At 66.0% G+C, this 221,509-nt stretch carries 210 protein-coding genes, 5 tRNA genes and 2 pseudogenes (2 of these 217 only partly in view); 116 read left to right on the top strand and 101 right to left on the bottom strand.

Features of this window, described 5'->3' with window-relative positions:
• From PCA10_RS17315 to PCA10_RS17305, 3 genes are all read left to right on the top strand, one after another.
• Positions 1-478: the end of an alpha/beta hydrolase family protein gene (locus tag PCA10_RS17315; RefSeq protein WP_041770823.1), read on the top strand. Its footprint begins 539 nt before the window's first position; 478 of the gene's 1,017 nt are visible here — the last part of the coding sequence; the start codon falls outside the window, past its left edge; its stop codon occupies positions 476-478.
• 80 nt (positions 479-558) lie between these two features.
• Positions 559-1,065 (top strand): DUF1993 domain-containing protein, encoded by a 507-nt coding sequence (locus PCA10_RS17310; protein WP_016493366.1) that lies wholly within the window; start codon positions 559-561, stop codon positions 1,063-1,065.
• Positions 1,066-1,244: 179 nt separating this feature from the next.
• Positions 1,245-1,853 carry an FMN-dependent NADH-azoreductase gene (locus PCA10_RS17305; protein WP_016493365.1) on the top strand — a complete coding sequence of 203 codons (609 nt, stop codon included), beginning with the start codon at positions 1,245-1,247 and terminating at the stop codon, positions 1,851-1,853.
• Between the two features lie 169 nt (positions 1,854-2,022).
• Here the strand turns inward: PCA10_RS17305 and PCA10_RS17300 are convergent, their stop codons facing one another.
• Positions 2,023-3,612 carry an ABC-F family ATPase gene (locus tag PCA10_RS17300; protein WP_016493364.1) on the bottom strand — a complete coding sequence of 530 codons (1,590 nt, stop codon included), beginning with the start codon at positions 3,610-3,612 and terminating at the stop codon, positions 2,023-2,025.
• A gap of 505 nt (positions 3,613-4,117) precedes the next feature.
• On the opposite strand from PCA10_RS17300, the gene PCA10_RS17295 reads away from it, so the two are divergent.
• The 3 genes from PCA10_RS17295 to PCA10_RS17285 all read left to right on the top strand — a co-directional run bounded on the left by PCA10_RS17295 (position 4,118) and on the right by PCA10_RS17285 (position 5,102).
• The gene (locus PCA10_RS17295; protein WP_016493363.1) at positions 4,118-4,360 is read left to right on the top strand and encodes a hypothetical protein; all 243 of its coding nucleotides are present in this window, start codon (positions 4,118-4,120) and stop codon (positions 4,358-4,360) included.
• A 170-nt stretch (positions 4,361-4,530) separates the two neighbouring features.
• Complete coding sequence (locus PCA10_RS17290) at positions 4,531-4,722, top strand: hypothetical protein (RefSeq protein WP_016493362.1); 192 nt, start codon at positions 4,531-4,533, stop codon at positions 4,720-4,722.
• An 80-nt stretch (positions 4,723-4,802) separates the two neighbouring features.
• Positions 4,803-5,102 (top strand): hypothetical protein, encoded by a 300-nt coding sequence (locus PCA10_RS17285; protein WP_016493361.1) that lies wholly within the window; start codon positions 4,803-4,805, stop codon positions 5,100-5,102.
• A 69-nt stretch (positions 5,103-5,171) separates the two neighbouring features.
• Here the strand turns inward: PCA10_RS17285 and PCA10_RS17280 are convergent, their stop codons facing one another.
• On the bottom strand, positions 5,172-5,450 hold the full coding sequence (locus PCA10_RS17280) for a peptidylprolyl isomerase (protein WP_016493360.1): 279 nt from the start codon (positions 5,448-5,450) through the stop codon (positions 5,172-5,174).
• 119 nt (positions 5,451-5,569) lie between these two features.
• On the opposite strand from PCA10_RS17280, the gene PCA10_RS17275 reads away from it, so the two are divergent.
• Both PCA10_RS17275 and PCA10_RS17270 read left to right on the top strand, forming a co-directional pair.
• Entirely contained in the window at positions 5,570-6,796 is a 1,227-nt protein-coding gene (locus PCA10_RS17275) for a PilT/PilU family type 4a pilus ATPase (protein WP_016493359.1), read from the top strand.
• 226 nt (positions 6,797-7,022) lie between these two features.
• Positions 7,023-7,619 (top strand): DJ-1/PfpI family protein, encoded by a 597-nt coding sequence (locus tag PCA10_RS17270; protein WP_016493358.1) that lies wholly within the window; start codon positions 7,023-7,025, stop codon positions 7,617-7,619.
• A 117-nt stretch (positions 7,620-7,736) separates the two neighbouring features.
• Here the strand turns inward: PCA10_RS17270 and PCA10_RS17265 are convergent, their stop codons facing one another.
• Together PCA10_RS17265 and PCA10_RS17260 are read right to left on the bottom strand one after the other, a co-directional pair.
• Positions 7,737-9,692, bottom strand: a complete 1,956-nt coding sequence (locus tag PCA10_RS17265) for an acetoacetate--CoA ligase (RefSeq protein WP_016493357.1) — start codon at positions 9,690-9,692, stop codon at positions 7,737-7,739.
• 51 nt (positions 9,693-9,743) lie between these two features.
• Positions 9,744-10,652, bottom strand: coding sequence for a LysR family transcriptional regulator (locus PCA10_RS17260; protein ID WP_016493356.1), 909 nt, complete (start codon positions 10,650-10,652; stop codon positions 9,744-9,746).
• Between the two features lie 126 nt (positions 10,653-10,778).
• On the opposite strand from PCA10_RS17260, the gene PCA10_RS17255 reads away from it, so the two are divergent.
• The 4 genes from PCA10_RS17255 to PCA10_RS17240 all read left to right on the top strand — a co-directional run bounded on the left by PCA10_RS17255 (position 10,779) and on the right by PCA10_RS17240 (position 15,242).
• Positions 10,779-11,477, top strand: coding sequence for a CoA transferase subunit A (locus PCA10_RS17255; protein ID WP_016493355.1), 699 nt, complete (start codon positions 10,779-10,781; stop codon positions 11,475-11,477).
• A gap of 30 nt (positions 11,478-11,507) precedes the next feature.
• Positions 11,508-12,164, top strand: a complete 657-nt coding sequence (locus PCA10_RS17250; RefSeq protein ID WP_016493354.1) for a CoA transferase subunit B — start codon at positions 11,508-11,510, stop codon at positions 12,162-12,164.
• A 129-nt stretch (positions 12,165-12,293) separates the two neighbouring features.
• Positions 12,294-13,472, top strand: coding sequence for an acetyl-CoA C-acetyltransferase (locus PCA10_RS17245; protein WP_016493353.1), 1,179 nt, complete (start codon positions 12,294-12,296; stop codon positions 13,470-13,472).
• A gap of 351 nt (positions 13,473-13,823) precedes the next feature.
• Positions 13,824-15,242, top strand: a complete 1,419-nt coding sequence (locus tag PCA10_RS17240) for a short-chain fatty acid transporter (protein WP_041770320.1) — start codon at positions 13,824-13,826, stop codon at positions 15,240-15,242.
• Positions 15,243-15,746: 504 nt separating this feature from the next.
• Here PCA10_RS17240 and PCA10_RS17235 read toward each other — a convergent pair.
• The 6 genes from PCA10_RS17235 to PCA10_RS17210 all read right to left on the bottom strand — a co-directional run bounded on the left by PCA10_RS17235 (position 15,747) and on the right by PCA10_RS17210 (position 22,993).
• Positions 15,747-16,652, bottom strand: a complete 906-nt coding sequence (locus tag PCA10_RS17235) for a hydroxymethylglutaryl-CoA lyase (protein WP_016493350.1) — start codon at positions 16,650-16,652, stop codon at positions 15,747-15,749.
• Between the two features lie 114 nt (positions 16,653-16,766).
• Positions 16,767-18,716 carry an acetyl/propionyl/methylcrotonyl-CoA carboxylase subunit alpha gene (locus tag PCA10_RS17230; protein ID WP_016493349.1) on the bottom strand — a complete coding sequence of 650 codons (1,950 nt, stop codon included), beginning with the start codon at positions 18,714-18,716 and terminating at the stop codon, positions 16,767-16,769.
• 2 nt (positions 18,717-18,718) lie between these two features.
• Positions 18,719-19,513, bottom strand: a complete 795-nt coding sequence (locus PCA10_RS17225; protein ID WP_016493348.1) for a gamma-carboxygeranoyl-CoA hydratase — start codon at positions 19,511-19,513, stop codon at positions 18,719-18,721.
• Positions 19,514-19,573: 60 nt separating this feature from the next.
• A complete protein-coding gene (locus PCA10_RS17220; protein ID WP_016493347.1) occupies positions 19,574-21,181 on the bottom strand; it encodes a carboxyl transferase domain-containing protein in 1,608 nt (535 codons plus the stop codon).
• A 206-nt stretch (positions 21,182-21,387) separates the two neighbouring features.
• Entirely contained in the window at positions 21,388-22,551 is a 1,164-nt protein-coding gene (locus tag PCA10_RS17215; protein WP_016493346.1) for an isovaleryl-CoA dehydrogenase, read from the bottom strand.
• Between the two features lie 43 nt (positions 22,552-22,594).
• Positions 22,595-22,993, bottom strand: a complete 399-nt coding sequence (locus PCA10_RS17210; protein WP_016493345.1) for a MerR family transcriptional regulator — start codon at positions 22,991-22,993, stop codon at positions 22,595-22,597.
• A 221-nt stretch (positions 22,994-23,214) separates the two neighbouring features.
• Between PCA10_RS17210 and PCA10_RS17205 the strand changes: the two genes are divergently transcribed.
• The 4 genes from PCA10_RS17205 (at position 23,215) to qhpG (ending at position 28,956) form a co-directional block, all read left to right on the top strand.
• Positions 23,215-25,122: a sigma-54-dependent Fis family transcriptional regulator gene (locus PCA10_RS17205; RefSeq protein WP_016493344.1), complete on the top strand. Its 1,908-nt coding sequence runs from the start codon at positions 23,215-23,217 to the stop codon at positions 25,120-25,122.
• Positions 25,123-25,276: 154 nt separating this feature from the next.
• Positions 25,277-27,010, top strand: a complete 1,734-nt coding sequence (locus PCA10_RS17200; protein WP_016493343.1) for an ABC transporter ATP-binding protein — start codon at positions 25,277-25,279, stop codon at positions 27,008-27,010.
• Positions 27,000-27,674 (top strand): subtilisin-like serine protease QhpE, encoded by a 675-nt coding sequence (gene qhpE / locus PCA10_RS17195; RefSeq protein WP_016493342.1) that lies wholly within the window; start codon positions 27,000-27,002, stop codon positions 27,672-27,674. Before PCA10_RS17200 ends, qhpE begins: the two co-directional genes overlap by 11 nt.
• Positions 27,667-28,956, top strand: coding sequence for a flavin-dependent monooxygenase QhpG (gene qhpG, locus PCA10_RS17190; RefSeq protein WP_016493341.1), 1,290 nt, complete (start codon positions 27,667-27,669; stop codon positions 28,954-28,956). The genes qhpE and qhpG overlap by 8 nt, the downstream gene beginning before the upstream one ends.
• A 135-nt stretch (positions 28,957-29,091) precedes the next feature.
• On the opposite strand, the pseudogene PCA10_RS17185 reads toward qhpG, so the two are convergent.
• Positions 29,092-29,301: pseudogene (locus tag PCA10_RS17185) on the bottom strand (low molecular weight phosphatase family protein); the annotation flags it as partial.
• A 56-nt stretch (positions 29,302-29,357) separates the two neighbouring features.
• Positions 29,358-30,230, bottom strand: a complete 873-nt coding sequence (locus PCA10_RS17180; RefSeq protein WP_016493339.1) for a LysR family transcriptional regulator — start codon at positions 30,228-30,230, stop codon at positions 29,358-29,360.
• A 92-nt stretch (positions 30,231-30,322) separates the two neighbouring features.
• On the opposite strand from PCA10_RS17180, the gene PCA10_RS17175 reads away from it, so the two are divergent.
• Together PCA10_RS17175 and PCA10_RS17170 are read left to right on the top strand one after the other, a co-directional pair.
• Positions 30,323-31,348, top strand: a complete 1,026-nt coding sequence (locus PCA10_RS17175; protein WP_041770318.1) for a YeiH family protein — start codon at positions 30,323-30,325, stop codon at positions 31,346-31,348.
• 56 nt (positions 31,349-31,404) lie between these two features.
• Positions 31,405-32,268: an MBL fold metallo-hydrolase gene (locus tag PCA10_RS17170; RefSeq protein WP_016493337.1), complete on the top strand. Its 864-nt coding sequence runs from the start codon at positions 31,405-31,407 to the stop codon at positions 32,266-32,268.
• A 208-nt stretch (positions 32,269-32,476) separates the two neighbouring features.
• Here the strand turns inward: PCA10_RS17170 and PCA10_RS17165 are convergent, their stop codons facing one another.
• The 8 genes from PCA10_RS17165 to PCA10_RS17130 form a co-directional block, all read right to left on the bottom strand.
• The gene (locus PCA10_RS17165; protein ID WP_016492143.1) at positions 32,477-32,734 is read right to left on the bottom strand and encodes a hypothetical protein; all 258 of its coding nucleotides are present in this window, start codon (positions 32,732-32,734) and stop codon (positions 32,477-32,479) included.
• The gene (locus PCA10_RS17160; RefSeq protein ID WP_016493336.1) at positions 32,731-33,198 is read right to left on the bottom strand and encodes a BRO-N domain-containing protein; all 468 of its coding nucleotides are present in this window, start codon (positions 33,196-33,198) and stop codon (positions 32,731-32,733) included. The genes PCA10_RS17165 and PCA10_RS17160 overlap by 4 nt, the downstream gene beginning before the upstream one ends.
• A 641-nt stretch (positions 33,199-33,839) precedes the next feature.
• Complete coding sequence (locus PCA10_RS17155) at positions 33,840-35,210, bottom strand: IS1182 family transposase (RefSeq protein WP_041770317.1); 1,371 nt, start codon at positions 35,208-35,210, stop codon at positions 33,840-33,842.
• A gap of 219 nt (positions 35,211-35,429) precedes the next feature.
• Entirely contained in the window at positions 35,430-35,777 is a 348-nt protein-coding gene (locus PCA10_RS17150; RefSeq protein WP_016493334.1) for a copper-binding protein, read from the bottom strand.
• Positions 35,774-38,935: an efflux RND transporter permease subunit gene (locus PCA10_RS17145; RefSeq protein ID WP_016493333.1), complete on the bottom strand. Its 3,162-nt coding sequence runs from the start codon at positions 38,933-38,935 to the stop codon at positions 35,774-35,776. Before PCA10_RS17145 ends, PCA10_RS17150 begins: the two co-directional genes overlap by 4 nt.
• Positions 38,932-40,410, bottom strand: coding sequence for an efflux RND transporter periplasmic adaptor subunit (locus PCA10_RS17140; protein ID WP_016493332.1), 1,479 nt, complete (start codon positions 40,408-40,410; stop codon positions 38,932-38,934). Before PCA10_RS17140 ends, PCA10_RS17145 begins: the two co-directional genes overlap by 4 nt.
• Positions 40,407-41,663, bottom strand: a complete 1,257-nt coding sequence (locus PCA10_RS17135) for a TolC family protein (RefSeq protein WP_016493331.1) — start codon at positions 41,661-41,663, stop codon at positions 40,407-40,409. The genes PCA10_RS17140 and PCA10_RS17135 overlap by 4 nt, the downstream gene beginning before the upstream one ends.
• 89 nt (positions 41,664-41,752) lie before the next feature.
• Positions 41,753-42,097, bottom strand: a complete 345-nt coding sequence (locus PCA10_RS17130; RefSeq protein WP_016493330.1) for a hypothetical protein — start codon at positions 42,095-42,097, stop codon at positions 41,753-41,755.
• Between the two features lie 482 nt (positions 42,098-42,579).
• On the opposite strand from PCA10_RS17130, the gene PCA10_RS17125 reads away from it, so the two are divergent.
• Positions 42,580-43,533: a hypothetical protein gene (locus PCA10_RS17125; RefSeq protein ID WP_016493329.1), complete on the top strand. Its 954-nt coding sequence runs from the start codon at positions 42,580-42,582 to the stop codon at positions 43,531-43,533.
• Positions 43,534-43,739: 206 nt separating this feature from the next.
• On the opposite strand, the gene PCA10_RS17120 is transcribed toward PCA10_RS17125, so the two are convergent.
• A complete protein-coding gene (locus PCA10_RS17120; protein ID WP_016493328.1) occupies positions 43,740-43,982 on the bottom strand; it encodes a hypothetical protein in 243 nt (80 codons plus the stop codon).
• A gap of 89 nt (positions 43,983-44,071) precedes the next feature.
• Here PCA10_RS17120 and PCA10_RS17115 point away from each other — a divergent pair.
• Positions 44,072-44,650: pseudogene (locus PCA10_RS17115) on the top strand (TonB-dependent receptor domain-containing protein); the annotation flags it as partial.
• A gap of 93 nt (positions 44,651-44,743) precedes the next feature.
• Here PCA10_RS17115 and PCA10_RS17110 read toward each other — a convergent pair.
• From PCA10_RS17110 to PCA10_RS17095, 4 genes are all read right to left on the bottom strand, one after another.
• The gene (locus PCA10_RS17110; protein WP_016493326.1) at positions 44,744-45,313 is read right to left on the bottom strand and encodes a TetR/AcrR family transcriptional regulator; all 570 of its coding nucleotides are present in this window, start codon (positions 45,311-45,313) and stop codon (positions 44,744-44,746) included.
• Between the two features lie 47 nt (positions 45,314-45,360).
• Complete coding sequence (locus PCA10_RS17105) at positions 45,361-45,762, bottom strand: PaaI family thioesterase (protein WP_016493325.1); 402 nt, start codon at positions 45,760-45,762, stop codon at positions 45,361-45,363.
• Entirely contained in the window at positions 45,759-46,184 is a 426-nt protein-coding gene (locus PCA10_RS17100) for a PaaI family thioesterase (protein WP_016493324.1), read from the bottom strand. Before PCA10_RS17100 ends, PCA10_RS17105 begins: the two co-directional genes overlap by 4 nt.
• 302 nt (positions 46,185-46,486) lie before the next feature.
• Positions 46,487-47,515 (bottom strand): DMT family transporter, encoded by a 1,029-nt coding sequence (locus PCA10_RS17095; RefSeq protein ID WP_016493323.1) that lies wholly within the window; start codon positions 47,513-47,515, stop codon positions 46,487-46,489.
• Positions 47,516-47,665: 150 nt separating this feature from the next.
• On the opposite strand from PCA10_RS17095, the gene PCA10_RS17090 reads away from it, so the two are divergent.
• Positions 47,666-48,553, top strand: coding sequence for a LysR family transcriptional regulator (locus tag PCA10_RS17090; RefSeq protein ID WP_016493322.1), 888 nt, complete (start codon positions 47,666-47,668; stop codon positions 48,551-48,553).
• Positions 48,554-48,669: 116 nt separating this feature from the next.
• Positions 48,670-49,581, top strand: a complete 912-nt coding sequence (locus PCA10_RS17085; RefSeq protein WP_041770816.1) for a LysR substrate-binding domain-containing protein — start codon at positions 48,670-48,672, stop codon at positions 49,579-49,581.
• Between the two features lie 140 nt (positions 49,582-49,721).
• On the opposite strand, the gene PCA10_RS17080 is transcribed toward PCA10_RS17085, so the two are convergent.
• The gene (locus tag PCA10_RS17080; protein ID WP_016493320.1) at positions 49,722-51,428 is read right to left on the bottom strand and encodes a BCCT family transporter; all 1,707 of its coding nucleotides are present in this window, start codon (positions 51,426-51,428) and stop codon (positions 49,722-49,724) included.
• Positions 51,429-51,813: 385 nt separating this feature from the next.
• On the opposite strand from PCA10_RS17080, the gene PCA10_RS17075 reads away from it, so the two are divergent.
• Genes PCA10_RS17075 through PCA10_RS17050 form a run of 6 tightly spaced genes read left to right on the top strand, consistent with a single transcriptional unit; the run spans position 51,814 to position 58,760 of the window.
• Positions 51,814-53,001, top strand: coding sequence for an aromatic ring-hydroxylating oxygenase subunit alpha (locus PCA10_RS17075; RefSeq protein WP_016493319.1), 1,188 nt, complete (start codon positions 51,814-51,816; stop codon positions 52,999-53,001).
• Positions 53,002-53,011: 10 nt separating this feature from the next.
• Entirely contained in the window at positions 53,012-54,457 is a 1,446-nt protein-coding gene (locus PCA10_RS17070; RefSeq protein WP_041770814.1) for an aldehyde dehydrogenase family protein, read from the top strand.
• Between the two features lie 13 nt (positions 54,458-54,470).
• Positions 54,471-55,856, top strand: a complete 1,386-nt coding sequence (locus tag PCA10_RS17065; protein ID WP_016493317.1) for an FAD-dependent oxidoreductase — start codon at positions 54,471-54,473, stop codon at positions 55,854-55,856.
• Between the two features lie 10 nt (positions 55,857-55,866).
• Positions 55,867-57,195 carry an NAD(P)/FAD-dependent oxidoreductase gene (locus PCA10_RS17060; RefSeq protein ID WP_016493316.1) on the top strand — a complete coding sequence of 443 codons (1,329 nt, stop codon included), beginning with the start codon at positions 55,867-55,869 and terminating at the stop codon, positions 57,193-57,195.
• Positions 57,192-57,563 (top strand): cupin domain-containing protein, encoded by a 372-nt coding sequence (locus tag PCA10_RS17055; protein ID WP_016493315.1) that lies wholly within the window; start codon positions 57,192-57,194, stop codon positions 57,561-57,563. Before PCA10_RS17060 ends, PCA10_RS17055 begins: the two co-directional genes overlap by 4 nt.
• Before the next feature lie 21 nt (positions 57,564-57,584).
• Positions 57,585-58,760, top strand: coding sequence for an MFS transporter (locus PCA10_RS17050; protein ID WP_016493314.1), 1,176 nt, complete (start codon positions 57,585-57,587; stop codon positions 58,758-58,760).
• 133 nt (positions 58,761-58,893) lie between these two features.
• On the opposite strand, the gene PCA10_RS17045 is transcribed toward PCA10_RS17050, so the two are convergent.
• Positions 58,894-59,379 (bottom strand): DUF6130 family protein, encoded by a 486-nt coding sequence (locus PCA10_RS17045; RefSeq protein WP_016493313.1) that lies wholly within the window; start codon positions 59,377-59,379, stop codon positions 58,894-58,896.
• Positions 59,380-59,541: 162 nt separating this feature from the next.
• On the opposite strand from PCA10_RS17045, the gene PCA10_RS17040 reads away from it, so the two are divergent.
• Complete coding sequence (locus tag PCA10_RS17040; protein ID WP_016493312.1) at positions 59,542-60,285, top strand: class I SAM-dependent DNA methyltransferase; 744 nt, start codon at positions 59,542-59,544, stop codon at positions 60,283-60,285.
• Between the two features lie 55 nt (positions 60,286-60,340).
• Entirely contained in the window at positions 60,341-60,943 is a 603-nt protein-coding gene (locus PCA10_RS17035; protein WP_016493311.1) for an HD domain-containing protein, read from the top strand.
• A 28-nt stretch (positions 60,944-60,971) separates the two neighbouring features.
• Here PCA10_RS17035 and PCA10_RS17030 read toward each other — a convergent pair whose 3' ends face one another.
• Positions 60,972-61,436 (bottom strand): GNAT family N-acetyltransferase, encoded by a 465-nt coding sequence (locus PCA10_RS17030; RefSeq protein WP_016493310.1) that lies wholly within the window; start codon positions 61,434-61,436, stop codon positions 60,972-60,974.
• Positions 61,437-61,686: 250 nt separating this feature from the next.
• On the opposite strand from PCA10_RS17030, the gene PCA10_RS17025 reads away from it, so the two are divergent.
• Complete coding sequence (locus PCA10_RS17025) at positions 61,687-62,079, top strand: GFA family protein (RefSeq protein ID WP_016493309.1); 393 nt, start codon at positions 61,687-61,689, stop codon at positions 62,077-62,079.
• A 73-nt stretch (positions 62,080-62,152) separates the two neighbouring features.
• Here PCA10_RS17025 and PCA10_RS17020 read toward each other — a convergent pair whose 3' ends face one another.
• The 7 genes from PCA10_RS17020 to PCA10_RS16990 form a co-directional block, all read right to left on the bottom strand.
• Positions 62,153-62,983, bottom strand: a complete 831-nt coding sequence (locus tag PCA10_RS17020; RefSeq protein ID WP_016493308.1) for an alpha/beta fold hydrolase — start codon at positions 62,981-62,983, stop codon at positions 62,153-62,155.
• 164 nt (positions 62,984-63,147) lie between these two features.
• The gene (locus PCA10_RS17015) at positions 63,148-63,645 is read right to left on the bottom strand and encodes a GrpB family protein (RefSeq protein ID WP_016493307.1); all 498 of its coding nucleotides are present in this window, start codon (positions 63,643-63,645) and stop codon (positions 63,148-63,150) included.
• Between the two features lie 380 nt (positions 63,646-64,025).
• Positions 64,026-64,553 (bottom strand): hypothetical protein, encoded by a 528-nt coding sequence (locus PCA10_RS17010; protein WP_016493306.1) that lies wholly within the window; start codon positions 64,551-64,553, stop codon positions 64,026-64,028.
• A 14-nt stretch (positions 64,554-64,567) separates the two neighbouring features.
• Entirely contained in the window at positions 64,568-65,089 is a 522-nt protein-coding gene (locus tag PCA10_RS17005) for a methylamine dehydrogenase light chain (RefSeq protein WP_016493305.1), read from the bottom strand.
• A 15-nt stretch (positions 65,090-65,104) separates the two neighbouring features.
• The gene (gene mauD, locus PCA10_RS17000; RefSeq protein WP_016493304.1) at positions 65,105-65,716 is read right to left on the bottom strand and encodes a methylamine dehydrogenase accessory protein MauD; all 612 of its coding nucleotides are present in this window, start codon (positions 65,714-65,716) and stop codon (positions 65,105-65,107) included.
• Positions 65,717-65,719: 3 nt separating this feature from the next.
• Positions 65,720-66,259, bottom strand: a complete 540-nt coding sequence (locus tag PCA10_RS16995; RefSeq protein ID WP_016493303.1) for a MauE/DoxX family redox-associated membrane protein — start codon at positions 66,257-66,259, stop codon at positions 65,720-65,722.
• A 12-nt stretch (positions 66,260-66,271) separates the two neighbouring features.
• Positions 66,272-67,423: an amine dehydrogenase large subunit gene (locus PCA10_RS16990; protein WP_016493302.1), complete on the bottom strand. Its 1,152-nt coding sequence runs from the start codon at positions 67,421-67,423 to the stop codon at positions 66,272-66,274.
• Positions 67,424-67,682: 259 nt separating this feature from the next.
• Here PCA10_RS16990 and PCA10_RS16985 point away from each other — a divergent pair, with 259 nt between their 5' ends.
• The 7 genes from PCA10_RS16985 (at position 67,683) to PCA10_RS29665 (ending at position 79,171) form a co-directional block, all read left to right on the top strand.
• Positions 67,683-68,753 (top strand): HlyD family secretion protein, encoded by a 1,071-nt coding sequence (locus tag PCA10_RS16985; RefSeq protein WP_016493301.1) that lies wholly within the window; start codon positions 67,683-67,685, stop codon positions 68,751-68,753.
• Between the two features lie 2 nt (positions 68,754-68,755).
• Complete coding sequence (gene rbbA / locus PCA10_RS16980) at positions 68,756-71,485, top strand: ribosome-associated ATPase/putative transporter RbbA (protein WP_041770811.1); 2,730 nt, start codon at positions 68,756-68,758, stop codon at positions 71,483-71,485.
• A 3-nt stretch (positions 71,486-71,488) separates the two neighbouring features.
• Positions 71,489-72,613, top strand: a complete 1,125-nt coding sequence (locus tag PCA10_RS16975; protein WP_016493299.1) for an ABC transporter permease — start codon at positions 71,489-71,491, stop codon at positions 72,611-72,613.
• Positions 72,614-72,853: 240 nt separating this feature from the next.
• Entirely contained in the window at positions 72,854-73,924 is a 1,071-nt protein-coding gene (locus PCA10_RS16970; protein ID WP_016493298.1) for an HlyD family secretion protein, read from the top strand.
• Entirely contained in the window at positions 73,921-76,653 is a 2,733-nt protein-coding gene (gene rbbA, locus PCA10_RS16965) for a ribosome-associated ATPase/putative transporter RbbA (protein ID WP_016493297.1), read from the top strand. Before PCA10_RS16970 ends, rbbA (PCA10_RS16965) begins: the two co-directional genes overlap by 4 nt.
• The gene (locus PCA10_RS16960) at positions 76,653-77,777 is read left to right on the top strand and encodes an ABC transporter permease (RefSeq protein ID WP_016493296.1); all 1,125 of its coding nucleotides are present in this window, start codon (positions 76,653-76,655) and stop codon (positions 77,775-77,777) included. Before rbbA (PCA10_RS16965) ends, PCA10_RS16960 begins: the two co-directional genes overlap by 1 nt.
• A gap of 353 nt (positions 77,778-78,130) precedes the next feature.
• A complete protein-coding gene (locus PCA10_RS29665) occupies positions 78,131-79,171 on the top strand; it encodes a fimbrial protein (protein WP_016493295.1) in 1,041 nt (346 codons plus the stop codon).
• Between the two features lie 287 nt (positions 79,172-79,458).
• Here the strand turns inward: PCA10_RS29665 and PCA10_RS16950 are convergent, their stop codons facing one another.
• Both PCA10_RS16950 and PCA10_RS16945 read right to left on the bottom strand, forming a co-directional pair.
• A complete protein-coding gene (locus PCA10_RS16950; RefSeq protein WP_231866673.1) occupies positions 79,459-80,535 on the bottom strand; it encodes a polyamine ABC transporter substrate-binding protein in 1,077 nt (358 codons plus the stop codon).
• A 656-nt stretch (positions 80,536-81,191) separates the two neighbouring features.
• A complete protein-coding gene (locus tag PCA10_RS16945) occupies positions 81,192-81,806 on the bottom strand; it encodes a LysE family translocator (RefSeq protein ID WP_016493293.1) in 615 nt (204 codons plus the stop codon).
• Positions 81,807-81,938: 132 nt separating this feature from the next.
• Here PCA10_RS16945 and PCA10_RS16940 point away from each other — a divergent pair, with 132 nt between their 5' ends.
• From PCA10_RS16940 to PCA10_RS16890, 11 genes are all read left to right on the top strand, one after another.
• Entirely contained in the window at positions 81,939-82,385 is a 447-nt protein-coding gene (locus PCA10_RS16940; protein WP_016493292.1) for an Lrp/AsnC family transcriptional regulator, read from the top strand.
• Between the two features lie 270 nt (positions 82,386-82,655).
• Entirely contained in the window at positions 82,656-84,725 is a 2,070-nt protein-coding gene (locus PCA10_RS16935; protein ID WP_016493291.1) for a putative bifunctional diguanylate cyclase/phosphodiesterase, read from the top strand.
• A 75-nt stretch (positions 84,726-84,800) separates the two neighbouring features.
• On the top strand, positions 84,801-85,070 hold the full coding sequence (locus PCA10_RS16930) for a metal-sensing transcriptional repressor (protein WP_016493290.1): 270 nt from the start codon (positions 84,801-84,803) through the stop codon (positions 85,068-85,070).
• 168 nt (positions 85,071-85,238) lie between these two features.
• On the top strand, positions 85,239-85,679 hold the full coding sequence (locus PCA10_RS16925) for a YeeE/YedE family protein (protein WP_016493289.1): 441 nt from the start codon (positions 85,239-85,241) through the stop codon (positions 85,677-85,679).
• Entirely contained in the window at positions 85,676-86,095 is a 420-nt protein-coding gene (locus PCA10_RS16920; protein ID WP_016493288.1) for a DUF6691 family protein, read from the top strand. The genes PCA10_RS16925 and PCA10_RS16920 overlap by 4 nt, the downstream gene beginning before the upstream one ends.
• Before the next feature lie 30 nt (positions 86,096-86,125).
• Positions 86,126-86,989 carry an MBL fold metallo-hydrolase gene (locus PCA10_RS16915; protein WP_016493287.1) on the top strand — a complete coding sequence of 288 codons (864 nt, stop codon included), beginning with the start codon at positions 86,126-86,128 and terminating at the stop codon, positions 86,987-86,989.
• 390 nt (positions 86,990-87,379) lie between these two features.
• Positions 87,380-87,754: a DUF2946 domain-containing protein gene (locus tag PCA10_RS16910; RefSeq protein ID WP_016493286.1), complete on the top strand. Its 375-nt coding sequence runs from the start codon at positions 87,380-87,382 to the stop codon at positions 87,752-87,754.
• A 102-nt stretch (positions 87,755-87,856) separates the two neighbouring features.
• Positions 87,857-89,896, top strand: a complete 2,040-nt coding sequence (locus PCA10_RS16905; protein WP_016493285.1) for a TonB-dependent receptor family protein — start codon at positions 87,857-87,859, stop codon at positions 89,894-89,896.
• Positions 89,893-91,317: a PepSY domain-containing protein gene (locus tag PCA10_RS16900; RefSeq protein WP_016493284.1), complete on the top strand. Its 1,425-nt coding sequence runs from the start codon at positions 89,893-89,895 to the stop codon at positions 91,315-91,317. The genes PCA10_RS16905 and PCA10_RS16900 overlap by 4 nt, the downstream gene beginning before the upstream one ends.
• The gene (gene exbB / locus PCA10_RS16895) at positions 91,314-92,099 is read left to right on the top strand and encodes a tonB-system energizer ExbB (protein ID WP_016493283.1); all 786 of its coding nucleotides are present in this window, start codon (positions 91,314-91,316) and stop codon (positions 92,097-92,099) included. Before PCA10_RS16900 ends, exbB begins: the two co-directional genes overlap by 4 nt.
• A gap of 450 nt (positions 92,100-92,549) precedes the next feature.
• A complete protein-coding gene (locus PCA10_RS16890) occupies positions 92,550-93,167 on the top strand; it encodes a LysE family translocator (protein ID WP_016493282.1) in 618 nt (205 codons plus the stop codon).
• A gap of 156 nt (positions 93,168-93,323) precedes the next feature.
• Here PCA10_RS16890 and PCA10_RS16885 read toward each other — a convergent pair whose 3' ends face one another.
• Both PCA10_RS16885 and PCA10_RS16880 read right to left on the bottom strand, forming a co-directional pair.
• On the bottom strand, positions 93,324-93,632 hold the full coding sequence (locus PCA10_RS16885; RefSeq protein WP_016493281.1) for a hypothetical protein: 309 nt from the start codon (positions 93,630-93,632) through the stop codon (positions 93,324-93,326).
• Between the two features lie 548 nt (positions 93,633-94,180).
• The gene (locus PCA10_RS16880) at positions 94,181-94,507 is read right to left on the bottom strand and encodes a hypothetical protein (protein ID WP_016493280.1); all 327 of its coding nucleotides are present in this window, start codon (positions 94,505-94,507) and stop codon (positions 94,181-94,183) included.
• A gap of 741 nt (positions 94,508-95,248) precedes the next feature.
• Between PCA10_RS16880 and PCA10_RS16875 the strand changes: the two genes are divergently transcribed.
• The 3 genes from PCA10_RS16875 to yjiA all read left to right on the top strand — a co-directional run bounded on the left by PCA10_RS16875 (position 95,249) and on the right by yjiA (position 98,613).
• Positions 95,249-97,306: a carbon starvation CstA family protein gene (locus PCA10_RS16875; protein WP_016493279.1), complete on the top strand. Its 2,058-nt coding sequence runs from the start codon at positions 95,249-95,251 to the stop codon at positions 97,304-97,306.
• Between the two features lie 13 nt (positions 97,307-97,319).
• Complete coding sequence (locus tag PCA10_RS16870; protein WP_016493278.1) at positions 97,320-97,523, top strand: YbdD/YjiX family protein; 204 nt, start codon at positions 97,320-97,322, stop codon at positions 97,521-97,523.
• A gap of 115 nt (positions 97,524-97,638) precedes the next feature.
• Positions 97,639-98,613: a GTPase gene (yjiA, locus tag PCA10_RS16865; protein ID WP_016493277.1), complete on the top strand. Its 975-nt coding sequence runs from the start codon at positions 97,639-97,641 to the stop codon at positions 98,611-98,613.
• A gap of 169 nt (positions 98,614-98,782) precedes the next feature.
• On the opposite strand, the gene PCA10_RS16860 is transcribed toward yjiA, so the two are convergent.
• Positions 98,783-100,051 carry an OprD family porin gene (locus PCA10_RS16860; protein WP_016493276.1) on the bottom strand — a complete coding sequence of 423 codons (1,269 nt, stop codon included), beginning with the start codon at positions 100,049-100,051 and terminating at the stop codon, positions 98,783-98,785.
• Between the two features lie 170 nt (positions 100,052-100,221).
• Here PCA10_RS16860 and PCA10_RS16855 point away from each other — a divergent pair, with 170 nt between their 5' ends.
• Together PCA10_RS16855 and PCA10_RS16850 are read left to right on the top strand one after the other, a co-directional pair.
• Positions 100,222-101,562 (top strand): cache domain-containing protein, encoded by a 1,341-nt coding sequence (locus PCA10_RS16855; protein WP_016493275.1) that lies wholly within the window; start codon positions 100,222-100,224, stop codon positions 101,560-101,562.
• A gap of 34 nt (positions 101,563-101,596) precedes the next feature.
• The gene (locus tag PCA10_RS16850; RefSeq protein ID WP_016493274.1) at positions 101,597-102,229 is read left to right on the top strand and encodes a response regulator; all 633 of its coding nucleotides are present in this window, start codon (positions 101,597-101,599) and stop codon (positions 102,227-102,229) included.
• A 187-nt stretch (positions 102,230-102,416) separates the two neighbouring features.
• On the opposite strand, the gene PCA10_RS16845 is transcribed toward PCA10_RS16850, so the two are convergent.
• Positions 102,417-104,780, bottom strand: coding sequence for a DNA polymerase II (locus PCA10_RS16845; RefSeq protein WP_144277056.1), 2,364 nt, complete (start codon positions 104,778-104,780; stop codon positions 102,417-102,419).
• Between the two features lie 226 nt (positions 104,781-105,006).
• Between PCA10_RS16845 and PCA10_RS16840 the strand changes: the two genes are divergently transcribed.
• On the top strand, positions 105,007-105,237 hold the full coding sequence (locus PCA10_RS16840) for a hypothetical protein (protein ID WP_016493272.1): 231 nt from the start codon (positions 105,007-105,009) through the stop codon (positions 105,235-105,237).
• Complete coding sequence (locus PCA10_RS16835) at positions 105,234-105,530, top strand: cell division protein ZapA (RefSeq protein WP_016493271.1); 297 nt, start codon at positions 105,234-105,236, stop codon at positions 105,528-105,530. The genes PCA10_RS16840 and PCA10_RS16835 overlap by 4 nt, the downstream gene beginning before the upstream one ends.
• Positions 105,531-105,659: 129 nt before the next feature.
• Here the strand turns inward: PCA10_RS16835 and PCA10_RS16830 are convergent, their stop codons facing one another.
• The 3 genes from PCA10_RS16830 to PCA10_RS16820 all read right to left on the bottom strand — a co-directional run bounded on the left by PCA10_RS16830 (position 105,660) and on the right by PCA10_RS16820 (position 109,061).
• Positions 105,660-106,610 (bottom strand): phospholipase D-like domain-containing protein, encoded by a 951-nt coding sequence (locus PCA10_RS16830; RefSeq protein ID WP_016493270.1) that lies wholly within the window; start codon positions 106,608-106,610, stop codon positions 105,660-105,662.
• A 217-nt stretch (positions 106,611-106,827) separates the two neighbouring features.
• Positions 106,828-108,390 carry a calcium-binding protein gene (locus PCA10_RS16825; RefSeq protein WP_016493269.1) on the bottom strand — a complete coding sequence of 521 codons (1,563 nt, stop codon included), beginning with the start codon at positions 108,388-108,390 and terminating at the stop codon, positions 106,828-106,830.
• Positions 108,391-108,575: 185 nt separating this feature from the next.
• Positions 108,576-109,061 carry a GNAT family N-acetyltransferase gene (locus tag PCA10_RS16820; protein WP_016493268.1) on the bottom strand — a complete coding sequence of 162 codons (486 nt, stop codon included), beginning with the start codon at positions 109,059-109,061 and terminating at the stop codon, positions 108,576-108,578.
• Between the two features lie 117 nt (positions 109,062-109,178).
• Here PCA10_RS16820 and PCA10_RS16815 point away from each other — a divergent pair, with 117 nt between their 5' ends.
• Entirely contained in the window at positions 109,179-110,114 is a 936-nt protein-coding gene (locus PCA10_RS16815) for a YeeE/YedE thiosulfate transporter family protein (RefSeq protein WP_016493267.1), read from the top strand.
• 58 nt (positions 110,115-110,172) lie between these two features.
• Here PCA10_RS16815 and PCA10_RS16810 read toward each other — a convergent pair whose 3' ends face one another.
• A complete protein-coding gene (locus PCA10_RS16810; protein ID WP_016493266.1) occupies positions 110,173-110,988 on the bottom strand; it encodes a gamma-glutamyl-gamma-aminobutyrate hydrolase family protein in 816 nt (271 codons plus the stop codon).
• A 340-nt stretch (positions 110,989-111,328) separates the two neighbouring features.
• Between PCA10_RS16810 and PCA10_RS16805 the strand changes: the two genes are divergently transcribed.
• Together PCA10_RS16805 and PCA10_RS16800 are read left to right on the top strand one after the other, a co-directional pair.
• Complete coding sequence (locus PCA10_RS16805) at positions 111,329-112,426, top strand: DUF1615 domain-containing protein (RefSeq protein ID WP_016493265.1); 1,098 nt, start codon at positions 111,329-111,331, stop codon at positions 112,424-112,426.
• A gap of 187 nt (positions 112,427-112,613) precedes the next feature.
• The gene (locus tag PCA10_RS16800) at positions 112,614-112,955 is read left to right on the top strand and encodes a hypothetical protein (protein WP_016493264.1); all 342 of its coding nucleotides are present in this window, start codon (positions 112,614-112,616) and stop codon (positions 112,953-112,955) included.
• A 42-nt stretch (positions 112,956-112,997) separates the two neighbouring features.
• Here the strand turns inward: PCA10_RS16800 and PCA10_RS16795 are convergent, their stop codons facing one another.
• The 3 genes from PCA10_RS16795 to PCA10_RS16785 all read right to left on the bottom strand — a co-directional run bounded on the left by PCA10_RS16795 (position 112,998) and on the right by PCA10_RS16785 (position 115,090).
• Entirely contained in the window at positions 112,998-113,597 is a 600-nt protein-coding gene (locus tag PCA10_RS16795; protein WP_016493263.1) for a cell wall hydrolase, read from the bottom strand.
• Between the two features lie 155 nt (positions 113,598-113,752).
• Positions 113,753-114,109 carry a 5-carboxymethyl-2-hydroxymuconate Delta-isomerase gene (locus PCA10_RS16790; protein WP_016493262.1) on the bottom strand — a complete coding sequence of 119 codons (357 nt, stop codon included), beginning with the start codon at positions 114,107-114,109 and terminating at the stop codon, positions 113,753-113,755.
• 39 nt (positions 114,110-114,148) lie between these two features.
• Positions 114,149-115,090, bottom strand: coding sequence for a LysR family transcriptional regulator (locus PCA10_RS16785; RefSeq protein ID WP_016493261.1), 942 nt, complete (start codon positions 115,088-115,090; stop codon positions 114,149-114,151).
• A 103-nt stretch (positions 115,091-115,193) separates the two neighbouring features.
• Between PCA10_RS16785 and araD1 the strand changes: the two genes are divergently transcribed.
• From araD1 to PCA10_RS16770, 3 genes are all read left to right on the top strand, one after another.
• On the top strand, positions 115,194-116,189 hold the full coding sequence (gene araD1, locus PCA10_RS16780) for an AraD1 family protein (RefSeq protein ID WP_016493260.1): 996 nt from the start codon (positions 115,194-115,196) through the stop codon (positions 116,187-116,189).
• A gap of 137 nt (positions 116,190-116,326) precedes the next feature.
• A complete protein-coding gene (locus tag PCA10_RS16775) occupies positions 116,327-117,907 on the top strand; it encodes an aldehyde dehydrogenase (NADP(+)) (protein WP_016493259.1) in 1,581 nt (526 codons plus the stop codon).
• 449 nt (positions 117,908-118,356) lie between these two features.
• Positions 118,357-120,069, top strand: coding sequence for an amidase (locus PCA10_RS16770; RefSeq protein WP_016493258.1), 1,713 nt, complete (start codon positions 118,357-118,359; stop codon positions 120,067-120,069).
• 80 nt (positions 120,070-120,149) lie between these two features.
• Here the strand turns inward: PCA10_RS16770 and PCA10_RS16765 are convergent, their stop codons facing one another.
• From PCA10_RS16765 to PCA10_RS16750, 4 genes are all read right to left on the bottom strand, one after another.
• Positions 120,150-121,943: an alpha/beta fold hydrolase gene (locus PCA10_RS16765; protein ID WP_016493257.1), complete on the bottom strand. Its 1,794-nt coding sequence runs from the start codon at positions 121,941-121,943 to the stop codon at positions 120,150-120,152.
• A 199-nt stretch (positions 121,944-122,142) separates the two neighbouring features.
• Positions 122,143-123,546, bottom strand: a complete 1,404-nt coding sequence (locus PCA10_RS16760) for an FAD-binding oxidoreductase (RefSeq protein ID WP_016493256.1) — start codon at positions 123,544-123,546, stop codon at positions 122,143-122,145.
• A gap of 52 nt (positions 123,547-123,598) precedes the next feature.
• Positions 123,599-124,321 (bottom strand): FadR/GntR family transcriptional regulator, encoded by a 723-nt coding sequence (locus PCA10_RS16755; RefSeq protein ID WP_016493255.1) that lies wholly within the window; start codon positions 124,319-124,321, stop codon positions 123,599-123,601.
• A gap of 107 nt (positions 124,322-124,428) precedes the next feature.
• Positions 124,429-126,168: an IlvD/Edd family dehydratase gene (locus PCA10_RS16750; RefSeq protein WP_016493254.1), complete on the bottom strand. Its 1,740-nt coding sequence runs from the start codon at positions 126,166-126,168 to the stop codon at positions 124,429-124,431.
• Between the two features lie 194 nt (positions 126,169-126,362).
• On the opposite strand from PCA10_RS16750, the gene PCA10_RS16745 reads away from it, so the two are divergent.
• From PCA10_RS16745 to PCA10_RS16715, 7 genes are all read left to right on the top strand, one after another.
• A complete protein-coding gene (locus PCA10_RS16745; RefSeq protein WP_016493253.1) occupies positions 126,363-127,670 on the top strand; it encodes an MFS transporter in 1,308 nt (435 codons plus the stop codon).
• Between the two features lie 42 nt (positions 127,671-127,712).
• Positions 127,713-128,645 (top strand): acetaldehyde dehydrogenase (acetylating), encoded by a 933-nt coding sequence (locus tag PCA10_RS16740; RefSeq protein WP_016493252.1) that lies wholly within the window; start codon positions 127,713-127,715, stop codon positions 128,643-128,645.
• Entirely contained in the window at positions 128,642-129,655 is a 1,014-nt protein-coding gene (gene dmpG, locus PCA10_RS16735; RefSeq protein ID WP_016493251.1) for a 4-hydroxy-2-oxovalerate aldolase, read from the top strand. The genes PCA10_RS16740 and dmpG overlap by 4 nt, the downstream gene beginning before the upstream one ends.
• A 925-nt stretch (positions 129,656-130,580) precedes the next feature.
• Complete coding sequence (locus PCA10_RS16730) at positions 130,581-131,426, top strand: alpha/beta fold hydrolase (protein WP_016493250.1); 846 nt, start codon at positions 130,581-130,583, stop codon at positions 131,424-131,426.
• 77 nt (positions 131,427-131,503) lie between these two features.
• The gene (locus PCA10_RS16725) at positions 131,504-132,670 is read left to right on the top strand and encodes an SMP-30/gluconolactonase/LRE family protein (protein ID WP_016493249.1); all 1,167 of its coding nucleotides are present in this window, start codon (positions 131,504-131,506) and stop codon (positions 132,668-132,670) included.
• 2 nt (positions 132,671-132,672) lie between these two features.
• Positions 132,673-134,139 (top strand): FAD-dependent tricarballylate dehydrogenase TcuA, encoded by a 1,467-nt coding sequence (gene tcuA, locus PCA10_RS16720; RefSeq protein ID WP_016493248.1) that lies wholly within the window; start codon positions 132,673-132,675, stop codon positions 134,137-134,139.
• Positions 134,140-134,261: 122 nt separating this feature from the next.
• Positions 134,262-134,528 carry a hypothetical protein gene (locus tag PCA10_RS16715; RefSeq protein WP_016493247.1) on the top strand — a complete coding sequence of 89 codons (267 nt, stop codon included), beginning with the start codon at positions 134,262-134,264 and terminating at the stop codon, positions 134,526-134,528.
• A 96-nt stretch (positions 134,529-134,624) separates the two neighbouring features.
• Here the strand turns inward: PCA10_RS16715 and PCA10_RS16710 are convergent, their stop codons facing one another.
• A complete protein-coding gene (locus PCA10_RS16710) occupies positions 134,625-134,870 on the bottom strand; it encodes a hypothetical protein (protein ID WP_016493246.1) in 246 nt (81 codons plus the stop codon).
• A gap of 55 nt (positions 134,871-134,925) precedes the next feature.
• Positions 134,926-135,339, bottom strand: a complete 414-nt coding sequence (locus PCA10_RS16705; protein WP_144276982.1) for a hypothetical protein — start codon at positions 135,337-135,339, stop codon at positions 134,926-134,928.
• Between the two features lie 307 nt (positions 135,340-135,646).
• Between PCA10_RS16705 and PCA10_RS16700 the strand changes: the two genes are divergently transcribed.
• On the top strand, positions 135,647-135,856 hold the full coding sequence (locus PCA10_RS16700; RefSeq protein ID WP_016493244.1) for a hypothetical protein: 210 nt from the start codon (positions 135,647-135,649) through the stop codon (positions 135,854-135,856).
• Positions 135,857-135,858: 2 nt separating this feature from the next.
• Here the strand turns inward: PCA10_RS16700 and PCA10_RS16695 are convergent, their stop codons facing one another.
• From PCA10_RS16695 to PCA10_RS16685, 3 genes are all read right to left on the bottom strand, one after another.
• Entirely contained in the window at positions 135,859-136,503 is a 645-nt protein-coding gene (locus PCA10_RS16695; RefSeq protein WP_231866594.1) for a YcbK family protein, read from the bottom strand.
• A gap of 109 nt (positions 136,504-136,612) precedes the next feature.
• A complete protein-coding gene (locus tag PCA10_RS16690; protein ID WP_016493242.1) occupies positions 136,613-136,798 on the bottom strand; it encodes a hypothetical protein in 186 nt (61 codons plus the stop codon).
• Positions 136,799-136,876: 78 nt separating this feature from the next.
• A complete protein-coding gene (locus tag PCA10_RS16685; RefSeq protein ID WP_016493241.1) occupies positions 136,877-137,251 on the bottom strand; it encodes a helix-turn-helix domain-containing protein in 375 nt (124 codons plus the stop codon).
• Positions 137,252-137,735: 484 nt separating this feature from the next.
• On the opposite strand from PCA10_RS16685, the gene PCA10_RS16680 reads away from it, so the two are divergent.
• The 3 genes from PCA10_RS16680 (at position 137,736) to efp (ending at position 139,807) form a co-directional block, all read left to right on the top strand.
• On the top strand, positions 137,736-137,945 hold the full coding sequence (locus tag PCA10_RS16680; protein WP_016493240.1) for a hypothetical protein: 210 nt from the start codon (positions 137,736-137,738) through the stop codon (positions 137,943-137,945).
• Between the two features lie 121 nt (positions 137,946-138,066).
• A complete protein-coding gene (earP, locus tag PCA10_RS16675; protein WP_041770312.1) occupies positions 138,067-139,191 on the top strand; it encodes an elongation factor P maturation arginine rhamnosyltransferase EarP in 1,125 nt (374 codons plus the stop codon).
• A gap of 49 nt (positions 139,192-139,240) precedes the next feature.
• Positions 139,241-139,807 carry an elongation factor P gene (gene efp, locus PCA10_RS16670; protein ID WP_016493238.1) on the top strand — a complete coding sequence of 189 codons (567 nt, stop codon included), beginning with the start codon at positions 139,241-139,243 and terminating at the stop codon, positions 139,805-139,807.
• A gap of 60 nt (positions 139,808-139,867) precedes the next feature.
• Here efp and PCA10_RS16665 read toward each other — a convergent pair whose 3' ends face one another.
• Both PCA10_RS16665 and PCA10_RS16660 read right to left on the bottom strand, forming a co-directional pair.
• A complete protein-coding gene (locus tag PCA10_RS16665) occupies positions 139,868-140,887 on the bottom strand; it encodes an alpha/beta hydrolase (protein WP_016493237.1) in 1,020 nt (339 codons plus the stop codon).
• Between the two features lie 156 nt (positions 140,888-141,043).
• Positions 141,044-141,490 carry a MarR family winged helix-turn-helix transcriptional regulator gene (locus PCA10_RS16660; protein WP_016493236.1) on the bottom strand — a complete coding sequence of 149 codons (447 nt, stop codon included), beginning with the start codon at positions 141,488-141,490 and terminating at the stop codon, positions 141,044-141,046.
• 149 nt (positions 141,491-141,639) lie between these two features.
• Between PCA10_RS16660 and PCA10_RS16655 the strand changes: the two genes are divergently transcribed.
• Positions 141,640-142,149 carry an RDD family protein gene (locus tag PCA10_RS16655; protein ID WP_016493235.1) on the top strand — a complete coding sequence of 170 codons (510 nt, stop codon included), beginning with the start codon at positions 141,640-141,642 and terminating at the stop codon, positions 142,147-142,149.
• Here PCA10_RS16655 and PCA10_RS16650 read toward each other — a convergent pair whose 3' ends face one another.
• Positions 142,150-143,103, bottom strand: a complete 954-nt coding sequence (locus PCA10_RS16650) for a LysR family transcriptional regulator (RefSeq protein WP_016493234.1) — start codon at positions 143,101-143,103, stop codon at positions 142,150-142,152.
• Between the two features lie 100 nt (positions 143,104-143,203).
• On the opposite strand from PCA10_RS16650, the gene PCA10_RS16645 reads away from it, so the two are divergent.
• Positions 143,204-143,956, top strand: a complete 753-nt coding sequence (locus PCA10_RS16645; protein WP_016493233.1) for a sulfite exporter TauE/SafE family protein — start codon at positions 143,204-143,206, stop codon at positions 143,954-143,956.
• Positions 143,957-143,959: 3 nt separating this feature from the next.
• Here PCA10_RS16645 and PCA10_RS16640 read toward each other — a convergent pair whose 3' ends face one another.
• The gene (locus PCA10_RS16640) at positions 143,960-144,811 is read right to left on the bottom strand and encodes a LysR substrate-binding domain-containing protein (protein ID WP_016493232.1); all 852 of its coding nucleotides are present in this window, start codon (positions 144,809-144,811) and stop codon (positions 143,960-143,962) included.
• Between the two features lie 97 nt (positions 144,812-144,908).
• On the opposite strand from PCA10_RS16640, the gene PCA10_RS16635 reads away from it, so the two are divergent.
• The 3 genes from PCA10_RS16635 to PCA10_RS16625 all read left to right on the top strand — a co-directional run bounded on the left by PCA10_RS16635 (position 144,909) and on the right by PCA10_RS16625 (position 146,956).
• Positions 144,909-145,139, top strand: a complete 231-nt coding sequence (locus tag PCA10_RS16635) for a DUF1127 domain-containing protein (RefSeq protein WP_016493231.1) — start codon at positions 144,909-144,911, stop codon at positions 145,137-145,139.
• A 76-nt stretch (positions 145,140-145,215) separates the two neighbouring features.
• Positions 145,216-145,710, top strand: coding sequence for a DUF3291 domain-containing protein (locus tag PCA10_RS16630; protein ID WP_016493230.1), 495 nt, complete (start codon positions 145,216-145,218; stop codon positions 145,708-145,710).
• A 40-nt stretch (positions 145,711-145,750) separates the two neighbouring features.
• Positions 145,751-146,956 (top strand): winged helix-turn-helix domain-containing protein, encoded by a 1,206-nt coding sequence (locus tag PCA10_RS16625; protein WP_016493229.1) that lies wholly within the window; start codon positions 145,751-145,753, stop codon positions 146,954-146,956.
• Between the two features lie 152 nt (positions 146,957-147,108).
• Here the strand turns inward: PCA10_RS16625 and PCA10_RS16620 are convergent, their stop codons facing one another.
• The 4 genes from PCA10_RS16620 to PCA10_RS16605 form a co-directional block, all read right to left on the bottom strand.
• A complete protein-coding gene (locus PCA10_RS16620) occupies positions 147,109-148,458 on the bottom strand; it encodes a class II 3-deoxy-7-phosphoheptulonate synthase (protein WP_016493228.1) in 1,350 nt (449 codons plus the stop codon).
• A gap of 64 nt (positions 148,459-148,522) precedes the next feature.
• The gene (locus PCA10_RS16615; protein WP_016493227.1) at positions 148,523-149,245 is read right to left on the bottom strand and encodes a sulfite exporter TauE/SafE family protein; all 723 of its coding nucleotides are present in this window, start codon (positions 149,243-149,245) and stop codon (positions 148,523-148,525) included.
• Positions 149,245-150,027: an SDR family NAD(P)-dependent oxidoreductase gene (locus PCA10_RS16610; protein ID WP_016493226.1), complete on the bottom strand. Its 783-nt coding sequence runs from the start codon at positions 150,025-150,027 to the stop codon at positions 149,245-149,247. The genes PCA10_RS16615 and PCA10_RS16610 overlap by 1 nt, the downstream gene beginning before the upstream one ends.
• Positions 150,027-151,358, bottom strand: coding sequence for a flavin-containing monooxygenase (locus PCA10_RS16605; protein WP_016493225.1), 1,332 nt, complete (start codon positions 151,356-151,358; stop codon positions 150,027-150,029). Before PCA10_RS16605 ends, PCA10_RS16610 begins: the two co-directional genes overlap by 1 nt.
• Before the next feature lie 168 nt (positions 151,359-151,526).
• Here PCA10_RS16605 and PCA10_RS16600 point away from each other — a divergent pair, with 168 nt between their 5' ends.
• Positions 151,527-152,273, top strand: a complete 747-nt coding sequence (locus PCA10_RS16600) for a spermidine synthase (protein WP_016493224.1) — start codon at positions 151,527-151,529, stop codon at positions 152,271-152,273.
• A 103-nt stretch (positions 152,274-152,376) separates the two neighbouring features.
• Here PCA10_RS16600 and PCA10_RS16595 read toward each other — a convergent pair whose 3' ends face one another.
• Positions 152,377-153,168 (bottom strand): crotonase/enoyl-CoA hydratase family protein, encoded by a 792-nt coding sequence (locus tag PCA10_RS16595; protein WP_016493223.1) that lies wholly within the window; start codon positions 153,166-153,168, stop codon positions 152,377-152,379.
• Between the two features lie 370 nt (positions 153,169-153,538).
• Here PCA10_RS16595 and PCA10_RS16590 point away from each other — a divergent pair, with 370 nt between their 5' ends.
• Positions 153,539-155,227, top strand: a complete 1,689-nt coding sequence (locus PCA10_RS16590) for a DEAD/DEAH box helicase (RefSeq protein WP_016493222.1) — start codon at positions 153,539-153,541, stop codon at positions 155,225-155,227.
• A 173-nt stretch (positions 155,228-155,400) separates the two neighbouring features.
• Here the strand turns inward: PCA10_RS16590 and PCA10_RS16585 are convergent, their stop codons facing one another.
• On the bottom strand, positions 155,401-156,168 hold the full coding sequence (locus tag PCA10_RS16585) for a DODA-type extradiol aromatic ring-opening family dioxygenase (RefSeq protein WP_016493221.1): 768 nt from the start codon (positions 156,166-156,168) through the stop codon (positions 155,401-155,403).
• Between the two features lie 99 nt (positions 156,169-156,267).
• Between PCA10_RS16585 and PCA10_RS16580 the strand changes: the two genes are divergently transcribed.
• Positions 156,268-156,924: a thiopurine S-methyltransferase gene (locus tag PCA10_RS16580; RefSeq protein WP_016493220.1), complete on the top strand. Its 657-nt coding sequence runs from the start codon at positions 156,268-156,270 to the stop codon at positions 156,922-156,924.
• 154 nt (positions 156,925-157,078) lie between these two features.
• Positions 157,079-158,281, top strand: a complete 1,203-nt coding sequence (locus PCA10_RS16575) for an ISL3 family transposase (RefSeq protein ID WP_016493219.1) — start codon at positions 157,079-157,081, stop codon at positions 158,279-158,281.
• A 49-nt stretch (positions 158,282-158,330) separates the two neighbouring features.
• On the opposite strand, the gene htpX is transcribed toward PCA10_RS16575, so the two are convergent.
• The 3 genes from htpX to PCA10_RS16560 all read right to left on the bottom strand — a co-directional run bounded on the left by htpX (position 158,331) and on the right by PCA10_RS16560 (position 160,963).
• Complete coding sequence (gene htpX / locus PCA10_RS16570; protein ID WP_016493218.1) at positions 158,331-159,203, bottom strand: protease HtpX; 873 nt, start codon at positions 159,201-159,203, stop codon at positions 158,331-158,333.
• An 88-nt stretch (positions 159,204-159,291) separates the two neighbouring features.
• Complete coding sequence (locus PCA10_RS16565; protein WP_016493217.1) at positions 159,292-159,744, bottom strand: hypothetical protein; 453 nt, start codon at positions 159,742-159,744, stop codon at positions 159,292-159,294.
• Positions 159,745-159,751: 7 nt separating this feature from the next.
• The gene (locus PCA10_RS16560; protein ID WP_016493216.1) at positions 159,752-160,963 is read right to left on the bottom strand and encodes a pyridoxal phosphate-dependent aminotransferase; all 1,212 of its coding nucleotides are present in this window, start codon (positions 160,961-160,963) and stop codon (positions 159,752-159,754) included.
• A 172-nt stretch (positions 160,964-161,135) separates the two neighbouring features.
• On the opposite strand from PCA10_RS16560, the gene msrB reads away from it, so the two are divergent.
• From msrB to PCA10_RS16545, 3 genes are all read left to right on the top strand, one after another.
• Positions 161,136-161,528: a peptide-methionine (R)-S-oxide reductase MsrB gene (gene msrB / locus PCA10_RS16555; protein WP_016493215.1), complete on the top strand. Its 393-nt coding sequence runs from the start codon at positions 161,136-161,138 to the stop codon at positions 161,526-161,528.
• 119 nt (positions 161,529-161,647) lie between these two features.
• Positions 161,648-162,133: a glutathione peroxidase gene (locus PCA10_RS16550; RefSeq protein WP_016493214.1), complete on the top strand. Its 486-nt coding sequence runs from the start codon at positions 161,648-161,650 to the stop codon at positions 162,131-162,133.
• A complete protein-coding gene (locus tag PCA10_RS16545) occupies positions 162,130-162,597 on the top strand; it encodes a MarR family winged helix-turn-helix transcriptional regulator (RefSeq protein WP_016493213.1) in 468 nt (155 codons plus the stop codon). Before PCA10_RS16550 ends, PCA10_RS16545 begins: the two co-directional genes overlap by 4 nt.
• Here PCA10_RS16545 and PCA10_RS16540 read toward each other — a convergent pair.
• Positions 162,578-164,905: a response regulator gene (locus PCA10_RS16540; RefSeq protein ID WP_016493212.1), complete on the bottom strand. Its 2,328-nt coding sequence runs from the start codon at positions 164,903-164,905 to the stop codon at positions 162,578-162,580. The genes PCA10_RS16545 and PCA10_RS16540 overlap by 20 nt on opposite strands.
• A gap of 99 nt (positions 164,906-165,004) precedes the next feature.
• On the opposite strand from PCA10_RS16540, the gene PCA10_RS16535 reads away from it, so the two are divergent.
• Together PCA10_RS16535 and PCA10_RS16530 are read left to right on the top strand one after the other, a co-directional pair.
• On the top strand, positions 165,005-165,895 hold the full coding sequence (locus PCA10_RS16535) for an ATP-binding protein (protein WP_016493211.1): 891 nt from the start codon (positions 165,005-165,007) through the stop codon (positions 165,893-165,895).
• Entirely contained in the window at positions 165,892-166,374 is a 483-nt protein-coding gene (locus PCA10_RS16530; protein WP_016493210.1) for a GAF domain-containing protein, read from the top strand. Before PCA10_RS16535 ends, PCA10_RS16530 begins: the two co-directional genes overlap by 4 nt.
• A 62-nt stretch (positions 166,375-166,436) precedes the next feature.
• On the opposite strand, the gene PCA10_RS16525 is transcribed toward PCA10_RS16530, so the two are convergent.
• Together PCA10_RS16525 and PCA10_RS16520 are read right to left on the bottom strand one after the other, a co-directional pair.
• On the bottom strand, positions 166,437-167,102 hold the full coding sequence (locus tag PCA10_RS16525) for a glutathione S-transferase family protein (protein ID WP_016493209.1): 666 nt from the start codon (positions 167,100-167,102) through the stop codon (positions 166,437-166,439).
• 23 nt (positions 167,103-167,125) lie between these two features.
• The gene (locus tag PCA10_RS16520) at positions 167,126-167,896 is read right to left on the bottom strand and encodes a hypothetical protein (RefSeq protein ID WP_016493208.1); all 771 of its coding nucleotides are present in this window, start codon (positions 167,894-167,896) and stop codon (positions 167,126-167,128) included.
• Between the two features lie 230 nt (positions 167,897-168,126).
• Here PCA10_RS16520 and PCA10_RS16515 point away from each other — a divergent pair.
• The 5 genes from PCA10_RS16515 to PCA10_RS16495 all read left to right on the top strand — a co-directional run bounded on the left by PCA10_RS16515 (position 168,127) and on the right by PCA10_RS16495 (position 168,629).
• Positions 168,127-168,202 (top strand) — tRNA-Glu (locus PCA10_RS16515).
• A 14-nt stretch (positions 168,203-168,216) separates the two neighbouring features.
• Positions 168,217-168,292: transfer RNA gene (locus tag PCA10_RS16510), tRNA-Gly, on the top strand.
• Positions 168,293-168,380: 88 nt separating this feature from the next.
• Positions 168,381-168,456, top strand: a tRNA-Gly gene (locus tag PCA10_RS16505).
• Between the two features lie 6 nt (positions 168,457-168,462).
• A tRNA-Glu gene (locus tag PCA10_RS16500) sits at positions 168,463-168,538 on the top strand.
• Between the two features lie 15 nt (positions 168,539-168,553).
• Positions 168,554-168,629: transfer RNA gene (locus tag PCA10_RS16495), tRNA-Gly, on the top strand.
• A gap of 75 nt (positions 168,630-168,704) precedes the next feature.
• Here PCA10_RS16495 and PCA10_RS16490 read toward each other — a convergent pair.
• Positions 168,705-169,844: an SRPBCC family protein gene (locus PCA10_RS16490; protein WP_016493207.1), complete on the bottom strand. Its 1,140-nt coding sequence runs from the start codon at positions 169,842-169,844 to the stop codon at positions 168,705-168,707.
• 88 nt (positions 169,845-169,932) lie between these two features.
• Between PCA10_RS16490 and bsrA the strand changes: the two genes are divergently transcribed.
• Positions 169,933-170,856: a LysR family transcriptional regulator BsrA gene (bsrA, locus tag PCA10_RS16485; RefSeq protein ID WP_016493206.1), complete on the top strand. Its 924-nt coding sequence runs from the start codon at positions 169,933-169,935 to the stop codon at positions 170,854-170,856.
• Positions 170,857-171,143: 287 nt separating this feature from the next.
• On the top strand, positions 171,144-171,335 hold the full coding sequence (locus PCA10_RS16480) for a hypothetical protein (RefSeq protein WP_016493205.1): 192 nt from the start codon (positions 171,144-171,146) through the stop codon (positions 171,333-171,335).
• 109 nt (positions 171,336-171,444) lie between these two features.
• On the opposite strand, the gene PCA10_RS30735 is transcribed toward PCA10_RS16480, so the two are convergent.
• The 7 genes from PCA10_RS30735 to PCA10_RS16450 all read right to left on the bottom strand — a co-directional run bounded on the left by PCA10_RS30735 (position 171,445) and on the right by PCA10_RS16450 (position 180,061).
• Positions 171,445-171,618 (bottom strand): hypothetical protein, encoded by a 174-nt coding sequence (locus tag PCA10_RS30735; protein ID WP_016493204.1) that lies wholly within the window; start codon positions 171,616-171,618, stop codon positions 171,445-171,447.
• Positions 171,615-172,745: a PepSY-associated TM helix domain-containing protein gene (locus tag PCA10_RS16475; protein ID WP_016493203.1), complete on the bottom strand. Its 1,131-nt coding sequence runs from the start codon at positions 172,743-172,745 to the stop codon at positions 171,615-171,617. Before PCA10_RS16475 ends, PCA10_RS30735 begins: the two co-directional genes overlap by 4 nt.
• 52 nt (positions 172,746-172,797) lie before the next feature.
• Positions 172,798-175,176, bottom strand: coding sequence for a TonB-dependent siderophore receptor (locus PCA10_RS16470; RefSeq protein ID WP_016493202.1), 2,379 nt, complete (start codon positions 175,174-175,176; stop codon positions 172,798-172,800).
• Positions 175,177-175,416: 240 nt separating this feature from the next.
• Positions 175,417-176,385, bottom strand: coding sequence for a FecR domain-containing protein (locus PCA10_RS16465; RefSeq protein WP_016493201.1), 969 nt, complete (start codon positions 176,383-176,385; stop codon positions 175,417-175,419).
• On the bottom strand, positions 176,382-176,900 hold the full coding sequence (locus PCA10_RS16460) for an RNA polymerase sigma factor (protein WP_016493200.1): 519 nt from the start codon (positions 176,898-176,900) through the stop codon (positions 176,382-176,384). The genes PCA10_RS16465 and PCA10_RS16460 overlap by 4 nt, the downstream gene beginning before the upstream one ends.
• Positions 176,901-177,131: 231 nt before the next feature.
• Positions 177,132-177,542, bottom strand: coding sequence for a PA2817 family protein (locus tag PCA10_RS16455; protein ID WP_016493199.1), 411 nt, complete (start codon positions 177,540-177,542; stop codon positions 177,132-177,134).
• A gap of 71 nt (positions 177,543-177,613) precedes the next feature.
• The gene (locus PCA10_RS16450; RefSeq protein WP_016493198.1) at positions 177,614-180,061 is read right to left on the bottom strand and encodes an acyl-CoA dehydrogenase; all 2,448 of its coding nucleotides are present in this window, start codon (positions 180,059-180,061) and stop codon (positions 177,614-177,616) included.
• A gap of 152 nt (positions 180,062-180,213) precedes the next feature.
• Here PCA10_RS16450 and PCA10_RS16445 point away from each other — a divergent pair, with 152 nt between their 5' ends.
• The 6 genes from PCA10_RS16445 to PCA10_RS16420 all read left to right on the top strand — a co-directional run bounded on the left by PCA10_RS16445 (position 180,214) and on the right by PCA10_RS16420 (position 186,544).
• Positions 180,214-180,876, top strand: a complete 663-nt coding sequence (locus tag PCA10_RS16445; protein ID WP_016493197.1) for a transglutaminase-like domain-containing protein — start codon at positions 180,214-180,216, stop codon at positions 180,874-180,876.
• A gap of 87 nt (positions 180,877-180,963) precedes the next feature.
• A complete protein-coding gene (locus PCA10_RS16440) occupies positions 180,964-181,881 on the top strand; it encodes an AAA family ATPase (protein ID WP_016493196.1) in 918 nt (305 codons plus the stop codon).
• On the top strand, positions 181,881-182,828 hold the full coding sequence (locus PCA10_RS16435; RefSeq protein WP_016493195.1) for a DUF58 domain-containing protein: 948 nt from the start codon (positions 181,881-181,883) through the stop codon (positions 182,826-182,828). Before PCA10_RS16440 ends, PCA10_RS16435 begins: the two co-directional genes overlap by 1 nt.
• Entirely contained in the window at positions 182,825-184,813 is a 1,989-nt protein-coding gene (locus PCA10_RS16430) for a transglutaminase TgpA family protein (protein ID WP_016493194.1), read from the top strand. The genes PCA10_RS16435 and PCA10_RS16430 overlap by 4 nt, the downstream gene beginning before the upstream one ends.
• A gap of 56 nt (positions 184,814-184,869) precedes the next feature.
• The gene (locus tag PCA10_RS16425; protein WP_016493193.1) at positions 184,870-185,631 is read left to right on the top strand and encodes a CHAD domain-containing protein; all 762 of its coding nucleotides are present in this window, start codon (positions 184,870-184,872) and stop codon (positions 185,629-185,631) included.
• Positions 185,632-185,746: 115 nt separating this feature from the next.
• Positions 185,747-186,544, top strand: coding sequence for an acyl-CoA thioesterase (locus tag PCA10_RS16420; RefSeq protein WP_016493192.1), 798 nt, complete (start codon positions 185,747-185,749; stop codon positions 186,542-186,544).
• 100 nt (positions 186,545-186,644) lie between these two features.
• Here the strand turns inward: PCA10_RS16420 and PCA10_RS16415 are convergent, their stop codons facing one another.
• The 3 genes from PCA10_RS16415 to PCA10_RS16405 all read right to left on the bottom strand — a co-directional run bounded on the left by PCA10_RS16415 (position 186,645) and on the right by PCA10_RS16405 (position 189,493).
• The gene (locus PCA10_RS16415; RefSeq protein WP_016493191.1) at positions 186,645-187,001 is read right to left on the bottom strand and encodes an Mpo1-like protein; all 357 of its coding nucleotides are present in this window, start codon (positions 186,999-187,001) and stop codon (positions 186,645-186,647) included.
• 98 nt (positions 187,002-187,099) lie between these two features.
• The gene (locus PCA10_RS16410) at positions 187,100-188,581 is read right to left on the bottom strand and encodes a methyl-accepting chemotaxis protein (protein ID WP_016493190.1); all 1,482 of its coding nucleotides are present in this window, start codon (positions 188,579-188,581) and stop codon (positions 187,100-187,102) included.
• 105 nt (positions 188,582-188,686) lie between these two features.
• The gene (locus PCA10_RS16405; RefSeq protein ID WP_016493189.1) at positions 188,687-189,493 is read right to left on the bottom strand and encodes a TatD family hydrolase; all 807 of its coding nucleotides are present in this window, start codon (positions 189,491-189,493) and stop codon (positions 188,687-188,689) included.
• Positions 189,494-189,727: 234 nt separating this feature from the next.
• Between PCA10_RS16405 and PCA10_RS16400 the strand changes: the two genes are divergently transcribed.
• Both PCA10_RS16400 and PCA10_RS16395 read left to right on the top strand, forming a co-directional pair.
• Entirely contained in the window at positions 189,728-191,149 is a 1,422-nt protein-coding gene (locus PCA10_RS16400) for an MltF family protein (RefSeq protein WP_016493188.1), read from the top strand.
• A gap of 101 nt (positions 191,150-191,250) precedes the next feature.
• Complete coding sequence (locus PCA10_RS16395; RefSeq protein WP_016493187.1) at positions 191,251-191,685, top strand: DoxX family protein; 435 nt, start codon at positions 191,251-191,253, stop codon at positions 191,683-191,685.
• A 45-nt stretch (positions 191,686-191,730) separates the two neighbouring features.
• Here the strand turns inward: PCA10_RS16395 and PCA10_RS16390 are convergent, their stop codons facing one another.
• From PCA10_RS16390 to thpR, 3 genes are all read right to left on the bottom strand, one after another.
• Positions 191,731-192,768, bottom strand: coding sequence for a lipase secretion chaperone (locus PCA10_RS16390; RefSeq protein ID WP_016493186.1), 1,038 nt, complete (start codon positions 192,766-192,768; stop codon positions 191,731-191,733).
• 49 nt (positions 192,769-192,817) lie between these two features.
• Positions 192,818-193,762 (bottom strand): triacylglycerol lipase, encoded by a 945-nt coding sequence (locus PCA10_RS16385; RefSeq protein ID WP_016493185.1) that lies wholly within the window; start codon positions 193,760-193,762, stop codon positions 192,818-192,820.
• 211 nt (positions 193,763-193,973) lie between these two features.
• Positions 193,974-194,504, bottom strand: a complete 531-nt coding sequence (thpR, locus tag PCA10_RS16380; RefSeq protein ID WP_016493184.1) for an RNA 2',3'-cyclic phosphodiesterase — start codon at positions 194,502-194,504, stop codon at positions 193,974-193,976.
• Positions 194,505-194,701: 197 nt separating this feature from the next.
• Between thpR and PCA10_RS16375 the strand changes: the two genes are divergently transcribed.
• Positions 194,702-195,010 carry a hypothetical protein gene (locus PCA10_RS16375; protein WP_016493183.1) on the top strand — a complete coding sequence of 103 codons (309 nt, stop codon included), beginning with the start codon at positions 194,702-194,704 and terminating at the stop codon, positions 195,008-195,010.
• Between the two features lie 46 nt (positions 195,011-195,056).
• Here PCA10_RS16375 and greB read toward each other — a convergent pair whose 3' ends face one another.
• The 3 genes from greB to PCA10_RS16360 are packed head-to-tail and all read right to left on the bottom strand — an operon-like array spanning position 195,057 to position 198,776.
• Entirely contained in the window at positions 195,057-195,554 is a 498-nt protein-coding gene (gene greB, locus PCA10_RS16370; protein ID WP_016493182.1) for a transcription elongation factor GreB, read from the bottom strand.
• A 34-nt stretch (positions 195,555-195,588) separates the two neighbouring features.
• On the bottom strand, positions 195,589-198,093 hold the full coding sequence (locus PCA10_RS16365) for an ABC transporter permease (RefSeq protein ID WP_016493181.1): 2,505 nt from the start codon (positions 198,091-198,093) through the stop codon (positions 195,589-195,591).
• Positions 198,093-198,776 carry an ABC transporter ATP-binding protein gene (locus PCA10_RS16360; protein WP_016493180.1) on the bottom strand — a complete coding sequence of 228 codons (684 nt, stop codon included), beginning with the start codon at positions 198,774-198,776 and terminating at the stop codon, positions 198,093-198,095. The genes PCA10_RS16365 and PCA10_RS16360 overlap by 1 nt, the downstream gene beginning before the upstream one ends.
• A gap of 10 nt (positions 198,777-198,786) precedes the next feature.
• Here PCA10_RS16360 and PCA10_RS16355 point away from each other — a divergent pair, with 10 nt between their 5' ends.
• The 3 genes from PCA10_RS16355 (at position 198,787) to PCA10_RS16345 (ending at position 200,766) form a co-directional block, all read left to right on the top strand.
• A complete protein-coding gene (locus PCA10_RS16355; protein ID WP_016493179.1) occupies positions 198,787-199,392 on the top strand; it encodes an arylesterase in 606 nt (201 codons plus the stop codon).
• 56 nt (positions 199,393-199,448) lie between these two features.
• Positions 199,449-199,730, top strand: a complete 282-nt coding sequence (locus tag PCA10_RS16350) for a hypothetical protein (protein WP_016493178.1) — start codon at positions 199,449-199,451, stop codon at positions 199,728-199,730.
• 73 nt (positions 199,731-199,803) lie between these two features.
• A complete protein-coding gene (locus tag PCA10_RS16345) occupies positions 199,804-200,766 on the top strand; it encodes a L,D-transpeptidase family protein (protein WP_016493177.1) in 963 nt (320 codons plus the stop codon).
• A 164-nt stretch (positions 200,767-200,930) separates the two neighbouring features.
• On the opposite strand, the gene oprI is transcribed toward PCA10_RS16345, so the two are convergent.
• Positions 200,931-201,182: an outer membrane lipoprotei OprI gene (gene oprI, locus PCA10_RS16340; RefSeq protein WP_011335311.1), complete on the bottom strand. Its 252-nt coding sequence runs from the start codon at positions 201,180-201,182 to the stop codon at positions 200,931-200,933.
• A gap of 454 nt (positions 201,183-201,636) precedes the next feature.
• Between oprI and PCA10_RS16335 the strand changes: the two genes are divergently transcribed.
• Positions 201,637-202,908: a hypothetical protein gene (locus PCA10_RS16335; protein WP_016493176.1), complete on the top strand. Its 1,272-nt coding sequence runs from the start codon at positions 201,637-201,639 to the stop codon at positions 202,906-202,908.
• Positions 202,909-202,927: 19 nt separating this feature from the next.
• Positions 202,928-203,212, top strand: coding sequence for a GNAT family N-acetyltransferase (locus tag PCA10_RS16330; protein ID WP_016493175.1), 285 nt, complete (start codon positions 202,928-202,930; stop codon positions 203,210-203,212).
• Between the two features lie 76 nt (positions 203,213-203,288).
• On the opposite strand, the gene PCA10_RS16325 is transcribed toward PCA10_RS16330, so the two are convergent.
• Entirely contained in the window at positions 203,289-204,368 is a 1,080-nt protein-coding gene (locus PCA10_RS16325; RefSeq protein ID WP_016493174.1) for a 3-deoxy-7-phosphoheptulonate synthase, read from the bottom strand.
• A gap of 156 nt (positions 204,369-204,524) precedes the next feature.
• The gene (locus PCA10_RS16320; RefSeq protein WP_016493173.1) at positions 204,525-204,935 is read right to left on the bottom strand and encodes a PilZ domain-containing protein; all 411 of its coding nucleotides are present in this window, start codon (positions 204,933-204,935) and stop codon (positions 204,525-204,527) included.
• On the opposite strand from PCA10_RS16320, the gene PCA10_RS16315 reads away from it, so the two are divergent.
• The 5 genes from PCA10_RS16315 to cysB all read left to right on the top strand — a co-directional run bounded on the left by PCA10_RS16315 (position 204,934) and on the right by cysB (position 208,832).
• On the top strand, positions 204,934-205,320 hold the full coding sequence (locus PCA10_RS16315) for a YbbN family protein (RefSeq protein WP_016493172.1): 387 nt from the start codon (positions 204,934-204,936) through the stop codon (positions 205,318-205,320). The genes PCA10_RS16320 and PCA10_RS16315 overlap by 2 nt on opposite strands.
• Positions 205,321-206,274 carry a putative 2-dehydropantoate 2-reductase gene (locus PCA10_RS16310; RefSeq protein ID WP_016493171.1) on the top strand — a complete coding sequence of 318 codons (954 nt, stop codon included), beginning with the start codon at positions 205,321-205,323 and terminating at the stop codon, positions 206,272-206,274. It begins immediately after the preceding gene.
• Positions 206,275-206,287: 13 nt separating this feature from the next.
• On the top strand, positions 206,288-207,193 hold the full coding sequence (locus PCA10_RS16305; RefSeq protein WP_016493170.1) for a 5'-nucleotidase: 906 nt from the start codon (positions 206,288-206,290) through the stop codon (positions 207,191-207,193).
• 44 nt (positions 207,194-207,237) lie between these two features.
• Positions 207,238-207,738 (top strand): universal stress protein, encoded by a 501-nt coding sequence (locus PCA10_RS16300; protein ID WP_016493169.1) that lies wholly within the window; start codon positions 207,238-207,240, stop codon positions 207,736-207,738.
• 119 nt (positions 207,739-207,857) lie between these two features.
• Entirely contained in the window at positions 207,858-208,832 is a 975-nt protein-coding gene (gene cysB, locus PCA10_RS16295; protein WP_016493168.1) for an HTH-type transcriptional regulator CysB, read from the top strand.
• A 76-nt stretch (positions 208,833-208,908) separates the two neighbouring features.
• On the opposite strand, the gene PCA10_RS16290 is transcribed toward cysB, so the two are convergent.
• Positions 208,909-209,199: a hypothetical protein gene (locus PCA10_RS16290; protein WP_016493167.1), complete on the bottom strand. Its 291-nt coding sequence runs from the start codon at positions 209,197-209,199 to the stop codon at positions 208,909-208,911.
• A gap of 4 nt (positions 209,200-209,203) precedes the next feature.
• Positions 209,204-209,938 carry a phosphoadenylyl-sulfate reductase gene (locus PCA10_RS16285; RefSeq protein ID WP_016493166.1) on the bottom strand — a complete coding sequence of 245 codons (735 nt, stop codon included), beginning with the start codon at positions 209,936-209,938 and terminating at the stop codon, positions 209,204-209,206.
• A 193-nt stretch (positions 209,939-210,131) separates the two neighbouring features.
• Between PCA10_RS16285 and thrH the strand changes: the two genes are divergently transcribed.
• On the top strand, positions 210,132-210,749 hold the full coding sequence (thrH, locus tag PCA10_RS16280; RefSeq protein ID WP_016493165.1) for a bifunctional phosphoserine phosphatase/homoserine phosphotransferase ThrH: 618 nt from the start codon (positions 210,132-210,134) through the stop codon (positions 210,747-210,749).
• A gap of 162 nt (positions 210,750-210,911) precedes the next feature.
• Here thrH and pabB read toward each other — a convergent pair whose 3' ends face one another.
• Positions 210,912-212,255, bottom strand: coding sequence for an aminodeoxychorismate synthase component I (gene pabB / locus PCA10_RS16275; RefSeq protein WP_016493164.1), 1,344 nt, complete (start codon positions 212,253-212,255; stop codon positions 210,912-210,914).
• 152 nt (positions 212,256-212,407) lie between these two features.
• On the opposite strand from pabB, the gene PCA10_RS16270 reads away from it, so the two are divergent.
• Positions 212,408-213,157: a class I SAM-dependent methyltransferase gene (locus PCA10_RS16270; protein WP_016493163.1), complete on the top strand. Its 750-nt coding sequence runs from the start codon at positions 212,408-212,410 to the stop codon at positions 213,155-213,157.
• A 129-nt stretch (positions 213,158-213,286) separates the two neighbouring features.
• Here PCA10_RS16270 and PCA10_RS16265 read toward each other — a convergent pair whose 3' ends face one another.
• Entirely contained in the window at positions 213,287-213,955 is a 669-nt protein-coding gene (locus PCA10_RS16265) for an SCO family protein (protein ID WP_016493162.1), read from the bottom strand.
• Between the two features lie 37 nt (positions 213,956-213,992).
• The gene (locus PCA10_RS16260; RefSeq protein WP_016493161.1) at positions 213,993-215,900 is read right to left on the bottom strand and encodes a multicopper oxidase family protein; all 1,908 of its coding nucleotides are present in this window, start codon (positions 215,898-215,900) and stop codon (positions 213,993-213,995) included.
• 323 nt (positions 215,901-216,223) lie between these two features.
• On the opposite strand from PCA10_RS16260, the gene PCA10_RS16255 reads away from it, so the two are divergent.
• Positions 216,224-216,934 carry a lipoate--protein ligase family protein gene (locus PCA10_RS16255; RefSeq protein WP_016493160.1) on the top strand — a complete coding sequence of 237 codons (711 nt, stop codon included), beginning with the start codon at positions 216,224-216,226 and terminating at the stop codon, positions 216,932-216,934.
• 495 nt (positions 216,935-217,429) lie between these two features.
• On the opposite strand, the gene PCA10_RS16250 is transcribed toward PCA10_RS16255, so the two are convergent.
• The 3 genes from PCA10_RS16250 to PCA10_RS16240 all read right to left on the bottom strand — a co-directional run.
• Complete coding sequence (locus PCA10_RS16250) at positions 217,430-218,659, bottom strand: DUF3422 domain-containing protein (RefSeq protein ID WP_016493159.1); 1,230 nt, start codon at positions 218,657-218,659, stop codon at positions 217,430-217,432.
• 178 nt (positions 218,660-218,837) lie between these two features.
• Complete coding sequence (locus tag PCA10_RS16245) at positions 218,838-220,982, bottom strand: methyl-accepting chemotaxis protein (protein WP_016493158.1); 2,145 nt, start codon at positions 220,980-220,982, stop codon at positions 218,838-218,840.
• 45 nt (positions 220,983-221,027) lie between these two features.
• Positions 221,028-221,509, bottom strand: the final stretch of a protein-coding gene (locus tag PCA10_RS16240; RefSeq protein ID WP_016493157.1) for an alginate export family protein. 841 nt of this gene lie beyond the right edge of the window; the window shows 482 of its 1,323 coding nt (coding positions 842-1,323); its start codon lies off the right edge, out of view; its stop codon occupies positions 221,028-221,030.

Here is a 221,509-nt window from a genome sequence, read left to right as displayed (position 1 = left end):
CGAGCGGCTGCGCGCCTACTGCCGCCAATGGCCGGACGATCAGGACGCCTGTGGCAGCGGCGGCGCGCTGATTCCCGACCGCGACGATCTCTCGGCCTTCGCCGATCCCCGGGTGGGCGCGGTGATGCTGATGGCGCCCCTGGCGCTGATGTTCGACCGCAAGGGGCTGGAGCCGGTGCGCGTGCCGGTGCTGATCTACAGCGGGGACGCTGACCGCATCCTGCAACTGGAGCAGAACGCCGCCGCCCTGGCGCAGCAGTTGCCCATTCCACCTGACTTCCGCCTGCTGCCGGGTGCGGGGCATTTCGTCTTCATGGCGCCCTGTCCCGAGGCACTGGAGGCCGTCGCGCCCCACGTCTGCGAGGATGCCGACGGCGTGGACCGGAACGCCATCCATGAACGGTTGAGCGTCGAGGCGGTGCGCTTCTTCAGTCGTACGCTGGGCGGCTCGCAGCCCGATTCCGCCGGTGGCGGGTGAGTGCTCGGGCGCATTGCCGGGCAGGTGGCCAGGGTTTATACCTGAGCGTTGTCCATCCACCCGAAAACGGAGCGATCACCATGTCCTTGTCCATGTACGAGGCGTCCATCCCGGTCCTGGCGCGCATGCTCGGCAACCTCTCCAACATCCTCAAGAAGGCCGAGGCCAACGCCCAGGCGCGAGGAATCGATCCCAAGGTATTCATTGATTCGCGCCTGGCGCCGGACATGTACCCCCTGGCTCGCCAGGTACAGGTGGTCAGCGATATGGCCAAGGGCTGCGCGGCGCGCCTGGCCGGTGTCGATGTGCCGAGCTGGGCCGATACCGAATCCACCTTCGAGGAGCTGCAGGCGCGAATCGCCAAGACCCAGGCCTTCCTCAAGGGCATCGACGCCGCCCAGCTCGACGGCAGCGAAGATCGCACCGTGGTATTGAAGATGCGCAGTGGCGACCTGAGCTTCCGCGGCCGAGACTACCTGCTCGGCTTCGCCCTGCCGAACTTCTATTTCCACCTCACGGCGGCCTACGCCATCCTCCGTCACAACGGCGTGGACGTGGGCAAGATGGATTTCCTGGGCGGCGTCTGAATCCCATCGAGCGCCGGGTGGATCGGTGAAGCGTGATCCACCCGGCTGCAAGGAGTAAGCGTTCTATTGGTGGGACGCTGAATCACAAATTCGCCGTCTAATCAGCCTTTATCGACATGGATAGGATTACCTCCATTCCGATCGGCCGTCGCCGGTCGCCCAATAGAGGGTAACCATCCATGAAACTCCTGCACCTCGATTCCAGCATCCTCGGCGACGCCTCCGCCTCCCGCCAACTGAGCCGCGCCGTGGTCGACGCCTGGCAAGCCGCCGAGCCGGCCGCCCAGGTCAGCTACCGCGACCTGGCCGGTGACGCCCTGAGCCACCTGTCCGCCCTGTCCCTCGTGGCTGGCGGTACCCCGGCCGAGCTGCGCGACGCCGCGCAGAAGCACGAAGCCGAGCTGGGCGAGACCACCCTCAACGAGTTCCTCGCCGCCGACGCCATCGTCATCGGCGCGCCGATGTACAACTTCACCATCCCGACCCAGCTCAAGGCCTGGATCGATCGCATCGCGGTCGCCGGCAAGACCTTCCACTACACCGAGAACGGTCCGGAAGGCCTGGCGGGCGGCAAGAAAGTGGTGATCGTCTCCACCGCCGGTGGCATCCACGCCGGGCAGGCCAGCGGCCAGGCCCACGAGGACTACCTGAAACTGGTGCTGAACTTCCTCGGCGTGACCGATATCGAGATCGTCCGCGCCGAAGGCCTGGCCTACGGCGAAGAGCCCCGCGCCAATGCCTTCAGTGCCGCCAAGGCGCAGATCGGCGAGCTGTTCGCCACCGCCTGATCCGGCTCCCGGAAACGACAAAGCCCCGCAATTGCGGGGCTTTGTCGTATCTGTGGGGGCGAATTCATTCGCCAACCGGACCGAAGGTTCGGCCTTCGATGCCGCAGGGGCCGCTTCGCGGCCCTTGGCGAACAAATTCGCCCCTACAAGAGCAGTCCGGGCGGCGCCCTCAGACGATCACGCCCTGGCTGCGCAGGTAGTCGTCGTAGGTGCCGCTGAAGTCGGTCACGCCGGTTTCCGAAAGCTCGATGATGCGGGTGGCCAGGGAGCCGACGAACTCGCGGTCATGGCTGACGAAGATCAGCGTGCCCGGGTAGTTCTCCAGGGCGAGGTTGAGTGCCTCGATGGATTCCATGTCCAGGTGGTTGGTGGGTTCGTCCATCACCAGCACGTTGGGGCGCTTCAGGATCAGCTTGCCGAACAGCATGCGGCCCTGCTCGCCACCGGAGATCACCTTCACCGACTTGAGGATCTCGTCGTTGGAGAACAGCATGCGGCCGAGGGTGCCGCGCACCAGCTGCTCGCCGCCCTGGGTCCACTGGCCCATCCAGTCGAACAGGGTGACGTCGTCTTCGAAGTCGTGGGCGTGGTCCTGGGCGTAGTAGCCAAGGTCCGCGCTTTCGGTCCATTTCACGCTGCCGGAGTCCGGGGTCACTTCGCCGACCAGGGTGCGCAGCAGGGTGGTCTTGCCGATGCCGTTGGGGCCGATGATGGCGACGCGCTCGCCGGCCTCGACCTGCAGGTCCAGGCCCTTGAACAGCTGCTTGCCGTCGAAGCCCTTGGCCAGTTTCTCCACGGTGACCGCCTGGCGGTGCAGCTTCTTGTGCTGCTCGAAGCGAATGAAGGGGCTGACGCGGCTGGAGGGCTTGACCTCGGCCAGCTGGATCTTGTCGATCTGCTTGGCGCGGGAGGTGGCCTGCTTGGCTTTCGAGGCGTTGGCGGAGAAGCGGCTGACGAAGGTCTGCAGCTCGGCGATCTGCGCCTTCTTCTTGGCGTTGTCGGCCAGCAGTTGCTCGCGCGACTGGGTCGCGGCGGTCATGTATTCGTCGTAGTTGCCCGGGAACAGGCGCAGTTCGCCGTAGTCCAGGTCGGCCATGTGGGTGCAGACGCTGTTCAGGAAGTGGCGATCGTGGGAAATGATGATCATGGTGCTGTTACGCGCCGTGAGGATGTTTTCCAGCCAGCGGATGGTGTTGATATCCAGGTGGTTGGTCGGTTCGTCCAGCAGCAGCACGTCCGGATCCGAGAACAGCGCCTGGGCCAGCAGCACGCGCAGCTTCCAGCCGGGAGCGACTTCGCTCATCGGGCCGAAGTGCTGGGCCAGCGGAATGCCGAGGCCGAGCAGCAGCTCGCCGGCACGGGATTCGGCGGTGTAGCCGTCCATTTCGGCGAACTCGGTTTCCAGCTCGGCAACGGCCATGCCGTCTTCTTCGCTCATTTCCGGCAGCGAATAGATGCGGTCACGCTCGGCCTTGACCCGCCACAGTTCCGCGTGGCCCATGATCACGGTGTCGATCACGCTGAATTCTTCGTAGGCGAACTGGTCCTGGCGCAGCTTGCCCAGGCGTACGTTCGGCTCCAGCATCACCTGGCCACCCGAGGGATCCAGATCGTTGCCGAGGATCTTCATGAAGGTCGACTTGCCGCAGCCGTTGGCGCCGATCAGGCCGTAGCGGTTGCCGTTGCCGAACTTGACGGAAACGTTCTCGAACAGCGGCTTGGGGCCGAACTGCATGGTGATGTTAGCGGTGGAGATCAAGGGGTCTACCTATCAATAACTTACGAATTGGCGCCTTCGGCTGAAACCGATCTGATACCGGTTTTCAACTTCTCGAATTCGCTCCAGTCGGAGCAAGAATTGATCCAGCGGGCATACGTCGACAGCAACATTGGGCCGCTGTGGCCGAGCTGCTGGGGGGATGAAGGCGGGGTTCATGCCGGACAATGTGCGGATTGTCGCATAGGTATGACGGCAATTGCATGGCGACCGGTAGCTGATCCCACCCGCAGCGAGGGCAGGGCGCCAGCGAAAGTAGGTACCGGGGGCTCTCCGGCGTGATCCGCCGTGAACCCGCCAACACCCGGTTTCCGACGTTCGGCATCGGCCTTGGCATGCGGCAGGATGAGGCGTGCCCTTGTCGTCGGGCATTTTCGCGCTTTCGCGCCTGTATGGGGCTTTCCTTCGGGCAGGCGCTGGCGGCTGCCGGGAACCTGCGCTATTGCTTACGTGTGCATCTAGCAAAATGATGCACTTGGAGCGATTTGTGGCCGATCCGATTTACTGGACAGAACTGCGAGACGTCCTGCTCAAGGTCTGCGCCGCGCACATCGCCATCGTAGCCTTCCTGGAAGAAGCGGAAGTTCCTTGGTCGGATGACCAGATGGCCGAGTTTGCGCGTCTCATCCTCGCCGAGCGGATTGCCATCAGCCTGTACGCGTCCTTTTCCGAGGCTTCGCCAGCGGCAACGGCAACGCCTTTCCGATTGCGCACCGCCGGTGATGAATAGTCAGCGCACCGCACGGCCCTGTCGCACAATCGTCAACTTCAGGCGCTAGCCTGAGCAAGCCTCCACGGCACTTTTCTTGGGTAACGCATCCAGTACGGGCCAGCCCGATGGTTGGCCTTTTTTCTGCGTGCCGTTGCCGTGGGATTCGTCGGCTTGAGCGGGAACAATCCATGGACATCGCGATCCAGCAGGTCTGCCGTGGCGAGCGCCTGGAGTGGCACGTCGAGGCCCTTGGCATGCGGGTGCCATTCCGCGATCGCGCCTCCGCCCTGGCATTCGCCGTCCGGCTCCAGGAGCGCGTCGAGGCCCCGCATTGGCTGCCGGGGAAGGTCGAGCTGTTGCCGAACACGAGCGAGGACTGACGCGGGCGGCTATTGTCTGAGGGGTGGCCAGCGCAGTACGCGATGCGCCATCAGGATCGGCAATCGTCAGGAGAAGTCTTGTGAGGAAATCCCTGTTTTTCGGCGCTCTGGCCCTGCAGGCCTGCGCCTTCGCGGCGGTAGCGGGCGAGTGGCCCGCCGGTGGTAGCGAGAAGTTCACCAAGGAATGCGTCGCCAGTGCGGCCGGCCAGGTGCCCCAGGACAGGGCCATTGCCTACTGCCAGTGCTCCAGCGGCATGATGCAGAAGTCCTTTACCTCGGAGCAGCTGGAGGCCGTGGGCAAAGGCACCAAACCCACCGAGGCCGAAGTCTCGATCCTCGTCGATATCTCACGCACCTGCGCGCGGCAAACGCTGCAATGAGCCGTTAATACCGCTGTCACACAACGGCTCCAGCATGGGCACCGCGCCACGGACGGTGCCCATTTCCCCTCACTCCCGGAAGAACACCTGCACCAGGTGATAGCCGAACTGGCTTTTCACCGGGCCATGGACGACCCGCACCGGCTTCTTGAAGATCACCTGATCGATCACCCGCACCATCTGGCCGGGGCGCACCTCGCCCAGGTCGCCGCCACGCTTGGCGGAAGGGCAGATGGAGTGCTTCTTCGCCAGGACCGCGAAGTCTTCGCCTTTATCCAGGCGCTTCTTCAGTTGCTCGGCTTCCGCCTCGGTCTTGACCAGGATATGGCGGGCGAGGGCCTTGGCCATGGGATTTCCTCTTGGACTGTGGAACGGTTCATTGTGCCAGCACAGGCCGCCGCCATACAGTTGCGAACCGGTGATCCGCTGTGCGGATGCCCTCACCTCAGACTGGATACGCACGTCCCATGGACCTCTCCGCGATGCTGAAAATCCTGGCCAGCCAGGATGGTTCCGACCTCTACCTGTCCACGGGCGCGCCGCCCTGCGCCAAGTTCAACGGCATGCTCCGGCCGCTTTCCGCCGAGCCGCTGAAGGCCGGCGACGTGGCCAGAATCGCCGAATCCATCATGGACGCCGAGCAGCGCGCCGAGTTCGACCGTGAGCTGGAGATGAACCTGGCCATCTCGCTGCCCAATATCGGGCGCTTCCGCATCAATATCTTCCGCCAGCGCAACGAGGTCTCCATCGTCGCGCGGAACATCAAGCTGGACATCCCGCGCTTCGAGGACCTGAAGCTGCCGGAAGTGCTGCTGAAGATGGTCATGGAAAAACGCGGCCTGGTGCTCTTCGTCGGCGGTACCGGTTCCGGCAAGTCCACCTCCCTGGCGGCGCTGATCGACTACCGCAATCGCAATGTGGGCGGTCACATCATCACCATCGAAGACCCGGTGGAGTATGTGCACCGGCACAAGAAGTCGATCATCAACCAGCGCGAGGTGGGGGTGGACACCCGCAGCTTCCACGCCGCGCTGAAGAACACCCTGCGCCAGGCGCCGGACGTGATCCTGATCGGCGAGATCCGCGACCGCGAGACCATGGAGCACGCCCTGGCCTTCGCCGACACCGGCCACCTGGCCATTTCCACCCTGCACGCCAACAACGCCAACCAGGCCCTGGACCGCATCATCAACTTCTTCCCCGAGGAGCGCCGGCCGCAGTTGCTCAACGATCTCGGCAACAACCTCAAGGCCTTCGTTTCCCAGCGCCTGGTGCGCACCCAGGACGGCAAGCGCCGGGCGGCGGTGGAAGTGCTGCTGGGCACCTCCACTATCAGCGACCTGATCAAGCGCAACGAATTCCACTCCATCAAGGAGATCATGGAGAAGTCCCGTGGCCTCGGCATGCAGACCTTCGATCAGGCGCTGTTCGACCTGGTGGTGGAGGGCGCCATTCCCGAAGACGAGGCGATCAAGAACGCCGACTCGGCCAACAACCTGCGCCTGAAGCTCAAGCTCTACCGCGAAAACCCGGCCACCGCCGCCTCGGCACCCGCCGCTGCCGCAGCGGCCCCCGTGGCCGCCGCCCCGACTCCGGCGCCCAGCCGCACCGAGGACGCCGCCAGCTGGGGCCTGGAGCTCAAGCTGGAAGACCTGGAGGAGGACGGCCCGGAAGAGCCGGGGCCGCGATTGTAGGAGCGGCGAATCCTTGTAGGGGCGAATTCATTCGCCAAGGGACGCACCGCGTCCCCCTTCGGGTCTGTCGGCCGAACCTTCGGTCCGGTTGGCGAATGAATTCGCCCCTACAGGTTGGTTCCCCCTGCAAACCTGTATGGCCGAATTCGCGGTCGTCTGTACATGGCGACCGCCCGCTGGCGCGCATAGATTCGCACCCTGAACCTACGCGATCCGGGAGGTCGTGATGCGCATCGCCGTACTGACGTTCGAGGGCTTCAACGAGCTTGATTCCTTCGTAGCCGCCGGGCTGCTCAACCGCTTGCGCGGGCAGGGTTGGCAGGCGGAAATCACCGCGCCGGCCGAGTTCGTCACCTCGATGAACGGGGTGCGGGTCCAGGCCCAGCAGCCCCTGGAGTTCGCCAACGAGGCCGATGTGGTGCTGTTCGGCAGCGGCATCCTCACCCGTGATATCGCCAAGGATCGCGCCATTCTCGACCGCCTGCGCCTTGACCCGCAGCGCCAACTGATCGGTTCGCAATGTTCCGGTGCCCTGCTGATGGCCCGGCTCGGCCTGCTCGGCAACCTGCCGGCCTGCACCGACCTGACCACCAAGCCCTGGGTGATCGAGGCCGGGGTAAAGGTGCTGGACCAGCCGTTCTTCGCCAGCGGCAACCTGGCCACTGCCGGTGGTTGCCTGGCCTCGCCCTATCTCGCGGCCTGGGTGATCGCCAGGCTGGCCGGTGAGGACGCCTGCGCCACGGCGCTGCACTACGTGGCGCCGGTGGGGGAGAAGGAGGCGTTCGTCGAGCGGGCGATGGGGGTGATCGGGCCGTATCTGTAACGGCTGTCGGGATCGTTGTAGGGGCGAATTCATTCGCCAACCGGGCCGCCGGTCCGGCCGGCAGACCCCAGGGGGGACGCGGAGCGTCCCTTGGCGATTGAAATCGCCCCTACAGGGTCAGCGTTTCAGTTCATCAAGGTCCCGGAACAACTCCAAGGCCTGGGGATTGGCCAGGGCATCGGTGTTCTTCACCGGGCGGCCGTGCACCACGTTGCGTACCGCCAGCTCGACGATCTTGCCGCTGAGGGTGCGCGGGATGTCGGCCACGGCGATGATCTTCGCCGGCACGTGGCGCGTGGTGGTATTGGCGCGGATCACCTGGCGGATGCGCTCGCGCAGGCTGTCGTCTAGCGCCACGCCGTCACGCAGGCGGACGAACAGCACCACCCGTACATCGCCGTCCCACTCCTGGCCGATGGCGATGGACTCCAGCACCTGTTCCACCTTCTCCACCTGGCGATAGATTTCCGCGGTGCCGATGCGCACGCCGCCGGGGTTGAGCACGGCGTCGGAGCGGCCGTGGATCACCAGGCCACCGTGGGCGGTTTCCTCGGCGTAGTCGCCATGGGCCCACACGCCGGGGAAGGTCTCGAAATAGGCGGCCTTGAATTTCGCCCCGTCCGGATCGTTCCAGAAGCCCAGAGGCATGCACGGGAAGTGGCGGGCGCAGACCAGTTCGCCTTTCTCGCCGAGCACCCGCTTGCCGTCCACGTTCCACACCTGCACGTCCATCCCCAGGCCCTTGCACTGCAACTCTCCACGCCATACCGGCAGCACGGGGTTGCCCAGGGCGAAACAGGAAATGATGTCGGTGCCGCCGGAAATCGACGACAGGCAGAGTTCTTCCTTGATGTCGCGGTAGACGTACTCGAAGCTCTCGTGGGACAGCGGCGAACCGGTGGACAGCAGGGCCTTCAGGTGTTCCAGGCGATGGCTCCGGCGTGGCTTGGCGCCGACCTTTTCCAGCGCGGCCAGGTACTTGGCGCTGGCACCGAAGATACTGATGTCCTCGGCATCGATCAGGTCCATGAGGCGCTCGGCGTGGGGGTGGAAGGGCGAGCCGTCGAAGAGCACCAGGGTCGCGCCCAGGGCCAGGCCCGACACCAGCCAGTTCCACATCATCCAGCCGCAGGTGGTGAAGTAGAACAGCCGGTCATTGGCCGTCAGGTCGCAGTGCAGGCCATGCTCCTTGACGTGCTGCAACAGGGTGCCGCCGACACCGTGGACGATGCACTTGGGCACCCCGGTGGTGCCGCTGGAGTAGAGGATGTACAGCGGCTGGTCGAAAGGCACCGGCGTGAACCGGGGTTCGCCGCCGGGCTGGTAGCAGTCGTTCCACAAACTGACCCGGGCGCGGCTGGTGAAGTCTGCCGGGCGGGCTTGCGCGCGGGAGTAGGGCACCACCACCAGCTGCTCCAGCCAGGGCATGCGCTGGAGAATTTCATTGAGCTTGGTGGTCTGGTCGAAGTGCTTGCCGGCATAGCGGTAGCCGGCGGCGGCGAACAGCACCTTCGGCTCGATCTGGCCGAAGCGGTCGATCACCCCCTGGGTACCGAAGTCCGGCGAGCAGCAGCTCCAGACAGCCCCCAGGCTGGTGGTGGCGAGCATGGCCACCACCGTCTGCCAGGTATTGGGCATCACCGCCGCGACCCGGTCGCCGACGCCCACGCCAGCGCTCTTCAGGCGCTGTTGCAGGCCCGCCACATGGGCGGCCAGGTCGGCGTAGCTGAGCTGCACGCGGCTGCCGTCCTCGCCCACGGCCACCAGGGCCGGCTGCTCGTCGCGACGGCGCAACAGGTGCTCGGCGAAGTTCAGGGTGGCGCCGCTGAACCAGCGGGCGCCGGGCATGCCCCCGCTTTCTTCGAGCACGGTGCTGGGCGGGGTACTGAAGCGGATGTCGAAGAAATCGACGATGGCCTGCCAGAAGTCCTCGCGGCGATCCAGGCTCCAGGCGTGCAGGGCAGGGTAGTCGGGCAGGTCCAGGCCCTGTTGCTGGTTGATCTGGCGGCGGAACGCATCCATGCGGGTGGTGGCGATTCGCAGCGGGCTGGGGGTCCATAGCGGCTGATCCATCTGCGCCTCCTCATATGGCGACGTCCAGTTGCTATCAGCATAGGCCCTGGTTCAGGGCCGGGGCAGATCCAGGCGGCGCCAGTCGGGGGCGTGCAGCAGCACATCGCTGAGGGCCTGGGCGGCGGTGGACAGCTTGTGCTCGGCCAGTCGCAGCAGGCCGACGCGGCGTTCCACCTGCGGGCTGTGCAGGGCGATGCAGCGGGCGCCCAGCTCCTCCATCTGCTGGATGCACAGGCTGGGCACGGCGCTCACGCCCAGCCCCTGGGCCACCATCCGGCCGACCGTGACCAACTGGTGGCTCTCGAACGCCACCGGCAGCCGGCCGTGTTGCGGGGCCAGCACTTCCTCGAGCATCAACCGCACCGCCGAGGGACGCTGCAGGGTGATGAAGTTGCCTTGCAGCAGCTCCGCCCAGGCCACCTCGGTACGCCGCGCCAGGTCGCAGTCGCCAGGCACCACGGCGACGAAACGGTCGGTATAGAAGGGCGTGAAGGCGAGACCGTCGAGGGACTCGGGCTCGAACGCGATACCCAGTTCCACCCGGTGGCTGCGCACCATCTCCAGCACCTGCTCGTTGATCACGTCATGCACGGCCACGTTGACCTTCGGATGCTGGTCGCGAAAGGCCTTGAGCGCGGCCGGCAACAGGTTGCCGGCGAAGGAGGGCATGGCGGCGATGGAGACCTTGCCCAGTTGCAGGGTGAAGTGCTGGCGCAGCAGTTCCTCGGCATTGTCCCAGTCGGCCAGCAGGCGCCGGGCGATGGGCAGCAACGTCTCGCCCTCGGGGGTCAGGGCGACGCTGCGGGTGGTGCGCACCAGCAGCGGGCCGCCGAGGGATTCCTCGAGGTTCTTGATCGCCAGGCTCAGCGCCGGCTGGGACAGGTGCAGGCGTTCGCAGGCCTGGGCGAAGCTCAGGCTCTGCGCCACCGCGAGGAAGGCGCGCAGCTGCTTGATGGTCATTTATTTGGATTGCTTATTAATTGTTAGGAAAAACAAACTTAACAAATCAGTCTTCGCGGGAGAAGCTCTGCCTCACCCCACGGCGCTATTCCCGCCGCATCCAATAAAGACAAGAGGCGCAACAGCATGAGCGGACTCGACAAACGCGTGAGCTCCTACGAAGAGGCCCTGGACGGCCTGACCGATGACATGACCGTCCTGGCGGGTGGCTTCGGCCTCTGCGGCATCCCGGAGAACCTGATCGCCGAGATCCGCCGTCGTGGCGTCAAGGGCCTCACCGTGGTCTCCAACAACTGCGGCGTCGATGGTTTCGGCCTGGGCGTGCTGCTGGAAGACCGCCAGATTCGCAAGATGATCGCCTCCTACGTCGGTGAAAACGCCCTGTTCGAGAAGCAGCTGCTGTCCGGCGAGCTGGAAGTCGAACTGACCCCCCAAGGCACCCTGGCCGAGAAAATGCGCGCGGGCGGCGCCGGCATCCCGGCCTTCTTCACCGCCACCGGCTACGGCACCCCGATCGCCGACGGCAAGGAAGTACGCGAGTTCGACGGCCGCAAATACATCATGGAACGCGCCATCACCGGCGACTTCGCCATCGTCAAGGGCTGGAAGGCCGACCACTTCGGCAACGTCATCTATCGCCATACCGCGCAGAACTTCAATCCGCTGGTCGCCACCGCCGGTCGCATCACCGTGGTCGAGGTGGAGGAGATCGTCGAGCCGGGCGAACTGGACCCGACGCAGATCCACACCCCCGGTATCTACGTTGACCGTGTCGTTCTCGGCAGCTTCGAGAAGCGCATCGAGAAACGCACCGTCCGCTCCTGATCACGACAAGAAGAATTCGAGGATACCGACATGGCACTGACCCGCGAACAGATGGCCCAACGCGTGGCCCGCGAACTGAAAGACGGCTACTACGTGAACCTGGGTATCGGCATTCCGACCCTGGTGGCCAACTACGTACCTGAAGGCATGGAAGTGATGCTGCAGTCCGAGAACGGCCTGCTGGGCATGGGCGCCTTCCCCACCGAGGACAGCGTCGACGCCGACATGATCAACGCCGGCAAGCAGACCGTCACCGCGGTCAAGGGCGCGTCGATCTTCTCCTCCGCCGAGTCCTTCGCGATGATCCGTGGCGGCCATGTGGACCTGACCGTGCTCGGCGCCTTCGAGGTGGACGTGCAGGGCAACATCGCCTCCTGGATGATCCCCGGCAAGCTGGTCAAGGGCATGGGCGGCGCCATGGACCTGGTGGCCGGTGCCGACAACATCATCGTCACCATGACCCACGCCTCCAAGGACGGCGAGTCCAAGCTGCTGGAGCGCTGCGAGCTGCCGCTGACCGGCGCGGGTTGCATCCGCAAGGTGCTGACCGACCTGGCCTATCTGGAGATCGAGAACGGCGCCTTCATCCTGCGCGAGACCGCGCCAGGCGTGAGCATCGCCGAGATCGCCGAAAAGACCGCCGGCCGCCTCATCGTCCCGGACGATGTGGTTGAAATGACTTTCTGATTACTCTGCCGTCCCGCAGCGGGCCACCACGCATGGCCTGCTCCGGGACGGTTTTTATTTGTTCGGCTTGTTGGGTTTCGTTTCGCTCTGCACCCAGTCACGGCCCAACCCGGCTCAGGAGTTTCAATCATGCAAGACGTCGTAATCGTTGCCGCCACCCGTACCGCCATCGGCTGCTTCCAGGGTGCCCTGGCGAACATTCCCGCCCAGGAACTGGGCGCCGCGGTGATCCGCCAGCTGCTGGCGCAGACCGGCCTGAAAGGCGAGCAGGTGGATGAGGTGATCCTCGGCCAGGTGCTCACCGCAGGCTCCGGCCAGAACCCGGCGCGCCAGGCCGCGATCCTCGCCGGCCTGCCCCACGTCGTGCCGGCCATGACCCTGAACAAGCTCTGCGGCTCCGGCCTCAAGGCCCTGCACCTGGGTATCCAGGCCATTCGCTGCGGCGACGCCGAGGTGATCATCGCCGGTGGCCAGGAAAGCATGAGCCTCTCGCCCTACATCCTCCCGGCGGCCCGTACCGGCATGCGCATGGGCCACGCCAAGGCGCTGGACAGCATGATCCACGACGGCCTGACCGACGCCTTCAACGACTACCACATGGGCGTCACCGCCGAGAACCTGGTGGAGAAGTACGGCCTCACCCGCGAGCAGCAGGACGCCTTCGCCGCCGCTTCCCAGCAGAAGGCCGCCGCCGCCATCGAGGCGGGTCGCTTCAAGGATGAGATCACCCCCATCCTGATCCCGCAGCGCAAGGGCGACCCCGTCGCCTTCGATACCGACGAAGGTCCCCGCGCCGGTACCAGCGCCGAGTCCCTGGCCAAGCTGAAACCGGCCTTCAAGAAGGACGGCAGCGTCACCGCCGGCAACGCCTCCACCCTCAACGACGGCGCCGCCGCCGTGGTCCTGATGAGCGCCGCCAAGGCCGAGGCCCTGGGCCTGCCGGTGTTGGCGAAGATCAAGGCCTACGCCAACTCCGGCGTCGACCCGGCGATCATGGGTATCGGCCCGGTCACCGCCACCCGCCGTTGCCTGGAGAAGGCCGGCTGGAACCTCGACGAACTGGACCTGATCGAAGCCAACGAAGCCTTCGCCGCACAATCCCTGTCCGTGGGCAAGGAGCTGGGCTGGGACATGGCCAAGGTCAACGTCAACGGCGGCGCCATCGCCCTTGGCCACCCCATCGGCGCTTCCGGCTGCCGCGTGCTGGTGACCCTGCTCCACGAAATGCTCAAGCGCGACGCCAAAAAAGGCCTGGCGACCCTCTGCATCGGCGGCGGCATGGGCGTGGCCCTGGCCATCGAACGCTAAGCGATTCGGTCGTAGGGTGGATCACGCTTCACCGATCCACCATCGGCGGCCGGGATGAGCGCCGAATGGTGGAAATAAAAAGCGATTTCCACCCTACGCCTGCACAGCTCCACCCATAACGAGAAACACCCGCGGACCGGCATAGCCGCTACCGCTGCAAGGCCATCACGCACGAGCCCGAGACCGGAAGGTCGACGGCACCCTCAGGCACCACGCTCCGCAAGGGCGTGGCGTTGTCGTTTCAGACGAAAAAGAGGGCACAGACCCTCGCCATTGTTTCAAGACGCAAACTCCCGGCGTCCGGCTCCGGCTGGGCGAATGCCGACAAGAATAAAACTCCCGAGGTAACCGATGGCCACACACGTTCAAGAAAGCCGCTCAGCACGCTTCGCCTTGCGCTGTTCCAACTGGGCGGAACGCTGGTTCCCCGACTCCTGGGTCTTCGCCGCCGTCGCCGTGATGCTGGTGACGGTCGCCGTCCTGGCCATGGGCGCGCCGGCCAGCCAGGCCGCCAAGGCCTTTGGCGACGGCTTCTGGAGCCTGATCCCCTTCACCATGCAGATGGCCTTCGTGGTCATCGGCGGCTATGTGGTCGCCAGCTCCGGCCCGGCCTCGAAGCTGATCGACCTGCTGGCGCGGGTACCCAAGAACGGCCGCTCGGCGGTGTGCTGGGTGGCGCTGATCTCCATGGTCGCGTCGCTGCTGAACTGGGGCCTGTCCCTGGTGTTCGGCGGCCTGCTGGTTCGCGCCTTGGCCCGCCGTGAAGAGCTGAAGATGGACTACCGCGCCGCGGGCGCCGCCGCCTACCTGGGCCTGGGCGCGGTCTGGGCCCTGGGCCTGTCGTCGTCGGCCGCGCAGTTGCAGGCCAACCCGGCCAGCCTGCCGCCGTCGATCCTCGCCATCACCGGCGTCATTCCCTTCACCGAGACCATCTTCCTCTGGCAGTCGGGCGTGCTGTTGCTGGCGCTGATGGTGGTGTCCCTGGTCATCGCCTACATGACCGCGCCCAGCGCCGCCAGCGCCCGTGACGCCAAGGCCTGCGGCATCGACCCGAGCTTCACCGCGCCGCCGCAGGTCAAGCCGACCCGTCCGGGCGAATGGCTGGAGCACAGCCCGCTGCTGATCATCCTGCTGGTGGCGCTGGCCGCGGGCTGGCTGGTCCAGGAATTCGCCAGCAAGCCGGCGATCACCGCGATTTCCGGGCTGAACACCTACAACCTGCTGTTCATCATGCTGGGCGCGCTGTTGCACTGGCGCCCGCGCAGCTTCCTCGATGCCGTGGCCCGTGCGGTGCCCACCACCACCGGGGTGCTGATCCAGTTCCCGCTCTACGGTTCCATCGCCGCCATCATGACCACGGTCAACGGCAGCGGTGGCCAGACCCTGGCCCACCACATCTCCACCTTCTTCGTGCAGATCGCCACCCACGACACCTACGCGCTGCTGATGGGCGTGTACTCGGCGGTACTGGGCTTCTTCATCCCGTCCGGTGGCGGCAAGTGGATCATCGAGGCGCCCTACGTGATGCAGGTGGCCAACGAGCTGGAGTTCCACCTGGGCTGGGCGGTGCAGATCTACAACGCCGCCGAGGCGCTGCCGAACCTGATCAACCCCTTCTACATGCTGCCACTGCTGGGCGTGCTGGGCCTGAAGGCGCGCGACCTGATCGGCTTCTCCTTCGTCCAGTTGCTGGCGCACATCCCGCTGGTGCTGGTGCTGCTCTGGGCCCTGGGGCGGACGCTGGAGTTCGTTCCGCCGGTCATGCCGTGAGGAACCGGTAGGTTGGGCTGAGCTCCGCGAAGCCCAACGCATCGGTGCCGTTCTGGGGGCCTTTGCGTTGGGCCGCGCTGCGCTTGGCCCAACCTACGACTGCTGGAGTTCGTTCCGCCGGTCATGCCCTGAGGAACCCGTAGGTTGGGCTGAGCTTCGCGAAGCCCAACGCATCGGCGCCGTTCTGGGTCCTTTGCGTTGGGCCGCGCTGCGCTTGGCCCAACCTACGACTGCTGGAGTTCGTTCCGCCGGTCATGCCCTGAGGAACCCGTAGGTTGGGCTGAGCTTCGCGAAGCCCAACGCATCGGCGCCGTTCTGGGGACCTTTGCGTTGGGCCGCGCTGTGCTTGGCCCAACCTACGACTGCTGGAGTTCGTTCCGCCGGTCATGCCGTGAGGAACCGGTAGGTTGGGCTGAGCTCCGCGAAGCCCAACGCATCGGTGCCGTTCTGGGGGCCTTTGCGTTGGGCCGCGCTGCGCTTGGCCCAACCTACGATTGCAGAACCTCAGCCGCGACTCGCGAGGATCGCCCTGGCCACCCGCGAGCCGTTCTCCTTGCCCAGCACCGCGCAGATGCGCTGGCCGGCGGCGGCCAGTTGGTCGATGTCGATGCCGGTCTGGATGCCCAGGCCGTTGAGCAGGTAGAGCACGTCCTCGGTGGCGACGTTGCCGGTGGCGCCCTTGGCGTAGGGGCAGCCGCCGAGGCCGGCGACCGAGCTGTCGAACACCGCGACGCCTTCCAGCAGGCTGGCGTACACATTCGCCACGGCCTGGCCGTAGGTATCGTGGAAGTGGCCGGCGAGGCGGTCGCGGGGTACGCGGGTGCCCACCACATTGATCAGGTGGCGGGTGGCGCCAGCGGTGCCGGTGCCGATGGTGTCGCCCAGGGACACTTCATAGCAGCCCATGGCATACAGCTCGGCGGCGACGCTGGCCACCTGCTCGGCGGGCACCTCGCCCTCGTAGGGGCAACCCAGCACGCAGGAGACATAGCCGCGCACGCTGATGCCGTGGGCCTTGGCCGCCTCCATCACCGGAACGAACCGCTCCAGGCTCTCGGCAATGGAGCAGTTGATGTTCTTCTGCGAGAAGGATTCGGACGCGGCGGCGAACACCGCCACTTCCTTCACCCCGGCTTCCACCGCGGCTTCGAAACCCTTCAGGTTCGGCGCCAGCCCGGCGTAGGTGACCCCCGCCTTGCGCTGGATCTGCGCGAACACCTCGGCGGAGCCAGCCATCTGCGGCACCCACTTGGGCGAGACGAAACTGCCGACTTCGACATAGCCGAGGCCGGCGGCGGTGAGGTCGTCCACCAGGCGTACCTTGTCGGCCACGCTGATGGGTTGCTTCTCGTTCTGCAGGCCGTCGCGGGGGCCGACTTCGACCAGGCGGACCTTCTTGGGAATCGTCATTGCGTCATCTCTCAAATTCGCTGCCGTTCAGGGCCGTAGGATGGGTTGAGCGAAGCGATACCCATCAACATCGCGATGGGTATCGCAGGCTCAACCCATCCTACGTAAAGCCGATCACGCGTTGATCTCTTCCAGCTCCACCAGGGCGGTGCCTTCGTTGACCAGCTCGCCTTCGCTGCAATACAGCGCCTTGACCACGCCGTCGTGGGGCGCGCGGATGCTGTGTTCCATCTTCATGGCTTCGAGCACCACCAGGGCGGTGCCGGCTTCCACTTTCTGCCCGGCTTCCACCAGGACACGCACGATACTGCCGTTCATGGGCGCCGTCAGCCCGCCGTGGTGGGCGTGGCTGGCTTCGACTTCCTCGATCGGGTCGACGCGCTCGACGGTGCGCAGCTCGCCGGCCCACTCCAGGTACAGGGTCTCGCCACGGCGGATCGCCAGGTGCTGGCGGCGCAGGCCGTCCTGCTCCAGGGTGACGCGTTCGCCCTTGAGCTGGATGGGGCTGGCGGCCGTACCGCGCAGGCGGATCACCTGGCGCTCGTCGCCGCAGGCCAGGTGCAGGTCGGTGGCGCTGGGCAGGCCGGCGCGCCAGCCGCTGTTGCCGCTCCAGGGCGAGTGCGGGTCGTCGCCGCGCACGCGGGCGGCCTCGCTCTGGCGGAAGGCTTCACCAGCCACCTGCCAGAAGGTCGGGGGCAGGGCGGCCGGGGCGGGCAGCAGCTGTTCCTGGTGGCGACCGATGAAGCCGGTGTCCAGTTCGGCGTCGGCGAAGGCCGGGTGGGCCAGCACGCGACGCAGGAAGGCCAGGTTGGTCTTGAAGCCGCCCACGGCGGTTTCGTCGAGCATGGCCAGCAGGCGCTGGCGGGCTTCCTCGCGGTTCTCGCCCCAGGCGATCAGCTTGGCCAGCATGGGGTCGTAGAAGGGCGATACCTCGTCGCCTTCGGCAACCCCGCTGTCCACCCGGCGGCCGGGGCCGGCGCTGGCTTCGCGGTAGAGGGCCAGGCGGCCGCTGGCGGGCAGGAAGTCCTGGTCCGGGTCTTCGGCATACAGGCGCACTTCGATGGCGTGGCCGATCAGCGGCACCTGCTCCTGGGTGATGGGCAGGGCCTCGCCACGGGCCACGCGGATCTGCCAGGCCACCAGGTCGAGGCCGGTGATGGCTTCGGTGACCGGGTGCTCCACCTGCAGGCGGGTGTTCATCTCCATGAAGAAGAAGTCGCCGCGCGAATCCAGCAGGAATTCCACGGTGCCGGCGCCCACGTACCCGATGGCCTGGGCCGCACGCACGGCGGATTCGCCCATGGCGCGGCGCAGTTCCGGGGACAGGCCCGGTGCAGGCGCTTCCTCCACCACCTTCTGGTGGCGGCGCTGGATGGAGCAGTCGCGCTCGTTGAGGTAGAGGCAGTTGCCGTGGCTATCGGCGAACACCTGGATTTCCACGTGGCGCGGCTTGAGAACGTACTTCTCCACCAGCATGCGCGAGTCGCCGAAGGCGGACTGGGCTTCACGCTGGGCGGAGGCCAGGGCCTCGGCCAGTTCGCTTTCGCGCTCGACCACCTTCATGCCCTTGCCGCCACCACCGGCAGCGGCCTTGAGCAGCACCGGGTAGCCGATGCGCTCGGCGGCGTCGCGGAAGGTTTCGATGTCCTGGGCCTCGCCGTGGTAGCCGGGCACCAGGGGTACGCCGGCGGCTTCCATCAGGGCCTTGGCGGCGGACTTGCTGCCCATGGCGTCGATGGCGGTGGCCGGCGGGCCGAGGAAGAGCAGGCCGGCATCGGCGATGGCGCGGGCGAAGCCGGCGTTCTCCGAGAGGAAGCCATAGCCGGGGTGGATGGCCTGGGCACCGCTGGCCTTGGCCGCGGCGATCAGCTTGTCCACCAGCAGGTAGCTTTCCGCCGGCTTGGCACCGCCCAGGTCCACGGCCACATCGGCTTCGCGCACATGGCGGGCGTTGCGGTCGATGGCGCTGTGCACGGCCACGGTACGGATACCCAGGGCCTTGGCGGTACGCATCACGCGGCAGGCGATCTCGCCACGGTTGGCGATCAGCAGGGTGGTGATCATGGTTATTGCTCCTGCCAGGACGGTTTGCGTTTCTCCAGGAAGGCGCGCAGGCCCTCCTGGCCTTCGGCGCTCACGCGGATGCGGGCGATGGCGCTTTCGGTGTAGCGGCGCAGATTGGGGCTGAGGACGCCGCTGCCGACTTCCCGCAGCAGGTCCTTGGTGGCGCTCATGGCCTGCGGGCTGTTCTGCAGCAGGTTGGCGGTCCAGCCGCTGAGGGCTTCGTCCAGTTCCTCGGCCGGGTAGCACTCGGCGAGCAGGCCCAGTTCGCGGGCGCGTTCACCGCTGAAGCGTTCGGCGGTCATGGCGTAGCGGCGCGCGGCGCGCTCGCCGATGGCCTGGACCACGAAGGGGCTGATCACCGCCGGGGCCAGGCCGATGCGTACTTCGGAGAGGGAGAACTGCGCGTCGACGGCGCCGATGGCCATGTCGCAGCAACTGATCAGGCCCAGGGCACCGCCAAAGGCCGCACCCTGCACCACGGCCAGGGTCGGCACCTTGAGGTGGTAGAGGTTGTACATCAGCTCGGCCAGCTCGCGGGAATCGTCGAGGTTGGCGTTGTAGTCGAGCTTCGCGGATTCCTGCATCCAGGCCAGGTCCGCGCCGGCGGAGAAGTGCCGGCCACGGCCACGGAGGATGAGGAAGCGAACCTTGCCATGGTCCTTGACGGCGTCCAGGGCGAGGATCAGTTCGCGGATCATCCCGGCGTTGAAGGCGTTGTTCTTCTCCGGGCGGTTGAGCCAGAGGGTGGCGACGCCGTTGGCGGCGATGTCCAGTTGCAGGGTGGTGAAGTCGGTCATAGCGGCTCCGGGGACAATGGGTTCGACTCCCTCTCCCAGAGGGAGAGGGGAGTTGCATGCTTACATCCGGAACACGCCGAAGGTGGTCCGCTCGATCGGGGCGTTGAGGCTGGCCGACAGCGCCAGGCCGAGCACGTCGCGGGTCTGCGCCGGGTCGATCACGCCGTCGTCCCAGAGCCGCGCGCTGGAGTAGTAGGCATGGGCCTGGCGCTCGTACTGCTCGAGGATCGGCTGCTTGATGCGCGCTTCGTCTTCGGCGCTCAGGGTGTGGCCGGCGCGTTCGCTCTGTTCGCGCTTGACCTGGGTGAGCACGCCGGCGGCCTGTTCGGCGCCCATCACGCCGATCCGCGCGTTGGGCCACATCCACAGGAAGCGCGGGTCGTAGGCCCGGCCGCACATGCCGTAGTTACCGGCACCGAAGCTGCCGCCGATGATCACGGTGAACTTCGGCACCTTGGCGCAGGCCACGGCGGTCACCAGCTTGGCGCCGTGCTTGGCGATGCCGCCTTCCTCGTACTTCTTGCCCACCATGAAGCCGGTGATGTTCTGCAGGAACAGCAGCGGGATGCCACGCTGGCAGGCCAGTTCGATGAAGTGCGCGCCTTTCTGCGCGGCTTCGGCGAAGAGGATGCCGTTGTTGGCGAGGATGGCGATGGGGTAGCCGTGCAGGTGGGCGAAGCCGCACACCAGGGTGGTACCGAACAGGGCCTTGAATTCGTCGAACTCGGAGTCGTCCACCAGGCGGGCGATGACTTCGCGCACGTCGAAGGGCTGCTTGGCGTCGGCCGGGATCACCCCGTACAGCTCGTCGCTGGCGTAGCGCGGGGCGAGCGGGGCGCGCAGGTTCAGTTCGCCGGCCTTGCGCCAGTTGAGGTTGGCGATGCTGCGGCGGGCCAGGGCCAGGGCGTGCTCGTCGTTCTCGGCGTAATGGTCGGCCACGCCGGAGACCTTGCAGTGCACGTCGGCGCCGCCCAGTTCCTCGGCGGTCACCACCTCACCGGTGGCGGCCTTCACCAGCGGCGGGCCGGCGAGGAAGATGGTGGCCTGGTTGCGCACCATGATGGTCTCGTCGCTCATCGCCGGCACATAGGCGCCACCGGCGGTGCAGGAGCCCATCACCACGGCTATCTGCGGGATGCCCAGGGCGCTCATGTTGGCCTGGTTGAAGAAGATCCGCCCGAAGTGCTCGCGGTCCGGGAACACCTCTTCCTGGCGCGGCAGGTTGGCGCCGCCCGAATCCACCAGGTAGATGCAGGGCAGGCGGTTCTGCTGGGCGATGGTCTGGGCGCGCAGGTGCTTCTTCACCGTCAGCGGGTAGTAGGAGCCGCCTTTCACCGTGGCGTCGTTGGCCACGATCATGCACTCCACGCCTTCCACACGGCCGATGCCGGCCACCACGCCGGCGGCGGGCACGTCTTCGCCGTAGACCTCGAAGGCGGCCAGCTGGCCGATTTCAAGGAAGGGCGAGCCGGGGTCCAGCAGGCGGTTGATGCGCTCGCGAGGCAGCAGCTTGCCGCGCGAGGTGTGGCGTTCCTGGGCCTTGGCGCCGCCGCCTTCATGGATGCGGCCGAGCAGGCTGTGCAGGGCGCCGACCTGGTCGAGCATCGCCGCGCTGTTGCCGGCGAACTCCGGGGAACGGGTATTGATCTGGGTATGCAGGATGGCCATAGACGCCTCTTTGTTCTTTTCCCCCTCTCCCATTGGGGCGAGGAGGCACGTTCTGGAAGCACCGCTTCCTGGGCCTTCGAGCGCCAGAGCGCATAGCGTTCTGGCAGGGGCGCAGAGCGGGGCCGGGGTGAGGGAGGCCGGTCGGCGCGTCCCTCATCCGCCCTACGGGCACCTTCTCCCAGAGGGAGAAGGGATTGTTCAGCGGGTCACTTGGTCTCGTTGAACAGCTCGCGGCCGATCAGCATGCGGCGGATCTCGCTGGTGCCGGCGCCGATCTCGTAGAGCTTGGCGTCGCGCAGCAGGCGGCCGGCCGGGTACTCGTTGGTGTAGCCGTTGCCGCCCAGCAGCTGGATGGTGTCCAGGGCCATCTTGGTGGCCATCTCGGCGGTGTAGAGGATCACCGCGGCGGCGTCCTTGCGCGATTCCTCGCCGCGGTCGCAGGCCTTGGCCACGGTGTAGAGGTAGGACTTGGAGGCGTTCATGCCGGCGTACATGTCGGCCAGCTTGCCCTGCACCAGCTGGAACTCGCCGATGGACTGCTTGAACTGCTGGCGCTCGTGCACGTAGGGCAGCACCACGTCCATGCAGGCGCTCATGATCCCGGTCGGGCCGCCGGAAAGCACGGTACGTTCGTAGTCCAGGCCGCTCATCAGCACGGCCGCGCCACGGCCTTCGGCGCCGAGGATGTTCTCCTCCGGCACCTCGACGTCCTCGAACACCAGTTCGCAGGTGTTGGAGCCGCGCATGCCCAGCTTGTCCAGCTTCTGGTGGCGGGAGAAGCCCTTGAAGTCGCGCTCGACGATGAACGCGGTCATGCCGCGCGAGCCGGCGTTGACGTCGGTCTTGGCGTAGATCACGTAGGTGTTGGCGTCGGGGCCGTTGGTGATCCACATCTTGTTGCCGTTGAGGATGTAGCGGTCGCCTTTCTTGTCGGCGCGCAGCTTCATCGACACCACGTCGGAGCCTGCGTTGGGCTCGCTCATGGCCAGGGCGCCGACGTGTTCGCCGGAGCACAGCTTGGGCAGGTACTTGGCCTTCTGCTCGTGGGTGCCGTTCTTGCGGATCTGGTTCAGGCACAGGTTCGAGTGGGCGCCGTAGGACAGGCCGACCGAAGCGGACGCGCGGCTGATCTCCTCCATCGCCACCACGTGGGCCAGGTAGCCCATGTTGGTGCCGCCGTACTCTTCTTCCACGGTCATGCCCAAGAGGCCCATGTCGCCGAACTTGCGCCACATGTCCATGGGGAACTCGTTGTCGCGGTCGATCTGCGCGGCGCGCGGGGCCAGTTCGGCCTGGGCGAACTGGTGGACGGAATCGCGCAGCATGTCGATGGTCTCGCCGAGACCGAAGTTGAGAGTGGGATAGCTCATGCTTACACCTGTGCTTGTCTTTGTCGGTGAGTGGGGGAGGGGATCAGGCACTGATTCCCTGTTTGCGTTCGGTCTCGGCCATGGCCGCCAGGCAGCGTTCCTCGGCCGTATCCAGTTCCAGCTGCATCTGCTGGATGTCCAGCAGTTGCTGTTCGAGTTGCGCGCGGCGCGCGGCGATCTTGTCCATGAAGGTCTGCAGCTGCTTGCGGTTGCCGCTGGACGGGTCGTAGAGGTCGATCAGTTCCTTGCACTCGGCCAGGGAGAAGCCGATGCGTTTGCCGCGCAGGATCAGCTTCAGCGCCACCAGGTCCTTCGGGCTGTAGATGCGCTCCTGGCCACGGCGCTCGGGGCTGAGCATGCCTTGCTCCTCGTAGAAGCGAATGGCGCGGGTGGTGACATCCAGTTCGCGGGCGAGGTCGGAGATGCTGTAGGTGGTGGACATGGTCGGGGCTCGTGGCTGTGTTTACCTTTACGTTAACGTAAACCTGTGCCAACCTGACTGTCAACTCCGCGCAGGGTTGTCGGGCGACGGCCGGGATGGCCTGATACTTGCTGCCCGTGGCGCGGTTGGCTCGCTCTTTACGGACGTGGGCCGGGGGTGTAGACATTCAGGGCGTGCGACTTGACCGCCGGCCCATGCCGGGGCGCACGTTGGAGCGAGAGATGGCGCAAGACATTCGAATAAAAGCCGCTGCCGATCCTTTGCACGAATCGCGGCAGCACCGCCTCAAGCTGGCCAGCGAGGGCGAGCTGCCCCAAGGCGTGCTGCGCGACGAGATCGACGCCTCATGGCGGCGCAGCCTGGGCTATGGCCTCAATTGCCTGGAAGGCGAGCAGGTGGGCCTTGCGCAGAACCACGACCTGCAGCTGCTGCTGAACCACAACCGCCTGCTGATCGACGCCGCGACCCCGGAACTGGAATACCTGGTCAGCCAGCAGGGCAAGGGCGGCCTGATCATCCTCGGCGACGCCCAGGCCAACGTCCTGGCCATCGAAGGCCAGACCGAATACCTCAAGAGCTTCGGCCTGCGCGACCTGCGCCTCGGCAGTTGCTGGAGCGAGGCCATCCGCGGCACCAACGCCATCGGCACGGCGGTGGTCGAAGGCCGTCCCACCCTGATCAACTGCGGCGAGCACTACCTCGACCGCCTCAGCCCGTTCTCCTGCACCTCGGTGCCCCTGCGCGATCCCCAGGGCAAGGTGGTGGGCGTGCTCGACCTGACCCGCGAAGGCGTCATGGCCCAGCCCCAGGACAACCTGTCGACCCTGATGCTGGCGGCCGGCAATATCGAAAGCCGCATGTTCGGCCTCTGCTACCCGGACCACCTGGTCCTGGCCTTCCACAATCGCCCGCAGTACCTCGGCAGCGCCTGGCACGGCCTGTTGGCCCTGAGCCTGGACGGCGAGGTGCTGGCCGCCAACGACCGCGCCTGCGACCTCCTGCAGATGCGCCGCGAAGCCCTGGTGGGCCGGCGCTCCAGCGACCTGCTCGGCGAGCGTTCGCCGCAATTCATCGCCCGCCTGCTGCAGGGCGGGGTGAGCAGTACCCAGACCGCCAAGGGCGAGTTCTATTTCCGCTCCCTGCAGGTGCCCCGGCATACCAGCCTGGTGACCACGGCGCCGGCGGCCAAGGCCCCTGCCGCGCAGAAGCCCCAGGTGCTGGAAGAACTGGCCGGCCGCGACAGCCGCTTCGCCCGCGCCCTGCGCATGGCCCGCCAGGGCCTGGCCAACGAGCTGCCGGTGTTGCTGCTGGGCGAGACCGGCACCGGCAAGGAAGTGGTGGCCCGCGCCCTGCACCAGTCCGGCCCGCGCGCCGACAAGCCCTTCGTGGCGGTGAACTGCGCGGCCATTCCCGAGGGCCTGATCGAGTCCGAACTCTTCGGCTACCGCGAAGGTGCCTTCACCGGTTCGCGCCGGGGCGGCATGGTCGGGCGGCTGATGCAGGCCCACGGCGGTACCCTGTTCCTCGACGAGATCGGCGACATGCCGCTCTCCCTGCAGGCCCGCCTGCTGCGGGTGCTGCAGGAGCGCAAGGTGGCGCCGCTGGGCGCCGGCGAAGAACAGGACATCGACGTGGCGGTGATCTGTGCCACCCACCGCGACCTCAAGCGCCTGGTGCAGGACATGCACTTCCGCGAAGACCTCTACTACCGCATCAACGGCGTCAGCCTGCGCCTGCCGGCCCTGCGCGAGCGCGACGACCTGGCGGCGATGATCGGCAGCGTGCTGCACAAGTTCGGCGCCACCGACGTCAGCCTCGACAAGGACCTCACCGAGCTGCTGGCCGGCTACGACTGGCCGGGCAACATCCGCCAGCTGGAAATGGTCCTGCGCTCGGCCCTGGCCATGCGCGAGGAGGGCGAGAAGGTGCTCGGCCTGGATCACCTCACCGACAGCCTGCTGGACGACCTGACCGCCAGTTGCCGCCAGCCCGGCAGCATCCGCGAGAACGAACTGGAGCTGATCCGCAGCGCGCTGGACCGCCACCAGGGCAATGTATCGGCCGCCGCCGACTCCCTCGGCATCAGCCGCGCCACCCTTTACCGCAAGCTGAAGCAACTACGTGGATGAACCGATTCCATGTAGGGGCGAACATGCCTGGTAGGGGCGAATTCATTTGCCAATGGCAACGCAGTTGCCCCCGGATATCCATGGGCATGCCTGCGGCCTGCTTGGCGAATGAATTCGCCCCTACAGTGTTTCGATACGTCCTGGTTGCCATTTGATGACCCGCCTCTTCCTCAAGCTGGTGGAAACCAGCGACCCCGACCTGCTGCGCCGCGCCCTGGCCTGGCTCTACGGCTTCGTCCGGCCGCAGCTGCGGGCCATCCTGGTATTGCTCGGCCTGTCGTTCTGCGCCTCGATGCTGGTGCTGGCCCAGCCCTGGCTGACCAAGACCCTGATCGACGACGGCCTGCTGGCCAAGGACTTCGGCACCCTGGTGCAGGTGGCGGTGGCGATGATCGCCGTCGGCATCCTCGGCACCGTGCTGTCGGGTATCAACCGCTACCTGCACACCCGGCTCTCCGGGCGCATCCTCTTCGCCCTGCGCGATGACCTCTACCGTCACCTGCAGCAGCTCTCGCCGGCCTTCTACGGGCGCAAGCGCATCGGCGACATCCTCTCGCGGCTGGACGGCGACGTGGCGGAGATCCAGCGCTTCGCCGTGGACTCGCTGTTCTCGGCGGTCTCCAGCGTCATCGGCCTGATCGGCGCGGTGACCCTGATGCTGTTGCTGTCCTGGCAGCTGTCACTGCTGCTGGCGGTGCTGATTCCCATCGAGGTGCTCTGGCTGCGCTGGATGCGGCGCAAGGTGGAGCGCGAGGTGCGCAGCCTGCGCGAGCGCTCGGCGGACGTGTCGTCCTTCCTGGTGGAAACCCTGCCGGCGATGAAATTCATCCAGGCCGCCGGCCAGCAGCAACGCGAATCCCGCCGCCTGGAGCGCCTCGGGCAGGGCTACATGAGCCAGTTGCTGCGGGTGCAGCTCACCGAATTCTTCACCCAGGCCGTGCCCGGCACCCTGACCTCGCTGTCCCGCGCCTGTGCCTTCCTCATCGGCGGCTACTGGGTGATCCAGGGCACCTGGCAACTGGGCGCGCTGATCGCCTTCTCCACCTACCTGGGCATGGCCGTGGGGCCGGTGCAGAGCCTGCTGGGCCTGTACGTGGCCATGCAGCGCATGACGGTCAGCCTTGGCCGGGTCATGGAGCTGCAACAGGAACCGGTGCCGGTGCAGCAGCCCGACGCGCCCAGACCCATGCCGGAGGGCAGGGGAGAGCTGCGCTTCGAAGGCGTGCACTTTGCCCACGAGCAGCGTGCCGGTGGCGTGCTGCTCGGGGTGGACGCCCGCATTCCGGCTGGTCTCAAGGTGGCCATCAGCGGCGCCTCCGGTGTCGGCAAGTCGACCCTGATCGACCTGCTGCAACGCTTCTACGACCCGGACCAGGGCCGTGTCCTGCTGGACGGCGCCGACCTGCGCGAACTGGACCTCTTCGCCCTGCGCCGGCGCATCGCCGTGGTCAGCCAGGACATCGTTCTGTTCCGTGGCACCCTGGCCGAGAACCTCGCCTACAGCGCCCCCGAGGCCAGCCGCGAAGCCCTGGAGCAGGTGGCCCGCCTGGCGCGCCTGGACGGCCTGATCGAGTCCCTGCCGCTGGGCCTGGACAACCCCATCGGCGAACGCGGCCAGCAGCTCTCCGGCGGCCAGAAGCAGCGCATCGCCATTGCCCGCGCGCTGCTGCAGGACCCGCTGATCCTGGTGCTGGACGAAGCCACCTCGGCGGTGGACGAAGCCACCGAGCGCGAGGTGATCGCGGCCATCGACCAGCTCTTCGCCGGGCGCACGCGCATCCTCATCAGTCACCGACCCTCCACCCTGGCCCAGGCCGATATCGCCTTCCGCCTGGAGCAGGGCCAATTGCACAGCCTGGAAGCCGAACAGGTGAACCATGGCCAATGAACTCGCCATCGGCGTCATCGACAGCGGCTTCGCCCCACAGCAGGGCGGCGCCGTCGCCCTGGCCCGGCGCTTCTGGCTGGACGATGGCGAACTGCGCGACGGCGACCCCCAGCCTGACGTCCTCGGCCACGGCAGCCTGGTGCTCGACACCCTGACCCGCCAGGCCGGTCCACTGCGCCTCTGCGTGGCCCAGGTGTTCGGTGAGCGTTGGCAGACCAGCCCGCTGCAAATCGCCGCCGCGCTGCACTGGCTGGTGGAGCAGGACGTGGCCCTGGTCAACATGAGCCTCGGCCTGCGCAACGACCGCCCGGTGCTGCGCGAGGCCTGTGCCCTGGCCCAGACCGCCGGCATCCTGCTCTGCGCCTCCAGCCCGGCCCAGGGCGAGCCGGTCTACCCGGCCAGCTATCCGGGCGTGATCCGGATCACCGGCGATGCCCGTTGCGCGCCGGGGCAGTGGTCCTGGCTGAACAGCCCCCAGGCCGATTTCGGCGCCCACGTGACCGCCGCCAACGGCGTGGCCGGCTCCAGCGTGGGCTGCGCGGCCCTCTCCGGCCTGATCGCCGGCTTCCTGCGCGAGCACCCCGGCGCCGGCCGCGAGGCGGTGTTGCAGTGGCTGCAGCAAGGCGCCGCCTTCGTCGGCCGGGAGCAGCGTGGCCGTGACTGAAATCCTCATCCTCGGCGCCGGCCCGGCCGGTGCGGCGGTGGCCCTGGGGCTCAAGCGCCTGGGCTATGGCGTGCGGGTGGTCAGCGAATGGCGACGTTTCGCGGCGGTGGAGGGCGTGTCCCAACGGGTGCTGGACGGCCTGCGCCAGGCCGGCCTGAAACGTGCCCTGGCGTGTGCCGCCGCGCCCTCGCCACGGCGCGTGCAGTGGAACGGCGACGGCCAGTCGATCAACCAGGAATGCCTGCTGGATCGCCCGCAGTTCGACGCGGCCATCCGCGAGGACCTCCGCGACGCCGGCATCGAGGTAGTGGAAGCCCGCGTGCTGCGGGTGGAAAGCACCGGCGACGGGCATCTGATCCATCTCGACCAGGGCGAGCCCCTGCGCGCTGGCTTTCTCGTCGAAGCCCGTGGCCGTTCGGCGCCGCTCGCCGGTGGCCGCCTGCGCGGTCCGGAAACCCTCAGCCTGCTCAACCAATGGCAGGAGCAACCGGGCCAGCCCGGCTCGGCGGTGGAAAGCCTGGCCGATGGCTGGGCCTGGATGGCGCGGCTGGCCGATGGCCGTTGTTACTGGCAGATCACCCAGGATGCCGGGGGCCTGCCGCCCAAGGAACAACTAGCCGATTACTGCGCCCAGCGTCGCGGCGAGTCGGCGCTGGTGCGCGAACTGTTCGGCGAAGCCGCCCTGCAACCGGCCAGCCTGCACGCCCGCAGCAGCACCGCTATCCTTTTCCATGAAGCCAGCGGCCCCAACTGGCTGCGGGTAGGGGACGCCGCCATGGCGGTGGACCCGCTGTCCGGCAATGGCATCTTCCAGTCCCTGTCCTCGGCCCTGCAGGCACCGGCGGTGATCATCACCCTCCTGCAGCGGCCGGAGCGGGCCGAGCTGGCCCGGCGCTTCCACCAGCGCCGGGTGGAGCACCTGTTCCTGCGTTTCGCCCGCACCGGGCGGGACTTCTACGCCCTGGAACAGCGCTGGCCCGAACAACCTTTCTGGCGCGATCGCCGCACCTGGCCGGACGCCGAGCCCATGCACGCGGCGGCGGATTTCAGCCAATTAAGGGTGGAGCGGGCGCCGGTAATCCACGGCGACGGGATCGAGGAAGCCGAGGTGGTGGTCACCGCCGACCAGCCCCTGGGCATCTGGCACCTGCAAGGCATCGAACTGGCGCCCATCGTCCGCGCCCTGCAACGCGGCGAACTCACTCAGGCCCTGGCCGCCCTCCCGGAGCAACCCCGGCGCATGGTGCAGGGCTGGCTCCTGGCCCAGGGCTACCGCCCCTGAGAAACGAAAAGCCCCGCGCGAGCAGGGGCGGGGCTTTTCGTACCACGGATGAAGCTGATCCTTCAGCTGAGATCCACTTTGCTTCCTGGTGCGTGAAAGATTCGTGAAGCCCTGCGGGTCGCCGTCGTCAGCTACTCAGAGAGCGCCGATGCGATCCAGCTCGCGCTTGAGTTCGTCGCGGCCGAGACGGTCGAAGGGCAGGTCGAGGAAGGCTTTGCAGCGCCGCTCCACATGCGCCAGGGTGGCGCGGAACGCGGCGTCCAGGGCAGCTTCGTCAGCCACCACCTCGGATGGGTCTTCCAGTCCCCAATGGGCTTTCAACGCCGGGCCGAAATACACCGGACAGGGTGCAGGCCCCTCCCGGATTGCATCCGGGCTACCGGGCGAGGAGACGGCTCGGGCTACAGGAAATCCAGGAAGCGCCTGAGCCCCCGGGTCGGCTGTTTGTCCTGGTGGATGGCGCGATAGAACACGCGCTTCAGCGGGCCGCTGGGGGAGGGCAGGGTGCAGAGCTGTCCGAGGGCGAGCTCGCCACGGACCGTGAGCCGGGATACGCAGGCAATGCCCGCGCCGGCGATCACGCAGCGCTTGATCGCCTCGCCATCGGAAACCTCCAGCAGCTGGCGCGGGCTGCCCAGCCAGGGACCGATCAGGTGCTCCAGCATACTGCGGGTGCCCGAGCCCGGCTCGCGCATGATCCAGCGCGCGCCCGCCAGTTCCTCGGCCGTTGGCTGCTTCAGCCTGGACAGCGGGTGGCTTGGTGCTGCGATCAGTACCAGTTCATCTTCCAGCCAGGGCCGTACATCGATGTCCGGGTGCTGCACCGGCCCTTCCACGAAGGCCACGTCGACCGTGAAGTTGCACAGTGATTCGACGATGCGTTCGGTGTTCTCCACCTTCAGTTCGAGGCGGCTGTCCGGCTCGGCCTCGAGAAAGGCCGCCAGTTTCTCCGGCAACAGGTAGCCGCCAATGGTGGTGCTGGCACCGATGCGCAGGTGGCAGGCGAGCTGCTGCTGGAAGAGCGATTCCACCTCCTGGGCGCCTTCCAGGGTGGCCTGTGCATGGGGGTACAGGCGACGGCCGTGCTCGTTCAGGACCAGGCGCTTGCCGTGGCGATCGAACAGGCGCGTCCCCAGCTGATGCTCCAGGTCCTGCAAGGACATGCTCGCCGCCGACTGGGTGAGGCTGAGTTCCTTGCTGGCGCGGGTGACGCTGCCCAGATCGGCGATCGCCACGAAGGTGGCGAGTTGGCGAAGGGTAATGCGGCATTGCATATCAGCATTCCTGATATGACCAATCAGAATAGGTCGCTTCGTTCAGGTTATATGGCAGGGCAACCTTGCGCTACCACAAGCGAGGTATCGCCATGCTAGTCCTGAGTAGCTCTGAACGTTCGCCTTTCGTCCTCTTCACCGGCATCGCGGCCAGCTTCCTGCTGGCCGGCCTGGCGCTCTGGCTCTCGACGACTTCGGCGTTGCACGGCACGGGCTTTGGCGCGCTGACCCTGGCCATGCTGCTGGGCTTGCTGGCCGGGAACCTTGTGCCCGGGCGCATCCACGACGCACTCGAAGCCGGCCTGCAGTTCTGCAAGCAGCCGGTACTGCGCTTCGGCGTCGCGCTCTATGGCCTGCGCCTGACCGTCCAGCAGGTCCAGGCGCTGGGGGTACAGGCCTTCGTCATCGATGCCGTGCTGATCCTGTCCACCATCACACTAGCGATCTGGCTGGGTACGCGGGTGCTGCGTCTTGAGCGCGAGACCGCGATCCTGATCGGTGCCGGCCATGCCATCTGCGGCGCCGCTGCCGTGCTCGCCAGTGCCGGGATGGTGAAGGGGCGCAATGACCAGGTGGCCATCGCCATCGCCTGCGTGGTGCTGTTCGGCACCCTCGGCATGCTGCTCTATCCCTGGCTGTTCGCCATCGCGCCGACGCTGTTCGGCGACAGCCATGGCTTTGGCGTCTTCACCGGCGCGACCTTGCACGAAGTGGCCCAGGTGGTAGCCGCCGGCCAGGCCATGGACCCGCAGGCAGCCGAAGCGGCCATTGTCGCCAAACTGATCCGCGTGCTGCTGCTGGCGCCTTTCCTGCTGGGGCTGGGGGTCTGGCTGTCCCGTCGCAGCGTGCCAGGCGGCGCGACGGCCAAGGTCAAGGTGCCGCTCTTCGTCATCGGCTTCGTCGCCTGCATGTTGCTCAACTCCTGGCTGCCCATGCCCCAGGACGTGCAGCGGATGCTGATCGGCGCGGATGACCTGCTGCTGGCCGCCGCCATGGGCGCCCTCGGTTTCAGTACCCGCCTCACCGACCTGCGCAAGGCGGGTCTCAAACCCCTGCTGTTGGCCTTCGCCCTGACCGCCCAATTGATGCTCCTCGGCGGTGTGCTGAGTTTGATCTGATCGAAGGTGGCCAGCCCAGGGAGGAGGCTGGCACCTGTAGTAATGAGGTAGAAATTGTGACACGTCGTCTTTCCGTTCTGGCCGGCCGCCTGCGCAAGCTGGATGGCGGCAGCATGTTCGGCAGCCTGCCGCGCCAACGTTGGTCCGACTGCATCGAGCCCGACGCGGAAAACCAGATCGGCCTTGCCTCGCGTGTCCTGCTGGTGCAGGAGCCCGGTCGCAATGTGCTGATCATGGCGGGCAGCGAGCCCTTGCTCGCGCCGGTGCCCAGGACCTGCCGGTGCCAGCCGCAGCCGCTGGGTCTGCTCGACAGCCTGGCGCAGCGCGGGCTGGACGAGCACGACATCGATGTCGTGATCCTGACCCACGTCCATGCGCTGCTGCCGCCCGACGTGCGCAGCGCCTTCCAGGCCGGGGACCCGCCGCGGCTCCTGTTTCCCGGGGCGAGCTACGTCACGGGCGCGCGCCAGTGGTCCCGAGCGTTGCGCCCCCATCCCCGCGACCGCGCCTGGTTCGTGCCACAGCTCCTCGACCAGCTCGAAGAAAGCGGTCGCCTGAAGCTGGTGGAGGACTCCGCAAGCGGCGTGCTGGGGGAGGGCTGGCGATTCCACGTCAGCGATGGCTACACGCCGGGCCAGCTCCTGCCGGAACTGGAGATGCCCGGTGGGCCTGTGGTGTTCGCGGGTGATCTCATTCCCGGCCTGCATTGGCTGGAGCTGGACGTGACCACCGCCTTCGACCGCAATCCCGAATGCCTGATCGAAGAGAAGGAGCGCCTGCTGGACCATCTGGTGGCCACGGGCGGCCGCCTGCTGCTGGCCCGCGACCCGGCCGTCGCGCTGGCGAAAGTTACCCGCGACCGGCAATCACGCTACTACGCGTTCGACCAGCATGGCTGCCTGGATCGCTGCGAAATCTGAGCGCCAACAGATCCACTCCCGGATTCCATCCGGGCTAGGTCCAGGCCTGGGTAAAACTCTCATCCGTAGGAGCGAGCTCTGCTCGCGATGACCCCCGCGCCAAACTCACCCCAAGCCTGTAGGGGCGAATTCATTCGCCAAGGGCAACCCGTTGCCCCAACAAAACAAAGGCCCCTCTCCCAACCCGGAAGAGGGGCCCCACCACAGCTCAACTCACATCCAATCCAACGGCAATTTCTGGCCTCTTCATTAACTGACCGAAATCCTCCTGATTGCTGCGGGCGAGATGAATCACCGCCTCCATCAACATGCCTTCCCGGTAGTAATTGAGATAAGCCCCGGGAACGCAGGGCCGCAATGTGGCGTTGTCCAGCAGGATCTCCGCCAGCACCTGCACGATCTCCAGGCGCGAATCCAGCCGGTTCACCAACTCCCGCAGCCGGCGTTCTTCAAGCTCCTCGGTCATACCGACACCTCCTTGCCGCTCGCCATAAAGGCCGGCAAATCCCGCCAGGCCACCCACACCTCACCCTGCCAGCGCACGACACCAATCAGCCGACCCTCAACGCTCAGGTTCTCCCGACGCGGCGCCGCATCAGGTACCCGGTGGTAGTCATGCAGCGTCGGCACCAGCACCGCGTTCAGCCAGCGGCCCACCTCGCCGTGCTTTGGCTTGCCGAACTGGAACAGCGCCCGGTACGCGCCGATATCGCTGATGACGGTGACCTCTTCGTGGAAGTCGTGGCTGTAGCCGAGGCAGAAGGTTTTCTGCTCGTGAGGCTCCAGGGCCTGGAGCACGGGTTGGGCATCGGAAAGGCCAATCAACCACGCGAAGTCATGGGCGACGAACCAGGGCTGGTTGTCGACCATCACTGCGCGCAGGCGTTGGTGGTGGTGATAGAAAACGATTGGGGTATATGCGTCGTGCATGGTGGTACTCCTGGACAAGTTAAGGAGCTACCGCCATCCGCTGTCAGTCGAAGGGCGGCAGACCGCGCGGGGTTGACAGACCGGGTCCAGAGACCGGCAGATCGCGAGGATCTCCCCACGCGATCTGCCATTGGGCAGTGCAGTTAAAAACTGCATGCGTACCAGGGCCTGCAAAGAACGTCCGCCGTTCTTCGCATGCACCTTGCGGCGCAATCGCGCCTGGACTACGAGCTGTCAAACCCGGCCACGGGATTGACCGTGACGGAGGGGACACTAGCCAGGGCGCGCGTAGGGCCTCAAGGCTAATGGGTTGTAGGAAAGTTCTCTGTAGGACAGGGAAAAGCCAGGCGGAAATATCTGTAGGACCAGGCCGTGCGGACGGCGCTTTGACGCTGGCCAGTCGGTGCTTTCGTGTTTTGGCTGGGTATCGAGTAGCGGCTTCTGACCGATTTATGTGGATTGAAAATGGCTGCTATCGGCCGATTCTGTTGAAAAAGGCGGTTCTGCGGCAGCCAGTCGGCCAGGCGCGCCAGCGTTCGAAGTGGCTGCAAGCCACTTCACATTGCCTTTCGGCCTTTCACTGAGCGTCCGGGCTCAGGTTTGTGGGTTAATTCGAGGGTTTCTGCTCGCCACAGGCGTACCTATCCCCTAAGCGGTGGCCCGTGAGGCATGAGCTTGGCCATGCGTCGCAGGTTTTGCACCGTCGCGGCCAAGGTGAATTCGTCGGTGGCGCCGGTCAGGCCACGCAGCCGTAAACGGTCGAGTTTCATGATCCGTTTGAGGTGGGCGAACAGCATCTCCACCTTCTTGCGCTCGCAGCGAGAGACGAGGTACTCCGGTGTCTTGGCGATGCGTCGAGCTACGTCGCGAGCAGCCTCATGGATACTGCGGACGATCTTCCGATTCGGCGTATTGGGACAGCACTTGGCTTTCAGCGGGCAGGTGGCGCAGTCGGCTTGGCTGGACCGATAGATGATCGTGTTGGCCTTGGTCACCCGCGTTCTCTGTTGGGTAAAGGCGCGCCATTCACTGCGTAGCGGTTTGCCGGCTGGGCAGCGGTATTCCTTGGCCTCCTGATTCCAGTGAAAGTCGTTGCTGGAGAGGCTGTCGTCCTTGCGTTCGGTCTTGTCCCACACCGGCACATGCGGCTCGATGTCCTTTTCCTCGACCATCCAGGCCAACATCGGGGCGGTGCCGTACGCGGTATCGCCGATCAGGCGTTCCGGTGTGAGATCGAACTGTGCTTCGACGCGCTCGACCATCGTTTTGGTCGACTCGACTTCGGCAGTCCGATGCGCCGGGGTGGCTTCCACATCCAGGATCACGCCGTGCTCGGTGTAGATGAGGTAGTTGGTAGCGTAGGCAAAGTAAGCCGGGCCGCCTGGCGCGGCAGTCCAACGCGCCTGTGGGTCGGTGAGCGACATCTTCTTGGGCAGGGCTTCGGCCAGCGCTTCCTCATCGAGGGCTTCGAGGTACTCGCGCACGGCGCGGCTGCTGAGCGCCGGATCGCGCCAGTCGACTTCATCGCCCGCCACCCCACGTTGCCGGCTGGCATCCGCCTTGATGATGCTGGCGTCGACGGCGAAGCCTTCCCCCTTGACCAGGCCCGCCGCCATGCAGCGCCGCAGCACCTCATTGAACAACCAGCGGAACAGACCGCTGTCACGGAAGCGGCCGTGGCGATTCTTCGAGAAAGTCGAGTGATTGGGCACTTCGTCTTCCAGGCCCAGCCGGCAGAACCAGCGATAGGCCAGGTTCAGGCGCACCTCTTCGCATAGCCGTCGCTCGGAACGGATGCCGTAGCAGTAGCCGACCACCAGCATGCGCACCATCAACTCCGGGTCAATCGAGGGGCGTCCGATGGGGCTGTAGAAGTCGGCCAAGTGAGTACGCAGGTCGCTGAGATCCAGGCACTGATCGATGCTGCGCAGGAGGTGTTGAGGCGGGACGTGCTCTTCCAGATTGAACGCGTAGAACAGGCGCGCCTGTCCTCCCGATAACCGTCCCATCATGCTGCTTGCCCCCACGCTCGCTGAGCTTGCGATTGTGCCGGCGGCATGGGGCGGCAGCCACTTTTTCAACAGAATCGGCCAATTGCGGACGCTGAAAGCTCGCAGACATCGCTCCATTGCGGGTGTTGGTTCCCTATGGCGGGAACACACTTTTCCAGGAAGAGGAGCCGACTAGCAGCAGGTTCGCACTGAGATCGGACTCCTCCACGGTGCTGGCCGTTATTCCGCCTTGGTGATCTTCAGGATGGAGGCATTCATGCCTTCAGCCTTGAACTCGAAGTTGACCTTCTCTTCCACTTCAACGCTCTCGAGTTGTTCCTGGCTGGCAGCGAAGGCCATCGTCATCGCCGGCCATTTGAGGCTCGGCACGGCCCCATGGGAAATCGTGACGGTGCCTTTGGCTAGATCGACTGCCTTGACGGTGCCACTTGCCGTGGCGGTTTGCGCCTGCGCCTGGGAGGGCTCCTTTGTGGTGTTTCCCATGTTCATGCCGGACATATCGTCGGCGAGGGCGGGCAGGGCCGAGCTCAGAACGAGGGCAATTGCAGTGGTGAGTGCTGTTCTCATGAAGCGTCTCCAAGGGTGGTTTGCGAAATGGGGTGGGGCTGTGTGCGACGGCGCATAAGCCAATACGCCGCCGGGATGACGAACAGGGATAACAGCGGCGCGGTGATCATGCCGCCGACCATGGGCACGGCGATGCGGCTCATCACTTCGCTGCCGGTTCCGCCGCTCCAGAGGATCGGCAGCAGGCCGGCGATGATCACGGCGACGGTCATGGCCTTGGGGCGTACGCGCTGTACCGCCCCCTCCCGAATGGCGCCACGCAAGTCTTCGTTTGTCGTGTGTCCGGCATCCTGCGTCTCGGTCCAGGCGTTCTTCAGGTAGAGCAGCATGATCACGCCGAATTCGGCCGCCACACCGGCCAGGGCGATGAAGCCCACTCCGGTGGCGGCCGACAGGTTGAAGCCCATCAGGTAGAGGAACCAGACGCCTCCGGTCAGCGCGAAGGGCAGCGTGGCCATGATCAGCAGGGCCTCGTCGAAGCGGCCGAAGGTGAGGTAGAGGAGGACGAAGATGATCGCCAATGTGGCCGGCACCACCAGCTTCAGGCGGGCATTGGCCCGCTCCAGGAATTCGAACTGCCCGGAGTAGCTGAGGCTCATGCCGGGCGCCAGTGTCACCGAGGCCTTGACGGCCTGACGCAGATCCGCCACCACCGAGGCCAGGTCTCGCCCGCGAACGTCGATGTACACCCAACCCGAAGGGCGCGCGTTTTCGCTCTTGAGCATGGGCGGTCCATCGGTGATCCGGACCCGCGCCACCGTGCCAAGGGTGATCTGGCCGCCCTGGGTGGTATAGATGGGCAGCCGCTCCAGGGCATCGACCGAGTCCCGCCACTCACGGGGGTAGCGCAGGTTGATGGGATAGCGCGCCAGCCCCTCCACGGTCTCGCCGATGTTCTCGCCGCCAATGGCGCTGGCGACTATGGCTTGCACGTCGGCGATGTTCATCCCGTAGCGCGCGGCAGCCTGGCGATCGATGTCGATATCTATGTAGCGTCCGCCGGTCAGGCGCTCGGCAAGGGCCGAGGTCACGCCGGGCACCGACCGGGCGGCATGCTCGACGGCTTGGGTCACCTGGTCGATCTCGGCGAGATTGGTCCCGGCGACCTTTACCCCGATGGGGCTCTTGATGCCCGTCGCCAGCATGTCGATCCGGTTGCGAATCGGCGGAATCCAGATATTGGTCAGGCCCGGTACCTTGACCACGCGATCCAGCTCTTCCACCAGCTTGTCGCTGGTCATTCCGGCTCGCCATTGATCCTTGGGCTTGAAGCGGACGGTGGTCTCGAACATCTCCAGGGGCGCCGGGTCGGTGGCCGACTCGGCGCGTCCGGCCTTGCCGAACACGCCCGCCACTTCCGGGACAGTCCTGATCAGCCGGTCGGTTTGCTGCAACAGCTCCGAGGCTTTCTGCGCGGAGAGGCCGGGCAGGGCGGAGGGCATGTAGAGCAGGTCGCCCTCTTCCAGCGGTGGCAGGAACTCGCCACCCAGCCGCGACACCGGCCAAAGCGTGGTCAGGAATGCCAGCAGCGCGACTACCAGGGTTGCCCGGGGATGCCGCAGCACGGCATCCAGGGCCGGCTGGTACAGGCGAATCAGCCCACGGTTGAGCGGATTGCGCTGCTCGGCTGGCAGTCGTCCACGTATCCAGTAACCCATCAACACCGGAATCAGCGTCACCGACAAACCCGCGGCGGCCGCCATCGCGTAGGTCTTGGTGAATGCCAGTGGGCCGAACAGGCGGCCCTCCTGGGCCTCCAGGGTGAACACCGGGATGAACGACAGGGTGATGATCATCAGGCTGAAGAACAACGCGGGGCCGACCTCGACCGCCGCATCGGTCATTACCCGCCAGTGCTGTTCGCCGCGCAGGGTTTCGCCGGGATGGCTGGCGTTCCAGGCCTCGACGCGCTTGTGGGCGTTCTCGATCATCACGACGGCGGCGTCGACCATGGCGCCTATGGCAATGGCGATCCCGCCCAGCGACATGATGTTGGCGTTGATGCCCTGGTAGCGCATGACGGCGAACGCGATCAGTACACCCACCGGCAACGAGACGATGGCCACCATGGACGAGCGCAGGTGCCAGAGGAACGCGGCGCAGACCAGGGCGACCACGATGAACTCCTCGATCAGCTTCTGGCTGAGGTTGCGCACCGCCCGCTCGATCAGTTGGCTGCGGTCGTAGGTGATGACCAGCTCCACGCCGTCGGGAAGGCTCTTCTGCAACTCGTCGAGCTTGGCCTTCACGGCGGCAATGGTGTCACGCGCGTTCTTCCCGCTGCGCAGGATCACCACGCCGCCAACGGTTTCCCCTTCGCCATCGAGCTCGGCAATGCCCCGGCGCATTTCCGGCCCGAGCTGGATGGTTGCCACATCGCCCAGGGTGATGGGCGTACCGTCGGGGGTGAGCTTCAGCGGCACGGCACGGAAGTCGGCGAGGTTCTTCAGGTAGCCGGTGGCCCTGACCATGAACTCGGCCTCGCCCAGTTCCAGCACGGCGCCACCGGCTTCCTGGTTGGCCTTGTCGATGGCCTCGACCACGTCGCCCTGGGTGATGCCCAGGTTAGCGAGGCGGAGCGGGTCCACCTGGATCTGGTACTGCCTCACCATGCCGCCCACCGTGGCGACTTCGGCCACGTTGGGCAGGGTTTTCAGCTCGAACTTGAGGAACCAGTCCTGCAACGCCCGCAGTTGCGCCAGGTCGTGGGTGCCGCTGCGGTCGACCAGGGCGTACTGGAATATCCAGCCGACCCCCGTGGCGTCCGGGCCCAGCGCGGGTTTGGCGGCGGCGGGCAGGCGCCCCTGCACCTGGTTCAGGTATTCGAGTACTCGCGAACGCGCCCAATACAGGTCGGTACCGTCCTCGAACAGCACGTAAACGAAGCTGTCGCCGAAGAACGAGAAGCCCCTGACGGTCTTGGCCCCAGGCACGGACAGCATGGTGGTGGTCAACGGGAAGGTGACCTGGTTCTCGACGATCTGCGGCGCCTGGCCCGGATAGGGTGTGCGGATGATGACCTGTACGTCGGAGAGGTCGGGCAGGGCATCGATGGGCGTGCTGCGCAGCGACCAGATGCCCCAGGCCAGCGCAAACAGGGTGGCGAGCAATACCAGGAAGCGGTTGCCGACCGACCAGCGAATCAGCTTCTCGATCATGGCGCGCTCTCCAGTTTCTCCAGTTGCTCGATCAGCAAGCCGGAATCACCCTCGCGCACCTTCAGGCTGATGCGGTCACCGGCTTTCAGTCCCCGCGCCAGTTCGGGCCTGGCCAGGGGAAAGGTCATGGTCATGCCGGGCATCCCCAGGGTCTTGAAGGGGCCGTGGGAAATCGTCAGCTCCTGGGCGCCGACTTCGACGATGCTGCCCTCGGCTGCATGCAGGGTGGGCCGGTCAATGGACGTCGTCGGCGTGCCCAGGGCCCTGGCCTCGATACCCCGCAGGCTGGCTTCAGAGTCGATCAGGAACTGCCCGGAGGCGACGACCTGCTGGCCGGCGGCCAATCCGTCGAGCACCGCCACCTGACCCTCGCTCTCCTGGCCCAACTGGACTTCAACCGGGCGGAAGCGACCGCCTTCTTCCGCGAGCATCACGAGCGCGCGTTTGCCCGTGCGAATGACCGCTTCACTGGGCACCAGCAGCAGGTCGGCCTGGCTTGGCTGGTTCAGCCGAACCTGGGCGCTCATGCCTGGCCGCAAGCGGCCGTCGGGATTGGCCAGTTCGATGCGCACGCGCAGCGTACGGCTTTGCGGGTCGCTCTCGGGAAGCACGCTGGAAAGCGCCCCGTGGATCACCTCGCCGAGTAGGGCGGGCAGCCGCGCTTCGACCGTCTGCCCGATTTGCAATGCCCCAGCCTGGGACTCCGGGATGGCCGCCTCCAGCCAGACGTTTTCCAGGCCGTTGATCCGGGCCAGGGTCTGGCCGGCCGCCAGGGTCATGCCAATGCGCACGTCCAGCTCACGAATCACACCCTTGATGGGGCTGGTCAGCGTCATGACCGGCCTGGCCTTGCCGCCGCGCTCGACCTGAGTGATCAGCTCCATCGGCATCCCGAGCAGGCGCAGACGCTGGCGAGCCGCAGCCGACATGGCCGGGTCGCCACTGCGGCGCAGCGCGAGAAACTCTTCCTGGGCGGCGGCCCATTCCGGTATCAGCAGGTCGGCAAGGGGCTCGCCGGCCGCAATCAGATCGCCAGGCGCGCGGGCGTAGGTGCGCTCGACGAAACCAGCAGCCCGCGCTTGCACCAGTGCCACCTCGCGCGCATTGAAGGCCAGGACACCGCTTACTTGCAGGCTTTGCTCCAGCTTCCCCTTGGTGACAGTGGCCAAGCGCACACCGAGGTTCTGCTGGATGCCCGGCTCGATGCGGACAGATGAACTGTCGTTCGCTTCATCCGCAAATTTTGGAACCAGCTGCATGTCCATGAAGGGCGACTTGCCGGGGCTGTCGAACTTCTGCTGCGGGAACATCGGGTCGTACCAGTAGAGCGGTTGGCGCTCGTCGGTGGCGGTGGGGGCGGCGACCTCGGACACTGCCGTCGGACGCCCCTGGGCGGCAAACCAGTAACCGCCTGCCGCGCCTACGAGCAGGACCAGCCCCATCAGCGCGGGTAGCTTCCAGGCTGCGCGGCTCATGGGCGGCCCTCCCCGTAGGTGAAGTACAGGCGGGCGCCGGCCAGTGCTTTCAAGCCTTGCAAGTCGAGCTCCTTGAGCCTGGCCTGGACAAGCTCGCGGCGCGCCGCGATGACACTGGCCAGCTCGGTATTCCCAGCGCGGTAACCCGCCAGGGCGAGCGCCACCTTTTCCTCGGCCAGGGGCACCAGGGTGGACTGGCTGCGGGCCACTGCCCGATCCAGGCGCTGGTAGTCCGCCAGGTCTGTTTCCAGTTGCTGGGCATGCTCACGCAGCAGGGCTTCGCGCTCGGCCTCCAGCTGACCGACCTGAGCTCGTCGCGCGGCGATCTTGGGGTCTTGGCGAATACTGGAAAACAGCGGCAGGTCGAAGGTGAATTGCACGGTCATCATGTCGCCGAATTCGCGCCCACGGCGCTGGTAGTCCACCTCCCAGCTCCAGTCGGATTTCTTCTCCGCTTCGGCCTCGCGCACCTGGGCTTCGGCTTCTCGTGTCATCGGTGCGTAGGCCGCCAGCTCGGGATGGCGATGCAGGGCGTGCAGGTAGCTGGATGCGTCGATGGGCCAGTGCGGAAAGCCGCCGGCAAGGGGCAGGGCGGCCTCTTGGCCAATCCAGCGCTTGAGTGCCGCGCGCGCCTGGGTCACCAGCAGCGCCAGGTCGTCCTGCTGCTCCGCCAGTTGGGCCGCTTCCTGCCGGGGCTCAACCGCGTCCAGCGCCTGGCCACGGCCTCCCGCCAGGCGGGCCTGGACGGTTTCCGCCAGCAGCCGGTTCTCCCGGAAGAAGTCGTCGAATCTCGCGAGTTTGCGCTGTTCGGTGTAGGTCGCGATCCAGGCCAGGGCGGTTTCCCGGCGGACTTTCACCCGTTCGGCTTCCGCCTCGGCGGCAGCCCGATCCACCGAGGCCTTGGCCGTTTCGACCCGCGCCTTGCGCTTGTCACTATTGGGTATCTCCTGCATCACACCGACCATCTGCATGGTCATGAAGTCGCGATCCAGGCTCCAGCGGTCTTCACCCTCGATGGGGACGTTCTGCACGCCCAGGGCGAGCTTGGGGTCCGGCAGTTCGCCGGCGGGGATCGCGGCATTCTTCGCCGCATCCAGCTTGGCCGCTTGAGCGGTCAGCGACGGTGCATTGCGCTCTGCTAATTGCAACGCGTCGTCCAGCGACAGCGACGCACCCAGGCTCGGCAAGGCAAACAGCATCATTGCCAGGGCTGCGGCGACAGGCAGCCCGGAGCAAGGACTCAAGGAAGTCATCTGACGATTCCTCTGAATATTCAGCGCATAGGCGCATGCCCGCCCGCCGTCGCAAGCGACGCAGGTGGGAGTTCAGGCGGGGAGAGGAATCAGGCGCAGGGAGGTCGCCAGAGGTCGGCAGGGGAGCGGTCGGGAACTGCTGCAGGATAAGTGTCGGCGAGAACGGGTCCGGTCAGGGTGACCGGTGGTTTCAGGCTGGAAACCTGGAGCATGCTGCCGGTTTTGCATTCCTGCCCCGTCTTGCAGGCCTTCTTGCCATGTTCGGCCAGCTTGCCGTGGTCTTGGCAGCAGTCCATATCCATGTCCGCCATCTGGCTCATGCCAGCGGCCTGCATGGGGCAGGGCTCGGTCGGCGCCTCGATGCCCGCCATCCCACTCAGGGGAAGCGCGAGGCTGATCAGCAGGACAAGGAGAATGCGAAGGCGCCGGTTCATGGCGCGGAGTGTAGTCGTTGGCCAGGAGGTCGGGCAATTGCGGGATACCGGAATTCCGTAGTGGCAAACGTCCGTTTTCGAGCGAACTGGACCGATGACAAACAACTGCCTTTGGCCGATTGCTACTGGTTGCCAGCGGCTGCTTGCACAGCCGATAGCAGCCAGTCTCTTTCCCTGAGCGACCACTCGTCATGGTGGTGCCGAACAGGACTCATCGACGGAGCTGCTTCGTGGGCGTCCGTCCCCAGGGACGGCTGCAAACTCCGACGCTCGGTCGTTGACTCTCCGGCAGTCGGGACTAGCCTGAGTGCGTGGGAAAAAATCCCACGTAAAATACGATGCTGACTGGTTTGGAAGGATGGTGCGGAACCGCAGTTGCGCTATCGCGCTGCAGATGTTGGCCGTGCTGGTTGGCTGGCCGCTCCCTATGGGCGACCAGGTATGGACTGGTTGGCGCTCCCAGAGCACATGAGGATCGCAACATGAACAGCCAATTCGAGTCACCTGCCGCAGCGACAACTTTCCCTGTAAAGAAGCCTGACCTGATGAGGGCCGGATTGCTGGCGCTTGCAGCATTGTCGTCGGGATTGCTGGGCCAGCAGGCTTATGCCGCTAAGGACGCAGGCTGCGAGGGGGGCGGATTTACCGTCGAGCTTCCGGGCGGGCCTGTCAGCGGTCTTACCGAAACAACGGTTCCCGCGAGTGGTTTGGGTGCCAGATTCACTGTCCGGGGCAAGTTCGTGGTGTTTGAAGTGGATGCCGCCACGCTGGGTGTTCGCAACTACACCCTGACTGGCGCGCCCAATCCCCTGGACATGACCGGTGGTGTGCCAACCACGATCTTCGCGAGCAAAACACCAAATCTCCAAGGGGCGACACTGAACGGGAACCTGACGCTTGAGCTGGACGGCTCCGATGTCCTGCTGGCAAGAAATGGCCCCGGTGTCAGCATGAAAATCCAGGCGAAAGACTGTGCCCAGGGTGGCGTCTTCCAAATGGAGCCGTCGCGTGCAGACGGTGGCACCACCGATCTGACCCACGTATTGGCGGACGGTGTTTTCTATTTCGATAACCCCAACTTCAGGAACGTGAATCTCCCCCTGTGCACTCCACCGAACTTCAACCCCAGTTGTGCGCCGGTACCGGTGACGCCACGCGTCAACTTCGCCAATGACCTGTCGCCCAAGTTCGTGGGCCGGGACAGTACTCAGGTTGCTACCCGTATCAGCCAACTTGGAGGAGTGTCGGTCTGGCGGGTTGCCAGTGGTGGGCGCATGGGCGGTGTGCTGGGTGAAGACTCCGTGGAAGTTGCGCCTCCTTCGACGAACTGCACGCACAAGTGCCAGGCGCAAAACCGTGTACGCGGCAAGTTCCCCGTACTTGGCTTCCCCTTCCCGGTGCCGCAAGAGAATCGGCTGACGCCACGTTTGCCTTGAATAACTAACCAGGAAAAGAGGCCGTCGCGGCTGCGAGCAATCGGTTCGGGTGGAGGAGACTAAATGCCGGACGGCCTCGAAAATCGAACAAGCCACTGCAGACACGAGCACGGGAATGCTTTTTTAATGGAAAGGGTGCCCGCAGTGGCTATGTGTCCCTATCCGGAAAAGGGGATCGATGCAGGCGTGATGTCGCAAGTCGGTGGTCAATGCTTCTGACGAGCCCTCAGCACGAGGGTGATGACGCCTTCCGTGCTGGATGAGACATAAGCACCCAGTTCCGGGTACCGGTCTGCTGCCCGCTCCAGAAGCGCCTCTCCCGCAAGCCGAATTCGCTCACGGGTAGGGTTCGTCATCGTGATGCTTTCTCTCGCAGTGCGGCCCGCATGGACGCTGGCGGCGGCGCGTTCCAACATTTCCTCCAGCAGGATCACGGTTTCTCTATCCATGGATGTGCCCTTGCTTGAAGGAGGAGATGGGCAAGTGGAAGAGGGTGAAGCAGCTTTCTTAAAGCGACAGCACGCCGCTATACAAGCTATTGGCCTATCAGGGGGACGCGCTGCGAGATTTCGTGGGGGCGTACTACGGCCGTACCACCAACGACTATCACGACAGGCTGAACGATTCGGGGGCATTGCTCGGTACCGTCAAAGGCGATACCGAGATCCAGAACAAGGCCGTGTTCGGTGAACTGAACTGGACCTTCGCGCCCGAGTGGACGCTGATCACCGGCCTGCGCTACGACAACGAAGAGAACGATACCGACGTCGAGCAGGATGATTTCTCCAGCCCCGGCAAGGTCTCGAAAACCTTCAACGCGCTACTGCCCAAGGTCGGCGTCGACTACCAGTTCGCGGCGGATCAATACGTGGGCTTCATGGTGCAGAAGGGCTATCGCGGTGGCGGTGTGAACGTCCGCGCCGGTGGCGGGCACGCCGACTACGACCCGGAATACACCACCAACTACGAACTGTCCTACCGTGGCTCCTGGCTGGACGACAGCCTGCGCGCCCGCGCCAACCTGTACTACACCAACTGGAAAGACCAGCAAGTGAGCATGCTCGACAGCTCCGGCAACTTCTTCCAGGTGTTCAACGCCGCCAGTAGCACCATCAAGGAGTACGTCACCAACAACCGGGAGGGCGACATCGTCGACGTCGGCGCGCCTCGGACCCTAGCGCTGGTTCTGCGCTACGACCTCTAGCGTCAGCTACGCCGGCAGCAACGCCTGCAGTTCGGTTTCTATCGCGGACAGGGCTCGGAGTGACTGTTCGGCACGGGCGATGGCGACGGCGCCCTCCAGTGCGGCGAGGACCAGCCACGCGCGCGCGGCGGCGGGCGCCGCTTCCAGGCCATCGGCCAGCAGCGCGCGTTCGATGCTGGCATGCCAGGCCTGCAGGACCTGGCGGCACTCGGCATGCACCGGTGCCAGTTCGGCATCGATGCTGAGGGTGGTGGAGAACACCGGGCAGGCCTCGGCGAACTGCGAGTCCTCCAGCCAGCCGCGCAGGGTCGCCGTGAAACGCCGCAGCACATTCCGCCCATGGGGCGCCTGCCCACCGGCCTGGTCGAGGAAGTCGCCCACCTCGCGGCCGACGAAGTGAATCGCCGCACTGGCGATCTGCGGCTTGCCGGCGGGGAAGTAGTGGTACAGCGAACCTTTCGGGGCCTTGGCGCGGGCGATGATGTCGTTCAGGCCGGTTCCGGCATAGCCCCGGCTGGCCAGCAGCGCGGCGGTGGCACGGACGATACGCTCGGCGGTGTTGGATTTCTTCGGCAAGCCTGACTCTCCAGGTAACGGCGGCAGCGGGCAAGCATGCCCGAGCCTCAGGGAAGATGAAACACACCGCTGGCGCTGGCCACCAGCCGCTCTCCCACGCGGATCCGCGCTGAAGCGAAGGCCATGCGCTGCCCGACCTTGTCGATCTCGGTGTGCACTTCGAGCCAGTCGCCGACGCGGGCGGCGGCGCAGAAGTCCAGACGCAGGCCCACCGTGACCATCGGCTGGGGTGGCTCGCGGGAGAAGGCCATGGCATAGCCGAGACCGACATCGGCCAGGGTGCCCAGCAGCCCGCCATGGGCGGTACCGCCATGGTTGCAATGCTTGCCCTCCACCCGAACCGCCACCACCAGCCGCTGCTGCTCATCGCGTCGCGAGTAGAAGGGGCCGAGCAGGTCGAGCAGCGGGCTGCTGCGCAGCAACGGCTGGAATCCCTCGGGCACGCTCATGCCTGGCCTACCTTGGCGATGCTCGCCAGGGCCACCGCCACCTGTTTCTCCTGGCCGTGCTCCACGGCGAACACCTCGGCCTGTACCACCAGCGTCCGGCCACCACCCTTCAGCACCCGTCCCCGCGCCCAGAGGCGCTCGCCCTTGGCCGGTGCCAGCAGGTTCAGCTTGTATTCCGCCGTGACCACGTCGCCGGCCACCGATGCCGCCGCCCAGGCACAGGCGCTGTCGGCCATGAAGCCGATGACGGCACCGTGCACGAAGCCGTGGTGCTGATGCATCAGTTCGGGTTTCACGTCGACTTCCAGTTCGGCGATGCCATTGCCGATGTCCCGAATCCTGGCGCCCATCAGCCGAGCGAAGGGAGTAGCGGCGATGACCTGTTCCAGCAACTGATGCATGGACTGAGACGTGGTTTTCATGGAAGCTGATCTCCGTTTCTATATAGACTGGTCTAGATAACGTAGACCCATGGACTGATCCCGTCAGCATCCTGGTGGCCCTTATTGGCGCAATAAATGGGGGGGCATTTCCTGGAGAGGGCGGGTGCCCCCGCCTGATGGGTTTCGTACCTCAACCCATCCTACGGGCTACCCAGCCCACGACATGGCGATTTGTAGGATGGGTAGAGCGCAGCGAAACCCATGCGGCCCCTAGCCCGTGCGACACACCGCCGTAGGAGCGAGCTCTGCTCGCGATAAACCCTCGCGTCGAACTCGCGGGATCACGCCGGATCACATCCGGCTACAGCCTGGCGGCGCTTCTGTGTGGGCGGCTTCACGCCGACCCCATCGCCCCCGGCACGACCCTGGTTGCCGTGGAAGGCGCCGATGGCTTTGACCACCCCCACGACGATGAGCGCGATCCCCAGGGCTTCAAGCGGTGTGGGCCACCGCAGGTGGAACAGCAGGCCCAGGCAGGTGGCGAAGACCACCTCCATGGATATCAACTGACTCGCCAGCGTGATCGGAAGGCGTTGGGACGCGATGGTCCAGGCCCAGGCGCCGCCAATCGACGCAACCGCCGCCAGCAGGAACGCGGGTAGGTACAGATGGCCGAGCGCACCGACTCCGTAACCGAGCATCGGGGCATTGAACAACTCCAGGCCAGCACCGACGGGGATGAGCACGAGCGTCTGGAAGCCGCCGCCGATCATCATCATGGCCGTCCAGACCCAGGCATTCATGCCCGCCCGTTTCTTCAGGGCTCTCTGATTGGCCAGCCCGAACCAGATCCACAGCGCCACGGCGGCGAGGGACGCGCTTATGCCGAACACCAGGTGCAGTGGTGGCGCCCCCTCGGACTGGGCGATGCCCTGGCCATTGACCAGCAGCAGCCCCAGTGCGGCCAGCGCAAACGGCACCAGCAGCCGCCGCCAGGAGATTCCGCCGTGGATATTCCCGCTGATGGCCAGCGCAACGGGCACCAACCCCAGAAAAGCGGGCGCGATGACCGGGCCCGCATAGGTAGCCGCGAGGACCACCGCCAGGAAGTAGCCCACGTAGCCGATGAATCCCAGCCCGGCGGCGACCAGCCAATCCTTCGGCGTCAGGCTCCGCCAGGATCGGCGATGCACCACCAGGATCACTGCCCCGATGACTCCGGAAATGATGAACCTGCAGGCGGCCAGATCGAAGATCGAGTAGTCACCGATGAGCAGGGGAGAGACGAAGTTCATCGACCAGGTCAACGCGGCGAACATCGCGGCGGCGATACCCACGGTGGATAGCTGTTTTGCTGGGGAGTCGCTCATTACCTGTCTCCGAGAACAAGCCGCTGGGGTTCCGACTGCGGAGACAGCGATGCCGGTCCCGCCAGCGGCATTCTCCGGCTTGGATAAAAACAATGGAATTCATTGAATTTTCCAAATACCTGTTCCATAACGGAACAAAAGGAGGGGCAGATGGACAGGTATTCCGACATGGCGATCCTGGTCGCCGTGGTTGACGCGGGCGGCTTCTCGCCGGCCGCCCGCAAGCTCAACATGACGCACTCGGCGATCAGCAAACGGGTTCAGCGGCTGGAGGAGCGGCTCGGTGTGCAGCTGTTGCTGCGCACGACACGGACCATGGCACTGACGGACGCCGGCGCGCGCTACGTGCGCGACGCCCGGCCGATCCTCGAGGACATCCAGGCCATGGAAGCCGCGGTGGTGCACGACGCCGATGCACCCAGGGGGACCTTGAAGGTGACGTCTTCCAGCGCGTTCGGCCACCACCACATAGTGCCGGCCGTCATGGACTTCATGCGGGTCTACCCCGAGGTGAAGGTGAACCTGACCCTGACCGATGCGCTGGTCGATATCAGGCAGGAACGTATCGATGTGGCGATAAGGAGCGGTGCAACGGCCGATCAAGGCCTGGTGGCCCATCGGCTCGTGACCAATGCGCGGCTCATCTGCGCATCGCCAGCCTATCTTGCCGCCCATGGGATACCGGCCACGCCGGCTGACCTCGCCGATCATCTGTGCTTGAAACTGAACTTCGAAAGCCGTTTCAACGACTGGGAGTTTCGCGCCTCCTCCAGCCGGGAAGTCCGACTGGAGGGCGACTTCACCTGCAACAGTCTCGAGGCGATTCGCACGGCGTGCCAGGCCGGTGCGGGAATCGCCCGCCTGCCCGAGTACATGGTGAGCGACGACCTCAAGGCAGGCCGCCTGATCCCGCTGCTGCAGGCGTTCTCACACTCGTCCGACTCCGCTATTTACCTGCTGAGGGCCGCCAGCGACTTCGTACCGGCCAAGACCCGGGCGTTCATCGAGTTTCTCGCAGGCCGATTCGCCTCCTCTTAGCCGGCGGGCGCGTGCAAAAAAGTGGAGTCAACCGGGTATCGCCTTGCACCGGAACCGGCCTCGGTCCACTAAGATGGTGCGACTCGACAGAATAAGAATGCGTGGTCGTAAACGCCGTGAAAATCCAGCCTCTCCCGCCTCTGAACAGCCTGCTCGCCTTTGAATCCGCTGCCCGTCATTTGAGCTTCACCCATGCCGCCAAGGAACTGAACGTCACCCAGGGGGCGATCAGTCGCCAGATCCGCCTGCTCGAGGATTATCTCGGCAAGACGCTGTTCGAGCGGACCACCCGAAGCATCGCGTTGACGCCCACAGGTACCCAGTATCACGAGACGGTTCGTGACTGCCTGCTCCATCTCGCCCGTTCAACCGGTGAGATCCGGCAATGGCGCGGGGACCAGCAGGTAACGGTAGCCACCAGTACGGCAATGGCCTCGCTCTGGCTACTGCCCAAGGTTGCGGAGTTCCAGAGCCAGCACGAGGAGATCGACTTGCGGATCGTCGCGCTCGATCACGTGAAGGACTATTCCCGACTCGATTGCGACCTGGCGTTGTACTACTGCAGCACGCCGCCCAAGGATATGGAGGTGACACCGCTCTTTTCGGAAGAGATCTATCTGGTCTGCAGCCCGAGCTACCTGGCCAGGAACCCCCAGATTTCATCCGTCGAAGGGCTTTCGTCCTGCACCTGGCTATGGCTTGAAGACTCGCAGCGGGACTGGATCGGTTGGCCCGAGTGGCTCAAGCGTCTCGGACATGAGCCGGTGATCCCCAGGCACCGGGTCAATATCAATAGCTACAGCATGCTGATCCAGTCGGCGGTGAGCGGGCAGGGCGTGGCGCTCGCCTGGAACAGGCTCGTCGACGACCCCCTGAGCACGGGAAGCCTCGTGCGGCCGAACGATCAGGTGCTACAGACCGATGCGAAGTTCTGCCTGTTGGAGCCCCTTCATTCGCGTGGTCCACGACACAGCGTGAAGTTGTTCCGCGACTGGCTCATGGGGCTGCCCTCCGTTCAAGGGCAGTGACGCAGGCGAGCGGGGCAGTCGACGATGTATTGATCCGTAACGACCGAGGCCGTCAGCTTGTGGCTGACGGCCTCGGTGCTGTCAGGTGGCGAGTGGCGCCCCAGGGCTGGAACCCTGGCGGCGGCACGGGATTGCCAATATCAGCCGGCCCGTTGTGCGGTCAACGATGTTGCCGCAGCGGCCCCGCCCAGTACTGGTCCGCGCAGTGGCGAGACACCCTCCTGGGAATGCTCCTGAACGGGTACACGGCCACCCGGGGGTAGGCTGGTCTGGCCGTTGAACGACTCCTGCCGCAGGCTGCGAATCAGGGTGTAGCTCATGACCATCATCAGGATCGCGATTGGCAGGCCGACGACGATGCTCGCCATCTGGATGGCCTTGAGCCCGCCCGCCAGGAGCAACCCGGCGGCGACCGCACCTTCCAGGATGCACCAGAGCAGCCTGATCCAGTTGGGCGGGTTGGTGCTGCCCAGGGCGTTCAGCGTGCAGAGTACTTGCGTACCGGCATCGGCGGTGGTGACGAAGTGCACGGCCAGCAGCAGGCAGACCAGTATGGAGAGGGCGCCGCCCACGGCCGGACCATCCAGCTTTTCAAGCAGGGTGAACATGGCCGCGGTGGCTTCCTTCTGGGTGGCGAGGAGGATGGAACCCCCTTCGAACTTGGCCTTTTCCTGAACGAGCTCGGCGCTCGCGGCCGCTTTCTCGTATTGCTGCCGCTCAGTCTGCTCATGCTTCAGTGCGGCGCCGCCGAACACGGACATCCACAGGATAGTGACCAGGGTAGGAACCACCAGGGCTCCGACTATGAGTTCCCGAATGGTGCGGCCCTTGGAGATCCGCGCGATGAACAGGCCCACGAACGGCCCCCAGGTCATCCACCAGGGCCAGTAGAAGGCGGTCCACCAGTTCTGCCATTGGGTGTCCTTCTGGGTGTCCATCCAGAGGCTCAGGCCCACCAGGTTCTGCACATAGTCCCCGGTGGATTCGAACATGAGGTTGAGGATGTAGCGGGTCGGGCCGATGGCGAGGACGACCAGCATCAACGCGAACGAGATGTACATGTTCAGCGTCGAGATCCGCTTCATCCCCTTGGACAGGCCTGCCAGGAGCGATATGGACGCGATGATGGTGACCACCAGGATGATGGACAGCTGAAGGGCGATGCTGATGGGCAGCCCGAATACCTGGTGAAGGCCGGTGTTGATCTGCGCGACCCCCAGGCCGAGCGACTGGGACACGCCGAACGCCGTTATCGCGACGCCCATGATGTCCACCGTATGACCGATCCATCCGTAGATCCGGTCGCCGATCAGCGGATACAACAAGGACCGCAGGGCCAGGGGCAAGCCCTTGCGATAGGCGAAGTAGGCCAGGCTCAGGCCGATCAGGGAGAAGATCGCCCAGGGATGCAGGCCCCAGTGGAACAGGGTTATCCGCATCGCGATGCTCGCCGCTTCGTCCGTCAGTCCCTTGGCGAAGGGGTTCTCGGCGTAATGCAGCATCGGTTCGGCGACGGACCAGAAGATCAGCCCGATACCCATGCCGGCGCTGAACAGCATGGCGATCCAGGAAGCGAAGCTGAACTCCGGTTCGTCGTCATGGGCACCCAGCTTCAAGGTGCCGAACCTGCTGACCGAGATCCAGATCAACAGGCCGAGGGCGCCGCTCACCAGGGCCAGGTAGTACCACTTGAAGTTGTTGAGGATGAAGGTCGACGCTGATTCGAAGGCGTGGGCGGCTCGCTCGTCCATGAGCGCGCAGAACAGCACGAACAGCACCACGGTGATGATCGATGTCACCGTGACAGGGGGGTTGAGGCCTTTGAGAAGGCCCGATTCTGCACGCATGTCATTCCCCTTTTATTTTTGTTTAAGGGTTGAAGGCTTTGCTCGGCGAAGCGGTCATGTCACCGCACGGTTACCGCTTCTCGGCGGGGCGACCTCGGGTCATTGGCGACCCGAGATGTGGCATCAAAATGGTGGAAGCCCAGACGCGCGACAACTCATTTATCCTCATCAATTAATTACCAATACTCATGAATTGATTGGGTGGAGTTCATCGACTGGGACCCCGATTTTTCCGCCGTGTGTAAGACTTCTATTGATGATGAAAAGTCATTAATCGACGCGAAAAAATCGTTTGTCGACTGCTTTCTCTCTTGCCGAAACTCGCCGCCATGCAGCAGGCCCATCGGCTGCGCATTTCCTTCCGTGCTAGCAAGAGAGAACAACAATGACTTCGACCGCTCCCTGCCTCATTCCGACCCATGCCCTGGAAACCGTCCTGGCTCCCATCCATCAGGCGCACGGCCTGACCAACGAGTTCTACACCGAGCAGCGCTACTTCGAGCTGGAGCGGGACCATGTGCTCGGCCGCAACTGGGCCTGCATCGGTTTTGCCAGCGACCTGCCGAAGAACAGCTATGTGAAGCCGGTGGACTTCATGGGCCTGCCGCTGCTGATGATGCGCAACCGCGAAGGTGTGGTTCAGGTCTTCCACAACGTCTGCAGCCATCGCGGCGTGAAGCTGGTGCAACAGGCGGGCGAAGTGCAGGGCGTGATCCGCTGCCCCTACCACTCCTGGACCTATGACCTGAACGGCGGCCTGAAAGGCACGCCGCACGTCGGCGGCATCAACCAGCACAAGGACGAGCGCTTCGCCTGCGAGAAGCACGGCCTGAAGGCCCTGCGCAGCGCCATCTGGATGGACATGGTGTTCATCAACCTGTCCGGTGACGCCCCTGCCCTGGAAGAGCAGCTCGCGCCGCTGACCGAGCGCTGGACCCAGTTCCTCGGCACCGATGGCATGGGCCAGCTGCGCCGCGAGGCCAACAGTGGCGCCATGAGCATCGAGGTCAACTGCAACTGGAAGCTGGCGGTGGAGAACTACTGCGAGGCCTACCACCTGCCGTGGGTCCATCCGAGCCTGAACAGCTACTCGCGCCTGGAAGACCACTACAACATCATGTTCGACCAGTTCGCCGGCCAGGGCAGCCACGCCTACAACCTGTCGGATGTCGCCGGCACCCACCTGCCGATCTTCCCCTCCTGGCCGACCGACCGCCTGCGCACGGCGGAGTACGTCGCCTTCTTCCCCAACGTCCTGCTGGGCATCCAGGCGGACCACGCCTTCGCCATGATGCTGGAGCCGATCGCACCCGGTAAGACCGTCGAGCACCTGCGTCTCTTCTACGTAGGCGACGAGGCCCTCGACAGCCGCTTCGAGATGGCGCGCAAGGCCGTCATGGAATCCTGGCGCGTGGTCTTCGCCGAGGACATCGCCTCGGTGGAAGGCATGCAGATGGGCCGCTCCTCGCCGGGCTACAACGGCGGTGCGTTCTCGCCGGAAATGGACCTGCCCACCCACTACTTCCACAAGTGGGCGGCCGAGCAACTGCTTCAATCCGCGCAGAACGCCTGAGGTGATCGCCATGCATTCGATCGCCTCTCACTGGCTGAACTTCATCGATGGGCAGTGGACCGACAGCGAGCAGCATCTGGCCGTCCACAATCCCGGCACTACCGGCCTGGTCGCCACCATCGCCCAAGCCTCGGTGGCCGACGCCGAGCGGGCCGTCCAGGCGGCGCGCCGTTGCGCCGACAGCGGCGAGCTGACCCGGCCACGGCCGGCGCAGCGGGTAGCCTGGCTGCTGGAGATCGCCGCGCAGATCCGTGCGGTGGTCGAGGAGGGCGCCTGGGTGCTCTGCCAGGAGAACGGCAAGAGCCTGCGTGATGCCCGCGACGAGTTCGTCGAGGCCGCACGCTACTTCGAGTACTACGCCGGCATGGCCGACAAGATCGAAGGGATCTCGATCCCCCTCGGCAACGGCTACATGGATTTCACCGTCTACGACCCCATGGGCGTGTCCTTGCAGATCGTGCCGTGGAACTTCCCCGTGTCCATCTGCGCCCGCTCCCTGGCGCCCGCGCTGGCCGCCGGCAACGCGGTGGTGATCAAGTCGCCGGAGCTTTCGCCGCTGGGCTTGTGCGTTCTGCTGCAGGCCATCGAACGCGCCGGGTTGCCGCGCGGTGCAGTGAACCTGATCTGCGGCCGGGGCCGGGAAGTCGGCGCCTACCTGGCGGGTCATCGCGAGGTCGACCAGATCGTGTTCACCGGCTCGGTGGGTACCGGTCAGAGCATCCTGCGTGCCGCGGCGGAGCATGCCATCCCCAGCGTCATGGAGCTGGGCGGCAAGTCGGCTGCGCTGGTGTTTCCCGATGCCGATCGCGAGCAGCTCGTGAGCAGTGTCAGGAGCGGCATCTTCTTCAACGCCGGCCAGGTCTGCTCGGCCATGTCGCGCCTGCTGGTGCATCGCTCCGTCTACGACGAGGTGGTGGCTGCTGTGGTGGCCATGGCCGAGGAGCTGAAGGTCGGCCTGGGCCAGGACGACCCGGACCTGACGCCGGTGATATCGGCGGGACAGCTCGACGGTATCCAGACCCTGTGCCGGCGCGCCGAGGAAGAGGGCGCGGTGATCGCCACCGGCGGCGAAGCGATCAGTGGCCTGCGTGGGCATTTCATGGCGCCGACGGTGTTCCGCGATGTTCGCCCGGACATGGAGATCGCCCAGGCCGAGGTCTTCGGGCCGGTGCTGGCGGTCATTCCCTTCGATACCGAGGAGGAGGCCATCGCCATCGCCAACGGCACCGAGTTCGGGCTGGTGGCCGGGGTCTTCACCCAGGACCTCAACCGTGCCTTGCGTTGCGCCCGGCGCCTGCGGGCCGGCCAGGTATTCGTCAACGAATGGTACGCGGGCGGGATCGAAACGCCGTTCGGCGGGGTGGGGCTGTCCGGCTTCGGTCGGGAGAAGGGCCAGGAGGCGCTCTACAGCTACGTCCGCACCAAGAACCTGGCACTGCGGATCAAGGGCGAGTGAGGAGGTTGCAGCGATGAAGAAATGGCTCTGCATCATCTGTGGCCTGATCTATGACGAGGCCCTTGGTTGGCCGGACGACGGCATTGCCGCGGGCACGCGCTGGGAGGATGTGCCGGAAGACTGGCTGTGCCCGGACTGCAAGGTCGGCAAGTCCGATTTCGAGATGATCGAGATCAGCGAGCCGGTGACCGCCGTCGCCGCTCCGCCGAGCGTGGCGACGCAACCCCTGGCGGCCGCTGTGCCTGCCGGGCCGGTGGTCATCATCGGCAGCGGCCATGCCGGCTACGGCCTGGCCCAGGAGCTGCGCAAGGCCAACCCGCAGCTGGATATCCGTGTGCTGACCCAGGAGTCCGGGCATACCTACTCCAAGCCGGCGCTGTCCATTGCGCTGGCCCAGGGCCGCAGCGCGGCGGCCCTGGCGACGGAGAGCCCGCTGGCAGTGGAGCGGCGCCTGGGCATCCGCGTGTACACCCATTGCCGGGTCGAGCGAATCGATACCGAGGCCAGGCGCCTGTACACCAGCCTGGGTGAAATGGACTACGGCCAACTGGTCCTGGCCAGCGGTGCGTCACCCGTGCGGCTGCCCATCGAGGGCTGCGCCGAGGCGCTGCTGAGCATCAACAACCTGCAGGATTACCGGGAGTTCCGCGAGCGGCTGGAGGGTGTGCGCCGGGTGGCGATCCTCGGCGATGGACTGATCGGTTGCGAGTTCGCCAACGACCTGGCGAGCAGCGGCTACCAGGTGCGGGTGATAGGTCTCGGCGCCTGGCCGATGGAGCGCCTGTTGCCGGAAGCGGCGGGCCAGCAGCTGCAACAGGCGCTGTCCGGCCTCGGGGTGCAGTGGAACCTGGGCACGACCTTGCAGCGCATCGAGCAGGGGGCCGACGGTTACCGTCTGACCCTGGCCGACGGTGAGATCGTCGAGGCGGACCTGGTGCTGTCCGCCGTCGGCCTGCGGCCGAATCTGCAACTGGCTGCGGACGCCGGCTTGCACTGTGGGCGCGGCATCAAGGTGGACGCCGCGTTGCAGACCTCCAGTCCCGGCATCTTCGCGCTGGGCGACTGCATCGAGGTCGATGGGCAGTTGCTGCCTTATCTCGCGCCGATCAACGAGGGTATCCGCGCATTGGCCCGGACCCTGGTGGGCCAGCCGACCGCCGTCAGCTATCCGCTCATGCCGGTGACGGTGAAGACCCCGGCGGCACCGCTCTGCCTGCTGCCACCCCCGGTCAACTGCGAGGGGCAGTGGCGCTGCGATGCGACCGGCGATGGGCTGAGCGCGGCCTTCCATGACGCGTCCGGCGCCATGCGTGGCTTCGTCCTTCTCGGCCGCCAGGCACAACAGAAACGCAATGCCTGGCTGCAGAGCTGCCAGGACATCCCACAGAACGTGGCTTGAGAGCCGAACCATGAACAGTATCGTTAACCTGCCTAATGATGACCGCAGTTGCGGATGGTATGCCGCGCTACCCGAACCCCTTCCCGCCAAGCGCCTGAGCGGCCAGCGGACGGCCGACCATGTGGTGATAGGCGCTGGCTTCGCCGGCCTGGCCGCCGCGCGGCGACTGGCCGAGCACTTGCCGCAATCGCGCATCCTGCTGGTGGACGCCCAGCGCATCGGTTATGGCGCCTCGGGCCGCAACTCGGGCTTTGTCATCGACCTGCCGCACAAGTTCGCCCTGGAGCATCCCGACCCGCGGCACAAGCAGCGTCTGCTCGGACTCAACCGGGCCGCCATCGACCAGCTGCAGACGCTGATCGGCCGCCATGGCATCGACTGCCAGTGGTCCCATGCCGGCAAGTACCAGGGCGCCGTGGGCGAACGTGGTCTCGCCTATCTCGAGCATTTCGAGAAGCTCATGGCCGATCTCGGCGAACCCTACCGGCTGGTGGAGCGGGACGAACTGGCCGGTGTGCTGGGCAGCGACTACTACAGCCGCGCCATCTTCACCCCCGGCTGCTACCTGATGCAGCCGGCCGCCCTGGTGCGCGGGCTCGGCGCGTCCTTGCCGGCGAATGTCGAGGTGCTCGAGGAGTCGCCCATCCAGCGCCTGGAGAAGCAAGCCGGCGGGCACTGGGTGCTCCATGGCAAGGATGGGTCGATCCGTACCCCGAGCGTCCTGCTGGGCACCAGCATCTTCACCCAGGAGTTCGGCTACCTGCGCAACCGCCTGCTGCCGGTCATGACCTTCGCCAGCTGGACGCGCCCGCTCACCGATGCCGAGGTCGCTGCCGTTGGCATCCAGGCCGACTGGGGCCTGACGCCCGCCGACCATGCCGGCACCACGGTGCGGATGACCCAGGACCGCCGGCTGATCATCCGCAACACCTACAAGCATGTGCCGCGTTACGGGCGCAGTGTCGGCGAAGGCACGCGGGCGAAGATCCGCGACGATCATCGCAAGGCCTTCCTCGCACGCTATCCCCAGCTCGCCGGTGTGCCCTTCACCCACACCTGGGGCGGGGCCTACGCCATCTCGCGGAACTTCACCAACTTCTTCGGCCAGCTGGACGATGGGATAGTCGCCACGGCGTGCGACAACGGCGTCGGCGCCGCCTGGGGCACCATTTCCGGAACGCTGCTGGCCGACCGGGTGGTGGGTGCGCAGTCCGCGTTGCTGAGCGACATCCAGACCGTGACCGGTATGCCTTCGCTCAATCCGCCGGAGCCTTTTCTCGGTATGGGGGTGCGTACGCGTATCCGCTGGGCGGCCTGGAACAGCAGGAGCGAGCTATGACCATGGCGCCGAGCGGAAGAGGGCCGGTGCTGCTGGTGGATCACCGGAACCTGGAATTCACCCAGCGCGGAGGGCCATCGGGTGGTGCCAGCGTGGCCCGTGCCGTCAGCAATGAAGTGTCGCCCGCGATGGGCATCGGCTTTGCGCGATGGGAGGGCGCCGAGGTCGCCTGGACCCTGTTGTACGACGAAGTGATCTTCGTCATCGAAGGCTGCTTCGAGCTGAGGGCGAACGGCGAGCTGTACCGGGTGGAACCGGGGCAGTTGTTGTGGATTCCCGAAGGGACCGAACTCGTCTACGGAGGGCACGCGCTATTCGGCTACGTCGTTCATCCCGGCGACTGGAAGCAGCGCCATGGCCTCGCCTGACCACTGACCTGGGGAACCCAATTGTTCGCACTCACCAAGGCATTCGGGCCGATCTATGCCGCGACCCTGCTGATGCAGCTGGGCTCGAGCCTGCTGATGACGTACCTGGCACTGCGTCTGGATACCGCTGGCGTCGCGGAGGTCTGGGGGGGTGCCCTCATGGCCGCCAACGCACTGGGGATGGTGGTGGGAGGGCGGGTCGGTTACTGGCTGATCGCCCGTGTCTCCCACGTCCGTGCCTTCGTTGTCGGCGCAGGGGTGATCGTGTCGGCGGTGCTCAGCCATCAGCTCAGCGATTGGCTGCCACTCTGGCTTGCACTGAGGTTCATCGTCGGCACGGCAATGATGTGCCAGATGATGGTCATCGAAAGCTGGCTCAACGGCTGCGCGCCGCCGGATCGCCGAGGGGGTGCACTGTCGTTGTACATGGTGGCGAGCTACGTCGGCATGATGCTGGGGCAGCTGTTGTTGGGTCTCGACCATGGGTTGGGCGCGTTGGTGTTGTCCGGTGTGGCCATCGCCTTTGCCATCGGCATGGTGCCCATGGCCCTGCACACGGGGGCTCAGCCGAGCGCCATCAGCCAGGTGCGTATTCGGCCGATGCTCTATATCCGCAGATTGCCGCAGGCGCTGGGCACCGTCCTCGTCTCGGGACTGTTGAACGGCTGTTTCTATGGGTTGACGCCGATCTTCGCTGCGCAGTTGGGTTTCACGCCGTCGGAAGTCGGCCAGTTCATGGCGCTTGGCATCGCCGCCGGGCTCGTCGCCCAGCTTCCGCTCGGGATGCTCTCGGACCGCTATTCCCGTGTCGCGCTGATTCGGGTGATCGCGATCCTGCTATGCGTCGCCTACCTGCCCTTGGCGGTTTTCGATGCCCCAGGCGCGGGCTGGGTGATGTTGGCCGGTGCGGCCATCGGCTTCCTGCAGTTCTGCCTGTATCCACTGGGTGTCGCCCATGCAAACGACAACCTGGAAGCTGAACTGCGGGTGTCGGTGGCTGGTGTGCTGCTGATGGCCTTCGGCATTGGCGCGACCATAGGACCGCTGCTCGCGGGTGCGCTGATGGCGTACACGGGGCCGCAGGCGCTTTACCTGTTCAGTATCGCTGTGACGGTACTGCTGACTCTGCTGATCGGAGTGGGGCGGGAAACCGGCACGTCGGTGGCCAGGCCAAGCCGGACGGGCGTCGCGAACTGAGCGACTTCGTTGCCCTGGGAGAGCTAAGCTCGGAAAGAAGCCATCGCGCAGCGCCGGATTCACTGGAGTTCCTGCTGCGTGAGCTCCAGGTCGACACCGAGTGACCCAGGCGCCTGGCATGAACACGCAAGGGTCATGGTTTTACTGCATGACCCTCGTCCATGTGAGGGGCGTCCGCTGGTTTGGTCGCCGGAACGACGAAGTTCACTGTCGTACTGGTGAGTATCTTGTGGGTCGGGTCGGCCACTTCGAGCAGAATCCTGTGGGGCCCGGGCACCAGTCCAACCAGGATGATCGGGTCTTCACTGGTGTGCGCCCAGGTCCCTTTCCAGTCGTCCACCGTCACATGCAGGTGACCGAGCCGGGGTGAAACCTCACCGGCCTCTTTGCCGAACACCGGCATGATCCTGGCGTGCTCGGTCCGATACTGGATGATGACAACGCCACGGGCGAGCGGCTCCGCAAGCGGCGGATAGGCGATTATTCGCGGCGCCACCTCGGACGCCAGGGGAAGTATGGCCGGTGGCGGATTGGTGTCCGTTGCTCCTTGAGTGCTCGCCGCCAGGCAGCCGAACACGACCAGGGCCAGGGTGAACGGCGGCCTGAGAGCGAGGGGCATGGCGACTTCTCCCGCGTGACTTCATTCAAGGCTAGATCACGCGAAAGCGACGGGAATGAACGTCTGTCTGGCAAGGCAGCAGGTGCAGGAGGTCCGATTTTGCCAGGGAGCGTTCGGGGCTGGGTTACCATGCTGCGCCTAAGCCTCCGTCGAACCTTTGCTATGTCCTCCAACGCGCTGTACACCGACCTGTCCTCCTACTACGACCTGATGTGCGCCGACATCGACTACCGGGCGCAGAGCCACAGCGTGCACCGGCTGCAGCAGCTGTTTGGCAACCAGGGGCGCAGGCACCTGGACCTGGCCTGTGGCACCGGGCCCCACGTCCGCCACTTCCTCGACTTCGGCTACCGCAGCGCCGGCCTGGACATCAACCAGCCGATGCTGGACATCGCCCAGTTGCGCTGCCCCGAGGCGCAGTTCAGCCGGCAGGACATGGCGGACTTCCAGGTGGGTGAGTCGGTGGACCTGATCACCTGCTTTCTTTACTCCATCCACTACAACGCCAGCCTGGAACGGCTGCGGGCGTGCCTGTCCAGCGTGCACGGCGCACTCGCGGACAACGGCGTGTTCTGCTTCAACGCGGTGGACAAGCGGCAGATCGACAACCGCTCCTTCGTGCGCCATAGCCTGGATCACCAGGGCAGCCACTTCGTGTTCGGCTCCAGCTGGTACTACAGCGGCGAGGGCGAGCAACAGGCGCTGCGCCTGCGCATCGAGAAGACCGAGGCGGGCGTGACCCAGGCCTGGCAGGACGAACATGCCATGGTCGCCCTGGATTTCATCGAGCTGCAGCAGCTGTTGCAGCCGCTTTTCGAGGTGCAGGTCTTCGAGCATGACTACGAGCGGATCACGCCCTGGGGCGGCGCCTCCGGGAATGCCTTGTTCGTCTGCGTGAAGCGCTAGGCATCTGCTCACGATCGCTTGATCGTCGGTTCCCAGACGAAAAGGAACGCAACCCATGACGTATTCGTCCACTGACCAGATCGCGCAACAGCTCGCCTTTCTCGTGGAGCTGGACAAGCTGAAGTCGATCATGCGGCAGTCGCCCCTGATCGATCAGAGCCGCAAGGAAAACTCGGCGGAGCATTCCTGGCACCTCGGCATGTTCGCGCTCGTCCTCTCGGCGCACGCAAAGGAGGTCGACACCCTGCATGTCGTCAAACTTCTGCTGGTGCACGACATCGTTGAAATCGATGCGGGGGATCATCCGCTTCATTCGGCCAGCGGGCAGGCTGCGCTCATCGAAGCAGCGGAACGGCGTGCCGCCGAGCGCATCTTCGGGCTGTTGCCCGAGCAGCAGGGGCGAGAAATGCTCGATCTCTGGTGCGAATTCGAGGCCGCACAGACGCCCGAGGCCATCTTCGCGAAAGCTCTGGATCGCTTGCAGCCACTGCTGATCAATACCTTGTCGAATGGCGGGACATGGGCCGAGAACGGTGTCACTAGGCAGCAGGTGATGGAGCGCTACGGCCCCGTGATCGAGCGTGGCTCACCCGTGCTGTGGGAGGTGGCGAGCCAATGCGTCAGCGATTACTTCGCGAAGGCACAGACCGGCAAATGAGGCGACTGGCGCCGCCAGCGTGGAAGAGTCAGTCACCCCGCATCGCCTTGCGCATGAATACGCGAGCGAAGCCGTTCTCCGTGGCCCTGTGGGTTTCCCGATAACCCAGCTTCTTGTAGATCTCGATGTTCTCGGTCATCAGTTCGTGGGTGTAGAGCCGAATGGCCTGGCAGCGGGCTCCCTGGGCGAAGTCTTCGCAGAAGCGCATCAGCAACTTCCCGATGCCCTGGCCTTTGCAGCGCGGCAGCACTGCGACGTTCACCAGCAGCAGTTCGTCGTCTTCCAGGCTCATCACCAGAACTCCGGCAAGCTCCGAATCCCGGGTGAGGATGAAGGTCTCGAAATCAGCCACGACCTGCCGATAGTCATCCAGCATGGGCGCCGGCTTTTTGCCGATCCTGGCGATGTAGGGCGTGTAGGCCTCGTTGACCAGTGCCGCGATGGCGTCGGCGTCCGCAAGAGCGGCTCGGCGAATGGTTTCCACTGACTGCAATGCCCCCTGACCGCACGGTTATCGAGCTGGCCATTATAGGGTGATGCGGGTAGGGCTAATGGGTTTCTCAAGTAGGTAGCCCGGATGCAATCCGGGGAAAACCCACCGCCGCTCCGGGATTTCATCCGGGCTAGGATCTGCGGATTGAATTGATGCGCCAAGCGGACCCACGGGCCTCGCGGCCCTTCGCGAATGAATTCGCTCCTACAGGCTATAAATTGCAGATACCTGATTGCCGAGGAGGCACAGCATGGACCGATTCACCGGCGGTTGCCTGTGCGGCAATGTGCGTCTGGTGGCATCCGGGCGGCCCTATCGGGTCGGGATCTGCCACTGCCTCGATTGCCGCAAGTTCCATGGAGCGCTGTTCCACGCCTCCGCGATCTTCCCCGAGGAAGCGGTGCAGATCGAGGGGGAGACCCGCGACTACGAAGGGCGCTTCTTCTGCCCCCGCTGCGGCTCTTCGGTCTTCTCGCGCAGCGACGACGAAATCGAGGTGAACCTGGGTTCACTCGACGCCCCGGACCAGTTGATGCCCACCTACGAGCTATTCACCATCTGCCGCGAGTCCTGGCTGCCGCGCTTCCCCTTGAGCAAGCACTACTTGCGTGACCGCGAAGGGACGGGGCGTTCAGAGGAGTAACAGCCGAAGAGGGACCAATCGGTTCGACAGGAAAGACGGGGGCCGGAGGTCGAACCCCCGGCCCCCGCTGTGCTCAGCTTTTGAAGAACGCGAGCAGGTCGGCGTTGATGGTGTCGGCGTTGATGGTGGGCATGCCGTGGGAGAAGCCCGGATAGAGTCTCAGGGTGCCGTTCTTCAGCAACTGGGCCGAGAGCACGCCGGCGTTCTCGTAGGGCACGATCTGGTCGTCGTCGCCATGCATCACCAACACGGGGATGGTGATGGCCTGGAGGTCCGCGGTGAAGTCGGTCTGGGAGAAGGCGACGATGCCATCGTAATGGGCCTTCGCGCCGCCCATCATGCCCTGCCGCCACCAGTTGGCGATGATGCCTTCGGAGGGTTCGGCACCGGGGCGGTTGTAGCCGTAGAAGGGGCCGGCGGGAACGTCGCGGTAGAACTGCGCGCGGTTGGCCGCGAGCTGGGCCTGGAGGCCGTCGAACACATCCTTGGGCAGGCCGCCGGGGTTCTTCTCGGTCTTCACCATCAGTGGCGGCACGGCGCTGATGAGCACCGCCTTGGGCACCGGATCGTCCGGATAACGAGCGACGTAGCGGGCGACCTCGCCGCCGCCGGTGGAGTGGCCCACATGGATGGCGCCTCGGGTGCCGAGGTGGTTCACCACCGCCGCCACGTCGTCGGCGTAATGGTCCATGTCGTGGCCGTCCCACACCTGGCTGGAGCGGCCGTGGCCACGGCGGTCGTGGGCCACCACGCGAAAACCGCGGGCCAGGAAGTACAGCATCTGCGTATCCCAGTCGTCCGCGCTGAGCGGCCAGCCGTGATGGAAATGGATCACCTGCGCGTCTTTCGGCCCCCAGTCCTTGTAGAAAATCTCGACTCCATCCTTCGTGGTGACGTACCCCATGTTCGCGACTCCTGTGTGATGTGGAAGTGGCAATCGGTGTTTGCTCGTCGATCGATGGCGGCCGGGCTCCGTTCCGGAGCGTCTGGACCGAGCCCTTGGGCCGCTCATCAACTCTAGGAGCAAAGACGGGATGTCGCGAGGAACCGGCATCCTGTCCGGGTCGATCATCCGTGGCCCATCACGGCGTCGATGAAGGGGGCCTTGCCGGCCAGGTACTCGCCTATGCCGTCGCGATTGCCTGCTTCAAGGGCGAGCTTGAGGGCCTGGTACCGCTGGCGTAGTTCGGGGTCGCTGCGTAGCAGGTCGCGAAATCTCAGCATGCGCGCGATCTGGGCATGGCCGCTGATGCAGACATGCACCTTGTGGGTTCGCACGCCGTCCACATCGCGGCGGTAGAAGTGGTGCCCCTCGGAGAGGTTGCTACCGCGCACATAGCCGAGAGTGGCCATGAACTCGATCCGCTGCGGCTCGTCGATATGCTCCGATACCTCGATCAGGAGATCGATTTCCGGCTTGGCGGCCAGTCCCGGCACGGCGGTGCTGCCGACATGGTGGGTGGTGACGAGTTCGGCCAGGAAGCCCGGCTCGATTCGGGCGCGCTCTGCGCTGAAAAGGGCCGGCCAATTGTGGTCGTAGTGACTGATCGTGCTAGTCAGGGCCATGGTGTGCTCGTCGCTCCGTCAACGATGAAATGCGGGTTGCGGATTCTTCATCATTTCCGGGATTCACGCAGCATGGAGTGGGACGTAGAGGCAGGTGGCAGCCTTGTCCGCATGGGTATCGCTTCGCTCAACCCATCCTACGTATGCGGTTTGAAGTCATGTGCGAACCGGACCCACGGGCCTTGCGGCCCTTCGCGAATGAATTCGCTCCTACGTCGAGCCGGCCGTGCCGTGGGGTGCACCGAGCTCGGTTTTCGTAGGTTGGGTCGGGCGGCGATCCGCGAGCGAAGCGAAGCGAAACCCAACGCTGGGGCTCCCCAAAAAACGCGCCCAAAAAAAGGCCCGCCATAAGGCGGGCCACAAGCCGTCCAGCATAAAACTCAGTAGGCGTTGTCCATGCCGTCATCAATGGTGATGCCTTGGCTGCGCATCTCCTTGATCAGGCCTGCGCGGGTGTCCGGCAGGTTGAGCAGGGTGACGCCGCGAATCTTCGCCACTTCTTCCCCGGTGTAGGGCTTGTAGTCGTCCGGCACGCTCTTGCCGGCCATGCCGTCCTTGCGCATCAGCCAGTTCAGCAGGTCGGCCAGCTGGTCGTTGTTCAACGCCGACTGGGACATGCCCGGCACCCGCACGAGGAACTCGCGGCCGCCTTCCACCTTGAGGAAGTTGCCGACGAAGTCCTTCATCTTCGGCGTGTCGTTGGCCTTGGAGCCGGTACCGTCACCCAGGTGGCAACCCGCGCATTGCAGCTGGTAGTTGGTCGGGGTGCTGTAGCCGGCCCGGGCAATGGGAGTCTGCGGCGACTCGTTGCCCGGGGCGTGCTTCTGGTTGGGGTTCGGAATGGCGCGGGCCATGGCCACGGGGGCTGCCATGGCGCATGCCAGTCCAACGATCAACAGCAAACGCATGGCAGCCCCTCGGGTCAGATCGCGACGCCGCGAATGATGGAAACGGTGCAGTGGTAGATGTGCGACTTGGCCGCCAGGCACCAGTTGACGTCGTTGTTGTTGAACGGACGGTACGCCGGTTCCTCGCTGTCGTTGCGGGTACAGGCACACTGGGCGCAGCTGTGCTTACCGCAGCAGTCGTTGTAGGAAATGATGTAGTCCTTGCCGTCGGCCGGGTTGCGGCAGGTGCCGATCCAGGTCACCTGGGAAGCTTCGGTACCGGGCGGGCAGGAGGTAACCGATCCGCCGCAGCAGGCGCACAGAAAGCCGTCCACGGAGCAATAGCGCCAGTAGTCGCAGCTGTTGGGATCACCCGGGTCGCCGGCCATCGGCTTGTCGGCGGCCAGGGCCTTGCTGGTGCGGTCGATGGGCAGCAGCACCGGCAGGGCGGCGCCGGCCACCATCAGCGAACCGATGCGACCAAGCAGCTTGCGCCGGGAGGTGGTGTCGGCCACATGGCGCGTGGAGCGTTCGAACAGACGATCTAGCAGTTTCATGGAGTGCTCCCTTCCTTAGTGGTTGTGCGCGCCGTGGGAATGCGTGTGGTTGTGCAGGTACTGCTGCAGGGTGGCGCTGCCCAGGTGCTCGACCTCGAACAGGCTGTCCAGGTGCTCGCGGGAGTTCACCAGGCCCTTGGAGCGCAGTACGCCAGCCTTGTCCACCAGCGCGGCGTAGGGAAGCTTGCCGATCTGGTAGGTCATGCCCACTTCCGGGCCGACCACGTAGGTGGCGTCTTCCAGGTTGTGCTCGGCGATCAGCGCCTTCTGGGCGTCCATGTCGCCGTCGCTGACGTAGATCACGTCCAGGCGGTCGGCCTGGGCCTTGGCGATGGACTTGATGGCCGGCAGCAGGGATTTGCAGATCGGGCAGGTGGGCGAGAGGAAGAACAGCAGCTGGGCTTTCTCGCCGGCGTAGCCGAAGTTCACCGGGCGGCCGTGACGGTCGGCGGCGGTGACTTGCGGGGCGGGCTCGTTGACGGCCACGCCTTTATCGACCATCAGCGCGCCGGCCGGGGCCAGGCGGCCGTGGAGCACGCCGATCTGGCGCACCAGGCCCATGACGGCGAAGGCCAGGGCAATCAACAGACACCAGAGCAGGACGTTGGAAACGATCAGGGCTTCCATAATTCACCTTCCAATAAGTTTGAGCAGACGGGGAGCGTTGGCCATCAGGCCATCGGCGGCGGCATAGACGAGCAGGGCCACGGCGGCGGCGGCGATCACGACGAAACCGTCGAAAAAGCCCAGCTCGCGGCTGTGGGGAGCGAGGCTGGCGACCAGCGCCAGGCTCACCAGTACGGCGTTGCGCGCCAGCAGCACCGGACGGATCGGCTGGGCCTGTTCGGGCCCGGCGCAACCGCAGTCGATGTCGCGACGGCCGCGCCACAGGTTGATGCCGATCGCCAGGGCGTAGCCGGCCAGCAACGCCGCTGCAGCCAGGGCCGCGATGTGGCGGCTGGCGGGCACCAGCAGGGCGAAGGCCACGGCCACTTCGACGAAGGGCACCAGGCGCGACACCGGACGCACCAGGGCGCGGGGCAGCAGTTGGTAATCCTCCACCTGGTTGGCGAAGCGCGCCGGCGCGCGCAGCTTGTGCGTCGCCGCGCTGGCCAGGATCACCGCAACCACGACGGCGGCGGTGATGACGAAGATCGAGTCAGGTTGCATGGCGGCACCTCGTCAGTGGCTGAGGATCTGGGTCGCGGTCTTGTGGATGTCCGCCATGGTGCCGGTGTGCTTGCCAGCCTTCAGGTCGAACACTTCCAGACCGCCGGCGACGTTGATGCCCAGCAGCAGGGGGTTGTCGTCGCTGGTGGCGTGCAGGCTCCAGATCGGGTTCGGCGCTTCCAGGGTGCCGATACGCTTGTGGGTCTTGAGATCGAAGACACCGACGATCGGGCTCGGATCTTCCCACTTCATGGCTTCATGGGCGTCGTGCATCAGCACGTACATGCGGTTCAGCTTCGGCGCCACGGTGATCAGCTGCCAGCCACCCGGAGCCCAGCCAGCCTTCTTCTCGGCGGCGTCGACCAGTTCCCAGGCCGGGAGGATCTTCGGCTCCTTGCCGGAGAAGTCCACGGTGCGCACGGTGCCGGTGGTGGTGACGAAGTAGTAGGTGTCGCCCACGCCGAAGGCGCGCTCCACCAGCTTCTCGGCATTCGGGTCGAAGAAGGGGGTGTGGCTGCGGGAGACTTCCTTGCCGGCGTCGTCGAGCTTCAGCAGCTGCAGGCTGCCGTCACCGCACAGGGAGGCGAAGGCGCGCTTGCCCACCGGGTAGTTGAGCACGCAGCCGGGGATGGCGATCTCGTTGACCACGGCCTTGGCCTGGGTGTCGACCACGGTCACCGAGGTGGACGGGGTGAAGTTGTAGACGTAGACGAAGCGGTCGTCGCTGCTGGTGCTGAGGCCATAACGCTGGGTCAGGCTCTCGGCGCGCTTGTTGGGGATCAGTACTTCCCAGGCCGGCGACAGGGTGCTGGTGTCCCAGGCGGTCAGCGCGTCGGTGCGGGTGCCACGGGTACCACGGGAGTAGAACAGGTCGGCGGTGTACAGCAGCTTGCCGTCACGGCTCAGGGTGGACGGCGCGGCGAAGCCGGTGCTGACCATGCCGAGCATCTTTTTCTTCTCCGGGTCGACCACGGTCACGCGGCCGGCGACGAAGTTGTTGAACTCCACGTCGACGATGTAGGCGCGATGCGGCTCCGGCGGGAACGGCAAGGTGGTCTGGCCGATACCGGCATCGGCCGGCAGCTCGGCGGCGGCGTTGCCCAGGCCAGCGAGCGCGACGCCCAGGGCCAGCGTGGTTTGGGCGAGGATCCTGGTTATTCGCATAGGGGCGGCTCCCTTAATTATTGGAATGGATCGCGGGTGCGGACAGAAATCTGCAGTCCTAGTCTGCCCCTGGCTGTCGGCGCAGAGCTTGTTGTCCGTGCCAATCCCTTGTGTGGCCGTGCCACATCCTTTGCTTGTCTGCCACTGCCTTGGAACCCGCCAGAAAGCATAGCCCCGACTGAAACTGACCTGTATCAAGAAAATTTCCACCCGATATCAGGAGAATTCCTACAGATGGACGGAATTGGCGGGGGATCAGATGAAATTGCCAAGCAAACGCAACCTGACCTGGGCGCTGGCCCTGCTGGTGGTCGCGGGCGCCCTGGGCACCTGGTACTGGCTGCGGCCAACGGAGCTGGGTGAGGGATTCGCCAGCGGCAATGGCCGCATCGAGGCCACCGAACTGGACGTGGCCACCAAGCTGCCCGGACGCGTGGCGGAAATAGCCGTGGACGAGGGTGATTTCGTCACCCGGGGCCAGGTGCTGGCGCGCATGGACACCCAGGTGCTGGAGGCCCAACTGGCCCAGGCCCGCGCCGAGGTGCGCCGGGCGGAGAACGCCAAGGCCACCGCCCAGGCCCTGGTGGCCCAGCGCGAGAGCGAGAAGGTCACCGCCGGCGCCGTGGTCAACCAGCGCCTGGCCGAGCTCACCGCCGCGAAGAAACGTTTCGACCGTACCCGCACCCTGGTGTCACGCAATGCCATGCCGCAGCAGCAACTGGACGACGACCGCGCCGTGCTGCAAAGCGCCGAGGCCGCACTGGCCGCCGCGCGGGCGCAGGTGTTGTCCGCCGAGGCCGGGGTGGCGGCGGCCAGGTCCCAGGTGATCGAGGCGCAGTCCGCCATCGAGGCGGCCACCGCCAGTACCGAGCGCCTGGCCGCCGATATCGACGACAGCCTGCTGCGCGCCCCGCGCGCCGGCCGGGTGCAGTACCGCATCGCCCAGCCCGGCGAGGTGCTCGGCGCCGGTGGCCGGGTGCTGAACATGGTCGACCTGGTGGACGTGTACATGACCTTTTTCCTGCCTGCCAACCAGGCCGGGCGCGTGGTGCTCGGCCAGGAAGCACGGCTGGTGCTGGACGCGGTGCCGCAGTACGTGATCCCGGCCAAGGTCAGCTATGTGGCCAGCGTGGCGCAGTTCACGCCCAAGACCGTGGAAACCGCCAGCGAGCGGGAGAAGCTGATGTTCCGGGTCAAGGCGCGGATCGACCCCGAACTCTTGAAGAAATACATCACCGCGGTGAAGACCGGCGTGCCCGGCATGGCCTACCTGCAACTTGACCCGCAGGCCGCCTGGCCCGAACGCCTGGATGTGAAGGTACCGTTATGAACATGCGGGTGGCGGATGCGCTGGTGGCGCGCCTGGAGGGCATCGGCCTGACGTACCGGGGCGTGCATGCCCTGGACGACGTCAGCCTGGAACTGCCGGCCGGGCGCATGGTGGGGCTGATCGGCCCCGATGGCGTCGGCAAGTCCAGCCTGCTGGCCTTGCTGGCCGGCGCGCGCAAGGTGCAGGCCGGCAACCTGCAGGTGCTGGGCGGCGACATGCGCCAGGCCGCCCACCGCAGCGCCATCTGCCAGCGTATCGCCTACATGCCCCAGGGCCTGGGCAAGAACCTCTACCCGACGCTGACGGTGTTCGAGAACGTCGACTTCTTCGGTCGTCTGTTCGGCCATGCGCGCGAAGAACGCGAGCGTCGCATCAGCGATCTGCTGCGCAGCACCGGCCTGGAACCCTTCCGCGAGCGGCCTGCGGGCAAACTCTCCGGCGGCATGAAGCAGAAGCTGGGCCTGTGCTGCGCGCTGATCCACGACCCCGACCTGCTGATCCTCGACGAACCCACCACCGGGGTCGACCCGCTGTCGCGCAACCAGTTCTGGCAGCTGATCCAGCGCATCCGTGCCGGCCGCCCGGGCATGAGCGTGCTGGTGGCCACCGCCTATATGGAGGAGGCCGAACGCTTCGACTGGCTGGTGGCCATGGACGAGGGCAAGGTCCTGGCCACCGGCACCCCCGAGGCCCTCCGCATGCGCACCGGCTGCGACAGCCTGGAGGCGGCCTTCGTCGCGCTGCTGCCCGAGGCCAAGCGCCGGGGCCACCGGCAACTGGTGATCCCGCCACGCCCACCGGGCAGTGGCGAGCTGGCCATCGAGGCCCAGGGGCTGACCTGCCGTTTCGGCGATTTCGTCGCGGTGGACCGGGTGAGCTTCCGCATCGAGCGCGGGGAGATCTTCGGCTTTCTCGGCTCCAACGGCTGCGGCAAGTCCACCACCATGAAGATGCTCACCGGCCTGCTGCCCGCCAGCGAGGGCAGCTGCGCGCTGTTCGGCCAGCCGGTGGATGCCAACGACATGGCCACCCGCCGCCGGGTGGGCTACATGTCCCAGGGGTTTTCCCTCTATGCCGAGCTGACGGTGCGGCAGAACCTCGACCTGCATGCGCGGCTGTTCCACCTGCCCGAGGCGGAGATCGGCCCGCGCATCGCCGAACTGCTGGAGCGCTTCGGGCTGGACAAGGTGCAGCACGAATTGCCCGATGGCCTGCCCCTGGGGATTCGCCAGCGCCTGTCCCTGGCGGTGGCGGTGATCCACCGCCCGGAAATCCTCATCCTCGACGAGCCCACCTCCGGTGTGGACCCGGTGGCCCGCGACGGCTTCTGGGCGCTGATGGTGGAGCTGTCGCGGCGCGATGGGGTGACCATCTTCATCTCCACCCACTTCATGAACGAGGCCGAGCGCTGCGACCGCATCTCCCTGATGCACGCCGGCCGCGTGCTGGATAGCGACACGCCGCAAGGCCTGATGGAAAAACGTGGCCAGGACAGCCTGGAAGCCACCTTCATCCTCTACCTGGAAGAGGCGGCCGGGCAGGGCGCCCAGCCCCCGGCCGACGCGCCGCCAGCGCAGGGCCCCAGCGACCACGAGCCGCCGAACCCCAGCTTCAGCCCCCAGCGGCTGTTCAGCTACGCCCGGCGCGAGGCCATGGAGCTGCGCCGCGACCCCATCCGCCTGACCCTGGCGCTGCTGGGCACAGTGCTGTTGATGTTCATCATCGGCTACGGCATCAGCCTGGACGTGGAGGACCTGTCCTACGCCGTGCTGGATCGTGACCAGACCACCACCAGCCAGGCCTATGCGCTGAATATTTCCGGCTCGCGCTATTTCATCGAGCAGCCGCCGATCCACGACTACGCCGAGCTGGACCGGCGCATGCGCAGCGGCGAGCTGAGCCTGGCCATCGAGATTCCGCCGGGCTTCGGCCGTGACCTCAAGCGCGGGATGAGCCCGCAGATCGGCGTGTGGATCGACGGCGCCATGCCCACCCGCGCCAGCACCGTGCAGGGTTACGTGCAGGGGCTGCATGGCGACTACCTGAGGGAACTGGCGCGTACCTCCACCCAGGCCGTGCAGCCTGCCGCCGCCGACATCGAACTGCGCTACCGCTACAACCCCGACGTGGAGAGCATCCAGGCCATGGTGCCGGCGGTGATCCCGCTGCTGCTGATCATGATCCCGGCCATGCTCACGGCCCTGGGGGTGGTGCGCGAGAAAGAGCTGGGTTCCATCACCAACCTCTATGTCACCCCGGTCACGCGCCTGGAGTTCCTCCTCGGCAAGCAGCTGCCCTACGTGGCCATGGGCATGTTCAACTTCGTCCTGATGGCGGCCCTGGCGGTGCTGGTGTTCGGCGTGCCGCTCAAGGGCAGCCTGCTGGCGCTGCTGGTGGGGGCCTTGCTCTATGTCTGCGTGGCCACCGACATCGGCCTGTTGCTGTCCACCTTCATGCGCAGCCAGATCGCCGCCGTGTTCGGCGTGGCCATCGCTACCATGGTGCCGGCCATCCAGTTTTCCGGCCTGGTGCACCCGGTGTCGTCCCTGGAAGGCGCCGCCGCGCTGATGGGGCACCTCTACCCGACCTCGCACTTCCTGATCATCAGCCGCGGGGTGTTCTCCAAGGCCCTGGGCTTTGCCGACCTGGCGCCGTACTTCCTCGCGCTCGCGGCGGCGATTCCCGTGCTCACCCTGCTCAGCGTGCTGGCGCTGAAGAAGCAGGAGGACTGAGCCATGGGCGCGCTGGCCAATATCTTCAATCTGGGGCTGAAGGAGTTCCAAAGCCTGCGGCGTGACTACGCCATGCTGCTGCTGATCCTCTGGGCCTTCAGCCTGGGGGTCTACAGCTCGGCCACCGGCCTGCCGGAAACCCTGCACAACGCGCCCATCGCGGTAATAGACGAGGACCGCTCGCAGCTCTCCAACCAACTGATCCATGCCTTCCAGCCGCCGTACTTCCGCACGCCTGAGCTGATCGACCAGGCCGCCATGGACCGGGGCATGGATACCGGGCTCTACACCTTCACCCTGAACATCCCGCCGGACTTCCAGCGCGACCTGCTGGCCGGCCGCAGCCCAGCGCTGCAGCTCAATGTCGACGCCACCCAGGTGGGCCAGGCGTTCAGCGGCGCCGGCTATATCCAGAACATCGTCGCCGACGAGGTGCAGCAGTTCGTCCAGCGCTACCGAGGGGCCGGCCCGCAAGCGGCGGAGCTGGCGCCGCGCATGCTGTTCAACCCCAACCTGACCCAGGCCTGGTTCGGCGGCGTGATGGAGGTGATCAACCAGATCACCATGCTGTCGATCATCCTCACGGGTGCTGCGCTGATCCGCGAGCGCGAGCACGGCACCGTGGAGCACCTGCTGGTGATGCCGCTGACGGCCTTCGAGATCATGCTGGCCAAGGTCTGGTCCATGGGCCTGGTGGTGCTGGTGGCGGCGGCGCTGTCGCTGAAGCTGGTGGTGCAAGGCTGGCTGGCGGTGCCCATCGGCGGCTCCATCGGCCTGTTCCTGCTGGCGGCCGGCCTGCATCTGTTCGCCACCACCTCCATGGGCATCTTCCTCGGCACCGTGGCGCGCTCCATGCCGCAGCTGGGGCTCTTGACCATCCTGGTGCTGATGCCGCTGCAGATCCTCTCCGGCGGTACCACGCCGCGCGAGAGCATGCCGGAGCTGGTGCAGTTCATCATGCTGGCGGCGCCCACCACCCACTTCGTGGCCCTGGCCCAGGCCATCCTCTACCGGGGCGCCGGGCTGGACATCGTCTGGCCGCAGCTGCTGGCCATCATCGGCATCGGCGCCGCCTTCTTCACCGCCGCCCTCACGCGCTTCCGCCGGACCATCGCGCAGATGGCGTGAGGGATGTGGGCCGTAGGATGTGGTTGAGCGGAGCGATACCCATCAATCTTGCCCGCATGGGTATCGCTCCGCTCAACCCATCCTACAGATGGCACTCAGGGCACTACCTTGGCTGTGGGATTCGTCCGTGGTTTCCTGTCGTACTTCGGAAGCACGGCGGCCCATGACCTGAATCAATTCGCCCGCCGATGCCAGCCGGACTATTCGCGCTCCCTTTGAATGGATATCGAGGAGCGGCGGATGAAATCGCGCAACAAACGCAGGTCGACCCTGGCCCTGGGCCTGCTGTTGGTGACGGGCAGCGCGGGGGCCTGGTACGGCCTGCGCAGCGAGGGGACGGGGGAAGGCCTGGCCAGCGGCAACGGGCGCATCGAGGCCACCGAACTGGACGTGGCCACCCAGCTGCCCGGACGGGTGGCGGAAATCCTGGTGGAGGAGGGCGACTTCGTCAGCCAGGGCCAGGTGCTGGCCCGCATGGACACCCAGGTGCTCGAAGCCCAACTGGCCCAGGCCCGCGCCGAGGTGCGCCGGGCCGAGAACGCCAAGGCCACTGCCGAGGCCCTGGTGGCCCAGCGCGACAGCGAGCAGGCCACCGCGGCGGCCATCGTCAGCCAGCGCCAGGCGGAACTGACCGCCACGCAGAAGCGCTTTGTCCGCACCGAGACCCTGGTGGCGCGCCACGCCATGCCCCAGCAGCAGCTGGACGACGACCGCGCCCGCCTGGAAAGCGCCGAAGCCGCCTTGCTGGCCGCGCGTTCCCAGGTGCTGTCGGCACGGGCCGGGGCGGCGGCGACTCGTTCCCAGGTGGTGGAGGCGCAGTCGGCCATCGAGGCCGCCACCGCCAGCACCCTGCGCCTGGCCGCCGACATCGACGACAGCCTGCTGCGCGCGCCGCGCGCCGGCCGCGTGCAATACCGCATCGCCCAGCCCGGCGAAGTGCTGGCGGCCGGCGGCCGGGTGCTGAACATGGTCGACCTGGCGGATGTGTACATGACCTTCTTCCTCCCGGCCGGCGAGGCGGGGCGGGTCAACCTCGGCCAGGAGGTGCGCCTGGTGCTGGACGCGGTGTCCGGCTACGCCATCCCGGCGCGGGTCAGCTATGTGGCCAGCGTGGCCCAGTTCACCCCCAAGACCGTGGAAACCGCCAGCGAGCGGGAGAAGCTGATGTTCCGGGTCAAGGCACGGGTGGACCCGGCACTGCTGAGCAAATACGTCGCGGCAGTGAAGTCCGGCGTGCCGGGTGTGGCCTACCTGCGCCTGGCCAGCGACGCCGAGTGGCCCGAGCACCTGGCCCGGACGCTGCCGCTGTGACTCCGGCCAGAGCGCCTCTGGCGCGCCTGGAGGGCGTCGCCCTGCGCTATGGCGCAACCCTGGCCCTGGCGGACCTGAACCTGGAGCTGCCGGCCGGGCGCATGCTGGGGTTGATCGGCCCGGACGGCGTCGGCAAGTCCAGCCTGCTGGCGCTGCTGGCCGGCGCCCGCAGGCTGCAGGCCGGCAGCCTGGACGTGCTCGGCGGCGACATGCGCCAGGCCGTCCACCGCCGCGCCGTCTGCCAGCGCATCGCCTATATGCCCCAGGGCCTGGGCAGCAACCTCTACCCGACGCTGACGGTGTTCGAGAACCTCGACTTCTTCGGCCGGCTTTTCGGCCAGGGGCGGGACGAGCGTGAGCGGCGCATCGCCGACCTGTTGCAGAGCACCGGCCTCGCGCCGTTCCGCGAGCGCCCGGCGGGCAAGCTCTCCGGCGGCATGAAGCAGAAGCTCGGGCTGTGCTGCGCGCTGATCCACGACCCCGACCTGCTGATCCTCGACGAGCCCACCACCGGGGTCGACCCGCTGTCGCGCAACCAGTTCTGGCAGCTGATCCAGCGTATCCGCGCCGGCCGCCCCGGCATGAGCGTGCTGGTGGCCACCGCCTACATGGAGGAGGCCGAGCGGTTCGACTGGCTGGTGGCCATGGACGCCGGAAGGGTGCTGGCCACCGGCACCCCCGAGGACATCCGTCGGCGCACCGCCACGCAAAGCCTGGAGGCGGCCTTCGTCGCCCTGTTGCCGGAGGAGAAGCGCCGAGGCCACCGGCAGCTGGTGATTCCGCCGCGCCCGGCCGGCAGCGGCGAGCTGGCCATCGAGGCCGAGGGCCTGACCCGGCGCTTCGGCGATTTCGTTGCGGTGGACGGCGTGAGCCTGCGCATCGAGCGCGGGGAAATCTTCGGCTTCCTCGGCTCCAATGGCTGCGGCAAGTCCACCACCATGAAGATGCTCACCGGCCTGTTGCCGGCCAGCGAAGGCAGCTGCGCGCTGTTCGGCCAGCCGGTGACGGCGGGCAACCGCGAGGCGCGGCGCAGGGTGGGCTACATGTCCCAGGCGTTTTCCCTGTATGGCGAGCTGACGGTGCGGCAGAACCTGGAGCTGCACGCGCGGCTGTTCCACCTGCCGGCCGAACGGGTGGCGCCACGGGTGACCGAGATGCTCCGGCGCTTCGACCTGGAAGGGGTGCAGCAGGCCTTTCCGCAGAGCCTGCCGCTGGGCATCAGCAAGCGCCTGTCCCTGGCGGTGGCGGTGATCCACGAGCCGGACCTGCTGATCCTCGACGAACCCACCTCGGGGGTCGACCCGGTGGCCCGCGACGGTTTCTGGGAGCTGCTGCTGGAGCTGTCACGGCGGGACCGGGTGACCATCTTCATCACCACCCATTTCATGAATGAGGCCGAGCGCTGCGACCGCATCTCCATGATGCACGCCGGCCGCGTGCTGGACAGCGACACGCCCCGGGGCCTCATGGCCCGGCGCGGCCAGGACAGCCTGGAGGCCACCTTCATTGCCTACCTCGAAGAGCAGGACGATGCCGGCGCCGAGCCGCCGTCCAGCTGGCTACCGGCCGGCGGCGAGGTGGCCGAGGCGAAGGCGCGCAACCCGGCCTTCAGCTTCCTGCGGCTGTTCAGCTATGCGCGGCGCGAGGCCATGGAGCTGCGCCGCGACCCCATCCGCCTGACCCTGGCCCTGCTCGGCACCGTGCTCCTGATGGTGATCATCGGCTACGGCATCAGCCTGGACGTGGAGGACCTGCCCTACGCCTTGCTGGACCGCGACCAGACCGGCAGCAGCCAGGCCTATGCGCTGAACATCGCCGGCTCGCGCTACTTCGTCGAGCGGCCGCCGATCCACGACTACGCCGAGCTGGACAGGCGCCTGCGCAGCGGCGAGCTGAGCCTGGCGGTGGAGATTCCGCCGGGCTTCGGCCGCGACCTCAAGCGCGGCGCCAGCCCCCAGGTGGGGATGTGGATCGACGGCGCCATGCCGGCCCGCGCCAGCATCGTGCGCGGCTACGTGCTGGGGCTGCATGCCGACTACCTGGACGAGCTGCGGCGCGCCTCGCCCTTGGCGGGCCCGGCCGCCGACGCCGAGCTGGAGCTGCGTTATCGCTACAACCCCGATGTGGAGAGCGTGCAGGCCATGGTGCCGGCGATGATCCCGGTGCTGCTGGTGATCATCCCGGCCATGCTCACCGCCCTCGGTGTAGTGCGGGAGAAGGAGCTGGGCTCGATCACCAACCTCTACGTCACCCCGGTGACGCGCCTGGAGTTCCTCCTCGGCAAGCAGCTGCCCTATGTCGCCATGGGCATGCTCAATTGCCTGTTGATGGTGGCCCTGGCGGTGCTGCTGTTCGGCGTGCCGCTCAAGGGCAGCCTGGCGGCGCTGCTGACCGGCGCCTTGTTCTACGTCTGCGTGGCCACCGGCATCGGCCTGCTGCTGTCGACCTTCATGCGCAGCCAGATCGCCGCCATCTTCGGCGTGGCCATCGCCACCACCGTGCCGGCCATCCAGTTCTCCGGGCTGGTGCACCCGGTGTCGTCCCTGGAGGGCGCGGCGGCGCTGATGGGCAAGCTCTATCCCACCTCGCACTTTCTGGTGATGAGCCGTGGGGTGTTCTCCAAGGCCCTGGGTTTCGCCGACCTGGGGCCGTACTTCCTGCCGCTGCTGCTGGCCATCCCGCTGCTCACCCTGTGCAGCGTGCTGGCGCTGAAGAAACAGGAGGCCTGATGCGCGCCCTGGCCAATATCCTTCACCTGGGGCTCAAGGAGTTCCACAGCCTGCGCCGCGACCGCGCCATGCTGTTGCTGATCCTCTGGGCCTTCAGCCTGGGGGTCTACAGCTCGGCCACCGGCCTGCCGGAAATCCTCCACAACGCCTCGGTGGCGATCGTGGACGAGGACGACTCGCAGCTCTCCAGCCAACTGGTCGAGGCCTTCCAGCCGCCGCTGTTCCACCCGCCGCTGCTGATCGACCAGGCGCAGATGGACCGGGGCCTGGACACCGCCCTCTACACCTTCACCCTGGGGATTCCACCGAACTTCCAGCGCGACCTGCTGGCCGGCCGCCGTCCGGCGCTGCAGCTGAACGTGGACGCCACCCAGGTGGCCCAGGCCTTCAGCGGTGCCGGCTACATCCGTACCATCGTCGAGGCCGAGGTGCGCCAGTTCGTCGAGCGCCAGCGCGGTGATGCGGCGATGCCGGTGGAACTGGTGCCGCGCATGCTGTTCAACCCCAACCTGACCCAGGCCTGGCTGGGCGGGGTGATGGAGGTGATCAACCAGATCACCATGCTGTCGATCATCCTCACCGGCGCTGCGCTGATCCGCGAACGCGAGCGCGGCACCCTGGAGCACCTGCTGGTGATGCCCCTGGGGGCCCTCGAGATCATGCTGGCCAAGGTCTGGTCCATGGGCCTGGTGGTGCTGCTGGCGGCGCTGCTGTCGTTGCAGCTGGTGGTGCGGCTGTGGCTGGGGGTGCCCCTGGCCGGCTCCCTGGGGGTGTTCCTGCTGGCGGCCGCGCTGCACCTGTTCGCCACCACCTCCCTGGGCATCCTCCTCGGCACCGTGGCGCGCTCCATGCCGCAACTGGGCCTGCTGACCATCCTGGTGCTGGTGCCGCTGCAGATCCTCTCCGGCTCCACCACCCCCCGGGAGAGCATGCCCCAGGCCTTGCAGACCCTGATGCTCGGTGCGCCCACCACCCACTTCGTGATACTCGCCGAGTCGGTGTTCTACCGGGGCGCCGGCCTGGAGGTGGTGTGGCCACGGATGCTGGCCACCAGCGCAATCGGCGCGGCCTTTTTTGCCGCCGCCCTGATGCGTTTGCGCCGAACCATCTCGCAGATGGCGTGAGGGGAGGCGGTGCGGGAGTGGCAGGGATGGCTCGTAGGATGGGTTGAGCTTGCGATACCGATCGCTTGCGGTTGATGGGTATCGCTCCGCTCAACCCATCCTACGTCGTTGCATCGGTGCAAGCCCGTAGGGGCGATTTCATTCGCGACTGAATCCGTCGTGGTGCTGGGCACGATGATCGACTCCGGCTAGCAGGAGGGGCCGGGTTGCAGGGCAAAGATGAAAGATCCTACGAACCCCTTGGTTCGTCCTTGCGGACGACGTAGGGGCGAGACCATAAAATTCGTGGCCTCCAAATGGCCCCGGCGTACATGTTCGGCTGGGGCTTCGTCCTTCAATACAGAGAAGCCTGAATGGAACCCTCCCGTAAGCGTTTCCGACTTCAACTCAACTATCCACCCGTCGTGGCGTTGCTCCTGGCCATGACGGGGGGTGGGTACATTCAATCAGCCGTTGCCGACGACTCGACCTGTACCTTCAGGCCGGTCAGCGGCAGTAACACCATTACCGCGAACATCATCCTCACCCCAGGAGGCATAGGCTCGAACGTCGGCGACAGCAACACCATTGCTCCCGGCGGCTCCAGTGAGATTGCCTGCCGGCGGGAAACAACCCTGGTGTTCGAAGTGGGTGCGACTACGGGGCTCATACCCACAGGCCGGGCAGGGGTCTTCAGGCTGAACGGGGTAGAAGGCCTTGAAGTGCGAATACTCGCCTACCGCGCCTTAGGGGGGGGGCAGCGGCCCCAGCCTTATGCAATGTCGGATCCCTACATCATCCCCGAAGGTCTCGCCGCTGCGAGCAGGGGACCGTCTTTCATTGGCATCGAGGTAATCCGAACAGGCACCGATATTCCTCGTCGCATCGCGCTCGACATCTCCTACAACGTTCTCCTCATAGCGCCTGGCAGTAGACGGGTTTGGGGCAACTACACGCAAAGCATCCGCAGCACCATTGTCAACGACGTGATGACCATGAGCTGTACGCCGGGCAACCCGGTCACCGTGCCCATGGGCAATGCCGTGGCCGCGGTGGTGGCCAACCGGACCGCTCCAGTGCGCGACTACTCCATCGATATCAGTTGCTCGGGCGGCAACGGCGCCAATTCGCCGGTACGGCTGTATTTCGCCGGCGACCTCAATGCCAACGGCGTGTTGAGTCTGTCCAACGCCGGCCAGGCAGGGGTGGCGCGGAACGTTGGCATCGAACTCCGGTCCGCCGGCCGCCTGCTGCCCAGGAACCGCGAAAACGCCCTGCCGCTCGCCTGGACGGGCCGCAGCGGTGATCGGGACTTCTACCGCTTCAACGGCCAGGCCCGCTATGTCCCGCTGAACCTTCCGGTCGCTCCGGGCCGGGCGAACGCCACGCTGACCTACGTGCTCGATTACCTGTAGCCAGGTATGCCGGTGTTGCGGGGGCTACCCCTCACGCGCTTGCGCCGGACCATTTCGCGGATGGCGTGAGGGAGGAGGGGGCGTAGGATGTGGTTGAGCGCAGCGATACCCATCAACTCCGCTCGATGGGTTTCGTACCTCGCGGAACGCCGCCCGACCCATCCTACGTCTGTCCATAGTCGTGGGTGACGCTTTTTTCATCCACCAATGGTGTCACGCCGGGCCTCCCATGGTGGACCGGTGAAGCGTGGTCCACCCGGTAGGGTGCGCCGCGCGCACCGGCTGTGTCAGGTCCCGGACTTGAGCTTGGTCCAGGCGCGGGTGCGGGCGCGTTCGGCGGGGCGGTCCAGGGGCACCAGGGTGTAGAGGCTCTTCTGCGCTTCGGCGGTGGGGTAGAGGTTGGGGTTGTTGCGGATGGCCGGGGCGACCAGTTCGGTGGCGTCCTTGTTCGGGTTGGGGTAGCCGACGAAATCGCTGACCGGGGCGATCACCTTGGGTTGCAGCAGGTAGTTGATGAAGGCGTGGGCGTCTTCCGGGTTCTTCGCGCCCTTGGGGATGGCCAGCATGTCGAACCAGATCGGCGCGCCTTCCTTGGGCAGGCGCATATCCACCACCACGCCGTTGCCGGCTTCCTTGGCGCGGTTGGCGGCCTGGGAGAAGCTGCCGGAGTAGCCCACGGCCACGCAGATGTCACCGTTGGCGATGTCGGCCATGTACTTGGAGGAGTGGAAGTAGGCGACGCTGGGGCGGATCTTCTGCAGCAGTTCGCCGGCCTTCTCGTAGTCGGCGGGCTTGTTGCTGTTGGGGTCCAGGCCCAGGTAGTGCAGGGCGATGGGCAGGATCTCCGACGGCGAGTCCAGCAGGGCGACGCCACACTGCTTGAGCTTGGCGATGTTCTCTTCCTTGAAGATCAGGTCCCAGCTGTCCACCGGGGCGCTCTCGCCGAGCGCCGCCTTGACCTTGGCCGGGTTGAAGCCGATCAGCACGGTGCCGTACATGTAGGGCACGGCGAAGCGGTTGCCCGGGTCGTTGGCCTCGATCAGCTTCATCAACTGCGGGTCCAGGTGCTGCCAGTTGGGCAGCTTGCTGCGGTCGAGCGGCTGGAACACGTCGGCCTGGATCTGCTTGGCGAGGAACACGTTGGATGGCACCACCACGTCATAGCCGGAGTTGCCGGTGAGCAGCTTGGCCTCCAGGGCCTCGTTGGTGTCGAAGATGTCGTAGATCAGCGTGGCGCCGTTTTCCTTCTTGAAGGTCTCCAGGGTCTGCGGGGTGATGTAGTCGAACCAGTTGTAGACGCGCAGGGTGCGCTCTTCGGCGATGGCCTGGGTGGCGAGCAGGCCGCAGAGGGCCGAGGCGAGCAGGCTGGGGAGCTTGTGCTTGATCAATTGCAGTCAACCTTCAGGTGGCTTGGGGCAATCCTGGGCCGATATCTATCTGCTCAGGTCGCAAATATGTAAGCAAGTGCCGCGCCATCTACCGGTAAATGCCGATTTATGTCGGTTTATGCGCCAGCGCTCAGGCTTTTCGGGGTGGGGGGATTACCAGGCGTAACGCCGAGGTGGCACCAGGCTACCCATCGCCTGCACCGGGAAGGTGCATGAGGATGGCAAGGGGCGCCACCGGCTATCGGACGCGCCCCACAGCATCTCCATCTCCAGCGCGTCCATCTCTACCAGACGGAGAACGAGGTCCGGCCGGGAGGCTGCGTTCGGCCATGACCTTCACCATGAGTTATCGCTAGGGCCGAGGCCTGGCGGCAAGCCCCTTTGGCTACAGTTCGCGCGAAGTCTTTCGTGGGAGCCCGGATGCAATCCGGGAGCCCGCTGGCAGGCCTCATCCGTGGACCACGCTTCACCGGTCCACCATCGAGGCCCCGCAGAGCACCGCTGGTGGATGGAAAAGCGCCATCCACCCTACGGGTCCGAGCCTTCAGTGGCCCGGATGCGATCCGGGGAATCCCGCCTGTCGTTCCCGGATTCCATCAGGGCTACGGCTTCGCACCAGCCGTATGGCGGACCTAAGCCGCCAGCCGCGCCAGCTGCCAGGCGGCAAACCCCAGCAGGCAGGCCCCCGCCGTGCGATCGATCCAGGCCATGGCGCGGGCGTCCAGGCGGTGGCGGATGGCGCTCACCCCCAGGCTGAGGCCCAGCCACCAGAGGGCCGAGCCGCAGAACACCCCCAGCACCATGACCAGGCCGTCCGTGCCGGACAGTGCCTCGCCGCCGGCCAGGGTGGCGAAGATGGCGATGAAGGAGAGAATGGTCAGCGGGTTGCCCAGGGTGAGGACGAACACCGAGGCGAAGGCCGGTAGCGCCCGCGCCGGGGCCTCGGCCCGGGCCGCGCGTTCCGCCGGCGCCGCACGCAGCATCTTCAGCCCCAGCCAGGCGAGGAACAGGCCCCCGGCCAGGGCGAGCGGCGTGGCCAGCTGCACGAAGAAGTGGGTGACCGCGCCCATGCCGAAGGCCCCCAGGGCGCCGTAGCAGGCGTCCGCCGCCGCCGCGCCCAGGCCGCTGATGAAACCGATGCGCGCGCCATGCCCCAGGGTGCGCTGGATGCACAACAAGCCTACCGGCCCCACCGGGGCGGCGATGGACAGGCCGATCAGCAATGACTTGAGAAACAGCAGGGACATGGCGCGAATCCGCAGCGATGGACAAGGCGGATATTCTGCGCTGCACTGATGCCTGGCTGAATGCAGGGATTACGGTTGTTTCCCGTAGTCGCCTGAAAAATTCTCGAAATATGCAGGGGAGGCCTGAGAAAAATGGAGCTGGATGCCAAGTCCTGGAAAATCCTGCAGATCGTGCAGCGGGAAGGACGGATTTCCCTCACCGACCTGGCCGCGCGGGTGGCGCTTTCCCTGCCGGCCACCTCCGAGCGCCTGAAGCGCCTGGAAGAGGGCGGGGTGATCGAGGCCTATCGCGCCGCTGTGTCGGCGGAGCAGGCCGGCTACTCGGTGATGGCGCTGATCGGCATGACCACCCCGCAGCCGGACAAGGCCAGGCTGCTGGCCCAGTTGCAGGGGATGCCCGAGGTGCTGGAGTGCCTGCACGTGACCGGGCAGGACTCCTTCATCCTGCGGGTGGTGACTCGTGATATCCGCCACCTGGAACGCTTCGTCGGCAGCATCAACCACTTCGGTGAGACCCGCACCTCCATCGTCATGTCCGCGCCCATCCCCCTGCGCGGGCTGGAGCCGCCGCAGGGTTGAGCCCTCTGCGTGGCTGGGAGAACGGACAGCTGCGCTGTCCTTCGCGAATGAATTCGCTCCTACACAAAAGCCGGCCGTGCCAACAAGGAGCGTGGTAGCCCGGATGAAATCCGGGAAATTGTCGGCCCTAGGCCCCGGATTGCGTCGGGTTCTTCGGCGATAGCGGCAATCTGCCATACGGCGTCACTGGCTGGCCCGATATTGTTTAGAATGCGTCCCGTTTTTCTATCGTCGTCCTTCGGATGACTCCTGCGCTTTGAAAGGTTCTTCATGCTCACGGGCAGCTACGACTACTCCCTCGTTCTCATTTCCCTGCTGGTGGCCATCCTCGCGTCCTACACGGCGCTGGACCTGGCCGGGCGGGTGAACAGCAGCCAGGGACGTGGCGCTGTACTCTGGATCGCCGGCGGTGCCGTCGCCATGGGCATCGGCATCTGGTCCATGCACTTCATCGGCATGCTTGCCTTCAGCCTGCCCATTCCCCTGGGCTACGACCTGCCGCTGACCTTGCTCTCGCTGCTGATCGCGATACTGGTGTCGGGCTTCGCCCTGTGGCTGGTGAGCCAGCCCAGGCAGCCGCTCTGGCAGCTCCTCTGTGGCGCGCTGACCATGGGCGCGGGCATCAGCTCCATGCATTACCTGGGCATGCACGCCATGCGCATGCTGCCGGGCATCGATTACGACCCCGGCCTGTTCTACCTGTCCCTGGCTATTGCGGTGGCGGCTTCTGGCGCGGCCCTGTGGATCGCCTTCCGCCTGCGCCGCAACACCCCCTTCGTGCGCCTGGCGCGGGCCGGTGCGGCACTGGTGATGGGCGTGGCCATCGTGGGCATGCATTACACCGGCATGGCGGCGGCGAACTTCCCCGAGGGCAGTTTCTGCGGCGCCGCCGTCACCGGCCTCGACAGCCGCTGGCTGGCCAGCCTGGTGATAGTGGTAACCCTGGCGATCCTGGCCATCGCGCTGCTGACCTCGGTGCTCGACGCCCGGTTGGAAGCGCGCACCGCCCGGCTGGCCAGCTCCCTGGAGCAGGCCAACCAGGAGCTGACCCACCTGGCCCTGCACGACAACCTCACCAAGTTGCCCAACCGCACCCTGCTGGAAGACCGTATCGACCAGGCCATCCACAAGGTGCGGCGCCATGGCGGCTGCTTCGGCGTGCTGTTCATGGACCTGGACGGCTTCAAGCCGGTGAACGACGCCTTCGGCCACCATGTGGGCGACCTGTTGCTGCGTGAAGTCGCCGAACGCCTGCGCGAGCACCTGCGCGCCGAGGACACCCTGGCGCGCATCGGCGGCGACGAGTTCGTGCTGCTGGCCCACCTGGGGGAGCCGAATGATGCCGCCACCCTGGCCAGCCAACTGGTGACCCTGGTGGGCAACGCCTTCGACGTGGCGGGGCAGGAGCTGCGGGTTTCCACCAGTGTCGGCATCGCCCTCTATCCCGGCGATGGCACCACCCGCGAAGAGCTGCTGATGAACGCCGACGCCGCCATGTACCACGCCAAGGGCGCGGGCAAGAACGGCTACAGCTTCTTCGAGCAGTCGATGAACACCAACGCGCGCAACCACCTGCAACTGCTCCACGACCTGCGCCAGGCCGTGGACGGACGCGAGTTGCTGTTGCACTTCCAGCCCAAGTTCGCCGCCGGTAACGGCCGCCGGGTGATCGGCGCCGAAGCGCTGCTGCGCTGGCAACACCCGCGCCGGGGCCTCTTGATGCCCGACCAGTTCATCGAACTGGCGGAGAAGACCGGCCTGATCATCCCCATCGGCAACTGGGTGCTGAACGAGGCCTGCCGGCAGATGAGCCTGTGGTATGCCGAGGGTCACCGCGACTGGCGGGTGGCGGTGAACCTCTCGGCCGTGCAGTTCTGCCACGCCGGGCTGATCGGCAACGTGCGCGCGGCGCTGGATCGCCACCACCTGCCGGCCAACTGCCTGACCCTGGAAATCACCGAGACCACCGCCATGCGGGACGCCGACGCCAGCCTGGCGATCCTGGGGCAGCTGTCGGACATGGGCGTGGACCTGTCCATCGACGACTTCGGTACCGGCTACTCCAGCCTGCTCTACCTCAAGCGCCTGCCGGCCAACGAGCTGAAGATCGACCGTGGCTTCGTCCGCGACCTGGAGCGCGACAGCGACGACGCGGCGATCATCTCCGCGATAGTCGCCCTCGGCCAGGCGCTGGACCTGCGCATCGTCGCCGAAGGGGTGGAGACCGAATCCCAACAGGCCTTCCTCACCGGCCTGGGCTGCGACTCGCTGCAGGGCTTCCTGCTCGGCAAGCCGGTGCCGGCCGAGCAGTTCAACGCCGGGGTCAAGGCCCTGGCGTGACAGCGGGGCCGTGCGCCGGGCCCGGGGCTGGAGTAGATTGATACCCCCCGGGGTAATCAGCAGAAGAGGCAGGCAATGACCAACGAAGTGGTGGCGGCCCACCAGGACGCCATGCTCAAGCGCCTGGCCCGCGTCGAAGGGCAGGTCCGTGGCCTGCAGGCGATGATTCGCCGTGGCGACGATTGCGAGGCCATCGCCCAGCAGTTCAGCGCCTCGCGCAAGGCGCTTGATCGCGCCTACCAGCAGATGCTCATGTGCCTGGTGGAAGAGGCCATGCTCGACCCGCAACAAGACCCCGCTGCCACCCTGGAGCGCGTCCGCGCCATCTTCACCAAATACAGCTGAGCCCGGGTAGCCCTGGCACCAACCCTCAAAATCCGGGGTTGATGGGTTTCGTTCCTCTACCCATCCTACGAAAAGCACCGGCGCCGAGGCTCGTCGTGCTCGGGTGTTGGTGCATATACCCCTGGGGGTATATGATTCCGTCATCCCCTTCACCCCGGAGCGTCCCGAATGACCCTCGACTGGCCTGCCTTCACCCCTTGGACCGCCCTGGCCGGTGGGGCCCTGATCGGCCTGTCCGCCGGCCTGTTCATCCTCGCCAATGGCCGCATCGCCGGCATCAGCGGCCTGCTCGGCAGCCTGCTGCAACGCCAGGGCGAGGGCCTTGGCGAGAAGGGCCTGTTCCTCCTCGGCCTGCTGCTGGCCCCGCTGCTCTGGATGGCCGTGGCCGGCGCTCCGCAGGTGCGCATCGATGCGGGCTGGCCGGCGCTGTTGCTGGCCGGCCTGCTGGTGGGTGTCGGCACCCGCTATGCCTCCGGCTGCACCAGCGGCCATGGCGTTTGCGGTCTGGCCCGGTTGTCACCGCGTTCGCTGGCGGCGACCCTGGCCTTCATGGCGACGGGTTTCCTCACCGTCTTCGTGTTGCGCCACCTCATCGGAGGTGCCCCGTGAAGCGGTTCAGCGCGTTTCTCGCCGGCCTGCTGTTCGGCCTCGGCCTGCTGCTCGCCGGCATGGCCAACCCGGCCAAGGTGCTGGCCTTCCTCGACCTGGCCGGCGCCTGGGACCCATCCCTGGCCCTGGTGATGGGCGGCGCCATAGGCGTGGCGCTGCCGACCTTCGCCCTGGCGCGGGGGCGTCGGCAATCCTGGCTGGGCGCGCCGATGCAGTTGCCGTCGCGGCGCGACCTCGATGGCCGGCTGATCGGCGGCAGCCTGCTGTTCGGTGTCGGCTGGGGCATCGCCGGGATCTGCCCGGGGCCGGCGCTGGTGCTGCTGCTCACGGGGCATTGGCAGGTCTGGCTGTTCGTCGTCGCCATGCTCGCCGGCATGGGCCTGCATGCAACCCTTCAAGCTCGCGCGGGAAACTAAGCTGAAGCTGCAAGAACTGGAGCCTGCCTGATGAACCCACGCGTGGAAGCCTTCTTCGACCCGTCCAGCTGCTCCTACAGCTACCTGGTCCGCGACCCGGCGAGCGACCGCTGCGCCATCGTCGACCCGGTGCTGGACTACTGCGCCGCCAGTGGCCGCACCGGCCATGCCGGGGCGCAGCGCATCGCCGAGCGGGTGCGCGAGCAGGGGCTGCAGGTGGACTGGCTGTTGGAAACCCATGTGCACGCCGATCACCTCTCCGCCGCTGCCTGGCTCAAGGGCGAGCTGGGCGGACAGCTTGCCATTGGCGGGGAGATCACCCAGGTGCAGCGGCGCTTCGGCGCGCTGTTCAATGCGGGCGAGGCGTTCGCCACCGACGGCCGCCAGTTCGACCGCCTGCTGGCGGACGGCGCCCGCCTGGCCATCGGCGGCCTGGAGCTGCTGGCGCTGCACACGCCGGGGCATACCCCGGCCTGCATGACCTACCTGATCGGCGATGCCGCCTTTATCGGCGACACCCTGTTCATGCCCGACTACGGCACCGCCCGTTGCGATTTCCCCGGTGGCGACGCCCGCGCCCTGTACCGCTCCATCCGCCGCCTGTTCCAGTTGCCGGACGCCACCCGCCTGTTCCTTTGCCACGACTACAAGGCGCCGGGACGCGACCACTACTGCTACCAGGCCACGGTGGCGGAGCAGCGCACAGGCAATGTCCACGTCCACGAAGGCATCGACGAAGACGCCTTCGTCGCCATGCGCACCGCGCGGGATGCCACCCTGGACATGCCGGCGCTGATCCTGCCGGCGGTGCAGGTGAACATGCGCGCCGGCCAGTTGCCGCCGGCGGAAGCCAATGGCATCCGCTACCTGAAGATTCCCCTCGATACCCTGTAGGAACGTAGCCCGGATGCAATCCGGGAAATGCCCAGCGCTGCCCCCGGATTTCATCCGGGCTACGAATCTCTCCGTAGGATGTGGTTGAGCGAAGCGATACCCATCAGCTTCTTCGGGCAGCATGGGTATCGCTTCGCTCAACCCATCCTACGCTGAAGATTCCGCTCGATTCTCTGTAGCCCGGGAGGCCCTGCAGCGCTTCAGTGCGGCAATCCACCACAGCACCCGGCGGGTTCCGGTGCGGGCGGGCGGGTGCTAGAGTCCCGCCCGCCTCACCGGTCTGGAATGCCGGATGAGCGTCAGGTCGACGGCCGCGCGAGCATCTATGCTCAGCCCAGGCCACCCGTGCCCCAGGCACGGCATAACAAGGAATCAAGGACAGACGCCCCCATGGGTTTCGCTCGCCAACACCGCTCGCTGATCGCCTGGATGCTCTATTGCTGCATCCTGTTCAGCGCCTTCGTCTGCGCCATCAGCCATGGCCAGATGAGCGGGCTGCAGCTGAGTGGAGTAGGGGGGCTCTACTGTTCGGTGGATGGCAACTCCTTGTCCGGCCTGGATAGCGCCCCCGGCGACCTGCCCAGCGGCAACCTGATGCCGAGCTTCGGCTGCCCGTTGTGCAGCGCCTTCACGCTCGCCATCGGCCTGCTGTTCTACCTGGGCTGGTTCCCGCGTCCCGCCAGCACACCGCGACCGGCGGTGGAGCCGTGTAGCAAGGCTTCGCCCCGCTGCAACTGGCCCCCGGCCAACCCCCGAGCTCCCTAGCGGCATCGTTCCGGCTACCGCGCCCTCGCGCGGGGCCCGCGTTTGTCCGGCCAATCCCCGGACACCCAGAACAATGCCAACTAAAGACCTTGGGAGTGCACCATGCACAAGACTTCCGTACTGAGCCTGCTCGCCATTGCCGTGAGCCTGGCCAACCTCGCCCACGCCGAATCCGTGGAACTGGACAACACCCTGGTGAAAGGGGAGTACCGCAAGGACCCCACCGCGCCGACCATCGCCGAGAAGAAAGAAGACTTCTCGCGGATCCCCGGCGGCGCCACGGTGGTGGACGCCGAAACCTACAAGACCGGCCGCAGCAGCACCCTGCAGGACGCCCTGGGGATGGCGCCCGGCGTCTTCGTGCAGCCGCGCTTCGGTGCCGAGGAGGCGCGTTTGTCCATTCGTGGCTCGGGCCTGCAACGCACCTTCCATGGCCGTGGCCTGCTGCTGATGCAGGACGGCGCGCCGGTGAACCTGGCCGACGGCAGCTTCGACTTCCAGACCATCGAGCCCCTGGCTGTCGACCACATCGAAGTTCTGCGCGGGGCCAACGCCTGGCGCTACGGTTCGGCCACCCTGGGTGGCGCCATCAACTTCGTCAGCCCCACCGGCAAGACAGCGCCACCGTTGACCCTGCGCGCCGAGGGCGGCAGCTTCGGCTACCAGCGTTTCTATGGCGCCGGTGCCCAGGACTTCGGCGACTGGGACGGCTTCGTCAGCGTCAACAGTTACTCCCAGGATGGCTACCGTGACCATTCTGAGCAGGACAACCAGCGCTACTTCGCCAACCTCGGCGGGCGCATCAACGAGCGGCTGTCCACGCGCTTCTACCTGACCCATGTGGACACCGACTCCGACCTGCCCGGCAACCTGACGAAGGCGCAGATGCGCCGTGATCCGAAGCAGGCATCTCAGAGCAGTATCACCGGCGACCAGCAGCGCGACTTCGACCTGACGCGCCTGGGCAACATCAGCGTCCTGGAACTGGACGACGGCCATAGCCTGGAGTTCGCCAGCTTCTACAGCGAGAAGAGCCTGTTCCACCCGATCTTCCAGGTGCTGGACATCGACAGCGAGGATTACGGCCTGCGGGTGTCCCACAAGTGGCACAACGATGAGGGCTGGCGCTGGACCGGCGGGGTCGAAGCCAGCCAGGGGCGCAACTGGGACTCGCGCTACATCAACGTGAGCGGGAACAAGGGCCGCAAGGTCAACGAACTGCACCAGACCGCGCGCAACCTCAATGCCTTCGGCGAACTGGAAGTACCCGTGGCCGAGCAATGGGCGCTGATCGGCGGCCTGGCCTGGCTGCACCAGGAGCGCGACGTGGATGACCGCCTGCGCTGCAACGCTTTCGTCTCGGGCTTCTGCCTGCCCCAGGACGAGTCCTTCAACAAGACCTACATCGGCCGCATTGCCCGTATCGGCCTGCGCCATGACCTGAGCGAAGAGATCCAGCTGTTCACCAACCTCAGCCAGAGCTTCGAGCCACCGACCTTCAGCGAGCTGACCGGCGGCCAGATCATCACGGCCAACGACGCGCAAAAGGCCAACACCCTGGAAGCCGGGATGCGCTGGCAGCGTGACGACCTGGCCCTGGACCTGGCGGTCTACCGCAGCGAAATCCGCGACGAACTGCTGGCCCTGAACGATGGCGACGGTCAGCCACTCGGCACCATCAACGCCGACCGCACCATCCATCAGGGTATCGAGCTGGGCGGCGCCTGGACCGTCGGCCAGGTCGTGCTGCGCGGGCAGTACCTGTTCAACGACTTCCGCTTCGACAACGACGACGTCTACGGCAACAACCGCCTGGCCGGCCTGCCGCGCCAGTTCATCAAGGGCGAGGCAATGTGGCTGCGCGAGGGCTGGTATGCCGGCCCGACCTTCGAGTGGGTGCCCAGCCACTACAACGTCGACCAGGCGGAAACCCTGTACGCCGATGGCTATGCCATCTGGGGACTGAAGGGTGGCTATCGGCCGGCGGATGGGTTTGGCTTCTTCATCGAGGGGCGCAACCTTTCCGACAAGACCTACGTCGCCACCACCGGTGTGATCGCCGATGCCGGTGGCCAGGACAGCGCCCAGTTCCTGCCGGGCGATGGCCGAAGCGTCTATGTCGGCCTGGAGTGGCGGATGTGACCGCGGCGCTGGGACGCCTCGCCACCCAGCGCCCGACCCTGCGCCAGCGCGTGCTGCGGCTCATGCCGTGGCACCGGCGGCTGGCGCTGTTGGCCTGCGTCGGCGTGTTCTGCTGGGCCGCCACCGGCATGTTGCATCCATTGATGAGTGCGTTGCAGCCCCGGCCGGCACAGATGATGCCGCCACAGGCGCCGCTGCTGCTGGATGGTCTGAAGGCGCCCGGGCCGCTGCTTGCGGTGGCGGGCATCGCCGAGGTGGAGGGGTTGCGCCTGCTGGTGCTGGACGGCCAGCCCTACTATCAGGCGCGCCTGCCCGGAGCGGCGGAGCCCCGATACTGGGATGCGCGCAGCGGGGTGCCGGTAGACCTGGTGGCGCGCCATGCCACGCGTCTCGCCGCCCACTACCTGGGCAGTGCCGAAGGGCTGGCCTACGGTGGCAGCCTGTCGTCCTTCAACGGTGAGTACGCCTTCATCAATCGCCTGCTGCCGGCGGCGCGGGTGGACACCTCGCGGGATGACGGCCTGCGCGTCTACCTGGACCTCCAGCAGGACCGCCTCGGCACCCTGGTGGACGAGCGCAAGGCCTGGTTCAGCGTGCTGTTCCAGCAGTTGCACACCTTTGCCTGGCTGAAGTCGGCAGGCTGGCTGCGGCCGCTGGTGATGCTGCTGATCCTGGCCTCGGTAGTGGCCACCGTGGTGCTCGGTGTCGGCCTGTTCTTCGCCCGGCCTCGTGCTCGCACCCGGTTGCGCCGAGTCCATGGCTGGGTTGGCCTGGGAATCGCCCTGGCCAGCTTGAGTTTCGCCAGCAGCGGTGCCTGGCACCTGCTGCACAAGGTCGGCGCCGAACCCTGGCCACAGGCCTACTCGCCGCGGATTCCGGTGGGGATTCTGGACGCGGCCCCTGCGGCGAACTGGCTGCAACCGGGCGAAGTGGCAGTGCGCCTGGGCCTGGTGAGTCTCGACGGGCATGCGGCGTGGCGCTTGCAGAGTCTCTTCGAGGTGCGCTACCTCGCGCTGGACGGTCAGCCGCTGGGTGATGATGCCGCGCGTCGTTACGCCAATCAGCGCCTGGCCCACCATGCCGGCCAACTGGGACTGGGCGAGCCGCTGGGCGTCGAGTTGCAGACGCGGTTCGACCACGAGTACGGCTTCGTCTTCAAGCGCCTGCCGGTGCTCAAGGCCACCTACGCCGATGCGCATCACACCAGCCTCTACGTCGACCCGCTGGACGGTGCCCTGGCCTCGCGGGTGCGGGATGCCGACCGTGCCGAGGGCTGGGCCTTCGCCTACCTGCACAAGTGGGATTACCTCGGCGCTCTTGGCAAGCCGGTGAAAGACGCGACGCTGACCGCCCTGGCGGCGATCCATGTGCTGCTTGCCCTCATGGGGCTCTGGCTGTTCGCCCGGGGGAGGCGGGCGTGAACCTTGCCCTGGCGGTCCATGGCGATCTGTCTCCGCTGGACATGTACCTGAACGCAGGCCCGGTGGTGCAAGTCATCATGCTGGGCCTGGTGGGCGCTTCGGTGCTGTCCTGGACGGTGTGCCTGGCCAAGGCCTGGGAGCTGCTTTCGGAGCGCCTGCGGTTGCGTCGTGATCTGGCAACCCTGCATCGAAGCGTGCGTCTGGAGGATGCCTGGGAACTGCTGGGTCGCAACCCGGGGCCTGCCGCGGAGCTGCTGCAGGAAGTGCGGGATGAACTGCAGCAGTCGGCGGAGCTGCCGGGCAATGCAGGGCTGCCCGAGCGCATACGCCTACGCCTGGAGCGCCGGGTGGCGGCCAGCGCACGGGACATAGGCCAGGGCATCGGCGTGCTGGCCAGCATCGGCTCCACTGCACCCTTCGTCGGCCTGATGGGCACCGTCTGGGGAATCATGAACAGCTTCATCGGCATCGCCGAATCCCAGACCACCAACCTCGCGGTAGTCGCCCCCGGCATCGCCGAGGCGCTGCTGGCTACGGCCCTCGGCCTGGTGGCGGCGATTCCGGCGGTGGTCATCTACAACACGCTGGTGCGCGGCATGGCCAGCTACAACGCGGGGCTCAGGGCGCTTTGCATCCAGGTGCTGCTGCTGGTCAATCGCGAACTCGAACGGCGGCGGGAGGTGGAGCGACAGATGGCCGTCGAGCAGCGGTCGGGCGCCCATGCCCTGACCGATACGGATCCGCACGCCGTGAGCGAAGTGGGCGTCGACCCGGTCAGTTGACCGTGCGAAGCCCGAATGGCGCACGCCTCCGGCTGCGGGCAAGCCTCGGCGGCAATCGGCTGAACAACCCTGGGCGCCCGATGGACGGCCTGGGCTTCTGTGCAGGGGGACATAATCTTTCCTGCAGTGCTTGTGTCGTCACCATCGGGGCCTGGTCAAGGCCCGGAGTCGACGGGCGTTGGACGGAAGTAGTCGCTATGAGCAGTCGTGCATCTTTACCGTCTGGCCGGCAGCTTCGCCGGAATCACCGCTGGCCCTTGGCCGGGGCTTGTGCCTGGGTATTCCTGATGGCCCTGCTGGGAGCCGAGGTGGCCAGTGGTGAGCGGGAGGCCCCGGGCGCCGTGAGCGAAGTCCGCCGGTAGGGCGGAGGCCGACCATTGACGAGCGGTTCCGGCCAGTACCCGGATATACTTCCCGGCATCTCCCCGACCCCTGTGACAGGAGGCTGCCGTGGACTACCTCGGCGCATTGCTAGCCATTTCCGGTGTTTTGGCGCTCAGCGTCGTCAGCCCCGGGCCGAACTTCGCCATTGTCACCTCCACCGCCACCCTGCGTTCGCGCCGCGCGGGCGTCGCCACCGGGCTGGGCATGTCCGCCGCCTCCGCCACCTGGACGCTGCTGGCCGTGGCTGGGCTGGGGCTGATCGTGTCGCAGGTGGAGTGGCTGCACCTGGGTATCCGCCTGTTGGGTGCCGCCTACCTGATCTGGCTCGGCGGGCGGATGATCCTCGGCGCGCGCAAGGCGCCCCTGGCCACCCCGGAACGGCTCGAGTCCAGCCCCATCGCCGCGGCCCGCAAGGGCTACCTGGTGAGCATGACCAACCCCAAGGCCCTGGCCTTCTACGGCAGCATCTTCGCGGTGATGGTGCCGGCCCACGCGCCGGTCTGGTTCTACGCGGCCATCGTGGTCATCGCCGCGCTGGTATCGGGCACCTGGTACTGCTCAATGGCGCTGCTGTTTTCCAGGCCCGGCGTACGCGGCGGTTTCATGCGCTTCAAGGCCGTGTTCGAAACCCTGATGGGCAGCTTCCTGCTGGTGATGGGCGGGAAGCTGCTGCTGAGCCGTTGAATGATTCGGTGGGGCCGGCCTCGATGTAGGAGCGATTTCAATCGCGATGCAGGACGTAGTCCTGCCTGATCGATCCGGGGAGACCTCACCGCCTCTCCCGGATTTCATCCGGGCTACTGGTTTGCGCGCCGCGTTCGATTCGGAGTGAGTTCGCTCCTACAAGGGTCGGTCTTCCCGCGCCCGTTCATAGGCCGCCTCGTACAAGGCGCGGGCTTCGGCCAGCAGCAGGCCGAGGGCGGCGGCTACACGGGCGGTTTCCTCGGGGAGCAGGCTGTGGGAGCTGCTGTTTTCCAGGCAGTGCAGCAGGTCGCCAAGGGCGGCCATGCGTTGCTGGGCGGTGTCGAAGAGGTTGGCGGCCGAGGCATGGGGGTTGAGAAACAACACATCGCCATGGGGCTGGGCGGGATAGGGCAGGGGCCTGAGTGTGGCGGGGTGGTGCGCGGGGATAAAAGGTGGGTGGTGCATGTCCGTTGCTTCCCTTGCTAGGCGGAAGAATCGCCACCCATCGCTGCGACACGAAAGGGTGGCGGACCAATGCGGGGGTCGCAGTACCGGCTAGCAAGGCCCCGGCCAGACCGAAGTCTGCCCCGCACGGTCCACCATGTGCGACGCCGCTGGCGTCATGTCCATGGTTGGACATGCCTTGCTGGAAGGACCGGGCTGCGACACCCGCCTCGCGGGATTGACCGCGAGTGGCCGGACTCTAGCGAGGGCATTTGTAGGCGCTCAAGGCTAATGGCTTGTGTGAAAGTTCCTAGCGGGCGGTCTGTGGGGAGAAGTCGATTGGCGGTGTGGGAACCGACCTCTCGACCGAGGCGCCTGGTGTTGGGCTTCGCATAGCTCAGCCACAACCTACGCCACTGCCCTTGGCGACCAAGTCTTGTGGGGGCGAATTCATGCGCCAAGGGTGGCGAAGCCGCCCCCTGCTGCGCTGAAGGGCGAACCTGCGGTTCGCTTGGCGATTGAAATCGCCCCCACACCAGACTGCTGCGCGCTGCCTTCGGGGTGAGTCCTTACGGACGGTGGCAATCGTTGGCCTGCGCTTCTTCCCGTGCTCGTTCATAGGCCGCCTCGAACAAGACGCGGGCTTCGGCCAGCAGCAGGCCGAGGGCGGCGGCTACACGGGCGGTTTCCTCGGGGAGCAGGCTGTGGGAGCTGCTGTTTTCCAGGCAGTGCAGCAGGTCGCCAAGGGCGGCCATGCGTTGCTGGGCGGTGTCGAAGAGGTTGGCGGCCGAGGCATGGGGGTTGAGAAACAACACATCGCCATGGGGCTGGGCGGGATAGGGCAGGGGCCGGAGTGTGGCGGGGTGGTGCGCGGGGATAAAAGGTGGGTGGTGCATGTCCGTTGCCTCCTTCGTTGCCATGGAAGCCGCCACGGGCCGTTTCGACTCGGCTGGAGGGTGGCGGACCGTACGGGGGTCGAAATACCGGTACGAAGGAACCGGCCAGACAAATGCCTGCCCCGCACGGTCCGCCATAGATGCATCGGACGGGCACAAAAAAGCGCCTGGCTGATGGCTATGGCGCGCGTGCGCCTTCGTAGATGTTCCGGGTTTCGACTCCCGCCTCGCGGGATTGACCGCGAGTGGCCGGACTCTAGCGAGGGCATTTGTAGGCGCTCAAGGCTAATGGCTTGTGTGAAAGTTCCTAGCGGGCGGTCTGTGGGGAGAAGTCGATTGGCGGTGTGGGAACCGACCGCTCGACCGAGGCGCCTGGTGTTGGGCTTCGCATAGCTCAGCCACAACCTACACCACTGCCCTTGGCGACCAAGTCTTGTGGGGGCGAATTCATTCGCCAAGGGTGGCGAAGCCGCCCCCTGCTGCGCTGAAGGGCGAACCTGCGGTTCGCTTGGCGATTGCAATCGCCCCTACATGATTCCTTGCCTGGGATCGTTCCCTCGTCCCCACACCGAAAGATGCCCCGTGATGGCGCATGCTGGCTACGTAGTATTACGTAGCCCTGCTTCGTAGTTGTGCGAATGTCTCCGCGGGCGCCAGGCGCCGATAGTGTCCGCTGCCCTTATCCGGGCATAAACAACAACAAAAGCCGCCGCAGGTAATCCCAGCGGCAGGAGACCTTCGATGACACAACTGGCTACCCGAATCGCCTGGTTCGCCGTTGCCGTGCTGGGCGCATTCGCGCTGGGCACCGTGGCGCTGCGCCGGGGCGAAGCCATTAACGCGCTCTGGATCGTTACTGCTGCAACCGCGATCTACCTGATTGCCTACCGTTACTACAGCCTGTTCATCGCCACCCGGGTGATGGAGCTGGACGCCACCCGTGCAACACCGGCGGTGTTGAACAACGACGGCCTGGACTACGTCCCGACCAACAAGCACATCCTTTTCGGTCACCACTTCGCCGCCATCGCCGGCGCCGGCCCGCTGGTGGGCCCGGTGCTCGCCGCGCAGATGGGCTACCTGCCCGGCACCCTCTGGCTGATCGCCGGCGTGGTCCTGGCCGGTGCGGTGCAGGACTTCATGGTGCTGTTCATTTCCAGCCGTCGTAACGGCCGCTCCCTGGGCGAGCTGGTGCGCGAGGAAATGGGCCAGGTGCCTGGCACCATCGCGCTGTTCGGCGCCTTCCTGATCATGATCATCATCCTCGCGGTGCTCTCGCTGATCGTGGTGAAGGCCCTGGCCGAAAGCCCCTGGGGCATGTTCACCGTGATGGCGACCATCCCGATCGCGATGTTCATGGGCATCTACATGCGCTACATCCGCCCGGGCCGCATCGGTGAGATCTCCATCGTCGGCGTGGCGCTGCTGCTGGCGTCCATCTGGTTCGGCGGCCTGGTGGCGGCGGACCCGGTCTGGGGCCCGGCCTTCACCTTCACCGGCGTGCAGATCACCTGGATGCTGATCGGCTACGGCTTCGTCGCCGCGGTGCTGCCGGTGTGGCTGATCCTCGCCCCGCGTGACTACCTGTCGACCTTCCTGAAAATCGGCACCATCATCGGCCTGGCCATCGGCATCCTGGTGATCGCGCCCGAGCTGAAGATGCCGGCCCTGACCCAGTTCGTCGACGGCACCGGCCCGGTGTGGAAGGGCACCCTGTTCCCCTTCCTGTTCATCACCATCGCCTGCGGCGCGGTCTCCGGTTTCCACGCGCTGATTTCCTCGGGCACCACGCCCAAGCTGCTGGCCAACGAGTCCCATGCCCGCTACATCGGCTACGGCGGCATGCTGATGGAATCCTTCGTCGCCATCATGGCCATGGTCGCCGCCTCGGTGATCGAGCCGGGCGTGTACTTCGCCATGAACAGCCCGCCGGCCCTGGTGGGTACCGACGTGCATGCCGTGGCCGCCACGGTCAGCAGCTGGGGCTTCGCCATCACCCCGGAAGTGCTCCAGCAGACCGCCGCGGATATCGGCGAGCACAGCATCCTGGCCCGTGCCGGCGGTGCGCCGACCCTGGCCGTAGGCATCGCGCAGATCCTCCACCAGGTGCTGCCGGGTGAGAACACCATGGCCTTCTGGTACCACTTCGCGATTCTCTTCGAGGCGCTGTTCATCCTCACCGCGGTGGACGCCGGTACCCGTGCCGGTCGCTTCATGCTGCAGGACCTGTTGGGCAACTTCGTCCCGGCCCTGAAGAAGACCGAGTCCTGGACCGCCAACGTGATCGCCACCGCCGGTTGCGTGGCCATGTGGGGCTGGCTGCTGTACCAGGGCGTGATCGACCCGCTGGGCGGCATCAACACCCTGTGGCCGCTGTTCGGTATCTCCAACCAGATGCTGGCGGGCATCGCCCTGATGCTGGGTTGCGTGGTGCTGATCAAGATGAAGCGCCAGCGCTATGTCTGGGTCACCCTGATTCCGGCCACCTGGCTGCTGATCTGCACCACCACCGCGGGCCTGATCAAGCTGCTCGACCCGAACCCGGCCGTGGGCTTCCTGGCACTCGCCAAGAAGTACAGCGACGCCCTGGAAGCCGGCCAGATCCTGGCCCCGGCCAAGGACGTGGCGCAGATGCAGCATGTGATCTTCAACGCCTACACCAACGCGACCCTGACCGTGCTGTTCCTCTTCGTGGTGCTGAGCGTGCTGTTCTACGCGATCAAGGTGGGACGCAGCGCCTGGATGAAGACCGAGCGCACCGACAAGGAATCGCCTTTCCAGCCGATTCCGGACGCTTGAGGAGACCGCGCGCATGTTCAACGACCTGAGCCGCATGGGTAAGTACCTGGGCCAGGCGGCCCGGATGCTGGTGGGCATGCCCGACTACGACACTTACGTCGAGCACATGCGCAACAAGCACCCGGACAAGCCGGTAATGACGTACGAGGAGTTCTTCCGTGAGCGCCAGGAGGCGCGTTACGGCGGCGGCAAGGGGCGACCCGTACGCTGCTGCTGAACTGCTCGATGCGGTAACCTGAGCGCCACGCCCTGCGTGGCGCTCTTGTTTGCGCCGACCGATCGCGAATGAATTCGCTCCTACAGGTTGAAACCTGATTTCGAGGATTGCCCTGATGTCTGCCCAATTCCCCATTCCGGTCACCGTGCTCAGCGGCTTCCTCGGTGCCGGCAAGACCACCCTGCTCAAGCACATCCTCAAGGCCGAGCACGGCCTGAAGATCGCCGTGATCGAAAACGAGTTCAGCGAGACCCCCATCGACGGCCAACTGCTCGGCGCGGAGCCGGTGCAGGTGATGACCCTGGCCAACGGCTGCGTCTGCTGCTCCATCCACGTGGAGCTGGAAAAGGCCCTGTTCCTGCTGCTGGAGCGCCTGGACGCCGGCGAGCTGGCCTTCGACCGCCTGGTGATCGAGTGCACCGGCCTCGCCGACCCGGCGCCGGTGGCGCAGACCTTCTTCGCCGATGAAGAGCTGTGCCAGCGCTATGTGCTGGACGGCATCATCACCCTGGTGGACGCGGTGAACGCCGAGCGCCACCTGCAGGAAACCATCGCCCAGGCGCAGGTGGGCTTCGCCGACCGCATCCTGGTGAGCAAGCGCGACCTGGTGGACGAGGCGCACTTCGACGCGCTGTGCCAGCGCCTTTCGCGCATCAACCGTCGCGCGCCGATCCGTGTGGTGGAGCATGGCCGCATCGACCTGGCCGAGCTGCTGGACGTGCGCGGCTTCAACCTCAACGCCGATGTCGGCCCGGCGCTCGGCCTGCGTCCGCTGACACCAGCCGGCAGCCCCGACCGCATCGGCACCCTGGTGCTGAAAAGCGAGCGCCCGCTGGATATCGACAAGCTCAGCGCCTTCATGGAGCGGCTGCTGGAGGAGCACGGCAATTCCATGCTGCGCTACAAGGGCGTGCTGAGCATCGCCGGCGAAGACCGCCGCCTGGTGTTCCAGGGCGTGCTGCGGCTCTACGGCTTCGACTGGGACACCGAGTGGCAGGACGGCGAGGCGCGCGCGAGCGTGATGGTGTTCATCGGCGACCAGCTGCCGGAAGCGGACATCCGCGCGGGCTTCGAGGCCGCGCAGGTGTAGGTGTGAGCTCCCCTCTCCCTATGGGAGAGGGGCCGGGGTTGAGGGGATCATCAGGTCGGCTGGGAGCTCGAAGGGCAGACCTGCGGCCTGCTTGGCGAATGAATTCGCCCCCACAGGGTGATGCTGCAGGGGCTGAACCCCTCTCCCGCCGGGAGAGGGGTGGCGGCTGTTACCAGAGCGGCAGCACGTAGCTGAGGATCAGGCGGTTCTCGTCGATGTCGCTGCCGAAGTTGCTGGTGCGCACCGTGGCGTTGCGCCATTTGACGCCGAAGTTCTTCAGCGGGCCGTCCTGGAAGACGTAGGCGATGTCCATGTTGCGTTCCCATTCCTTGCCATCGGAGCGACCGGCGCCCAGGTCGATGTTGTCGCCGGTCAGGTAGCGGGTCATGAAGGTCAGGCCGGGGATGCCGATGCTGGCGAAGTTGTAGTCGTAGCGGGCCTGCCAGGACTTCTCGTCCTTGTTGGCGAAGTCGCCGATCTGCACGTAGTTGACCAGGAAGGGGTCGGTCCCGTTGATGTAGGCGAAGCCGGTGTCGCCGCTCATGTTCTGGTAGCCGAGGCCGAACGCGTGGCCGCCGAGGGCGTAGGTGAACATGGCGCCGAAGGCCTTGTTGTCGACGTTGCTGGAGCCATCGTCGGTGGAGCGGGCAAAGCGGATATCGCTCTTGAGGGACTGTTTGTCGCCCAGCGGCAGGATGTGCACGGCACTGAGGAAGTGCTGCTTGTAGAAGTCTTCCAGCTCGCCGTAGTGGTAGGCGGTGGTGAGGCTGTCGTTCCACTTGTAGCTGGCGCCGCCGAAGTTGAACTCGTCGCTAGTGGTGCCGCTGCGGAAGCTGATGGCGCGGGCGGCGCCGCTGGTGATGGTCATGGCCTCGTTGTTGGAGGAGTCGCGCTGGTTGACCCGGTTGAGGCGGCCGGCGTCGAAGGTCAGGCCGTCGATCTCCATGGAGTTCAGGTGGCCACCCTGGAAGGTCTGCGGCAGCAGGCGCGAGTCGTTGTACTGGACGACCGGCAGCTTGGGCATCAGGGTGCCGACCTTGAGCACGCTCTTGGAGGCGCGCAGTTTGACGGTGGCGCCGAGTTCGCCGTATTCGTCCTGGGCGCGGCCGGTTTCGCGGTCGCGCTTGAGCAGGCCGGTGCCGCTGCGGTCGGGGCTGGAGTCGAGCTTGACGCCGAGCAGGCCGATGGCGTCGACGCCCACGCCGACGGTGCCTTCGGTGAAGCCGGACTCATAACGCAGGAGGAAGCCCTGGGCCCATTCTTCGGCCTTGGACTGGGGGGCGTTTTCCTGGCGGAAGTCGCGGTTGAAGTAGAAGTTGCGCAGTTCCAGGCTGGCCTTGCTGTCGTTGATGAACTCGGCCTGGACAGGGCTGGCGACACCGATGGCGGTACCGGTGAGCAGGAGCAGTGAGGAAGAAAGACGGGTAGGACGGAACATGGTCGTACTCTTGTTATTGTGGAAACGGTTGAATGGCCAGCCAACCAGCTGGCCGGCGCGACCGGGCAACTATTCACGGCCGAGCGGCCCTTTGATATGCGCTGTTCTACCGACCTCGGGTGCGTAGAACTACCGAGCCACGGCTCGGGCGCGCTTTGATGCGAGTGACCATGCAACTCAAGTACAAGATCGTGACGCTCAGCGTCCTGCCCCTCATCGTGTCGGTGCTGTTCATCTGCGTGCTGGTGTTCGCCCAGAGCCGCAAGCTGGAAGAGCAGCAGGCGAAACTGGTGGAGAGCAGCATCATGGCCGCCAAGCAGGCGGAGCTGAAAAACTACCTGGAGCTGGCCCTGAGCCTGATCGCGCCGCTGTACCAGAGCGGCCGCGACGACGAACAGGCGCGCCAGCAGGCGCTGAACATGCTGGCGCGGGCGAGCTTTGGCCTGGACGGCTACTTCTTCGTCTACGACAGCCACGGCAAGAGCCTGATGCACCCGCGCCAGGCCGACCTGGTGGGCAAGGAGCTCATCGGGATGAAGGACAAGAACGGCCTGCCGGTGATCCAGGCGCTGCTGAAAAGCGCCGAGAGCGGCGATGGCTTCCAGCTCTACACCTGGGAAAAGCCCTCCACCGGGCAGGTCACCGAAAAGCTCTCCTACGTGGTGATGCTGGAGCGCTGGGGCTGGATGCTGGGCACCGGCATCTACATCGACGACGTCGAAGTGGCGACCCACAAGTCCCGCCAGGAAGTGGCCAGCGGGGTGCTGACAACCGTGCTGGCGATCGCGTCCTTCGCGCTGATCGCCGTGCTGGTGGTGTTCTCCGGCGGCCTGATGCTGAACTTCACCGAGCAGCGCCTGGCCGACCGCAAGCTGTCGGCGCTCAACCAGCGCATCGTGCACCTGCAGGAAGAGGAGCGCTCGCGGGTGTCCCGCGAACTGCACGACGGTATCAGCCAGCAGCTGGTGTCGATCAAGTTCCAGTTCGAGCTGGCCAGCCTGGAGCTGGAGAGCGGGCGGGGCAGGGGGCTGGACAACCTGCGGGCGGGCACAGCGCGCCTGGGCGAGGCCATCGGCGAGATCCGCCGCATCTCCCACGACCTGCGGCCCTCGCTGCTGGATACCCTCGGCCTGTCGCCGGCCATCGACCAGCTGGTGCGCGAGTTCGAGCAGCGCACGACCATCCGTACTCAGTACGAGTGCGGGCTGGATGACGCAGAGGTGGATAAGGATGTATCGGTCACGCTGTTCCGAATCATCCAGGAGGCCCTGACCAACATCGAACGCCATTCAGAGGCCAGCGCCGCTATAATTTCGCTTTCCATTTCGCCGCGCGCCATCACGCTGCGGGTCGAGGACAACGGGGTTGGGTTCGACCCCGGCCTGCTGGACAGAAGCCACGGCATCGGCCTGCGCAATATCAGGGAGCGGGTCGACCATCATCGCGGGACCTTCGCCATCTCCTCCTCTAACGGCCGCACGGAATTGCAGGTCGAAATTCCCAGAGCTTGATCGGCTCGACCTTCAACCGAACCAAGGGGCCGTCATGAGTGTTGCCTACCCGATCAGAATCGCGCTGATCGACGACCATGTGCTGGTGCGCGATGGCGTGAAATCGCTGCTGTCCGCCTTGCCGCACTTCGAGGTGGTGGCCCAGGCCGAGTCGGGCGCCGAAGCCCTGGCCCTGGTGGCGACCACCGAGCTGGACCTGCTGCTGGTGGACGTTGGCCTCAAGGACATGAACGGCCTGGAGCTGACGCGCAAGCTGTGCGGCCTCTATCCGGGCATCAAGATCCTGATCCTGAGCATGTACGACAACCAGGAGTACGTGCGCACCTCCATCAACGCCGGCGCCTTCGGCTACGTGCTGAAGAACGCGCCGTCCCAGGAGCTGATCGCCGCCATCGAGGCGATAGTCGCCGGCGGCAGCTTCTACAGCCCGGAAATCGCCCGCAAGCTGGCCACCAACAGCCGCGACGAGAACGAGCTGACCCCGCGCGAACTGCAAGTGCTGTCGATGCTCGCCCGGGGCCTGAACAACAAGGAAGTGGCCCGCGAGCTGGATATCAGCGTGCGCACGGTGGAGACCTACCGCCTGAGCATCCGCCGCAAGCTCAACATCGACACCCCCGCCGCCCTGGTGAAATACGCCCTGGAGCATGGGCTGATTTCCATCTGAGACACTGCACCGCTGGTGGATGGAAAAGCGCCATCCACCCTACGGACTTGCGATACCCATCAGCCACGGTCCGCATGGGTTTCGTTCCTCAACCCATCCTACGGTGCCACGGGGAGCTGCTTCCGTAGGATGGGTTGAGCGAAGCGATACCCATCGATTCGTAGCCCGCGCGAAACCCCATCGCCCTCTAGAACAACGCCATCTGCCGGTCGATCAGCGACAGGAAGTCATCCCCCACGAAGGGCAGGATGGCGTCGGCCACCGGTTGCAGCTGGCGGGTCAGGTAGTGGTCGTAGTCGATGGCCGAGCTGCGGGTTTCCAGCGGCTCGGGGCCGTTCAGGGTGATCAGGTAGCTGATCCAGCCGCCATTCTGGTACTGGCGCGGCCGGCCCTGGCGGTCGTTGTAGTCGTCGGCCATGCGCGCGGCGCGCACGTGGGGCGGGACGTTGCGGGTGTAGTCGTCGAGCTGCCGGCGCAGGCGCTTGCGGTACACCAGCAGCTCGTCCAGCTCGCCGGCCAGGGTCTGACGCACGTACTCGCGCACGTAGTCCTGGTAGGACTGGCGATTGAAGATGCGCTGGTAGAGCTCCTGCTGGAAGCGCTGGGCCAGGGGCGACCAGTCGGTGCGCACGGTCTCCAGGCCCTTGTAGACCATCTCGTGGCTGCCGTCGGCACGAACCACCAGGCCCGCGTAGCGCTTCTTGCTGCCTTCCTCGGCGCCGCGGATGGTGGGCATCAGGAAGCGCTGGTAGTGGGTCTCGAACTGCAGTTCCAGGGCGCTTTCCAGGCCGTATTCCTGGGCCAGGTGTTCGCGCCACCACTGGTTGACCTGGCGCACCAGGTGGCGGCCGATCTGCGCGGCGTCTTCCTCGGCGTGGGCGCGCTTGAGCCAGACGAAGGTGGAGTCGGTGTCGCCGTAGATCACGGCGTAGCCCTCGGCCTCGATCAGCTCGCGGGTGCGGCGCATGATCTCGTGGCCGCGCATGGTGATGGAGGAGGCCAGGCGCGTGTCGAAGAAGCGGCAGCCACTGGAGCCGAGCACGCCGTAGAAGGCGTTCATGATGATTTTGAGCGCCTGGGAGAGTGCCTTGTTGCCGTCGCGCTTGGCGGCCTCGCGGCCCTCCCAGACCCGCGAGACGATGGCCGGCAGGCTGTGCCGGGTGCGGGAGAAGCGCGCGCCGCGAAAGCCCGGTACCGAGTGTTCGTCGTCCGGTTGGCGCAGCCCTTCGATCAGGCCCACCGGGTCGATCAGGAAGCTGCGGATGATCGACGGGTAGAGGCTCTTGTAGTCCAGTACCAGCACCGATTCGTAGAGGCCCGGGCGCGAGTCCATGACGAAGCCGCCGGGGCTGGCCTCGGGGACCTTGTCGCCGAGGTTGGGGGCGACGAAGCCCTGGCGGTGCATCAGCGGCATGTAGAGGTGGGTGAAGGCGGCCACTGAGCCGCCGCTGCGGTCGGTGGCCAGGCCCGTGACCGTGGCGCGCTCCAGCAGGAAGTGCAGCAGCTCGGTCTTGTCGAAGATACGCGTGACCAGCTCGCAGTCCTTGAGGTTGTAGCGCGCCAGGGCGGGCTTGTCCTCGGCGAACATGCGGTTGATCTCGTCCATGCGCTGGTAGGGCGTGTCGATCGCCTTGCCTTCGCCGAGCAGCGTCTGGGCCACGCTTTCGAGGCTGAAGGAGGGGAAGCTCCAGGTGGCCGAGCGCAGGGCTTCGATGCCGTCGATGATCAGCCGTCCGGCTGCCTCGGCGAAGTAGTGGTTGTTGCCGCTGCCGTGCTCGCGCCAGCCCATGGGGTCGCCGCCCCGGCCCAGCAGCAGTGGAACCTTGAGCTGCTCGGCGTGGGCCTGGAGCACCCGCAGGTCGAACTGCACCAGGTTCCAGCCGATGATGGCGTCCGGGTCGTGCTCGGCCAGCCACTGGTTCAACGCCTGCAGCAGCTCGGCGCGGTTGTCGCGGTAGTCGAGCTGGAAGTCGAGCTCGCCGGCGTCGCCGTTGGCCGGGCCGAGCATGTAGACCTGGCGCTGGCCGCAGCCTTCCAGGGCGATGGAGTAGAGCTCGCCGCGCTCGGTGGTTTCGATGTCCAGGGACACCAGCTTGAGCTGCGGGCGGTAGTCGGGGGCGGGCTTGAGCTGGGCGTCCAGCAGCAGGCCGTTGCCATCCGGGGTGCCGCCGAAGAGCACCGGCGCGGTGATGAAACGCTCCATCAGGTAGCGCTCAGGCGGGCGCACATCAGCCTCGAACAGCTCCACGCCGGCCTTGCGCAGGGCCTTGTCCAGACGCATCAGCTGGCGCTGGTGCTTGCAGTACAGGCCCAGCACCGGACGGTGGCGGAAGTCGCACAGGGCCAGGGGGCGCAGCTCCACGTCACGTTCGCCGCGCAGCAAGGCCTCGGCGCGTTCGCGTTGTTCGGCGGGAATGAACGCCACCGGGGTCTGTGGCGGCAGGCGTACCTGTCGCGGGCCGGCGTCGGTGGCCAACCAGAATTCGACTTCCGTCCCCTCGGGCGTGTCCCGCCAATGCCGGGTCAGGACGAACCCCTGCTGCAACTCCACCACTGAAACCTCGGAACCCTTTTTCACCGGGTGATTCTAACCGTGATCATGACGCTCGCGCTGCCGGGGCAATTTTGTGGCCGTACTGCCGAAGTGACATGAAGAATTTTACCTAAGCCATTGAAACGACAGCATACATTCTGTCCGAACAGTCCGATTATTCCTGGCTTGCGGGGGCGTAATTCTTTATCCTCCGCGACCTTTTACACCTGCCCGGGAGACCACCATGCTGGACAACACCCTCGTACAACTGGAAGAGCTCGTCAGCGAGCTGCTGCAACAGAACCAGGCCATCGCCGACGACAACGCGCGCATCCGCGCCGAACTGCGCAAGGCCCGCGAAGACAACGACAGCCTGCAACTGGCCATGATGGAGCAGGAAGAGAAGAGCAGCGCCACCGCCGAGCGCCTGCAGGCCCTGGTCCGCCGCGTCAGCGAGAGCCGCGCCAGCGCATGAGCACCGACAGCGTCCGCGTGCTGCGCATCCTCGGGCGCGAGTACAGCATCAAGGCGCCCGTAGGCGAGGAGCAGGTGCTGCAGGATGCGGCCGCGATGCTGCAGGCGGAGATCGCCGCCAACAAGAAGAAATTCCCCTATGTCACCGCCAATGAACTGGTGGTGCTTTCCGCGTTGAACCTCTGCGCGCGCCAGGTGGGCGCCATCGATACGCCTCCCGACGACGCCGATGTCACCCAGCGCCTGGCGCTGCTCAATCGGCGCATCCGCGCGCAGCTGGATAACGCGTCCTAATCCAGGGCCGAGCTCGATGCTCCCGGATGGCACGGCCGGCTCGTCGCAGGAGCTGATTCATTCGCGAAGGGCCGCGAGCGGCCCGTGGTTCCGCATCGCGAATGAATTCGCTCCTACATTTGCCTGGCTTTAGGGCAGCACCCGCAGGATATCGGCGCGGTTGATCTCGGTGCGGCCGTCTTCGTACCACACCGGAATGGCTTCCTTGAGCAGTTCCTTGTCGCCATCGAGCTTGAACGGCTGGGTGTAGCGCTTCTTGCGGTAGGCGTAGATGTAGTAGGTGCCGCTGCGGTAGAGGATGCGGTCGAAGGTGTAGAAACCGATGTGCGAGCCGTTGCAGCGCGCGGTCAGTACCACGTCGCCTTCCTCGTAGGGCAGGGCGCCTTCGGCGCAGTCATAGGTGAAGAACTCGCGGACGTCGTCCCAGGCCACGCCATCGCTGCTGGACTTGAGGTAATCGCGCGCCTCGTCCTCGGACTGCTGGGAGTGGTCGCTGTACCAGATGAACAGCGGGATGCTCTGGTTGGTGTCGTCGCCCAGCCAGCCTTCGCTGTCCAGGTACTCGGCGGTACGCGCGAGGCCCGCCTGCATGCGACGGTGGCTCTGCTTGTAGCTGTCCAGGGCATCCTCGAACGCCTGGGAATGGCTGCACGGCAGGACGCCGTCGATGCTCTTGAGCGCCTGGACGCGGGCCAGGTAGGCGTCGTACAGGGCCGCGTCGGTGATCACCGTGCAGGTGTCACGCACCAGGCTCACGCCCACCTGGGTAAGGTTGGCGCTGCCGACTATCACCACGTCCGGTTCGACCAGGTAGAGCTTCCAGTTCACGCTGGCCTGGTAGCGGAAATCCACCGACAGGGCGAGGTCCGGGTTGGCTTCATTGAGGCAGTGCTCGATGAAGTCGGGCGCGGTCAGCGAGTTGATGGTGCCGACCAGGATGTCCAGCTGGTTGTCATTTTCGATCAGCAGGTCGACCAGGGGCTCGGTGCCGCTGGCGAAGGCGGAGACGATCGTGATCTTTTTTCCGCTCAGTCCGCCCAGGTAGGTCTCAAGGCTGTCTTCGTAATCCAGAATTTCCATACGGTCTCCAGCAACAACTTTTGCAATGGCGCCATTTTCGCACAGGCGCGGCCAGAAACCACCGTCCGGAATGCTTCGCGGGCCCGCTGAAATCAATGCGCATGCGAAAACACCGAGCGTGGAGCGCTCGGATTCGACGGCTTGAGGGAGGGGAGAGGCGAATCGCGCAAGCGTGCGGGAACCAGGGGCTTGCCCCTGGTTCCCGCAGGCCGTGTTCCTAGGCGACGAAGTCCGCCGTCGACACAGCGGTGACACCGACCAGCTGGATCGCGAACTCGGCGGTGGCATCGGCATCGGTATTGCCATAGAGCACGCCGCCGCTGAGCTTCAACTGGCCTGCCGCCGTAAAGGCACTGGCACTGCCGATGACGGTGGTGAAGGCGTCGTTGGCCGGGGTGGCGGTATTGGCGTCCAGGGCGGCGAGGTCGATCCGGTCGACGCCACGGGTGAAGTCGGTGATGACGTCCCAGGTGGTGCTGGTCAGTCCCGTATCCGCCAGGTTGCCGAAGGCGAAGATGTCATTGCCCACGCCACCGGTCAGGCTGTCCTTGCCGGCGCCGCCGATCAGCCGGTCGTTGCCCGCGGCTCCGGACAGCGTGTCGTTGCCCACGCCGCCATCCAGGAGATTGTTGGCGGCGTTGCCGGTCAGGCTGTTGGCAAGCGTGTTGCCGGTGGCATTGATGGCGGCGGTGCCGGACAGCGTGAGGTTTTCCTGGTTGAGGCCAAGGGCACGGCTGACGCTGGAAACGATGGTGTCGATCCCGCCCGTCGCGCTGGTTTCCGAGACCACATCGGCGGCGTTGTCGACGTAGTAGATGTCGTTGCCCAGGCCACCGCTCATGACGTCGGCGCCGGTGCTGCCGTTGAGCACGTTGGCCGCAGCGTTGCCGGTAAGGGTGTTGGCCAGTGCATTGCCGGTGGCGTTGATGGCGGCGGAGCCGGAGAGCGTCAGGTGCTCCTGGTTGAGGCCGAGGGCACGGCTGACGCTGGAGACGACGGTGTCGACGCCGCCGGTCGCGCTGGTTTCCGAGACCACATCGGCGGCGTTGTCGACATAGTAGGTGTCGTTGCCCAGGCCGCCAGCCATGGTGTCGGCGCCGACGCCGCCATTGAGCACGTTGGCCGCCGCGTTGCCGGTGAGGGTGTTGGCCAGGCCATTGCCGGTGGCGTTGATGGCGGCGGAGCCCGAGAGCGTCAGGTGTTCCTGGTTGAGGCCGAGGGCGCGGCTGACGCTGGAAATGACGGTGTCGACCCCGCCGGCCGAGCTGGTTTCCGAGACCACATCGGCGGCGTTGTCGACGTAGTAGATGTCGTTGCCCAGGTCGCCGACCATGTTGTCGGCACCCACGCCACCGTTCAGGCTGTCGTTGCCGGCGTCCCCGTACAGCGCGTCGTTGCCGCCGTTGCCCAGGAGCACATCATTGCCGTTGAAACCCCTGAGGGTGTCGTTCTGGCTCGATCCGTTGAGACGGTCGTTGCCCGCGAAGGCGTAGTTGAAAAGGCTGTCGATGTCCGCGGCATCGATGTAGGCCTCGACCGTCAGGGCGCTGAGGCTCAGGCCGGTGATCTCGTAGACCTTCGTCCCGTACTCGATGTAGTTGGTGGAGGTCAGCGTGCCGCCCGTCAGCCCGAAGCCGTCGTAGGTGAAGCTGCCGTAGTAGTTCTGGACGTAGCCGCCGTAGGTGATCTGGATCTGGTTGCTGGTCTGGACGGTGACGTAGCCGTCCCAGATCTCGGCGAGGTTCATGTTCACGGCGACGAATGCGCTGGCGGTGGCCATCGGTGAGATCCTTCTGTTCCTGTTCTCGGAGGTCATCCATGGCGTGCGTGACAGCGCCAGGTTGCTGTGCGGATTCTGGGTGGAACTCGGATTGATGTGTAGTGGCCATCACGTACCGGTGGAACGGGCGGCAACCCTTTCCGACAGGAGGCTCGCAAGCGGGCGATCAGGCGCGCGACCGATTCTCAATCTCGGCCTTCGGCGAACTCCCGCAGCGCGTCGCCATCCAGGCGGTAGCGCACCCATTCGTCCTGGGGCAGGGCGCCGATGGACTTGTAGAAGTCGATGGCCGGCTGGTTCCAGTCCAGCACGCTCCATTCCAGGCGGCCGCAATCGTTGGCGCGGGCTTCGCGGGCGATCTCCCGCAGCAGGCGGCGGCCGGCGCCGGTGCCGCGTTGTTCCGGCGTGATGTAGAGGTCTTCCAGGTAGATGCCGTTGCGCCCCAGCCAGGTGGAGTAGCTGTAGAAGTACACCGCGTAGCCGATCGGCTTGCCGTTGCGCAGGCAGATCAGCGCACGGGACGGGGCGTTGTCGGCGAACAGGCTGCGGCGGATGTCCTCGACGCTGGCGATGACTTCGTGGCCGGCTCGCTCATAGACCGCCAGTTCGATGATGAAGTCGAGGATCTGTTGGGCGTCTTCGGCTTGGGCGGGGCGGATCGAGAGGGTCACAAGCAATCTCCAGGGTTCATTGAGGCGGCCATGCTAGTGCCTTTGCGCGGCGCCATGAAGCGGTTTCCGGGGTACGACTAAGCTTTGCCTGAGGCCTGCTCTGCGGAGGGCGAGGGCGTGATCCTGCTGGCGAGTGTGCTCCTGGCCCTGCTGATGGGCTTTGCCGTACAGCGTGGCGGCACCTGCCTGGTGGCCGCGCTGGAAGAGGTGGTGAACAGGCGCCGCTGGGCGCACTTGCGGGCGCTGCTGGAAACCTCTCTCTGGGTGCTGGGCGGCTTCGTCCTGCTGCGTGCCTTCGACCGCCTGCCGATGGTGCCCATGGGCTACGCGCTGCACTGGCACGCGGCCCTGGGCGGCGCCTTGCTCGGCATCGGTGCCTTCATCAACGGCGGCTGCGCCTTCGGCGTGCTAGCGCGGGTCGGGTCCGGGCAATGGGCCTGGCTGGCGACGCCGCTGGGCTTTCTCATCGGCTTCGCCCTGGCCGGTCGCGGCCCGGGCATGACCTCGAGCATGCCGGTGGCGATACCGGACTGGTTGCAGCAGGTGCCCATCGGCCTGGCCCCGATGATCCTCGCCGCGCTGGTGGCCCGTCTCGGCTGGCTGGCCTGGAACCGGCGCAATGGTTCGGCCGAGGCCTCCATCTGGTCGCCCCATCACGCCACCATCGTCCTCGGCATGGCCTTCCTGCTGCTGTTCGTCTGTGTGGGGGCCTGGGCCTACACCGACATCCTCGCCGAGCTGGCCACCGGCCGCTTCATGGCGCTCGGGCTGCGCGGCCTGTTGCTGCCGGCGATTTTCGCCGGGGCATTGCTGGGCGGCTGGACGGCCGGGCTCTGGGAGCACCGCTGGCCAAGCCTGAGGGATTTGCTGCGGTGCTTCTGCGGTGGGGTGCTGATGGCGCTGGGGTCGAGCCTGGTGCCGGGGGGCAACGACAGCCTTATCCTGTTCGGCATGCCGCTGCTCTGGCCGAACGCCTGGCTGGCGTTTGCCTGCATGTGCCTGGTGGTGGTGCTGACGCTCTGGCTGGCGGGGCTGGTCAAGGGAAGGGGCTAGGCGTGTGCCATGAAAAAAGCCCGGCGGATGCCGGGCTTTTTGATGTTACGGGGCGGGATCAGGCAGCTTGGTGAAACGTCTTGCCCTTGGCCTTGCGCTCCACCTGCTTGCGGCAGGCTTCGCCGAAGGCCTGGAAGATCTTCACCGAGTCGGGGTTCTTCGCCGCCTGCCATTCCGGGTGCCATTGCACCGCGAACAGGAAGGGCGAAAGGCTCGGTGCATGAATGGCTTCCACCAGGCCGTCTTCGGCGTGGGCGATAGCCTCGATGCCCTTGCCGAGGTTTTTCAGGCCTTGGCCGTGCAGCGAGTTCACGCGGATCTCATTGGTGCCCAGGACCTGATGCAGCCAGCTGTTCTGCTGCACACGCACGCTGTGCGCAGGTGAGTACTGGACGTCCACCGGGTCCTCGGTGTTTTCGCGATGGTCGTTGAAGCCAGGCTCGGCATAGACCTTCTGGTACATGTCGCCGCCCAGGGCAACGTTGATTTCCTGCATGCCACGGCAGATGCCGAAGATTGGCAGGCCACGCTGGAGGGCTGCGCGGATCAGGGGCAGGTCGAAGTTGTCGCGATCCTTGTCCTGGCCCTTGCCGGGTGTTTCGTTTTCCTGGCCATACAGCGCCGGGTCGATATTGCTGCCGGCACCGGTGAGGTAAACGCCGTCAGCCATGTCGAGGTATTGCTCGAGGTCTTCGATGCCGCAGCAGGTGGGCACGAGGACGGGTACGCATTCGGAGATATCAACCAGCGGGACGATGTACTTGTGCGTCATCACCTGGTAGTCGTGGCCCTTGCGTTCCTGGGCGCCCATGGACATCAGGACGACCGGTTTACGAGTGGTCTGCTTCTTATTGCCAATGTTGCTGTTGGACATATTTCACCTTGGGACAGGCTCAGCCTATCGTTGCTGTGCAGGCGCGCCACTGAGGGTTGGCGCTACCTGAGGTCCCGAGCACTGCCGGTCATCGTCGGGGCGATTGCCGGTCGGAACCTTCATATAGCCTGCCAGAGCCGTTAAATATGTCAAACGAGTCCGTCGGAAAACGTAAAAAATAATGGCCGATTTTTATCGGGTTTTCAAGGTTAACTTATTGATTTGTAAGTATAAAAAGGCGCATAGAAAATATTTTTCTGGTTCAGCATCTAAAACGAGTGTTCAGAATGCTGGACTTTGGCAGCACTTATGCATCCGTCGAAGGCCCAAGGCAGTGCCCATGATCGATCCGCTTTCCCGTCTCCCGCTCCTCGTCACGCTGCTGGCCCTGGCCGCCTGCGGCACCCGCGCCCCGGAGGAGCCACCGCCGCGACCGGCCGAGGTGCGCGCCAAGGTGGTTCGGCTGATGCCGGCCAAGGTGCCGGACCGCCAGGGCTGGGCCGCCGACATCCAGGCCGCCTTCGCCGCCCAGGACATTCGCCCCAGCGACAGCAACCTCTGCGCCGTGCTGGCCGTGACCGAACAGGAGTCCACCTTCCAGGTCGACCCGCAGGTGCCGAGGCTGGCGAAGATCGCCCGGCAGGAAATCCAGCGGCGCGCCGGCAAGCTGCACGTGCCGGAGTTCCTGGTCAGCTCCGCGCTGAAGCTCGACTCGCCCAACGGCAAGACCTACGAGCAGCGGCTGTCCGCCGTGCGCACGGAGAAGCAGCTGAGCGCCATCTTCGACGACTTCATCGGCATGGTGCCCCTGGGCCAGAAGCTGTTCGGCAACTTCAACCCGGTGCACACCGGCGGGCCCATGCAGGTGAGCATCGACTTCGCCGAGGCCAACGCCAGCCGCTACCCCTATCCGCTGAAAGGGTCCATCCGCCAGGAAGTCTTCACCCGGCGTGGCGGCATGTTCTTCGGCATCGCCCACCTGCTGGGCTACCCGGCCAACTACCCGAGGCAGCTGTACCGCTTCGCCGATTTCAACGCCGGCTGGTACGCCAGCCGCAACGCCGCCTTCCAGAACGCCGTGAGCCTGGCCACGGGGATTCCCCTGGCGCTGGACGGCGACCTGGTGATCCACGGCTCCAGCAAGGCCGGCTCCACCGAACTGGCGGTGCGGGCCCTGCACAAGCAACTGGACCTCAGCGACTCGGCCATTCGCCGGGACCTGCTCAAGGGCGACAGCCTGGCGTTCGAGGAAACCGACCTGTACGTGCGGGTCTTCGAACTGGCCGAAAAGGTCGAGCGGCGCCAACTGCCCCGCCAGGTGATCCCGGGCATCGACCTGAAAAGCCCGAAGATCACCCGCAAGCTCACCACCGAGTGGTTCGCCAAGCGGGTGGACGAGCGTTACCAGCGTTGCATGCAACGGGCGGCCGGGAAGTGAAGGGGAAGCCGTGCCCCCAACGAACGGCATGGGGCCGGTAGGGTGCGCCGCGTTGGCTCTGCAGGAGCGAATGTCCAAGGGCCGAGCAGGAACAGGTGTTCATGGCGCACCCGACGCGGTGTGCTGTGCCGCCGAATCGGGCTGCTAGATTCAGGAATGTCGGCGAGCAGCGGGAGAGCGATCCACCATGACCGAGCAGCAACAGCAGCAGAAGAAACGGCTGGACGATGATATCTGCGTGCATATCTTCGCCGCCTCGGCGGCTATGGTCGGGGTCTGCATCACCGTCATCGGCATCTTCCAGGTGGTGGTCGCACTGAAGCGCGAGGACATCATCGGCGACGACCTGCTGGCCATCAACGCGGTCATCTACCTGGCCACGGCGATCCTGTCCTACTGGGGCCTGCGAACGCGCAAGCTGGAGCGCAACCACCTGCTGGAGCAGGTAAGCGATGCCCTGTTCCTCATCGGCCTGGCCTTCACCACCGTGGTGGCGGTGCTGATCGCCTGGACCATCACCCTGGACTGAGGGCGCGCCTGCCCAGCAGTCGTGCGCGGCGCAGGCGAGGGGTTAGGTCGTCGACTTCGGCCGGTAGAACAGAAAGCGCCGGGTCTGGGCGGTGCGGGTGTAGGTCCGCGCCCAGTCGGGGGAAACGTTGCGGTCGTGGAAGTACAGGGCGCCGCCCGTGCGGTCGTGTAGTTGGCCGTTGAGGGCCTTGCGGGCGATTTCCGTGGCCAGGTCGTAGCGTTCGGCTTCGACCACTTCATCGGGGCGGCCGTCGCACCACCAGGAGAACTGGCAGCTGCCGGTTTCCGAGCCTTGCTTGACCACCGCGCAGACGGAGTCGGGGAAGTCCGGGCTGCCGAGCCGGTTCATCACCACATTGGCGACCGCTTCCATCTCTTGCGGCGGTTCGCCCTTGGCTTCCCAGTAGATGGAACGGGCCAGGCAGGTGATGGCGTCGTCGAGCGGCGCTGCACCGGCCGGGTCCACGGCCTGCGCCTCGCCACGGGTGATGGGTTCGGCCTGGCCGGCGACGGGCTGGTCCTGGGCGGCCTTTTCCTCCAGTACCTCGGCCTTGTCTTCCGCCGCCTGGGCGCGGGTTTCGGCCGGGGCGTTGCCGGCCAGCAGCAGGGCGGCGACGCAGACCGCCATGGGTATCCAGCGCATGTTCGACCTCCGATGGGATCGGGGCCGCCGGGACTGCCTGAGCGGGGCGGCGGAGTGCGGAGCCGGCCGGTGCGCCAGCCCCGCATGGGGAAATAGACTACGGCGGCGCCGAATCATTCCCCCTTTGAGTCGCTGGAGGCCAGGGATGGCGCGGGTCAGAGGAAGGCTTTGGAGTAAGTGCCGCGCTCCATGTCCTGCAGCTGCACGCTCACCTGCACGGCCAGGCCGTCGGGCTTCTGGAATGCGGCTTCCAGGGCTTCCAGCAGGCCACGGCTCAAGGCCTGCTTGACGTTTTCCGGCCGGCCCGAGAGCAGCCACAGGGTGGCGTGCAGGAAGCCCCGGCCCTGGGCCTCGGTGCCCACCAGGAAGTGCTCGTGGCGAATCACGCGGCTCTTGATGTCCGCCTCGGCGAAGTGCCCGGTGTCGGCGAGGAAGCCGTTGCAGGCGACGAGGAGGGCGGCGGCGTCGACGCTGGTGAGGTTGGCGCTGTGTTCGATAACGAGATGGGGCATGTTGCGTTCCTGTGGTCGGGTCTGTTTGCCGGGGGCCTGTCAGGCGCCCGGTGCTGAAGTACATTCGGCTTCCAGGGCCTGCCACAGCAACTGCGCCGGCGCCGACAGCGGCGCGCCCCGGCGCATCACCACCGAGAAGGGCTCGCTGCGCGAGCGCAGGTGCAGGGGCAGGCAGGCCAGGCTGCCGAGGTGGATCGCCTCATCCGCCACTTCACGGGGCATCAGGGCGATCAACTGGGGGTTCTGGCGCAACAACATCAGGGTGGTGAGGGTGGAGGCGGTTTCCAGCGGATAGCGCGGGAAATCCAGCCCCGCCTGGCTGAATTCACGCTCCAGCACCAGGCGCATGGGCATGTTGGCCGGGTAGACCACCCAGGGATACCCGGCCAGGTCCGCCAGTTCCAGGGACTCGGCGGCGGCCAGCGGGTGCGCGGGGTTGGCCATCACCCGCAGGCTTTCTTCATGCAGTACCCGCGCCTCGTAGGCGTCCGGCCGCGGGCTGACGCTGGTGCGGCAGACGGCCAGGTCCAGGCGGCCCTGGTCGATCAGGCCGAGCAAGCGCGCGCTGGTGTCTTCCACCACTTCCACCGAGAGCTCCGGCTGGGTTTCCCGCAACCGCCCCAGGCTGCGCGCCAGCAGCGGCACGGCACCCATCACCGCGCCCACGGAGAGGCGTCCGCCCTGGCCCTGGAGGATGCCGACCATTTCTTCCCGCAGGTGGGCCAGGTCGGTGTGGATCAGCCGCGCGTAGCGGATCGCGCAGCGCCCCAGGTCGTTGGCTTCCAAGCCCTGGCTGGTGCGATTGAACAGGCGCATGCCAAAGGCCGCCTCGATCTCGTTCAGCGCCTTGGTGGCGCCCGGCTGGGTGATCGCCACCTGCTCGGCGGCCTTGTGCAGCGAGCCCTGCTCGTCCAGGGCGATGAGCAGGCGCAGCTGCTTGAGGCGCAAGCGGGAAACCAGGGCGGGGAGGGAAGCGATCATGGGGGATGACCAAAAGTTATCGCGGGATCAGAAGCTCTCATTAGGCAGGCCGCCGGGGGATTCGTAAAGTCCTCGCCAACACCCCGCAACGAGAGTCATCGCCATGAGACTGATCCAGTTCGAGACCGCCAGCGGTCAACGCCAGGTAGGCGTCATCGAAGGCGGCCAGGTGCAGCAGGTGCGCGGCACCGCCAGCACCCGTGAGCTGGCCCTGGCCGCCATCGCCGCCGGGCGCGGCCTGCAGGACGAAGTGCTGGCCCGTGGCACCGAGCCCGGCCCGCAGTACCGCGAGCTGCTGGAGGCCGGCCGCGTGCTGCCGCCGCTGGACCACCAGGACCCGGCCCATTGCCTGGTCAGCGGCACCGGCCTGACCCACCTGGGCAGCGCCGCGACCCGCGACAAGATGCACCAGCAGAAGGGCCAGGACGAGGCCGCCATGACCGACACCATGCGCATGTTCAAATGGGGCGTGGAGGGCGGCAAGCCGGGTGCCGGCAAGGTCGGTGCGCAGCCGGAATGGTTCTACAAGGGCGATGGCGGCATCGTCGTGCGGCCCGGCGCCGACTTCCCGGTGCCGGCCTTCGCCGAGGACGCCGGCGAGGAGCCCGAGCTGGTGGGTCTCTACGTCGTCGGCGACGACGGCCAGCCCTACCGCCTGGGCTATGCCCTGGGCAACGAGTTTTCCGACCACGTACTGGAGCGCCGCAGCTACCTCTACCTGGCGCATTCCAAGCTGCGTTTCTGCGCCTACGGCCCGGAACTGCGGGTGGGCGCGCTGCCGGCGCACCTGGCGGGCACCAGCCGCATCCGTCGCGGTGACGAGGTGATCTGGGAGCGGGAGTTCCTCTCCGGCGAGGAGAACATGTGCCACAGCCTGGAGAACCTGGAGTTCCACCACTTCAAGTACCAGCAGTTCCTGCGTCCCGGCGATGTGCACGTGCATTACTTCGGCACGGCCACCCTGTCGTTCGCCGACGGCATCAAGGCCCGGCCCGGCGACCGCTTCGAGATCGAGATGAGCGAGTTCGGCGCGCCGTTGGTCAACGGCATCGCTTCCGAGGGCGAACCCCTGGCGCCCGGCGCCGTGCGTTCGCTGTAACACCCGGCCGCCGGCCCGCCGGCGGCGCCCGCGCCCGTCAGTCGCGTGCCCACGAGGCACGCGCCGGGCGTTTTCATTTCTGGATCGCCATCGTTCGCGGTGGCCACCCCTCAACCCACAAGGTCAGGGAGACGAGCATGACCGTCATCACCGGTTTCAACTTCATCGCCGGCGGCCGCAGCGCCGCCGGCACCGTCACCGTGCAGAGCTTCGACGCCACCAGCGCGCAAGCCCTGCCATACAGCTTCCACCAGGCCACAGAGGCCGAAGTGGACGCCGCCGCCCGGGCCGCCGAGGCCGCCTATGGCGCCTACCGCAACCTGCCGGCCGCGCGTCGCGCCGAATTCCTCGACGCCATCGCCGCCGAGCTGGACGCCCTGGGCGACGACTTCATCGCCACTGTCTGCCGCGAAACCGCTCTGCCGGCCGCCCGCATCCAGGGCGAGCGGGGCCGTACCAGCGGCCAACTGCGGCTGTTCGCCAGCGTGCTGCGCCGTGGCGATTTCCATGGCGCGCGCATCGACCGTGCGCTGCCGGAGCGCAAGCCGCTGCCGCGTCCGGACCTGCGCCAGTACCGCATCGGCCTCGGCCCGGTGGCGGTGTTCGGTGCCAGCAACTTCCCCCTGGCGTTCTCTACCGCCGGCGGCGACACCGCCGCCGCCCTGGCCGCCGGTTGCCCGGTGGTGTTCAAGGCCCACAGCGGCCACATGGCCACGGCCGAATGGGTGGCCGACGCCATCGTCCGCGCGGCGGAGAAGACTGCCATGCCGGCAGGCGTGTTCAACATGATCTACGGCGGTGGCGTGGGCGAGTGGCTGGTGAAGCATCCGTCGATTCAGGCCGTGGGCTTCACCGGATCCCTGCGGGGTGGTCGCGCCTTGTGCGACATGGCCGCGGCGCGCCCGCAGCCGATCCCGGTGTTCGCCGAAATGAGCAGCATCAACCCCGTGCTGCTGCTGCCCGAGGCGCTCAAGGCCCGTGGCGAGCAGGTGGCGGCGGAACTGGCGGCGTCGGTGGTGCTGGGGGCGGGGCAGTTCTGCACCAACCCTGGCCTGGTGATCGGTATCCGTTCGCCGGAGTTCAGCGCCTTTCTCCAGCGTTTCGCCGCCTTGATGGGCGACCAGCCGGCGCAGACCCTGCTCAATGCCGGTGGCCTGAAAAGCTACTGCCAGGGCCTGGAGCACCTGCACCGGCACCCCGGCATCAGCCACCTGGCGGGTGCCGTCCAGCAGGGCAACCAGGCCCAGGCCCAGCTGTTCAAGGCCGACGTGAGCCTGTTGCTGGACGGCGATGAGCTGCTGCAGGAAGAAGTCTTCGGCCCGACCACCATAGTGGTGGAGGTGGCCGACAAGGCCGAGCTGACCCGCGCCCTGCAAGGCCTGCGCGGCCAGCTCACGGCCACCCTGATCGGCGACGCCGGTGATCTCGACGGCTTCGGCGACCTGCTCGGGCTGCTGGAGCAGAAGGCCGGCCGCCTGCTGCTCAACGGCTACCCGACCGGTGTGGAAGTCTGCGACGCCATGGTCCATGGCGGCCCGTACCCGGCTACTTCCGATGCGCGCGGGACCTCGGTGGGCACGTTGGCCATCGACCGCTTCCTGCGGCCGGTGTGCTACCAGAACTACCCCGATGCGCTGCTGCCGGATGCGCTGAAAAACGCCAACCCCCTGGGTATCCAGCGGTTGGTGGATGGGCAGAGTACGCGGGACGCGATCTAAGGGGGGAACGCTGAAACCTCCACCTGGCGCGGCGATGGTTGGCTGCGTTGGGTGGGGGGGTTGCTGCTTATCGTGGGTTTGTGCCTCATTGGTATGTTTTTGAGAGAAGGCTGAAATACCGTTGTTAGGCTCATTGCCGAAGTGGCTTGGGCGTTCTGTTTCGCCCTCCCGGGCGACTCGGCCTCCTGAAGGGGCGGTGTCGTTGCCTCACCTCCTCTAGTCAGTCGGTAAGCACTGAGTGGGCGTGAGCAGAGAGCACGCGCCTCGACGCTCACTAGCACTTCCTCCGGCACCGGCTTGGTGCACAATAGAGCGCCTAGAATCTTCACTGGCCCAGGTTCCAGTCCGGAACCTGTCGCGCCAAGCCGTGTAACGAGGACCGATATGAGCGCCGATTTCGAGATGAGTGATGTCCCCTGTGCCGCCCACCTGCAGCTGGCGGTGCAAGCATGATCGAGGTCACCGAGGTTTCCATTGCCGAGCTGCGTGCCGCGCTCGAGTCCGGTCGCACCACGGCCGTCGAGCTGGTCCAGGCCTACCTCGCCCGGATCGATGCCTATGACCGTCCCGACACGCCCACTGCCCTCAATGCAGTGGTGGTGCGCAACCCCGACGCGCTCAAGGAAGCGGAGGCGTCCGACGCCCGCCGGGCGCGGGGCGAGTTGCTCGGGCCGCTCGACGGTATCCCCTACACGGCCAAGGACAGCTACCTGGTGAAGGGGCTCACGGCCGCTTCCGGCAGCCCGGCATTCGCCAAGCTCGTCGCCCATCGCGATGCCTTCACCATCGAGCGCCTGCGCGCTGCGGGCGCGATCTGCCTGGGCAAGACCAACATGCCGCCCATGGCCAACGGCGGCATGCAGCGCGGCGTCTACGGCCGCGCGGAGAGCCCGTACAACGCTGACTACCTCACCGCGCCCTTCGCCTCCGGCTCGTCGAACGGCGCCGGTACCGCGACGGCGGCCAGCTTCTCCGCCTTCGGTCTCGCCGAGGAAACCTGGTCGAGCGGGCGCGGGCCTGCCTCGAACAACGGCCTGTGCGCCTACACGCCCTCGCGTGGGGTGATCTCGGTGCGCGGCAACTGGCCGTTGACCCCGACCATGGACGTCGTGGTGCCCTACGCCAGGACCATGGCCGACCTCCTCGAAGTGCTCGACGTGGTGGTGGCTGACGACCCCGACACCCGGGGCGACCTGTGGCGCCTGCAACCCTGGGTGCCCATTCCCAGCGTCGCCTCCGTGCGCCCGGCCTCCTACCCGGCGCTGGCCGCCAAGGCCGACGCCCTGGCGGGGAAACGCTTTGGCGTGCCGCGCATGTTCATCAACGCCGACCCCGAGGCGGGCACCAGCGAGGCGCCCGGCATCGGCGGGCCGACCGGGCAGCGGATCAACACCCGTCCGGCGGTGATCGACCTCTGGCAACAGGCTCGCCAGGCGCTCGAAGCCGCCGGTGCCGAGGTGGTGGAGGTGGATTTCCCGCTGGTTTCCAATTGCGAGGGCGACCGTCCCGGCGCGCCGACGGTGTTCACCCGTGGCCTGGTCTCCAAGGAGTTCCTCCATCACGAACTCTGGGACCTGAGCGCCTGGGCCTTCGATGATTTCCTGCGGGCCAACGGCGATCCTGCCTTGAACCGCCTGGTGGACGTGGACGGGCCGCAGATTTTCCCCCACGACCCGGGCACCCTGCCGAACCGCGAGGGCGACCTGGCCGCGGGCATGGATGAGTACGTGCGCATGGCCGAGCGCGGCATCACCCCCTGGGACCAGATTCCCACCCTGCCCGACGGCCTGCGTGGCCTGGAGCAGACGCGGCGCATCGACCTGGAAGAGTGGATGGACCGCCTGGGCCTCGACGCCGTGATCTTCCCGACCGTGGCCGACGTTGGTCCGGCGAACGCCGATGTCGATCCGGCGTCCGCGGATATCGCCTGGAGCAATGGGGTCTGGGTGGCCAACGGCAACCTGGCGGTGCGCCACCTGGGTGTGCCCACGGTGACGGTGCCGATGGGGATCATGGCGGATATCGGCATGCCCGTCGGGCTGACCTTCGCCGGTCGCGCCTACGACGACTCGTCCCTGCTGCACCTGGCATCGGCGTTCGAGTCGACCGGGTCGAAGCGGATGATCCCGCCGCGCACCCCGGCATTGTCCTCGGGCAACTGATCGCCGGCTGTCAGCCGCGCGCCTCTGGAAAACACGGAAACCCACGGAGTACGTGGGTTTCTGCTTGAGGCACGGGCGCCTTAACGCTCCATGACGTAGGTGCCGGGCGCGGGGCAGAGGGGCGGGTACTTGCGCGAACCCAGCTTCTTCGGCGCCGGCAGGCTGTCGCCCGAGCGCTGGCCGATCCATTCGCGCCAATGGGGCCACCAGCTGCCTTGCTGGCGCTCACCGGCGTTCTGCAGCCAGGTTTCCGGGTTCTCGGCGGCGGCGGGTGCCGCGTAGTAGAACGACTTGGGGTTGCCCGGCGGGTTCACCAGGCTCTGCAGGTGGCCGGCGTTGGACAGCACGTAGGTCGCGTCGTCGCCAAACAGCCGGGCGGTGCCGTAGCAGCCCTGCCAGGGGGTGATGTGGTCGGTGGTGCCGCCCACCACATAGGCGCCCACCTTCACCCGGGTCATGTCGATGGACTCGCCGGCGATCTCCAGGGTGCCCGGGTTGCTGTAGGGGTTCTGCTGGACCAGGTCGAGGTAGTCCGCGTGGAGCTGGGCCGGCAGGCGCGTGGTGTCGTTGTTCCAGGCGAGGATGTCGAAGGCCGGCGGCTTGTTGCCCAGCAGGTAGTTGTTGACCCAGTAGTTCCAGATCAGGTCGTTGGGCCGCATCCAGGCGAACATGCGCGCCATGTCCTGGCCGCTCAGCACGCCCTTGCGCCGCGAGCTGGCCTTGGCCGCGCGCAGGGCGGCCGGGGTGGTGAACAGGCCGAGGGTGGTGTCGTCCAGTGCCGACGGCATGTCCAGCACGCACACCGCCCAGCTGGTGTTGGCCACCTTGTGGCCTTCGCCACGGGCCGCCAGCCAGCCCAGGTAGGCCGCCAGGGTGATGCCGCCCGAGCAGGAACCCCACATGTTCACGTCGGGGCTGCCGGTGATGCGGCGCGCCACGTTCACGGCCTGGTCGAGGCACAGCGCGTAGTCGGACAGGCCCCAGTCGCGGTGCTCGCTGGTGGGGTTGCGCCAGCTGATGACGAAGAGGTTCACGCCACTGTCCTGGATCCACTGGATCAGGCTTTTCTCAGGCGACAGGTCGATGGCGTAGTACTTGTTGATCTGCGGCGGCGACATCACCAGGGGCCGGGCGTAGACGTTTTCGGTGGTGGGCGCGAACTGCAGCAGCTCGAACATCTCGTTGCGGAACACCACCTCGCCCTTGGCCGTGGCGATGTTTTCCCCGACCTTGAACGGCGTGCTGTCCACTTGCGCCGGCAGCCCCCGGTTGTCCAGCACATCCCGGCCGAACTGGCGGATGCCCCTGGCCAGGCTCATGCCGCCGGTGTCCACCAGCTTGCGCAGCGCCGCCGGATTGGTCAGCGGCGAGTTGCTCGGGGCCAGCGCGTCGGCCAGCAACGCGGCGACGAACTGGGCGCGGCTCTTTTCCAGCGGGGCCAGGTTGGTGGATTCGATGAAGCGGTTCAACTCGCTTTGCCCGGCCAGGTAGCTCTGCAGCAGTGCGCGCAGGAAGGCGTTGGATTGCCAGGCCGGATCGGCGAAGCGCTTGTCCTTCGGGTCCGGCGCAACGCTGGAGTTGCCGCCGACGATGGCGCGCAGCTCCTTCAGGTAGCCGCCCAGGTGGGCGCCGGCCTTGAGCGGCGACTTGCCCAGGGCTTTCAGCAGGTAGCCGGCCGAGCCGGCCAGGTCCGCCGCGCGCACGCTCACCAGCGGGTTGCCGGCCAGGGTCTGGTTGCTTGCCGTGCCGATCAGCTCGTGCTGATAGGTGTTTTCCGGGAGATCGCCATCCTTGCGAGCGCGACGCTTCCGGCCGGTGGCCGGGGGGCGCTTGGTGGTGGTGGCGGTCTGGCTCGTGGGGGTGGATCTGCTCATGGAGGCTCTCGTGTTTCCGGGCGGGGCCCGGCCTGCGGTGGTTGGCGCCGACTCTAAGGGCGCAACCGGGCCGGTCGCCTCTCATCCCGCGACAGCGGATTTTCATTTCATGACAGGGGCGGGGTGGGCCGACGAGCTGAACGGTCGGTCAACATTGGCAAAGGGGGAGTGCACGCCCTTGGCGGGCGTGCGGCGGTATTCAGCGGAAGATCTTGCCGGGGTTCATCAGGTTCAGCGGGTCCAGGGCCTGCTTGATGGCGCGCATGGTGTCGATGGCAACCAAGCCGTGTTCTTCCAGCAGGAAGTCCATCTTGTGCAGGCCCACGCCGTGCTCGCCGGTGCAGGTGCCGCCGACGGCCAGGGCGCGCTGGACGATGGCGCGGTTGAGCCGTTCGGCTTCTTCCACTTCGGCCGGGTTGTCCGGGTCCAGCAGCAGGCAGACGTGGAAGTTGCCGTCGCCCACATGGCCGAAGATCGGTGCCGGGATGCTGGACTGGCGCAGGTCCTGCTCGGTGCCGGCGACGCATTCGGCGAGCCTGGACAGCGGCACGCAGACATCGGTGCTTGAGGCGCGGCAGCCGGGCTTGAGCTGGAGGAAGGCGAACAGGGCGTTGTGCCGGGCGCTCCACAGGCGGTTGCGTTCCTCCTGCTGGGTGGCCCACTGGAAGCCGCTGCCGCCATTGCCAGCGGCCAGGCCCTGCACGGTTTCCGCCTGCTCGGCGACGCTGCTGGCGTTGCCGTGGAATTCCAGGAAGAGGGTGGGGGCTTCGTTCAGGCTGAGCTTGAAGTGGCGGTTCAACGCGCCGATGGCCAGGGCGTCCACCAGTTCGGCACGGGCCACGGGAACGCCCATCTGGATGGTCTCGATCACCGTGCGCACCGCCTCGTCGACGCTGGCGAAGCTGCATACGGCGGCGGAGATGGCTTCTGGCTGCGGGTGCAGCTTGAGGGTGATTTCGCTGATCACGCCCAGGGTGCCTTCGCTGCCGATGAACAGCCGCGCCAGGTCGTAGCCGGCGGAGGATTTCTTCGCCCTGGAGCCGGTGGGCAGCACGCGGCCGTCGGCCAGCACGGCGGTGAGGCCCAGCACGTTCTCGCGCATGGTGCCGTAGCGCACGGCGTTGGTGCCCGAGGCCCGGGTGGCGCACATGCCGCCGAGGCTGGCGTCGGCGCCCGGGTCGATTGGGAAGAACAGGCCGCTGGCGCGCAGGTATTCGTTTAGCGCCTTGCGGGTGATGCCGGGCTGCACGGTGATGCTGAGGTCTTCGGGGCGGAACTCCAGCACCTGGTCCATCTGCGAGACGTCGAGGCTGATGCCGCCCTGCACGGCCAGCAGGTGGCCTTCCAGGGAGGAGCCGCTGCCGTAGGGGATCACCGGCACCCGGTGCTGGTGGCAGAGGCGGAGGATGGCGCTGATCTCGTCCTGGCTGCGGGCGAAGACCACGGCATCCGGCGCCACCGGGTCGTAGAGGGATTCGTCGCGGCCATGGTGTTCGCAGACCGCCGCGGCGGTGCTGAAACGCTCGCCGAGCAGGGCGGCGAGGGCGCCGGCCAGGTCCTGGGGCAGCGGCTGGCGTTGGCGCGGGGAGGGGGCTTGGGTCATCACGGGCTCCTTGCTAGGGGATGAGGGTAGCCCGCGACCGCTGCGCCGCCGGCTAGAGCGGCGTCAGTTCGTTCATCACGGTATCGAGGGCTACGCGGGTATCGTCCAGCTGCACCAGGGAGGCGTGCCGGGCGCCCAGGGCGTCGCGATTCTTGATCGCGGTGAGGATCGCCTTGTGGCGTGGCAGGCTGAGCTGCTGGGTATTGGGGCGCAGGTTGGTGACGGTGATCGACTCGCGCAGGGGCAACGAGAGCATGTTGCACATGTAGGCAAGCAGGTCGTTGTGGGTGGCTTCGGCAATGGCGCGGTGGAAGTCCAGGTCCGGTTGCAGCATCTGCTCGCGGGTCTGGGCGGCTTCCATGCGCTGGTAGGCGTCCTCGATGGCGGCGATGTCCGCGTCGGTCGCGGTGGTCGCCGCGAGGGCGGCGATCTCCGGTTCGAGGATGCGGCGCACGCCCACCAGGGTGTTGAAGAACTGGGTCTGCGGGGTGCTCTGCACCAGCCAGAAGAGGACGTCCGGGTCCAGCAGGTGCCATTCGTTGCGCGGACGCACCACGGTGCCCACGCGGGGCCTGGAGTACACCAGGCCCTTGGCGGTGAGCACGCGCGTGGCCTCGCGCAGTACCGGCCGGCTGACCTTGTATTCCTCGCAGAGCGTCGCTTCCGGGGGCAGCTTCTCCTCGGGCTTGAAGCGGCCGGAAACGATGTGCATGCCCAGTTCCTGGACGATGCGGGCGTGCATGCTCTTGCGGGGCTTGGGTGTCTGGTAATCCATGGGAGAAGCGCAGGTCCGAAATGATGCCGCGCATCATAGCATCGCTCCCTTGCCGAATCCGGAGAGGCGCGTGACAGGAGCGCCGGGGCAACCGGCGCCCGGGTGCGTCAGTGCGAGTGGCGCGGAACGGCCGAGCCGCGGCAACCGACCAGGAAGTCGAAGTCGCAGCCCTGGTCCGCCTGCATCACGTGGTCCACGTAGAGACGGGCGTAGCCGCTGTCGAAGATCTTCGCGCTGGTGTCCGGCTTGAGGTCGGCCAGGCGCCCGGCCAGTTCCTCGTCGCTGATGTCCAGGTGCAGGCGGCCGTTGGCGCAGTCCAGTTCTATAAAGTCTCCATTGCGCACCGCCGCCAGGGGGCCGCCGGCCGCCGCTTCCGGTGCGACGTGGAGCACCACGGTGCCGTAGGCGGTGCCGCTCATGCGCGCGTCGGAGATGCGCACCATGTCGCTGATGCCCTTGGCCAGCACCTTGGGCGGCAGGCCCATGTTGCCCACCTCGGCCATGCCCGGATAACCCTTGGGCCCGGCGTTCTTCAGCACCAGTACGCAGGTTTCGTCCACGTCCAGGTCCGGGTCGGCGATGCGCGCCTTGTAGTCGTCGAAGTTCTCGAAGACCACGGCGCGGCCACGGTGCTGCATCAGTTCCGGGGTGGCGGCGGAGGGTTTGAGCACCGCGCCACGGGGCGACAGGTTGCCGCGCAGGATGCACAGGCCGCCGTCGTCCACCAGGGGCTTGTCCAGGGGGCGGATCACCTCGTCGTTGTACTGCGGCGATGCCTGGCAGTTGCTCCAGAGGCTCTTGCCGTTGGCGGTCAGGGCCTCGGGGTTGGGCAGCAGGCCGGCTTCGCCCAGGCGGCGGATCACCGCGGGCAGGCCGCCGGCGTAGTAGAAGTCTTCCATCAGGAAGCGGCCGGAGGGCTGCAGGTCGACCAGGGTCGGGGTGCCCTTGCCGACGCGGGTCCAGTCTTCCAGGTCCAGCTCGACGCCGATGCGCCCGGCGATGGCCTTGAGGTGGATCACGGCGTTGGTGGAACCGCCGATGGCGGCGTTGACCTTGATGGCGTTCTCGAAGGCTTCGCGGGTGAGGATCTTCGACAGGCGCAGGTCTTCGTGGACCATGTCGACGATGCGCATGCCGGACAGGTGGGCGAGCACGTAGCGCCGCGAATCCACCGCCGGGATGGCCGCGTTGTGGGGCAGGGAGGTGCCCAGCGCCTCGGCCATGCAGGCCATGGTGGAGGCGGTGCCCATGGTGTTGCAGGTGCCGGCCGAGCGGGACATGCCGGCCTCGGCGGAGAGGAATTCATCCAGGCTGATCTGGCCGCCCTTGTAGGCTTCGTGCATCTGCCAGACCACGGTGCCGGAGCCGATGTCCTTGCCCTTGTGCTTGCCGTTGAGCATCGGCCCGCCGGTGACGACTATGGCCGGCACGTCGCAGCTGGCCGCGCCCATCAGCAGGGCCGGGGTGGTCTTGTCGCAGCCGGTGAGCAGCACCACGGCGTCCACCGGGTTGCCGCGAATGGCTTCTTCCACGTCCATGCTCGCCAGGTTGCGGGTGAGCATTGCGGTGGGGCGCAGGTTGGACTCGCCACTGGAGAAGACCGGGAACTCCACCGGGAAACCGCCGGCTTCCAGCACGCCTTTCTTCACGTGCTCGGCGATCTTGCGGAAGTGGGCGTTGCACGGCGTCAGCTCGGACCAGGTGTTGCAGATGCCGATGATAGGCTTGCCCTGGAATTCGTGGTCCGGGATGCCCTGGTTCTTCATCCAGCTGCGGTACATGAAGCCGTTCTTGTCGGCAGTGCCGAACCACTGGGCGGAGCGGAGCGGGGTTTTCTTCTCAGTCATGGCGCGGTCACTCTTATTGTATGACTATTTGGTGGAGACGCCGCTGAATCTACCGCTTAAAAACGACTTTTGAAATAGTTGATCGATAAAAAGTATTACTATATTGTCTCCCTCACTTGGCCGAGACGGGAGCCTGCATCTGCCCGCCGGACCAAGCCAACCGACCCATAAAAACAACAAGCTGGAGAACCGCCATGAATCCGGAAGCTCGGATCATTCGTACGCTCACGCTCAGGTTGATTCCCTTCCTGATCCTGCTTTACCTCGTCGCCTTCATCGACCGCTCCGCCGTGGGCTTCGCCAAGTTGCACATGAATGCCGACATCGGCATCAGCGACATGGCTTACGGATTCGGCGCCGGCCTGTTCTTCATCGGCTATTTCATCTTCGAAGTCCCCAGCAACCTGCTGCTCGAGCGCTACGGCGCGCGGCGCTGGTTCGCCCGCATCCTCATCACCTGGGGCGCGATTACCGTGGGCATGGCCCTGGTGCAGGGGGCCTACAGCTTCTACGCCATGCGCTTCCTGCTGGGGGCGGCCGAGGCGGGCTTCTTCCCCGGGGTGCTCTACTACATCACCCGCTGGTACCCGGTGCGCCATCGCGGCAAGGTGCTCGGCTTCTTCATCCTCTCCCAGCCCATCGCCCTGATGATCACCGGCCCCCTGGCGGGCGCGCTGCTGGGCATGAACGGCATCGCCGGGCTCGCCGGTTGGCAATGGCTGTTCATTGTCATCGGTGTGCCGGCCATCCTGCTGGCCTGGCCGACCCTGCGCATCCTGCCGGACACGCCGAAGGACGCCCGCTGGCTCAGCGAACCCGACCGTCAATGGCTGCTGGCCGAACTGGACCGCGACCGCAAGGAATACGGCCAGACCGAGCACACCAACCCGCTGCGCGCCCTGACCGATCGCCGCGTGCTGCTGCTGGCCTTGCTGTACCTGCCGAGCACCCTCAGCACCTATGGCCTGGGCCTGTGGCTGCCGACCCTGGTGCACCAGTTCGGCGGCAGCGACCTGACCACCGGGTTCATCTCTGCCGTTCCGTACATCTTCGGGGTGATCGGCCTGCTGATCGTGCCGCGCAGCTCGGACCGCATGAACGACCGCTACGGCCACCTGACGGTGCTCTACATCCTGGGTTCCGCTGGCCTGTTCCTGAGCGCCTGGCTGGGTGCGCCGCTGTTGCAGCTGATGGCCCTGTGCCTGACCGCGTTCAGCCTGTTCTCGGTCACCGCCATCTTCTGGGTGCTGCCGGGCCGCATCCTCACCGGCGCCAGCGCCGCGGCGGGCATCGCCCTGATCAACTCCTTCGGCAACCTGGGCGGCTACATCGGCCCGTTCGGGATCGGCGCGCTCAAGGAGTACACCGGCACCCTGTCCTCCGGCCTGTACTTCCTCTCCGCCGTGATGATCAGCGGCGTGCTGCTGACCTGGATCGTTTACAACCAACTGGAAAGGAAGTCCGCCGCCGCGCGCCCCACGGCGCTAGAGCAGGCTTCCTGAGACCCCGGCGGGCAGGGATGCCCGCCGCCCTGGAGCACGTGCATGAGTAGAAAGCTGAAAGTCGCCATCGTCGGTTCCGGCAACATCGGCACCGACCTGATGATCAAGGTGCTGCGTAACGCCAAGCACCTGGAAATGGGCGCCATGGTCGGCATCGACCCGACCTCCGACGGCCTGGCCCGCGCCGCGCGTCTGGGCGTGGCCACCACCCATGAAGGAGTGGAAGGCCTGACCCGCCTGCCGGTGTTCCAGGACATCGACTTCGTCTTCGACGCCACATCGGCCTCCGCCCACGTGCAGAACGACGCCCTGCTGCGCCGCGTGAAGCCGGGCATCCGCCTGATCGACCTGACCCCGGCGGCCATCGGCCCCTATTGCGTGCCGGTGGTGAACCTGGAGCAGAACCTCCAGCAACTCAACGTCAACATGGTCACCTGCGGTGGCCAAGCGACCATCCCGATGGTGGCCGCCGTGTCCCGCGTGGCCAAGGTGCACTACGCCGAGATCATCGCTTCCATCGCGTCGAAGTCGGCCGGCCCCGGCACCCGCGCCAATATCGACGAGTTCACCGAGACCACCTCCAAGGCCATCGAAGTGATCGGCGGGGCGGCCAAGGGCAAGGCGATCATCATCATGAACCCGGCCGAGCCGCCGCTGATGATGCGCGACACGGTGTTCGTGCTCAGCGAAGCGGTGGACCAGGCCAAAGTGGAGGCCAGCGTGGAAGAAATGGCCGCCGCCGTGCAGGCCTATGTGCCGGGTTACCGCCTGAAGCAGCGGGTGCAGTTCGACGAAGTGCAGGACCTGAATATCCCTGGTCACGGCCGCTTCTCCGGGCTGAAGACCTCGATCTTCCTCGAGGTGGAGGGCGCCGCCCACTACCTGCCGAGCTACGCCGGCAACCTCGACATCATGACCTCCGCCGCGCTGGCCACCGCCGAGCGCATGGCGCAAGCAATGGGGGCTTCGGCATGAGCAAGAAACTCTATATCTCCGACGTCACCCTGCGGGACGGCAGCCACGCCATCCGCCACCAGTATTCGATCGACCAGGTGCAGGCCATCGCCCGCGCCCTGGATGCGGCCAAGGTGGACGCCATCGAAGTCACTCACGGCGACGGCCTGCAAGGCTCGTCCTTCAACTACGGCTTCGGCGCCCACACGGATCTGGAGTGGATCGAAGCCGCCGCCGACGTGATCCAGCACGCGCGCCTCACCGTGCTGCTGTTGCCCGGCATCGGCACAGTGCACGACCTGAAAGCCGCCTTTGATGCCGGCGCTCGCAGCGTGCGGGTGGCCACCCACTGCACCGAGGCGGATGTGTCCAGGCAGCACATCGAATACGCCCGCAGCCTCGGCATGGACACCGTGGGCTTCCTGATGATGAGCCACATGATCCCGGCCGAAGAGCTGGCCGCCCAGGGCAAGCTGATGGAAAACTATGGCGCCCAGTGCATCTACATGGCCGACTCCGGCGGCGCCATGAATATGCAGGACATCCGCGAGCGCATGCGTGCCTTCAAGGCCGTGCTGAAACCGGAAACCCAGACCGGCATGCACGCCCACCACAACCTCAGCCTCGGCGTGGCCAACTCCCTGGTCGCGGTGGAGGAGGGCTGCGACCGTATCGACGCCAGCCTCGCCGGCATGGGCGCGGGTGCCGGTAATGCGCCGCTGGAGGTGTTCATCGCCGCCGCCGAACGCCTGGGCTGGAACCACGGCACCGACCTCTACCGCCTGATGGACGCCGCCGACGACCTGGTGCGGCCGCTGCAGGACCGCCCGGTGCGGGTCGACCGCGAGACCTTGGGCCTGGGTTATGCGGGGGTGTATTCGAGCTTCCTGCGCCACGCCGAAGTGGCGGCCGAGAAGTACGGGCTGAAGACCCTCGACATCCTGGTGGAGCTGGGTAAGCGGCGGATGGTTGGTGGCCAGGAAGACATGATCGTCGACGTGGCCCTGGACCTGCTGGCGCGTCGCGCCTGAGGCCCCTGTAGGGTGGATGGCGCTTTCTCCATCCACCATCGGCGCCATACCTGGCTTATGTGCCCAGCTTGATTCCGAGCGGGCTGTTGGTTTCTGTTTCGCCTTCCCGGGCGACTCCCTTTGGCAGTCGCCCCAAAGGAAGCAAAGGGCTTGCCCCTGCATCCGGGTTTGGCTTCGCCAAACTCCCCTCGCTACATCCTTGCTCCGGGGGCCGCCGCGAAGGGCCATCCATGGCCCTGCGCGGCTCTCTCGGCATCCATGCCGCTCGTCCCCCTCCACAAGGATTCCACTCGGCCTCCTGAAGGGGCGCATTGCGCGGCGTCAACTCCTCTGCTTCGTTTCAGCCCGGTATGAGCAACAGGATTGCTTCGCACCATCCGGCGCGCGTCACCCCTCTCCCTTCGGGAGAGGGGCTGGGGGAGAGGGTGGTATCTCATGGCAGGGAGCCAGTCCCGAGTGGACAGGTCTTCCCCTGCGTTCTTCGAACAACCTTTTGAGCTCGATCGCAGGGCTCCATGAATGAGCTGCGTGGCGTTCAGAGCGCGCACTCGCCACTTCAGACTTTTCGTGCGGAATTTCATGAAGACTTCGAAAGTTCTGAATGACGCCCAGCTCCGGCAAGCGGCCCAGGCCTGGGATGGTCGCTGCGCTTGATCTGTATCTGTTTGAAATAAAACAACATTCCTAGTCTTTTTGGGGAAGGGCGGGCAGCTGGCACAGCGGTTGCTCCTAGGGAGGAAAGGGGCTGGCGACCACGTCGCCCTGCATAACAAGAATCAGGACATCCCCATGCCTACGCCACGCGCCGCCGCCTGTCGCCCCTCATTCCCCAATTCCTCCCCTGGCCGTACCGAGTTGCCCAATCCCCGGGTCCGCTCGCGCGGCTGACGCGTCATTCCCCCGCAACCCTGACTAGGACGATCCCATGAGCAAGTTCACCGAAGCATCCACCAGCCACTTCGTTCAGACCCCCGAATGGCGCTTGCACTACAACGACGCCGGCGAAGGCGAGGCCGTGATCATGATCCACGGCTCCGGTGCCGGCGCCACCGGTTGGGCCAACTTCCACCGCAACGTCGATGCCTTCGTCGAGGCTGGTTACCGCGTCCTGCTGATCGATTGCCCCGGCTTTGGCAAGTCCGACCCGCTGGTGACCGCCGAGCCGCGTTTCGTGGTCAATGCCCGCGCGGTCAAGGCGCTGATGGATGAACTGGCCATCGACAAGGCCCACCTGGTCGGCAACTCCATGGGCGGCGGCAGCGCGCTGGGCTTCGCCGTGGCGACGCCGGAACGCCTGGGCAAGATGATCCTCATGGGCTCCGGCGGCGTGGGCCGTACCAGCCTGTTCACGCCGCTGCCGATGGAGGGCATCAAGCTGCTGTTCGGCGTCTACCGCGACCCGACCCTGGAGAACCTGAAGAAGATGCTCGACGTCTTCGTCTACGACTCCAGCGCGCTGACCGAAGAGCTGATCGGCCTGCGCCACCAGAGCATCCTGGCCAACCCGCAGCACCTGGAGAACTTCCTCAAGAGCACCGACCTCAGCAAGTTCCAGATGGGCGATTTCTCCGCCGACCTGCCGGGCATCCAGGCGCCGACCCTGGTCACCTGGGGCCGCGACGACCGCTTCGTGCCGATCGACTGGAGCCTGAAGCTGCTCAACGGTATTCCCAACTCGCGCCTCCACGTGTTCAGCCAGTGCGGCCACTGGGCGCAGTGGGAGCACGCCGATGCCTTCAACCGCCTGGTGATCGATTTCCTCAAGCACTGAGTCCCGCACCCCTGAGCCGGGGGCGCGCGTTGCGTCCCCTTGCCGATCCGCTGCTGCATTTCCTCCAAGGAGTCCAGATGAGCCAGGCCACTCGTGCCTCCTGGCCGGTCCCGCGCACCCGCTTGACCGCCATCACCCCCTTGTCCCTGGCATTTGCGCTGGGGCTGTCGGGCACCGCCCAGGCGCAGGTCGACGGGGCCGAAACAGCCTGTCCAACACCCGAGGCGGGGCAACTGCTGTGCGGTGACGCGCCCGCCGAGGACATGGAGCTCGCCAGCGATGGCGCGCATCTGTTCCTCGGCACCACGCCGGGGCTGTCCGGCGTGCACCAGAGCCGCCTGCGGGTGATGGCGATCGACTCGGCGAAGGTGGCCGAACTGGCCATCGATGTGGCCCGCGAGCCCGGCTGGGGCGCCGCCGGTTGTGCCGCACCTGCGCAGGCGCCGGGCGCCCATGGCATCCACCTGTCGCGGCGCGCGGACGGTCGCGAGCAATTGCTGGTGGTCAACCATGAAGGGCGCGAATCCATCGAGTTCTTCGAGCCCAGGCAGACGGAGCAGGGCTGGCGGATGCTCTGGCGGGGTTGCGTGGAGAACTCCACGGGCGGTGTGTTCAACGATGTGGTGGGCACCCGCGACGGCGGCTTCGTCGCCACGGTGATGTTCGAGCACGCGGCGATGGGCGCCGATCCCCGGCTGGAGCGGATGCTCGATGGCCGGGACACCGGCTACCTGATGCGCTGGCTGCCTGGCGGAGTCCTGGAGCGCTTGCCCCGCAGCGAGACGGCGTTTCCCAACGGCATCCAGCTCGAGCCCGACGGGCAGGGCGTCTGGGTCGCGGCCTGGACGGGCCGCCAGTTGCGCCGCTACGACCTGGCCCGCCAGGACTACCGCCGTTCCGTGACCCTGCCGTTCATGCCGGACAACCTCAGCTGGAGCGCCGACGGCCAGTTGCTGGCCGCCGGCATTCCCGATGCCGGGACCTTCCGTGCGTGCTTCCTGGGCAAGGACGAATTCTGCCGCGTCGCCACCCGTGTGGCCGCGCTGGACCCGCAGCAGGGCGACGTGAAGCTCATCTACAGCGCGCCGGACGCCGTGCTCTTCGGCGCGTCGGTGGCCGTCCAGGTGGGGGCGGACCTGTATGTCGGCGCCTTCTCCGGCGACCGCCTGCTGCGCCTTCCGGCCTTTTTCGACACCGATCAGACCGCCGGCCGCGTCCAGCAGTCGGCCTTCCATGAGGAGTAACCATGGAACGCTATGACGTCATCGTCCTGGGTAGCGGCAACGCCGGACTGTGCGCAGCCATTTCCGCCAGTGAGCAGGGCGCCCGGGTGGCGCTGCTGGAACGTGCGCCCGAGCAGTTCCGCGGCGGCAATTCGGCCCACACCGGCGGCGCCTTCCGCGTCGCCTACGACGGCGTGGACGACCTGCGCCTGCTGATGCCGGACCTGCTGGACAGCGAGGTCGAGGCCTGCGATTTCGGCCAGTACAGCGGCGACGATTTCTATGGGGAGCTGGCGGCCCTGAGCCAGTACCGCGCCGACCCCGATGTGCTGGATACCGTGGTGTCCCAGAGCCTGCCCACGTTGCGCTGGATGACCGGCAAGGGCGTGCGCTTCATGCCCATCTATGGCCGTCAGGCCTTCAAGGTGGAGGGCAAGTACCGCTTCTGGGGCGGGCTGACCATCGAGGTGTCCGGCGGCGGCCTGGGCCTGGTGCAGGGCCTGCTGCAACACGCCGAGCGGGCCGGGGTCAGCCTGCATTACCACTGCCGCGCGCAGCGCCTGGAGCGGCGGGACGACGGTTGGACAGTGCACTGCCTGGATGGTCGGCGTTTCGAAGCCTCCAGCGTCGTCCTCGCCACCGGCGGCTTCCACGCCAACCGTGCTTGGCGCACCCAGTACCTGGGGCCGGGCTGGGACCTGGCGAAGGTGCGCGGCACCCGCTACAACACCGGCGACGGCATCCGCCTGGCCATGGACGTCGGCGCGGTGCCTTACGGCAACTGGTCCGGCTGCCACGCGGTGTTCTACGACGCCAATGCCCCCGAGTTGGGCGACCTGGACCGCTTGAACCAGCAGAAGAACTACTTCCACCTCGGCGTGGTGGTGAACGCCGAGGGCAAGCGTTTCGTCGACGAAGGCCGGGACTTCCGCAACTACACCTATTCGGCCATGGGCGCCAAGGTGTTGCAGCAGCCGGGCGGCGTCGCCTGGCAGTTGTTCGACCAGCACAGTCACGACCTGTTGCCGGATGAATACCGGGGTCGCCAGGTATCACGGGTGCAGGCCGACACCCTGGAAGCGCTGGCGCACCAGCTGGAGGGCATGCACGCCCCGGCCTTGCTGCAGACCTTGCGGGAGTTCAATGGGGCGGTGCGGCGCGAGGTGCCTTTCAACCCGGCGATCCGCGATGGTCGCAGCGCCGAGGGGCTGGCGATTCCCAAGTCGAACTGGGCCAATCCCCTGGAGCGCCCGCCGTTCGTGGCCTATGCGGTGACCTGCGGCATCACCTTCACCTTCGGCGGGTTGAAGGTGAACAGCCATGCGCAGGTGCTCGACGAGGAAGACCGGGCGATACCGGGCCTGTACGCCGCCGGGGAGCTGGTGGGCAATCTCTACTTCCAGCATTACGCCGGCGGGGCTGGCTTGACCTCGGGCGCGGTGCTGGGACGGATCGCGGGGGCCTGTGCGGCGGAGCGGGCTCGGCTGTGAGTCAGCGGGAGCGGGCGGGGCGGATTGGCTTTGCGGTGGCGTTCTGGTAATTCGTAGAGGAGAATGCGTCGTCTTTACGGTGGCGGTGCATCCTCCGTCCCGATGCCTACTGTGAGGAAAGAATGACCAAGATTCTCGCGCTGCTTCTGCTGGTTGCTCCCGTCGCGCTCGCCGATTCGGTTCAGCCGAGCCACTCGTGCTCCAAGCCCGATGTTCCGGCCCAGTTCAAGGACGAGGCCGAGAGCGAACAGTTCACCCGCGACGTCAATGCCTATCACCAGTGCATCTCGGCCTTCGTGCAAGCGCAGAATGACGCGGTCCACAAGCATCGGGCCGCGGCGCAGCAAGCCACCGATGAGTGGAATACCTTCGCCAATTCGATGAAGTGATTGGCCATAACGCAAAGAACCCGGCCATGTGCCGGGTTCTTCGTTGTTGCCTTCGGGGCGAGTCGGTTCCGAGTTCAGGGCCAGGGAGCGCCCGCGTCAACAGTCGACCGAACTGAACACGGGCATGCCGTGTTCATCGATGCGCACCAGCTTGGCCAGGGCGTCCTGGGCGGCCACCAGCGCGTCGGAGCGCAGGCCGAAGTAGGCGCGATCATAGACCTGGTGCAGCTTGGGTTCAGCCGCCAGCGCGGTTGACTGGACAGCAATGAAAGCGAGGGCGTGATCACCGTTCAAGCGGGCTTCGGTCCAGGCTGAATGCCCTGGGAAGACTCGTCTGCTCATGGCGGCCTCCGGCAGGTTGAACCAGTAATGGGGGATTTACACTATGGGCGCCCGATCACTGTTCAAGCTGTAAATCCGACAGGGGGTCTTCTTGTTCGCGGGAGGTCGTGACGGGTTGTCCTTCGCCCGGGCATTCCAGTGCTTCAGTGTCGGCCTTGCTGATACGTGGCCCGATCGCGGAGTTGATGACGTAGACCGCGCGCTTGCCGTCCTTCTCGGCCATGAAGCCTTCGCAGCCGTAGCCGCAGTTCACGTCGGCGGTGAAGCAGATGTTCTGGGTCGGCATGCGGTAGATGTCGCTGGGCCAGGTGAGGCAGTCCTGGTTTCCGGTGGGCGGGCAGGTGATCGGCTCGATCTCCCCCGATGCGATTACCGCCGATCCTTCCAGGTTGCCCAGGTCGCTCAGGGCCATCGCGGACATTGGCGCAACAGCGGATACAGCGGCTAGTAGCCAATGCGTGACATTCATCTTCTTTCCCTGAACTGCTCGAAAAAAACGGACAGCCTCATAGGCAGCCTTCGCACTTATGAGTTCCATTTCGACTACACAGCCCGTCGGAATTGTAACCGAGTGCTCGGGTGTTTTTCTTCGCCAAAATCAGCATAGGCTGATCTTGTCATGCGCGCTGGTTTCATCGGTAAGGGCTTGAGACGATTCACATTTTCAGGATGGCGCCACAGCGCCTTCCATCAGGGGCCGGTGTGCCTTCCATGGAGATTCACCGGCACCGGCGCTATAGTCCGCGGCCTTTCCTTCCTGCCATGGCAGATCTCCGATGGACGACGACCTCGACCTTCACGAACCCGAACACGATCATCTGCTGGATAACGACGACGAACTGGACGGCGAGTTCGACGACGAGTTCGACGAAGACGCCGATCCGCTGGATGGGGCGGAAGGTGAGTGCGACTACTGCGGCGAGACGACCGAGCGCACGGACCGGCGTGGTCAGTTCGTCTGTGGGGATTGCGCGGACTTCGACTGAGCTCAGGCGAAGTCGGCGTCCCGGTCCAGCAGGGCGAACGCCCATTCTTCCTGGCCCGGTTCGAACATCTCGGCCACGTGCCAGGTCCTGACCCGGCCGACGTCGACGTGGATGAAGCCTTTCGAGGGGTAGAAGCCCACGCCTCCGGCGCCTATGGCCCGGACCAGCTTGCCCAGTCGGTCGACGCTGACGCCGGGAATGCGGATGTCGGCGGCCATCCCGCGGATGTGCAGCGACTGCCGCGCGGCGCCTTCCAGGCTGGCGTTGTGCGCCGGCGTGCGGTAGCCGCTGTTGACGATGATGCGGGTGGGCAACTGGTTGATGCGCAGCCAGGCCTGGATCAGGAACAGCAGGTCGAGCAGCCTGACGTTGATCTTCACCGTGGAGCGGTACTTCACGTCGCGCAGTATGTGGCAGCCCTTGCGGTAGCCTTCCAGGTCCCAGCCCTTGCCCTTGCGGAAGTAGCAGAAGGCGACGACTTCACCGGCTGCCGGGCGCTCCAGGCGCAGGTGGCGATCGCGGTTGAGCATGCGTGCGTGGAGATTGCGCGGACGCAGCGTCACATCGATCCGGGTGGCCAGGGCATCTCCCGTGGCCAGCGCGGTGGCGAGCGTGGCGAATGCCTTGAGCACTTGGCGTCGGGACATGCCGGGGGAGGATGCCGCCATGGGTGACCGCTCGCAGGGGCCGGGGGTGTCCGACTATACACCCGGCGGCGGCAACGAAAAGCCCCTCGAGTGAGGGGCTTGTCGGGGTTCAGCGGTGGCCTTTGCCGTGTCCGTCCCGGTCCCGGTCCCGGCCTCGGTCGTCGTGGTCGTCATGGTCGCCGCGATCGTCCCAGCCTCCACGGTGATGGTCGTCGTCGAAGTGATGGATGATGCAGCCGCCATTGCTGGCGAGCACGACAGCCAGCAGGGCGATCTTCACGACTTTGGCAAGCATGGGCGGCACCTCTCTGGGTGGGAAATCAGCTTCCCCATGTCCTTGAGACAGGTACCTGGTGAAAAGGATCGATCTGAATCAGTCGTCGGGCTTTTCCAGGCGACGGGCGATCTGTTCAAGCAGGATCAGGTCCTTTTCGGCCAGCCGGCCCTGGCATGCGGCGAAGGTGATGCGGTCGAGCACCTGGCGCGAGCGGGGGCTGATCTTCTCGTCGGAGGCGTAGTGGCCATCCTTGGATTCGGCAATCTGCATGGCGGGATTGAGCAGGTCGTTGAGTGTTACCTCCAGCACCCTGGCAATTCGCTTGAGGTCTTCGAACGAGGGTTCGCGGGTATCCCGCTCGTAATTGCCGATACGGGACTGTGATTCCCACTGGCACTCGTTGGCCAGGGCCTGCTGAGAGAGTCCTTTCAGCTTTCTGTAGTGCGCGATGCGCGATCCAAGCGTGTTCATGCCGCGAATCTTAATAACGGAACGAACCGCGAATGGCTCACTTATCGTGTTTGCCAGTTGATCGTTTCGTGATTATGGTAGTCCGCAATTCAGCAGTTGCCAAGAGTATTCACGGATGACGAGGAAAACCCGCCAGGGCGGGGATGGCTCGCCGCCAGGGGTGTCAGGGATCGGCTTCGACAAGGAGCGGATGGGCGATGCCGCTGGCGCCGCATGTCGCGATGCGGTGTGGCGAACCTGTGACAGGTGGTGGGGACCCTGGGCCACCGGGCCGCCCTTGGGCTGAAACCGACCTGCCTTTGATTGCCCCCTGGCCGCGCGAGCGGGCAGGGGGCTCTTCCGGCGAGGCCCAGAGCGGCTTGTGCGCAAAGTCGCCAGGGGAGGGCCAATTGTTGAAATGGATAGCCACTATCAAAGCAACTGATTTCTATCGAACGCACCGAACCCATAGCATTTACACCATGCAAAGCGATGGAGGTGTGTCATGTCCCACGTTGATGTCATGTCCCTGGTTGGTACTGCGGTTCCGGAACGCCTCCGGGCCGATGGCCACATAGCCTGCTGGTTCGTGGTGGTGGACGGCGTGATGCGCTCCGGCCCCTTCACCTCCCTTGACGCGGCTGGCGCCAGCAAGGCGATCTGGCTGCTGGAAATGGCGCGCCGCCAGCGCGGTCCCCATAGCCTGCTGGCCTGAGTTCCGCGTTTTTCGCTTCCCCTGTTCTGCTCCATGCTCCCTTGGCCCGCCTTCATGGCGGGCATTTTGTTTGTGCGCCCGGCGTCTTGGTTAAACTGCGTTCTTTTCTCCCGGAAAGCACATTGTGAAGTGGGACATCTTCTGCAACGTCGTCGATAACTTTGGCGACATAGGCGTGACCTGGCGCCTGGCGCGTCAGCTGGTGGCCGAGCACGGCCAGGATGTGCGCCTGTGGGTGGATGAGCCGGCGGTGTTCGCGCCGCTCTGTCCCCAGGCCGACCCCAAGGCGCAGAGCCAATGGCAGCAGGGCGTGGAAATCCGCCATTGGCGCCAGGACTGGCAGCCGGTGGAGCCGGCGGATGTGGTGATCGAGGCCTTCGCCTGCCAGTTGCCCGCGCAATACCTCGAGGCCATGGCTGCGAGGCGCGACCAGCCCCGCTGGCTGAACCTCGAGTACCTCAGCGCCGAGGACTGGGTGGCGGGTTGCCACGGCTTGCCGTCCTTCCAGCCCAACGGCCTGCAGAAGAGCTTCTATTTCCCCGGTTTTGTCGAGGGCACCGGCGGCCTGCTGCGCGAAGCCGGGTTGCTGGAACGACGCGACGCCTTCCAGGCCGATCCGCAGGCGCGACGGGCCTTTCTCCGGGAACTGGGCGTGGCCCCCCGGGAAGATGCATTGCTGATTTCGCTGTTCGCCTACGAGAACGCCGCGCTGGCCGGTTGGCTGGATGCCCTGGCGGCCGGCTCGCAACCGGTGCAGTTGCTGGTGCCCGTCGGGCGGGTGCTGGCGGACCTGGCCCGCTGGCTGGGGGAAGAACAGCTTGGCGCCGGGGCGAGCCGGCAGCGTGGCAACCTTGTCATCGACGTCCTGCCGTTCGTCAGCCAGGACGATTACGACCGCCTGCTCTGGTGCTGCGACTTCAACGCGGTACGCGGCGAGGACTCGTTCATCCGTGCCCAATGGGCCGGCCGGCCGCTGCTCTGGCACATCTACCAGCAGGAAGAGGGCGCCCACTGGGAGAAGCTGGAGGCCTTCCTCAAGGTCTATTGCCGTGACGTCCCAGCGGAGGCGGCGGCCGCCTTGAGTGAGAGCTGGCGTGCCTGGAACCGTGGCGAGGGCATGCCGGAGGCCTGGGCTGCGTTGCTGGAAAACTGGCCGGAAATCCAGCGCCAGGCCAGGCGTTGGAGCCTGGTTCAGGGTGCGCGTTCCGACCTCGCGACAGGTCTGGTGCAGTTTTGTACAAATTAGATATGATATGCGGCCTGTTTTTTGTCACTCATCCACATCGGATATTCGTATGAAAACCGCTCAAGAGTTCCGCGCTGGCCAGGTAGCCAACATCAATGGCGCCCCCTGGGTCATCCAGAAAGCCGAGTTCAACAAATCCGGCCGTAACAGCGCCGTCGTGAAGATGAAGCTGAAGAACCTGCTGACCGGCGCCGGCACCGAGACCGTGTTCAAGGCCGACGACAAGCTGGAGCCGATCATCCTCGAACGCAAGGAAGTAACCTACTCCTACTTCGCGGACCCGCTGTACGTGTTCATGGACACCGAGTTCAACCAGTACGAGATCGAGAAAGCCGATCTGGAAGGCGTCATGGCCTTCATCGAAGACGGCATGACCGACGTCTGCGAAGCCGTGTTCTACAACGATCGCGTGATCTCCGTCGAACTGCCGACCACCATCGTTCGCGAAATCGTCTACACCGAGCCGTCCGTCCGTGGCGACACCTCCGGCAAAGTGATGAAGACCGCTCGCCTGGCCAACGGCTCCGAGCTGCAAGTATCCGCCTTCTGCGAAATCGGTGATTCCATCGAGATCGATACCCGCACCGGCGAGTACAAGTCCCGCGTCAAGGCCTGAGCCTTTTAGCGAGACGGAAAAAGCCCCGCAATTGCGGGGCTTTTTCATTTCCGTCGTTCGTTATTTCAGATGTGCCTTCAGTGCCTCGCCGGCCTGCTGCATGGCGGCGCGGGTGCCCGGGACCTTGGCCAGCACGTTGAGCAGGCCGAAGTCGTGGATCATGCCGTTGTAGCGCACCGAGGTGACCTCCACGCCGGCGGCATCCAGTTTGCGGGCGTAGGCTTCGCCTTCGTCACGCAGCACGTCGAACTCGGCGGTCTGCACCAGGGCCGGCGGCAGCCCCTTCAGTTGCTCCAGCGATGCCTGCAGCGGCGAGGCGTAGATCTCCGCGCGCTGGCGCGGGTCGGTGGTGTAGCTGTCCCAGAACCACTTCATCATGTTGCGGGTGAGGAAGTGGCCGTTCTCGAACTGGTTGTAGGACGCGTTGTTGAAGTTCGCGTCGGTCACCGGCCAGAGCAGGGCCTGGAAGCGCAGCTTGGGCGTGCCCTTGTCCTTGGCCATCAGCGCGACCACCGCGGCCATGTTGCCGCCGACGCTGTTGCCGGCCACCGCCAGGCGCTTGCCATCCACGCCGATCTCCTTGCCATGCTCGGCTACCCATTGGGTGGCGGCGTAGGCCTGGTTGATGGCGGTCGGATACTTCGCTTCGGGGGAGGGCGTGTAGTTGACGTACACCGCCACCGCGCCGGACTCGGCCACCAGGTCGCGGATCAGGCGCTCATGGGTGGGGTAGTCGCCCAGCACCCAACCGCCGCCGTGGAAGAACATGAAGACCGGCAGGATGCCGTTCGCGCCAGCGGGGCGGACGATGGTCAGGTCGATCTTCTGGCCGTTGGCCTCGATGGTCTTCTGGCTGACATCGGCCTTCGGCAGCTCCAGCTTCACGCTGGCCTGGGCGCCGACCAGCACGGCACGGGCGTCCTTGGGCACCAGGGTCTCCAGGGGCTTGCCGCCGCCCGCGGCCAGGGCTTCGAGGAAGGCCTGGGTGTTGCGTTCCACACCGGGACCACCCGCTGCGAAGGCATGGCTGACGGAAAGGGCGAGAAGGCTGCCGGCGACGAGGGTGCTGATCGATTTCATGGTTGTATTCCCGATTTGATTTGATTTGATTAGATGGCTAAAATCTTGCGCGCTAAGTAAGTGCGTGAGGCAGAAGTTAATCGGGATTTATTTAGTGCGCAAGGTATTTGTTGGAAGACGTTGGAATAACGCCTCGATCTTTTGCGAATAAGGCCGTCAGACGGCCTTGCCCAGGCTCCCGCGCAGGGATACCAGCTCGTCCTTCAGTTGGCCCAGCTGCTCCGTGTTGCGCTCGGTGGCGGCAACGATGCAAGCGGGCACGACCTTGGCCTTTTCCTGGAGGGCGCGGCCCTGCTCGGTGAGGCGCAGTTCCACCACGCGCTCATCCTTGCTGCTGCGGGTGCGGGTGATCAGGCCTTCGGTTTCCAGGCGTTTGAGCAGGGGCGTGACGGAACCGGGGTCGGTAAGCAGGCGGTTGCTGATTTCGCCCACGGTGATGCCGTCGCCCTCCCAGAGCACCATCATGGCGAGGTATTGCGGGTAGGTCAGGCCGAGTTCCTGGAGCAGGGGCTTGTAGACCTTGGTCATCATCAGGGAGGTGGAATAGAGGGCGAAGCAGAGCTGGTTGTCGAGCAGCAGCTCCTTGCAGGGTGCGTTGGACATGGTGGTCTCCAGGGGCAGTGATGGTGACTAATTTAGCGCGCAAGCCTTTCGTGGGCAAAATTCATTTTGCCCATGGCCGCGGAGGGGATTCTTGCGTTGCCCCGGCCACGGGCCACACTTGTCGGGTCAATCACTGCAAGGGCTGCCCCATGGACAATCTGCAAAACCCCTACCAGGCGCCTCAGGCGGAACTCACGGCCGATGGCACGGCGGAGCTCGTGCTCGCTTCCCGTTGGGTACGCCTTGGCGCGGTGCTGATCGATGGCCTGATCATGAGCCTGGTGACGGTGCTGGTGGCCTTCTTCACCGGCACCTACTCGGCGCTCGCCGAAGGCACCGCGCCCAGCCTGGGTGTGCAACTGGTGAGCTTCGTGGTGGGCTTGGTGGCGTTCATCATCGTCAACGGCCGCCTGCTGAAGAACTACGGTCAGACGGTGGGCAAGCGGCTGCTGAAAATCGCCATCGTCGACCTGAACGGCCATGTCCCCGACCTGGGCAACGTGCTGCTCAAGCGCTACCTGGTCTGGTGGCTGCTGGCCTATGTGCCGCTGGTGGGTGGGCTGATCCTGCTGGTGAACTACCTGTTCATCTTCCGCGCCGATCGCCGTTGCCTGCACGACCTGCTGGCCGGGACCCGGGTGGTGCTGGTGCCGCGCTGATCAGCCGCGGCCCAGGTCGGCGAGGGCCAGGTCCCAGGGTGGGGTCGGGCCGAAGCGGCGCTTGAGAAACTCCATGAGCAGCCGGCTCCGCGAGCTGGCTTCTCCCTCCAGACGCAGGGCATAGATCCCGCTGGGTTCGGGCGCGGGCAGGCCGTTTTCGCAGAACAGCGGCTGCAACTCACCCCGTACCAGGTATTCGCCGATCAGCCAGGTCGGCAGGTGGGCGATCCCGAGCCCCGCCAGGGCGCTGAACAGCAGCGCCTCGGCATTGTTGGCGGTCATGCGCATCCGCCCCGGTCGAATCTGCTGCAACTTGCCTTCCACTTCGAAGCGCCAGGCATAGGGCGGGGCCAGGGCGTCCCAGTCCAGGCCGTCGTGCTCCGGCAGTTCCCGTGGATCGCGGGGAATGCCGCGCCGGCGCAGGTAGTCGGGGCTGGCGCAGAGTACGCGGACCAAAGGCGCCAGTGGCGTGGCGACCAGGCGGGTATCGGCCAGCGGGCCGATGCGCAGCACCAGGTCGACCTGGCCGAGGTTTTCCCCCTGCATGTCGATGAAGCTGTCGATCAGTCGCAACTGCACGTCCAGGCCCGGATAGGTGCGGAGGAACTCGGCGATGGCCGGTGCCAGGTGGCGGCGACCGAACGGCGCGGGGGCGTCGATGCGGATCAGGCCCTCCGGCGCGCTGCTGAGGGACACGGCCTCGGCGCGGGCCAGGCGCAGTTCCGCGAGTACCCGCTTGGCCCGCTCGGCAAACGCCAGGCCCGCCGGGGTGGCCCTGACCGCGTGGGTGCTGCGGACGAACAGGCTGCTACCCAGGGCCTTTTCCAGGGCGTCGATGCGCCGCGCCACCGCCGATGGCGTCAACGGATGACGGCGGGCGGCGGCGGAGAAGCTGCCGGCCTCCAGGACGTCGAGGAAAAGGGCCAGTTGTTCGGTAAGCGCGTCGGGGTTCATTTGATTGCCTGTGCGAGTTACGCAAAGCCATTGTGCGCTGCTGTGCGTTTCCGAGGCAACGAAGCGGGGGTAGCATCCGCCCATCTGATTGGGAGGCGTCATGGATCTGCTGGTTGTGGTGATGAATATCGTGCTGGGCGCACTGCTCGGCACCCTGGGCGGGTTGTTCGGCATCGGTGGCGGACTGATCGCCATCCCCGCCCTGGGCGTGCTCTTCGGGCTGGACCAGCAACTGGCCCAGGGGACGGCCCTGGTGATGGTGGTGCCCAACGTGCTGCTGGCGCTCTGGCGCTACCACCAGCGCAACCGCATCGATCCGCGTCATGCGTTGCTGCTGGCGGTGACCAGCTTCGCGTGCGCCTGGTTGACCTCGCTCTTCGCCGTACGGGTGAACGCGGAAAGCATGCGCCTGGCCTTCATCGGCTTCCTGCTGGCGCTGGCGGCCTACAACCTGGCGCGGATGTTCATGGCCAAGGCCCGGGCCAGCGCCGAACTGCGCCAGCCCTGGCCCTGGCTGGGGGTGCTGGGTGGCGTGGCGGGGGCCGCGGGTGGCCTGTTCGGTGTGGGCGGCGCGGTGATCGCCACGCCGGTACTGACCAGCGTGTTCGGTACCAGCCAGGTGGTGGCCCAGGGACTCTCCCTGGCGCTGGCGGCACCGAGTACGGCGGTGACCCTGGCGACCTACGGCCTGCATGGCCACGTGAACTGGGCCATGGGCGTGCCGCTTGCGCTGGGTGGCCTGCTCAGCATCAGCTGGGGAGTACGCCTGGCCCATGCCCTGCCGGAGCGGGTGCTGCGCTCGATGTTCTGCGCCTTCCTGTTGCTCTGCGCGGTGCTGCTGGCGGTCAAGTGAGGGTCAGGCGCGGAAGCCTTCGATGATGTGCTCGGCCAGGGTATCGGTCACCGGCGACTGATGGCGCTCGTTGCGCAGCAGCATGATGTTGCTCAGGGGCAGCTGGGGCAGACCTTCGGCCTCGCCGAGAATGCGCAGGTCGGGGGTGATCAGGCTCTGCAGCTGCGCGGTTACCGCGAGGCCCGCCGAGACCACCGCCATGAGCGCCGAGAGGCTGGGGCTGGTGTAGGCGACCCGGTACTCGCGGCCCATGGCGTCGAGGGCGTTGCAGGCCCAGGCGCGGCAGAAACAGTCGCTGTTGAACATGGCCAGCGGCAGGGGCGTCTGCTCGTGGGGGTTGAAGCCCACGGCCTCGGCCCAGACGAAGTGCTCCTGGCGCAGCAGCTCGCCGATCTCATGTCCCGGCATGCGGGTGACGATGGAGAGGTCCAGGTCCTGGCGTTGCAGCAGCTGGGCACTCGATTCGCAATGCACCTCCACCTGCACCAGGGGATAGGCCTGGGCGAAGCGCGAGAGGATGCCCGGCAGGAAGCGCATCACATAGTCGTCCGGCGTGCCGATGCGCACCGACCCCACCATGTGCGGCTCGCGCAGGGTGTTCATCACTTCCCCATGCAGCTTGAGTATCCGTCGGGCGTAACCCAGCAGGATCTGCCCTTCGGCGGTGAGCCTGACCTGGCGGCCGTCGCGCTCGAACACCGAACGCTGCAGCACGTCTTCTTCCAGCCGCTTCATTTGCATGCTCACGGCCGACTGGGTGCGGTTGACCACTTCGGCGGCGCGGGTGAAACCGCCGTAGTCGGCGATGGCGACGAAGGTGCGCAGCAGTTCGGTATCGATGGCTGGGTAGTTCATTCATCAAATCCTGAGATGCAATGCATAAGAAACATTCGTTGGATTGATCTTAGTCCCGGACGGAAACTGGCGCCAACCCCACTGGGAGGGCTACAAGATGAAAGGTCAACAAGGCTTTATCGGTACTTCGCACCAGGCTCATTCCGAGCATCACGCAAGCTGGCTCGCCGCCGCCTGGCACACGATCAGGCGCTGGGAGCAACTGGCCTACGAGCGCGAGCAACTCGCCCGGATGAGCGATGAGATGCTCAAGGACATCGGCCTGTCCCGTGGCGATGTGATGGAGGAGAGCGAGCGACACTTCTGGGAAGACCCGCTGAAGAAGTGACGCAGGCAGGCGGCCCGCCGGCGATGAAGCCCAGGCGGGCCGCACTTTTGATGAATGGACGCAAAGGAAGGGAACCATGTCGAATACCCACGAACTGGCGCAATTGAACATCGCCGTGATGCAGGCGCCGCTGGATTCCCCGGCGATGGCCGATTTCGTCGCCAACCTCGAGCGCATCAACGCCCTGGCCGAAGCCTCGCCGGGATTCGTCTGGCGTTTGCAGGACGAAGCGGGCGATGCCACGGCGATTCGCCCGTTCGGCGACGAGGTGCTGGTCAACCTCTCGGTCTGGCAGAGCGTCGAGGCGCTGCGCGAGTACGTCTACCGGTCTGCCCATGCGGACATGCTCAAGCGCCGTAATGAATGGTTCACCCGCGACGGCCAGGCGCACATGGTGTTCTGGTGGGTGCCCCGCGGTCACCGGCCGGATGTGCAGGAGGCGGCCGCCAGGCTGGCCATGCTGCGTGAACAGGGTCCTACGCCGGCGGCCTTCACCTTCCGCCAGTCCTTCCTGGCGCCGGACCAAAGCGTGCCTTTTGCGCCCTTCGACCGCGAAAGCCAGGTGGGCTGATGCTACTTTGAAGCGTCATTCCCCCGCCGGCACCGAGTCCATGACGCTGACCCTTTCCCTACCCGAAGCTCGTCGCCTGGCCCTGGTCGCCCAGGGTTTCGCCCGTGCGCCCCGTGGCGCTATCCGCCATCGCCAACTGCTGGCGCAACTGGGGACGCTCGGGGTGGTGCAGATCGACTCGGTGAACGCCCTGGTGCGTTCCCACTACCTGCCGGCCTTTTCCCGTCTGGGCCACTACGACCGCGAACTGCTGGATGACCTGGCCTGGGGCAAGCCCCGGCGCCGGGCACTGTTCGAGTACTGGGGCCACGAGGCTTCGCTGCTGCCGCTGGAGCTCTATCCGCTGATGCGCTGGCGCATGCGCCGGGCGGCCAATGGCCAGGGCATCTACCAGCAGCTGGCACGTTTCGGTTTCGAGCAGCGGGAGGTGATCGAGCGGGTCCTGCAGGCCGTGCGCGAACAGGGCGCGCTGGGGGCCGGGGCGTTGAGCACGCGGGAGGAGCGTGCCGGCCCCTGGTGGGACTGGAGCGCGGAAAAACACGCGATGGAATGGCTGTTCGCCGCAGGCGAAGTGACGGTGGCCGGTCGCCGTGGCTTCGAGCGCCTCTACGACCTGCCGGAACGGGTGATTCCCTCCGATCTGCTGAACCAGGACGAACTGCCCGAAGCCGAGGCTCAACGCCAGTTGCTGCTGCGCGCCGCCCAGGCGCTCGGCGTGGCCACCGAGCGCGACCTGCGGGATTACTACCGCCTGGATACCGCTGACAGCCAGGCGCGACTGGCCGAACTGGTGGAAGAGGGCGCGCTGCAGGCCGTGCAGGTCAATGGCTGGAAGCAGCCCGCCTACTGCGTGGGTGAGCCCAGGGTGCCGCGCAAGGTGCGCGCCAGCGCGCTGCTGTCGCCCTTCGATTCGCTGATCTGGGAGCGGGGGCGCACCGAGCGCCTGTTCGACTTCCGCTACCGCCTGGAAATCTACACCCCCCAGCACAAGCGCCAGTACGGCTACTACGTGCTGCCGTTCCTGCATGACGAGCGCCTGGCCGCCCGCGTCGACCTGCGCGCCGAACGCGCCCAGGACCGCCTGGCAGTACATGCCCTGCACGAGGAAGAGCACGGATTGAGCGAGGCCGGCATGCAGGCGCTGGCGGAGAACCTGCGCAGCATGGCGGCCTGGCTGGGCCTGGCGGAGGTGGCGGTGACCTGCCGCCGGCCCGGGACGCTGCGCCTACAGGCGTACCTGGGATGATCTGAATGCACTTGTGGGGGCGAATTCATTCGCCAGTTTGTAGGATGGGTTGAGCTTGCGATACCCATCGGCGATGTGATGGGTATCGCTCCGCTCAACCCATCCTACGATTTGCCAACCTGCTCCGAGGTGTGCAGGGGAATGAGGTCGGATCAGCGGCGGATCTGCTTCAGGGTCTCGGCGATCAGGAAGGCCAGCTCCAGTGACTGGTCGGCGTTCAGGCGCGGGTCGCAGTGGGTGTGGTAGCGGTCGGAGAGGCCGTCTTCGGTGATGGGGCGGGCGCCGCCGATGCATTCGGTGACGTTCTGCCCGGTCATCTCGATATGGATGCCGCCGGCGTGGCTACCCTCGGCCTGGTGCACCTCGAAGAACTGCTTGACCTCACCGAGGATGCTGGCGAAGTCGCGGGTCTTGTAGCCGCTGGAGGCCTTGATGGTGTTGCCGTGCATGGGGTCGGAACTCCACAGCACCTTGCGGCCTTCGCGTTCGACGGTACGGATCAGGCGCGGCAGGTGCTCGCCCACCTTCTCGGCGCCCATGCGCACGATCAGGTTGAGGCGGCCGGGATCGTTGTCCGGGTTGAGGATGTCGATCAGGCGGATCAGCTCTTCACTGTCCATGCTCGGTCCGACCTTGACCCCGATGGGGTTGCCGACGCCGCGCAGGAACTCCACATGGGCGCCATCCAGCTGGCGGGTGCGATCGCCGATCCAGAGCATGTGCGCCGAGCAGTCGTACCAGCCGCCGGTGAGGCTGTCGCGGCGTACGAAGGCCTGCTCGTAGTTCAGCAGGAGCGCTTCATGGGCGGTGAAGAAGCTGGCTTCGCGCAGCTGCGGCGAGCTGTCCAGGCCGCAGGCGCGCATGAAGGCCAGGGCTTCGTCGATGCGCCCGGCCAGTTGGCTGTACTTCTCGGTGAGCGCCGAGTTGGCGATGAAGTCGAGGTTCCACTGGTGCACCTGGTGGACGTCGGCGAAGCCGCCCTGGGCGAAGGCGCGCAGCAGGTTGAGGGTGGCGGTGGCCTGGTGGTAGGCCTGCAGCAGGCGTTCCGGGTCCGGCACGCGGCTGGCGGCGTCGAAGCCGATGCCGTTGACGATGTCGCCACGGTAGGCGGGAAGGGTGATATCGCCCTGGGTTTCGTTACCGGATGAACGCGGTTTGGCGAACTGGCCGGCCATGCGCCCCACCTTCACCACCGGGCAGCCGGCGGCGAAGGTCATGACGATGGCCATCTGCAGCAGCACCTTGAAGGTGTCGCGGATCTTCGCGGCGGAGAATTCGACGAAGCTTTCCGCGCAGTCGCCGCCCTGGAGCAGGAAGGCACGGCCTTCGGTGACCTCGGCGAACTGGCGGCGCAGCTCGCGCGCTTCGCCGGCGAAGACCAGCGGCGGGTAGCTCGCCAGGGTCTGCTCGACGTGGGCCAGCTTGGCGGCGTCGGGGTACTCGGGCTGTTGCTGGATGGGTTTGTCCCTCCAGCTTTCAGGGCTCCATTCTTGGCTGCTCATCAGGTTCTCGACAGGGCTGCTTGCGGTAGATGAAGCATGGTAACCGAAAGGCCTGGAGCCGGCGCTAGGCGCGGTAGCAGAGCAGCATGCCGCAGAGCGCGAGCAGCAGGTGGATGGCGGTGCGGAAATGCGCCTCGGCCAGGCGCCGGTGCAGGTATTCGCCCACCACCACGCCCAGGGCGAGCAGCGGCGCATAGACGGCGATGCGGGGCAGCGCCGGCGCCAGGCTGCCATCGAGCAGGAAGGCCAGGGTCAGCAGGCTGTTCAGGCCGAACCAGACGCACAGCAGGGTGGCGCGCAGGCGCGCCTTGTCCAGCGCGGTGCCGGCCAGGGCATGCACCAGCAGCGGGCCGCCTGAGGCGAACAGGCCGTGGCTGATGCCGGCGGCGCCGGTCTGCAGGCGAGTCATCCAGGCTGGCGTGTGGCCCCGGGGCTTGCCGCGCAACAGCTCGCGCAAGGCGAAACCGAGGATCAGCACGCCGAAGCCCAGTTTCATCGCGCCTTCTTCCAGCCAGGGCCGCAGGCCGTAGCCGAACAAGGTGCCCACCAGCATGCCGGGCAGGACGGTGACCAGCAGTAGGCGCCATTGCACCAGCCGCCGGTGGCGCCAGGCGAGGAAGCCGCTCATGAGAATGTTCAGCGGCACCAGGACCGGCAGCAGATCGTGGATCGGCAGCAGCAGGGCGCCCAGGGACAAGGCGACGACGGTGCTGCCGAAGCCGGTGATGGCTTCCAGGGTGTAGGCCAGCAGGATGAACCCGCCGAGGGCCAGCCAGGTGACCTCCATCAACCCAGCTCTCCGGCGAAGCGCCGGGACATCTGCCGGTAGTAGAAAGCCGGCGCCAGCCGCCAGAGCAGGCTGGCGAGCCAGCTGCCGCGGTCGGGGAACAAGCGCTGCTGGCGGGCGTCGGCGCCGCCGAGGATCTGCCCGGCCATCCAGGCGGCGCCGCGCACCTTGCCGATGGTCGAGCGCGGGTGTTGCGCCGGGCGCCCGTCGCCGCCCAGGGCGTTGCGTTCGATGGGGGTGTCGAGAAAGCTCGGGTAGACCATCAGCAGGCCGATGCCGTCGCGGGCGATCTCCGCGCGCAGCACTTCGAACGCCTGGGCCAAGGCGCTCTTGGCCGCGCAGTAGCCGGCACGGCCGAGCACCGGCATCCAGCCGGCCATGGAGCCGATGGCGATCACCTGGCCACGGCTTTCGCGCAGCAGCGGCAGGCTGGCGATGGTCAGTTCCAGGGGGGCGTGATAGTCCACCGCCATCACCCGGCGCAGCACTTCCGGGCGGGTGTGCACGGTGGGCGAACGATGGGTGATGCCGGCGTTGTTGATCAGCAGGTCGAGGCGGCCGAACCGCGCGCGGCAGGCTGAGACGAGCTGCCCCTGGACCTCGCCGACGGTGATGTCGCCGGCCACGCCCAGGACCCGCTCTTCGCCCAGCTCCGCGACCCGCGCGGCGAGGCCGGCGGCGTCCAGGTCGGAGAGCAGCAGGGCGTCGCCACGGGCGTGACAGGCGCGCGCCAGTTCCCAGCCGAGGCCGCTGGCGGCGCCGGTAATCAGGACCACCCGCATCATTGCGTGGCCTGGACGGCCAGTTCCGGGGCGTTGCCCAGGCCCTGGCGCAGTTCGGCGATGTGTTGTTTCACCTGGCTGCGGTAGGTGTCCTTGTGCACGTAGTAGGCCATGCGTTCCAGTTCGAGGTAGGCGTAGCCGCCGTCCAGGCGCTTGCCGGCGCGCTCCGCTTTCAGCGCCCGGAAGCTTGCCGCCTGGGCGCTGCGCGCCTGCTGCTGGCGGATGTACAGGGCCACCAGTTCGGCCTGCTCGGCGCGGCCCTGCCAGCCCAGGCCCGAGGCTTCGACCATGCCCATCATGAAGAGGTCGTCGTACTCTGGGTGGAAGATGTTCAGGTACAGGTTCGGCGCCCCGGCGCGCTCGGGCCAGTTCAGCTCGGCGCGAGCGATGAAGGGGTAGTCCAGCTTGTAGCCGGTGGCCTGGAGAATCAGGTCGTACTCGGCGCGTTCGCCATCGCTGAAGGTCACCTGCTTGCCGTCGATCGCGCTGATGTCGCGGCGGGCCCGGATATCGCCATGGCCCAGGTGGTGCAGGACCAGTGAGTTCATCACCGGGTGGGATTCGTACAGGCGGTAGTCCGGGTCGGGCAGGCCGTACTGCGACGGCTTGCCCACCAGAACGCGAACCAGCAGGCCATCGACCAGTTGCTTGAGCCGGCGCGGCAGCTTGACGGCGCCGCCGAAGGTGTCGGTGGGGCGGCCGAGCAGGAACTTGGGCAGGAAGTAGTAGCCCCGGCGTACCGACAGGTCCACTGAGCGGGCGCGGTGCACGGCGTCGACGGCGATGTCGCAGGCCGAGTTGCCGCAACCTACCAGCAGCACGCGCTTGCCCTCGAACAGGCTCGGGGAACGGTAGTCCGCCGAATGCATGAGTTCGCCGTCGAAGTGGCCGGGCAGGGCGGGGCGATTGGGTTGGTGCAGGGTGCCGTTGGCGATCAGCACTCCGTCGAACCGTTCTTCGCGGCGGCGGCCTTCCTGTTCGCTGATCACTTTCCAGCCGTGCTCCAGGCGTTCCAGCTTGAGCACGCGGGTATTGAAGCGGTAGTGCCGATGGAGATCGAAGTGCCGGGCGTAGTCGCGGAAATAGCGGCGCATTTCGGTATGGTGCGGGTAGGGCGCCACGTCGGCGTCCATGGGGAACTCGCTGAACTCCGTGGTGCTTTTGGAGGAGATCAGGTGCGCCGAGTCGTACATGGTGCTGTGGGGGTTGTCGATGTCCCAGAGCCCACCGACATCGCCGTGAAGCTCGAAGCCGACGAAGGGGATGCCGTGTTTCTGCAGTTGGCGGGCGCTGCACAGGCCCATGGGACCTGCGCCGATAATGGCGTACATGCTGGATTCGACCTCTGCGCTGTTATTCTTGTGCGGTTTTCGCCCCCTCGGGGTGCGCGGTTGGGATTATGCCGGGAGCACCCGCTCCGGCTTCAATGGCAATAGGCGCCGGTGTTGCGCCGGGTTGGTGCGAAATGTCAGCACCGGCCTTCGAGGAGTGTTGAGCAAATGTCCGAGGAGCGCCTGCTCGCGGAAGTGCACGATGAATTCGGGGTGATCCGCGTCTACGAGGTCGGTCCCTACCGCATCCTCGAATTCGGCGAGGCGGTGGAGCAGAGCTGCGTGTTCACCACCGATCCGGCCTGGCTGGAGTACGACTACACCCGCGCCATGCTGCTGGGGGCGTTGTGCCACCCGGCGCCGGAGAATGCGCTGTTCCTCGGCCTGGGGGCCGGCACCCTGACCCAGGCGTGCCTGAAGTTCCTGCCGCTGGAAGACGTGGAAGTGATCGAGCTGCGCCCCGATGTACCGCGCCTGGCCATGGAATACCTGGGGCTGAGCGACGATCCGCGCCTGTATGTGCGGATCGGCGACGCGCTGGAGCTGCTGGACAGCGCCGAGCCGGCGGACCTGATCTTCGTCGACCTCTACACCGACCATGGGCCGGGTGTCGGCCACCTGGCGTGGAACTTCCTTGGTGCCTGCCAGAAGCGCCTGAGCCCGGGTGGCTGGCTGGTGATCAACCAGTGGGCCGGGGATGACGGCAAGCCCCTGGGCGCCGCACTGCTGCGGGGGCTCTTCCATCGCCATTACTGGGAGATACCGGTCAAGGAGGGCAACGTGGTGCTGCTGGTGCCCGCTGACCTGGACCAGCATCTGGACCTCGACGCCCTCAAGAGCAAGACCGAGGCCCTGGCACCGAGCCTGGGCTACTCGTTGCAGTCGCTTCTGGATGTGCTGCGGCCGGCGAGCTAGCCGCCGGGAGCGAATTCATTCTGGAAAGGGCTGCGTAGCAGCCCCTTTGGCCTTGCAGGGCAGACCTGCGGTCCGCTTGGCGAATGAATTCGCCCCCACAGGGCTACTTACCCTTGAAGTGCCCGTCGCGCCTTTCCAGCATGGCCCGCAGGCCTTCCTTGGCGTCGTCGCTGTCCAGCAGTTGCCGAGCCACGGTGGGCAGGTTGGCGGCCGCAGCCTTTTCCCCGTCGTCGAGGGTCTGGTGCGCCGAGGCCAGGGTCGCGCGGATGCCCAGGGGCGCCTGGGCCGCCACCCGTTCGGCCAGCCAGGTGGCCCTGGGGAGCAGGTCTTCGCTGGCCAGTACTTCCTGGACCAGGCCGAGGCGGTAGGCTTCGTGGGCGTCGAACTCGTCGCCCGTCAGCAGCCAGCGCATGGCGTTGCCCCAGCCGGCGATCTGATGCAGGCGCAGGGTGGCGCCGGCGAAGGGGAAGATCCCGCGCTGGACTTCCATCTGGGCGAAACGGGTGTTGCTGGCGCACAGGTTGATATCCGCCGCCAGCATCAGCTCGATGCCGATGGTGTAGCAGTAGCCCTGGGCCGCCACTATGAGCGGCTTGGTCAGGCGCGGTCCGCCGAAGGTGCCCCAGGGGTCGATGGCGCCGGCGGGCAATTGCCAGCCCTGGCGGAAGGTATCGCCCACGCTGGCCAGGTCCAGCCCTGCGGTGAAGTGTTCGCCATGGGCGAAGATCAGTGCGCAGCGCAGGTTGTCGTCGCGTTCGTATTCGCCCAGGGCCAGTACCAGGTCGTCCAGCATGGGTTGGTCGAATGCATTGCGTTTTGGGCTGCGGTCGAGACCGATGAGCACGACGTGGCCGTGCTTTTCACGACTGACACGGCCGGCGGAACTGGAGGACATGGGCGGCTTTCCTCTGTGGGAGTGGCGGGAAGGCAGGTGGGATATAGACCCGCCACGGGACCTTGTCCATTGGCTCGCGCCGTACAGCGGCGATGAATATGACGCACCGAAAAAGCTGCACGCTGGTAAGAAATTTCCTGTACTATACGCGCCGGCCAATTGACGGCTCCGTTCAAGTACGCGTTTTTCTCCGAGGCATTTTGCCTTCGGCTGCAAGTCCGGCCTGCGGACTATCCTTGACGTTTCATCTCAATCCTAAAAAAGCGATCACGCAAATTCTCTACCAGGCTGCCAGGGTGACCCACAAGGTCCTTCACGGCATGTGCAGCCATGGAACAAGGGTCTTTGCGGATGCACACGAGGCAGACCCATGACCCAGGAAATCGGCGAATTCGCCGCGCTCGGACTTCATCCCAATGTTCTGGCCGCCATCTCGGCGGTCGGCTATGAAGAGCCGTCCCCCATCCAGGCCCAATCGATTCCGGTGATCCTCGCCGGTCACGACATGATTGGCCAGGCCCAGACCGGTACCGGCAAGACCGCAGCCTTCGCGCTGCCGATCCTGTCCCGCATCGATCCGGCCAAACGTGAGCCGCAGGCGCTGATCCTGGCACCGACCCGCGAGCTCGCACTGCAAGTTGCCACCGCCTTCGAAACCTACGCCAAGCAGATGCCTGGCCTGAGTGTGGTCGCCGTTTACGGTGGCGCACCCATGGGGCCGCAGCTCAAGGCCCTGCGCCAGGGCGCCCAGGTGATCGTGGCCACTCCGGGCCGTCTCTGCGACCACCTGCGTCGTGATGACAAGCTGCTCGCCACCGTGCAGCAGCTGGTGCTGGACGAAGCGGACGAGATGCTCAAGCTCGGCTTCATGGACGACCTCGAAGTGATCTTCGAAGCCCTGCCGGAAAGCCGCCAGAGCGTGCTGTTCTCCGCCACGCTGCCGCCGTCGATCCGTTCGATCGCCGAGCGTCACCTGCGCAACCCGCAGCACGTCAAGATCGCCGCCAAGACCCAGACCGTGGCGCGCATCGAGCAGGCCCACCTGATGGTCCATGCCGACCAGAAGACCGGTGCTGTGCTGCGTCTGCTGGAAGTCGAGGAATTCGACGCGCTGATCGCCTTCGTGCGTACCAAGCAGGCGACCCTCGACCTGGCCAGCGCCCTGGAAGCCAAAGGCTACAAGGCCGCCGCGCTGAACGGCGATATCGCCCAGAACCAGCGTGAGCGCGTGATCGAGTCCCTCAAGGATGGTCGTCTGGACATCGTGGTCGCCACCGACGTGGCTGCCCGTGGTATCGATGTGCCGCGCATCACCCACGTGTTCAACGTGGATATGCCCTACGACCCGGAATCCTACGTACACCGTATCGGCCGTACCGGCCGTGCCGGTCGCGATGGCCGTGCGCTGCTGCTGGTGACGCCGCGTGAGCGCCGCATGCTGCAGGTGATCGAGCGTGTGACCGGTCAGAAGGTTGCCGAAGTGCGCCTGCCCAACGCCCAGCAAGTGCTGGACGCGCGCATCAAGAAGCTGACCAGCGCCATCGCTCCGCTGGTGGTCGAGGCCGAAGCCAACTACGGCTCGCTGCTGGATCGCCTGATTGCCGATATCGGTTGCAGCCCGCGCGCCCTGGCCGCGGCCCTGCTGCAGAAGGCTACCAATGGTCAGGCCCTGAACCTGGCCGATGTCGAGCGCGAGCAGCCGCTGGTGCCGGGCTTCCAGGCCCGCGAGCCGCGCGAGCGTCGTGAGCGTGATGGTGGCGAGCGTGGTGGTGAGCGTGGTGAGTACCGCGAGCGCCGTGCACCGATGCCGCTGGCCGAAGGCCGCGTGCGTTGCCGCACCGCTTTGGGTACTCGCGACGGCATCGCCGCGAAGAACCTGCTGGGCGCGATCCTCAACGAGGGTGGCATTGCTCGCGAAGCCATCGGTCGCATCCAGATCCGCGAAACCTTCAGCCTGATCGAGCTGCCGGAAGAAGGCCTCGACCGCCTGCTGGGCAAGCTGAAGGACACTCGCGTGGCTGGTAAGCAGCTGAAGCTGCGTCGCTACCGCGAAGACTGATACTTCCTGCTGTAAACAGAAGAGCCCCGCATTGCGGGGCTTTTTTGTTTCACGAGCGCGGTGCCACAAGGGGCAGGGCCTGCTCCACCTGTAGGAGCGATTTCAATCGCGAAGCAGCCCGAAGGGCTGCCCTGGTCAACGGGTCGCTGCGTGGCCCAGGCACGAATGAATAGTTAGTCGAACCGATAGATATCCATGCCCAGCGCACCCAGAGTGAAGCCGCTGTGCACCAGGCCGAAGCGGCCGCCGGCGCCACGGGCGAAGTAGAGCGGCAGCAGGTGCTCGTCCCGTGGGTGGTTGCGTGCCGCGTGGGGCGCCTGGCGGCGGTAGTCGTGCAGGGCATCGGTGTCGTCGGCCTGCAGGTGCTGAACCATCCAGTCGCGGAATTCCAGGGCCCAGGGGGTGACCACGTCGGGGCCGGCGCGCCAGTCCAGTTCGCCCAGGTTGTGGGTGATGCTGCCGGAGCCGATCAGCAGGATGCCGCGCTGGCGCAGGTCGGCCAGGGCCTGGCCGACGCGGGTCTGGAAGGCCGGACCGAGGCGGCTGGGCAGTGACAGCTGGAGTACCGGGATATCCGCCTCGGGGTACATCAGCGACAGCGGCACCCAGGTGCCATGGTCGAAGGGACGCTCGTCGTCCACGGCGGCGGGAAGCCCGGCCTCGCTCAGCAGGGCGGCGATCTCCCGGGCCAGGTCGGGCGCTCCGGGAGCCGGGTACTGCACGGCGTAGAGCGGCGGCGGGAATCCGTAGAAGTCGTGCCAGGTCTGCGGCTGGGCGCCGCCGCTGAGCAGCAGGCGATCACTTTCCCAGTGGGCGGAGACCACCAGAATCGCCGTTGGCCGCGGCAGGCTCGCGGCCAAAGTGGCAAGGGCCGGGCCGCTTGCGCCGGGCTCCAACGCGAGCATGGGGGAGCCGTGAGAAATGTAGAGGCTGGGTAGCATTTCGGATTTCCTCCGGTAGGATTCCGGCATCATCCGGGCTGGATATATCGATTTCCAGTATAAATTCTTGTGCCATTTGATCGAATTGATGGAGGGCTCGTGGACGAGCAATTCTGGCAGGTGCGTTGGGCGGAGAATCAGATCGGCTTTCACCAGGGCGAGGTCAATCCTTATCTGCAGCGCTACTGGTCGCGGCTTGGGCTGGCGCCGGGTAGCCAGGTGCTGGTGCCGCTCTGCGGCAAGACCCTGGATCTGGTCTGGCTGGCGGCGCAGGGGCACAGGGTGCTGGGGGTGGAGCTCGCCGAGCGGGCGGTGGAGGACTTCTTCGCCGAGCAGGGGCTCAGCCCCGAGGTGTCGCAGCAGGGGGCACTACGTCGCTACGCCGTAGACGCCATCGAGATTCTCCAGGGGGACTTCTTCGCGGTTGGCGCCGCCGATGTCGCCGAGTGCCAGGCGCTCTACGACCGCGCGGCGATCATCGCCCTGCCGCCGGCCATGCGCGACGACTACGTGGCGCACCTGGAGCGCATCCTGCCGAAGCCCTGCGACGGGCTCATGGTGACTCTCGACTACGAGCAGGCGCGCCTGGACGGGCCGCCGTTCTCGGTGCCGGAGGCCGAGGTACGGCGCCGCCTGGAGCCGGGCTGGAGCGTGGACATGCTGGAGCGTTGCGACGTGCTGGAGAACAACTGGAAGTTCGCTTCACGCGGGCTGGACAGCCTGCACGAGCCGGTCTTCCAGCTGCACCGAAAGTAGGGTGCGCCGCGCGCACCGATTCGGCCGTCGGCACGCAATACATGGGGCAAAAAAAGGTTCTTCGCGGATTCAGGGGGAAGAGCGAGTTGACAGTCAGGGAAGTGGGTAGATTGGCAGTCGCCAAACGAACCAACCCCCACTCCCTGCTGCCGCCGTGAATCCTATTGATCTTGCCGCTTTCTGGCCAGGCTACGACGTCGTCGCCTGCTGCCAATCCGATCACCACACCCTGTTGATCAGCCTGGAGCCCCAAGCCGAGCGTCTACCGGAGTGTGGTCGCTGCCGCCAGCCCTGCCCGTTGGTCCATGAGCGGCGCATCCGTCAGGTGCGCGAGCGCGACTTGCTGGACCAGCGGGTGGTGCTCCAGCTGCCCGTGCGCCGTGTCGACTGCCTCACCTGCGGGCGCATCACGGAGCACATTGACTGGTTGGCGCCGGCCTCCCGCTTGACCCAGCGCTTGCGGGTCTGGCTCGAAGGCTTGCTGCAGCTGCTGCCGATCAGCCACGTCAGCCGCCTCACCGGCCTGCACTGGCACACCCTCAAGACGCTCGACAAGCGCCGCCTCGAGGCGGCCGTGGGGACCTTTGAGCCCGGTGAGGTGCGGCGGCTGGTGATGGACGAGTTCGCCCTGCACAAGGGCCATCGCTACGCCACGGTGATCATGGATGCCGAGCGCACGCGGGTGTTGTGGGTCGGCCACGGTAATAGCCGTGAGGCGATCCGCCCGTTCTTCGAATTGCTCGGGGAGCACTGCCAGCAGATCGAGGCGGTGGCCATGGACATGAACACCGCCTTCGACCTCGAGGTGAAACGGCATTGCCCGCAGGCCGAGGTGGTGTACGACCTGTTCCACATGGTGGCGCGCTACGGCCGGGACGTGATCGACCGGATCCGGGTCGACCAGGCCAACCGCCTGCGCGAAGACAAACCGGCGCGCAAGGTGGTCAAGCAGAGCCGCTGGCTGCTGCTGCGCAATCGCGAAAACCTCAAGGACGGACAGGCCGTGCAGTTGCAGGAATTGCTCGCGGCCAACCAGCCACTGGCCACGGCCTACGTGCTCAAGGATGCATTAAAGGAAATCTGGTACGCCCCCAGTGTGCAGGACGGCTGGCGGCGCTGGCGTACCTGGCTGCGGCACGCCCGGGACAGCGGCCTCGCGCCGCTGCAACGCTTTGCCCGCAACCTGCGCAAGTACGCCCGGGGCATCCTCGCCAGCGCCCGCTTCCCCCTGCACACCAGTGTCCTGGAGGGCGTGAACAACCGCATCAAGGTGATCAAGCGCATGGCCTATGGCTTCCGCGACTCGGCCTACTTCTTCCTGAAAATCAAGGCCGCCTTCCCCGGGAAAGCGCGATGAACCCAAAAAAAGGGCGGCCATAGGGCCGCCCAAGTCAGTGTGAGTCGTTTCAGCCGCGGCGACGCAGGGCCTCGATGCGGTCTTCCAGCGGCGGGTGGGTCATCAGCAGGCCGGCGAGGCCGTGCTTCAGGCCACCGTTGATGCCGAAGGCGGTCAGGCTGTCGGGCATCTGCACCGGTACGCCCTGTTCGGCGCGCAGGCGCTGCAGGGCGCCGATCATGGCGTTGGTGCCGGCCAGGTTGGCGCCGGCTTCGTCAGCCTTGAACTCGCGTTTGCGGGAGAACCACATGACGATGATGCTGGCGAGGATGCCCAGGACCAGTTCGGCGAAGATGGTCGCGATGAAGTAGCCGATGCCGGGGCCTTCCTCGTTCTTCAGGATCACGCGGTCGACGAAGTTGCCGAAGATGCGCGCGAAGAACATCACGAAGGTGTTCACCACGCCCTGGATCAGCGCCAGGGTGACCATGTCGCCGTTGGCCACGTGGCCGATCTCGTGGGCCAGCACGGCCTTCACTTCGTCGGGGGAGAAGCGCTCCAGCAGGCCCTGGCTCACGGCTACCAGCGCGTCGTTCTTGTTCCAGCCGGTGGCGAAGGCGTTGGCCTCGTAAGCCGGGAAGATGCCGACTTCGGGCATCTTGATGCCGGCGTCGCGAGACAGTTGCTCGACGGTCTGCAGCAGCCATTGCTCATGGCGGGTGCGCGGCTGGGTGATGATTTCGGTGCCGGTGCTCATCTTCGCCATCCACTTGGAGATGAACAGCGAGATCAGGGAGCCGGCAAAGCCGAACACCGCACAGAAAATCAGCAGGCTGCCGTAGTTCTGGCCGGTGAACCGGTCTACGCCCAGCAATCTCAGGGTGATGCTGGCTATCACCAGTACTGCAAGGTTCGTGGCCAGGAACAACAGAATGCGCATCATGATTGGAACGGTCTCCTCACGGCGGAAAGCGGTTTGGTATGCGGGGGTATATAAGGGGCAGCCCTGGCGTATTCAACCAGGGACTATTTCAAACTATGTCGTCTGAAGCGTCCGTACCGCTCACGAAGATTAGCCGAGTCACGCGTACGAGGTGTTCGCTGTCAGCGTTACGAATTGCGTCGCGCAGTTGCTGCGCGAGGCTGGCGCGGACCCGCAGGATGCTCGCGGGCAGTGTTTCCCGGCCGTCCAGCACGCCTGGCAGCGTGCGGGACAGGCGCAGGAAACCCTTTTCGGTCAGCACCGCCTGGTCCAGGGCTTCGAAGCGAATGGTGCTGTCGAAGCGCAGATAGCCTTCGTCGGCCAGCCAGAGCAGGGCGCCCAGGCAGCTTTCGTGGCGTTTGCTGGGCAGACCGAACTCGTCCGGCTCCGACGGGCCGATCAGGTCTTCCACATAGAGGGCGATGCGCCGAGGGAAGGCCTGGTACAGCTGTAGCAGGCCGGTGGCGCAGTCCTTGTAGAAGTCGTCGATCTGCAGGTCCATGGGGGCGTTACTGGCGATACGACTTGAGGAAACCGCCGATGCGTCCGATGGCCTGCTCCAGGTCGTCCACGCGGGGCAGGGTGACGACGCGGAAGTGGTCCGGCCACGGCCAGTTGAAGGCGGTGCCCTGGACGATCAGCAGCTTTTCTGACAGCAGCAGGTCGAGGACGAACTTCTCGTCGTTGTGGATCGGGCAGACCTTGGGGTCGATCCTGGGGAACGCATAGAGCGCGCCCATGGGCTTGACGCAGCTGACGCCGGGGATGTCGTTGAGCAGTTCCCAGGCGCGGTTGCGCTGCTCCAGCAGGCGACCGTTGGGCAGCACCAGGTCATTGATGCTCTGGTAGCCGCCGAGGGCGGTCTGGATGGCGTGCTGGCTTGGTACGTTGGCGCACAGGCGCATGTTGGCCAGGATGTCGATGCCTTCGATGTAGCTCTGGGCCTTCTGCTTGGGGCCGGAAATGGCCACCCAGCCGGAACGGAAGCCGGCCACGCGGTAGGACTTGGACAGGCCGTTGAAGGTCAGGCAGAGCACGTCCGGCGCCAGGGAGGCGGTGGAGATGTGCACGGCTTCGTCGTAGAGGATCTTGTCGTAGATCTCGTCGGAGAAGACCACCAGGTTATGCTGGCGCGCCAGTTCCACCATGCCTTCCAGGACTTCCTTGGAGTACACGGCGCCGGTGGGGTTGTTCGGGTTGATGATCACCATGGCCTTGGTGTTCGGGGTGATCTTGGCCTTGATGTCGTCCAGGTCCGGCCACCAGTTGGCCTGTTCGTCGCACAGGTAGTGCACCGGCTTGCCGCCGGCCAGGCTCACCGAGGCGGTCCAGAGCGGATAGTCCGGCGCCGGGATCAGCACTTCGTCACCGTTGTTGAGCAGCGCCTGCAGGCACATCACGATCAGCTCGGACACGCCGTTGCCGAGGTAGATGTCCTCGATGCCGATGCCTTCCACCTGCTTCTGCTGGTAGTACTGCATCACCGCCTTGCGCGCGCTGAACAGGCCCTTGGAGTCGCTGTAGCCCTGGGCGGTGGGGAGGTTGCGGATCACGTCCTGGAGGATTTCCTCCGGGGCTTCGAAACCGAACGGCGCCGGGTTGCCGATGTTCAGCTTGAGGATGCGATGGCCTTCCTCTTCCAGGCGTTTGGCGTGCTTGAGCACCGGTCCACGAATGTCGTAGCAGACATTGGCGAGCTTGTTCGATTTGCTGACCTGCATGATGCGTGAATGTCCCGAGGTGGAAAGAGTCGCGCAAGCGACGGGGATCGATGCGCCTTGGCAGCCTGTAACGCCGCTGCCAGACTGGCGTCTGATGAATCGCGCATGATACGTGCGGCCCGATGGCCCGAAAAGGTCGGGAGCGGGATTTTTACTACTGCCGAGGACTGTCATGGACAAGCTTGAAAAACCCCTGGATAGCTGGCGCGAGGAGCTTTCCGACGCCCAGTTCCACGTCTGCCGCCTGGGCGGCACCGAGCGTGCCTTCACCGGTGAGTACCATGCCACCAAGACGCCGGGCATCTACCATTGCGCCTGCTGCGGCGAGGCGCTGTTCGATTCCGATGCCAAGTACGATTCCGGCAGCGGCTGGCCGAGCTACTTCCAGCCGCTGGCCAAGGACGTCATCACCGAGCTCGAGGACTTCAGCCACGGCATGCACCGCATCGAAGTGCGCTGCGCCCGCTGCGACGCCCACCTGGGTCATGTCTTCCCCGATGGTCCGCGCCCCACGGGGATGCGCTACTGCATCAACTCGGTGTCGCTGAAGCTCGAACCGCGCTGAATCGGGCGGTGTAGCCAGGCTCGCCGAGAGGCGGGCCTTTTCATAGAGAAATTAAATTGCGCGCAATTTAATTGTTGGCTATTTTTCTCGCCACCTACTTCCCTGCGCAGGCAGCCGACATGAGCGACAAGATTCTCGATATCCCCGTCACCACCATCAAAGGCGAGCAGAAGACCCTTGCGGACTTCGGCGGCAAGGCCCTGTTGGTGGTCAATACCGCCAGCAAGTGCGGCTTCACTCCGCAGTACAAGGGCCTGGAAGGGCTCTGGCAGCAATACAAGGAACGCGGCCTGGTGGTGTTGGGCTTCCCCTGCAACCAGTTCGGCAAGCAGGAGCCGGGCGATGAGGGCGCCATCACCGAGTTCTGCGAGCTGAACTTCGGCGTCAGTTTCCCGCTGTTCAAGAAGATCGAGGTGAACGGTGCGAGCGCCCATCCGCTCTATGTGCAGCTGAAGAAGCGCGCACCGGGCCTGCTGGGCAGCCAGGGCATCAAGTGGAACTTCACCAAGTTCCTGATCAGCCAGGATGGCCGGCAGATCAAGCGCTTCGCGCCCACCACCAAGCCGGAAGAGCTGAACGCCGAGATCGAAGCGCTGCTGAAATGAACACGCCGTCGATCGAGCCCGAGCTGCTGCTGGACAACCAGTTGTGCTTCAAGCTCTACGCCGCGTCGCGGGCGGTCATCCGTGGCTATCGGCCGCTGCTGGAGCCCCTTGGCCTGACCTACCCGCAGTACCTGGTCATGCTGGTGCTCTGGGAGTGGCATGCGCGCGCGCCGGAGCAACCCACGGTGAAGGCACTGGGCGAGCGCCTGTTGCTGGACTCGGGAACCCTCACGCCGCTGCTCAAGCGCCTGGAGCAACTCGGGCTGGTGCGGCGCCGGCGCGCCGCCCACGACGAGCGCGAAGTGCATCTGGCGCTGAGCGAGGAGGGCGCCGCCCTGCGCGGCAAGGTGGGACCCCTGCGCAATGAGCTGATCTGCGCCAGCGGCCTGGATCTCAACGAGATGGCCGAACTGCGCGCGCGCCTGGGCGAGCTGTTGGGCCAGCTCATGGGACTGCCTGAGTAGCGGGCAACCAGGTGTCGAGCAGCGCCACCAGCTCTTCGCGACGGAAGGGCTTGGCCAGGTAGTCGTCCATGCCGGCGGCGCGGCAGCGCTCGCGTTCGTCCGGCAGGGCGTTGGCGGTCAGGGCGATGATCGGCAGGTCCGGCCAGCGCCCGCTCTGGCGGATGCGCCGGGTCGCCTCGTAGCCATCCATGACCGGCATGTTGCAGTCCATCAGCACCAGGTCCACGGTGCTCTGTTCCAGGCGGCTCAGGGCCTCGGCGCCATGTCCCGCCAGCAGCACCTCGCAGCCGAGCTTGGCGAGCATGCCCTTGGCCACCAGCTGGTTCACCGCGTTGTCCTCCACCAGCAGTACCCGCGCATGGCGGTGCTGGGGTTCGGCCATTGCCGTCTCGGGCGCCGGCGCCTCCTCCGGGAGTTGCAGCAGCACCCGTTGCAGGGCCTGGTAGAGCGCCGCGCGGGATACCGGGCGAGCCAGTTGGTGCAGCGGTGTCAGGGTGGCCGCACGGGGTGGCGGCAGGAAGCTGTCGTAACCGGTCACCAGCAGGATCGGCAGTTGGCCGGTGCGCCGCAAAGGCTCCAGGCGCTCGGGGTCGTCGCTGATCAGCAGGTCGGCCTGCACGCCGCTGAGGTCGAAGTCGCCGTCATGGCGCTGCAGCTCCAGCCCCCATAACGGCAGCCAGGTGCCGAGCATCTCGGCCAGGCCGCTCTTGGCGTCGCACAGGGCGATCACCTTGCCCCGTAGCGGCGCTCGCCGCTCGGCCGAGGTGTGTTCCACCAGCGGCAGTTCGGCACTGAACACGCTGCCCATGCCTTCCTGGGATTTGACGTCCAGCTGGCCCTGCATGGCTTCGCAGAGGTGCCGGGTCAGCGCCAGGCCGAGGCCGGTGCCGCCGAACTGCCGGGTGATGCCCGCGTTGCCCTGGGAGAAGGGCTGGAACAGCTTGGGCAATGCCTGCGCGGAGATGCCGATACCGGTATCGCGCACGCTGATCAGCACGCCGCCGGGGCTCGGTGCGGCCCGCAGGTCGACGCGCCCGGAGCGGGTGAACTTGAGGGCGTTGGACAAGAGGTTGCTGGCCACCTGGCGCACCCGCGTCGGGTCGCCCACCAGCAGCGCCGGCAGCTGCGGGTCGATCAGGCAGGTCAGCTCCACCTCCGCCCCGGCGTTCTGCGAGAGCAGGTTGGCGGTGTCTTCCAGCAGGGTGCCGAGGTCGAAGGGGATCTGCTCCAGCTCCAGCTGGCCGGCCTCGAACTTGGACAGGTCGAGGATGTCGTTGAGCAACTCCACCAGCACGCTGCCGGAGTTGTGGGCGATCTGCAGCTGGCGGCGCTGCTCGTTGTTCAGCGGGCCGTCGATGGCGAGGTCGAGCATGCCCAGCAGGCCATTGAGCGGGGTGCGGATCTCGTGGCTCATGTTGGCGAGGAAGGCGGCGCGAGCCTTGGCCATTTCCAGGGCGGTGCCGCGCGCGGCTTCCAGTTCCTGGTTGTAGCGGCTGAGGCGGCTGTTGGCGGCCTTCAGCTCGGCGGTGCGCGCCGACACGATGTTTTCCAGCTCCGCCAGGTATTGGTTGAGGCGCTGGTCGGCTTCGCGGCGCTGCTGCATTTCCGCGGACAGGCTGGCCAGTTGCCGATTGATGACCTCCACCAGTACGCCGATCTCGTCCTGTTCGTGGCCGGGCGGGCAGGGCAGCTTGGCTTCCGGCGCGGCGCGCGGGTCGCGTTCGCTGAGGGCGCGGATCAGCTCCACCAGCGGCTTGGTCAGCATGCTGTAGAAGAGCACCAGGAGGATCAGCGACAGCAGCAGGCTGCGCACGAAGCCGCTGAGCAGGGTGAACATGGCGCGGCGCAGGAAGTGGTTGCCGAAGGCGAAGGTGTCCACCTCCAGGCGCAGTACGCCGAGGGTTTCGTTGGGCGCGTGGACGATGTAGAGCGGGTCCTCGAACTCGCGGCGTTCGCCGAACAGGTAGTCGCTGAAGATGCGGAAGTCGCTCTCGGTGCGCGGGCGGCTGACACTGGACAGCACCGCGCCATTGTTGTCGATGATCTCGGCGCGGATCACCGCCGGCGAGCGCAACAGGCCGAGCACCAGCTCCTGGGCCAGCTCGGCGTCGATGTTGTAGGCGATGCGTGCCGCGGGGCTGTGGGAGATTTCCAGCAGCGCCTTGATCTCCCGGTCGATCGAGGCGTTTTCGTTGAAGTAGTCGCTGGCGACCTGGATGACGCTGAGGATGGTGCCGAGGATGAACGCCACCAGCACCGTGAGGCTGGCCTGCTTGAACGACAGCCGTTTTGTCAGCGGAATATCCATGGGGCGTAGGATTTGGCCTTGTTCCGAGGGCTTGCCAAGCATAGCCTATCCGGTCTGCCGGCAGCGCCTGGTGACTGCGGCTGAGTCAAGGAGTTGAACGTGGATTCCCGTCTGTATGAAATTCTCGAGCGCGCCGATGCGGTGCTGGCGCGCCTCGAACCCCTGTTGCCGGCGATCCGTCCGGAGATCGACTGGCAGAAGAGCCTGGCCGCGCGTTGGCATCGCGACGGCCGCAGCGGCTACCTGCAACCGCTGGAGGTGAGCCTGGACCTGTCCCTGGCCGACCTGATCGGCGTCGACAGGCAGCGCGAGCAGCTTGCCGCCAATACCCGTCAGTTCGTCGATGGCCTGCCGGCCAACCACGCGCTGCTCTGGGGCGCCCGTGGCACCGGCAAGTCTTCCCTGGTGCGCGCGCTGCTGGCCGAACACGCCGGCGCGGGCCTGCGCCTGATCGAGATCGAACGCGACCACCTGGCCGACCTGCCCCGCGTGGTGGAGGCGCTGGCGGGGCTGTCGCAGCGTTTCGTGCTGTTCTGCGACGACCTGTCCTTCGAGGCGGGCGAGGGCGACTACCGCGTGCTCAAGAGCGTGCTGGACGGCTCGCTGGAGCGAGCCCCGGACAATGTGCTGCTGTACGCCACCTCGAACCGTCGCCACCTGGTGCCGGAGAAGCAGAGCGACAACGAGCACTGGCAGATGGTCGACGGCGAACTGCACCCCAATGAAGCGGTGGAGGACAAGATCGCGCTGTCGGACCGCTTCGGTCTCTGGCTGTCCTTCTATCCCTTCACCCAGGAACACTTCCTGGCCGTGGTGCGCCACTGGATCGAGGTGCTGGCCGAACCGGCCGCGCTGAAGTGGGAGTGGACCGAGGAGCTGGAAAAACTGGCGATCCGCTGGGCCCTTGGGCGCGGCAATCGCAATGGCCGTTGCGCCTACCAATTCGCCCGCCATTGGGTCGGGCTCGCTTTGCTGGAGTCAGTCAAATGATCGATCTGCAACAAGCCGGCGCCGGCCTTGAAGGCTATGCGCTGCTGGCCGCGCAACTGGAGTCCCTGCTGGCCGATGAACGTGATTTCATCGCCAACAGCTCGCAGTTCTCCGCCTTCCTCTTCAACGAGCTGCCGGACCTGAACTGGGCCGGTTTCTACCTGAACCGCAATGAGGAGCTGGTACTGGGCCCGTTCCAGGGCAAGGTCGCCTGCGTACGCATTCCCTTCGCCAGGGGCGTGTGCGGTGCGGCGGCGCGCACGAGGGAAACCCAGCGGGTGGAGGACGTGCACGCCTTCCCCGGGCACATCGCCTGCGACAGCGCCTCCAACAGTGAGTTGGTGGTGCCCCTGGTCAAGGACGGTCGCCTGATCGGTGTGCTCGATCTGGACAGCCCGGAGCTGGCGCGGTTCAAGGAAGAGGACCAGGTTGGTATCGAGCGCCTGGTCGAGATATTTCTGCGCTTGACCGACTGCTGATCGCGCGATCATGAAAAAGCCCGGACACGTCCGGGCTTTTTTCTGCGCGAATGAATTCGCTGCTACAGGCTGCGGCCAGCCAGCTTGGCGAGGATCTTCTGCTCGCCCGGCAATACCGCCTGCACGGATTCCCGAGCGGCGAGCCGCTCGTGGTGGGCCGCCAGGCCCGGCCAGCGTTCGGCATCCAGGCGCTCGCCGCCGTGTTCCATGTTGATCACCTGGGTGGCGAAGGCCAGGTCGGCCATGCTCAGGCGCTCGCCGACGAAGTATTGGGCATCGCCCAGGGACTTCTCCAGGTAGTCGAAGTGGGGCGGCAGCTTGTCCACCAGGGCGGCCTGCACCGCGGCCTCATCGCAGGGCTGGCCCATGGACGGCTTCAGTGTGCGGTTGCGGAACACGCCGAAGGTGGTCAGGGGCGCCAGTTCGTAGTCGCAGTACTTCTCCAGCCAGCGCACCCGCGCGCGCTCCCCGGCGTCGCGGCCGTAGAGCGGGGCCAGTTCGGCGTGCTTTTCCTCCAGGTACTGGCAGATCACGCTGGAGTCGGCCAGGGTCATGTCGCCGTCACGCAGGGCGGGGATGCGCCCAAGGGGGCTTAGTTCGCGGAACCAGGTCGGCTGGCTGAAGGGCGATACGACCTCCAGCTGGTAGTCCAGGCCCTTTTCCAGCAGGTAGAGGCGCACCTTGCGCACGAAGGGCGACAGCGGGGCGCCGTAAAGGGTCAGGCTCATCGGGTGGTCCTCGTCTGAGCGGATCAGTCGTAGATGTTCTTCTTCTTCCAGAGATCTTCGTCATCCAGTGACTTCAGACCCTCGGTCAGCTCGCTCGGTTCGTCGATGCTGGGTTGGCCGTTTTCCAGGACCAGGGCGTTGGCCCGGGCGAGCTGGGCCTTCAACTGTTGCAGGTGGGCCTGGTAACGGGCGGGGTCGGGCTGCTTCTGCAGGTACTGGACGCCACGTTCGAAAGCGAGGCGGGACTGGCGCGGCTGGTTTTCCTGCAGCGCCTGCAGGCCGAGGTTGGTGAAGAACTCCACATGCAGCTGCACCAGCATGTCGCGGATTTCCTTGACCCAGCTCTTGGCTTCGTTGGCGGGCAGCTGGCCATCCTGGGCGGCGCGGGTGACCTGGCCGTGGAGGCTTTCCAGCTGGAAGCGGATTTCCTTGGCCTTGGCTTCGCTGAGGATCTTCTGTGGCGGGTTGGCCACCGGGATGGACTCGCCCTGGGCGACCAGGCTGCGCAATTGCTCGAGACGGGTCTTGAGGGCGGCGTCGTGCTTGTCCACTTGCAGCAGGCGTTCGCCGAACTGCAGTTGCAGGCGGGCCAGCAGGAGCTTCAGGCCGGGGGACACCATCTGGCCGGGGAGGGTTTCACTGAGGTCGGCACAACGGCGCAGACGGTCGCTGAGATCGGCCTTGAGGCGCGCCTTCTCCAGCTTGCTGTTCTCCACCATATGGTTCACGTAGCCAATAACGATGAGGATGACGATACCGACAACGATCAGCAGGGTGATCACGAGTGGCGACATCTGTGGGGCTCCGATGTTCTTGTAAGGTCGGCCGAGTGTAGAGGCTCGCCTGCGGCGCTCATAGAGGTGGATCAATTTTTGAGCAGAAGTCTTTGATTTTAAAAAGTTTTTGATAGAGGGTTGACGGGTGTTCAAAGCCTCCCTAGAATGCGCGCCACTTCGACGCGATGCCTGAGGCAAAACGGAGAAGCCGGAAGAAAGCGTAAAAGCTGTTGTAAGCTCCGGGCCGCGTCCCCTTCGTCTAGTGGCCTAGGACACCGCCCTTTCACGGCGGTAACAGGGGTTCGAGTCCCCTAGGGGACGCCATTAAAGCGTCAAATGCGGGAATAGCTCAGTTGGTAGAGCACGACCTTGCCAAGGTCGGGGTCGCGAGTTCGAGTCTCGTTTCCCGCTCCAGATTTTCAAGCAGGGCCTCGGCCTTGTTCACTTCGATCCGCAAGGGTCGGAGGGCGCATCCGAAAGGATGCGGACTGTAAACGTTACTGCGGGAATAGCTCAGTTGGTAGAGCACGACCTTGCCAAGGTCGGGGTCGCGAGTTCGAGTCTCGTTTCCCGCTCCAGTTTCAGTCCCCTTCGTCTAGTGGCCTAGGACACCGCCCTTTCACGGCGGTAACAGGGGTTCGAGTCCCCTAGGGGACGCCAGTTTCAAAGTTGTATGCGGGAATAGCTCAGTTGGTAGAGCACGACCTTGCCAAGGTCGGGGTCGCGAGTTCGAGTCTCGTTTCCCGCTCCAGTTAAACGAAAACGCCGCTCATTCGAGCGGCGTTTTCGTTTCTGCCTTTCGCCCTCAGGCCAGGTCGTGCCGCCCTCAGGCCAGGTCGTGCTGGCGCGTGGCGGGCCGCTCGATGGTGCGTTCAGCCATCTCCTTCAATTGCGCCATGGATTCCGCCGACTCGCGGTCGATCTTGCGGCGCATCACCAGCCAGTTGGCAATCCGCATACCTAGCCCATCAAAGCCGTAGTCCAGCGTACGCACGAAGCGGGTGCCGGTCGGCGTGGATTCGCATTCGTAGGTCAGTTCCAGGTGCAGCCCGTGGGTGCCGCGGGCGACCGCGCGCCAGCAGCGGCCGGGGCTGTACTCGGTGACGTCCCAGCTCAGGTGGCCGGCGCGTCCGCCGGCGTGGATGTCTTCTTCGAAATGGCTGCCCGCCGGTAGCGGCCCGGCAGGACCATCGACCCGCAGGGAGGAGGGGTGCCATTCCGGCCAGCGGGTGGCGGTGCTGGCATAGGCCAGGACCTGATCCGGGCTGCGGGCGATTTCCACGTCGTGTTGCATGCGGGTCATGGGACTCTCCGGTTCCAGCGGTTCCCAGTGCAGGCTGCCCTTGAGCCAGTCCATCAATGGGAAGACCAGGTTGAAGTTATGGGTCTGCATCAGGTCGCGGCGGTGGTGCAGTTCGTGCAGCCGGCGCATGTGGCGGATCCACGGCAGCCGCGAGATCGGGTGGCTGTCGGGCAGGTGCTCGCAGGCGTGGAACACTTCATAGCTCAGGTAGCCGGCCAGCATGGTGGTCGAGAATAGCCCGGCGACATTGGCGTTGACGAAGGACAGCAGCCACCAGGCGGCGAACAGCCCGACGCTGTAGAAGAGGATCAGCCAGGCGGGGAAGAGGATCACCCGCCAGTCCCGGGCCGAGTCCCAGGTCATGGTCCCGGCCACGAAGAAACTATGGTGATCGCCCGTGTGGCGCTTGTAGAACATGGCCCCGGCACGGGTCTTGTGGTGGCCGAGGTTCTTGTGGATCGAGTATTCGCCCCAGTTGAAGAACACCAGCGCCGCCGGCACCACCAGCCACTCCCAGGGCTTCACGTCGTCCAGGCCGCCGATGAAGAAGGCCAGGCAGGCGGCCCCGTAGAGCAACACGAAGCCGCCATGCAGCCAGACGTTGTAGCGGGGGTGGATGCCCGCGCGATAGCGCTCGCGAAAGGCCTGGGTGTCGTGGCTCATGGCTGCTCCGGCAGTCTTGTTGACATGTCTTCGAGTCTAGTGATGAATGCTTTATTCCGATAATGGATAGTCAGAATGTGCATTATTCATGAGCCTGAATTTGCGCCGCCTCGACCTCAACCTGCTGCTGGTATTCGACGCCCTGATGCAGGAACAGAACCTGTCGCGGGCCGCCACGCGCCTGCACATGAGCCAGCCGGCGGTGAGCAATGCCCTGGCGCGCTTGCGTAGTCAGCTGGGCGAGCCGCTGTTCAAGCGCACCGCCCGTGGCATGTCGCCCACCGCCCATGCCCAGGTGCTCTACGGCCCAGTGCGCCAGGCCCTCAACCTGCTGCAACTCGGACTGGGTGCCCAGGAAGGCTTCGATCCGCAGGCCGAGCACTGCTTTCGACTTTCAATGAACGATTACGCCCAGGCCATGCTGCTGCCGACGCTGCTGGAGCAACTGCGCAACGAAGCACCGAAGGTGGTGCTGGAAGTGCAGGACGACGACGCGCAAAGCCTGGTAACGCGACTGGCCACCGGCGAACTGGACCTGGCCATCGACTATCTCTACTTCGACAATCCCGATCTCCGTTACCAGCCCCTGATGGAGGAAGACCTGGTGGTGATCGGCCGGTCCGGGCACCCGGCTTTCACGGGTGGACTCACGCTGGACGGCTACCTGGCCAGCCAGCACGTGCTGATATTGCCCCGTGCCGGGCGTGGTTCGCCGCTGGAGATCGTCCTGGGCTCGGCGAAGGTAAAGCGGCGCGCGGGGCTGCATGTTCCGCACTACTTGTCGATTCCACCCATCGTGGCGCGTTCCGATCTGCTGGGCACCGTACCACGCCGCCTGGCGGAGCACTTTGCGGCCATCTACCCCCTCGCGGTGGCCCCGCTGCCGGTGACGACGCCGCCCGTGCAGGTGAGCCTGATCTGGCACCGCCAGCAGGAGCTGGCGCCCGGCCTGGGCTGGCTGCGCGAGCAACTGGCCCAGCTCGGCGCGACGCTCGCCCGTGGACATGCCTGAGCGTCGCCGATATGCCGTCCAGTGGTGCGCACGGGGCGCTTTCAGCAGGTGGACCGACAGACGGTTCGGGGCGCTCTAGGCTCCTGGCGTCAGTGGTATTTGCCAGGCCTCCGCCACCTGCAAAACAAGATAGCTAGCGAACGAATTGGGAATGGGGCTGGTCCTATCTCCCGTATCGATCATCGGCCCGCCGCCATTCGCGTGCTCGGGCGTGCTGCAGTCAGCCGCCGCGATCGGGCCTTCGATGAGCTTTTTGTTTTGCCTTGTTTGTAGTTCGGAGTTTGATCATGAAAAAAGTTATCGCCCTTGCTTCCGCCCTGACCATCGTCCTGTCGGCCACTTCCGCCATGGCTTCCGGCGGCGGCGATCGTACGACTCAGCGCTGGCAGGCCCGTGTGGCTCAGGTCCAGCTGGAAAAGAAACAGCAGCAAGAAGCCGTGGCCGCCAAGCAGCGCGCCGAGCAGGCTCGCCAAGGCTGATCCGAAGCCGGGGCCAAGCTCCCGCGCATCGCCTCGCTCGATGAAAAAGGCCCGCCCGGCAATCCCGGGCGGGCCTTTTTCATGTCTCGAATCAGCCGAACGTGGAGCTCTACTGGCGCGGGCGGCGCAGCAGTGGCCAGGTACCCAGTACCGCGGGCACGCCCAGGCCCAGCCAGGCCAGGGCGTCCCACCAGCCATCGCCCAGCAGGGCGCTGAACAGGCCCACGGCGCAGAGCAGGCCGATGACCAGCGGCAGCGCGAAGGTGGATTGCCGCCAGTTCATGCCTTGGCCTCCTGGCCGCTGCGTTGCTTGTCGCCGCGCCGTTGGCGCACCCACCACAGGTAGAGCCCGCTGCCGAGGACGATGATGGTGAGCACGTCCAGCACGGCCCAGAGAACCTGCATGGGACGGCCGCCGTAGTCGCCGAAGTGCAGCGGTTGCGACATCGCCAGGGCGTCCATGTACCAGGGGCGCTGGGCGATGGCGGTGACCTCGAGGGTGCGGGCGTCGATCAGCACCGGGGTCCACAGGTGCGCGGTGAGGTGGCTGCTGCCCACCATGAACACCGTGTAGTGGTGCTCGCTGGAGAAGCGGGTGCCGGGGAAGGCGATGAAGTCCGCCTGCATGCCGGGCAAGGCGGCGCTGGCGATGTTCAGCACGTTGTCCACGGGGGCGCGCTCGGTCAGCGGTGGCGCGTTTCGGTAGGGCTCCACCAGGGCGGTGAGGGCGTCCTGGCGCCAGGCGCTGATCAGCAGGTCGGCGCAGGCGCTGACGACACCGGTGACACCCACCACCAGCGCCCAGGTCAGGGTGACGATGCCGATCAGGTTGTGCAGGTCCAGCCAGCGGGCGCGGTTGGAGCGCTGCTGGCGTACTTCGGCGAACTTCAGCCGGCGCATGAAGGGCGAATAGAGCACCACCCCGGACACGATGGCGACCGCGAAGAGCAGGCCCATGAAGGCCAGCAGCAGCTTGCCGGGCAGCCCGGCGAACATGTCCACGTGCAGGCGCAGGATGAACATCAGGATGCCGCCATTGGCCGCTGGCATGGCGAGCGCCTCGCCGGTGCGGGCGTCGAGCATGAAGGTATGCGAGGAGTTCGGTTCGGTGCCGGCGGTGGCGGCGGTGATGGCCACCACGCCGTTGGGTTCGTCCTTTTCATAGCCGAAGTACTGCACCACCTCGCCCGGGCGGTGGCGCTCGGCGGCCTCCACCAGTTGCTGCAGGCCCAGGTGCGGGGTGTCCGGCGCCATCTCCCGCAGTTCGGGGGCCTCGCCCAGCAGATGTTCCAGCTCGTGGTGGAAGATCAGCGGCAAGCCGGTGAGGGCCAGCATCAGCAGGAAGAGGGTGCAGATCAGGCTGGTCCAGGTATGCACCTGGGACCAGCGCCGGATGGTGCGGCTGTGCATGGTCGATTCCCGTTGCGTGGGCCGCCCTAGGCGGGCGGCCCTGTTTCAGGCCTTAGAACTTGTAGTTCACGCTGGCCACGACGTTGCGTTCATCGCCGTAGTAGCACCAGTAACCGTCGCAGGTGGACAGGTATTCCTTGTTGAACAGGTTCTTCGCGTCAACGGCCACGGAAAGACCGCGCATGGAGGCGTCCAGGCGGCCCAGGTCGTAGTGCACGGAGGCGTCGTAGACGGTGTAGGAACCGGTGTGGCCGAGCCAGGTGTTGGGGGTGTTGCCGTAGCTCTCACCGACATAGCGCACGCCGCCGGCGATGCCGAAGCCGTCGAGCATGCCGCTGTGCCAGGTGTAGTCGGCCCAGGCGGTAGCCTGGTTGCGCGGCACCTGGGCCATGCGGTTGCCCTTGTCGACGCCTTTCTTGATTTCGCTGTCGGTGTAGCTGTAGGACGCCACCAGCTTGAGGTTCTCGTTGACGTCGGCGGTGGCTTCCAGCTCCAGGCCGCGCACGTTCAGTTCACCGATCTGCCGGGTCACGTTGCCTTCGCTGACGGCGACGTTTTCCTGGGTCAGGTCGTAGACGGCGGCGGTGAACATGGCGTCGGTGCCGGGCGGCTGGTACTTGATGCCCACCTCGTACTGCTTGCCCTCGGTGGGGGAGAAGGACTGGGTGCTGCTGACGCTGGCGCCCGTGGCCGGTTGGAAGGACTCGGCATAGGAGATGTAGGGGGCCAGGCCGTTGTCGAACAGGTAGCTCAGGCCCACGTTACCGGTGAAGGCCGTGTCGCGGTCGTCGCGGCTGATGCCGCCCAGGTTGTAGAACTTGGTGTCGGTCTCGACCCAGTCCTCGCGGCCACCGAGGGTCAGGCGCCAGTTGTCCAGGGCGATCTGGTCCTGGATGTAGAGGCCGGTCTGGCGGATTTTCTGGTTGTAATCCTGGAGGGTGAAGTAGGTGACGTTGGACAGGTCGGCGCCATACACCGGGTTCACCACGCTGATCGGCGGTACGCCGAAGCCGTACAGCCAGCGGTAGTTGGTGTTGGAGCGCTGGTGGTCGAGGCCGAGCAGCAGGGTGTGGTCGAGCTCGCCGGTGGCGAAGTTGGCCTGGAGGTTGTTGTCCACGGCGAACTGGCTGATGTCTTCATCGACTATGCCGGACTCGCGGGTGACGAAGCCGTTCGCGTCCACGCTGTTGAAGGTGGAGACGTTGACCGCCTGGAACTCCAGGTCAGTCTTGGTGTAGCGCAGGTTCTGGCGGAATTGCCAGACATCGTTCAGGCGATGCTCGAAGGCGTAGCCCAGCGCGTAGTAGGTGCGGTCGTAGAAGTCCCAGTCCGGCTCGCCCAGGTTCTTGTGGTGGGAGATCTTGCCGAAGGGTGAATCGATCTTGGTGCCCTGCAGTGGCAGGAACTGGCCGGTGATGCCCGTGTCGTCGCGGGTGTACTGCGAGAGGAAGGTCAGGCTGGTGTCTTCGTTGATGTTCCAGGTCAGGCTCGGTGCCAGGTTGTAGCGCTTGTCCGGGATGTGGTCGACCGGCGAGTTGCTGTCGCGCACTGTGCCGCTTACGCGGTAGAGGAACTGGCCCTGGTCATCGATCTTGCCGGTGCTGTCGAAGTTGAGCTGCTTGTGCTCGTTGCTGCCGGCCTGCAGTTCCACTTCGTTGGACTGCTCGGCCTGGGGGCGACGGCTGACCATGTCGAGCAGGCCGCCGGGCGGGGTCTGGCCATAGACGGAGGAGGCCGGGCCGCGCAGTACGGCGATGCGCTCCAGGTTCCAGGGCTCGATCTTCGGGTTGGCGAACGACCCGATCGGCAGCGGCAGGCCGTCGAGGAACTGGGTGGGCACGAAGCCACGCACCTTCAGCCAGTCGTTGCGGGAGTCGGAGCCGTAGCCGCTGCTCATCACGCCGGCGGTGTAGCGCAGCGAGTCGTTGAGGCTGAGGGAGGGACGGGCGTCCAGCTGGGTGCGGGTGATCACCGAGATCGAGCGCGGGACTTCGATCAGGGCGGTATCGGTCTTGGTGCCGGCGGCGGTACGGCGGGCCACCATGCCGGTGGTGGGGCCCCAGGCGGACTCAAAGGAACGGCTGCCATCGATGTTCACGTCCGGCAGGTTCATGGCTTCGTCGGCCACCGGCGCCAGGCTGAAGCTGTCGTTGCCGTTCTGCACCAGGCGCAGGTTGCTGCCTTGCAGGGCCTTGGACAGCGCTTGCAGCGGGCTCAGGTCACCCTGGATGGCCGGCGCGGTCTTGCCGGCGGTGAGGGAGGGGTCGACGCTGAGGACGATGCCGGCGTCCGCGGCGATGCGGTTCAGGGTGCTGGACAGCGGCGCCGATGGCAGCTGGTAGCTGTCGGCCAGGGCCTGGGTGGACAGGCCGCCGAGGGTGACGGCGAGGGCTAGCAGCGTGCGCTGGAACGGGGTTGCTACGGAACGCATTGCGAACATCTCCTAAGTGAGAAATTGTCTCAATGCCTTATTGCCGAAGCAGATTGGAAAAGTGACAGGGGGATGCGAAATTTTTTTCGACCCTCATCCCTGGGTCGGTTGGCGCAGGGTGGGGTTACCACTCTGCGGTGCTGTTGGCGGATGCGGTCCGCAGGATGGGTTGAGGCACGAAACCCATCGCGCCGGCCTGATGGGTATCGCTGCGCTCAGCGGAACGCCACCCGACCCATCCTAGGGTTCGTCAGCCTTGGCCGGCACCACGCGCACCCACCAATCGCTGAAACGCTCGATGCGTACCGGCAGGCTGGGGGGCAGGGCGGCCAGGGCCTTGTCGCTGTCGCCCAGCGGGAAGACGCCGCTGATTCGCAGGTCGGCCAGGCTGGGGTCCAGCCCCAGGTAGCCGCTGCGGTATTCGCCCAGGGCGGCCAGCAGTTGGCCCAGGGGCATGTCTTCGGCCACCAGCAGGCCACGGCTCCAGGCCTCGGCGCCCACCGGGGCGGCTTCGCTCGGGCCGAGTCGGCCGTGGTCGATGACCACCTGCTCGCCGGCGCGGATCACCCGCTCGGCGCCGCTGTTGCGCGGTGCGGCGGCGACCGCCGATTCCAGCACGATCAGGCGCGTGGCTTCGCCCTCGCGGCGCACCAGGAAGCGGGTGCCCAGGGGCTGCAGGTGGCCCTGATCGGTCTCGACGATGAAGGGGCGCGGGTCGTCGTGGCCGGTCTTCACCAGGATTTCGCCGCTGCGCAGGTAGAGCCGGCGCTGCGCTCCGTCGAAGTCGATATCCAGGGCGGTGCGGCTGTTGAGTTGGACCAGACTGTGGTCCGCCAGGCGCAGTTCGCGGTGTTCGCCGCTGGCGGTCATCTCGTCCGCCAGGTAATCCCCCAGCGGCCGTTGTTGCGCCAGCAGGCCAAGGCCCAGCCCCACCGCCAGCAGCAGGCTCAGGGCGCTACCGCCGACGCGGTGCAGGCTGCGCCGCCTGACGCCGCCGCTGCGCAGCAGGGCGCGACGGGCCGGCGCCTGGGTGGCCGCCGCCAGCTGGCGGTCGATACCGGCCAGCTGTTGCCAGACCTGGGTGTGTTCGGGGTGGGCGCCCAGCCAGCGCTGGAACTCATGGCGCTCCAGTTCGGAGGCCTCACCGGAGTCCAGGCACAGCTGCCAGGCGATGGCCTCGTCCAGTGCCCGTGCGGAAACCCGGCTCATGTCGGCTCCCCGTAGAGGGCGATGTAGCACTGGCGCATGCCCTGGGCCAGGTACTGGCGCACCCGCGAGGTGGAAACCCCCAGGCGCTCGGCGATCTCGGCGTGGCCGAGGCCGTCCAGGCGGTTGTAGAGAAACGCGCTGCGCGCCTTGCTGGACAGTTGCCCCAGCAGGCGGTCGATTTCCCGCAGGCTTTCCAGGATCAGGGCCTGTTCCTCGGGGTTGGGGTGGAGGTCGTGGGGTGCCTGCGCCAGTTCGTCCAGGTAGGCGCGCTCCAGGTCGTTGCGGCGGAACTGATCCACCAGCAGGCCACGGGCGATGGTGGCCAACAGGGCGCGGGGCTCGCGGGGAGGTTGCAGGTCGTCGCGGGCGAGCAGGCGCAGGAAGGTGTCCTGGCTGACGTCTTCCGCGCGGTGGGGGCAGTGCACCGTCTTGCGTAGCCAGCCGAACAGCCAGTCACGATGGTCTCGATAGAGCAGCCCTACCAGATGCGGGTTCGCGGAATCACCGGCCGACACGCTGACCTCAATGGGAGAAAAGTGAGAGTGATTAAGAATGATTCGCAATGATGACAGAGGGCCATGGTGGCCCGCAATCTGCCCGCGCAACAAGGCCGATCGGCGGTCGTGGGGAGGAAGAGCGAGGATAACGCTGAGAGCTGCGGTGCAGACGGGTTGGATGGCAGGCGGCGTTGCTGGGAAGCAAGGGGGAGCGGAGCAGGGGCGGCATGGACGCCGCCCCTCGGGGAATCAGTGCTTGTTGCCTTCCGTGGGCAGGGCCAGCAGCTGTTTTTCCTGGTTCCAGTCGAAGGGCTTGCCGTTTTCCTCGGCTTCGTAGCGGCGTTCGTCGAGGCGCTGGAACATGTCGATTTCTTCGTCCGGCATGAAGTGCAGGCAGTCGCCGCCGAAGAACCAGAGCAGGTCGCGCGGCACCAGGTGGGCGATCTGCGGGTAGCGATGGAAGACCTGGCTGATCAGGTCCTGGCCCAGGTACTGGCTGCCTTCCGGGTCGCGTGGCAACTCGCTCATCAGTTCGTCGAAGCGCTCGACGAAGAGGGCGTGGTTTTCCTCGGGAACCTGCTCGGCCTCGCGCAGGGCGACCAGGATGCTGCGCAGGTGAGCGAGCAGGGCGAGGTGGTGGTCGAGGTAGGGATTGGCCATGGTGGATTTCCTGAAGCTGAATCGGGCGCGGGATTATAAGGCTCCCCGCGCCCGCTGTCCTGCCCGTGGACTCAGCGGATCTTGCCGGCGCTGGGTTGCAGCTCCGCCTTGGCGAAATCGTCCACGTCTATTACCCGCCGCCGCGCACGTTCCGCCTCGCGCAGCTGCGCCGCGCCCTCGGCATCGACAAGGCCCGCAGCCAGGGCGGCGTCGATCGGCGCCTCGCCCGCTGCGGGCTTGAGGCTGCCGTCTTTCAGCGCCTCTCGCAGTTTGCGTTGCAGGGGCTGGGTGGCCCTGGCCTGGTCGATGGCCTGTTGCAGCGCCCCCACCGGGTCGTCGGCCCCTTGCGGGCGGTAGCAACCGGCGAGCAATTCTTCCAGGGCCGGGTCGCCCCGGTCGCGGCCGATCACGGCGGCGACTTCGGCGTCGAGCTGGTCCGAAGGGCCGGGATGGCGGCGGCCGAGAGGGAACACCAGCACCCGCAGCAGGCCGCCCATGACGGCGTTGGGGAAGTTGTCCAGCAGGCGGTCCAGGGCTTGCTCGGCCTTGCCCAGGCTTTCTTCCAGGGCCCAGCGCGCCAGGGGTTGCAGGTGCTCGGGGGCGTCGCGGTCGTGGTAGCGCTTGAGCGCCGCCGAGGCCAGGTAGAGATGACTCAATACATCGCCCAGGCGCGCGGACAGCCGTTCGCGGCGCTTCAGTTCGCCGCCCAGCAGCAACATGCTGCTGTCGGCCAGCAGGGCGAAGGCCGCGGCCAGGCGATTGAGGGCGCGGAAGTAGGGGCGGCTGAAGTTGTCGCCCGGCGCATCGCCCAGCAGCCCCAGGCCGAGACCCAGCAGCAGGCTGCCGGCGGCATTGCCGACGGCGAAGCCGATGTGTTGCAGCAACAGCTGGTCGAACTCATCCAGTGCGCGGTCGCGGTCCTCGCGAGCGGCCAGGGCCATTTCCCTGAGTACGAACGGATGGCAGCGGATCGCTCCCTGGCCGAAGATCATCAGGTTGCGCGAGAGGATGTTGGCGCCCTCCACCGTGATCGAGATGGGCGCCCCTTGCCAGGCGCGGCCGAGGTAGTTGTTCGGGCCGAGGATGATGCCCTTGCCGCCGTGCACGTCCATGGCGTGGCCGATGCATTCGCGGCCGCGCTCGGTGAGGTGGTACTTGAGGATGGCCGAGAGCACCGAGGGTTTCTCGCCCAGGTCCACGGCGCTGGCGGTGAGGATGCGCGCGCTGTCCATCAGCCAGGCGTTGCCGGCGATGCGCGCCAGGGCTTCCTGGATGCCCTCGAAGGTCGCCAGGGGCACGTTGAACTGCTCTCGCACGCGGCAGTACTGGCCGCTCACCAGGCTGGTGAACTTGGCCGCGCCGGTGGCCGCCGCCGGCAGGGAGATGGAGCGGCCCACCGAGAGGCAGTTCATCAGCATCATCCAGCCCTTGCCGAGCATGTCCTGGCCGCCGATGACGAAGTCCAGCGGCACGAACACGTCCTTGCCCGAGTTGGGACCATTCATGAAGGCCGCACCCAGCGGCAGGTGGCGACGGCCTATGTCCACGCCGGGGGTGTCGGTGGGGACCAGCGCCAGGCTGATGCCCAGGTCTTCTTCCGCGCCCAGCAAGTGCTCGGGGTCATGGGCCTTGAAGGCCAGGCCGAGCAGGGTGGCCACGGGGCCCAGGGTGATGTAGCGCTTCTCCCAGGTCAGGCGCAGGCCGAGCACGTCCTGGCCCTGCCACTGGCCCTTGCAGACGATGCCGACGTCGGGCATGGCGCCGGCGTCGGAGCCGGCCAGGGGGCCGGTGAGGGCGAAGCAGGGGATGTCCTCGCCGCTGGCCAGGCGTGGCAGGTAGTGGCTGCGCTGCTGGTCGGTGCCGTAGTGCAGCAGCAGTTCGGCCGGGCCGAGGGAGTTGGGCACCATCACCGTGGACGCCAGGTCGCCGCTGCGGGTGGCCAGCTTCATCGCCACCTGGGAGTGGGCATAGGCGGAAAAGCCCTTGCCGCCGTACTCCGTGGGGATGATCAGGGCGAAGAAGCCGTGGCGCTTGATGTGTGCCCAGGCCTCCGGCGGCAGGTCCAGGTCCTGGCCGATCCGCCAGTCGCTGACCATGGCGCAGAGTTCTTCGGTGGGGCCGTCGAGGAAGGCCTGTTCCTCTTGCGTCAGTTGCGGACGTGGTGAGTCCAGCAGCTTGCGCCAGGCCGGGCGACCACTGAACAGCTCGCCGTCCCACCAGACGGTGCCGGCCTCGATGGCGTCGCGTTCGGTGTCGGACATCGGCGGTAGTACGCGCTGGAACCAGGCGAACAGCGGCGCGCTGAGCCACTGTCGGCGCTGCGCCGGCAGTGCCAGGGGAAGGGCCACGGCCAGCCAGAGCAGCCACAAGGGCAGCATCAGCCAGAACGGCGCGTGGCCGAGCCAGCCCATCAGCAACAGGTAACCGGCGACCAGGGCCAGGGCGGGCAGGGGCGCCGTGCGGCGATAGGCGAGAACGGCGACGCCCAGGAGCAGGGCGAGTAACCAGAGCAACAGCATGGTCGATCCTCCTTGATGGCGGCGCGTGGCCGCCTCGAGCTTAGTCGCCGGCCATGGACATGGCGACAGAAACGCCGAGCTTGGCCGGAATGTCGTACCCCGTACACTGGAGCGCTGGATAGACTGAGGCCACTGCCCCGAGGAGATTCCCCATGCAGCGCTACCTGGAACCCGGCCGCTTCGTTGATAGTGACCACCCCCTGGTGGTCGAGTTCGCGGAAAAACACCGTGGCGCCAGCCGCGACCCCATCGAGCAGGCCGTCAGCCTGTACCACGCGGTGCGTGACGAGATCCGCTACAACCCTTATGTCTTCAGCCGCGATCCGCAAACGCTGAAAGCCAGCCACGCGCTGGCCGCGGGCGAGTCCTACTGCGTACCCAAGGCGATCCTGCTGGCCGCCTGCGCGCGGCATTGCGGCATCCCCGCACGCATCGGCCTGGCCGACGTGCGCAACCACCTGGCCACGCCCCGGCTGCTGGAGCTGCTGCGCAGCGAAGTGTTCGCCATGCACGGCTACACCGAGCTGTACCTCGACGAGCGCTGGGTGAAGGCCACGCCTGCCTTCAACCTGGCCCTGTGCCGGCTGTTCAATGTGGCGCCGCTGGCATTCGATGGCCGCAGCGACAGCGTCTTCCACCCCTTCAATCGCGAGGGCGAGCGCTACATGGAGTACCTGGCCGACCATGGCCAGTTCGCCGACCTGCCGGAGCAACTGTTCTTCGACCACCTGGCCGGCGTCTATCCGCATCTGTTCCGCGAGGGCGCGACCCTGCTCGCCGGCGACCTGCACGCCGAGGCCGGGTCAGCGAGCTGACGCACAGTTTCATGAGTAATGTTTGCCGGGCGCTATGCCATTGCCCGGCCGGCCAGTAGCATCGTCGCATTGCACAGGGAGCGACGAATGCGAACCAAACTGGATGCCTGTCTGCACGCGGTCAATCAGGTACTACTGGGCAAGGAGGCGCAGGTACGCCTGGCCCTGGCCTGCCTGCTGGCCCGCGGGCACCTGCTGATCGAAGACCTGCCCGGCATGGGCAAGACCACCCTGGGCCATGCCCTGGCCAAAGTGCTGGGGCTGGGCTTCCAGCGCATCCAGTTCACCTCCGACCTGCTGCCCGGGGACATCCTCGGCACCTCGGTGTTCGACAAGGACAGCGGCCAGTTCATCTTCCACCCCGGCCCGGTGTTCGCCGAACTGGTGCTGGCCGACGAGATCAACCGCGCCACGCCAAAAAGCCAGAGCGCCTTGCTGGAGGCCATGGAGGAGGGGCAGGTGACCATCGAGGGCGCCACCCGGCCGCTGCCGGAGCCCTTCTTCGTCATCGCCACCCAGAACCCGGTCAGCCAGGGCGGCACCTTTGCCTTGCCGGAATCCCAGCTGGACCGCTTCCTCATGCGCCTGTCCCTCGGCTATCCGGCCAAGGCCGCGGAGAAGGCCCTGCTGCAGGGCGAGGCGCGCCGCGAGCTGCTGCCGCGCCTGGAGCCGGTATTCACCCACGCCGAGCTGCGCGCGATCCAGGCCGAAGTGCCCAAGGTCATCGCCCGTGACGCCCTGGTGGACTACGTGCTGCGCCTGGTGGACGCCACCCGCACCCAACCGCAGTTCGCCTGGGGCCTGTCGCCGCGCGCCAGCCTGGCGCTGCTTTCCGCGGCCCGTGCCTGGGCGCTGCTGGCCGGGCGCGACTACGTGATCCCGGAAGACGTCCAGGCCGTGCTGCCCTCGGTGGTCGGCCACCGCCTGCGCGAGCGCGCCGATCCGGCCGGCCATGGCGGCGGCGCGCTGGTGCAGTGGCTGCTGCGCGAAGTGCCGGCCCTCTGATGCTGGAAGCCCAGGTCGCCCGCTGGCTCGCCCGGCGCATCCCGCCGGCCAGCCAGGTCCGCCTCGATCAGCGGCGCATCTTCATCCTGCCGACCCGCGCCGGACTGGCCTTCGGCCTGGCCCTGGTGCCGATGCTGTTGGTGGCGATCAACTATCAGAACAGCCTGGCCTATGCACTGACCTTCCTCCTGCTGTCGGTGTTCCTCGTGGCCATCCTGCACACCTTCCGCAACCTGGCGGGGCTGACCCTCAAGGCCGCCGGCGGCGCGCCGGTGTTCCTCGGTGAGCAGGCGCACTTCCATTTCATCCTGGAAAGCGCCGGCCGCGAGCACCAGGCCATTGCCGTGGGCTGGCCGCCCTTGCCCCTGCAAGTGCTGGATGTACCCGCCAGGGGCGTTTGCCCGGTGGAGCTGCACCTGCCCACCGAACACCGTGGCTGGCTGCGGCCCGGGCGCCTGCGGGTCGAGAGCCGGTATCCGCTGGGCTTGCTGGTGGCCTGGAGCTGGATCGACCTGGACCAGGCGCTGCTGGTGTACCCCCATCCGCTGGCGGGCGACCTGCCGCTGACGCCGGGGCAGGGCGAGGATGAGGAGGATGACGGCCAGCATGTGCTGGGCGTGGGGGCCGACGACTACCAGGGGCTGCGTGCCTACCAGCCGGGAGATTCGCGCCGGCGCCTGCACTGGAAGGCCTATTCCCGTGGCCAGGGGCTGTTCGTGAAGGAGTTCGCCGCCCTCGCCGGGCGCGATCTGTGGCTCGACCTGGAACGAGTCGATGGAGGCCTGGAGCAGCGCCTGGGCATGCTCTGCCACTGGGTGCTGCAGTTTTCTTCCCGTGGCCAGCCGTTCGGCCTGCGCCTGGGCGGCCAGGTGCTGGCGCCGGACGTCGGCGAAGCCCACCGTGAGGCCTGTCTGCGCGCCCTGGCGCTGTACGGCCACGCCCGATGAAGGCCAGCCTGCCGATTACCCGCATCGGCCTGACCTGGCTGCTGGTGGCCCAGGTGCTGGTGATCCTGCCGCACCTGCCGTACCTGCCCCTGTGGATCATCGCCATGTGGCTGGGCTGCGCGGCGTGGCGCATCCAGATCTTCCGCATGCGCGCAGAGTACCCCGGCCGCCTGGTCAGGATCGGGCTGATCCTGGCGGCCGGCCTTGGCGTGTTCTTCTCCAGGGGCACTTTGGTGGGGCTGGAGGCCGCCGTGGTGCTGCTGGTGGCGGTGTTCATCCTCAAGCTGGTGGAACTGCGCAGCCAGCGGGACGCGCTGGTGCTGATCCTGCTGGGCTTCTTCACCCAGGTCACCGCCTACCTGTTCAACGACGGCATGCTCGCCGCGCTATACAGCCTGTTGCCCGTCTGCGCCCTGCTGGCCGCGCTGGTGGGCTTGCAGCAGAGTCGCTTCGCCGAGCGGCCCCTGGTGCCGCTGAAGGCCGCCGGCGGCCTGCTGCTGCAGGCCATTCCGCTGATGCTGCTGCTGTTCCTGTTCTTTCCGCGCCTGGGGCCGCTCTGGTCGCTGCCGCTGCCCAGCGACAAGGGTGTCACCGGCCTGTCCGATGTGATGAGCCCGGCGGATATCGCCGAGCTCAGCCGTTCCGGCGACCTGGCCTTCCGCGCCAGCTTCGAAGGCCCCGTACCGCCGCTGAACCAGCTCTACTGGCGTGCCCTGACCCTGGAGCGTTTCGACGGCCGTCGCTGGTCCCAGACCCTGGGGGCCCAGCAGGGACCGGCCGCCATCTGGCGCCGGCAGGGCGAGCCGTTGCGCTACAGCATCGTCATGCAGCCCAGTGCCCGGCCCTGGCTGTTCGGCCTGGACGTGGCCGAGACAAGCGCCGAGGGCGTTCGCGCCCGCGCCGATTTCGGTCTGGAACGGCGCCGGCCGGTGGAGAGGCCACTGCTCTATCAGGTCACCTCCTGGCCCGCTGCGCTGCGCGAACCCGAAGGTGATCCGGCGACCTTGCGCCGTGCCCTGCAGTTGCCGCCGCAAGGCGATCCGCGCAGCCGCGCCTGGGCCGAGGAGCTGAAGCAGCGGCATGCCGAGCCGCAACAGTTGGTGGAGGCGTTGCTCGCCCACTTCAATCGCGAGCCCTTCGTCTACACCCTGAAGCCGCCGCCCCTGGGGACGGACAATGTCGACGCCTTCCTCTTCGATACCCGCCGTGGCTTCTGTGCCCACTACGCCGGCGCGATGACCTTCGTGCTGCGTGCCGCCGGGATTCCCGCGCGGGTGGTGGCGGGTTACCAGGGGGGTGAGCTCAACCCCAGTGGCAACTATGTGCTGGTGCACCAGTTCGACGCCCATGCCTGGGTGGAGTACTGGCTGCCGGGGCGTGGCTGGGTGAGCGTCGATCCCACCTTCCAGGTGTCGCCGAGCCGCATCGAACGCGGCCTGGAGGAGGCCCTGGCAGGCGAACAGAGCTTCCTCGAAGGTTCTCCGTTGTCGCCGCTGCGCTTCCGTCAGTTGGCCTGGCTGAACCAGCTGCGCCTCGGTTGGGACAACCTCAATTACGGCTGGCAGCGCTGGGTGCTGGGCTACCAGGGCGAGTTGCAGCTGCAGCTGGTTCGGGGCTGGTTCGGCAGCATCGATGGTCGCGCCCTGGGCATCGGCCTGGTGGCCGCGGGGGCGGTGTTGCTGGCGCTGCTGGCGCTGGTGCTGTTCGCGCCCTGGCGCCGCGAGCGCGACCGGCAGCTGCGCCAGTTCCAGGTATTCGAGCGGTTGCTCGCGCGCCATGGCGTGCAGCGCCGCAAGGGTGAAGGTGCACGGACATTCGCCGAGCGGGCCAGCCGCGAGCTGCCCCGCCAGGCGGCGCAGATCAGCGCCTTCCTTGCCGCCTTCGAAGCCAGCCGCTACGCGGATCGGCCCGCTGCCGACCCGGCCAAGCCGCTGCGCGCGCTGCGCAAGGCGTTGCCCTGGCGCCTGCGGGGTGTGCGCGGATGATCCATGCTGAGTAATGCCCTGCCCACACGCAGGCCTGATGTCTGGAGATGCCGATAATGGCCAGAATGCTGGACGACCTGATCGCTCAGGTCATTGGTCTTGAGGTCCGCCTGCGAGCCTGTGTCGAACGCCTGGCTGCGGGTACGGACGCGGAGGCGCTGCACGATCTGCGGGTGACCACCCGGCGCCTGCGCAGCCTGTTGCGCCCGCTGCGGGGACTCCCGGCGGTGGACGTGCTGAATGAGGCGGCGGCCGACCTGGCGAGGCTGAGTGGGCCGCTGCGGGACCTGGAAGTACTGATAGCCGAGCTGCGCGGCCATGGCCTGGATCGCCTCACCACCCCGCGCGAAAAGGCACGGCGCAGTGGTTACGCGCAACTCCTCCTGGCGCCGGAGTTGACGCGCCTGTTCCAGGTGTTGGAAGCCTGGCCGCACCTGATGCGGGTCTACGACCGCGAAAAGTTGATGAAGGCACCGCGCCAATCCGTTGAAAACTCCTTGCGCAAGAGCCGGCGCCGGCTCGAACGGGGCCTGCGTGATCCCGCCCACGACCGCCATCGCCTGCGCCTGCTGATCAAGCGCCTGCGCTATGGGCTGGACGCATATCAGGGCGTCGTCAGCCTTTCACCCAGGACCATGCGTCTGCTGGTGGGCGCGCAATCGGCGCTGGGTAAATGGCACGACAACCTGCAGTGGCTGGCCCGGGCCGAACATGAACCGGACCTGCGACCACGCGTGCGTGCCTGGCAGGTGGCGCTGCATGCGGCCGAAGTGCGCTCTGACCGGGTGCTGGAGAAGCTGTTGCGACGCCTGTCCTGAAGTACTTGGCGCATCTCCCCTCAGCCTTGGCGCGGCAGCCCTGCGGCGCACCTTTCGGCTGGGTGAGCCAATGCCCTAAGATCGCCGACTGGGCATTCGACTACAGGGATTTGCGATGAGATTTTCCGAATTGATCCAGGCCGCTCGCAGCAACCCGAGCGCCGTGGTGGTGCCTGCGGCCTGGGGACAGGGAAGGGCGGCCTTCGGTGGCGTGGTCGCTGCGCTGGCCTTCGAGGCCATGCGTGCGAAGGTCGAAGCGGGGCGACCGGTGCGCTCCCTGGCCACCACCTTCGTGGGTCCGCTGGAGCCCGAGGTTCCGGCCAGTTTCGAAGCCGAGCTGCTGCGCGAAGGCAAGGCCGTCAGCCAGGTGTTCTGCCGCGTGGTGCAGAAGGGCCAGGTGGTGGCGCTGGTGCAGGGCAGCTTTGGCGGCTCGCGGCAGTCGGTGGTGCAGATGGACGCCGAGCCCGCGCCCGAGATGAAGCCGGTGGAGGATTGCTACGAGCTGCCCTTCATTCCGGGAGTCACCCCGGAATTCACCCGCCACCTGGCGATGCGCTGGTCGATTGGCGGCTTGCCCTTCTCCGGCAGCCGCGAGCGTGACATGGGCGGCTGGGTGCGTTTCCGTGGCGACGTGGTTCAGGAGCCCCTGACCGAGTCCCACCTGCTGGCCCTGGTGGATGCCTGGCCGCCGGCCACCGTGCCGCACCTGCCGTCGCCGGCACCGGGCAGCACCCTGACCTGGACCATTGAATTCGTCCAGCCGCTGGCGGCGCTGGATACCCTCGACTGGTGCAAGTACCGCGCGCGCATCGAGCACGCGCGCGATGGCTATGGCCACGCGGCGGCGGCGCTCTGGTCGGCCTCCGGCGAACTGGTGGCCCTGAGCCGGCAGACCGTGGTGGTGTTCGGCTGATCGCGGCGGGGAGAGGTAGCGGTGCGCGCCATCCCCCGGATTACATCCGGGCTACGCTATCGCGAACGATCCCCGCGCCGATTCGAAGCGAAGGACGGCCTCAGCGCTTATTGCGCCAGTTGCGCCACCAACGGCCGCTGAGCAGGAAGCGTGGGAAGGTGACGAACTGTTCCACCAGCAACCGACCCATGGCGTCACGGCGGCCCGCGAAGGGTTCCGGTTGCTGGGCTTCGAGCTTGTGTCCCCGGGCCTGCAGGGCCAGGGACGCGGCGATGCCGATGATGCCCAGCACCAGGGGACGGAAACTGAAGCTGAACAATCCGTAGACCAGCGTGATCGCCGCCAGGATGAACAGCGGCACGGCGAGCACGTGGAGTATCAGGTTGGCGGGATGCTGGTGGTTGTCGGAGTAGCTCCGCCATTGCCACGCGTGCAGGTTGGGAAGTCGTTTGCCCATGGTCGGCTCCTCGAGGGAATGCCGGGAGCATAGTCCGGCCCTCGCGGGCCGGCGAATGCCTTCTGCCTATGGGGCGGATAGCGTCTTGTACTAGCCCATCAGGCGCGCAGCTTGAGCTGGCGGATGGCCAGGGACAGCTCGCTGGCCAGGCCCGCCAGTTGGTTGCTGGTGGCGGCCGATTCGACGGTCTGGCCGACCGTGAGTTCGGTGACGTCGCGAATCCCTACTACCGCGCGGGTCATTTCCTCGGCCACCTGGCTCTGCTGCTCGGCGGCCACGGCGATCTGGGTGTTGCTCTCGCGCATCTGCGCCACCGCGCCGGTGATGGCGGCAAGCGCCGCGCCGGCTTCGTGGGCGGCCTGCACGCAATCGTCGGCCTTGAGCGAGCTTTCCCGCATGAACTCCACGGCATCGCGGGTGCCGGCCTGGAGGGTGTTGATCATGCTGGTGATCTCGTCGGTGGAGTCCTGGACGCGCTTGGCCAGGTTGCGCACCTCATCGGCCACCACGGCGAAGCCGCGGCCCATTTCGCCGGCGCGGGCGGCTTCGATGGCGGCGTTCAACGCCAGCAGGTTGGTCTGCTCGGCGATGCCATGGATGACATTCACCACGCCGCTGATCTTCTGGCTGTCCTCGGCCAGGCGCTGGATGGTCTCGGCCGTTTGCTGCACGCCGGAGGAGAGCCCGGCGATGGAGGTTTCGACCCGCTCCACCACCAGTCGTCCGGCACCGGCCAACTGGTCGGCGTTCTGCGACTGGTCACGGGTATCGGCGGCGTGCTGGGCGATATGGTGGACGGTGGCGGACATCTCGTTGATGGCGGTGGCGGCCTGGTCGGTCTCGCTTTGCTGGCCGAGCATGCCCTGGCGCACTTCGCCCATGCTGCCGGCCAGACGCGCGGCGCCCTCGTCGAGGCGGGCCACTGCCTGGGCCACGGTGCTGACCACCCGTTCATAGCCGGCCTGCATGGCATTGAAGGCGCCGGCCATCTGGCCCACTTCGTCGCGGCTTTCCAGTGGCACGCGGGCGGAGAGGTCGCCGCTGCGCTCGACGTGCAGCATCACGCCCTTGAGGGTGTCGAGGTGGCTGAGCAGGAAGCGGATCAGCAACTGCGACGCGGCCAGCAGGGCGAGCATCAGCAGGAATACCGAAATCCCGTAGTCGAAGACGCGTGCGGCGAACACCTGGGCGAGGCTCGGGCTACTGGCGAGCACGGCGACGCGCTGGCCGTCGGCGCGGTCGAACACCTGGGCGCCGATTATGGGGTCGTCACCGAACAGCGCGTCGTGCTCCAGCGCGACCCAGCCATTGGTGTTGGCCAGGGACTGTCCGCCGGGCAGTTTCGCCGTGTCGCCGGCGGCGAAGCTGAGCAGCTGTGGCGAAGCGGGCAGGGGCTGGCCGGCGGGCCAGGACTGCAGCCATTGCGCCTGCGCCGCGGCGGCCTTGCGGGCGTCGTCGGCGCGGCCCTGCCGCTCCAGGTGGAGCGCATGGAGGACCAGCAAAAGGGTGGTGAGGAAGGCTACCGCATTGACGGCCCAGAACTTGTATTTGAGGGAGAGATCGCGAATCCAGGTGCCCATGATGTTCTTCTTGTGGCTCGGAAAGTATTGGCAAGGTGCCAGTATTTTCTGACAGGAATTTCCTGGCGGAATTGATCCGAATCAACAGGTGCTGGATTGCCTGGCTCAGTCGATGACTGGCAGGCCGAAGAAATCGCGGGCGCAGGCCGTGGTATGGCGCGCGAGGTCTTCCTGGGTTTCGCCGCGATGCTGCGCGACTTCCCGCAGCACTTCACCGAGAAACGCCGGCTCGTTGTGGCCGTGCTTGGGTTTGGGCCGCAGGCTGCGTGGGAGCAGGTAGGGGGCGTCGCTTTCCAGCATCAGGCGGCCTCGGGGGATGTCGCGTACCAGGCTGTGCAGGTGCGTGCCACGGCGCTCATCGCAGATCCAGCCGGTGATGCCGATGTGCAGGTCGAGGTCGAGGTAGCCATACAGGGCGCGCTTTTCGCCGGTGAAGCAGTGCACCACGGCGGCGCTCAGCCGGTCGCGGAATTCCCGCACTATCGCCAGCAGGCGTTCGTCGGCGTCGCGCTCATGGAGGAACACCGGCTTGCCCAGCTCCACGGCCAGGGCCAGTTGTTCTTCCAGGGCTTTCTCCTGCAGCGGGCGTGGCGAGAAGTCCCGATTGAAGTCCAGGCCGCATTCACCCACCGCGCATACGCGTGCCTCGCCCAGCAAGGCGCGCAGCTGGCGTTCGCTATCGCTGTTCCAGTCGCTGGCTTCATGGGGATGGATGCCGGCGGTGCTGAACAGGCGCAGACCGCTTTCGTCCAGTTGTTCGGCTGCCAGCAGGGCTTTTTCGCTGTCTTCCGGATTGGTTCCGGTCAGCACCATCTGGCAGACGCCGGCGGCCTGTGCGCGTTCCAGCAGGGCGCGTGCGTCGCGGGCGAGGCTGGGGTGGGTCAGATTGACGCCGATGTCGATGAGTTGCATCGTGCTACCTCAAGTTGGAGCAGGGCAGCATAACAAAGCTCGAAATAAATAAAAAAATCCAATAATTACATGAACTTGTAGGCGGATGTTGAAGTCGATACGACGCTTTTCCTGGCATAGGGCACGCAGCTGTGACACTCTCCGCGCCCTTCACTCGCCAGACAGCGATACGTGGCGCAGCAGTTCCAGAGGTTTGGGCGCGCGCTGACGCCCCGCCCAGTCCCTGGAGAATCGATGACGCGACCGTTGCTGTTTCTGCTCTGCCTGCTGGCGCTGTTGCCCGTCACGGCCAGCGCGCGCCTGGTGGGGCCGCCGGAGGTCTGGCAGCAGCCTGGCGAAGCCCGCGACCTGGCGCAGATCCGCCGTAGTGGCGTGCTCAAGGTACTGGTCAACCAGAGCCGCAACAGCTCGGGCGAGGTCAAGGGCCAGTCGGTCGGCATCGAGTACCACCGTATCCGCGCCTTCGAGCAGTACCTCAATCGCAATGCCCGCGATGGGCGCGAAATCAAGCTGAAGATCATTCCCATGCCCAAGGACCGGTTGCTGGCCGCGCTGCAGCGTGGCGAGGGCGACCTGGTGGCGCCTGGCGAACTGGTCGGCCACGGCGTCGGCGCCAATGTCAGCGCCAGTGCGCCGCTGCGCAAGGATGTGCCCATCGTGCTGGTCAGCCGCCAGGGGCAGCGGCGCTACCAGCGGCTGGAGCAGTTGTCCGGACGCAGTATCGCGTTGCCCGTGGGCAGCGCGGCCGGCGATGCGTTGCGCCAGGTGAACGAGCGCCTGGCGGCCCGCAAGCTGGCGCCCATCGTCATCGAATGGGTCGATTCGACCCTGGCGGTGGAGGATGTGCTGGAGATGGTCCAGGCGGGCATCTATCCGCTGACGGCGGTCGAGCAGCCCATTGCCGAACGTTGGGTCAAGGTGATGCCCAAGCTGCGCCTGGACAAGCACCTGGTGCTGGACCGGCAGGGCGACATGACCTGGTTCGTTCGCCGCAACGCACCGACGCTGCGCGCCAGCGTCGATCGTTTCCTCGCCGAGTACCGCACGCCGTCCGACCAGGACGCCGCCTTCCAGCGTATCTACCGACGCGTCTACAAGTTGCACAACCCGCTGGCGCGCACCGAGCGCCAGCGCCTGGAGCGGGTGCGGCCGGTGCTGCAGCGCTATGCCGACCAGCATGATTTCGACTGGCTCAACCTGGCCGCGCTGGCCTACAAGGAGTCCAGCCTGAATCCGGCCGCCAGGGGCGCCAGCGGCGCGACCGGGCTGATGCAGATCACCCCTGGCGCTGCACGTAGCGTGGGTGTCGGCAATATCCAGAAGCTCGAGAACAATGTGCAGGCGTCGGCCAAGTACCTGGCCAAGCTGCGGCGCAGCTTCTTCGCCAGCGCCCGGCTCGAGGAGCGTGAGCGCATGGCCTTCGTCCTCGCCGCCTACAACCTTGGCCCGCAGCGGGTGCAGGGCATGCGTGCCGAGGCCCGGCGCCGGGGGCTGGACCCCAACCGCTGGTTCTTCCAGGTGGAACGCATCGCCGCCGAGCAGATCGGCATGGGCGTGGTGAGCTACGTCAACAGCGTGAACAAGTACTACCTGGCCTTCGATCGCGAGCGTTATCTACTGGAACCTGCGGAAAGGCCTGTAAAAGCCAAAAAATAATCGAATAAATCGATTAATTGCTTAAGAATTTTGCGATTTTAATATCAAAAAGTTCTACTAAACTGGTGCTTATCGACTCCCCCAACACAAGGAACACCTCGATGAGCAGCCCGATCAAATCCATCCTCGCCACCAATGCCGGCTATGGCATCACCCTGCTGCGAGTCATCACCGGCCTGACTTTCATGGCCCACGGTGCGCAGAAACTCTTCGGCATGTTCGGCGGCCATGGCCTGGCGGGAACCGGCCAATGGATGGAAAGCATTGGCCTGACCCCGGGTTACCTGATGGCCCTGATGGCCGGCAGCGCCGAGTTCTTCGGTGGCCTGGCCCTGGTGATCGGCCTGCTGGTGCGTCCGGCCGCGGCCGCCCTGATAGTCGCGATGGTGGTGGCGATCTTCAGCGTGCACTGGGCCAGCGGCTTCTTCATCACCGAGGGTGGCTACGAATACGCCATGATCCTCGCGCTGATCAGCGCCACCCTGTTGATCGAGGGCGCTGGCAAGCTTTCCCTGGACCGCAACATCGCCGATTGAGGCGCTGTTCAAGCAAAAGGCCCGCTTTGGCGGGCCTTTTGCGTTTCAGGGTTTCTTCCTGCGGGCTTCCGCCAGGTCGGCCGCCGCTTGCAGGCGCAAGCGCTCCTGGGGATTGAAGCCTTCCTCCTGCAGACGCCCGATGGCGGCCGCCTTGTCGCTATCGCTGAGGCCGTCGTTGGCTTCTATACGGGTCTTCTCGTTCAGGTAGGCCTGCAGCCGTTGTTGCCATTGCAGGCGCTGGCGGTCCAGGGTTTCCAGCCTGGCCGTGGCTTCGGCCCCCACCATTTGCTGGCGCAGCTGGCGTACCTGCTCGGGGCTGCCACCGGCCGCCTGGAGCGCACCTACCTGGGCTCTGAGATCGGCCTGCAGCTGGCTTGCCGCCATCGCTTGCAGCGCATCCGGCAGGTTGTTGCGCAACTGCTCGACGGCTGCCGCCTTGGCCGCCGGGTCCAGGTTGTCGTCGCGCTGGATGGCCAGGCGCTGCAGGGTGAACGCGTTGTAGGCCTCGTCACTGGCAAAGAACGCCTGGTGCACCTCGGGGCTGAAGATCCGCGCCCGCAGCGCTTGCACGGCCGCTTCGCGCTGGCCCAGGGCGTTGAGGTCGGCCTGCAGGGGCAGGTCGCGCTCCAGCTGCACCAACTGGCGCTTGTAGTCCAGGTACTGCGCGAGAAGGGCCAGGGCCTGGCTTTCGGCGGGTGCCTGCAGTTGCTCGGCGATATGGCCGCGCAGTTGCAGCGCGCTGTTTTCCAGGGTGACTTCGCCGAGTGTGCTGAGGAAGTAGTCGAAGATGCGCCGGATATCTTCGGTGATCAGCAGGTTGCCCGCCGTGTCGAGGTGGAAGCGCCCGTCCACCTCGGTGCCGGCCAGCGATGGGGGGCGGGACTTGGCGGCGATTGCCCCGCTGGGTGGCGCATGCAGGATGGTGGGCCCGGTGGGTGTGGTGGCAGGTGGGGCAGGGGGCTCATCGGTTCTGGTGTCGGGGGTGCCGCCGCTGGCTGCGGGGGCGGGTGCGCCACCGGTTTGCAGCAGGATGGCCAGGACGCCGGCCAAGGCGATCGGAATCAGCAGCAGAAGTTTCTTCACTGGGGTTCTCGGCTCAGTCGAAAAGACGGGACCCGAAGGTCCCGCAGGATCACAGACCGTCGTTCTTCAGCCGGTTGGCCTGCTGACGATAGACGGTGACCGGGTCGGTTTCGAACAGGCTGGTGAGGCCCAGGGTCTGGTTGACCTCGTCGAGGTGGTTCATCCGGTAGTCGTCGCGGATGACTTTGCCCAGGTGCGAGCTGCAGCGTCCCACCAGGCCGTCGTTGGCTTCGCCGTTGAACGTCAGTGAGCTGGCGCCGAGCAGGGCGTCGCTGATGTCCAGCACATTGGTCAGGGGGCTGGTGCCGCTCCAGGAGTAGTAGCGCACGCCATTGACCTGGTAGGCACCCTCGCCGCAGGCCGTGGTCGGCAGGCCCTGGGGGAAGCGTGCGTTGAAGGCCGCGGCGCCCTGACTGTTGAGCGAGGCCAGGGAGCCGAGGGCGTTCTGCTGGAGTTCGCTGCTGCTGCCGGAGAGGAAATTGATCAGCGCTCCCAGGCCGTTGACTATGCCGGCAAGCAGGACTTCGCCGGCCGAGCCCGGCGGCACCTGACGGATGAAGTCGGCGGTGGCCGAGCCCTTGTGCGGCGCGCCGACGCTGGTGGCGGAGGCCACCAGGTCCGGGCGTACCGCTGCCACATAGCGGATGGTGGGGCCGCCATGGCTGTGGCCGATCAGGTTGACCTTCGGGCTGCCGCTGATGGCGACTATTTCCTCCACCTGCTCGAGGAGTTCTTCACCACGGGCTTCGCTGGTGTTCAGTTGGCTGACTTCGGTGACATAGACGCGGGCGCCGTCGCGGCGCAGTGCCGAGGGGATGCCGTACCAATAATCGACCCCAAGCAGGCTGTCGAAGCCGAGCATGCCGTGGGTGAGGACGATGGGGTAGCGGGTCTGGGTGTAACCACTGGAGCCGAACCAGAGTGCCTGGGCTTGCTCTGAGGCGACGAGGCCGGCTGCAAGGCAGGCGGCAATAGCTGTTTTCCTGTTCTTCATGTGCGCTCTCGACTGTTGTGCGTGGGAGGGCCTGACTGCATTCCATGGCGTGGCCACGCCCATCCTGGGCGTGCACTTCGAAGAGGGCGGAAGGCAGGAAACATGCCAGTCACGACAAGTTGTAGATGAACGCTCTGGGGTGCACTTTTCGCGGATGTTTACAACCGTTCACTAGAAGATGTCCGCGAGTTCGCTGTTACGCGGGGAAACGTCAGGCTGGGGCCTGAGGCCGCAATGGCCATTGGGCGAGGGTGTGGTAACGGGTACCGCGCGCGGTGTTTTCCGAGGCGTAGAGGGCGAATTCGCTGGCCGGCCAATCAAAGGCGGGGGGAGCCGAAGGGGGGAGTTTCGGGCAGTGGCGGGCGAGGGTCAGGTGGGGTTTGAAGTGACGGGTTTCCAGGGGGAATCCGGCTGCGAGCAGTTGTTCACGCAGGCCCCGTTCCAGCTCCATCAAGCTGGCGGGCACCTGGCTCGGTGCCAGGTGCAGCAAGCCATTCTTCCAGCGCGCCAGGCGGTCCAGGCGCAGGATGAAGGCCGTGGGTGTCAGGCTGGCTGCTATCGCGGCCAGGGGTTCGACCTGGCCACGGGGTTGCGAGCCGAGGAAGGCCAGGGTCAGGTGCAGGTTTTCGGGCGCAACCGGTTTGCCGTCCACGGGATTCTGCTTGCGCCACTCGGCAATGTCGTGCGCCAGTTGCGGGCAGCAGGGAATGGCGAAGAACAGGCGTAGCGGCGGGGTGCTCATGGGGAGCCTCGCGGGGTCCGATGGTCGCCTTGACAGTATTGCGCGCGCTTCTCTAGGATGTCGCCCCATGCGCCGATTTAGTCAGCTACTTGCGGGGCGCAGGAGTCTTCAGGGACTTCAAAATTCCGCTAAAGCGCTGGTTCGGTGTCGCCTCTCACCGCTGCCCAGCGGGATCAATGAGGCGGAGACACGACACCATGACCTGTCCCCAACCCCTGCTTCGACTAGCCCCCATCACCAGTGGGCTGGTTCTGCGCAATCCGCGAATTCTGCTCGGTGGTTCCCACCAGCCGACGCTGCTGCGTTATCTCGAAGGTTGGCCCAAGCGCTGGGGCGGCCCGCGCAATTTCCTCATCCAGTTCGTTCGCGAAGGCGAGTCGCTGTCCCGTTTTGCCAACGACAGTTTCGACATGGCCGTTATCCAGGCTCCCGCCACCGAGTTGCTGCCGGAGGTGCTCGGCCAACTTGTGCGCGTGGCGCGGCAAGGGCTGATTACCCTGCGCTGAGTCGCGGCGGGCTGCGCTCAGCCCATACTGCGGGGGATTCCGGGGTTCAGGGGTAGTCGATCTCGACCACATACCAGGTCTTTTCCCCGGTGGGGGTGCCGACCCGTACCTCGGCGTCCAGCGCCTTGCCCACCAGAGCGCGGGCCAGGGGCGAGTCGATACTGATCAGGTTCTGCTTCAGGTCGAATTCGTCGGGCCCGACGATGCGGTAGCGGGCCACCTCGCCATCCTCGTCCTCCAGGGAGACCCAGGCGCCGAAGTAGACCTTGCCCGGGTCCGACGGGCGTTCGCTGACCACCTTGAGGCTTTCCAGGCGTTTGGTGAGGAAGCGTACGCGGCTGTCGATCTCCCGCAGCATCTTCTTGCCATAGGTGTATTCGGCGTTCTCCGAGCGGTCGCCCTGGGCGGCCGCTTCGCTGACCGCCTGGGTGACCTTGGGCCGGCGTACGTGCCAAAGCTCATGGAGCTCGGCGCGCAGGCGGGCTTCGCCCTCCGGGGTGATCAGGGGCGTTCCGGCGGTGCGGGGCGGGCGATAACGGCTCATGACGGTCCTGCGCTGGTTCGGGAGGCAAAGCCTATCAAGCTTCGCGCAGGACTGTTAGCGGGCTGGCGTTGAGCGCGCGGCGCGTGCCTATCAACCCGGCCGAACCTACCAGCAACGCGCCCACCAGCGGCAGTAGAAGCAGCCAGGGATGGGGTTGCCAGTGCAGGTCGAAGGCGTAGCGATAGAGCAGCGCACTGACCAGTTCGCAACCGAGGGCGGCGAGCAGGCCGCTGCAGGCGCCGAGCAGGGCGAATTCCGCGCGACGGGCCTTCAGCAGGATCTGCCGCTCGGCCCCCAGGGCGCGAAGCAGTGCGCCTTGTCGAATGCGTTCGTCGAGGGTCGACTGCAATCCGGCGAAGAGCACCGCCAGGCCGGCGGCCAGCACGAACAGCAGGACGAACTCCACGGCCAGGGTGACCTGGGCGAGGATGCTGCGCAGCTGCGCGAGGATGGCTTCCACTTGCAGCAGGGTCACGGCCGGGAATGCGCGGGACAGCTCCACCAGTTCGCGGTCGTGGCGGGGCGGCAGGTAGAAGCTGGTGAGGTAGGTGACAGGCAGGTCCGCCAGGGTGTCCGGGGCGAAGATCATGTAGAAGTTCGGCTGGAAGTTGTCCCAGTCCACTTCGCGCAGGCTGGTCACCTGGGCGTCGCGCTGCAGGCCGCCGACGCTGAAGCTCAGGCGGTCGTTGAGCTTGAGGTTGAGGCTTTCGGCGAGTTTGGACTCCACCGAGACGCCCGGCAGGTCGGCGTTCGGCACGTCACTCCACCAGTGTCCCGCCACCAGCCGGTTGTCGCTGGGCAACTGGGCTGCCCAGGTCAGGCTGAGGTCGCGTTGCACGGCGCGCTCGCCCTGGGAGTCCTTGCTCACCAGCTGGCGTACCGGCTGGCCATTGATGGCGGTCAGGCGGCCGGGCACCACGGGATAGAGTGGTGCGGGATGGGGAGATAGGCTGGCGAGGCGACTGGCGAAGGCGTCTTTCTCGGCGGGCAGCACATTGAGGGCGAAGTGGTTGGGGGCGTTCTCCGGCAGCTGGTTCTGCCAGGTATCCAGCAGCTCGCCGCGCAGCAGGGCGATCAGCGCCATGGCCAGCAGGATCAGGCCGAACGCCAGGGATTGCCCGGCCGCCGCCAGGGGGTGGCGGAGCAATTGGCCGAGGCCCAGGCGCCAGGGAAGACTGGCACTGGCCAGGAGCCGGCGCAGGCCCGTGAGGCCAGCCAGTAGCAGGCCGCCCAGCAGCAGCGCGGCGATCAGGCCGCCGCCAAGCAGACCGAGGGTCAGTTTCAGGTTCAGGCTCAGGCGCCACATGATCAGGCCCAGGGCCAGGAGTGCGGCGCCATATATAAGCCAGGCGCTGGGCGGCAGTGGCAGCAGGTCGCGGCGCAGCACCCGCAGCGGCGGTACCCGGCCAAGGGCGGCCAGGGGTGGCAGGGCGAAACCGGCCAGGGCGAGCAGGCCGGTGGCGATGCCCGCCAGGGCTGGCACCACGCCGGCGGAGGGGATCACCGCCGGCAGCAGGCCGCCGAGCAGCTTGAACAGCACCGCTTGCGCGAGCCAGCCCAGCAGGGCGCCAAGGGCGCTGGCCAGGAGGCCCAGCAGCGCCAGTTGCAGGCCGAACAGCAGCAGGGCTTCGCGCCGGGAGAGGCCGAGGCAGCGCATCAGGGCGCTGGCGTCGTAGCGGCGGGCGGCGAAGCGGGCGGCGGAAAGAGCCACCGCAACGCCGGCGAGCAGCACGGCGGCGAGGCTGGCCAGGTTCAGGTAACGCTCGGCCCGGCCCAGCGCGCCGCCGATCTGGCGATTGCCCTGGCGGGCGTCTTCCAGGCGCTGATTGGCTTCCAGGCCGGGTTCGACGGCGGCGCGGTAGCGGCTGAGGATATCGTTCGGCCCACTCCAGAGTTCGCGATAGCGTACGCGGCTGCCAGGCTGGACCACGCCGGTGGCGTCGAGGTCGTCCAGGCTGATCAGCACCCGTGGGGTCAGGCTGTAGAAGTCGCCGGCGCGATCAGGCTCGTAGGTCAGCACGCGGGTGAGCTGCAAGGTCTTCTGGCCTACATCGATGCTGTCGCCGGGCTTTAGGCCCAGGGTGGCGAACAACCGGGCTTCGGCCCAGGCTTCGCCGGATTTCGGGCCGCTGCCTGTGGTTTCTTCGCCGTAGGGTTGCGCGGCGCTCTTCAGTTCGCCGCGCAGGGGGTAGGCGGGATCGACCGCCTTGACGCTGGATAGCTGGATGCCGTTGTCGGCGGCGATCACGCTGGAGAACTCCACCGCGCGGGCGTGTTTCAGGCCCAGTTGCAGGCCGCTGTCGAGCTGCTCGGCGCGGGCCGGCGACGAGCCGCTAAGCAGCAGGTCGGCGCCGAGGAATTCGGTGGCGCGCAGCAGCATGGCGCCGTTAAGGCGCGCGCTGAAGTAGCCGATGGCGCTGCTGGCGGCGACGGCCACCAGCAGGGAGAAGAACAGCACCCGCAGTTCGCCGCTGTGGGCGTCGCGCCAGAGTTGGCGCGCGGCCATGGTCAGCAGTCGGGCGAAGGGCAGGCGCCGCATCAGGGTTCCACCTGTTCGACCAGGCGACCGCCTTCGAGGCGGATCAGGCGGCGGCAGCGATGGGCCAGGCGTTCGTCATGGGTCACCAGCACCAGGGTGGTGCCGCGTTCCTGGTTGAGCTGGAAGAGCAGGTCGCTGATGCGCTCGCCGGTGTGGCTGTCGAGGTTGCCCGTGGGCTCGTCGGCGAACAGCACATCGGGCTCGGCGGCGAAGGCGCGGGCAATGGCGACGCGCTGCTGTTCGCCACCGGATAGCTGGCGCGGATAGTGACTGAGGCGCTGGCCCAGGCCGACCCGTTCGAGCAGCTGGCGGGCGCGGGGACGTGCGTCCTGGCGGCCTTCCAGTTCCAGCGGCAGCATGACGTTCTCCAGGGCGTTGAGGTTGTCCAGCAGCTGGAACGACTGGAACACGAAGCCGACGTGTTCCGCACGAACCCGGGCCCGCTGGTCCTCGTCGAGGCGCGACAAGGCGCGGCCGGCCAGGCTCACCTCGCCGCCGCTGGGCAGGTCGAGTCCGGCGAGCAGGCCGAGGAGAGTGGATTTGCCCGAGCCGGAGCTGCCGACTATGGCCAGGCTGTCGCCTTTGCCGAGGCTCAGTGAAAGGTCGTGAAGGATGGTCAGCTCGCCTTCCGCGCTGGGAACCACTTTGCTAAGGTTCCGCGCATCGAGAATGCTTGCGCTCATGGAGAATCCAATGCGTGCCTGGTTGTTGGGAGGCTGCCTGTCCCTGTTGCTGATGGCGCAGGGGGCCGTGGCGGGGACCGTGCTGGTCGTCGGGGATAGTATCAGCGCGGCTTTCGGGCTGGAATCCAGCCAGGGCTGGGTCTCGCTGCTGGAAAAACGCCTGGCCGAGAAGGGCTTCGAGCAGCGCGTGGTGAATGCCTCGATCAGTGGCGACACCAGTGCTGGCGGGCTCTCCAGGCTTCCCGCCCTGCTTGCCGAGCACAAGCCGGAACTGGTGATTATCGAGTTGGGCGGCAACGACGGATTGCGCGGTCAGCCGACTGCGCAATTGCAACAGAATCTTGCCAGCATGATCGACAGCGCCAAGGGGCAGGGCGCCTCGGTCCTGTTGCTCGGCATGCGCCTACCGCCCAACTACGGCGCGCGTTACACCACGGCGTTCGCCAACGTCTACAGCGCTCTGGCGACGGAGAAGCAGGTGCCGCTGGTGGCCTTCTTCCTCGAGGGCGTCGGCGGCGTGCCGGGAATGATGCAGTCCGATGGCATCCATCCCAATCTGCAAGCCCAGCCGCGCTTGCTGGACAACCTCTGGCCGACACTGGAACCCATGCTCTGACGCTTTTCCCGCGGCCCGCTTTCGGCTAAGGTTGCGCACCCTCCCTGGAGTCCTCCATGCCGCGCCCCGTCTGGTCCCTGTTTGGTTACAAAGTAATAGAGCCCGACGAGCAACTCGACCTGTTCGCCTGCCGCGAAGTGCGCCTGCATCTGGTGGCACGCCAGCTCGAACTGGGGGGCTTCGCCGACCGCACTCTCTGCGGCGGCCTGCTGCCAGCGCAGCCGCGCTGGAGTAATCTGGAACAGCAGTTGTTGCGTGATCGGCGTCTGTGCGCCAACTGCCGTTCGACCCTCGAATACCAGCGCCAGGGACAACAGTCGGTCTGGTCTGAGGTTTGAGGGCTCCCGGCGTGGCTCGCGTCGGTGTAGAATTCCGAGTCTTTTATTCAGCCAATTGGTCAAGGATCCTTGGATGTTGCCGCGCTTTCCAGCCGTCGCCCGCTCCCTGTCATTAGCGTCCCTGCTGGTGGCGGGCCCCGTCGCAGCCCTTGAGCTGCCCCTGCCTCCGCCCGGCGAAGACATCGTCGGCCAGGTCCAGGTGATTACCGCCAAGTACGAAGATACCTTCGCCGATATCGGTGTTGCCAATGACCTTGGCTACCTGGAGATGGTCGCCGCCAACCCCGGCGTCGATCCCTGGCTGCCGGGCGCGGGTACCGAGATCATCCTGCCGACCCGCTACATCCTGCCGCCGGGTCCGCGCGAAGGCATCGTGATCAACCTCGCCGAGTACCGCATGTACTACTTCCCGAAAGGGCAGAACGTGGTGCATACCTTCCCGCTGGGTATCGGTCGCGAGGGCTGGGGTTCGCCCATCGCCCACACCACTATTACCGCCAAGACTCCCAACCCGGCCTGGTATCCGCCCAAGTCGATCCGCGAGGAGCACGCTGCTGACGGCGATCCGCTGCCCGCCGTGGTGCCGCCGGGGCCGGACAACCCGCTGGGTCCGTTCAAGTTCAAGCTGGGCGTGCCGGGCTACCTGATCCATGGCTCGAACAAGAAATTCGGCATCGGTATGCGCGTCAGCCACGGCTGCTTCCGCATGCTCAACAACAACGTGCTGGCCCTGGCGGCCATGGCGCCAGTGGGCACTCCGGTGCGCATCGTCAACGAGCCCTACAAGTTCGGTGTCAGCGGCGGCAAGATCTACCTGGAGGCCCATGCGCCTCTGGACGACCATGGCGACCCGTCCGTGGTGGACAAGCACACCGCCGTGATCAACGCGCTGCTCAAGCGTGAAGAGCTGGTGAACAGCATCCGCCTGAATTGGGATGTGGTACGTGAAGTTGTCGCGGCCGAAGATGGTCTGCCGGTGGCAATTGCCGAGCCGGATTCGGCTGTTGCAGCCAGCGTGCCCAGCACCGAGATGTAAGTCGGTAGCTGTTTGAACGGAGCCCGCCGCGCGATAAGCCGGCGGGCTTTTTGTTGCCTGCCGATCGATGCAACTCAAGTTGCAGGAAACAGGGCCGGGTAAAAGTACCAGGCAATAAAAAAGCCGACCCAGCGAACTGGATCGGCTCTATAGCCAGAAGGCTATTACTTGCGGCTGGCTTTTTCCAGCATACGCAGGGCGCGCTCGTTAGCCTCGTCAGCGGTCTGCTGGGCTTTCTGAGCGGCGGCCAGAGCTTCGTCAGCCTTGCGATAGGCTTCGTCGGCACGGGCTTGAGCGCGAGCTGCTGCGTCTTCAGTAGCAGTCAGACGAGCTTCGGTTTCTTTGGATGCGCTGCTGCAACCGGTGGCCAGAACTGCGGCCAGAGCCAGAGCAGAGAATTTCAGAACGTTGTTCATCGTGTTCCCCTTAAGGTGGACATTTCCATAAAGCAATTCCCCGAGCTTGGGAAATTAGCCGGCGTACATACTACCCATAACTTGTAGTAAGTAAACTGACCTTGCGCAAGCCAAGCACATTTTTTTCAGCTTGCCGGCTAATTCACACGCAAACAACAGGGTCGCTGGTCAAAAAACCGTCAGATTGATTGTTCTTTGATCAGTCGAAATTCCAAGTGTAGGCCCAAGACAGCGGGGCGGTCGGGAGTCGGGGCATATTCTGACAAGCGTTGCCTCGATCTCCGGCTGGAGTGGGGCCGTTGGCGTAATCCGGCTTTGGAAATGGAACTTCCCGCAGAGAACCGAGAAATACTTCGGCTATACAAAGAGCGCGTGTGGTAGTGCCCATAGGCCACTGATAAGCTTGCCCAGCTTCCAATATCCAGTGCGAAGCGCAGACTTCAAGGACGTCACTATGTCGAAGATTCTCAAGTGGGGATTGCTTGCGGTTGTCGCCGTGGGCCTGATCATCAAGTTGTCGCTCTGGTGGTCGGTCAGGTCGATCATGGATGACGCGATTGCCAAGTTGTCGCCAGTGATGGATATCACCTACGGCGGGATTACTTCTTCATTCGATGGTCGAGTCGGCCTCGAGAACGTCCAGCTGCGTGTACCGGCAGCGGGCGACAGCCTCCGGGTGCGGCAGGCTGAACTCAAGTTCAAGAGCCTGGGCGAACTGCTCAGCTTCAAGGAACGCCTCGCCGAGGGCAAATTCCCCGAGCAGATGGCGGTCAGCCTGAAGGGCATCGCGCTGGATGTGCACGGACCCTTCATGCAGCAGCTCTACAACACGCCCGCCGAGCGCAGTGTGTTCACCGCGATGAGCGAAGTGGCCTGCGGCGACGTGCGCAATATAGGCACCGATGAACTGCTGGAGATGGGTTATCGCACCCTGGAAACCGATGCCGAGTTTTCCTATCTGTTCCAGCCCGGTGCACAGAAACTCAACCTGAACCTTACTTCCGACACGCGTGACATGGGTGAAGTGCGCCTGACCCTGTCCTTGTCTAACATGTCGGAGAAGCCGGGCGACCTCAGGGTAAATCCGCCGCATCTGTCCAGCGTCATCTTCGAACTGAACGACAACCAGTATCAGCGCAAGGTCCAGGAGTTCTGTGCGGCCAAGCTCGGCCAGACCGCAGAGACCTACCAGGCGACGGCGGTGCAGCAGTTCGACACGGCGCTGCGTAACCAGCGGATCGCCCTGGGTCAGCCGATGCTGGACGCCTACGGGCGTTACCTGAAGGACCCGCAGTCGCTGCGGGTGGAGTTGACCCCGAGCGAGGGCATGGCCTGGGATGGCCTGCAGTTCTTCGAGGCCAAGGATGTGGTGAGCATGCTGCGTCCGGCGGTGCTGGTGAACCAGGAGCTGGTGCAACCGGTCGAATTCGCGTGGGTCGACCCGGCGGCGCGTAACGAGCCTGCGGCACTGGAGAAGATCACCGCGGTTGAGGAAAATCAGGACAACGAACGTGCCGTACAGCAGTATGAGTTCGTCAATGTAGCCGACCTGTCGGGATATACCGGCAAACGGCTGCAGTTCATCACCTTCGATGGCGCCTATTACCAAGGTGTATTACACAAGGTGGAGAACGGAAGGGCCTATCTCAGCGTGCAGTTCGGTACCGGCACGGCGGAGATGTTCCTTAGGCTCGAAAAGATCGATAAGGTACGGGTACGGTTTTAGATTCCTCAGAGGAGTAGCGATGAGCGAGGCATTGTCCATCCACCATGACCAGGCGGGTCATCAATTCGAGACCACCGTGGACGGTCATCGTGCATACCTGGCCTATATGGACCTGGGTAAACAGACATTGGACATTTATCGCACTTTCGTGCCGAACGTCCTGCGCGGTCGCGGGATCGCGGCGGCGCTGACCGAGTCCGCACTGGAATTTGCCGAGGATCAGGGCTACACCGTGATCCCATCCTGCTCCTACGTCGAACGCTACATCGAGCGTCGCCAGCGGCAGGCGCAGCGTAATGGCTGAGGGGCCGCCCCAGTCGTAGCGGATGCACCAAGAAAAACGCCGGGCAATTGCCCGGCGTTTTCGTTTCTGCCTGTGGTCAGCCGCGCTGGCGCTTGGGCAGCACGTCCTTGAGCTTGGCATGCATGCTGCGCAAGGTTTTCTCGGTGGCTTCCCAGTCGATGCAGGCGTCGGTGACGGAGACGCCGTACTTCAGTTGGGCGAGGTCCTTCGGAATCGACTGGTTGCCCCAGCCAAGGTGGCTTTCGACCATCAGGCCGACGATGGAGTTGTTGCCTTCCAGGATCTGGTTGGCGACGTTGTCCATGACCAGCGGCTGCAGGGCCGGGTCCTTGTTGGAGTTGGCGTGGCTGCAGTCGACCATGATGTTCGGGCTGATGCCGGCCTTGGTCAGTTCCTGCTCGCAGATGGCGACGCTCACCGAATCGTAGTTCGGCTTGCCGTTGCCGCCGCGCAGCACCACGTGGCCATAGGCGTTGCCCTTGGTGGTGACGATGGAGACGCCGCCTTCCTGGTTGATGCCGAGGAAACGGTGCGGGCTGGAAACCGACTGCAGGGCGTTGATCGCCACGGTCAGGCTGCCGTCGGTGCCGTTCTTGAAGCCGACCGCGGAGGACAGGCCGGAGGCCATTTCGCGGTGGGTCTGGGATTCGGTGGTACGGGCGCCGATGGCCGACCAGCTGATCAGGTCCTGCAGGTACTGCGGGGAAATCGGGTCCAGCGCCTCGGTGGCGGTGGGCAGGCCTTTTTCGGCCAGGTCGCGCAGCAGTTGGCGACCGATGTGCAGGCCGTCCTGGATCTTGAAGGAGTCGTCGAGGTAGGGGTCGTTGATCAGGCCTTTCCAGCCGACGGTGGTGCGTGGCTTCTCGAAGTACACGCGCATGACCAGGAACAGGGTGTCGGACACTTCGGCGGCGAGGCCCTTGAGGCGATCGGCGTACTCGTGCGCGGCCTTGATGTCGTGGATGGAGCAGGGGCCCACCACCACGAACAGGCGATGATCCTTGCCATCGAGAATGTTGCGGACCACCTGGCGGCCATTTGCGACGGTGCGCAGGGCTGCATCGGTCAGGGGAATTTCGCGCTTCAACTGGTCCGGCGTGATCAGGGTCTCGTTGGAGGCAACGTTAAGGTCGTCGATCTGTATCGTGCTTTTCATCGGTCAGGGTCGTCAGCTCACGGGTGCCGGTCGCCAGCGATCCCCGTATGGCGGAGAGCACGGCAGTAAAAACGCGGCGGGGACCGGAACCTTAACGCTTTCCACGTAACCTCGACAATGGCGAATGCATGCCCCGAACGTGGAAAATGCACGAATTCAGACAGGGGCGAAGTCCGCTGCGTGCGCAGCGATCCATTCCTGTGCCACGGCTTCGGGTGCCAGGGCGTGGCCGACGGCTTCCTCGCGCTGCTTGCGGTACTGCTCGATCAGGCAGATCTGCTCCACCATCCGCGCGCGGAACATGTTTTCCTCGTCGACGAACGCGATGCCCACCAGGAAGTCCTGGACCTGCTTGCGGCACCAGGCCACGGTGCCCGAGAACCGCGCCAGCTCGCCAAGCAGGGGGATGCACAGCTCTATGTAGGTGCCGCACCGAAACGCGCGGGTGGAGTTGCATGCCACCCCACCCAGGCTGATATCGTGCAGCCGCTGCAGGGGCACGTGAGCGCCCTTGCGCGGAACCAGCTCCACGGGCATTTCCGTGGGGTGACGCAGGAATTGACGCATGACCGCGAACTCCCGATGCCTCGAAAACGGTATCGCACAAGACACTATAGTGCCCGAGCTGGAATTGACCGACCTCGACGCCGATCGGAGCCTGCTCGATCTGCCCGGCACCTCCCTGGTGATCTTTACCGGCTCCGGTTGCGCCAGTTGCCGCTGGGCCCGCCTGCACCTGCCGGGCGCGGCCCTGCCGGTGGACCGATTGTGCTGGATCGATGCCGGCAATAATGGTGGGCTGGTCCAGCGCTATGAGGTATTCCACCTGCCTGCGTTGTTCGTGGTTCGAAATGGCGATTTCCATGGCGCGCTGCATGCCAGCTTGCGGCGCGACGATCTGATTCAAGCCCTGGACCGGGCGTTGGCCCGGCCGGCAGAGGAGCTTCCCTAGATGAGTTCAAGCAAACCGCGCATCGGCATTATCGGTACCGGCGCCATTGGCGGCTTTTATGGCCTGATGCTGGCCCGTGCCGGCTTCGATGTGCATTTCCTGCTGCGCAGCGAGTACGACGCCGTGGCCGCGCGTGGTCTGCAGCTGAACAGCGCGGTGCACGGCGCCCAGGCGCTGTTCCCGGTGCAGGCCTACCGCGACGCCGCGCAAATGCCGCCTTGCGACTGGCTGCTGGTGGGGGCCAAGACCACCAGCAACGCGGCGCTGGCCCCGGTCATCGCCCAGGCCGCGGCGCCGGGCGCCAAGGTCGTGCTGCTGCAGAACGGCCTGGCGGTGGAGGACGCGCTGCGGCCGCTGCTCCCCGAGTCCCTGCATCTGTTGGGTGGCCTTTGCTATATCTGCGTGCACCGCTCGGAGCCGGGGGTGGTCGAGCACCAGTCCTTGGGGGCGGTGAACCTCGGCTACCACTCCGGCCCGGCCCTTGATGACGCGCAGCGCCAGGCGCTGACGGAAGAGGGCTCGGCCCTGTTCAAGGCCGCCGGCATCGACTCGGCCGCCGTCGCCAACCTGGACCAGGCGCGCTGGCAGAAGCTGGTCTGGAACGTGCCGTACAACGGTCTGTCGGTATTGCTCGGCGCCGGGACCACCGCGCTCATGGCCAACGCCGACAGCCGCGAGCTGATCCAGGCCATCATGCAGGAAGTGGTGGACGCCGCCACCGCGCTGGGCTTGCGCATGCCGGAGAACTTCATCGGCAAACTGATGACGTCCACCGACCGCATGCCCGACTACCTGCCGAGCATGTACCACGACTTCGCGCAGAAGCGCCCGCTGGAGCTCGGCGCCATCTACGAAGCCCCGCTGGCGGCCGCCGCTGCCGTGGGCTTCGAGATGCCGAGTATTCGCGCGTTGTACCAGGCGCTACGCTTCATCGACGCACGCAACCAGGGCTGAGGGGCGCATCACCATGGGCAAAGGTCTGGCGGACAAGCTTGTATTGGCGATCTCCTCGCGGGCTCTGTTCGATCTCGATGAGAGCCATCGGGTCTACGAGGCGCAGGGCATCGAGGCCTACCGCCAGTACCAGATCGACCATGAGGACGAAGTGCTCGCTCCGGGCGATGCCTATCCCCTGGTGGAAAAGCTCCTGAAGCTGAACGAGCAGCTCGGGCAGCAACGGGTGGAAGTCATCCTGGTGTCGCGCAACAGCGCCGACACTGGCCTACGCGCCTTCAACTCCATCCAGCACTACGGCCTGGGCATCTCCCGTGCCGCCTTCGTCGGCGGCCGCAGCCCGGAGCCCTACCTGCGTGCGTTCGGTTGCCACCTGTTCCTCTCCACTCATGCCGAGGACGTGCGCGGTGCGTTGATGAGCGGCTATGCCGCCGCCACCATCCTCTCCGGCGGCCCACGGCGAGCGGCGAGCAACGAACTGCGCATCGCCTTCGATGGTGATGCCGTGCTCTTCTCCGACCATTCCGAGCGCATCTACCAGACTGGCGGGCTCGAAGCCTTCCAGGCCCACGAGCGGGATTCGGCCCGCGAGCCGCTGGACGGCGGCCCCTTCAAGCACTTCCTCTCGGCGCTGAATCGGCTGCAGCAGGAGTTCCCGCCGGACGCCAGCCCGATCCGCACGGCGCTGGTCACCGCGCGCTCGGCGCCGGCCCACGAGCGGGTCATCCGCACCCTGCGCGAGTGGGATATCCGCCTGGACGAATCCTTCTTCCTCGGCGGTCTGGAAAAGGCGGCCATTCTCGAGACCTTCGGTGCCGATGTGTTCTTCGACGACCAGGCCGGGCACTGCGAAAAAGCCCGGGATGTCGTGGCTACCGGGCACGTGCCTCATGGTGTGAGCAACGAGCCGCAGTTCTGACTAAGCTCTGGTGAGGCCAGCCATGAAGGGCGTCAGGAGGCCTCATGATCCGCTCCATTCTCTATGCCACGGACCTCGGTCTCTATGCCCCCTACGTTCTGCAACACGCCTTGTCCCTAGCTCGGGCCTACAACGCCCAGCTCTATGTAGTGCATGCGGTGGAGCCCCTCGGGCTGTTCGCCGAGTCGGTGCTGCAAACCTACCTGGATGACGACACCCTGACGGAACTGCGGGCCAAGGGGCTGGGCACCGTCATGTCGAGTATCGAGCAGCGGGTACTGGAAGGGTTCCGCGACGAGATGGGCGAGGCGGTCCAGGACCTCGACATGATCCGCGCGGTGCGGGTGGTGCAGGGCGATCCGCCGCTGGTCATCCTCGAAGAAGCGCAGAAACTCTCGGTGGACCTGCTGGTGGTGGGGAGCCACAGTCACGGCACCCCGCTGGAGACGCCCCTGGGGCGCACGGCGGCGCGCCTGGTGCAACTGTCCGAAGTGCCGGTGTACCTGGTGCCCATGCTTCAGCATCGCGGGCACAACGAGTTCTGATTACCGCTGGTCGCGGGTTATGCAAAGCGGAAAAAAACGTCTAGTTTTATTCAGCAAACCATTAATATGGTTATAAACGCCGCCGACATCCTGCGACGTAATCGCTTTGAGGAATGCCTATGAAGCTCCAGCAACTGCGCTACATCTGGGAAGTGGCGCACCACGACCTGAACGTGTCCGCCACTGCGCAAAGTCTCTATACCTCGCAGCCGGGCATCAGCAAGCAGATCCGCCTGCTGGAGGACGAACTGGGCGTCGAAGTTTTCGCCCGCAGCGGCAAGCACCTCACGCGCGTTACCCCGGCCGGCGAGCGCATCATCACCACCGCAGGCGAGATCCTGCGCAAGGTCGAAAGCATCAAGCAGATCGCCCAGGAATTCTCCAACGAGAAGAAGGGCACCCTGTCCATCGCCACCACGCACACCCAGGCGCGCTACGCGCTGCCGCCGGTGATCGGTGGCTTCATCAAGCAGTACCCGGATGTCGCCCTGCACATGCACCAGGGCACCCCCATGCAGATCGCCGAGATGGCCGCCGACGGCACCGTCGACTTCGCCATCGCCACCGAAGCCCTGGAGCTCTTCGGTGACCTGGTGATGATGCCGTGCTACCGCTGGAACCGTTGCGTGATCGTGCCCCAGGGCCATCCGCTGACCAAGCTGCCCAAGCTGACCCTGGAAGCCCTGGCCGAGCATCCCATCGTCACCTACGTCTTCGGCTTCACCGGCCGTTCCAAACTGGACGAAGCCTTCAGCCACCGTGGCCTGAGCCCCAAGGTGGTGTTCACCGCCGCCGACGCCGACGTCATCAAGACCTATGTGCGCCTGGGCCTGGGCGTGGGCATCGTGGCCAAGATGGCGGTGGACCCGAAACTCGACAGCGACCTGGTGGTGCTGGACGCGGGCGAACTGTTCGAGTCCAGCGTGACCAAGATCGGCTTCCGCCGTGGCACCTTCCTGCGTGGCTTCATGTGCGACTTCATCGAGAAGTTCGCCCCGCACCTGACCCGAGAGGTCCAGGCCAAGGCCGTGCAGTGCCACAACAAGGCGGAGCTGGACGAGCTGTTCCACGACGTGGAGCTGCCCACCTACTGAGGCAGGCCTCGAATGAAAAAGCCCGGCAATCGCCGGGCTTTTTTGCGTGGAGCCTTGCCGGTGCGCGGGGTGCACCCTACGGAGAAGGGCGCCCGAGCGGTTCGAGTACATCACGGACGAAGGCCAGGAATACGGTGTAGACCTGCTCGCTACCGTCGTCGTGGTGCACCACGAAGAAGGGCGCGGACTCCACGCCATAGTGCTGGGCGACCATCCAGCCCGCGCTGCCCGGGTTGCGTTCATCGGCTACCAGGATGCGGTCGATCCGCCCCAGGTGGTCGCCGCGCTCGAGGCGCTCCATCACATCCCGGCACTTGCGGCAGTCCTGGCCATCGGCCAGGACCTTCTTCACCAGGGTGATGCGCATGGGTTCAGGCCTTGCTGATCAGGTTGCCGGCGTGCAGCCCGCATTCCTTCTGCGTGGCTTCTTCCCACCACCAGCGACCTTCGCGCTCGTGCTGGTTCGGCAGCACCGGGCGGGTGCAGGGCTCGCAGCCGATGCTGATGAAACCGCGCTCATGCAGCGGGTTGTAAGGAATCTCCAGCATGCGGATATAGGCCCAGACTTCCTCGCTGCTCATCTGCGCCAGCGGGTTGAACTTGTACAGCGGGTTGTCCGGCGTGGAGAAGGCGCCGTCCATTTCCAGCACCGCCACCTGGGAGCGGGTGCCGGGGCTCTGGTCGCGACGCTGGCCGGTGGCCCAGGCCTTGACCGTGGACAGCTTGCGCCGCAGCGGCTCGATCTTGCGGATGCCGCAGCATTCGCCGTGACCGTCCTTGTAGAAGCTGTACAGGCCCTTTTCCTTGACCAGGGGTTCCAGCAGGCGCGGGTCCGGCGACAGCACTTCGATACTGATGCCGTAGTGCTCGCGCACCTGCTCGATGAAGCGGTAGGTCTCGGGGTGCAGGCGGCCGGTGTCCAGGCTGAACACCTTGACGTTCTTGTTCAGCTTCCAGGCCATGTCCACCAGCACTACGTCCTCGGCGCCACTGAAGGAGATCCACAGCTCGTCGCCGAAATGCTCGAAGGCGAGCTTGAGGATGTCCTGGGGGGACTTGCTGGCGTAAGCCGCCGCTAGTTCGGCGACGTCGAAGGGTTGGCTCATCAGGCAGGCTTCCTTTTAGGGGATGGCGCTGGGCGCGCTCTATGGCGCGCATCTTAGCAAAGGGGAGTTATGCCCCTAAATAACCATCAGGAAGCACCACTGCTTTATTTGGCTATAAGCGGCGCGTTGCGCGGTTCCGGGGGAGCCGCTAGAGTGCCGCCTCCAATCAAAATAGCCATGCGGGGAATTACTCGTGGAAATCGCCTGTCTCGACCTTGAGGGTGTACTGGTTCCGGAAATCTGGATCGCCTTCGCGGAAAAAACCGGAATCGAAGCGCTCAAGGCGACCACCCGGGACATCCCGGACTACGACGTGCTGATGAAGCAGCGTCTGCGCATCCTCGACGAGCATGGCCTGAAGCTTTCCGACATCCAGGAAGTGATCGCCACCCTGAAGCCGCTGGAAGGCGCCGTCGAGTTCGTCGACTGGCTGCGCGAGCGCTTCCAGGTAGTGATCCTCTCCGACACCTTCTACGAGTTCTCCCAGCCGCTGATGCGCCAACTGGGCTTCCCGACGCTGCTCTGCCACCGCCTGATCACCGACGAGACCGATCGCGTGGTGGACTACCAGCTGCGCCAGAAGGACCCCAAGCGCCAGTCGGTGCTCGCGTTCAAGAGCCTCTACTACCGTGTGATTGCCGCCGGCGACTCCTACAACGACACCACCATGCTCAGCGAAGCCCACGCCGGCATCCTGTTCCATGCCCCGGAAAACGTGATCCGCGAGTTCCCGCAGTTCCCGGCGGTGCACACCTATGAAGACCTCAAGCGCGAGTTCATCAAGGCGTCCAACCGCCAGTTGAGCCTCTGAGTTCCCGCCCATGAAAAAGCCCGCGATAGCGGGCTTTTTCATGGGCGGGGCCTGGTCATTCGATGGGTATCGCTTCGCTCAACCACATCCTACGGGCCGCAGCCATTTGCGTTTGTAGGATGGGTTGAGCGAAGCGATACCCATGCTGTCGTGCGCCAGCAGTCAGTCACCCATGCCCTCCAGCGTCGCCATCAGCACCTTCACCTTGGTGATGGACTCGCGGTACTCCTCCTGCCAGTCGGAGTCGGCGACTATGCCGCCGCCGCCCCAGCAGCTGGCCTGGCCGTCCTTCACCAGCACGGTGCGGATGGCGATGGAGCTGTCGAGTTCGCCGCGCACGTCGAGATACAGCAGCGAGCCGCAGTAGATCGCCCGGCGGGTGGGTTCCAGTTCGTCGATGATCTGCATGGCGCGGATCTTCGGCGCGCCGGTGATGGAGCCGCCGGGGAAGCTGCCGGTCAGCAGGTCGAGCGCGTCCTTGCCTGCGGCGAGGCGGCCGGTGATCGCGCTGACCAGATGGTGCACGTTGGGGTAGCTCTCCAGGGCGAAGAGTTCCGGCACCCGCACCGAACCGATGGCGCAGCTGCGCCCGAGGTCGTTGCGCAGCAGGTCGACGATCATCAGGTTTTCGGCGCGGTCCTTGGTGCTGGCCAGCAGTGCCGCTGCCTGGGCGCGGTCTTCCTCCGGCGTGTCGCCCCGTGGCCGGGTGCCCTTGATCGGACGGGTTTCCACCAGGCCCTGGCTGACCTTGATGAAGCGCTCCGGAGACAGGCTGAGGATGGCGCCGTCGTCCAGCGCCTGGTAGCCGGCGAAGGGCGTTGGGCAGGCGCCGCGCAGGGCTTGGTAGGCGGTCCAGGGATCGCCCTCGCAGGGGGCCTGGAAGCGCTGGGTGAAGTTCACCTGGTAACAGTCGCCGGCGCGGATATAGGCCTGCACCCGCTCGATGGACTCCCGGTAGCGGCCTTCCTCGAAGTCAGCGCGGAATGGCGCCTTCAGGCGGAAGGGGCCGGGAGGTGGTGCCTGTTCGCTGAACAGGGCGATCAGGCGGGCACGTTCCGCCGCGTCCAGGCTCGGGTGGAACACCAACTGGCTGGTGCGCGACTGGTGATCGCTGATCAGTGCCCAGGCGTAGAGACCGAGTTGCGCATCGGGCAGGCCCAGGTCGTCGTGGGCCTGCACCGGCAAGTGTTCGACTCGCCGGCCGAAGTCATAGGCCAGATAGCCGATCAGGCCACCAACGAAGGGGAGCTCGGTGCCCGCGGGTGCGCTTGCCTCGCCAAGGCCGGCCAGGGCCTCGCGCAGGCGTTGGGCGAAATCATAGGCTGATTCACCCGGCGCCGCTGCAAAGGCTGCCGTTGGCCAGGCGCTGAACAGGTCATAGCGACCACGCTCGGCAACCGGGCGACCAGCGTCCAGCAGAACGGCGCCAGGTGCCTGACGCACCAGGGCAAAGCGTTCGCAGGGAGACTCTTGATAGGGAAGGGCGTGTAGATGACAGTCGGGCATAAGGGCGGCGCGGGCTGGATGCAGGAGCGGATTCTAGTCTGCCTCCGGTGTCGATCCTAGGCCTTTTCCAGGAAAGGCACCCAGGCCAGGTGAGGGGCAACGGAATCGCGTTATGCTGGTCCGATCCTGCGACCCGAAGCGGATTCCCTGCCATGTCTGATACCAGCGCGCTCTTCAACCGCCAAGCCGACGCCTACAGCGCCAACCGCCCCACCTATGATCCGGCGCTGATCGCCTGGCTCGGCCAGCAAGCACCGGACTTGTCCCTGGCCTGGGACTGCGGCTGCGGCACCGGCCAGGCCACTCGGGACCTGGCGCGGCATTTCCAGCGGGTGGTGGGTACCGATGTCAGCGCCGAACAACTGTCCAGGGCCGAGCCTGCGGCGAACATCGACTATCGCTGCGAGCCGGCCGAGCGTACCTCCCTGGCCGACGCCAGCGTCTCCTTGACCCTGGTGGCCCAGGCGCTGCACTGGTTCGACCTGGAACGCTTCTACGCCGAGGTGCGCCGGGTGAGCCTGCCGGGCGGGTTGCTGGCGGTGATTTCCTACAACCTGCCGCAGCTGACACCCGAGCTGGATGCACTGGTCAGCCAGCTCTACCACGACATCCTCGGCAGCTACTGGGCCGAGGAGCGCCGGCATGTGGAGCAGGGCTACCGTACCCTGGCATTCCCGTTCGAGCGCATCGAGGTGCCGCCCTTCACCCTGGATGCCCAATGGGACCTGGCGCGGTTGCTGGGCTACCTGGAAAGCTGGTCGGCCCTGGCCACCTACCGGGAGGCCCATGGTGCCAACCCCCTCGACCCGCTGCGCGAGCGCTTCCGGCAGGCCTGGGGCGAACCCCTTGAAACCCGTCGGGTGAGCTGGCCCCTGACGGTGAACCTGGGCAAGGTGGCCTGAGCGCCCTTGGCGGGTGCTGTCCTGTAGGGGCGAATTCATTCGCCAAGGGCGGCGCCGCCGCCCTGGATGCTTCCCAGGCAGGACTTCGTCCTGCATCGCGATTGAAATCGCTCCTGCAGGTGCTCCACCTCAGGTCGGCAGGCTCGCGTCCTTGCCGTTCCAGGAGGTGAAGTCCACCGAGCGGTCCACCATGTTGATCGCCGCCACCAACTGCTCCGGCTGGGAACGGGCCGAGGCCATGGTCCACTGGTCGAACCTGTCGTTGCCGATGCGCACCATGCGGATATGGGTGGTGCGATCGGCATCCACCACCGGGTCCGGGTCGAAGAAGCCAAGCTTGCGGCGCAGCTTGTCGAGGTCGTCCGGGTCGCCGGTGAGGAACAGCCAGCCCGGCCCCACATGGTGGGATTCGGCGTATTCGCGCAGCACTTCCGGCGTATCCAGCTCCGGCTGCAGGGTGATGGAGTACATGAAGACCTCACGCCCGGCGCGGTCGCCCAGCAGCTTCTGGGTACCGCGCAGGTTGCTGGTCATGGTGGGGCAGAGCCCGCCGCACAGGGTGTACATCATGTTGAAGGCCACCACCTTGTTGCGCATCAGGTCGTCATAGAGCTTCACGCGTTTACCCAGGTGCGTGTAGAGGGTGAGGTTGGGGAAGTAGCGGGCGCCGAAGCTGTCGCCCTCGGCGTACTCGGGTTCGGCGGCCGCCCAATTGCGCCCGACCAGGCCGGTGCCCAGCGCGGCCAGGCCAGCGGCAGCCACACCGGCGCCGAACAGCAGGTTTCTGCGAGTATTCATCTGGACTCTCCATCAGGGATCAAGGATTGGCTATGGCTCAGCTGATACCGCATCCGGTCGGCGGTTCCGGCGGGGTGTCGTCCTCGATGTCCCAGCGCATCATCATGCCGTGGTCCTCGTGGATCACGTTGTGGCAGTGCATGACGTACTTGCCGGTGAAATCGCGGAAGCGCAGGAACACCCGGACCGCCTCGTTCTTGCCGAGCACATAGACGTCCTTGCGGCCTCGCTCGTGTTCCGGAAGGGTCACGGGCAGGCCGTTGACCGTCTTGCTGAGGATGCGGCCTTCCTCGAAGTGGATATGCACCGGGTGTTGCCAGCCACCGCTCTCGTTGACCAGTTCCCAGATCTCGCATTCGCCCTTGTCGATCTTGGCGCTGGTGTCGAGGATGTTCTCCGGCTTGCCGTTGACCGCCCACTCGCCGCCCTTGCGATCGAACACCCAGCGGCGCACCTTGGCCCGGGCGATTTCTTCGTCGCACAGCGGACGCAACGGCCGCAGCAAGTCGGGCACCTGGCTCAGGTCCTGCTCCGGCGGGTCCCGGTCCACCAGCAGCTTGAGCACCTTGGTGCCGGAGCCGTCGACCTTGTCCGGGCCCTTGGTGGTGTCCTGGATCAGCCGGTTGGTGAGGAACAGCTCGGTGCCGATGGGGTACTTGGAGAAATCCACCACCAGGTCGGCGCGCTCGGCCACGCCCAGGTGCACCTTGCCCATGTTGCGGATGGGCGCGGGCAGCAGGTTGCCGTCGTTGGCGATGTAGGTGAAGGTCTGCGCCTTGCCCTTGCTGTCGTTCAGGTAGAACTCGTAGAAGCGCGACGGGCCGGCATTGAGCAGGCGCAACCGGTACTTGCGCCGGGCGACCCGCAGGACCGGTTCGATCTTGCCGTTGACCAGGATCTTGTCGCCCAGGGTGCCATCGGGGCTGAAGCGGTCGAACACCAGCTGGCCCTTCGAATCGAAGCGCATGTCGTTGAAGCTGAGCATGTAGTCGTAGGGGTAGCTGGGCAGGCGCAGGGCCTCCGGGCTCGGGTCTTTCTCGTCACCGGAATCCAGGTGGTCGAAGAGGATGTAGAAGCCGAACATCCCGCGCACCACATTCTGCGACGTGGCCTGCCAGGTGTGATCGTGGAACCAGAGGGTGCCCAGGGCTTCGCGGTAGTCGCCGATGCCGTTCTGCATCTCGTCCAGGCCGGCATAGACGTTGGGATAGAAGTGATCCTTGTATTCCCCCTTGAAGTCCATGGTCAGCCCTTGCTTCTCGGCACTGAAGAAATCACCGGGGAAACCGTCACTTTCCGAAGGGCAATGCAGGTTGTGCAGGTGCACCGAGATATAGGGGACGCCGACGCCGACGTGGTCTTTGGGCAGCTTGCAGTGGAAGCGGCAGATGACCGGCTTGCCGTAGCGGGCGAAGATCACCGGGCTGAAGCTCTCCGGCGTGGCGTCGGCGGAGCGGTAGCTCCAGACCTTGGTTTCCGGCAGGTCCGGGTGGGCCTTCCAGGGGCGCTCCACCACGTTGATCTCGTACCAGGTCGGGTCGATGCCCAACTGGTCGTAGCGCTGGTGCGGCTTGCGCCCGCATTCGCCGTGCTCGGCATCGGCGCTCGGGGTCGGGGCGAACACCTGAAGGCCATCGGGGCCATGCAGTGCGCTCACCGGGTTCATCGGGCTCACCTGGTTGGGCAGGAATTCCTTCCAGGGCGTGGTTTTCGGGCTGGCGACGGTGGAAGCGGCTTCGGCGGCCTTGTCCTCATCGTCGTCCTTGCCCTTGGCCAGGCTGCTACCCTGCGCGAGGAACAGGGGCAGGGCACCGGCGGCGGACCATTTGAGGAACGACCGGCGATTGCCGTTGGCCAAGGTATGTTCGGTGGTGTGGGTGGCGTCGTCTGTGGCTTTGCTGGCGACGAGCGGATTTCCCCTGAATTGCAAGCGACTGATCTTCACGGCTGCGGTCCTCCACAGCTTGATGGACGGTGAAATTCTCGATCGCTCTAACCGCTTCGGGAGCACCTCGTACCGGTCGGCCTTGTCGGCTCTGTAGTGGATTCCGGTGGAGGCTTGTACTGCGCTCGTGAAACAGGTTGAAACAAATTTATAGGAGGCGATTGCGGGGTGCCATCATCCATCCGGGTGAAAACCGGCTCTGGCGGACTGGCGGCAGAAGCAGCGTCATGAACGGTAGAAAACTGCAAAACTTTAATGACTTGGAGCGGTCAGGCCGTTGCGCTTCCGAGTTGCCGTAAATTTGACACTGTGGCGGAGGACGGATGCACCAGGTTTCAGGATTCGCGGTTGGTGAGGGGCTGGATGCGGAGCGTCAATTGCTCGACAGCGTGCAGCGGGGCGAGCGGGAATGCGGGTTGCTGCTGTGGCGCCCGACCGCTGCGGCGCTGGTCATGCCGCAGCGCCTGAGCCGCCTGGACGGTTTCGCCGCGGCCGAAGCCGAGTGCGCGGCGCTGGGTTGGCCGGTGGCATTGCGCGACAGCGGCGGCGAGCCCGTGCCGCAATCGCCGGCGGTGCTCAACGTGGCCCTGGCCTACGCCTTGCCGCCAGGGGAGAGCGAGCTGACGCGCATCGAGAAGGCCTACCTGCGGCTGTGCCAGCCGCTGCTCGAGTGGCTGGCGGACATGGGCCTGGACGCGGGCTTGGGCGAGGTGGACGGCGCCTTCTGCGACGGCCGCTACAACGTCACCCTGAAGGACCGCAAACTGGTGGGCACCGCCCAGCGCTGGCGCCGCCGCCGCGAGGACGGCCGGCATGTGGTGCTGGCCCATGGCGCGGTGCTGATGGAGAACCAGCGCGAGCCCATGGTCGAGGTGGTCAACGCCTTCTACCAGGGCTGCGGCCTCGATGACCGCTGCCGCGCCAGCAGCCATATCGCCCTCGACGAATGCGTGGGGCAGGTCTGGGGGCGGTTGGAGTCGCTGGTTGAATCCTATCGCCGGACCCTGGCCGAGGCCGGGTTGGTTCTGGCGTGAGGGCGGGGAGGGCCGTTGAGCGGTAAATCGGACTGATTCACATTAATTTGAAAAAAGCGCTTGACCATAAAATGAGAATCATTATTATTACAACCACTGGCCTCGCGGCCAGCTGGATAAGCTGACAAGCCCAGTTCGGACTCATCAGATTATCTCCTCATCAGGCTAATCACGGTTATTGACCCGGCAAATTGCCGGGTCTTTTTTTGCCTGCGATTTGACACAGGGCTTCCTCCAGGGGCGCGGCCGTAGGGTGGATCACGCTTCATCGATCCACCGTCGATGTCATGCCCGGGCTCGCTGGTGGATGTGAAAAGCGACATCCACCCGACTGCGATTTTGTGCGGCAGCAAGCAACCGGGTTGGCGCGGATGGCTTCCTGGTAGGAGATCGGATGGGTTGAGCAAAGCGATACCCATCACATCGGCCGATGGGTATCGCAGGCTCAACCCATCCTACGTAGCTAGATACCAGCAGCTACATCCTGCGTCGGGCTCAATGCCCCTTGGCTTTCTTGATCCGCAGCAGGATCGCGCCGAGGATCAGCGCCACCACCGGCCCCAGCACCAGGATCGCGGTCTTCGCCGAGATATCCACGCCCACGCTGTGCAGGCCCTGGTAGAACAGCTTGAACAGGCTCAGCAGGTAGTAGCTGATGGCGATGATGGAGAGACCCTCCACCGCCTTCTGGATCTTGATCTGGGTGTCGGCGCGAGCGTTCAGGCTGCGCAGGATCTCGGAGTTCTGTTCTTCCACCTCCACCTGTACCCGCGCCTGCAGCAGGTCGCCCAGGTTGGCCACACTCTGGCCGAGGCGAACCAGGCGTTGGTCAGTGGCCGCGCAGTAGCGCACGGTGGGGCGGAAGCGCCGCTCGATGAACACCCCCAGGCGTTGGCAATCGTCGATATGGGATTCGCGCAGTTCGTTGATGCGTTCGAAGACGATCTGCGCGTAGGCCTCGGTGGCGCTGAAGCGCTGGCGGGTGCGGGCGGTGCTGCGCACGATGCGCGCCGAGAGGGCGGCGATATCCCCCGATAGCGCCTTGGCGCTGCTCTTGCCCTCGGCGTTGCGGTCCGACAGGCTGGTCAGCTCTTTGTCGTACTCCTTCAATTGCAGGCTCACCGCCTGGGCGACCGGCAGGGTGAGGGACGCCATCATGCGGTAGGTCTCGATCTCCAGCAGGCGGCGGATCATCCGGCCCAGCCGATAGGCATTGAGCCGGCGGTTGACCAGGAGGATGCGATTGACCCCGTCCTCGCCCAGGCGGAAGTCCGACCAGGCGATGGCGTCGCCACCGCCCAGGGTGGAGCCGGATGGGTCCTTGAAACCGTAGGCCGCGGTGTTGCCGGCCCAGTTCGCCTCCGACTCCACCAGCACCTGGTCGGCGTTGATCAGCAGGTGGCGATACTCGGCCACCAGCGTCTCCAGCGCGGCGGGCAGCGGCGGCCAGCACTCATCGCCAGGGGTGCGTGGCACCACCAGGGTCAGGGTGAAGAACTCCGTGTGGCGTTCCCATTTCAGGGTGTCTTCGCCCAGGCGCAGCAGCCCCTGGGAACCGTTGGTGGCGAGCGGTGCGTCGGCGGTCTGGTTGAGGCGCTCCACCAGGGCGTCGCACAGGTCCTCGGCATCGGCAAAGGCGAAGTGATAGACGTTGGCCGGGTCACGGAAGTAGATCGACGGGCGCGAATGCAGCTCGTTGTGCAGGGCTTTGCGGAGTGGGTGCATGGCGATTTCTGCAGGCAAGGTGGTTTTCTTTCATGACGCGGCCTGCCGGCAGAGGGGTCACACTGGCGAATTGTCGCAGGGGGGGCCACCGACCAGTCGGGGCGGGTAGCCCCTCAGGTCGGTGGCGACGGGAAGTGGCAGCGAGGCTGCCGAGGTTCACGCTGCGGCCTTGTGAGCCTCAGGCGCGGAATTGCTGCATCAGCCCCTGCTGATGGTTGGCCAGTTCATTGAGCTGACGGCTGACCTGCGCCGACTGCTCGGCCTGGCCGGAAAGCGATTCGGTGACGTCGCGGATGGCCTCGACGTTGCGATTGATCTCGTCGGCGACGCTGCTCTGCTCCTCGGCGGCGCTGGCGATCTGCAGGTTCATGTCGGTGATCAGGTTCACCGCCTCGCCGATGCGCTCCAGGGCGGCGACCGCCTGGCGCACCTGGCTGACGTTGTCCTGGGCCAGCCCGTGGCTGCCCCGCATGGCCTGGGTGACATCGCGGGTGCCGTTCTGCAGGTCGTCGATCACCTGGCGGATTTCCTCCACCGAGTCCTGGGTGCGTCGGGCCAGGCTGCGCACCTCGTCCGCCACCACGGCGAAGCCGCGCCCGGCATCGCCCGCGCGGGCGGCCTCGATGGCGGCATTGAGCGCCAGCAGGTTGGTCTGCCCGGCGATGGAGAGGATCACCTCCAGCACCGAACCGATCTGCTCGCTGCTCTGGGCCAGGCCCTGGAGCTGGGTCATGGCTTCGCTCATGTCCCGGGCCTGGGCCTGGATGGCGCTGGTGGTGCGGGTGATCACCTCAAGCCCCTCGCGACTGGCGAGGTCGGCATGGCGCGCGGCGTCGGCGGCCTGGGCCGCGCTCTGGGCCGAGGCGTTGGCCGTGGCGGACATCTCGTGCAGGGCGGTGGCCACCTGGTCGATCTCGCGGAACTGCTGCTGCATGCCTTCGCTGGTCTGGCGGGCGATCAGCGCCGACTGGTCGGCTGTGTCGCGGGCATCGCTCACCGAGCCCTGGACCTTGGCGATCACCGGCTGCAGCTTGTCGAGGAAGCGGTTGAAGGCCAGCGCCAGGCGCCCCAGTTCATCGCGACGCCCATAGGTCAGGCGGCGGGTCAGGTCGCCTTCGCCATCGGCGATGCCTTCCAGCATGGCGGCCAGGCGCAACAGCGGGCGGGTGACGCCGAGGGCGGCGAGCCAGATCAGCGCCACGCCGAGCAGGGCGGCCAGCGAGCCGACGACGAATTCCAGCGCCGAACTTCGCAGGCGCTCGTCATCCATCTGCACCTTGAGGGCGTCGGCGGGGGCCTGCAGGACCTGTTGCGGCACACCCAGCAGCACGCCCCAGGGCTTGGCTCCGGCGACCGGGGAGAGGGGTTCGAGCACGCTGATCTGGCCCTTGTCGAGGAAGGCGTGGGGCTCGTTGCGGCCGAGGAAATCGAGGACGCCGGAAGCCTGCTCCGGCAGCACCGCTTGCAGGCGCTTGCCCAGCTGCGCGGCATCCTGGCTATGGGCGGCGACCACGCCGGAGGGGCTGATGATGCTGACCCGGCCGCTGCCCTCGTAGAGTTCCCGGCTGCTGGCCAGGGCATCCTGCTGCAGGCTGTCGAGGCCGATGTCGAGGCCGATCACCGCCACCACCTTGCCGTCCTCCATGAGCGGGAAGGCGATGCTGGTGACCAGCTTGCGGCTGCCCGAGGATTCGTCGAAGTAAGGCTCCAGCAGGCACAGCTGCCCGCTGTCGCGCGGGCATGTGAAGAAGGCGTTGAAGGGCGCGCCGCTGGGGCCGGGGGAGGTATCGGCGAGCAGCTTCTCGTCGCCCGGCACTGCCTGCAGCTCACCGGGCTTGGCTTGCAGCCAGTAGAGCGCGAAGCGTCCGGCATCGTTGCTGCCAAGGTCAGCGCGACCACGGAACTCGGCATCGCGGCCATCGAGGGCGTCGGGCTGGAAAATCAGGAACAGCCCGAGCAGTTCGGGACGTTGCTCCACCGCCTTGCGCAGTTCGCCGGCCAGCTCGCCGCGCAGGGCGTCGGCGCTCATCTCGCCGCGTGCCGCGCGCTCGCGCAGGTAGAGCAGGTGCCGCGCCAGGCCCAGGCCGTACTCGTGGGTGCGGGTGAAGCTGCGCTGGATCTGCAGCGCCTGAACCTTGCCCTGGGCTTGCAGGTTGAGGCGCGCCGCCTCGGCCAGCATGCCCGCGCTGGAGTCCTTGACCCGTTCGGTGCTGGCGCGGGTCTGGTAGAGCGACAGCCCCACCAGCAGGCCCACCACCAGGATCAGGCAGAGGCTCGCCAACAGGGTGATCTTGCTTTGGATGCTGAGGCTGGGGCTGGACATGGGGCGGTCGCCTGGAAAAGTCGGGGCGTCGCCGCCCCGCAAGGGTCAGAACATGGTGACGAAGACGACCTGGCTGTAGAGGTTGTTGTCGTCGTTGCCGAGCTGGGTGCCGCCTTCGGCCGCGCTCTTGTCCGGCGTGTAGAGGCCGACCACGGGCATGACGATCAGGTTCTCGCTCACCGCCCATTCGGCGTAGAGGTCCAGTTCGCGGCCATCGAAGTTGCCCAGGCTGCGGTCGATGGTGTCGAAGTCGAACCAGAGCGCGCCCAGGCTGAGGTTCTCCAGGGGAGTCACCTTCAGGCCGACGTGGTGCACGCGGGTGTTGCTGTTGAAGGGGCCGGCGTAGTTGCCCGCCACTTCACCCTGGAACCAGGTGCCGTAGCCACGGCTGAAGCCGGTGAACAGCGGGTCGTAGCCCTCGGAGAAGCGGCTGTAGCGGTAGCTGACGTTCGGCGACCAGGCCACGTCGGCGAAGGTCCAGCCGGCTTCCAGGTACCAGGCGTCTTCGTTGCCGGCTTCCTTGTCCT

The sequence above is a fragment of the Pseudomonas resinovorans NBRC 106553 genome (assembly GCF_000412695.1).
GTDB lineage: Bacteria > Pseudomonadota > Gammaproteobacteria > Pseudomonadales > Pseudomonadaceae > Metapseudomonas > Metapseudomonas resinovorans_A.
The sequence above is the reverse complement of the archived record's forward strand: the minus strand, read 5'-3'. Positions and strand labels throughout refer to the sequence as shown.

Excerpts from the sequence above, each read along its gene's own strand:
- PCA10_RS17055 (WP_016493315.1), top strand. The coding sequence starts at position 57,192 with ATGACCATGGCGCCGAGCGGAAGAGGGCCGGTGCTGCTGGTGGATCAC.
- PCA10_RS17210 (WP_016493345.1), bottom strand. The coding sequence starts at position 22,993 with ATGTCCACCACCTACAGCATCTCCGACCTCGCCCGCGAACTGGATGTC.
- PCA10_RS16415 (WP_016493191.1), bottom strand. The coding sequence starts at position 187,001 with ATGGGCAAACGACTTCCCAACCTGCACGCGTGGCAATGGCGGAGCTAC.
- PCA10_RS17025 (WP_016493309.1), top strand. The coding sequence starts at position 61,687 with ATGGACCGATTCACCGGCGGTTGCCTGTGCGGCAATGTGCGTCTGGTG.
- PCA10_RS16250 (WP_016493159.1), bottom strand. The coding sequence starts at position 218,659 with ATGCACCCACTCCGCAAAGCCCTGCACAACGAGCTGCATTCGCGCCCG.
- PCA10_RS16755 (WP_016493255.1), bottom strand. The coding sequence starts at position 124,321 with ATGGATTACCAGACACCCAAGCCCCGCAAGAGCATGCACGCCCGCATC.
- PCA10_RS16750 (WP_016493254.1), bottom strand. The coding sequence starts at position 126,168 with ATGACTGAGAAGAAAACCCCGCTCCGCTCCGCCCAGTGGTTCGGCACT.
- PCA10_RS17100 (WP_016493324.1), bottom strand. The coding sequence starts at position 46,184 with ATGAAAACCACGTCTCAGTCCATGCATCAGTTGCTGGAACAGGTCATC.
- PCA10_RS17290 (WP_016493362.1), top strand. The coding sequence starts at position 4,531 with ATGGACATCGCGATCCAGCAGGTCTGCCGTGGCGAGCGCCTGGAGTGG.
- PCA10_RS17095 (WP_016493323.1), bottom strand. The coding sequence starts at position 47,515 with ATGAGCGACTCCCCAGCAAAACAGCTATCCACCGTGGGTATCGCCGCC.
- PCA10_RS16685 (WP_016493241.1), bottom strand. The coding sequence starts at position 137,251 with ATGAACACGCTTGGATCGCGCATCGCGCACTACAGAAAGCTGAAAGGA.
- PCA10_RS17230 (WP_016493349.1), bottom strand. The coding sequence starts at position 18,716 with ATGATCACCACCCTGCTGATCGCCAACCGTGGCGAGATCGCCTGCCGC.
- PCA10_RS16910 (WP_016493286.1), top strand. The coding sequence starts at position 87,380 with ATGGGTTTCGCTCGCCAACACCGCTCGCTGATCGCCTGGATGCTCTAT.
- PCA10_RS17160 (WP_016493336.1), bottom strand. The coding sequence starts at position 33,198 with ATGCACGACGCATATACCCCAATCGTTTTCTATCACCACCACCAACGC.
- PCA10_RS16945 (WP_016493293.1), bottom strand. The coding sequence starts at position 81,806 with ATGTCCCTGCTGTTTCTCAAGTCATTGCTGATCGGCCTGTCCATCGCC.
- PCA10_RS16800 (WP_016493264.1), top strand. The coding sequence starts at position 112,614 with ATGACCGAGCAGCAACAGCAGCAGAAGAAACGGCTGGACGATGATATC.
- PCA10_RS17305 (WP_016493365.1), top strand. The coding sequence starts at position 1,245 with ATGAAACTCCTGCACCTCGATTCCAGCATCCTCGGCGACGCCTCCGCC.
- PCA10_RS16610 (WP_016493226.1), bottom strand. The coding sequence starts at position 150,027 with ATGCGGGTGGTCCTGATTACCGGCGCCGCCAGCGGCCTCGGCTGGGAA.
- PCA10_RS16530 (WP_016493210.1), top strand. The coding sequence starts at position 165,892 with ATGATCGATCTGCAACAAGCCGGCGCCGGCCTTGAAGGCTATGCGCTG.
- PCA10_RS16825 (WP_016493269.1), bottom strand. The coding sequence starts at position 108,390 with ATGGCCACCGCCAGCGCATTCGTCGCCGTGAACATGAACCTCGCCGAG.
- PCA10_RS17060 (WP_016493316.1), top strand. The coding sequence starts at position 55,867 with ATGAACAGTATCGTTAACCTGCCTAATGATGACCGCAGTTGCGGATGG.
- PCA10_RS16345 (WP_016493177.1), top strand. The coding sequence starts at position 199,804 with ATGTTGCCGCGCTTTCCAGCCGTCGCCCGCTCCCTGTCATTAGCGTCC.
- PCA10_RS16690 (WP_016493242.1), bottom strand. The coding sequence starts at position 136,798 with ATGCTTGCCAAAGTCGTGAAGATCGCCCTGCTGGCTGTCGTGCTCGCC.
- cysB (WP_016493168.1), top strand. The coding sequence starts at position 207,858 with ATGAAGCTCCAGCAACTGCGCTACATCTGGGAAGTGGCGCACCACGAC.
- thpR (WP_016493184.1), bottom strand. The coding sequence starts at position 194,504 with ATGAGCACCCCGCCGCTACGCCTGTTCTTCGCCATTCCCTGCTGCCCG.
- PCA10_RS17205 (WP_016493344.1), top strand. The coding sequence starts at position 23,215 with ATGGCGCAAGACATTCGAATAAAAGCCGCTGCCGATCCTTTGCACGAA.
- PCA10_RS17165 (WP_016492143.1), bottom strand. The coding sequence starts at position 32,734 with ATGACCGAGGAGCTTGAAGAACGCCGGCTGCGGGAGTTGGTGAACCGG.
- PCA10_RS16665 (WP_016493237.1), bottom strand. The coding sequence starts at position 140,887 with ATGAAATCGATCAGCACCCTCGTCGCCGGCAGCCTTCTCGCCCTTTCC.
- PCA10_RS16785 (WP_016493261.1), bottom strand. The coding sequence starts at position 115,090 with ATGATCGCTTCCCTCCCCGCCCTGGTTTCCCGCTTGCGCCTCAAGCAG.
- PCA10_RS17080 (WP_016493320.1), bottom strand. The coding sequence starts at position 51,428 with ATGCGTGCAGAATCGGGCCTTCTCAAAGGCCTCAACCCCCCTGTCACG.
- PCA10_RS16705 (WP_144276982.1), bottom strand. The coding sequence starts at position 135,339 with ATGAATGTCACGCATTGGCTACTAGCCGCTGTATCCGCTGTTGCGCCA.
- PCA10_RS16840 (WP_016493272.1), top strand. The coding sequence starts at position 105,007 with ATGCTGGACAACACCCTCGTACAACTGGAAGAGCTCGTCAGCGAGCTG.
- PCA10_RS16600 (WP_016493224.1), top strand. The coding sequence starts at position 151,527 with ATGTCCGAGGAGCGCCTGCTCGCGGAAGTGCACGATGAATTCGGGGTG.
- PCA10_RS17105 (WP_016493325.1), bottom strand. The coding sequence starts at position 45,762 with ATGAGCGTGCCCGAGGGATTCCAGCCGTTGCTGCGCAGCAGCCCGCTG.
- PCA10_RS16810 (WP_016493266.1), bottom strand. The coding sequence starts at position 110,988 with ATGTCCAACAGCAACATTGGCAATAAGAAGCAGACCACTCGTAAACCG.
- PCA10_RS16660 (WP_016493236.1), bottom strand. The coding sequence starts at position 141,490 with ATGTCCAACGCACCCTGCAAGGAGCTGCTGCTCGACAACCAGCTCTGC.
- PCA10_RS16655 (WP_016493235.1), top strand. The coding sequence starts at position 141,640 with ATGGACAATCTGCAAAACCCCTACCAGGCGCCTCAGGCGGAACTCACG.
- PCA10_RS16605 (WP_016493225.1), bottom strand. The coding sequence starts at position 151,358 with ATGTACGCCATTATCGGCGCAGGTCCCATGGGCCTGTGCAGCGCCCGC.
- araD1 (WP_016493260.1), top strand. The coding sequence starts at position 115,194 with ATGAGACTGATCCAGTTCGAGACCGCCAGCGGTCAACGCCAGGTAGGC.
- PCA10_RS17310 (WP_016493366.1), top strand. The coding sequence starts at position 559 with ATGTCCTTGTCCATGTACGAGGCGTCCATCCCGGTCCTGGCGCGCATG.
- PCA10_RS16875 (WP_016493279.1), top strand. The coding sequence starts at position 95,249 with ATGACACAACTGGCTACCCGAATCGCCTGGTTCGCCGTTGCCGTGCTG.
- PCA10_RS16775 (WP_016493259.1), top strand. The coding sequence starts at position 116,327 with ATGACCGTCATCACCGGTTTCAACTTCATCGCCGGCGGCCGCAGCGCC.
- PCA10_RS17255 (WP_016493355.1), top strand. The coding sequence starts at position 10,779 with ATGAGCGGACTCGACAAACGCGTGAGCTCCTACGAAGAGGCCCTGGAC.
- PCA10_RS17020 (WP_016493308.1), bottom strand. The coding sequence starts at position 62,983 with ATGGGGTACGTCACCACGAAGGATGGAGTCGAGATTTTCTACAAGGAC.
- PCA10_RS16590 (WP_016493222.1), top strand. The coding sequence starts at position 153,539 with ATGACCCAGGAAATCGGCGAATTCGCCGCGCTCGGACTTCATCCCAAT.
- PCA10_RS16740 (WP_016493252.1), top strand. The coding sequence starts at position 127,713 with ATGAGTAGAAAGCTGAAAGTCGCCATCGTCGGTTCCGGCAACATCGGC.
- PCA10_RS16940 (WP_016493292.1), top strand. The coding sequence starts at position 81,939 with ATGGAGCTGGATGCCAAGTCCTGGAAAATCCTGCAGATCGTGCAGCGG.
- PCA10_RS17265 (WP_016493357.1), bottom strand. The coding sequence starts at position 9,692 with ATGGATCAGCCGCTATGGACCCCCAGCCCGCTGCGAATCGCCACCACC.
- PCA10_RS17240 (WP_041770320.1), top strand. The coding sequence starts at position 13,824 with ATGGCCACACACGTTCAAGAAAGCCGCTCAGCACGCTTCGCCTTGCGC.
- qhpE (WP_016493342.1), top strand. The coding sequence starts at position 27,000 with ATGGCCAATGAACTCGCCATCGGCGTCATCGACAGCGGCTTCGCCCCA.
- PCA10_RS16640 (WP_016493232.1), bottom strand. The coding sequence starts at position 144,811 with ATGAACTACCCAGCCATCGATACCGAACTGCTGCGCACCTTCGTCGCC.
- rbbA (WP_041770811.1), top strand. The coding sequence starts at position 68,756 with ATGCGGGTGGCGGATGCGCTGGTGGCGCGCCTGGAGGGCATCGGCCTG.
- PCA10_RS16645 (WP_016493233.1), top strand. The coding sequence starts at position 143,204 with ATGGATCTGCTGGTTGTGGTGATGAATATCGTGCTGGGCGCACTGCTC.
- PCA10_RS17135 (WP_016493331.1), bottom strand. The coding sequence starts at position 41,663 with ATGACTTCCTTGAGTCCTTGCTCCGGGCTGCCTGTCGCCGCAGCCCTG.
- PCA10_RS16805 (WP_016493265.1), top strand. The coding sequence starts at position 111,329 with ATGATCGATCCGCTTTCCCGTCTCCCGCTCCTCGTCACGCTGCTGGCC.
- PCA10_RS17220 (WP_016493347.1), bottom strand. The coding sequence starts at position 21,181 with ATGGCCATCCTGCATACCCAGATCAATACCCGTTCCCCGGAGTTCGCC.
- PCA10_RS17090 (WP_016493322.1), top strand. The coding sequence starts at position 47,666 with ATGGACAGGTATTCCGACATGGCGATCCTGGTCGCCGTGGTTGACGCG.
- PCA10_RS16445 (WP_016493197.1), top strand. The coding sequence starts at position 180,214 with ATGCAGCGCTACCTGGAACCCGGCCGCTTCGTTGATAGTGACCACCCC.
- PCA10_RS17180 (WP_016493339.1), bottom strand. The coding sequence starts at position 30,230 with ATGCAATGCCGCATTACCCTTCGCCAACTCGCCACCTTCGTGGCGATC.
- oprI (WP_011335311.1), bottom strand. The coding sequence starts at position 201,182 with ATGAACAACGTTCTGAAATTCTCTGCTCTGGCTCTGGCCGCAGTTCTG.
- PCA10_RS16710 (WP_016493246.1), bottom strand. The coding sequence starts at position 134,870 with ATGAGCAGACGAGTCTTCCCAGGGCATTCAGCCTGGACCGAAGCCCGC.
- PCA10_RS17070 (WP_041770814.1), top strand. The coding sequence starts at position 53,012 with ATGCATTCGATCGCCTCTCACTGGCTGAACTTCATCGATGGGCAGTGG.
- PCA10_RS17040 (WP_016493312.1), top strand. The coding sequence starts at position 59,542 with ATGTCCTCCAACGCGCTGTACACCGACCTGTCCTCCTACTACGACCTG.
- PCA10_RS17200 (WP_016493343.1), top strand. The coding sequence starts at position 25,277 with ATGACCCGCCTCTTCCTCAAGCTGGTGGAAACCAGCGACCCCGACCTG.
- yjiA (WP_016493277.1), top strand. The coding sequence starts at position 97,639 with ATGTCTGCCCAATTCCCCATTCCGGTCACCGTGCTCAGCGGCTTCCTC.
- PCA10_RS16290 (WP_016493167.1), bottom strand. The coding sequence starts at position 209,199 with ATGCGCATCACCCTGGTGAAGAAGGTCCTGGCCGATGGCCAGGACTGC.
- PCA10_RS16440 (WP_016493196.1), top strand. The coding sequence starts at position 180,964 with ATGCGAACCAAACTGGATGCCTGTCTGCACGCGGTCAATCAGGTACTA.
- PCA10_RS16905 (WP_016493285.1), top strand. The coding sequence starts at position 87,857 with ATGCACAAGACTTCCGTACTGAGCCTGCTCGCCATTGCCGTGAGCCTG.
- PCA10_RS16885 (WP_016493281.1), bottom strand. The coding sequence starts at position 93,632 with ATGCACCACCCACCTTTTATCCCCGCGCACCACCCCGCCACACTCAGG.
- PCA10_RS16490 (WP_016493207.1), bottom strand. The coding sequence starts at position 169,844 with ATGAGCCACGACACCCAGGCCTTTCGCGAGCGCTATCGCGCGGGCATC.
- PCA10_RS17275 (WP_016493359.1), top strand. The coding sequence starts at position 5,570 with ATGGACCTCTCCGCGATGCTGAAAATCCTGGCCAGCCAGGATGGTTCC.
- PCA10_RS16615 (WP_016493227.1), bottom strand. The coding sequence starts at position 149,245 with ATGGAGGTCACCTGGCTGGCCCTCGGCGGGTTCATCCTGCTGGCCTAC.
- PCA10_RS16650 (WP_016493234.1), bottom strand. The coding sequence starts at position 143,103 with ATGAACCCCGACGCGCTTACCGAACAACTGGCCCTTTTCCTCGACGTC.
- PCA10_RS16835 (WP_016493271.1), top strand. The coding sequence starts at position 105,234 with ATGAGCACCGACAGCGTCCGCGTGCTGCGCATCCTCGGGCGCGAGTAC.
- PCA10_RS16790 (WP_016493262.1), bottom strand. The coding sequence starts at position 114,109 with ATGCCCCATCTCGTTATCGAACACAGCGCCAACCTCACCAGCGTCGAC.
- htpX (WP_016493218.1), bottom strand. The coding sequence starts at position 159,203 with ATGATGCGCATTCTGTTGTTCCTGGCCACGAACCTTGCAGTACTGGTG.
- PCA10_RS17250 (WP_016493354.1), top strand. The coding sequence starts at position 11,508 with ATGGCACTGACCCGCGAACAGATGGCCCAACGCGTGGCCCGCGAACTG.
- PCA10_RS16265 (WP_016493162.1), bottom strand. The coding sequence starts at position 213,955 with ATGAATACTCGCAGAAACCTGCTGTTCGGCGCCGGTGTGGCTGCCGCT.
- PCA10_RS16520 (WP_016493208.1), bottom strand. The coding sequence starts at position 167,896 with ATGTCGCCACTCGTGATCACCCTGCTGATCGTTGTCGGTATCGTCATC.
- PCA10_RS17235 (WP_016493350.1), bottom strand. The coding sequence starts at position 16,652 with ATGACGATTCCCAAGAAGGTCCGCCTGGTCGAAGTCGGCCCCCGCGAC.
- PCA10_RS16585 (WP_016493221.1), bottom strand. The coding sequence starts at position 156,168 with ATGCTACCCAGCCTCTACATTTCTCACGGCTCCCCCATGCTCGCGTTG.
- PCA10_RS16550 (WP_016493214.1), top strand. The coding sequence starts at position 161,648 with ATGAGCGACAAGATTCTCGATATCCCCGTCACCACCATCAAAGGCGAG.
- PCA10_RS16745 (WP_016493253.1), top strand. The coding sequence starts at position 126,363 with ATGAATCCGGAAGCTCGGATCATTCGTACGCTCACGCTCAGGTTGATT.
- PCA10_RS16995 (WP_016493303.1), bottom strand. The coding sequence starts at position 66,259 with ATGCAACCTGACTCGATCTTCGTCATCACCGCCGCCGTCGTGGTTGCG.
- PCA10_RS16870 (WP_016493278.1), top strand. The coding sequence starts at position 97,320 with ATGTTCAACGACCTGAGCCGCATGGGTAAGTACCTGGGCCAGGCGGCC.
- PCA10_RS16405 (WP_016493189.1), bottom strand. The coding sequence starts at position 189,493 with ATGCAACTCATCGACATCGGCGTCAATCTGACCCACCCCAGCCTCGCC.
- PCA10_RS17015 (WP_016493307.1), bottom strand. The coding sequence starts at position 63,645 with ATGGCCCTGACTAGCACGATCAGTCACTACGACCACAATTGGCCGGCC.
- PCA10_RS17145 (WP_016493333.1), bottom strand. The coding sequence starts at position 38,935 with ATGATCGAGAAGCTGATTCGCTGGTCGGTCGGCAACCGCTTCCTGGTA.
- PCA10_RS16525 (WP_016493209.1), bottom strand. The coding sequence starts at position 167,102 with ATGAGCCTGACCCTTTACGGCGCCCCGCTGTCGCCCTTCGTGCGCAAG.
- pabB (WP_016493164.1), bottom strand. The coding sequence starts at position 212,255 with ATGCCCGACTGTCATCTACACGCCCTTCCCTATCAAGAGTCTCCCTGC.
- PCA10_RS16915 (WP_016493287.1), top strand. The coding sequence starts at position 86,126 with ATGAACCCACGCGTGGAAGCCTTCTTCGACCCGTCCAGCTGCTCCTAC.
- PCA10_RS16325 (WP_016493174.1), bottom strand. The coding sequence starts at position 204,368 with ATGAAAAGCACGATACAGATCGACGACCTTAACGTTGCCTCCAACGAG.
- PCA10_RS16860 (WP_016493276.1), bottom strand. The coding sequence starts at position 100,051 with ATGTTCCGTCCTACCCGTCTTTCTTCCTCACTGCTCCTGCTCACCGGT.
- PCA10_RS17045 (WP_016493313.1), bottom strand. The coding sequence starts at position 59,379 with ATGCCCCTCGCTCTCAGGCCGCCGTTCACCCTGGCCCTGGTCGTGTTC.
- PCA10_RS17075 (WP_016493319.1), top strand. The coding sequence starts at position 51,814 with ATGACTTCGACCGCTCCCTGCCTCATTCCGACCCATGCCCTGGAAACC.
- PCA10_RS16850 (WP_016493274.1), top strand. The coding sequence starts at position 101,597 with ATGAGTGTTGCCTACCCGATCAGAATCGCGCTGATCGACGACCATGTG.
- PCA10_RS16315 (WP_016493172.1), top strand. The coding sequence starts at position 204,934 with ATGACCGCGAACTCCCGATGCCTCGAAAACGGTATCGCACAAGACACT.
- PCA10_RS16565 (WP_016493217.1), bottom strand. The coding sequence starts at position 159,744 with ATGGACCTGCAGATCGACGACTTCTACAAGGACTGCGCCACCGGCCTG.
- PCA10_RS16695 (WP_231866594.1), bottom strand. The coding sequence starts at position 136,503 with ATGTCCCGACGCCAAGTGCTCAAGGCATTCGCCACGCTCGCCACCGCG.
- PCA10_RS16925 (WP_016493289.1), top strand. The coding sequence starts at position 85,239 with ATGACCCTCGACTGGCCTGCCTTCACCCCTTGGACCGCCCTGGCCGGT.
- dmpG (WP_016493251.1), top strand. The coding sequence starts at position 128,642 with ATGAGCAAGAAACTCTATATCTCCGACGTCACCCTGCGGGACGGCAGC.
- PCA10_RS16270 (WP_016493163.1), top strand. The coding sequence starts at position 212,408 with ATGTCTGATACCAGCGCGCTCTTCAACCGCCAAGCCGACGCCTACAGC.
- PCA10_RS17005 (WP_016493305.1), bottom strand. The coding sequence starts at position 65,089 with ATGAAACTGCTAGATCGTCTGTTCGAACGCTCCACGCGCCATGTGGCC.
- PCA10_RS16595 (WP_016493223.1), bottom strand. The coding sequence starts at position 153,168 with ATGTCCTCCAGTTCCGCCGGCCGTGTCAGTCGTGAAAAGCACGGCCAC.
- PCA10_RS17280 (WP_016493360.1), bottom strand. The coding sequence starts at position 5,450 with ATGGCCAAGGCCCTCGCCCGCCATATCCTGGTCAAGACCGAGGCGGAA.
- PCA10_RS17120 (WP_016493328.1), bottom strand. The coding sequence starts at position 43,982 with ATGGATAGAGAAACCGTGATCCTGCTGGAGGAAATGTTGGAACGCGCC.
- PCA10_RS17245 (WP_016493353.1), top strand. The coding sequence starts at position 12,294 with ATGCAAGACGTCGTAATCGTTGCCGCCACCCGTACCGCCATCGGCTGC.
- PCA10_RS16625 (WP_016493229.1), top strand. The coding sequence starts at position 145,751 with ATGACGCTGACCCTTTCCCTACCCGAAGCTCGTCGCCTGGCCCTGGTC.
- PCA10_RS17175 (WP_041770318.1), top strand. The coding sequence starts at position 30,323 with ATGCTAGTCCTGAGTAGCTCTGAACGTTCGCCTTTCGTCCTCTTCACC.
- PCA10_RS16635 (WP_016493231.1), top strand. The coding sequence starts at position 144,909 with ATGAAAGGTCAACAAGGCTTTATCGGTACTTCGCACCAGGCTCATTCC.
- PCA10_RS16620 (WP_016493228.1), bottom strand. The coding sequence starts at position 148,458 with ATGAGCAGCCAAGAATGGAGCCCTGAAAGCTGGAGGGACAAACCCATC.
- PCA10_RS16540 (WP_016493212.1), bottom strand. The coding sequence starts at position 164,905 with ATGGATATTCCGCTGACAAAACGGCTGTCGTTCAAGCAGGCCAGCCTC.
- PCA10_RS16960 (WP_016493296.1), top strand. The coding sequence starts at position 76,653 with ATGCGCGCCCTGGCCAATATCCTTCACCTGGGGCTCAAGGAGTTCCAC.
- PCA10_RS16400 (WP_016493188.1), top strand. The coding sequence starts at position 189,728 with ATGACGCGACCGTTGCTGTTTCTGCTCTGCCTGCTGGCGCTGTTGCCC.
- PCA10_RS16545 (WP_016493213.1), top strand. The coding sequence starts at position 162,130 with ATGAACACGCCGTCGATCGAGCCCGAGCTGCTGCTGGACAACCAGTTG.
- PCA10_RS16395 (WP_016493187.1), top strand. The coding sequence starts at position 191,251 with ATGAGCAGCCCGATCAAATCCATCCTCGCCACCAATGCCGGCTATGGC.
- PCA10_RS16770 (WP_016493258.1), top strand. The coding sequence starts at position 118,357 with ATGATCGAGGTCACCGAGGTTTCCATTGCCGAGCTGCGTGCCGCGCTC.
- PCA10_RS16450 (WP_016493198.1), bottom strand. The coding sequence starts at position 180,061 with ATGCTGTTGCTCTGGTTACTCGCCCTGCTCCTGGGCGTCGCCGTTCTC.
- PCA10_RS16470 (WP_016493202.1), bottom strand. The coding sequence starts at position 175,176 with ATGCGTTCCGTAGCAACCCCGTTCCAGCGCACGCTGCTAGCCCTCGCC.
- PCA10_RS16990 (WP_016493302.1), bottom strand. The coding sequence starts at position 67,423 with ATGCGAATAACCAGGATCCTCGCCCAAACCACGCTGGCCCTGGGCGTC.
- PCA10_RS16285 (WP_016493166.1), bottom strand. The coding sequence starts at position 209,938 with ATGAGCCAACCCTTCGACGTCGCCGAACTAGCGGCGGCTTACGCCAGC.
- PCA10_RS17010 (WP_016493306.1), bottom strand. The coding sequence starts at position 64,553 with ATGCGTTTGCTGTTGATCGTTGGACTGGCATGCGCCATGGCAGCCCCC.
- PCA10_RS16465 (WP_016493201.1), bottom strand. The coding sequence starts at position 176,385 with ATGAGCCGGGTTTCCGCACGGGCACTGGACGAGGCCATCGCCTGGCAG.
- PCA10_RS17150 (WP_016493334.1), bottom strand. The coding sequence starts at position 35,777 with ATGAGAACAGCACTCACCACTGCAATTGCCCTCGTTCTGAGCTCGGCC.
- tcuA (WP_016493248.1), top strand. The coding sequence starts at position 132,673 with ATGGAACGCTATGACGTCATCGTCCTGGGTAGCGGCAACGCCGGACTG.
- PCA10_RS30735 (WP_016493204.1), bottom strand. The coding sequence starts at position 171,618 with ATGAACTGGCGGCAATCCACCTTCGCGCTGCCGCTGGTCATCGGCCTG.
- PCA10_RS16975 (WP_016493299.1), top strand. The coding sequence starts at position 71,489 with ATGGGCGCGCTGGCCAATATCTTCAATCTGGGGCTGAAGGAGTTCCAA.
- PCA10_RS16760 (WP_016493256.1), bottom strand. The coding sequence starts at position 123,546 with ATGACCCAAGCCCCCTCCCCGCGCCAACGCCAGCCGCTGCCCCAGGAC.
- PCA10_RS16475 (WP_016493203.1), bottom strand. The coding sequence starts at position 172,745 with ATGCACAGCCGCACCATCCGGCGCTGGTCCCAGGTGCATACCTGGACC.
- PCA10_RS16680 (WP_016493240.1), top strand. The coding sequence starts at position 137,736 with ATGTCCCACGTTGATGTCATGTCCCTGGTTGGTACTGCGGTTCCGGAA.
- PCA10_RS16725 (WP_016493249.1), top strand. The coding sequence starts at position 131,504 with ATGAGCCAGGCCACTCGTGCCTCCTGGCCGGTCCCGCGCACCCGCTTG.
- PCA10_RS16355 (WP_016493179.1), top strand. The coding sequence starts at position 198,787 with ATGCGTGCCTGGTTGTTGGGAGGCTGCCTGTCCCTGTTGCTGATGGCG.
- PCA10_RS16425 (WP_016493193.1), top strand. The coding sequence starts at position 184,870 with ATGGCCAGAATGCTGGACGACCTGATCGCTCAGGTCATTGGTCTTGAG.
- PCA10_RS16310 (WP_016493171.1), top strand. The coding sequence starts at position 205,321 with ATGAGTTCAAGCAAACCGCGCATCGGCATTATCGGTACCGGCGCCATT.
- msrB (WP_016493215.1), top strand. The coding sequence starts at position 161,136 with ATGGACAAGCTTGAAAAACCCCTGGATAGCTGGCGCGAGGAGCTTTCC.
- PCA10_RS16930 (WP_016493290.1), top strand. The coding sequence starts at position 84,801 with ATGACCAACGAAGTGGTGGCGGCCCACCAGGACGCCATGCTCAAGCGC.
- PCA10_RS16480 (WP_016493205.1), top strand. The coding sequence starts at position 171,144 with ATGAAAAAAGTTATCGCCCTTGCTTCCGCCCTGACCATCGTCCTGTCG.
- efp (WP_016493238.1), top strand. The coding sequence starts at position 139,241 with ATGAAAACCGCTCAAGAGTTCCGCGCTGGCCAGGTAGCCAACATCAAT.
- PCA10_RS17065 (WP_016493317.1), top strand. The coding sequence starts at position 54,471 with ATGAAGAAATGGCTCTGCATCATCTGTGGCCTGATCTATGACGAGGCC.
- PCA10_RS17260 (WP_016493356.1), bottom strand. The coding sequence starts at position 10,652 with ATGACCATCAAGCAGCTGCGCGCCTTCCTCGCGGTGGCGCAGAGCCTG.
- bsrA (WP_016493206.1), top strand. The coding sequence starts at position 169,933 with ATGAGCCTGAATTTGCGCCGCCTCGACCTCAACCTGCTGCTGGTATTC.
- PCA10_RS16255 (WP_016493160.1), top strand. The coding sequence starts at position 216,224 with ATGCACCAGGTTTCAGGATTCGCGGTTGGTGAGGGGCTGGATGCGGAG.
- PCA10_RS17215 (WP_016493346.1), bottom strand. The coding sequence starts at position 22,551 with ATGAGCTATCCCACTCTCAACTTCGGTCTCGGCGAGACCATCGACATG.
- PCA10_RS16330 (WP_016493175.1), top strand. The coding sequence starts at position 202,928 with ATGAGCGAGGCATTGTCCATCCACCATGACCAGGCGGGTCATCAATTC.
- PCA10_RS16360 (WP_016493180.1), bottom strand. The coding sequence starts at position 198,776 with ATGAGCGCAAGCATTCTCGATGCGCGGAACCTTAGCAAAGTGGTTCCC.
- PCA10_RS17130 (WP_016493330.1), bottom strand. The coding sequence starts at position 42,097 with ATGAACCGGCGCCTTCGCATTCTCCTTGTCCTGCTGATCAGCCTCGCG.
- PCA10_RS16375 (WP_016493183.1), top strand. The coding sequence starts at position 194,702 with ATGACCTGTCCCCAACCCCTGCTTCGACTAGCCCCCATCACCAGTGGG.
- PCA10_RS17270 (WP_016493358.1), top strand. The coding sequence starts at position 7,023 with ATGCGCATCGCCGTACTGACGTTCGAGGGCTTCAACGAGCTTGATTCC.
- PCA10_RS16970 (WP_016493298.1), top strand. The coding sequence starts at position 72,854 with ATGAAATCGCGCAACAAACGCAGGTCGACCCTGGCCCTGGGCCTGCTG.
- PCA10_RS16350 (WP_016493178.1), top strand. The coding sequence starts at position 199,449 with ATGCCGCGCCCCGTCTGGTCCCTGTTTGGTTACAAAGTAATAGAGCCC.
- PCA10_RS16410 (WP_016493190.1), bottom strand. The coding sequence starts at position 188,581 with ATGGGCACCTGGATTCGCGATCTCTCCCTCAAATACAAGTTCTGGGCC.
- PCA10_RS16300 (WP_016493169.1), top strand. The coding sequence starts at position 207,238 with ATGATCCGCTCCATTCTCTATGCCACGGACCTCGGTCTCTATGCCCCC.
- PCA10_RS16420 (WP_016493192.1), top strand. The coding sequence starts at position 185,747 with ATGAGATTTTCCGAATTGATCCAGGCCGCTCGCAGCAACCCGAGCGCC.
- PCA10_RS16795 (WP_016493263.1), bottom strand. The coding sequence starts at position 113,597 with ATGCGCTGGATACCCATGGCGGTCTGCGTCGCCGCCCTGCTGCTGGCC.
- PCA10_RS16320 (WP_016493173.1), bottom strand. The coding sequence starts at position 204,935 with ATGCGTCAATTCCTGCGTCACCCCACGGAAATGCCCGTGGAGCTGGTT.
- PCA10_RS16880 (WP_016493280.1), bottom strand. The coding sequence starts at position 94,507 with ATGCACCACCCACCTTTTATCCCCGCGCACCACCCCGCCACACTCCGG.
- PCA10_RS17125 (WP_016493329.1), top strand. The coding sequence starts at position 42,580 with ATGAACAGCCAATTCGAGTCACCTGCCGCAGCGACAACTTTCCCTGTA.
- PCA10_RS17035 (WP_016493311.1), top strand. The coding sequence starts at position 60,341 with ATGACGTATTCGTCCACTGACCAGATCGCGCAACAGCTCGCCTTTCTC.
- PCA10_RS16560 (WP_016493216.1), bottom strand. The coding sequence starts at position 160,963 with ATGCAGGTCAGCAAATCGAACAAGCTCGCCAATGTCTGCTACGACATT.
- PCA10_RS16245 (WP_016493158.1), bottom strand. The coding sequence starts at position 220,982 with ATGTCCAGCCCCAGCCTCAGCATCCAAAGCAAGATCACCCTGTTGGCG.
- PCA10_RS29665 (WP_016493295.1), top strand. The coding sequence starts at position 78,131 with ATGGAACCCTCCCGTAAGCGTTTCCGACTTCAACTCAACTATCCACCC.
- PCA10_RS17155 (WP_041770317.1), bottom strand. The coding sequence starts at position 35,210 with ATGATGGGACGGTTATCGGGAGGACAGGCGCGCCTGTTCTACGCGTTC.
- PCA10_RS16715 (WP_016493247.1), top strand. The coding sequence starts at position 134,262 with ATGACCAAGATTCTCGCGCTGCTTCTGCTGGTTGCTCCCGTCGCGCTC.
- mauD (WP_016493304.1), bottom strand. The coding sequence starts at position 65,716 with ATGGAAGCCCTGATCGTTTCCAACGTCCTGCTCTGGTGTCTGTTGATT.
- PCA10_RS16455 (WP_016493199.1), bottom strand. The coding sequence starts at position 177,542 with ATGGCCAATCCCTACCTCGACCACCACCTCGCCCTGCTCGCTCACCTG.
- greB (WP_016493182.1), bottom strand. The coding sequence starts at position 195,554 with ATGAGCCGTTATCGCCCGCCCCGCACCGCCGGAACGCCCCTGATCACC.
- PCA10_RS16365 (WP_016493181.1), bottom strand. The coding sequence starts at position 198,093 with ATGCGGCGCCTGCCCTTCGCCCGACTGCTGACCATGGCCGCGCGCCAA.
- PCA10_RS16730 (WP_016493250.1), top strand. The coding sequence starts at position 130,581 with ATGAGCAAGTTCACCGAAGCATCCACCAGCCACTTCGTTCAGACCCCC.
- PCA10_RS16765 (WP_016493257.1), bottom strand. The coding sequence starts at position 121,943 with ATGAGCAGATCCACCCCCACGAGCCAGACCGCCACCACCACCAAGCGC.
- PCA10_RS16305 (WP_016493170.1), top strand. The coding sequence starts at position 206,288 with ATGGGCAAAGGTCTGGCGGACAAGCTTGTATTGGCGATCTCCTCGCGG.
- PCA10_RS17225 (WP_016493348.1), bottom strand. The coding sequence starts at position 19,513 with ATGACCGACTTCACCACCCTGCAACTGGACATCGCCGCCAACGGCGTC.
- PCA10_RS16855 (WP_016493275.1), top strand. The coding sequence starts at position 100,222 with ATGCAACTCAAGTACAAGATCGTGACGCTCAGCGTCCTGCCCCTCATC.
- PCA10_RS16935 (WP_016493291.1), top strand. The coding sequence starts at position 82,656 with ATGCTCACGGGCAGCTACGACTACTCCCTCGTTCTCATTTCCCTGCTG.
- PCA10_RS16435 (WP_016493195.1), top strand. The coding sequence starts at position 181,881 with ATGCTGGAAGCCCAGGTCGCCCGCTGGCTCGCCCGGCGCATCCCGCCG.
- PCA10_RS17140 (WP_016493332.1), bottom strand. The coding sequence starts at position 40,410 with ATGAGCCGCGCAGCCTGGAAGCTACCCGCGCTGATGGGGCTGGTCCTG.
- PCA10_RS16985 (WP_016493301.1), top strand. The coding sequence starts at position 67,683 with ATGAAATTGCCAAGCAAACGCAACCTGACCTGGGCGCTGGCCCTGCTG.
- PCA10_RS16830 (WP_016493270.1), bottom strand. The coding sequence starts at position 106,610 with ATGGAAATTCTGGATTACGAAGACAGCCTTGAGACCTACCTGGGCGGA.
- PCA10_RS16700 (WP_016493244.1), top strand. The coding sequence starts at position 135,647 with ATGGACGACGACCTCGACCTTCACGAACCCGAACACGATCATCTGCTG.
- PCA10_RS16430 (WP_016493194.1), top strand. The coding sequence starts at position 182,825 with ATGAAGGCCAGCCTGCCGATTACCCGCATCGGCCTGACCTGGCTGCTG.
- PCA10_RS16630 (WP_016493230.1), top strand. The coding sequence starts at position 145,216 with ATGTCGAATACCCACGAACTGGCGCAATTGAACATCGCCGTGATGCAG.
- PCA10_RS16385 (WP_016493185.1), bottom strand. The coding sequence starts at position 193,762 with ATGAAGAACAGGAAAACAGCTATTGCCGCCTGCCTTGCAGCCGGCCTC.
- PCA10_RS16335 (WP_016493176.1), top strand. The coding sequence starts at position 201,637 with ATGTCGAAGATTCTCAAGTGGGGATTGCTTGCGGTTGTCGCCGTGGGC.